Genomic DNA, 226213 nt, shown 5'->3' on the forward strand with positions numbered 1-226213 from the left:
TTCCCTGCGGGCGGTGGCGGCTGGCTCTGCCACGGGGTTCCTCCTCGATGTGCGGCTGCGGCCATGTCCCGATGGCCGATTCGGCGATCCCCGCGACTATCCAGCAGGCTGTGACGCCGGTCACCCTTACGTGCATTTCGTTCATACGGATCCAGCCAGCACACTGACCGGATGCGTCTTCCCCGACCCCGCTCGCTCGCCGGCCAGCTCTTCGCCATGCAGGTGGTCCTGGTCGCCGCGATCGTGGCGGGGTGCGCGCTCTTCTCCTACGTCACCGACCGCCGCCAGGCCGAGGAGACCGCGCGGCGCCAGGCGATCGCGACCGCGACGTCGGTGGCCGCCTCGCCCGCGGTGATCGCCGCGGCCCGCACCAAGGACCCCACCACCGCCCTCCAGCCGTACGCGGAGACCCTGCGCACCACGACCGGCGTCGACTTCGTCGTGGTGATGGCTCCGGACGGCACCCGCTGGACGCACCCCGTGCCGGGCGAGATCGGCAGGACGTATCTGGGGGACATCGGCCCCGCGCTGCGCGGGCGGACGTTCGCGGAGACGCACATGGGGGTGCTCGGGCCTTCCGTACGGGTCGTGGCGCCGGTCCGCGATCCCGATGATCATGGCCGGATCACCGCGCTCGTCAGCGCGGGCATCACCATCGACCGGATCAGCGAGCAGGTGCACAAGCAGCTGGCCGCGCTCGCCGCCATGGCGGGCGGCGCGCTCGCGCTCGGGGGGCTCGGCACCTACGTGATCAACGCGCGCCTGCGCCGCCACACCCACGGCATGAACGCCGCCGAACTGAGCCGCATGCACGACTATCACCAGGCCGCCCTGCACGCCGTGCGCGAAGGCCTGCTCATGCTCGACGGGGAGCGGCGCATCGCCCTGATCAACGACGGGGGGCGCGAGCTGCTGGGGCTCGGCGAGGACGCGGTGGGCCGCCCGGTGGCCGGGCTCGGCCTGCCCGCCTCGCTCTCCGGGGCGCTGCTCTCCGTCGAGCCCCGAGTGGACGAGGTGCACATGACGGCCGACCGGATCGTGGTCCTCAACAGCCGGCCGGTGTCGTCCGGCGGCCGGCGCGGCACCGTGGTGACGCTGCGCGATCACACCGAACTCCAGGCGCTGTCGGGTGAGCTGGACTCCGAGCGCGGGTTCACCCAGGCTCTGCGCGCCCAGGCGCACGAGGCCGCGAACCGGCTGCACACCGTGGTCTCGCTCATCGAGCTCGGCCGCGTCGGGGAGGCCGTCGAGTTCGCGACCGCCGAGCTGGAGCTGGCCCAGGCGCTCACCGACCAGGTGGTCACGGCGGTCGGCGAGCCGGTGCTCGCCGCGCTGCTGCTCGGCAAGGCGGCGCAGGCCAACGAGCACGGCGTGGAGCTGGTGCTCACCGAGGGCAGCGCGATCGGCGACGGCCTGCTGCCGGCCACGCTGCCGGCCCGCGATCTGGTCACCGTCCTCGGCAACCTGCTCGACAACGCGGTGGACGCGGCCCAGGGCAGCGCCGCCGCCGAGGTCGCCGTCACCCTCACCGCCGAGGACGGCGACCTCGTGGTGCGGGTCGCGGACAGCGGGCCGGGCATCGGTCCGGGCGCCGCCGAGGCCGTGTTCGAGCGCGGGTGGTCGACGAAGAGCCCGGGGCGCGGCCTCGGCCTCGCGCTCGTCCGCCTCACGGCCGCACGCCACGGCGGCACCATCGCGCTCGGCCAAGGCCCTTACGGAGGAGCCGAGTTCACCGTACGGCTGCCGCTGGAGCAGGGAGTGCGCGCATGATCAGGGTGCTGGTCGTGGAGGACGATCCCGTCGCCGCCGAGGCGCACCGGCTCTACGTCGGCCGGGTGCCGGGCTTCACCGCGGTGGCGGTCGCCCACTCGCGGGCCGAGGCGCTGCGGGCCCTGGAGCGGACCGGGGTGGACCTGCTCCTGCTCGATCTGTACCTGCCGGACGGGCACGGGCTCCAGCTCGTACGGTCGCTGCGCGCGGCCGGGCACGGCGCGGATGTGGTGGCCGTGACCTCGGCCCGGGATCTGGCGATGGTGCGCGAGGGCGTCTCGCTCGGGGTCGTGCAGTACGTGCTGAAGCCGTTCACCTTCCCCACGCTGCGCGACCGGCTCGTGCGGTACGCCGAGTTCCGGGCGACGGCCGGAGAGGCGAGCGGGCAGGAGGAGGTGGACCGGGCGCTCGCCGCGCTGCGCGCCCCGCAGCCGTCCGCGCTCCCCAAGGGGCTGAGTGCGCCCACGCTGCGGGCCGTCACGCGCACGCTGCGGGAGGCGCCGCAGGGCGTGACTGCGGCGGAGGCCGGGCTCGCGGTGGGCATCTCGCGGATCACCGCACGCCGCTATCTGGAGCACCTGGTCACCTCCGCCCGCGCCGAGCGCACCCCGCAGTACGGTCAGATCGGGCGCCCGGAGTTGCAGTACCGCTGGCTCAACTCGCCCGGCGGTCACGGCAGTTGAGGGCTGCGCGGCCGGCTCGCGGCGGGGTTGACCCCGGCACCGGGCGCCCTTACGTTCACCGGGCAGCCACGTGCGGCCGTGCCCATGGCCGCGCGCCCGGCCCGAGGAGGTCGTGCCCGTGCGCCCCACCGCTCCTGTCGCAGCCCTCGCGTCCCGGCGCCGCCCGCACCGGTCGGCGTACCCGAGCCGGCTCTCCCCGATCCTCGCCTGCGTCCTCGCCGCCTGGGCGCTCACCGGCTGCGCGGGTGGCTCCGGCCACGACGCCGACACCGTGCGGATCGCCTACAACCGCTCGACCGACAACGCGATCCGTTTCAAGGACGCGTTCCTCGAAGACGTCAAGAAGCAGTTCGAGCGGGCCCACCCCGGCAAGAAGGCCGAACTGGTGCCGATCCAGGCCGCCGACAACGACTACGCGGCCAAGGTCCAGCAGATGATGCGCTCGCCGAGGACCGCCCCCGACCTGGTGTACGAGGACACGTTCCGCATCAACTCCGACATCGGGGCCGGCTATCTGCGCCCGCTGGACGACTACCTGTCCCGGTGGGACCAGTGGGGCCGCTTCGCCGCGACCGCGAAGGCCGCGGCGAAGGCCGAGGACGGCAGGACGTACGGGGTGCCGGACGGCACGGACACCCGGGGACTGTGGTTCAACAAGCAGATCTTCGCGAAGGCGGGGCTGCCCGCGAACTGGCGGCCGGGGAACTGGGCGGAAGTCCTGGACGCCGCCCGCACGGTCAAGGAGAAGGTCCCCGGCGTGATCCCGCTCAACGTCTACACCGGCAAGGCGGCGGGCGAAGCGGCGGCGATGCAGGGCTTCGAGATGCTCCTGTACGGGACCGGCCGCGATCCGCTGTACGACCCGGCCGCCAAGAAATGGGTGGCGGGATCGAAGGGCTTCAGGGACGCCCTCGGCTTCGTACGGACGGTGTTCGCGGAGAAGCTCGGGCCCGACCCCTCCGACGCCCTCGACCCCAACGTGGGGACGCACCTGGCGACGGACTGGATGCCGAACGGCAAGCTGGCGATCGCCCTCGACGGATCCTGGCTCGGCCAGAACTGGATCGCCAAGGGGCCCAAGGAGTGGCCCGCCTGGTCGACCACGCTCGGCCAGGCCGCGATGCCGACCCAGTACGGCCAGGCGCCGGGCACGGTGTCGATGTCGGGCGGCTGGACCTGGGCGATCCCCGCGAAGGCCGCCAACCCGGACCTCGCCTTCGACTTCGTCAAGACGCTCCAGACCAAGGACAACGCCGCGAGGTGGGATGTGGCGGACGCCCAGATCGCGGTCCGCTCGGACGTGGCGGCCGACCCCGCCTATCTGCGCTCCATGCCGGGCATCACCTTCTTCACCGGCCTTGTCCCCTCCACCCACTACCGGCCCGCCGTTCCGGCCTACCCCCAGGTGTCGACGGCGATCGGCGAGGCGATGGAGTCGGTGACCACCGGCGGGTCGGCGGCCTCGGCCGCCAAGGCCTACGACGACCAGCTCACGTCGATCGCGCGGAGTGCCCGTTGAGCGCCTCCGCGGCGGCGCGCGGCGGCCGCGGGGCCCGTGCGGCGCGCTGGCTGCCGATCGCGCCCGCGACCCTGCTCCTGCTGCTGTTCCTCGCCGGGCCGATCGGCTACTGCGTCTCCATCGCGTTCACCGACATGCAGCTGACCGGCTCCTCGGCGGTCGACTTCGTCGGCTTCGCCAACTTCCGGCGCGCGTTCGCCGATCCCGCGTTCCGCAACGCGGTGTGGCTCACCCTGGTCTTCACCGTCCTGTCCTCGCTCGTGGGCCAGAACACGCTGGGCCTGGCGCTCGCCGCCCTGATGCGGCGCGCCTCGCGCCCGGTGCGGACGGTGACGGGGGCGCTGGTGATCACGGCGTGGGTGCTGCCGGAGATCGTGGCGGCCTTCCTCCTGTACGCCTTCTTCCGCCGCGAGGGAACACTCGACGCGATCCTGGACCGGCTTCATCTGCCCGCCCAGAACTGGCTGTTCACGCTGCCGATCCTCGCGGTGTCGTTCGCGAACGTGTGGCGCGGCACCGCGTTCTCGATGCTGATCTACTCGGCCGCGCTGGCGGAGATCCCGAAGGACGTCGAGGAGGCGGCGGAGGTCGACGGGGCGGGCGGGGCGCGCCGGTTCTGGTACATCACGCTGCCGATGATCCGCCGTTCCATCGGCACCAATCTGATGCTCAACACGCTCCAGACCCTGTCCGTGTTCGGCCTCGTGTGGGCGATGACGCGGGGCGGGCCCGGCGACCGCAGCCAGACGCTGCCGGTGTTCATGTACGACCAGGCGTTCCTGAAGAGCCTGATCGGCTACGGCACGGCGGTCGCGCTGCTGCTGCTCCTGGTCGGTTCGCTGTTCTCGGTGGTCTATCTGCGGCTGCTGAAGGTGGAGGCGTGAGGGCGGGAGCGGGCCGGGTACGGCGGCGGCTCGCCGCCGACGCGGCCCTGCTCGTGGTGGCGGCGGCGTTCGCGGTGCCGCTCCTGTGGCTGGTGCTCGCCTCCGTGGACACCCAGGCCGATCTGCGGGTGCGGATCCCGCGCTCGGTGTCGGCCGACAACTTCTCGGCGGTCCTGACCCCCGACGTCACCTTCACCCCGATGCTCAACAGCCTTGTCCTGTGCGGGGGTGCGACCCTGCTCACGGTGGTGTGCGCGACGCTCGCGGCGTACCCGCTCTCGCGCAACCGCTCGCGCCTGACCCGCCCGTACCTGCTGACGATCCTGTTCACCACGTGCCTGCCGATCACGGCCGTGATGGTCCCGGTGTACGCGCTCTTCGTGCGGGTGAACCTGGTCGACACGATGTACGGCACGGCGCTGTTCCTCGCCACGTCCCAACTCCCGTTCGCCATCTGGCTGATGAAGAACTTCCTGGACGGGGTGCCGCCGGCCCTGGAGGAGGCGGCCTGGACGGACGGGGCCTCCATGCCGCAGACGCTGGTGCGGGTGGTGCTGCCGCTGACGGGCCCCGGGGTGGCCGTCGTGGCGATCTACACCTTCATCATGCTGTGGGGGAACTTCTTCGTCCCCTTCATGCTGCTGCTCTCCCCCGACCAGCTGCCGGCCTCGGTCTCGATCTTCACATTCTTCGGCAACCACGGCTCGGTGGTGTACGGGCAGCTCGCCGCGTTCTCGATCCTGTACTCCACCCCGGTCCTGCTCCTGTACGTCCTGATCGCACGGAAGCTCGGCGGAGGTTTCGCCCTGGCGGGAGCGGTGAAGGGTTAGCCGGACCGGCGGGGAGGCCGGTGTGGGGGACGGCGCGGGAGAGCACACGCTTACCCAACCCTTAAGTAACCCGGACGGCACCAAAACCGTACTTTCCTCCAATTCACGTTCTTTGGTGGAACACACCGTAGGCAGATGTCACTTACCGTCCTACGGTGTGCGCGTGCACCCCACCCCTCCCTTCAACGCCCTCGCGGCCCGCCGACTGCGAGAAGCCCTCGGCATGGCCCCCGGCCATGTCGCGTACGGCATGCGCGCCCAGTACGGCCTCCAGGTCTCCCCGGACACCGTGATGGCGTGGGAGCGGGGGCTCGCGGCGCCCGAGGCGCGGGAGCTGACGGCGCTCGCGGGGGTTCTGTGGTGTTCTCCCGGCGATCTCATGGCGGCCGCCTCCACACTGCGCGAGCACCGCCTCGCACGCGGCCTGGGCATCGAGGACATGGCCCGCAGGGTCGGGCTCGACGCGGGGGCCTACCGGCGCATGGAGGACGCGGGGCGCTGGCGCGGCAACGAACGCCAGTCGGCGGCGCTCGCTGATCTGCTCCAGCTGTCGCTGCGCGACTACGTGACCGCCACCGGTCAGAACGCGGACCTCTCGGAGCTGCTGCGCAGCGCGGTCACCACGCGCTGGCAGGCGTACGTCAAGCCGACGGCGAAGCTTCTGCCGCTGTCCCGGCAGCATCTGGAGGGGGTGCTCGACCAGTTGCACACCGAGTACCAGTCGCACATGGTCGCCACGCTCAACTGGAGCGCGGACGCCGACACGGGGGACGCGGGCCGGGACTTCCTCGACCGCATCGTGGACCGCTTCTGGGAGCTGGCTCACAGGTAGCCGCGCCCGGGGGCCTTGCGGCCCCCGACATCGCGGGCTTCGGTCCCGGCCGTGCGGGACCAGAGGCCGGCCGTGCGGGACTAGAAGACCGACTCCGCCTCGTACATGCGGTTGTCCGGCACCGTCTTGAGGGTGGTCACCGCGTGGGCGAGCGGGGCCATCACGATGTCCGTGCCCCGCAGCGCGGTCATGTTGCCGAACTCGCCGCGGTGCACGGCCTCCACGGCGTTCCAGCCGAACCGCGTCGCGAGGACGCGGTCGTAGGCGGTGGGCACACCGCCGCGCTGGACGTGGCCGAGGATGACCGGGCGGGCCTCCTTGCCCAGGCGCCGCTCCAGCTCGACGGCGAGCCGGTTGCCGATGCCGGCGAAGCGCTCGTGGCCGTACTGGTCGATCGCGCCCTTCTCGTACGGCATCGAGCCGTCGGCGGGGTGCGCGCCCTCGGCGACGCAGACGACCGCGAACTTCTTGCCGCGCGCGAAGCGCTCCTCGACCATCTTGACCAGGTCGTCGACCTGGAAGGGCCGCTCGGGCAGGCAGATGCCGTGGGCGCCGCCCGCCATGCCGGACTCCAGGGCGATCCAGCCCGCGTGCCGGCCCATGACCTCGACGACCATCACGCGCTGATGCGATTCGGCGGTCGTCTTGAGGCGGTCGATGGCCTCGGTGGCCACGCCCACGGCGGTGTCGAAGCCGAAGGTGCGGTCGGTCGCGGAGATGTCGTTGTCGATGGTCTTGGGCACCCCGACGACGGGCATGCCCGCGTCGGACAGCATGCGGGCCGCGGTGAGCGTGCCCTCGCCGCCGATGGGGATGAGCGCGTCGATGCCGTAACGCCTCGTCAACTCGGCGCAGTTCTCGGCGGCTTCGCGGAGCCGGTCGCGCTCCAGGCGGGCCGAGCCGAGGATGGTGCCGCCGCGGGCCAGGATGCCGCTGACCGCGTTGAGGTCGAGCGGGCGGAAGTGGCCGTCGAGCAGGCCCTTGAACCCGTCCTCGAATCCGATGACTTCGTCGCCGTGGCCGACCACGGCTCGGTGCACGACCGACCGGATCACTGCGTTCAGGCCGGGACAGTCTCCGCCTGCGGTGAGTACTCCGATGCGCATCGTGCTCGATCTCCTGCTTCGCCGGTCCTGGGACGTCACGCCCTTATCCCTCGTAACGTGAGCAATTCAGATTGTCCCACGCACCACGGTCCGACCGCCCATCCAGCTACTCCCACCATGATGGACCGGGGGTCTTCCGACCCTCTCGCCGGGCCTTTCGTCCGGCGGGCGTCCTACCCATCCGCAGAGGTATTGTCAAGAGGGCAAGACCGCCCTATAGGGACAATTTCCTGCGACGCAGAACAGGAGAGCACGCGTGACGCGCAGCGTGTACGTGACCGGGATCGACCGGGGAGACGGCCGCCAGGTCATCGAGCTGGGAGTCATGGAGCTCCTGACCCGTCAGGTGGACCGAGTGGGTGTTTTCCGCCCCCTCGTGCACGATGGTCCCGACCGCCTGTTCGACCTGCTCAGAGCCCGCTACCGGCTGAGCCAGGACCCGGCCACGGTGTACGGCATGGACTACCACGAGGCGTCGGCGCTCCAGGCGGAGCAGGGTACCGACGAACTCGTCTCCCGGCTCGTCGAGCGCTTCCACCGGGTGGCCCGCGACTACGAGGTGGTCCTGGTGCTCGGCACGGACTTCGCCGACACCCAGCTCCCGGACGAGCTGGCGCTCAACGCCAGGCTCGCCAACGAGTTCGGCGCCTCGGTGATACCGGTGGTCGGCGGCAGGGGGCAGACCACCGAGTCCGTACGGGCCGAGGCGGTCAACGCGCACCGCGCCTACGACGGGCTCGGCTGCGACGTGCTCGCGATGGTGGTGAACCGGGTCGCGCCGGGCGACCGGCACGCGATCGAGGAGCGGCTCGCGGCCCGGCTGCCGATGCCCTGCTACGTCCTGCCGGACGAGCCGGCGCTCTCGGCGCCCACCGTCGCCCAGATCACCGCGGCCCTCGGCGGCACGGTGCTGCTCGGCGACGACGCGGGGCTCGCGCGCGACGCCCTCGACTTCGTGTTCGGCGGCGCCATGCTGCCGAACTTCCTGAACGCCCTGACGCCGGGCTGTCTGGTCGTGACCCCCGGAGACCGCGCCGACCTGGTCGTCGGCTCGCTCGCCGCGCACAGCGCGGGCACCCCGCCGATCGCGGGCGTGCTCCTGACCCTGGACGAGCGTCCGGGCCCGGAGATCCTGACCCTCGCCGACCGGCTCGCGCCCGGCACCCCGGTGGTGGCGGTGACGGGCGGCTCCTTCCCCACGGCGGCCGAACTGTTCGCCCTGGAAGGCAAGTTGAACGCGTCGACGCCCCGCAAGGCGGAGACCGCGATCGGGCTCTTCGAGCGGCACGTCGACACCGCCGACCTGCTGGCGCGGGTCTCAGTGGCCCGCAGCGGCCGGGTCACCCCGATGATGTTCGAGCACGACCTCCTGGAGCAGGCGCGTTCCCACCGCCGCCGGGTCGTGCTGCCCGAGGGCACCGAGGAGCGGGTGCTGCGCGCGGCCGACGTCCTGCTGCGCCGCGACGTGTGCGAGCTGACGCTGCTCGGCGACGTGGAGGCGATCCGCAAGAAGGCGGCCGATCTCGGCATCGACGTCGCCAAGTGCCAGATCATCGACCCGCACACCTCGGAGCTGCGCCCGCGCTTCGCCGAGAGCTACGCCCGGCTGCGCGCCCACAAGGGCGTCACCGTGGAGCTCGCCAACGACGTCGTGGCCGACGTGAACTACTTCGGCACGCTGATGGTGCAGGAGGGCCTCGCCGACGGCATGGTGTCGGGCTCGGTGCACTCCACGGCGGCGACCATCCGACCCGCCTTCGAGATCATCAAGACCAAGCCGGAGGCCTCGATCGTCTCGTCGGTGTTCTTCATGTGCCTCGCCGACAAGGTCCTGGTGTACGGGGACTGCGCGGTCAACCCGGACCCGAACGCCGAGCAGCTCGCGGACATCGCCGTCCAGGCGGCCGCCACCGCCCAGCAGTTCGGCGTGGATCCGCGGATCGCGATGCTGTCGTACTCGACGGGCACATCGGGTTCGGGCGCGGACGTCGACAAGGTGCGCGAGGCCACCAAGCTGGTGCGCGAGGCGCGCCCCGACCTGAGGATCGAGGGCCCGATCCAGTACGACGCGGCCGTCGAGCCCACCGTCGCCGCGACCAAGCTGCCGGAGTCGACGGTGGCCGGGCAGGCGACCGTGCTGATCTTCCCGGACCTCAACACCGGCAACAACACCTACAAGGCCGTGCAGCGCTCGGCCGGCGCCGTCGCCGTGGGCCCGGTGCTCCAGGGTCTGCGCAAGCCGGTCAACGACCTGTCGCGCGGCGCCCTCGTCCAGGACATCGTCAACACCGTCGCCATCACGGCCATCCAGGCCCAGGCGCAGGAGCAGGAGGCCTCCGCATGACCACCGCCAACCAGGGCACCCGCGTCCTCGTGCTCAACTCCGGGTCCTCGTCGGTGAAGTACCAGCTCCTCGACATGCGCGACGCCTCGCGCCTCGCCGTGGGGCTCGTCGAGCGGATCGGTGAGCAGACCTCTCGGCTCAAGCACACCCCGCTGGCCACCGGCGCCGAGGCGCGGGAGCGGAACGGGCCGATCGCCGACCACGCGGCCGCGCTCAAGGCCGTGGCCATCGAGCTGGCGGCCGACGGACTCGGCCTGGATTCACCGGAGTTGGCGGCGATCGGCCACCGGGTGGTGCACGGCGGGCTGAAGTTCAGCGCGCCGACCGTGATCACCGACGAGGTCATGGCGGAGATCGAGCGGCTCGTGCCGGTCGCCCCGCTGCACAACCCGGCGAACATCACGGGCATCCGCACCGCGCAGGCGCTGCGCCCGGACCTGCCGCAGGTCGCCGTCTTCGACACCGCCTTCCACACGACGATGCCGGAGTCGGCGGCCCGGTACGCGATCGACGTGGCGACGGCGGACGAGTACCGCATCCGCCGCTACGGCTTCCACGGCACCTCGCACGCGTACGTCTCGCGCGAGACGGCGAAGCTGCTCGGCAAGGCGCCCGAGGACGTCAACGTGATCGTGCTGCACCTGGGCAACGGCGCCTCCGCCTCCGCGGTGCGCGGAGGCCGGTGCGTGGACACCTCGATGGGGCTCACCCCGCTGGAGGGCCTGGTCATGGGGACCCGGTCGGGCGACATCGACCCGGCGGTCACCTTCCACCTCAAGCGCGTCGCGGGCATGTCCGTGGACGAGATCGACGCGCTCCTGAACAAGAAGAGCGGCCTGGTGGGGCTGTGTGGTGACAACGACATGCGGGAGATCCGCCGTCGCTGCGACGAGGGCGACGAGCGGGCGCGGCTCGCCTTCGACATCTATGTCCACCGTCTGAAGAAGTACATAGGCGCCTACTACGCCGTGCTCGGCAAGGTCGACGCGATCGCGTTCACGGCGGGGGTCGGCGAGAACGCCGCCCCGGTCCGCGCGGCCGCGGTGGCCGGCCTCGAGGAGCTGGGCCTGGCGGTCGACGGCGAGCTCAACGACGTGCGGTCCGACCGTCCGAGGCTGATCTCTCCGGAGTACGCCCGGGTCGCGGTGGCGGTAGTACCGACGGACGAGGAGCTGGAAATCGCCCAGCAGACCTATGCGCTGGTGAATTCCTGAGGGGATTTCCGGTTTGCCGGGGCGACACCTGAGCGTCATCCCGCCCATTTGTACATTCCACCAGACGGAATATTCCGCAGCGAAACAAACCGATAGGATCCGCCTTATGCGCCGTTCCAAAATCGTTTGCACCCTGGGCCCCGCCGTCGACTCCCACGAGCAGCTCGTCGCTCTGATCGAGGCCGGCATGAGCGTGGCCCGCTTCAACTTCAGCCACGGCTCCCAGGCCGAGCACCAGGCCCGTTACGACCGGGTCCGCAAGGCCGCCGAGGAGACGGGGCGCGCGATCGGCGTGCTCGCCGACCTCCAGGGCCCGAAGATCCGGCTGGCCAAATTCGCCGAAGGACCGGTGGAATTGGTCCGTGGCGACGAGTTCACGATCACCGCCGAGGACGTCCCCGGTGACAAGTCGATCTGTGGCACCACCTACAAGGGGCTGCCGGGCGACGTCGTCAAGGGCGACCCGATTCTGATCAACGACGGCAACGTCGAACTCAAGGTCGTCTCGGTCGACGGCCCCCGCGTGAAGACGATCGTCATCGAGGGCGGTGTCATCTCCGACCACAAGGGCATCAACCTGCCCGGTGCGGCGGTCAACGTCCCGGCGCTGTCCGAGAAGGACATCGAGGACCTGCGGTTCGCCCTGAACATGGGCTGCGACCTGGTCGCGCTCTCCTTCGTCCGCGACGCCGACGACGTCAAGGACGTCCACAAGGTCATGGACGAGGTCGGCCGCCGCGTGCCGGTCATCGCCAAGGTCGAGAAGCCGCAGGCCGTCGCCAACATGGAGGGCGTCGTCGCCGCCTTCGACGGTGTGATGGTGGCCCGTGGCGACCTCGCGGTGGAGTATCCCCTGGAGAAGGTCCCGATGGTGCAGAAGCGCCTCGTGGAGCTGTGCCGCCGCAACGCCAAGCCGGTGATCGTCGCGACCCAGATGATGGAGTCGATGATCACCAACTCGCGGCCGACCCGCGCCGAGGCGTCCGACGTCGCCAACGCGATCCTGGACGGCGCGGACGCGGTCATGCTCTCCGCCGAGTCCTCGGTGGGCGCGTACCCGATCGAGACCGTCAAGACGATGTCGAAGATCGTCGAGGCGGCCGAGGAGGAGCTCCTGTCCAAGGGCCTCCAGCCGCTGGTCCCGGGCAAGAAGCCGCGCACCCAGGGCGGTTCGGTGGCCCGTGCCGCCTGCGAGATCGCGGACTTCCTCGACGGCAAGGCGCTCGTCGCCTTCACGCAGTCCGGCGACACGGCCCGGCGCCTCTCGCGCTACCGCACCTGTCAGCCGATCCTCGCGTTCACCACGGACCCGAGCACCCGCAACCAGCTCGCGCTGAGCTGGGGCGTCGAGACGTACGTCGTCCCGCACGTGGACTCCACCGACGCGATGGTCGACCTGGTCGACGCCGAGCTGCTCAAGCTCAACCGCTACAACGAGGGCGACACCATGGTCATCACGGCCGGTTCGCCCCCCGGCATCCCCGGCACCACCAACATGGTCCGGGTGCACCAGCTCGGCGGCTCCGAGCGGCAGTAACCCCGGCCCGAGCCCTCGGAGGGCGGCACCCGCCGGCTGGGGTGCCGCCCTCCGGCGTTTTCCGGATGGGTTCCGATGCCGGGTGAGGACCGTGCCCGCATCCCGCGCAGTTCCCCGCGCCCCCACAGGTAGGCGGTCCCTCCCGGGGTGGGCAGGGCGGCCCGCCTCGGCCTGCGGGGCGCAGGCCCGGTGGCCCAGGTGCGGACCGTGCCCGCTTCCCGCGCAGTTCCCCGCGCCCCCAGGTGGGCGGTCCCTCCCGGGGTGCCCGGTCCGGCCCGCCTCGGCCTGCGGGGCGCAGGTCCGGGGGCCAGGTGCGGACCGTGCCCGCATCCCGCGCAGTTCCCCGCGCCCCCAGGGGGACGGACCTTGGCAGGGCGCCCGGTGCGGCCCGCCTCGTGGGCACGGCGGCGTGCGGACGGGCTGTGGTGCTCGCTCGTTCCATGATCTGGGCGTGGCGAATTCCACGGTCGGAGGGGTCAATTCCGTGACAACTCCTGCGGTACGTTCGCGTGCATGCGTCTTCCCATATCGCCGCAGGCCCGACGCGCACTCGTGGCGCTCACCGCCACCGCGGTCGCCGCGGGCGCCGCCGCCGGTCCGGCCGTGGCGAGCGGCCATCCCGCGCAGCCGCCCAAGTCGGCGACGCCCGGAGCGCCGGGCGGCGAGGCGAAGAAGGCGCCGCCGGCGCACATGTCGACGTTGGGCGGCGACCAGTTGGGCAGGCCCGGCGATCAACTAGGCGTGGGCGCACCGGCGTTGCCCCCGGACCTCTCCGCCCTCTCGTGGATGGTGACGGACGCCGACACCGGCCAAGTGCTCGGGGCGCGCAACGCGCACTGGCAGCTCCCCCCGGCCAGCACCCTGAAGATGCTCTTCGCGGACACGGTGCTGCCCGTGGTGCCGCACGACGCGAGCCGCAAGGTGAGCGACGAGGACCTCAAGGGCATGGGCGACGGCAGCAGCGCGGTCGGTATCGTGCCGGGCCAGACCTACCAGTCGCCCGACCTGTGGCGCGGGGTCTTCCTGCGCTCGGGCAATGACGCGGTGCACGTGCTCGCGGCGATGAACGGCGGCATCGACAAGACCGTCGCCGACATGCAGAAGAAGGCCGATGGCCTCCACGCGCTCGACACCCATGTGCTGAGCCCGGACGGCTATGACGCGCCCGGCCAGGTGTCCTCCGCGTACGACCTGACGCTGTTCCTGCGCGCGGGCCTGAAGAGCAAGGACTTCACGGAGTACTGCGGCACGGCGTCGGCCGACTTTCCTGGCGGGCCCAACACCAAGGGCAAGCCCTTCGGCATCTCCAACACCAACCGCCTGCTCTCGGGGATCGACGGGGTGGCCAAGTACCCCGGACTGATCGGCGGCAAGAACGGCTACACCACGAACGCGGGCAACACCCTGGCCGAGGCGGCCCGGCGCGACGGCCACACCATCCTGGTGACCGTCATGAACCCGCAGGAGAACAAGCGGGACAAGGTCTACACCGAGATGCGCCAGCTCCTGGACTGGGGCTTCTCCGCGGCCGGCAAGGCCAAGCCGGTCGGCACCCTCGACCCGCCGAAGCCGGCCACCGGACTAGCGCTCCCCGAAGGCGCGCGGGCCGGCTCGGCGGACTCGGGGATCGGCGCGCTCGGCTGGACCGGGATCGGCGCGGCCGTGGTCGTGGCCGGCGGCGCCGGCGTCCTGGTCCTGACCCGCCGCAGGCGCAGGGACGCTCAGACCGACGCGGCGAGCTGAACCCGGGCCCCGGTCATCCAGTCGATGACGTCGGCGGCCGTGTAGGAGCGGCCGTCCGGGCTGATGTCGTCGAGGAAGGCGAGGTCCTGCCCGATGGTGACGATCGGCGGCTCGTCCGTGCCCGAGGCCCTGCGCCTGCCGAGTCCCACCGTCGCGAGCAGCCCGTTGCACAGGCACACGCGTCCGGCGGTGTCCGCCGCGTCGCCGCCCTTGCGGACGTACGCGGCGACGGGCTCGGCGGCGCAACGGTAGACGAGGGCGCCGCTCTCGGCCCGCGCGGGGGTGCGCAGATAGCCGAGGTCGCACACGGGCCGCCTGGCCGCCCGTACCGCTTCGTCGGAGAGGGTGCCGGGCAGCTCGGCGACCTTGAAGGGGAACGCGGTCGGCGAGGCCCGGGGGTCGTTGCGCACCCGCAGCGTCCCGGCACGGGCGCGCGTCCTCAGCTCTGTGCGCAGGTCGTCGCGCAGCCCCGACTCCTCGCACAGCGCGAACACGCTGCCGAGCTGCACGCCTTCGGCCCCGAGCGCCCGCGCAGCAGCGAGCCGAGCGGGGTGCGCGGCGCCGCCCGCGAGCCAGAACGGGATGCCGAGGGCCGCGACCTTGGCGAGGTCGGGGTGGTCGCGCGGCCCGTAGACGGGATCCCCCGCCGCGTCGAGAACGAGCTTGCCGCGTGGCGGCGCGCTGTGCCCGCCGGCCCGGTGCGTCTCGATGACGAACCCGTCGGGCCGGGTGGCGGGGTCGCGCACGAGGTAGGAGGCGAGGACGGGCAGCGAGACGATGGCGAGGACGTCGGGCCGCCTCAACACGCCCTGTTCAAGGCACAGTTGGGCCATGCGGCCGCCTCGGGGGTCGAACGTGTACGGGAGGGGCTCGTCGTCCCCCTCGACGGTGACGTGCGTGGTGACGGGTTCGGCGCGGGCCAGCCGGGTGGCGAGGGCGGGGATCTCCCCCGGGATCCCGGCGCCGACCAGGACGTGGTCGACGCCGGCGAGGATCGCGCCGAACAACGCCGGCGCGGTGGCGAGTTGGATCTTCGCGAGGTAGTTGACGCCGACGAGCCCGTCGTGCCCCTCCTTGGCGAGCCACACCTCGACGAAGTTGCCGAGCACGGTGAGGAGTTCGGCGTGCTCACCCCGGTCGAGCCGGAGCCGGGCCATGGCCCGCATCCGCTCGCCGGGCGCGATGCCGCCCTCGACGAAGTAGCGGTCCAGTACGTACGCGGCCGCCCCGGGCACGGGGAAGGCGGCGAGGGCACGCCGCATGTGCCCGCCGGGATCGCCCAGCTGGAGCCGCCCCGCGAGCACGGCGTCGAGCGCGGTCCCGGACACCACCCCGAGCTGCCCCCGCCCCGCCACGGCCCGAGCCAGCTCCCACCCGGAGACGGCTACGCCCATGCCGCCCTGGATGATGACGGGCTGGGGGCGGCGGGGTGGCGTCGGCATGCGGCGGTCCGTTCTTCGCGGGGGCACGCCGGACGGCCGGCGCGCTGAACCTACGGAACCGTAGGTTGCTGCTTCCGAGTGTCGGTCACCCCGCCTCCACGGATGTCCGCCGAAGGTCCCCACTTGGCGTGCCGTGCGACCCTTGCCGCGATGACGTTCCTCAGCCGAGGTGCCAGAGCGCGTAGGCGGCTATCACGATGACCGCGCCGGCGAGCATGAGGACGGCACCGAGGAGGCGGTAGTACCCGGGGCGCGCCCACCGCCCTCCCGAGTACACCGCGTCGAGCCGCATGCCGTTCCGCTGCCGTACGGCCTCGGCTCGTGCCACGGCGATCCCTCGTACGTTGAAGGCCAGACTCGCCCCGCACCACAGCGCGACAAGCCCGACGATTGCGAAAACCCCGATGATCACGGGTGACCCTCCTTGTGGACAGGCAGATCATCATGCCCCGGGGCCGATGGCGTGCCCGTCGGAGGGGTACCCAGCACGACGCAGCCGTGGCCCGCGCCTCCTGAAGGGCGCGGGCCACGGTTCAACCACGTTGGTCGTACTCCTGCTTGACGCTAGGTGCTCGGGTTGCCGTCCGTGATGTAGTTGTGCAGGCCGGGGACGGTCAGGGTGCCGCCGAACTGGCCGGCCTGGCGGACCGTCGCGTTGGTGAAGAAGGCGAACGGCACGTTCAGCGGGGGCGGGGTCGCCGGGCTGAAGGTGATCGGGATGAGGCCGAAGAGGTTGCCCTTCAGCTCCTCCGTGTACATCGTCACCGTGCCGTTGCGGATCGTCGAGGTCGAGCCGGAGCGCGCCACGACATGGGCCGTGGTGGGCTTGCCGTTCACCTCGGGCCCGTACACCTGCTGGTCCAGGTCCTTGATGTCCACGGTGGACGCCGTGAACTTGAGGACCTTCTTCGTCGTGTCGCCCGCCTTGACCTCGACGATGCCCTCGTAGTTCAGGCCGCCCAGGGTGAGCAGCGAGGACTTGAGGATCCACGGCTGGGTGGGCAGCGTCGGGACGCCACTGTCCTGCTTGGCCGCGGCGAGCGCCTTCGGGTCGGCGGTCGGGCACGGGAAGGCCGGCTTGGCGCCGTCCGGGATCGCCGGGTCCGCCTTGGGGTCCAGCCCCTTCGCCGCGTCCGGGAGTTCGGCGACCTTCTGGCCCGCCTCACCGGCCGCCTTCTTGATCGCTTCCGTCGTCCTGTCCAGCGCCGTGCCGGTCGGCTTGTCGTCCGTCTTCGACTCGGGGGTGCTCGGCTTGGCCGTCCTCGCCGCGGGCTTGGTCGACGGCTTGGCCGAGGACTTGGGCGTCGCCGTGCTCGCCGAGGGCTTCGGCGCGGGCGGCGTCGAGGCGCTCGCGGTGGGCGTCGGGGCCGGCGTGTCGTGGATGCCGAACAGGCCCTTGAGCGCGTCACCGAGGCCCAGCGGGTCGAGCGGGTTGGGCTTCTTCGCGGGCGTCGGCGTGGCGGCCTGGCTCGCGGTCGACTGCGCCGTGCTCGGCTGGTCCGTGCCGTGCTGGTCCCCGGGCTCGGCCGCCGGCTTCAGGAGCTTGTCGACGGCGTCACCCGCCGAGCCGGACGCGGTGGGCGTGGGCGTCTTCGTGTCCGGCGTCGCCTTGTCGTCCGCCTTCTTGTCGGCCGACTTCGACGCCGACGGGCTCGGCGACGCCTTGCCCGAGGCGCTGCTCGACGGGCTCGGCGAGCCCGAAGGGCTGTCCGAGCGGGTCACACACGGGCCGGGTGCGAACGGGATGTCCGTCTTGTCGTCGGCCATCGCGAGCTTGGGCGTGAGGCTCATCCCGACCAGCACGGCCGTGGGCATGGCGGCGAGTGCCATCGCCCTGCCCGCGGGCATGTGCCACTTGGTCAGCAGCGACTTCTTCGGGGCCGCGTGACGCGGCCCGCTTCTTGCCCGCGGGTCGCCGCCTCCGGTCGAGTCCAGCTGCGTCTCGTCACCCCGCACTGTTCCTCCCGCCGTTGGCGTCAACTGTCGTTTCGGTGGCGGCGGTCGTCGGCACCGGCGCGCCATCGGGCGCGGGCGCGCCGTCCGTGGATTCCGTCTGCTTGTCCCCACGCCGCGGCTTGGCCGGCACCCAGGCACAGGCGAGCGCGCCGCCGAACAGGGAGAACAGGAAGCCGATGACGAAGCCGCCGATGTTGGCGATGGGGATGGAGATCAGCGCCAGGAGGATCGCCGCGATGCCGGCGAAGGTCCGCACCACGCTGTGGAACCACATGGTCAGGCCGAGCGTTACCAGCAGAACGCCGATGATGAGCGAGCCCGCGCCGGCCGTGGTCGACATGGCCAGCGTGACGTTGCCGAGGTGCATGTTGGCGTACGGGAAGTACATGATGGGCACGCCGCCGGCGATGGTGAAGAGCCCGGCCCAGAACGGCCGACGGCCCCTCCACGCCCGGAAACGAAGCCACCAGTGCTGGTCGTCGCGGGAACCCGTGGTCTCGGCGCTCATGGAAAACAGCTCCCTGGTACCGCAATTGCTGTGATGTGGAGAAGGGTTTCCGGTGACCGACGGGCTCTGGGGGGAGACTCGTCGGCCACCGGTCAAGGGCCTAGGCCTTGGCTACTTGGCCGGCTCGCACTCGTGCTTGCCCCCGGTGAGGCTCAGGCTGAGCCCGGGGAGCTTGAACGAGCCCGCGGTGGTCGCCCACGCGCGCTGCGTCACGTTGTTCAGCACCGCCTCGTCGGCGCGCTGCGCGAAGCCGTTCGGGTTGCCGCCAGGCGTCTTCCCGTCCGCACCCGGCTGGATCTTCGTGACGACGTTGCCGTTCGCGTCACGCTTGCCCTCGCCCGCCGCGACACCGATGTCGATGTTCTTGAACTCGGCGTCGGTGGAGAGCTCGGACACATCGAGGTAGATGTTGGTCGCCTCGATCTTCTGGTCGCCCTGACCAGCCTTCAGCGTCATCGTCACGTCGCCGAGCCCGAACGGCAGCGGCTGCACGACGGACTGACACATGTTGGTGATCGTCGCGTTGCTGAACCCGGAGACGACGACCGGGTGGACCGCGTTGGTGCCGTCCATGTTCTTACCGGTGGCCACACTCCCGTACTGCAGGAGGTTGTGACCGTCCAGCTGCTTCGCCGTCACCTTGAAGTCGACGCCCGACACACTGAACGACGCCGCGAGCGCGCCCTGTGCCAGGCCGACGCCGATCGCGGCCGTCGCGGCCACGCTCGGCACCATGACCAGAGCGAACCGCTTCCATCTGGTCCCGCCACGTACTTGGGACTCCATGACTTTCCTCCTTCTCGGACGTACATCTCCGGGACGGACCCCTCAAGGGCTGTCACGGGATGGGAGAAGTGCTACGTCCTCGGGAAGGGGAACGCGCGGGAGGTCGACCGCGTACGACTCGCGCACCTCGTCCGACACCGGCGATCACCCCCGAGCGACAACCACTGGCCACGCGTTCGCGCAACCTCTGGACAGGCCCTGCCGGAGAGCAGAGACCCCCCTGTCCACGGCCGGTGCCACTGTCACCGGCCGGCCCGGTGGGGACCCAAGTCAGCGGCCGCGCCGAGTGGCTGTCGGGCTGGTGCGTTATTGGACCGAGCGTGGCCGATCGTGGTCCATTCCGAGCCGGGGCACAAGGGGGGTCATTACTAGCCAGTAACGGGCTGATAACCGAGGCACGACCGGTGGGCATCGAGCGGGCACACAGGGTGCTGTCGAGTGACCGGACAGAAGGGGAAATCACCGCAGATAAGCGGACGTAAGAAGCGGCTCAACTTACTGGAAGTAACAGCGGCCGCGTTTACCAAGTTTTGGTAAAACGCGGCCGCCTCTTGTCTCTCTGTCGCCAAATCGTCCGCCGCATACCGCGTTTCGGGACTCACTCGGTGACAGGTTCATGAACATCCGAAGACGTTCGGAGGTGGGTCAGAAGAGCACCCTCGCCAGCGCGGTTCGGGCCGCGGTGACGCGCGGGTCGTCGCCGCCGATCACCTCGAAGAGCTCCAGGAGCCTGACGCGCGCGGCCTCGCGGTCGTCACCGAACGTGCGCCGCACGGTTTCGACGAGCCGGCCGAAGGCGTCCTCGACGTGACCGCCGACCAGATCGAGGTCGGCCGCGGCGATCTGCGCCGCCGCGTCGGCCGGATTCTCCGCCGCGTCCTTGCGGACCTGCGCGGGGTCGAGGGACTGCACGCGCTGGAGCAGTTCGGCCTGCGCCAGGCCCAGCTTGGCCTCGGGGTTGCCCGGGTCGTCGCTCAGCACGTTCTTGTAGGCCTGGACGGCGCCGGCCAGATCGCCTGAGTCGAGCGCGACCACGGCGGCTTCGAGCAGGGCGTCGTACGGGCCGACCGGGGCCGGTGCCTCCGCGGCGGGGGCGGCGGCCGCGTTCGGGTCCACCGCGATGCCGGTCAGGCCGAAGCGCTCCTCGGCGACCTGCACCAGCTGGTCGAGCGTCTCGCGGATCTGGGCCTCGGGAGCCGCGCCCTGGAAGAGGGGCAGCGCCTGTCCCGCGACCACCGCGAAGACGGCCGGGATCCCCTGGATCCCGAACTGCTGCATCAGCATCTGGTTGGCGTCGACGTCGATCTTGGCAAGGAGGAAACGGCCGTTGTACTCGACGGCGAGCCGTTCGAGCAGCGGGCCGAGCTGCTTGCAGGGCTCGCACCACTCGGCCCAGAAGTCGATGACGACGGGCACCTCGGCGGAGCGGGTCAGGACGTCGCGCTCGAAAGTGGCCTCGTCGACATCGATGACGAGCGCGGACGGCGTCACCGCCGGGACCCCGCCCTGCCGGGCGGACTCGGCTCGCGCCTGCTCCGCCTTGCTCTTGGCCTCACCGGCCGCCTTCACCGCGGCGAGGTCGACGACGCCGCTCATGGACATGTTCCTAGGCTGCATGCGTACATCCTCCCCCTTCCGCGCAGGTGCGTGGTGCGCCGGTGGCAGGATCCGGGCCCGCTCGGCGTCTCCCGCCGGATTGCGAGACGCCGGGCACCACGGACGCGCCGCCGGTCGTGCGCCGGTCTTGCGTTCTTACCTGTGGCATCCGGGTCCCCACCCGGGCGCCTGTGACATGTGGTTGTCGCGGAAGGCCGCTCAAGGCTTTCGCTACGAGCCGTAGCGTAACTGGTGCGGGCCCGGAGCGCGGGGTGATCTCGCGCACACCGCGTGCCCCCTGGCGCGATTGCTACCGGCCGGTATGGTCGCCGTCATGCCTTCTTCATCCCGCGCCGCGCGACCGTCCTGTACGGGTCGTCCGGGCCGGCCCCGCAGCGCGGAGGCCGATGCCGCGATCCTGCTGGCGACCCGCGAGGCGCTGGTGGACCTGGGCTGGTCGAAGCTGACGATGGGCGACGTGGCGACCCGGGCAGGCGTGGCCAAGACCACGCTCTACCGGCGCTGGGCGGGCAAGAACGAACTCGTCGTGGACGCGGTCGCGGTCCTCTTCGACGAGCTCGAACTCCCCGATCTGGGCAGCCTGACGGCCGATGTGGAGGGCGTGGTCCTCCAGTTCGCCGCGCTGCTCGAACGCCCCGAGGCGAAGACGGCGCTGATGGCGGTGGTGGCCGAATCCACCCGGGACGACGCGCTGCGCGGCCGGATCCGATCGGCCATCGTGGACCGCCAGAAGCGGCTGGTTCTGGCGGGCCGCGAACGCGCCCAGGCCCGCGGCGAACTCCCCTACGAGGACGACCCCGCGGTCTCCGCCCGCCACACCGACCTCATCTTCGACGTGGTGGCGGGAGCGGTGGTGCACCGCGCCCTGGTGAGCGCGGAGCCGGTGGACGAGGAGTGGGCCCGCGACTTCACCCTCCTCATCTGCTCGGGGCTCGCCGCGACGGCCTGAGGCCGCGCGACGCGGCCGCCCGGTGCGACCGGTCCGTGATCCCGCCGCTCCCCCGCCGTGGCCCGGGAATGGCAGGCTCGGGCCATGGGACGAGTGCCGGGGTGGCCCGACGAACCGGGCGGTGTTCATCAGGAGGGCGGGCGGCGCGAGCCGGTCGGCGTGGCCGGCCAATGCCTGACGTGCTTCCTGCTGCTCGTCATCGGCGTCGGTGTCCTCGCCCTGTGGGTCGTCTTCCACGCGGTGCGAGGACACCCCGTGTTCTTCTGAGGGCTCAGACCTGGTAGCGCTCCGGCGCGAACAGCGACAGGTTTTCCTCGACCCATTCCGACGTCCGCTTCAGGCCGTCCTCCAGGTCGACTTCCGGCTGCCAGCCGGCCCACGTGCGGGCCCTGGAGTTGTCCGAAAGCAGCCGCTCGACCTCGCTGCCCGAGGGGCGCAGGCGGGCCGGGTCCACCACCACGGAGGCCTCGCGGCCGGACGCCGCGACGAGCGCCCGTGCCAGGTCACCGATCGCGATCTCCCGGCCCGTGCCCAGGTTCACGACCTCGCCGAGCGCCCGGTCGCACTCCGCGACCGCGAGGAAGCCCCGCGCGGTGTCGGTGACGTAGGTGAAGTCGCGGGTCGGGGTCAGCGAGCCCAGCTTGATCTCCCGTACGCCCGCGTGGAGTTGGGCCAGGATGGTGGGGATCACGGCGCGGGCGGACTGGCGGGGGCCGTAGGTGTTGAAGGGGCGGACCACGGTCACGGGGAGCTCGAAGGCGTGCCAGTGCGACAGGGCCATCATGTCGGCGCCGATCTTGGACGCGGAGTACGGCGACTGCGGCTGGAGCGGGTGTTCCTCGCTGATCGGCGCGGTCAGGGCGGTCCCGTACACCTCGCTGGTGGAGGTGTGGACGAGGCGGCGCACGGAGTGGCGGCGGCAGGCCTCGGCGATGTTCTCGGTGCCGACCACGTTCGTCTGGACGTAGGCGCCCGGGGAGTCGTAGCTGTAGGGGATGCCGATGAGGGCGGCGAGGTGGAAGACGGTGTCGCAGCCGGCCACCGCGTCCGAGACCCGGCCCGCGTCGCGGACGTCTCCGGCGAGCATCTCCACCCGGGGGTGGTTCATCAGGTGGGCGAGGTGACCCTTGTCGGCGTACGGCTTGTAGTGGACGAACGCCCGCACGTTCGCCCCGAGTTCGACCAGGAGGTCGACCAGGGTGGAGCCGATGAAGCCCTCGGCTCCGGTGACGAGGACGGTGCGGCCGTGCCACATGGAGGTGGTGGCGGTCGTGGTGTTCATGCTGCGTACTCCTTGAGGGACGAGGTGGGGCGGGAGGCGAGTTCGAGGACCCGGGCGGCCAGCAGGTCGGCGGCGCGGGCGTGGTTGCCGGGGTCGGCGGCGCCGCTCATCGCGGCGAGCCGGGCGGGGTCGGCGAGAAGCGGTTCGATGAGTCCCGCGAGGCGGAACGCGGTGGTCTCCTCGTCCGGCACCAGCAGGCCCGCGCCCGCGTCGGACAGGACCCGCGCGTTGTGGGTCTGGTGGTCGCCGGGCGCGTGCGGATACGGCACGAGGACGGCGGGCACACCGGTCGCGGCGAGTTCGGCGACGGTCGCGGAGCCCGCCCGGCACACGACGAGGTCGGCGGCGGCGTACGCGAGGTCCATCCGGTCGAGGTAGGGCACGGCCCGCGCGCCCGGCATGCCGGTCAACTGCCGCTCAGTGTGGGCGAGTTGCGCGGGTCCTGTCTTGATGAGGAGGTGGACGTCGGCCCGGTCGCGCCAGCGATGGGCGAGGCCGACCGCCGCCGCGGTGAGCCGGGCCGCGCCCAGGCTGCCGCCGTTGACGAGGACGAGCCGCGCGCCCGGCGGCACGCCCAGGACCCTGCGGGCCTCGGTGCGCAGCGCCGTCCGGTCGAGCGAGGCGAGCGCGGCGGCGATGGGCATGCCGGTGGTGACGGCGTCCTGGCCGCCGGAGAGATGGGCGCGGCTGCGGTCGAAGGCGACCGCGATGTTCGAGGTGAGCCGGGCCGCGAACTGGTTGGCGCGGCCCGGCACCGCGTTGGACTCGTGGATGAGGCTGGGCAGCCCGGCCATCTTGGCGCCGACGATGACGGGCGCGCTGGGGTAGCCGCCCATGCCGACCGCCACCTGGGCGCCCTGGGCCTTGAGGAGGGACCGGCACTGTGCGCCCGACTTCAGCAGTGCGGCGGGCAGCAGGTACCGCTTGGCGCCGAGCGAGGGGTCGAAGGGGATCATGTCGACGGTGTGCAGCCGGTACCCGGCGCCCGGTATGAGCGTGCCCTCCAGGCCCCGGGTCGTGCCGACGAAGGAGATCACCGCGTCGGGGACGGCCCGCCGCAGCGCCTCGGCGAGCGCGAGCCCGGGGTAGATGTGCCCGCCGGTACCGCCCGCCCCGATCACTACTGACAATGGTGTGCGCATGGCACCGAGGTTCACGGGGCGGCTTAAGAGGGTTCTAAGAGCCGCGTTTGGCAGGCTTTGCCCATGAGCACCACGCGCGCGGTCAGAATTCTCGTCGTCGACGACGAGCCGGAGGTAAGGGCGGCCGTCGAGGACGGCCTCGCGGTGGAGGGGTACGAGGTCCACGGCGCCCCGGACGGGCTCGCGGCCCTGTCCGAGGTGGCCGCCTGGCGGCCCGACGCGATCGTCCTCGATGTGATGATGCCGGTCCTCGACGGCCTCGGGGTCTGCCGCCAGCTGCGCGCCATGGGCGACCGCACCCCCGTGCTCGTCCTGACCGCGCTCGACTCGGTGAGCGAGCGGGTGGACGGCCTGGAGGCGGGCGCCGACGACTACCTGGTCAAGCCCTTCGCCCTCGACGAACTCATCGCACGTGTACGGGCGTTGCTCCGCCGCACCGCCCCCGACCCGGGCGAGGCGCAGGAACTGCGGTACGCGGATCTCGTGCTCGACCCGGTCGCGCACACCGCCCGGCGGGGCGAGCGGCCGATCGACTTCACGCGCACCGAATTCGCGCTGCTCGAACTGCTTCTGCGCAACCCGGGGCAGGTCCTGCCGAGGGAGCTGATCCACGAGCTGGTCTGGGGCCGCGACTTCGGACCCGACTCCAACTCCCTCGCGGTGTACGTCGGTTACCTGCGCCGCAAACTGGAGGCGGCGGGCGAGCCGCGCCTGGTCCACACGGTGCACGGGGTCGGCTACCGGCTGGACGCCTCGTGAGCTCCCGGCGCCGGCTCGGTGCCCGCTGGCGCCGGCACCGCCCGCTGCGCACCCGGCTCGCGATGGCCGCGTCCGCCGCGGTGGCGCTGGTCGCGGTCGGGGTGTGCACGGCCGCGTTCTTCGTGATCCGCTACGAGCTGTTCCACCAGCTCGACCTGAACCTGACCCAGTCGGTGACGCTGGCCATCCAGCAGAACCGGGGCGCGGGTCCGGGCGTGCTGGCGGGCGAGTGCCGCTACCTGTCCGCACCGGCGTGCGCGCAGGTGGTCCCGGCCGACCCGGCCAAGGACCCCTCGAAGCCCTATCTGCTGCCGGTCGCCCCGCCCGTGCGCGAGGTCGCCGCCGGCACCCGCAACGCGTACTACACCAACATCACGCTGCCCGACGGGCTGCCCGCCCGGATGCTCACCACCACCTTTCCGGGGGGCGACAAGTCCCTTCAGGTGGCGCTGCGTTCGGACCTGGTGCGCAAGGGAGTGGGTCAGGCGGCGGGGCTGCTGAGCGGCGTCGGCGCGGCGGGGGTGCTGCTCGCCGCGGCGCTCGGCTACTGGGTGTCCCGTACGGGTCTGGCCCCCGTGGCCCGGCTCACCGCGACGGCCGAGCACATCGCGGCCACCCGTGACCCGAGCCACCGCATCGAGCTTCCGCCGGGGCCGCCCGACAAGGAGGACGAGGTCACACGGCTCGCGGCCTCCTTCAACACGATGCTGGGCGAGCTGGAGCAGTCGGTGACGGCCCAACGGCGTCTGGTCGCCGACGCGTCCCACGAGCTGCGGACGCCGCTGACCGCGCTGCGCACCAACGCGGAACTGCTGGCGCGGGCCGAGCGGTTGACGCCGGCGCAGCGCGAGCGGGCCTCGGCGGCGCTCGGCCGTCAGATCCGGGAGGTGTCCGTGCTGGTCAACGACCTCATCGACCTGGCTCGGGACGAGGAGCCCACGCCGCTCCTCGAGGAGGTGCGGCTCGCCCCGCTCCTCGCGCACACCGTCGACACCGCGCGGGCGCACTGGCCCGCGACGCCGTTCCAGCTGGAGCTGGTGGACGCTTCGGTGACGTTGCCGGGGGTTCCTGCCCGGCTTGCCCGGCTGATCTCCAATCTGCTGGACAACGCGGCGAAGTTCAGCCCTGCGGGGGTGCCGGTCGAAGTGGTGCTTGCCTCGGGCGAGTTGACGGTTCGGGATCACGGGCCCGGGATCGCGCCGGCCGACCTCCCTCATGTCTTCGACCGGTTCTACCGGGCGGAGCAGGCTCGGGCGTTGCCGGGGTCGGGGCTCGGGCTTGCGATGGCCCGGCAGGTTGCTCGGGCGCACGGGGCGGAGCTGACGGCCGAGCGGGCGGCCGGGGGCGGAGCCCTGTTCCGCCTGACCCTGCCCCCCGGCTGACCCCCGACCCCCTGGGGCGCCGCCCCAGACCCCGTATCGCGCCTGAAGGGCGCGGGGAACCGCGCGGGCGAGGTCAGGGGGTGGTGGGGGTGCTCGGGGTGGGGGCCGGTTCTGGTTGGGTCCCGGTCAGCGGCGCCGCCGGCACCCCCTTGCCTCCGGGATGCCGCAGGCAGATGAGGAAAGCGATGCCGAGCGCGATGGCCATGCCGTAGAAGACCCACTGATTCGCCTCGGCGAAATCCATCCGCACGCTCGACATCGAGTCCCGCGCCGCGGTCGCCGCGGCCCCCGTCCCGGTCGGCCCGCGGGCGTCGCCGTTGCCCGTCACCGCCTCGGCGATCCCCTTGGCCACCTGGCGTGCCGCGGCGGGCGACTGACCGCGGGACGTGAGCGTGGAGACGACGTTCTCGGTCATCCGGTGGGTGAGGAGCGCGCCCAGCACCGCAAGGCCCACGCTCGCCGCGTAGTTGCGCACCGTCTGGGTGATGCCGGTGACCTCGCCGTACGAGGCTCCGATCGACCGGTTGACCGCGTCCGTCGAGGCGGGCGCGAGGATGAAACCGATGCCCGCGCCGGCCAGCGCGACGTAGGGCCACTGGTCGTGCATCGACAGGTGGGTCAACTGGCCTGCCCACAGCGCGAATCCGACCGCACCCACGATGGTGCCGATCTTCATGGCCGGCCGGGCGCCCTTCTTGTCCAGGATCCGGCCGCCCCACTGGGAGGCGATCGCGAAGCCCGCGAAGAAGTAGAGCAGGTACAGCGCCGCCTGGTTGGGAGAGGCGCTCAGCGAGACCTGGGCGTACACCGAGGCGAAGAAGAAGACGGGGACGAAGGCCAGCATGGCGAAGAACAGCACGAGCGAGTCCACGGTGAAGGCCTTGTCGCGGAAGACCGCCAGGTTGACCAGCGGATGACGCTTGTTCCGTTCGTAGCGCCAGAACAGGACGAGGACCACCAGACCGCCCGCGATGCAGCCCCACGTCGCCCCGCTGCCCCAGCCCCAGGACGCGGCCTGCTGGAAGCCGAGCACGCTCAGCCCCATCCCGACCGCGATGAGGACCGCACCGACGCCGTCCAGGGTTTCGTCGCGTCGCTTGTCCGAGATGTGGGCCATCACGGTCAGGACGAGCGCCACGACGGCGACGGGCACGTTCACCCAGAAGATCGCCCGCCAGGTCCATGACGTCAGCCAGCCGCCCAGCAGCGGGCCGATGGCCGTCAGCGCGCCGGAGAGCCCGAAGAACAGGGCCAGGGCCCTGCCCCGCCGCTCCACCGGGAAGACGGAGACCACCACGGCGAGCGCCGCGGGGAACAGCAGCGCGGCCCCGAAACCCTGGGTCGCCCGGAAGATGATCATCCAGCTCTGGGCGAAGCCCCCCTTGGGGACGCAGCCGCAGAGCACGGAGGAGACGACGAAGACGAGGCTGCCGATGATGACGATCCGGCGGGGACCGAAGAGGTCCGCCAGACGGCCGCCGAGGGCGAAGAACGCCGCAAGCGACAGCAGATAGGCGTTCACCACCCACTGCATGCCCGATGCCGACAGGCCCAGCTCGTTGACGATGTCCGGGGCGGCGATGGAGACGATCGTCTGGTCGATGAACGTCATCGCCACCGCGAAGAGCATCGCGGCGAGGGCCAGCGTCTGGTTCGGGGTCCTGGGCGCCGGTTCAGCGGCTGCGCCCTGAGCCGAAGGGGTGCCACTCACCCCAACATTCTCGGACGGTTCGCGAAGTGTCGCATCCGTAGGGGGCGAGCGGCCCGGCCCCCCGCGGGGGGCCGGGCTCACAAACCGGGTATCACGAACCGGGGCTCACAAGCCGGGGCTCAGAAGCCGGGGGGCTCCGTGTACGTGCCCCACTCCTCGCGCAGCACCCCGCAGATCTCGCCCAGGGTCGCCTCCGCCCGTACCGCGTCCAGCATCGGGGCGATCATGTTCGAACCGTCGCGCGCCGCGGCGAGCATCGTGTCGAGCGCCGCCGCCACCGCGGCGTCGTCGCGCCGCGACTTGCGGGCGGCGAGCTCGCGCACCTGCTCGCGCTCCACCTCGTGGCTGACCCGCAGGATCTCCAGGTCGCCGGTGACCGAGCCGTGGGCGCAGTTGACGCCGACCACCCGCTTGTCGCCCTTCTCCAGGGACTGCTGGTAGCGGAAGGCGGACTCCGCGATCTCCCCGGTGAACCAGCCGTCCTCGATGCCGCGCAGAATGCCCGAGGTGATCGGACCGATGGGGTGCTGTCCGTCGGGGTGCGCCCGCGTGCCCCGTTCCTTTATCTGGTCGAAGATCTTCTCCGCGTCCGCCTCGATGCGGTCCGTGAGCTGCTCGACGTACCAGGAGCCGCCGAGCGGGTCGGCGACGTTGGCGACGCCGGTCTCCTCCATCAGCACCTGCTGCGTGCGCAGCGCGATCTCCGCGGCCTGCTCGCTCGGCAGGGCGAGGGTCTCGTCGAGGGCGTTGGTGTGCAGCGAGTTGGTACCGCCGAGGACCGCGGCGAGGGCTTCCACCGCGGTGCGTACGACGTTGTTGTACGGCTGCTGCGCGGTCAGCGACACCCCGGCGGTCTGGGTGTGGAAGCGCAGCCACTGCGCCTTGTCCGACTGCGCGCCGTACACCTCCTTCATCCAGCGGGCCCAAATGCGGCGCGCCGCGCGGAACTTGGCGATCTCCTCGAAGAAGTCCACGTGGGCGTCGAAGAAGAAGGAGAGGCCGGGGGCGAAGACGTCGACGTCCAGGCCCCGGCTGAGGCCGAGTTCCACGTACCCGAAGCCGTCGGCCAGGGTGTACGCCAGCTCCTGCGCGGCCGTCGCTCCGGCCTCGCGGATGTGGTATCCGGAGACGGAGAGCGGCTTGTACGCGGGGATGCCCTGCGCGCAGTGCTCCATCAGGTCGCCGATGAGGCGCAGGTGCGGCTCGGGCTGGAAGAGCCACTCCTTCTGCGCGATGTACTCCTTGAAGATGTCGGTCTGGAGCGTGCCGTTGAGGACGCCCGGGTCGACGCCCTGGCGCTCGGCGGCGACGAGGTACATGCAGAACACCGGCACGGCCGGTCCGCTGATGGTCATGGACGTGGTGACGTCGCCGAGCGGGATGTCCTGGAAGAGGACCTCCATGTCGGCGGCCGAGTCGATCGCGACGCCGCAGTGGCCGACCTCGCCGAGCGCGCGGGGGTCGTCGGAGTCGCGGCCCATGAGGGTCGGCATGTCGAAGGCGACGCTCAGGCCGCCGCCGCCCGCGGCCAGGATCATCTTGTAGCGCTCGTTGGTCTGCTGGGCGTTGCCGAACCCGGCGAACTGCCGGATCGTCCACGTGCGGCCCCGGTAGCCGGTCGGGTACAGGCCCCGGGTGAAGGGGTACTCGCCGGGCCAGCCGATCCGTTCGAACCCGTCGTAGGTGTCGCCGGGCCGGGGCCCGTACGCGGGGTCGACGGGGTCCCCGGAGAGTGTGGTGAAGTCCGCGTCGCGCTTGCGGGCCTTGTCGTAACGGGCCTGCCAGCGGCGGCGGCCTTCCTCGATCGCGTCAGCGTCCATGCCTCAAATTTACTTGGACGTCCTAGTAAATGTCGATGGCAGACCGCCACGCGTTGGTCGCGCGGCGGTGGGGTGCCGCGGAATCAGGCTCGCGCGCCCGCGGGGACGCCGTCGGCGACCTTGGACTCCAGCTCCTTGGAGACCTTGCGCTCGACGAAGAAGGCGGCGGTCGGAATGGTGCCGGCGATCAGCACCCACAGCTGCTTGCCGACCGGCCACTTCGCCTTGGAGCCCAGGTCGAAGGCGAAGACGAGGTAGATCACGTACAGCCAGCCGTGGGCGATGCCGATGACCTTCGTGAAGTCGGCGGCGCCGTTCATGTCCAGGATGTACTTGGCGATCACGCCGAGGGTCAGCAGGACCAGCAGCACGCCCGTGACGTACGCCATTACCCGGTAGCGGGTCAGTACGCTCTTTTTCATGCGGTCGAGCGTAACCGGACATGCGGGGCGATCTTCGCGCGGGTCACGCCTGGGGCGGGGGTTCTCCCCCACCCCGCCCCTTCCCGAAACCCGCCGGGGGTGAGGGGTCCGGCCGCGGACCGCGCGCGGCCGGTCGCGCAGATCCCCGCGCCCCTGGCGGTACCGGTGCCATGCGGCATGCGCATCCTCAGCCCCGGCCGTTCCGCGAGCCGCCTTTCGGTGCGGACCGTGCGCACTTCTCGCGCAGTTCCCCGCGCCCCTGACCTGTTCGGTGCCGGGCGGCATGCACACGCTCAGCCTGTCCGGCGTTTGAGGACGGGCGCCGTCGGGCTCGGGGGGTCTGGGGCGCAGCCCCAGGGGGCCTACTCCTCGAAGTCGTTCGCCGAGACCCGCAGCGGGCGGAGCATCGCGAAGATCTCTCCGCACTCCTCCGCGTCGTAGACGCCGAGGCCGAAGTCCATCGCCATCAGGTCGCGCGTGGCCGATTCCACCACCTCGCGGCCCCGGTCCGTGATGGACGCCAGCGTGCCGCGCCCGTCGTTCGGGTTGGGGCGCTTGTCCACGAGACCCGACTTCACGAGGCGGTCCACCGTGTTGGTCACCGAGGTGGGGTGGACCATCAGGCGTTCGCCGATCTTGGACATCGGCAGCTCGCCCGCCTTGGAGAAGGTCAGCAGGACCAGCGCTTCGTACCGCGCGAAGGTCAGCCCGTACGGCTTCACCACCGCGTCGACCTCGGCCAGCAGGATCTGGTGCGCCCGCATGATCGAGGTGATGGCCCCCATCGAGGGCACGGGGCCCCAGCGCTGCTGCCAGAGTTCGTCGGCTCGGGCGATGGGGTCGAAGGGGAGGCTGAGCGGCTTGGGCACGCGTCGACCTTACCCACTGGTCACATGCCGGTCAGCCCCGTCTCGAAGTTCGGTACCGGGGCCCCGGCGCGCACGACCGCGGGGCGCGGCGCTCCCCCGCGCCGACCGTCCGTCATGTCACGATTGCCCGACCCTGTGCACGCCGCCCCGCGTGCACCCTCGCGACCCCCGAGGGGGCCGGATGTCCCGGTACCGAATCCTGCTCGCCGCCGTGTCGGCCGTGCTGCTCGCCGCCGTCGCCGGCTGCTCGTCCGGCGACGGATCACGCGAGGAACCCGGCGTCCGTACCGGCGCGCGGGCCGAGGCCGCTCCCGCCCCGGCGTCCGGCTCGCCGTTCTGGGTGGATCCGGAGAGTGACGCCGCGCGGCAGGTCAGGCTCTGGCAGGGGCAGGGCCGGACCGCCGACGCCGCGGCCCTGCGGCGGATCGCCGACCGGCCGGTGGCCACCTGGCCGTCCGGGGCCGATCCGGGGGCCGGTATTCGCAGGGCCGTCGCCGGCGCCGCCAAGGACAAGCGGACCGCGCTGTTCGTGGCGTACGACATTCCGCACCGCGACTGCGGCAAGTACTCGGCGGGCGGCGCGAACGGAAGCGACGGCTACCGCGCCTGGACGGGGAAGTTCGCCGAGGCGATCGGGGACGCACCGGCCGTGGTCGTCCTGGAACCCGACGCGATCGCGCACATGGTCGACGGGTGCACCACGCCCGACCACCACGCCGAGCGGTACCAGCTCCTCGACGAGGCGATCGACACCCTCAAGAGGCTGCCCCGCACCAAGGTCTATCTCGACGCGGGGAACCCCTCCTGGATCCCCGACCCCGACAGCCTCGTCGAGCCCCTCCGACGAGCCGGCATCGACAGGGCCGACGGCTTCGCCCTGAACGTGTCCAACTTCCAGACCGACGGCGCCGTACGGGCGTACGGGGTGAAGGTCTCCCGGGGGCTCGGCGGCAAGCACTTCGTCATGGACACCAGCCGCAACGGCGACGGACCCCTGTCCGACGGCCGCGACCAGGCCTGGTGCAACCCGCCGGGGCGTTCGCTCGGCGCTCCGCCGTCGGTCAGGACCGGCGACCCGCTCGTCGACGCGTACCTGTGGATCAAGCGGCCGGGCGATTCGGACGGACCCTGCCGCGGGGGCCCGTCCGCCGGTACCTGGTGGCCGGAGTACGCCCTCGGGCTCGCCAAGCGCGCCCGGTTCTGACCTGTCGGCGCACCCGCTCCTCTCAGTCCACCCGCAGCCACTTGGCCTCGGACGGGGTGCCCTCCTGGTCGGTCACGAAGACCATGTACCAGCCGGGCGGGACGAGTGCCCGGTCCGCGGGGACGGTGACCGAGACGGAGTCCTTGTCCTTCGTCAGGCCCAGCTCGATCGAGCGCTGCTCGACGTCCGTGGTGTGGGTCACCGCGCTCGGCCGCATCAGGCGCGCCTTGACCAGGCGTTCGGGGTGGTCCGTCTTGAAGGTGGCCCTGCCGCCCGCCGTCACGGCCTCGGGGCCGTCGCCGAGCGCGGGGCGCTTGCCCCTGTCGCCGTAGAGGTAGGGCGGGGTGTAGATCTCCATGCGCTGCTCGAACTTGCCGAGCTTGGTGTTGTTCTTGTCGCTGAACAGCGAGTCGGAGCCGAAGGTGGCGACCCGGCCGTCGGGCAGGAGCAGCGCCTCGGAGTGGTAGTTGCGGCCGATGGTGGGGTCCGCCGCCTCGCGGAACGCGTTCGCCTTGGGGTCGTAGAACTGGGCGCTGAGGAGGTTGGAGCCGCCCCGGCCGCGGTAGTCGGAGGAGCCGCCGGTGGTGAACACGGAGTCGTCCGGCATGATCACGCTGTTCAAGTACCGCGTGCCCTGTGGGAGTTCGGGACCGGATGTGAAGGCGGGGTTGTTCTGGTTGAGGTCGACCACGGCGGTGCGCGGGGTGGACTTCTTGGACTCGCCGACGCCGCCGCCTCCGAGCAGCATGAACCGCTGGTCCTGCGCGGGCGGCAGCAGGAGTGAGCTGGCCGTCTCCAGCTGGTCGGCGGCGTTCAGGCCGCCGATCTTGGTGAAGGTGTTCTTCTCGACGTCCCACAGGCCCGGCTCGCGGCCCTTGTTGGCGGGCCCGTAGCCGGAGTTGGCGCCCGAGTAGAAGAGCTTGCCGCCCTTGGTCAGGAACAGCGAGGGGTAGGTCGGGAAGTAGCGGAAGGGGCCGGGCGACCACTTCTTGCTCTTCGGGTCGTAGATCTCGTTGTTGCCCGCGAGGATGACGCCCACGTCGTCGAGCCCGGAGACGGCGAGCACCTTGCCGTCCTTGAGCGTGGTGAGCGTCGGGTACCAGCGGGCCTCCTTCATCGGGGCGACGGGGACGTACTTCTCGGCCTTCGGGTCGAACTCGTAGGCCGCCCTGATCCCCTGGTAGTCCTGCTTGTCCAGGGTGATCTTCTCGGCGAGCCCGTACACGTTGTCGGCGTCCTTGCCGGCCAGGCCCACGACCTCGTACTGGGCCTGGTCGGTGGCGACCGACTGGGGGCCCTCGGCGGCCGCCTCGACGAAGACCCGCGCCTCGGCGGCGGTGGTCTTGGTCTTCCACGGCTTCATCCGCCCGCTCGCGTAGTACGAGATCTCGAACTCGCGCTTGGCGCGCGGGACCGTGACGTCGAACTTCGACACGTACTCGACGCCCGACGGGGAGCGGAACGTCGTGCCCTTCTTCAGGGTGACGGCCTTGTTGGGGTCCTCGTTCTTGACCCGCATGCCGCCGCCGGCCCGCTTCACCTCGCCGTCGAGGACCTCGTAGCGGGCGGTGCCGCCGGCCACCAGGAGCTTGCCGTCGGGGAGTTGGGCGTGGCCGCCGCAGAAGAAGTCCTCGGGCGTGTGGATCTTCTTGAAGGTGTTGTCCTTCGGGTTCCACAGCACGGTGTCGAAGGTGCCCGCGTCGAAGTGGTCCTGCTTGTTGCCGGAGCCCGCGATGATCAGGACCTTGCCGGTGTGGAGCAGCGCCGCGTGGATGGCGTTGGTCCGGTACTCCTGGGGGATGTCGACGCCGTGCCAGGCGCCGTACTTCGCCATGTACTCGGGCTGGGCTATCTGGTACGCGTGGTACTGCTCCGTGGCGAAGGAGAGCGCGGCGGGGGCGTTGAGACCCGCGAGGACCACGACGGCTCCACCGCCGAACAGGGTCTTCTTCATCCGTTTCGAGGGCCGGTAGGCCATGACTCAGTTCCCTCCGGTCGTCGTGGCGACGGCGGGTTCGGCCTCGCCGCCGGGCTTGTGCTGCGGGGCCGGCTTGGCCGCGCGGGCCGCGGCGCGTTCGCGCAGCGACGTCCAGGCCCAGATCGCGACCGGCGCGAGCGCGATGCCCAGGGCGAGCACGGCCCAGGTGCGCATGGCGGCGTGGGTGTGGCCGTAGTGCACGGAGGCGATCAGGGAGGAGGTGAGGACCGCCGCCCAGAACAGGTGGATGCGGAACGTCCACAGCCGGTCGGGGCTGGCCCGGCCGCCCTTGGGGGTGACGACGAACCGGCCGCGGGTGCGCAGCACGGCCGAGCCGAGCGACTTGAGGTAGATCGGTGCGGAGAGCGCCGACATGCCCATCCCGGCGAGGCCGCCCGATCCCTCGGGTTCGTGGGGCGAGACGTTGTGCCGCCGGTTCCACAGGTACAGGCCGATCTGGAGGGCGGCGGCGTCGCTGTAGAGCATCAGCCAGACCGAGGCGGTGACCTCGGTGCCGGACGCGCCGAACCAGAGGAACAGCACACAACTCACGATGCCGAGCAGCCAGTTGACGGCGGTCATGGGGTAGTAGACGAGCATCAGGGTGTACGAGAGCAGCCGGCCGGGCGGCATGGTGAAGGGCGCCTTCCAGTACTGCTTGAACAGCGTCTCGTAGGTGCCGCGCGACCAGCGCATCTGCTGGGTGAAGAAGTCGGTCCAGGAGGCCGGTCCCTCGCCGACGGCCAGCACGTCCGGGGTGTACACGGAGCGCCAGTGCCGGCCGGTCCTCGGGTTCTTGTGCCGGTGCAGTTCGAAGCCGGTGGCCATGTCCTCGGTGATCGAGTCGTAGAGGCCGCCGATCTGCCGCAGCGCCGCGATCCGCACCACGTTGTTGGTGCCGACGAACATGGGCGCCCGGTAGCGGTTGCCGGCCCGCTGGATCAGCGCGTGGAAGAGGAACTGCTGGGACTCGGCGGCCTTGGTGACGGGCGAGTCGTAGTTGCCGTAGACCTGCGGTCCGACCACGAAGGCGACATCGGGGTCGCGGAAGTAACCCATCATCCGCTCCAGGAAGTTGGGGAGCGGGGCGTGGTCGGTGTCGACGGAGGCGAAGAAGTCGTAGCGGCCGCCGTGCATCGCGATCCAGGCGTTGTAGTTGCCGTGTTTGGTGCGGGCCTTGTGGGCGCCCTTCTTGCGGTTCCACTCGGGGACGCCCTTGCGGGTGAAGTGGCGTACGCCGAGTTCCGCGCAGAGCGCCTTGGCCTGCTCGTCGTCGCCCTCGTCCAGGAGCCAGATGTCCAGGGGCCCGGTGTGGGTGAGCAGGACGGCCGCCTCCAGGGTGGTGCGCACCATGGATATGGGTTCCGTGCCGGGCACGTACGTGGTGAGGAAGGCGACCCGGGTGCCCTCTTCGGGGATGACGGGGACGGGGTCGCGGGCGACCAGCGTGGCGTGGGCGACCGAGGCGACGTTGGCGACCATGAAGAGCTCGATCAGGCCGATCGAGACCAGCATCGTGACGTCGAGGTCCACGAGCCAGCGGTCTCCGCCCTCGCGCTCGACCCAGTGGCTGGGCCAGATGAGGTAGACGAGCAGCAGGCCGGTGAGTATCGGCGCGAGGGTCATCAGGAGGACGGCACGTATGCGGTGCGGCTCTTGTGAGAGCAGACTGCGGTACTGCACCCGGTAGGGCTTGGCGCCCGGCTCCGTGAGCGGTCCGGCCAGTCGGCTGTGGGTGTCGTATGCGTAGCCCTCCGGGCGCACGTGCCCTCCAGCTGATCGTCGAGCAGGGTTTTTGCACTGGGTTGATATCCCCACAAAAGTGGAGAAAGCCCGGCGTGTCGACTGGAGTACTCCGAGTGAGCGGTTCTAGGGTGCTGGGCCGTTTCGGCGGCCGGGGGGCCGTCGCCGCCCGCCGTACGCACGCGCGAGAGCCCCCGGCCGGGGTGGCCGGGGGCTCTTCGGTGATGCGGGGCTGCCGATGGGCGAGGGGCCGCTACTCGGCGGCCAGGTGGCGCTCCACCGTCTCGACCTTGGAGGTGAGGCCGTCGGTGACGCCGGGGCGGATGTCCGCCTTGAGGACGAGCGAGACCCGGTGCGAGCGGGCCTCGACGGCGGCGACGGCGCGCTTGACGACGTCCATCACCTCGTCCCACTCACCTTCGATGGAGGTGAACATGGCGTCCGTGCGGTTGGGCAGGCCGGACTCGCGCACCACGCGGACCGCGTCCGCGACGTACTCCCCCACGTCCTCGCCGACGCCGAGCGGGCTGACCGAGAAGGCGACGATCATGCGTTGACCACGCCTTCCTTGCGGGCCCTGGTCGCGATGACCGCGTCGTCCAGCTCCCGGCGGAGCTTGCGCTCGGCGAAGAAGCCGCCGAAGGGCAGCACGGCGAGCACGAAGTAGAGGATGCCGGTGTTCCTGGACCACTTGGTGCGGTTCCAGGCGTCGAGCCAGAAGAGCACGTACAGCGTGAAGAGAATGCCGTGGACCATGCCCATCACCATCACCCCGTCGAACGAGGTGGTGCGCTTGAGCACGGAGCACACCAGCAGGATCGGGAACGAGATGGCCTCGGGGAGCGAGATCAGGCGGAGGCGGTGCAGGGCGGAGGCTGTTTTGAGGTCCACGTGAAGGGCACCTTCGCTGGGAGGGAGCGGGCGGCGGTGATCGTCGGGCGGCGATCCGTCGGCAGCGATCTTGTGAACGCGTGCACAAACGTTCCTCATTCTGACATCGCCCCCTTGCCCCTGTCGGGGCGGGTCCCCGGCCGCTACCGTCGGGCCGTGGCAATGTTCCGACTTCAGGGCAGCAAGGTGCTCGCCGTCGACATGACCGGCGACGCCGTCAAGGCGAAGAACGGCTCGATGGTCGCCTACGACGGCCAGATGGCGTTCAAGAAGATGTCCGGCGGCGGTGAGGGTCTGCGCGGCATGGTGACCCGCCGCCTCACCGGCGAGCAGATGACCGTGATGGAGGTGAAGGGGCACGGCACCTGCTATTTCGCCGACCGTGCCAGCGAGATCAACCTGGTGAGCCTGACCGGCGACAAGCTCTACGTCGAGGCCAGCAATCTGCTCGCCACCGACGCCGGGCTGCGCACGGGCACGACCTTCACGGGGCTGCGCGGCGCGAGCCAGGGCAACGGCCTGTTCACCACGACGATCGAGGGCCAGGGGCAGGCCGCGATCATGTCGGACGGGCCTGCCGTGGTGCTGCGGGTCAGCGCCCAGTACCCGCTCTCCGTCGACCCCGGCGCCTACATCGCCCACCAGGGCGATCTCCGCCAGCACTTCCAGTCGGGGGTGACCTTCCGCACGTTCCTCGGCGAGGGCTCGGGCGAGGCGTTCCAGATCCGGTTCGAGGGCGAGGGCCTGGTGTACGTGCAGCCGAGCGAGCGCAACACGATCGGCGGTGACGTCTGATGCCGTTCCGCGAGGTCAACTCCAAGATGGTCGAGGCGACGGTGCTGCCCGGCCAGAAGATGTTCAGTCAGCGCGGCGCGATGCTCGCGTACAAGGGCGAGGTGTCCTTCACCCCCAACATCCAGGGCGGCCAGGGCGGCCTGATGTCGATGATCGGGCGCCGGGTCGCCAACGAGGCGACACCGCTGATGACCGTCGAGGGAAGCGGCACCGTGATGTTCGGTCACGGCGGCCACCACATCCAGGTCATCAACCTCCAGGGCGACACCCTGTACGTGGAGGCCGACCGGCTGCTCGCCTTCGACGGTTCGCTCCAGCAGGGCACGATGTTCATGGGCTCGCAGGGCGGGGTCATGGGCATGGTGCGCGGCCAGGTCACCGGGCAGGGCCTGTTCACCACGACCCTCAAGGGCCACGGTGCGGTCGCGGTGATGGCGCACGGCGGCGTGATCGAGCTGCCGATCACCCCGCAGCGCCCGGTCCACGTCGACCCGCAGGCCTATGTCGCCCACCACGGCGACGTCCGCAACAAGCTCTCGGCCGCGCTCGGCTGGCGCGAGATGGTGGGCCGGGGCTCCGGCGAGGCCTTCCAGCTCGAACTGTCCGGTCAGGGTGCGGTGTACGTGCAGGCCTCGGAGGAGAAGCTGTGAGCGCCCCGGTGATCTTCGATCCCTACTCGCTGCCGAGCGACGACAACGTCAACAAGTACACGTTCTGCGTGGAGCTCAAGTCGAGCCAGTGGTTCCTGCAGAAGGGCAAGATGATCGCCTATTACGGGCAGATCGAGTTCAACGGCATCGGCCACGGCCGGCTCGACCGGCTGCTGCGCACGAGCTTCCACTCCCCGCTGCACGCGGCGGACTGGGTGGTGGCTGACGGCAGCGGCAAGATGCTCCTCGCGGACCGCGCCTTCGACGTGAACAGCTACGACCTGGACGAGGGCAACCTGACCATCAGGTCCGGCAATCTGCTGGCGTTCCAGCCCTCGCTCGCGCTCAAGCAGTCGATCGTCCCGGGATTCCTGACCCTGATCGGCACCGGCAAGTTCGTGGCGGCCTCCAACGGGCCGGTCGTCTTCATGGAGCCGCCGGTCCGGGTGGACCCGCAGGCGTTGGTCGGCTGGGCGGACTGCCCCTCGCCGTGTCACCACTACGACCACGGGTACATGACCGGCGTCCTGGGCGGAATCCGGTCACTCACGGGCCTTGGCGGCACCTCGGGCGAGGAGCACCAGTTCGAGTTCGTCGGGGCGGGTACGGTGCTGCTCCAGTCCACCGAGGTGCTCATGGCGGAGCAGGCGACCGGGCAGGTGGCCGCCGAGCCGGGGGTGCCCGGCGGCGGCCAGGGCGGGCACGGGCCGGCGGCCGGGGCACCGCGCCTTCCCGGCCAGCTGGGGGACCTGCAGCGTCGCTTCGGCCTGTGAGCGGTAGTCTGCGGAGTGTGACGTCGAACGCCTGAGCCCCTCCGGGCGACGGTCACGCCCGAGGGGTGAGCCCGTGTCGGGTGCCGGGCGTCACACTCCCCCGATTGGTTCAGAATTCAACTTCTTAGGTAGAATCCACATATGGAGACCGAGACGGCCACGAACTGGCTGAGCGACGACGAGCAGTGCGCCTGGCGCACCTACCTGGACGTCAACAGGATGCTGACGTACCAGATGGAGAAGGACCTCCAGCCGTTCGGCCTGACCAACAACGACTACGAGATCCTGGTGAACCTCTCGGAGTCGGCGGACAAGCGGATGCGGATGAGCGACCTCGCGGCCGCCACCCTCCAGTCCAAGAGCCGTCTCTCGCACCAGATCACCCGCATGGAGAACGCGGGCCTCGTCCGGCGCGAGAACTGCGAGTCGGACCGGCGCGGGCTCTTCGCGGTGCTGACCGAGCAGGGCACCGAGACCATGGAGAAGGTCGCCCCGCACCACGTGGCCTCCGTACGGCGCCACTTCATCGACCTGCTGTCGGGCGAGGCCCTGGCTGATCTGCGGGAGTCGCTGACGCCGGTCGCCGAGCATCTGCGCGGGCACCGCGGGAAGCTCTGACGGCGAGCGCGCAGCACAGCGCGGGGAGACCCGCGAGCACGAAGCACAAGGGCAGCGGAAGCCGCCCCACGAGCATTCCGACGCCGGCGGAGGCGCCCGAACCCCCTGCGTTCACCGCCGTGTTGACCCACGCACCGGCGCGCGCCCGGGTGCCGGGCGCCGCCAGTTCGTCGGCGTACAGATAGGCCGTGGTGAGCGCGGGGGCGACGAAGAGGCCGGCGAGCACCAGGGCCGCCGCGAGGGTGAGCAGGCCCTGGGCCGCGCCCGCGAGCGCCAGCGCCCCGGCCAGGCCGACCGCGAACAGGGCCAGCCTGCTCCTGGCCGGGCGCCGCCAGTGCACGGCCCCGTTGACCAGACCCCCCACCGCGCTGCCGGCGGAGAGCGCGGCGAGCAGCCAGGGTGCCGCCGACGAGCTGCCCCGGCCGTCGGCGAACGCGAGCACCAGCAGATCGAGGGCGCCGAGCCCCAGCCCGACACCCGCCGCCACCAGGGCGGGCCGCCAGGGCGCCCGGCCCGTGACACGGGCCGGCCCCCTACGGGCCGGCTGCGGCTGCGGCTCCATCGCGCGGACCGCGGGCGAGGCCACCAGGGCGAACGTCCCCACGATCACCAGCCCCGCGCCCAGCAGCACGCCGACGGCCGGGTGGACGTACTGGACGAGCACCCCGATCACCAACGGGCCGCTCACGAAGAGGAGTTCCTCGCAGACCCCGTCCAGGCTGTAGGCGCGCTCCAGCATCCGGCGGTCCGCAAGGAGTTCGCTCCACACGGCGCGCATGGTCGGCCCGAGCGGCGGGGTGCACGCGCCCGCGGCGGTCCCGAGGGCGCCGAGTACCGGCGCGCCGGCTCCGCCCGCCAGGCAGACGAGGGCGAGCGTCACGAGCAGCGACCCGTACAGGGCGGCCATGGGGGCGAGGGCGCGGCGCGGGCCGTGCCGGTCGACGAGGGCGGCTCGGGCCGGCGAGAGCAGCACGCTGCTGATGCCGAAGAGCGCCATGACGGTGCCGGCCACGGCGTAGGAGCCGGAGCCCCGCTTGACGGCGAGGACCAGGGCGAGTGGGGCCGTTCCGTAGGAGAGCCGTCCGAGCAGGGCGGCGCCGAAGGCGCGGGCGGCGTGCGGGGTCCGCAGGACGGCGGCGTACGAAGACATGGGTGTGTTCCTTCGGGGCTGTGCGCGAAAAGGGTCGCCGAAGCGCACCGCGATCCCGGCGCCCTCGGCGGGCGGATCGCGGTGCCGGGGCGGCACCTATGCGCAGAGCAGGAACATGTCCCCCACGCTAACAGCCCCGCCACCGGCCCAACCAGGGGCGGTGACAGGGCTGTTGAGGGTGCGCGGCGGGCTACGCCGTTTCGGTCAGGCTCGCGACGAGTTCGTCGGAGGCCGCGTACGGGTCGAGTTCGCCGTCGACGATGCGCTGGGCGAGCGCGTCCAGACGGCGGTCGCCGTGGAGGGAGCCGATGCGCTCGCGCAGGGCGGTCACCGCGATGGTCTCCACCTCGCGCGCCGCACGGGCCCTGCGCCGCTCCGCGAGGACGCCGTGCTCGGCCATCCACGCGTGGTGCTTCTCCAGGGCCTCCACGACCTCGTCGATGCCCTCGCCGCGGGCCGCCACCGTCTTGACGATGGGCGGCCGCCAGTCGCCGGGCCCGCGGGATTCGCCCAGACCCAGCATGTGGTTGAGCTCGCGGGCCGTGGCGTCCGCGCCGTCCCGGTCCGCCTTGTTGACGACGTAGACGTCGCCGATTTCGAGGATGCCGGCCTTGGCCGCCTGGATGCCGTCGCCCATGCCCGGCGCGAGCAGCACCACCGAGGTGTCGGCCTGCGAGGCGATCTCGACCTCGGACTGCCCGACGCCCACCGTCTCGACGAGGATCACCTCGCACCCCGCGGCGTCCAGGACCCGGATGGCCTGGGGCGCGGACCAGGCCAGACCGCCCAGGTGGCCCCGGGTCGCCATCGAGCGGATGTAGACACCGGGGTCGGAGGCGTGGTCGGACATCCGCACCCGGTCGCCGAGCAGGGCGCCGCCCGAGAACGGCGACGACGGGTCGACGGCGAGCACGCCGACCCGCTTCCCGGCCCTGCGGTACGCGCTGACCAGCGCGGAGGTGGACGTCGACTTGCCGACACCGGGCGACCCGGTGAGCCCCACGACGTACGCGTTGCCCGCGAGCGGGGCCAGCGCCGCCATGACCTCGCGCAGCTGCGGGGACGCCCCCTCGACCAGCGAGATCAGCCGGGCGACGGCCCTGGGCCTGCCTTCCCGTGCCTGGGCCACCAGTTCGGGGACGTCCACCATTGCCGCTCCGTTCAGTCGCGTACGCACCGCGGGGATCTGGGGTTACTTGCCCGGACTACTTGCCGGGGACGCGCACGATCAGGGCGTCGCCCTGGCCACCGCCGCCACACAGGGCCGCCGCGCCCACGCCGCCGCCGCGGCGCTTCAGTTCGAGGGCGAGGTGCAGCACGACGCGGGCGCCGGACATGCCGATGGGGTGGCCGAGGGCGATGGCGCCGCCGTTCACGTTCACCTTTTCCGGGGACACCCCGAGATCCTTCATTGACTGCACGGCGACCGCGCCGAACGCCTCGTTGATCTCGATCAGGTCGAGGTCCTCGACCGTGATGCCTTCCTTGCCGACCGCGTGCTTGATCGCGTTGGAGGGCTGCGACTGGAGCGAGCTGTCGGGGCCCGCCACGTTGCCGTGGGCGCCGATCTCGGCGATCCACTCCAGGCCGAGCTCCTCGGCCTTGGCCTTCGACATGACGACGACCGCGGCGGCGCCGTCGGAGATCTGCGAGGAGGTGCCGGCCGTGATGGTGCCGTCCTTGGCGAAGGCGGGGCGCAGCTTGGCGAGCGACTCGACGGTGGTGTCGGCGCGGATGCCCTCGTCCTGGGCGAACAGCACCGGGTCGCCCTTGCGCTGCGGGATCTCGACCGGAGTGATCTCGGCCTCGAAGATGCCGTTCTTCTGGGCGGCGGCGGCGCGCTGGTGCGAGGCGGCGGCGACCTCGTCCTGCTCGGCGCGGGCGATGCCGAGGCGGGTGTTGTGCCGCTCGGTCGCCTCTCCCATGGGGATGTTCTCGAAGGAGTCGGTCAGACCGTCGTACGCCATCGAGTCGAGCATCTCGATCGCGCCGTACTTGAAGCCCTCGCGGGACTTCGGCAGCAGGTGCGGGGCGTTGGTCATGGACTCCTGACCGCCCGCGACCACGACGTCGAACTCGCCGGCGCGGATCAGCTGGTCGGCCAGCGCGATCGCGTCGAGACCCGAGAGGCACACCTTGTTGATGGTGAGCGCGGGCACGTTCATCGGGATGCCGGCCTTCACGGCGGCCTGGCGGGCGGGGATCTGGCCGGCGCCCGCCGTGAGCACCTGGCCCATGATCACGTACTGCACCTGGTCGCCGCCGATGCCGGCCCGGTCCAGGGCCGCCTTGATGGCGAAGCCGCCGAGGTCGGCGCCGGAGAAGGACTTGAGGGAGCCGAGGAGCCGGCCCATGGGCGTACGGGCGCCCGCGACGATCACTGAGGTGGTACCGGTCGTTCCAGACATGAGGCACGGCCCCTTGGGAGGTGAGGTGAACGAGGGTTTACTTCGAGCGTACTGAGCGGTACCTCCCCACGTCACCGGGCAGCCGGTGTGATCGCGCGCACGTTGCGTAACCACCCCCGGGAGCGCTGCACTGGTCCCATGCTGACGCGAATCGACCACATCGGGATCGCCTGTTCCGACCTCGACAAGACCGTCGAGTTCTACCGTGCCACCTATGGCTTCGAGGTGTTCCACACCGAGGTCAACGAGGAGCAGGGCGTGCGGGAGGCCATGCTCAAGATCAACGAGACGTCGGACGGAGGGGCCTCCTACCTCCAGCTCCTGGAGCCCACCCGCGAGGACTCCGCGGTCGGCAAGTGGCTCGCCAAGAACGGCGAGGGCGTCCACCACATCGCCTTCGGCACCGGGGACGTCACCGCCGACTCCGAGGCCATCCGCGACAAGGGCGTCCGGGTCCTGTACGACCAGCCCCGGACCGGCTCGATGGGCTCGCAGATCACCTTCCTGCACCCCAAGGACTGCCACGGCGTGCTCACCGAACTCGTCACATCCGCCCCCGACCACGGCACGGACACCACCGCCCACTGAGCCCACACAGATGGAGGCCGGACCTCCGGATACTCGGCCCGGTACAGTGGGCGGTTCCGGGCCGGGGTCGGGTCGGGGCCTGAGACCCACGCCCCTGTTGTGATCTGACACCATTCACCGGGGGCCCCGTCCGTCGTGTGCGGTCGGACGGTGCTCGTACGGGCAGTGTTCGCGACCAGGGGACGGATGGGACCGCGCAGTGCGGGGCTACGAACGCCAGGAGAGCCAGAGCCACCGGCCTGACGACCACCTCTCGCGGTTCGAGGCCGAGATGGAGCGGCTGAAGACCGAGCGGGAGAAGGCCGTTCAGCACGCCGAGGATCTCGGTTACCAGGTCGAAGTGCTGCGCGCCAAGCTCCACGAGGCGCGCCGCAATCTCGCGACCCGTCCCGCCTACGACACGGCGAACGTCGGCTACCAGGCCGAACAGCTGCTCCGCAATGCCCAGATGCAGGCCGAGCAGCTGCGTACGGACGCCGAGCGCGAGCTGCGTGACGCCCGCGCCCAGACCCAGCGCATCCTCCAGGAGCACGCCGAACACCAGGCGCGGCTCCAGGCCGAGTTGCACGCCGAGGCCGTCAACCGCCGCCAGCGCCTGGACCAGGAGCTCGCCGAGCGCCGGGCCACCGTCGAGTCGCACGTCAACGAGAACGTGGCCTGGGCCGAGCAACTGCGGGCCCGCACCGAGGCGCAGGCCCGCCGGCTCATGGAGGAGTCCCGCGCCGAGGCCGAGCAGTCGCTCGCCGCGGCCCGCGCCGAGGCCACCCGGATCGCCGAGGAGGCCCGCCAACGCCTGGGCTCCGAGGCCGAGTCGGCCCGCGCCGAGGCCGAGGCGACGCTGCTGCGCGCCCGCAAGGACGCCGAACGGCTCCTGAACGCGGCCTCGGAGCAGGCCCAGGAGGCCACCTCCCACGCCGAGCGGCTGCGCACGTCCACCACCGCCGAGACCGCCCAGGCACGCCAGCAGGCGGCCGAGCTGAGCCGCGCGGCGGAGCAGCGGATGCAGGAGGCGGAGGCCGCGCTGCGCGAGGCGCGGGCCGAGGCGGAGCGGGCGGTCACCGAGGCCAAGGAGGCCGCGGCCAAGCAGGTCGCGAGCGCCGAGTCGGCCAACGAGCAGCGCACCAGGACCGCGAAGACGGAGATCGCGCGTCTTGTCGCGGAGGCCACCAAGGAGTCCGAGACCCTCAAGTCCGAGGCGGAGCAGGCGCTCGCGGACGCGAAGGCGGAGGCCGAGCGGCTGCGCACCGAAGCCGCCGAGTCGGCCCGCACCAGCGCCGCCGAGGACACCGCGGCGCAGCTCGCCAAGGCCGCGCGTACCGCCGAGGAGGTGCTGACCAAGGCGTCCGAGGACGCTCGTGAGACCACCCGCAAGGCGTCGGAGGAGGCCGAGCGGATCCGCCGCGAGGCGGACGCCGAGGCCGAGCGGCTGCGCGGCGAGGCCGCCGAGCAGGCCGACGAGCTCAAGGGCGCGGCCAAGGACGACACCAAGGAGTACCGGGCCAAGACGGTCGAGCTCCAGGAGGAGGCCCGCCGGCTGCGCGGCGAGGCCGAGCAGCTGCGCGCCGAGGCGGTCGCCGAGGGCGAACGGATCCGGGGCGAGGCACGGCGCGAGGCGGTCCAGCAGATCGAGGAGGCGGCGAGGACCGCCGAGGAGCTGCTCGCCAAGGCCAAGGCCGACGCCGAGGAGCTGCGCACCACCGCGGGCGCCGAGTCCGAGCGCGTACGGGGTGAAGCGGTCGAGCGGGCCAACACGCTGCGCAAGCAGGCCGAGGAGACGCTGGAGCGCACGCGCGCCGAGGCCGAGCGGATGCGCTCGGAGTCCGAGGAGCAGGCGGAGCGGACCACGGCTGAGGCCGAGGCGGCCGCCGTCCGGCTGCGCGAGGAGACCGAGCGGGCGATAGCGGCCCGTCAGGCCGAGGCCGCCGAGGAGCTGGCCCGGCTGCACACCGAGGCCGAGCAGCGGCACGCCGACGCCGAGCAGGCCCTCGCCGACGCCCGCGCCGAGGGCGAGCGGATCCGGCGCGAGGCCGCCGAGGAGACCGAGCGGATCCGCACCGAGGCAGCCCAGCGCATCCGTACGCTCCAGGCGCAGGCCGAGCAGGAGGCGGAGCGGCTGCGCACCGAGGCCGCTTCCGATGCCTCGACGGCCCGTGCGGAGGCGGAGAGCGCGGCGGTACGGCTGCGCTCGGAGGCGTCCGCGGAGGCCGAGCGGCTCAAGTCCGAGGCGCAGGAGAGCGCCGACCGGATGCGCGCGGAGGCCGCGGCCGCGGCCGAGCGGGTGGGCAACGAGGCCGCCGAGGCGCTCGCCGCGGCCCAGGAGGAAGCCGTGCGGCGCCGCCGCGAGGCCGAGGAGACCCTGGGCTCGGCCCGCGCCGAAGCCGATTCCGAGCGCGCTCAGGCGCGTGAGCAGAGCGAGGAGCTGCTCGCCTCCGCCCGCAAGCGGGTCGAGGAGGCGCAGACAGAGGCGCAGCGGCTCGGCGAGGAGGCCGACCGGCGCGCCACCGAGCTGGTGTCGACGGCCGAGCAGACCGCCAAGGACGTGCGCGATTCCGTGGCCGGGCTCCGTGAGGAGGCCGAGCAGGAGATCGCCGGGCTGCGCAGCGCCGCCGAGCACGCGGCGGAGCGCACCACGAGCGAGGCGCAGGAGGAGGCGGACCGGGTCCGCGCCGACGCGCACGCCGAGCGCGAGCGCGCGGGCGAGGACGCGGGCCGCCTCAGGGCCCGCGTCCAGGAGGAGTCCGAGGCCGCGAGGGCGCTGGCCGAGCGGACCGTCACGGACGCCATGGCCGAGGCGGAGAAGGCCCGTTCGGACGCGGCCGAGTACGCGCAGCGCATGCGCACCGAGGCCTCCGACACGCTCGCCTCGTCCGAGCAGGACGCTGCGCGCACCCGGGCCGAGGCCCGTGAGGACGCCAACCGGATCCGCTCCGACGCCGCGAGCCAGGCCGACCGCCTGGTCACCGAGGCGACGGCGGAGGCCGAGCGGCTCGCCGCCGAGTCGAGTGCCGAGGCCGAGCGCCTCACCACCGAGGCCCAGCAGGTACGGGTCGAGGGCCAGGCCGAGGCCGACGCGCTGCGCGCGGAGGCACGCGAGGAGGCCGAGCGGGTCACCGCCGCCGCCCTCGCCGAGGCCGAGCAGGCCACGACGGCCGCCCGCGAGGAGGCCGAGCGGGTCACCAGCGCGGCGCGGGTGGAAGCGGAGCGCACCACCAACGAGGCCAACGCGTATGCCGAGTTGGTCACCACCGAGGCGCGCTCGGATGCCGGTTCCACGCTCGGCGCGGCCAACGCCGAGGCGGAGCAGACGATAAGCGAGGCCCGTGCCGAGGCCGAGCGACTGCTCGACGAGGCGCGCAGGGCCGCCGACAAGCGGCGCTCCGACGCGGCCGGGCAGGCCGACCAGCTCATCGCGGAGGCGAGCGGCGAGGCCGAGCGGCTGCGTGCGGAGGCCGCCGACACGGTGGGCTCCGCCCAGCAGGCCGCCGAGCGGATCCGGGCCGAGTCCGAGAAGAACCGTGCCCGCGCCGACGAGGCCGCCGACAAGACGCGCAACGAGGCCCGCGAGGAGGCGGACCGGCTGCTCGACGAGGCGCGTACGGCCGCCGCCAAGCGGCGTGCCGACGCCGCCGAGCAGGCCGACCAGCTCATCAACAAGGCCCAGGAGGAGGCGCTGCGCGCCGCCACCGAGGCCGAGGAGCAGGCCGACACGATGGTCGGCGCGGCCCGCAAGGAGGCAGAGCGGATCGTCGCGGAGTCGACGGTGGAGGGCAACTCCCTGGTGGAGAAGGCCCGTACGGACGCCGACGAGCTGCTCGCCGGCGCACGCGCGGACGCCACGGCCATAAGGGAGCGCACCGAGGAGGTGCGCTCGCGTACCGAGGCGGAGATCGAGGAACTGCACGAGCGGGCCCGCCGCGAGAGCGCCGAGCAGATGAAGACGGCGGGCGAGCGCGTCGACAAGCTGGTGAAGGCCGCGACCGAGCAGACCGCCGAGGCGCAGGCCAAGGCCAAGTCGCTGGTGGCGGACGCCGACTCCGAGGCGCACAAGGTCCGTATCGCCGCGGTGAAGAAGGCGGAGGCGCTGCTCAAGGAGGCCGAGACCAAGAAGGCCGAGCTGGTCCGCGAGGCCACCGCGCTGCGCGACGAGGCGGCGGCGGAGGCACGCCGCACGGTCGAGGACGGCAAGCGCGAACTCGACGTCCTCGTCCGCAGGCGGCAGGACATCAATGCCGAGATCTCCCGTGTCCAGGACGTACTTGAGGCGTTGGAATCATTCGAGGCGCCGACCGGGGGCGGCAAATCCGGGTCGGGCGGCGGTTCTTCCGCTGGTGTCAAGGCGGGTGCGGCGGCCGGGGCAACACGTTCGAGTGGCAAGTCTTCGGAGGGCTAGCCACTCAAAAGGCTGGACATTCTCCAGATCAAACGGGCATCCGCTCGATGACACGCCGCTTGGGCCCCTAGGATTCCCCGTATCACCTCACCGGTCTCATTCGACAGGAACCCCATGAGCGACACTTCCTCCCCCTTCGGCTTCGAGCTCGTGCGGCGTGGTTACGACCGCGGTCAGGTGGATGACCGCATTACCAAGCTCGTCGCCGACCGTGACAGTGCTCTGGCACGGATCACTTCTCTGGAAAAGCGCATCGAGGAGCTCCACCTCGAAACGCAGAACGCCCAGGCTCAGGTGAACGACGCGGAGCCGTCGTACGCCGGTCTGGGTGCGCGGGTCGAAAAGATCCTGCGGCTCGCCGAGGAAGAGGCGAAGGACCTGCGCGAGGAGGCCCGTCGGGCCGCCGAACAGCACCGCGAACTCGCCGAGTCCGCCGCCCAGCAGGTGCGCAACGACGCCGAGTCGTTCGCGTCCGAGCGCAAGGCGAAGGCCGAGGACGAGGGCGTACGGATCGTCGAGAAGGCGAAGGGTGACGCCTCTCAGCTCCGTTCCGAGGCGCAGAAGGACGCGCAGTCCAAGCGCGAGGAGGCGGACGCCCTCTTCGAGGAGACCCGCGCCAAGGCCGCCCAGGCCGCCGCGGACTTCGAGACGAACCTCGCCAAGCGCCGCGAGCAGTCCGAGCGCGACCTGGCGTCGCGTCAGGCCAAGGCCGAGAAGCGCCTCGCGGAGATCGAGCACCGCGCGGAGCAGCTCCGCTTGGAGGCCGAGAAGCTGCGTACGGACGCGGAGCGCCGGGCGCGCCAGACGGTGGAGACGGCGCAGCGCCAGGCCGAGGACATCGTGGCCGACGCCAACGCCAAGGCGGACCGGATCCGTTCGGAATCGGAGCGCGAGCTCGCGGCCCTCACCAACCGTCGCGACTCGATCAACGCGCAGCTCACCAACGTCCGCGAGATGCTGGCGACGCTGACCGGTGCGGCCGTGGCCGCCGCCGGTTCCCCGGTCGACGACGAGCCCGTCTCGCGCGGCGTTCCGGCGCAGCAGTCTCGCTAGTCCCCGCAGCCCGTCCCCCGTGGGCTGCGGCAGAAAACCGCGAAGCCCCCTGCCATTCCGGTGGCGGGGGGCTTTGTTCACGTCTAGCGTAGGCGCATGATCGAGCTAGAGGGTCTCACCAAGAGGTACGGCAGCAAGGTCGCCGTCGACCAGCTGTCCTTCCAGGTCAGACCGGGAGTGGTGACCGGCTTTCTGGGACCCAACGGAGCCGGCAAGTCGACGACGATGCGCATGCTGCTCGATCTGGACAACCCGACCAGCGGAACCGTCCGCATCGACGGCAAGCACTACCGCGAGCTGGCCGAGCCGCTGAAGTACATCGGGGCGCTGCTCGACGCCAAGGCGATGCACGGCGGCCGCACCGCGTACAACAACCTGCTGTGCCTGGCCCAGTCCAACCGGATCCCGGCGTCCCGGGTCTCCGAGGTCCTCGACACCGTGGGCCTGACGGCGGTGGCGAAGAAGAAGGCGAAGGGGTTCTCGCTCGGCATGGGGCAGCGGCTGGGAATCGCCGCCGCACTGCTCGGCGACCCCGAGATCCTGATGTTCGACGAACCCGTCAATGGTCTGGACCCCGAGGGAATTCACTGGATCCGCAATCTGATGAAGCAGCTCGCGAGCGAAGGGCGCACGATCTTCGTTTCGTCTCACCTGATGAGCGAAATGGCCCTCACCGCGGATCACTTGATCGTCATTGGGCAGGGCCGACTGCTCGCCGATACATCGATGGCGGATTTCATCCGGCAGAACTCCCGGAGTTTCGTGCGGCTGCGTTCGCCCCAGTGGGAACGGCTCGTCGAGGTGCTGCGGGAGGCGGGAATCGCCTACGTCCAGACCGGCGACGGCGCCGTCGAAATCGACAACGGCAGGATCGAGGCGCTCGGTGAACTGGCCGCGCGGCACCAGCTCGTGCTGCACGAGCTCTCGGGCCAACAGGCCTCGCTGGAAGAGGCGTTCATGCAGATGACGGCGGGGTCGGTGGAGTACCACGCACACGGCGCGACCACACCGGGCGGGCCGCCCGCCCAGCCGCCGGGATGGGGCGGCGGACCGCCGGCGCCGAACTGGGGCACGGGCGACCAGGGCAGGGGGGTCTGAGCCATGGCATCGGTACCCGCGGTCCTCAAGTCCGAGTGGACCAAGATCCGTACGGTCTCCTCCACCACGTGGACGCTGGCCTGCGCCCTGATCGTCACGGTCGCGATCGGCGCGGCGCTCTGCGCCCTGATGAAGTCGCAGTTCGACGACCTCAGCGCGGCCGAGAAGGTGACCTTCGACGCGACGTTCATCAGCTTCTCCGGGATGATCCTCGGTCAGCTGGCGATGGTCGTCTTCGGCGTCCTGGTCGTCGGCACCGAGTACAGCTCGGGCATGATCCGCTCCTCGCTCGCCGCCGTGCCGCGGCGCGCCACCTTCCTCTTCTCCAAGGTCACGGTGGCGACCGTGCTCGCGCTCATCGTGGGCATGGTGACCAGCTTCCTGGCCTTCTTCCTCGGCCAGGCGCTGCTCGGCCCGCACCGGACCACCATCGGCGAGCCCAATGTGCTGCGCGCCGTGGTCGGCGCCGGGCTCTACATGGCGCTGATCGCGCTGTTCTCGATGGGCGTGGCGACGATGCTGCGCAGCTCGATGCTGTCACTGGGCATCCTCATGCCGTTCTTCTTCCTGATCTCGCAGATCCTGTCCGCCGTGCCGGGCGCCAAGAACGTGGCCCGCTACTTCCCGGACCGGGCCGGCTCGCAGATCATGCAGGTCGTGCCGGACGCCATGAACAGCGACCCGGCGCCGTACGGGCCCTGGGCCGGTCTGGGCATCATGGTGCTGTGGGTGATCGCGGCGCTCGCGGGCGGCTACCTCGTGCTGCGGAAGCGGGACGCCTGAGCCGCGTGAGGATCACGGGCGCAGAGATCACGACTTAGCCGGAACCGTCAAGGCCTGGATAAGCTCCTCACTCATACGGGGGCATGCCGGCCGCGCGCCGGACACCGCCCCGACGACCCAAACCGTCGATGGGGCTGGAGAATGATCGAGGCAGTCGGCCTGACGAAGCGCTACGGCGCCAAGACAGCCGTACACAACCTTTCCTTTCAGGTGCGGCCGGGCGCGGTCACCGGCTTCCTGGGGCCCAACGGTTCCGGGAAGTCCACCACCATGCGCATGATCCTCGGGCTCGACCGGCCGACCGCGGGCCGTGTGACCATCGGCGGCCACCCCTTCGGCGATCTGCCCAACGCCCCCCGGCAGGTGGGCGCGCTGCTCGACGCCAAGGCGGTGCACGGCGGCCGCAGCGCCCGCAATCACCTCCTCTCGCTGGCGCAGCTCTCCGGCATCCCGGCCCGCAGGGTCGACGAGGTGCTCGGCGTCGTCGGTCTCCAGGACGTCGCCAAGCGCCGCTCCAAGGGGTTCTCGCTCGGCATGGGCCAGCGGCTCGGCATCGCCGCGGCGCTCCTCGGCGACCCGCAGGTGCTGCTCTTCGACGAGCCGGTCAACGGCCTCGACCCCGAGGGCATCCTGTGGGTGCGCAATCTGATGAAGCGGCTCGCCGGCGAGGGCCGCACCGTGTTCGTGTCCTCGCACCTGATGAGCGAGATGGCGCTGACCGCCGACCACCTCATCGTGATCGGCCGCGGGCAGCTCCTCGCGGACATGAGCGTCACCGACTTCATCTCGCACAACTCCGCGGACTTCGCGCGGGTCCGCACCCCGCAGACGGAGCCCGCGCAGCGCGAGAAGCTGACGTCCGCGCTGACCGAGGCCGGCGGCCAGGTGCTCCCCGAGCCGGACGGCGCGCTGCGCGTGACCGGGCTTCCGCTGCCCCGCATCAGCGATGTGGCGCACGAGGCGGACGTACGCCTGTGGGAGCTCTCCCCGCACCAGGCCTCCCTCGAGGAGGCGTACATGCGGATGACGCAGGGGACCGTCGACTACCGCTCGACGGCCGACCAGAAGGCAGGCCTCCAGCCCGTGATGGCCCCCGGGTACGCGCCGCCGCAGGCCATCCCCGAGGTGCCGCAGCAGGGCTGGTACGCCCCGCCGCCGCCCGGCCAGAACCCGTACGCGGGCCCGCCGCAGCCGGCCATGCCTCCGAAGACGCAGCCGCCGGCTCCGGCCGCCCCTGCCGCCCCGACCACGTCCGAGGACGACCGATGAGCATCCCCTACCAGCAGCACCAGCAGCCGCCCTTCCCGCAGGCGCAGGGCGGACAACTCGGCACGTACACCTCGCCGATCGCCGTGCGGCAGGCCACGTTCAAGGACGCGCTCGCCTCGGAGTGGACCAAGATCCGGTCGGTGCGTTCGACCGTGTGGACGCTGGGCGTCCTGCTCGTGGTCCTGCTCGGTGTCGGCCTGCTCTTCGCCTTCCTCGTCGGGTCCGGCGACCAGATGGGGACCGGCGTTCCGGCCCTGGCGTACGGCGCCTTCGGCGTGATCGTCGGCTCGCTCTGTGTGATCACCCTCGGCGTGCTGACCATCTCCTCCGAGTACGGCACCGGCATGATCCGCCCGACCCTGACGGCCTGCCCGAGCCGGGGCCGCATCCTGGCCGCGAAGTCGGTGGTGTTCTTCCTCCTCTCGTTCGCCATCGTGACGATCGGCGCCACCGTCGTCGCGGTCATCCACAACGCCAAGCTGACGTACGGGCCGCCGCCGACCGGCGAGGAGTGGCTGCTGGCGACCGTCGGCATCGGGCTCTACGTGGCGATGCTCGGGCTGCTGTCGCTCGCGGTGGGGGCGCTGATCCGGCACTCCGCCGGCGCGATCGCGATCATGATCGGGGTGGTGCTGCTGCCTCTGGTCTTCGCCATGTTCATGTACGCCGAGCCACTGACCGGCGTACGGAACTTCCTCATGAACTACTCGATCCCCAGCCAGATGATCGCCATGTACGGCACCTCTCCCGGGTCGGCGGGACCGTCCGGCTGGGACTCGCTGTGGATCATCACCGGGATCACCGCGGCCGCTCTCGGCGGGGCCTACTTCGCGCTCAAGTCGCGCGACGCGTAAGAGCGTTCAGTACCTGGGCGCGTTTCAGTACCTGGGCGCGTTCCTGGACCGCTGCACCCGCGAGGTGCGGCGGTCCTTCGCGTTCCAGCACGCCTTGTGCCAGTGCCGGCGCTCGTCCACTCCCCCGTACTCGGGCCAGGCCACCAGGTGCGGCGCGCCGGAGGGGATCTCCTGGTCGCAGCCGGGGCAGCGGTACCGCTTGCCGGCGGCGCTGGCTCCGGCCACGTGCCGTACCGACCACTCCTCGCCCTGCCACGACTCGGTGCCCTGGAGGCCGAAGCGGTCACCGCCCGGCCGGCTCTCGGACTCGGTCGGCTTCTCGCCGCCCTTGGGGCGGTTGCGGCGCGGGGACACGTGGACACCTCACGGGGCGGGCGGACGTTTCTCTCCAGCCTAGGCCCACGGGGTCGGGGTACCCGTCCGGGGAGGGGCGCACGACCGTCACCCTTTCGAGGGACTCTTAGCGGACAATCGCAAAAAGTTGGCGACTGGCCGTGCCTTTGGCACTTGTCAGACGTTCTTGCCAGTAAGAGGGGGAGAGCCGCGTCGGCCGCAAGGAGGCACAAGGCGATGCGTGTGGGCACTTTTGTACTGGCGGCCCAGTTTCCGGGCCAGGGGCAGGGAGAAACGCTCCATCGTGCGGTCAGGTCCGCCGAGGTGGCCGAGGAGGCCGGCCTCGACGCGGTGTGGCTGGCCGAACATCACTTCGTACCGTACGGCGTGTGTCCGTCCGCCGTGACGCTGGCGGCGTTACTGCTCGGGCGCACCCGGCGGATCAGGGTCGGCACCGCGGTCAGCGTGCTGCCGACCGCACACCCCGTGGCGCTGGGCGAGCAGGCCGCGCTGCTGCACCTCACCTCCGGCGGGCGGTTCTCGCTCGGCGTGGGGCGCGGCGGCCCGTGGGTCGACCTCGAAGTGTTCGGCTCGGGCCTCGGGGCGTACGAGCAGGGCTTCCCGGAGTCGCTCGATCTGCTTCTGCGCTGGCTGACCGAGCCCCGCGTGGGCGCGCTGGGGGAACGATTCACCTTCCGGGAGGTCGCGGTGGTGCCGCGCCCCGCGGAGATCCTGGGCGGCGGTCCCCACGACACCTGCCCCGAGGTGATCGTGGCCTGCACGTCCCCGCGGAGCGTGAAGCTGGCGGCGGAGCGCGGGCTCCCGATGCTGCTCGGCATGCACTGCGGTGACGAGGAGAAGGCGGAGATGGTCGCGCTGTGGCGCAGGGAGGCGCTCGCGGCGGGCCACACGCCGGACAGGGTGGCGGCAGCGGGCCATGTGTCGGCCGGAGTCGCCCAGATCGCCGACCGCCGGGCCGACGCCGTCGAGACGCTCCTGAAGACCATGCCGGGCTGGCTGAAGCAGGGGCTCGACGCCCATGTGACGGTCGACGGCCGCCACCGTGCGATGCGTGACCCGGTCGCGTACACCGAACTCCTCTGCGGGCTCCACCCGGTGGGCACGCCCCGGCTCGCCGCGGACCGGCTGGCCGCCACGTCCGAGCGCACCGGCATCACCCGCTTCGCCCTGCTCGTCGAGGGCTCGGGCGACCTGGCCGCCACCGAGGAGAACGTAGCGAGGCTGGGCACGGAGGTGCTGCCCCTGCTGACCTGACCCACTCCGCACGGACCGGGGTGGGCCGGCACGTCAACTGGCCACCGCCCCGCGTCAGTTGCACCTCCCGCGACGCGGAGCGGCGGCGAAGCCGTCAGCAGTCCCGAAGCTCCGGGGACTGGTTGAGCAACTGACCCCTGATCGAGGTGAAGCGGGCGTGCCGCTCATCGGACGAGGGGTCCAGAGGGAACACCGCGACACGGTGGCAGTTCTGGAACGCCAGGCGGACACCGAAGTGCCGCTGGAGCGCACCGCGAATGGCGTCACTCGCAAGAGCACGCAGCAGCTGGCCGCGCGCCTGCTCGTCCGGCGGTGGCGTCTGGTTGTCGGCGAAGGCTCCGCCGTCGACCTTCAGCTGGGCCACCAGAGAGCTGATCATCTCCCACGCGTAGGGCAGGGAGGTCCGGACGCAGTCGACGAAGGCGGCTTCGTCGACCTCGCCTCGCTCGGCCTGTTCGAGTAGGGCCGGTGAGACGTCGAGCGACATGGTTTCTCCTCTCGCGACCCCGGGGAGCGGGGCCTTACGGGCAGGGAAAGGGAGCATGACGGCCGTCTCTTTCGACAACGCAGCGTGCGCGGCCGACAACCTCCCGCTTCCACGGTAGGCGCGATGTCGGGCCCATGGCAGGTACTTGGCACATAACCGGCCAATAACGAACAGTGCACTCCAGGGCGAATCGCGTTCGCCGGGGGGAGTCGAGTAGCGTTGCGCCCCATGCGTCTCGTCATCGCCCGCTGCTCCGTCGACTACGCGGGCCGGCTCACCGCCCATCTCCCGTCCGCCCCCCGCCTCATCCTGGTGAAGGCGGACGGCAGCGTGTCCATCCACGCTGACGACCGGGCCTACAAGCCCCTGAACTGGATGTCACCGCCCTGCACCCTCAAGGAGGGGGCCGGGGAGACCGAGGGCGTCTGGACGGTCGTCAACAAGGCGGGCGAGAAGCTCATCATCACGATGGAGGAGATCCTCCACGACTCCTCGCACGAACTCGGTGTGGACCCTGGCCTGATCAAGGACGGCGTGGAAGCACACCTTCAGGAGCTGCTCGCCGATCGCATCGACACCCTCGGCGACGGATATACCTTGATCCGCCGCGAATACCCCACGGCGATCGGCCCGGTGGACATCCTGTGCCGGGACGGTGACGGCAGGACCGTCGCGATCGAGATCAAGCGCCGTGGAGAGATCGACGGCGTCGAGCAGCTGACCCGCTATCTGGAGCTGCTCAACCGCGACCCGCATCTCGCCCCGGTCCAGGGTGTCTTCGCGGCGCAGGAGATCAAGCCCCAGGCCCGGGTGCTCGCGACCGACCGCGGCATTGGCTGTGTGGTCCTGGACTACGACGCCCTGCGCGGCATCGAGGACGACAAGCTCCGGCTTTTCTGAGCCCGTTGGGCATGTGCCGTCCTCCCGGATGCGTACGGGAGCCGTTCACCAGGTGTACGAGAAGGGGCCCGCGGAGTGCCGCGGGCCCCTTCTCGTGTGCTGCGGGGAATGCGCCGTCACCCCTGGTGACGGTTGGGCGTGGTCGACGTCGTCGGCGGCGTGGATCCGGCGCGCACGGTGGACGTCGGGGAGCCTGTGGCCGTGCTCGGGGGCGGCGGCTTGGTGGTGGGGTCGGGCGGGCCGGTGCCGCCGCTGCCCGGGGACGACGAGACCGACGGCGAGGGGGTGCCCGTCGGGGTGTCGCTCGGCGACGGGCTCGACGGCGTCGACTTCGTGGGCGTGATCGACCCCGAGGGCTTGCCCGGCGTCGAGGACTTCGGCCCGCCCGGCGTCGAGGCCCCGGTCGACGGGTGGCCCGTGGCGCCCGGGGCGCTCGGGGTGCCGCTGGCGCCCGGCACCGGCTGCCCGGAGGTGCCGGGGGTCGGCGTGGTCCCCGGCCTGCCGGTGCTCGCGGGCCGGCCGCCCTTGTTGTCGCCCGGCGTGGCGCCGGCGCTGGGGTCGTCGGGGCCGGCGCTCGTCCCGCTGCCGTCGTCGCCGCCCTCTCCGGTCGTCTGCTGCTGCTTGACGTCGTTGTCGGGGCTGTCGCCGGTGTTGTTGGAGGTCGCGCCGAGCGTGACGACCGTGCCGAGGACCGCGGCGAGCAGGGCGCCCGCGCCGGCCGCCACGAGGTTGCGCCGGGCGCCGCCGAACAGGGTGCGCCGCGCCTTGGGCATGGCCGCCCCGACCGGGGTGTCCCGCCGGGTGATCAACGCACCCTCCGCGCCCGGGAGTTGGGCGGTCACCACGGCCGAGGGGGCGCCCACGGGCGGCGGCTGGAACGCCTCGTGGCGGGCGTGCGGCGCCTCGTCACCGGCCGGGGCGCGCCCGCCCGGAAGCAGGCCGCCCGCGCGGTCCTCGACCAGGGCGAGGGCACGGCGTCCGGCGACGGTGCCCCGCTTGTCGGAGAGCGCGCCGCGCAGCCCGATGGAGGCCTCCAGCTCGGCGCGGGCCCGGTCGAGCCCACCGTTGCAGAGCGCGAGGACGCCCAACTCGTGGTGGAAGTACGCCTCTTCGGCCACCTCGCCGGTGCGGCGGGCCGCCTCGGAGCCGGTCCTGAGGGCGCGCTCCCACGCTCCCCAGTGCAGACCCGCGGCGAAGACGGGCGCGGCGGTGCGGGCCAGCTCGACCGCGGCCGCCGGATGGTCGGGTTCGTCGCCGGGGAGCAGCGCGCTCATCGAGGCGAGCACTCCGTCCGCCTCCGCTGCGGCACGCTCGGGAGCGACGGAGGGGTGCCCGGTCCACCAGGTGTAGTGCCGGGCGGCGGTGTGGGCGAGTTCGCCCGCGCCGCTCGCGTATCCGCTGTTCTCCAGCTGGGTGAGCACCCCCGCGGCGAGGCGGTAGCGGGCGCCGGCCGGCGACAGGAGTCCGCAGTCGAGGAGTTCGCCGAGGCTGGCGTCGGCGTGGGTGTCGCCGACGAGGGCCGGCAGATGCGCCTGGTGCGGCACTTCGCCGCCGAGGGCCACCGCGAAGCGCAGGGTGGCCCGTGCGGCCTCGCTCAGCCGGGAGGCGAGCAGGGCCGCGGGGGCTGCGCCATCGCCGAGCGTGGGCAGCGCGACCTCGCGTCCCTCGCCCGAGAACACCGAGGCCTCGGCGGGCTCTTCCAGCGGAAAGCCGTACGGGTCGGGAGAGTTGGCCTCGCCGCGCAGCCGGTCGCGCTGGCGCAGCAGGGCGCCGGCCTGGACGAAGCGCAGCGGCAGCCCCTCGGACTCGAACCACAGGTCGCCCGCCCAGTTGGCCTCCTCGTCGGTGAGCGGCCGGTCGACGGCCTGTTCGAGGAGTTCGAGGGAGGCGCCGCGGCCGAGGCCCGACAGGAAGACCTCTTCGACGTGGGACTCGGTGTGCGGCGCCTGCACATCGGGGGTGGCGGCGAGCAGATAGGCGCACTCGGGGGTGGCCAGGAGCAGCTCTTCGAGGGTGGCTCCGCCGAATTCGAGGTCGTCGAGGACCACGACGGCGCCGATGTCGTGGACCAGGTCGAGGAGGGTGGCCCGGTCGGGCCGGTGCCGGGAGGTCCGGAAGACCGTGGCGTACAGCTCGTGCAGCAGTTCCGTGGGGCTGCGCCGGTGGCCGCAGAGGCGCACGACACCGTCGGGGGCGAGTTCGGCGCAGTCCGCGGCGACGGCGTCGAGCAGGGCGCTGCGCCCGGAGCCCGCGGGGCCGGTGAGCCGCACCGAGCGGCCGCGGCCGAGGAGGCGCACGAGCCTGGCGCGTTCCTCCTGCCGTTCGAGCAGGGCGGGGGTGGGCACCATGAGGCCGGGCGGGAGCGGCGGCAGGGCGGCTCTTTGGTACTCGGCGCGGTCGGCGGCATCGCGCCGCACGGCACGCGCGGGTATCTCGCCGGGCGGGCAGTTCTCGATCTCGCTGCCGTCGACCGGGTTGACGGTGAGCAGGAAGTCGCCCGCGACGAGCTGGACGGTGCGGGCGAGTCCGGCCGCGCGCTGTCCGAAGTCCGCGGAGGCGGGCTCCTTGTCGCGCGGCGGGCGGTGCGGCGCGGCGCCCGGTTCCGTGTGTGCGCCCGCAACGCCGACCGCGTCGTCGGCATGGTTGAACTCTTCCGGTCCCCGGCTCATCGGGTCCATGGTGAAAGCCCCCCAGATGCGTGGTGCGTAAGGAATGCCCCTCCGGCCCTTACGCACTTCGCTCTTCGCTGTCGCTTCTGGTCCGGTGCCCGCCGTGTGGGTTCGTCGATCGGCGGGAAGCCGAACCCTAGACCTCCGGACAGTATCGACGAACAGGCGGGGTGCCGCCCCGCCCAAGACGTCACAGTCTCGTGAGGATTGCGCGCGGAGTCCGTTTCCCGCGTGCCTGTCCCGACAACATCCGTGATGGGAAGCCGTGTACGGGTTTCACTCGCCGCCGAGGGTGCGCGGGCGGGCTATACGCGCGGCAGGGCCTCCGCCACGATGCCGCCCTCGATCGCGAGGATGCGGTGCAGCCGGGTGGCGACCAGGAGACGCTGCATCTGGGGCGGCACGCCGCGCAGCACGAGGCGCCGGCCGCACCGCCCGGCCCGGCGGTGCGCCCCCATGATGACGCCGAGTCCTGTGGCGTCCCACGAGTCGAGTTCGGTGAGGTCGAGCACGAGGTCACCGGCTCCGTCGTCGACCGCCGAGTGCAGGGCCGTACGGGCGTCCGCCGCGCTGCGGACGTCGAGGCGGCCCCCGACGACCAGCTCGACGTGGTCGCCCCTGATGTGCATATGCGCTCCCGAGAGTGCTCTGGCTCAGTGCTCTGGCTCTTACGACAACCGACTCAACAACTGACTGCCCCACGGCCACAGAAGTTGCCGCCCGTGAGCGAACCGATACCTAATTCACCCCATGGAGTGAGGTCCGGGGCGGTCGGCGGCTCAGTGCTTGTAGAAGCCCTGCCCGCTCTTGCGACCGATGTCACCCGCGTCCACCATCCGGCGCATCAGCTCCGGCGGGGCGAACTTCTCGTCCTGGGACTCCGTGTAGATGTTGCTGGTGGCGTGCAGCAGGATGTCCACGCCGGTGAGGTCGGCGGTGGCGAGCGGGCCCATCGCGTGGCCGAAGCCCAGCTTGCAGGCGAGGTCGATGTCCTCGGCGCTGGCCACGCCCGACTCGTACAGCTTGGCCGCCTCGACGACGAGCGCCGAGATGAGGCGGGTGGTCACGAAGCCGGCCACGTCGCGGTTGACGACGATGCAGGTCTTGCCGACCGACTCGGCGAACTCCCGCGCGGCGGCGAGGGTTTCGTCGCTGGTCTTGTAGCCGCGCACCAGCTCGCACAGCTGCATCATCGGGACCGGCGAGAAGAAGTGGACGCCGACGACCCGCTCGGGGTGCTCGGTGGCCGCGGCGATCTTGGTGATCGGGATGGCGGAGGTGTTGGAGGCGAGCACGGTCTCCGGGCGCACGATCTTGTCGAGCGTGCGGAAGATCTCGTGCTTGACCTCCAGCTTCTCGAAGACGGCCTCGACGACGATGTCGGCGTCGGCGGCCGCGTCCAGATCGGTGGTCGTGGTGATGCGGGCGAGCGCCGCCTCGGCGTCCTCCGCGGCGAGCCTGCCCTTGCTCACGAACTTGTCGTACGAGGCCTTGATGCCGTCGGTGCCCCGGGTGAGGGCCTCGTCGGTGACGTCGCGCAGGACGACGTCCCAGCCCGCCTGGGCAGAGACCTGCGCGATACCGGACCCCATGAGTCCGGCTCCGATGACGGCGAGCTTCCTGGCCACGACACTTCCCTCCAACAGGTTTCCACCCAAGCCTTCTTGGCGGAGGCTATCGGCCGGGCGGCCTTCTGGGAGTGCTAAGAGATGCGCGTCACGTCTCAGATGACGGACATCACACCGGGCGGCGTGAGGTGGGTCTCAGCGGGCGCCCCGTACGGCGTAGTTGAGCACCTTGTCCCCCAGGAGCCCCTCCATCTCGTCGATCAGGACGAGCACCTCGCGGGAGACGGCCCTCGGGTCGCGGCCGGCCATCATCTCGCGGCCGATGGCGGCCATGGCGGTCTGGTGGACCCAGTTGATCTGACCCGCGATCAGCGCGGGCAGGGTGTCGCCGGGCTCCGCGCCGGCCTCGTCCCGCAGGGTCGCCTCCAGGTTCGCGAGGACGTCCTGGCCGACCGCCCACAGGCGGGCCTTGAGCGCGGGTGAGGCGTCGATGACGGCCATGAACCGGCTGTAGCCCTCCATCAGGCCGACCCGCGGCGAGACCGACTCGACCTCGGCGCGCAGCTCGCGCAGGACCGCCCCGGCGGCCGGCTCCCCGTCGTCGCGGCCGCGCACCCAGCGCGAGAGCCGGTCCACGATGCCCTTGCTGCGGTCGAGGAACAGGTCCTCCTTGGCGGGGAAGTAGTTGTAGACGGTGTTCACCGACACGTCGGCCACCTCGGCGATCTCGGCGATCGTGACCGCCTCGAAGCCGCGCTCGAGGAAGAGCCCGGTGGCCAGATCCGAGATCCGCTGCCGGGTCTCGCGCTTCTTCCGCTCCCTGAGACCTTCTGCCATGACCTCAGCGTAGGCGATTCATGCGGCCGCTTAAATTTTGGGGCCATTGCAATTTTGGGCAGACCCTGGTTTTCTCGACGTCATGGCAATCATCAGCACGGCCGGGCTCTCCCGGACGTTCCAGAGCAAGGCGGGCCCGGTCGAGGCGGTGCGCGGCATCGACCTCACGGTCCGGGCGGGCGAGATCCTCGGCTTCCTCGGCCCCAACGGCGCGGGCAAGACCACGACCCTGCGCATGCTCACCACGCTGCTCCCGCCGACCGGCGGCGCCGCGACCGTGGCCGGGCACGACCTGCTGCGCGAGCCGGCGGCGGTGCGCCGGGCGTGCGGTTACGTCGCCCAGTCCGGCGGGGTCGATCCGAACATCTCGGTACGCGAGGAGCTGATCACCCAGGGCCGCCTGTACCGGCTGACCAAGCCCCAAGCGGTCGAGCGGGCACGGGAGTTGACCGACGACCTCGGCCTGGCCGGCCTCCTGGAACGCAGGACGTCGACGCTTTCCGGAGGCCAGCGGCGCCGCCTGGACATCGCGATGGGCCTGATGCACCGGCCCGCCGTGCTCTTCCTCGACGAGCCCACCACGGGTCTCGACCCGGGCAGCCGCGCCGACCTGTGGGACCTGGTCCGGCGGATCCGTGCCGACCACGGCACCACCGTCTTCCTCACCACCCACTACCTGGACGAGGCCGACGCGCTCGCCGACCGCCTGGTCGTCGTCGACAAGGGAGTGGTCGTGGCCGAAGGCACTCCTGCCGACCTCAAGACCCGGCACGCGGGCGGCCCCGGCGCCTCGCTCCAGGACGCCTTCCTCGCCATCACCGGGCGCAGTGCCACCCCGCAGGAATCCACCCCCGTAGCCGTCTAGACCCTCCTCCAGGACTCCCCCATGACCGCCTCACCCCTGCTCTCCGACACCGCGCTGATCTTCGGCAGATACGCCCGCCAGACCCTGCGCTCCAAGTTCCAGATCCTCTTCGGCGTACTGATGCCGCTGCTCTACCTGCTCTTCTTCGGCCCGCTCCTGACGGGCATGCCGCTGGGCTCCCGAGGCAGCTCCTGGCAGGTGCTCGTCCCCGGGCTGCTCCTTCAACTCGCCCTGTTCGGCGCCTCGTTCGCGGGATTCTCGGTCATCATCGAGAACAACTGGGGCGTGGTGGAGCGCATGCGCGTGACCCCCGTCTCACGCCTTGCCCTGCTGCTGGGCCGTGTACTGCGGGATGCGGCGCTCTTCGTCTTCCAGGCGGTCCTGCTCGTGCTGGCCGCCCTGGTGATGGGCCTGCGCGCTCCGCTCGCGGGCATCCTGATCGGCTTCGCCTTCGTGGCGCTCCTGGCCCTGTCCCTGGCCTCGCTGTCGTACGCGCTCGCCATGAAGGTGACCACCCCGCAGGGATTCGGCCCCGCGGTCAACGCCATCACCATGCCCTCGATGCTGCTGTCCGGCCTGATGCTCCCCATGACGCTCGCCCCGGCATGGCTGAACGTGCTCTCCCACTTCACGCCGTTCCGCTATCTGGTGGACGCCGTGCGCTCCGCGTACCTCGGCTCGTACGCCACCACGACCATGCTGTACGGGGGCCTGGTGGCGGCCGGCTTCGCGGCGCTGGCCGTGACGGTGGGCACACGCGTCTTCCGGACGGCCGGAGCGTAACTACTCTGGCGGCATGGTCAATCTGACGCGCATCTACACCCGCACCGGCGACCAGGGCACGACCGCCCTCGGGGACATGAGCCGGACCGCCAAGACCGATCTGCGGATCTCGGCGTACGCCGACGCCAATGAGGCCAATGCCGTCATCGGCACGGCCATCGCGCTCGGGCAGCTGTCCGAGGAGGTCGTGAAGGTACTCGTCCGGATCCAGAACGACCTCTTCGACGTCGGCGCCGACCTCGCGACGCCGGTCGCCGAGAACCCGGAGTACCCGCCGTTGCGGGTGGAGCAGTCCTACGTCGACAAGCTGGAGGCGGACTGCGACCGCTTCCTGGAGGACCTGGAGAAACTGCGCAGCTTCATCCTGCCGGGCGGCACGGCGGGCGCGGCGCTGCTGCACCAGGCGTGCACGGTGGTGCGGCGCGCGGAACGCTCGACGTGGGCGGCGCTCGAGGTCCACGGCGAGGTCATGAACGCCCTGACGGCGACGTACCTGAACCGGCTCTCCGACCTTCTGTTCATCCTGGCGCGGACGGCGAACGCGGGAGTGGGGGACGTTTTGTGGGTGCCGGGGGGTGAGCGCTGACGATCGCCGGGCCGCAGCCGCGGACCGGGCGGCCCCCCGGCCCCTCGAACCCCGCCCCCTTCCGCCCGCGGGCCCGGTGGACGGCTGGTCGCGCAGTTCCCCGCGCCCCTCAACCACGCGGTGCCGGGCGGCATGGGCATCTTCAGCCCGTCCGGCGCTTGAGGACGAGCGCCCTCAAGGCGCGATACCGGGTCCGGGGCGGAGCCCCAGGAACCCCCGCCTCCGCCCGCGGACCGTGCCCGCGTCTCGCGCAGTTCCCCGCGCCCCTCAACCACGCGGTGCCGGGCGGCATGGGCATCTTCAGCCCGTCCGGCGCTTGAGGACGAGCGCCCTCAAGGCGCGATACCGGGTCCGGGGCAGAGCCCCGGTTACTGGTTGGTGGTTGTGTCGGAGTCCGCCGCCGCGGCCGCGGACTCCGCATCGCTGACCTTCTTCTCCATCTGCCGCTCCGTCCCCGACGCCGCATGCGTATGCCCGCACCCCGAGGCGAGCACGGCCGTCAGGGCCGCCCCCACCACCGCGGGGACCAGCCGGCGCGCACGCATCACTTCGCCCCGTTGTGGTTCGCCCCGCACCAGGACGCCACGTCCTTGAGGTCCTTCTGACGCTGCTGAAGGGTCGTCACCAGCCCCTTGCGGTACGTGAGTTTGTGGTCGAGGAGCGTGGCGATCTCCGTGTGGCCCTCCTTCTTCGCGTTGTCGAGCCGCTGCTGCATGCGGGCCACCGAGCCCACCGTGGTGGCGCCCCCGTCCAGCCGGTTCAGGGCGCGCTCGATGCGCTTGTCCGCCTTGGGTTCCCGCTTGCAGATGCCCTTGGCGCCGTCGGAGGCCGGTGCGGAGGCCGCGAAGGCGCTGGGCGCGGTGACGGTCAGGACGGCCGCCGCGGCGAGCGCGGCCGCCGCGACCCGGCGGCGGTTCGTGATCGGGTTGTACATGGCTGCTGCCTCCCGGAGGTGAGTACGGCTACGTCCAGGAGGCTAGGAGGGCTCTTTGTGGGAACCTTGTGACCGCTCCGCCGTGACCGTCAACCAGTCCCGCCGAGCGGGCAGTTCACCCTCCGGGGCCGCATCGAGGGCCGGCAGCCGCACCGTGCAGCGCGTGCCGGCCCCGCCCGTCGCCCCGGCCAGCTCGACGCTCCCGCGGTGCAGCGCCGCCTGCTGCGCGACCAGGGTGAGCCCGAGCCCCGAGCCGGTGCTTCCCGGCCCCCGGTGGAAGCGGCGGAACACCTCCTGGCGGGCGTCCGGCGCGATGCCGGGCCCCCGGTCGTCGACGGTGATCAGCACGTGGCCGCCCGCGAGCCCCACGCCCACCGTGATCTCGGCGCGGCCCCGCGCGTCCCTGCCGTGGGCCAGCGCGTTGCCCAGCAGGTTGTCGAGCAGGATGCGGATGCCCGGCTCCCAGCCGCGGACCGGCGCGGGCTCCGCGCGCAGGTTGATCACCGCGTCCGGGGCGTGCCTGCGGGCCTCGGCGACCGCGGCGTCGGCGACCTCCGCCACGTCGAGCGCCCGGAACGCGTCGGCCTCGACCAGGTCGCCTCGGCCCAGCTCGCGCAGGGCCACCAGCATGCCGAGCAGCCGGCCGTGCTCGCGCCGCAGGTCCGCGACGACCTCGGCGCGCTCGGCGCCGGGCAGCGCGGGGTGGGCCAGCACATCGAGGTTGGTGCCCATGCTCATCAGTGGGTTGCGCAGTTCGTGCGAGGCGGCCGCGGAGAACGAGCGGGCGGTGTCCAGCGCCTCGGCGGTGCGGGCGGCCTGCTCGTCGTACCGGGCGAGGACCGTCCGGAGGGTGGCGGCCAGGTCGTCGACCTCGACGATCCCGGTCGGCCGGTGTTCCAGGCGTACCGAGGTGGTCCGCGGGTCCAGCCCGGCCGCCGCCTTGCGCAGCCGGCCGAGCGGGCGGGTCGCGGCGCTCGCGATCGCCCAGGCGAGCAGCGCGCAGAGCGGGGCGGCGAGCAGCGCGGTCGTCACCACGCGCTTGCGAACCAGGGCGATCTGCGCGCGGCTCGCGGTGTCCGGCTCGAACACCCACAGGGTGCCGGAGACCTGAGCCCCCGTGACGGGCAGCGCGTACGCCCGCCAGCTGCGCCCGCCGCCGCGCACGGTGACCGGCGCTCTCGTGACGGCGGGAAGCGCCACCGAAGGGTCGGGCTGGGGGCCGCCGCTGTACGTGCCGTCGGGCCCGACGAGCCGTACGCCGACGTCCAACGCGCTGTTGAACAGCCTGCGTTGGCGGTTCTCCTCGGCGGAAGGCCGGTCGTTGGCGGCGGCCCGCAGCAGGGTGCGCGCGTCCTGGGCGACGGCGGTGGCCCGGCTCCGCAGGTGGCTGTCCTCGGCGTGGTGCAGGTCGCGGGCGACGAGGGTGAGCAGCAGCCAGCCGCAGGCGAGGACCAGGAGCGGGACGGTGACGCCGACGGCGAGTGCGATCCGGGTGGCGAGCCTCACGGCCGCTCCCTCAGGACGAAGCCGACGCCGCGCACGGTGTGGACGAGCCGGGGCGCCCCGCCTGCTTCCAGTTTGCGGCGCAGATAGCTGACGAAGGTGTCGACGGCGTCGGTGCGTACGTCGACGTCGTATCCCCAGACCCGTTCGAGCAGCTGGTCGCGGCTGAGGACGATCCCGGCGTTGCGGGCGAGCACATCGAGGAGTTCGTACTCGCGCCGGGTGAGGTCGAGGGCGCGTCCGTCACGGTGGGCGGTGCGGGCGGCCGGGTCGATGACGAGGCCGTAGGCGCGGACCACGTCGTGTCCGGCGGGCGGGCGCCGGCGCAGCAGGGCGTGCAGGCGCAGCACGAGTTCTTGCAGCGCGAACGGTTTGACCAGGTAGTCGTCGCCGCCCGCCTGGAGTCCGGCGATGCGGTCGGCGGTCTCGTCGAGCGCCGAGAGCATCAGGACGGGCAGGTCGTGCCCGTCCCGCCGCAAGGCGGTGCACACCTCGATGCCGCTCATGCCGGGCATGGACACGTCCAGGACCAGGACATCGGGCGGCCGCAGCGCGATCGCGGCGAGCGCGGCCGGCCCGCTGTCGGCGGTGCGGACCCGGAAGCCGTCGAGCCGCAGCCCCCGGTCGAGCGAGCGGCGTACCGCGTCGTCGTCGTCCACGACCAGAATGTCTCCGGCACGGCTCGGCCCGCTCATCCGCGCTCCCTCACGTCGTCCGGCTACCGCCGGGTCAGCGTACGGTCCTCGCCTGTGTGCGCCGTGGACGTGTGCGCCGTGGTCCGGTCCGACGCCGGCTTGAGGAGCCGGTCGGCGATCGAGGGCCCGTTCCCGGTCCCTTCGGTCTTCTTCGGGAACAGCGTGTAGCTCAGGGCGATGGCCACGTTGACGCCGATCACGATCAGCATCCTGCCCTGCCACGTCCGCAGCGAGTCGGTGCCGCCGTCCCCGCCGACGTACCAGATCGCGCCCTGGAGGAGGGCGATCGCGATCAGTGCGGCGGCGGTGAAGCGGCCCGCCGTCCTCCACTCGTACGCGGTCCTGGCGCTGCCTCCCCTCGGCGCCCTGGCGGGCCTCGGGCCGCCGGCGAACCGGTAGGCGACCCAGGCGTCGGCGCGGGTCACCATGGAGTGGCCCATCGCGACTGAGAACCCGATGTAGACGGCGGCCAGGCCGTGCTTCCAGTCGGGCTGCGCGCCGTTCTTCAGGTCGACGGCGGTGACCACCAGCAGCACCACCTCCAGCAGCGGCTCGCACAGCAGCACCGCCACACTCGTCCTGCGCATGTGGGCGAGGTAGCGCAGGGCGAGTCCCGCGGCGAGCAGGACCCAGAATCCGACGTCGCAGGCGATGATCAGCGTGACGATCACGATGGTCTCCTCTCGTACCCCTCAAGGCTCGCCCGCGCCGGGCCGCGGATCGTCGTCGTGAGTGAGGAGAGCGGACTGCATCCTTCGATGCAGCGCCGGCTCGTCCGGGGCGAGGAGGACGGGCGTGCGACGGCCGTGTTGGATGGAGGGGTGATGTTCCTGCCCCGACCGCACCGCGACGACGTCCTCATCGCCGTGGCCGGGCTGCTCGGCGGGCTCGCGCTGTGGGCCGTGGGACTGCACACCCAGGGCGGCCGTCCGCTGGGCGGCGCCTGGGTGCTGCTGCCGCTCGCGGGAACGGCGGTCCTCGAACTGCTGCGCCGCACCGCTCCCCAGGCCGGCCTGGTGCTCGGCACCTGCCTGCTGGTCCTCGACCAGTTCACGCTGGGCAGCCTCGCCACGGTCGTGATGTTCACGGACCTGGCGTACGCGGCCGTCGTGTACGGCACCCCGGCGGCCGCGCGGCGCATCCCGGTCACGACCGGGCTGATCACGATCGCCGTGACGATCGGCTTCCTCGCCTGGTTCCACAAGCCCGAGGCGCTGCTCATCGGGGTGGTGACCGGTCTGGTCTGCTTCGTGCCCGCCACCACCGGAGCGCTGGTGCGCAATCACCGCGAGGCCGCCGAGAGCGCCCGGCTGCGCGCCGAACAGACGGCGCTGCTCGCCGAGATGGATCGCAGCCAGGCCGTGGTCGCCGAGCGGGCCCGGATGGCGCGCGAGCTGCACGACATGGTGGCCAACCACCTCTCGGCGATCGCCATCCACTCCACGGCCGCGCTCAGTCTGGACGATCCGGCCACCACCCGTCAGGCCCTGTCGGTCATCCGCGAGAACAGCGTCGACGGCCTCGCCGAGATGCGCCGGCTCATCGGGCTGCTGCGCGACACCGGCGGGCGCGACGAGCCCGCGGCGACGCCCACGCTCGCCGGGCTTGGCGCGCTGATCGCCCAGGCCCGCACCAACGGGGCCGACAGCGGGCTCGACGTCGTCCTCGACGACCGGCGCGGTGAGCTGGGGCCGCTGCCCGCGCCGGTGGAGCTCGCGGCGTACCGGATCGTGCAGGAGTCCCTCACCAACGCGCTCAAGCACGCGGCCCCCGGCGTCGTCGAAGTGACGCTCACCCGCGCGGGCGGGCTGCTCGCCGTGCGCGTCACCAGCCCGTACGGCGGCCGGTCGGGCCCGCGCGCGCCCGGCTCCGGTGCCGGTCTCGTCGGGATGCGCGAGCGCGCCGCACTGCTCGACGGCGTCTTCGGCGCGGGGCCCGGAACGGCTCCGGACGGGAGCGATGTGTGGCACGTGCGGGCCGAACTGCCCGCGGACGAAAGGGAATGGCGAACATGACGATCCGGGTGGTGGTCGCCGAGGACCAGTCGGCGGTACGGGCCGGCCTCGTCCTGATCCTCTCCAGCGCCCCCGACATCGAGGTGGCGGGCGAGGCGGCGGACGGCGAGCGGGCGGTGGAGCTCGCCCGTGCGCTGCGCCCCGACCTGGTCCTGATGGACATCCAGATGCCGAAGCTGGACGGGGTCGCGGCGACCGCGGTGGTGACCGGCGAGGGACTCGCCGACGTCCTGGTCCTGACCACCTTCGACCTCGACGCGTACGTGTTCGGGGCGCTGCGGGCGGGCGCGTCGGGGTTCCTGCTCAAGAGCACGGAGGCCAAGGACCTCATCGAGGCGGTGCGCACGGTGGCGCGCGGCGAAGGCCTGATCGCCCCGGCCGTCACCCGGCGCCTCATCGCGGAATTCGCCTCGTCCCCGGCACCGCCGCCGCGTCCCGCGGCGCTCGACACCCTGACCCGGCGCGAGGGCGAGGTCCTTTCGTGCCTGGGCCGCGGCCTGTCCAACGCGGAGATCGCGGCATGCCTCGGCATGGCGGAGGCCACCGTGAAGACGCACGTCAGCAGGGCCCTGGGAAAGCTGAAGCTGCGCAGCCGCGTCCAAGCGGCCGTACTGGCACAGGAGTTGGGGATCTGAGACACGCGGGGCCATCGGAGGTCTGGACCTCTTGACGGTTGGTCCAGACCTTTCTACGCTCACCGCACACTGCTGTGGTGGGCATGCCATCCCTGACGCTTCGAGGCAGGCTCACCGGACGGAGCAGGGTTCCACCCCCACCACCGTCGCACCATTCGGGAGCAGCCTTGAGTACCGCACGACGCATCCGTACGGGTTTCAGATCAAGAGCCGCAGCGGCCCTGACCGCACTCGCCCTCCCCGTGGCCGCCCTCGTCGGCCTCGCCTCCCCGGCCCAGGCCGCCTCCTCGGCGACGGCCACCTACGCCAAGTCCTCGGACTGGGGCTCCGGCTTCGGAGCCGGCTGGACCATCAAGAACACCGGCACCACGGCGCTGAGTTCCTGGACCGTGGAGTGGGACTACCCATCCGGTACGTCCGTGACCTCGGCCTGGGACGCGGACGTCACCAGCTCCGGCACCCACTGGACCGCCAAGAACAAGTCGTACAACGGCGCCATCGCGCCCGGCGCCAGCGTGACCTTCGGCTTCAACGGGGCCGGATCCGGATCGCCCTCGGGCTGCAAGCTCAACGGCGGTTCCTGCGACGGGACTTCGACGCCGCCCGGCGATGCCCCGCCCTCGGCCCCCGGCACCCCGGCCGCGAGCAACGTCACCGACACCGGCGTCTCGCTGTCCTGGTCCGCCGCGACCGACGACAAGGGCGTCAAGAACTACGACGTCTACCGGGGCTCCGCGAAGATCGCGACCGTCACCGGCACGACGTACGCCGACTCGGGCCTGACCAAGGGCACGACGTACACCTACAGCGTGACCGCCCGCGACACGGCCGACCAGACGGGGCCCTCCTCGGGCTCGGTCAGCGTCACGACCACCGGCGGGGGCGGCGGCCCCGCCCCCGGCGGCGACAAGGTGCGGCTCGGCTACTTCACCGACTGGGGCATCTACCAGCGCAACTACCAGGTGAAGAACATCGTCGCATCGGGCTCGGCGAGCAAGCTGACCCACATCAACTACGCGTTCGGCAACGTCACCAACGGCCAGTGCGCCATCGGTGACGCCTACGCCGACTACCAGAAGACGTACGACGCGTCCTCCAGCGTGGACGGCACCGCCGACACGTGGGACCAGCCGGTCGCGGGCAACATCAATCAGCTGCGCGAGCTGAAGAAGAAGTACCCGAACATCAAGATCCTGTGGTCCTTCGGCGGCTGGACGTGGTCCGGTGGCTTCGGCCAGGCCGCGGCCAACCCGACGGCGTTCGCCAACTCCTGCTACTCGCTGGTCAAGGACCCGCGCTGGGCCGATGTCTTCGACGGCATCGACATCGACTGGGAGTACCCGAACGCGTGCGGCCTGTCCTGTGACACCAGCGGTCCCGCGGCCCTGAAGAACGTGCTCGCGGCGCTGCGCACCAAGTTCGGCAGCTCGTCGCTGGTCACGGCGGCGGTCACGGCCGACGGCTCGACCGGCGGCAAGATGGACGCGGCGGACTACGGGGGCGCGGCGAGCTACGTCGACTGGTACAACGTGATGACGTACGACTTCTTCGGCGCGTGGGACGCGAAGGGCCCCACGGCCCCGCACTCCCCGCTCACCTCGTACAACGGCATCCCGATCGCGGGCTTCAACACGGACGCGGCGATCCAGAAGTACCTGGGCAAGGGCGTCCCGGCGAGCAAGCTCAACCTGGGCATCGGGTTCTACGGCCGTGGCTGGACGGGCGTCACCCAGGACGCGCCGGGCGGCACCGCGACGGGGCCGGCGCCGGGCACGTACGAGCAGGGCATCGAGGACTACAAGGTCCTGAAGTCCGCGTGCCCCGTGACCGGCACGATCGCGGGCACGGCGTACGCCCACTGCGGCAGCAACTGGTGGAGCTACGACACCCCGGCGACGATCACCGGCAAGATGACGTACGTGAAGAACCTGGGGCTCAGGGGGGCGTTCTTCTGGGAGTTCAGCGGTGACACGTCGAACGGCGAGCTGCTGACGGCGATGGACTCGGGCCTGAAGTAACGGGGCCCGCCCCAACACCCCGGCCGGTCGGGCCCGTCCCTCGACGACCGGGGTGTCGGCCTGCCCTCTCCTCACCCACCGGAGGGCTCTCGGGTTGGGCCGCAAGCGGCGAACGCGTGTGGCGCGGTTCCCCGCGCCCCTGGTGGGGTCGGCCTCGGCAGGATGCCCAGCATCGGCACCCCCAGCCCGTCCGGCGATTGAGGACGAGCGCCCTTCAGGCGTGATACGGGGTCTGGGGCGGAGCCCCTGGGCCTTCGTCTGCGGACCGTGCGTGGCTGATCGCGCAGTTCCCCGCGCCCCCAGGTGGGCTGCCCTCGGCAAGGTGCCCAGCATCGGGCACCCCCAGCCCGTCCGGCGATTGAGGACGAGCGCCCTTCAGGCGCGATGCGGGGTCTGGGACGGAGCCCCAGGGCCTTCGGCTGCGGACCGTGCGTGGCTGATCGCGCAGTTCCCCGCGCCCCTCAACTACTCGGTGCCGACCCGCATGGCCACCCCCAGCCCGTCCGGCGATTGAGGACGAGCGCCCTTCAGGCGCGATGCGGGGTCTGGGACGGAGCCCCAGGGCCTTCGCCTGCGGACCGTGCGTGGCTGATCGCGCAGTTCCCCGCGCCCCCAGGTGGGCTGCCCTCGGCAAGGTGCCCAGCATCGGGCACCCCCAGCCCGTCCGGCGATTGAGGACGAGCGCCCTTCAGGCGCGATGCGGGGTCTGGGACGGAGCCCCAGGGCCTTCGCCTGCGGACCGTGCGTGGCTGATCGCGCAGTTCCCCGCGCCCCCAGGTGGGCTGCCCTCGGCAAGGTGCCCAGCATCGGGCACCCCCAGCCCGTCCGGCGATTGAGGACCAGCGCCCTTCAGGCGCGATACGGGGTCTGGGACGGAGCCCCAGGGCCTTCGCCTGCGGACCGTGCGTGGCTGATCGCGCAGTTCCCCGCGCCCCTCAACTACTCGGTGCCGACCCGCATGGGCACCCCCAGCCCGTCCAGCGATTGAGGACCAGCGCCGTTCAGGCGCGATGCGGGGTCTGGGGCGGAGCCCCAGGGGCGGGCTAGGCCACGTTGACCCGCTGGCCGGGCGGGGCCGCTTCCAGCCAGGCCAGGAAACCCGTCAGCGCGTCCTCGCTCATCGCGAGTTCGAGTCGCGTACCCCGATGCGTACACCCCAGAATGATCGCATCGGACAGCAGCGCCAGCTCTTCCTCGCCCTCGGGAAGGCGACGCGACACCACGTCGATGGCGGACCGCTCCAGCACGCGGCGCGGCCTCATCGCGTACGAGAAGACGCGGAACCACTCGATCCGGTCACCGTTGTAGCGGGCCACCCCGTACACCCAGCCCTTGCCACTGGTGTCCGGCGTCTCCGGAAGGCCCCAGCGCAGACTGCAGTCGAACGTCCCCCCGGAACGCTGGATCAGCCGCCGGCGCAGACCGAAGACGAAGAGTCCCACCAGTACCAGCGCGACGACCAGGCCACACACAAGCAGAGCGAGAGTCATCTACACCGACCTCCTCGCTCAACCAGTAATCCAGCAACGGAAAAATCTGCCTGCATCGCCTCAGCCGCGACCGGCTCCGGAAGATTCCGGACCGAGCCGCGGCTGAGGAAAATCACGGACGAGGGTGCTAGCCCTTCGCCACCGCACGCAGTCGCACATCGGCGCGCCGCTCGGCCGCGGCGTCCGACTCCGACTTCGCACTCTCCAGCGCACGCTCGGCACGCTGGACATCGATCTCGTCCGCCAGCTCGGCGACCTCGGCGAGCAGCGACAGCTTGTTGTCGGCGAAGGAGATGAATCCACCGTGCACCGCCGCGACGACGGTGCCGCCCTCGCTCGTACGGATCGTCACCGGGCCCGACTCCAGCACACCAAGGAGCGGCTGGTGACCGGGCATGACGCCGATGTCGCCGGACGTGGTGCGCGCGACGACCAGGGTGGCCTCGCCGGACCAGACACTGCGGTCCGCGGCGACGAGCTCGACGTGCAGCTCAGTAGCCATGGTTGGCTCCTTGGGTCACCACCCGGCGGTTCGGCCGGGTGTTGGGTCGATTCTAGTCAGTTCTTGAGTGGCGATACGCAGAGGGGCGGGACGCGCCCGCCCCTCCACGCGGCCGGGTGCGTCAGGAGACGCCCAGCTCCTTGGCGTTGGCCTTGAGGTCTTCCAGGCCACCGCACATGAAGAACGCCTGCTCGGGGAAGTGGTCGTACTCGCCGTCGCAGATCTGGTTGAACGCGACGATCGACTCTTCCAGCGGGACGTCCGAACCGTCGACGCCGGTGAACTGCTTGGCGACGTGCGTGTTCTGCGACAGGAAGCGCTCCACGCGGCGGGCACGGTGCACGACCAGCTTGTCCTCTTCGCCGAGCTCGTCGATGCCGAGGATGGCGATGATGTCCTGGAGGTCCTTGTACTTCTGCAGGATCGTCTTGACGCGCATGGCGGCGTCGTAGTGCTCCTGCGCGATGTAGCGCGGGTCCAGGATGCGGGACGTGGAGTCCAGCGGGTCCACGGCCGGGTAGATGCCCTTCTCGGAGATCGGACGGGAGAGAACCGTCGTCGCGTCGAGGTGGGCGAACGTGGTGGCCGGAGCCGGGTCGGTCAGGTCGTCCGCGGGGACGTAGATCGCCTGCATCGAGGTGATCGAGTGACCACGGGTCGAGGTGATGCGCTCCTGCAGGAGACCCATCTCGTCGGCCAGGTTCGGCTGGTAACCCACCGCGGAGGGCATGCGGCCGAGCAGGGTCGACACCTCGGAACCCGCCTGGGTGTACCGGAAGATGTTGTCGATGAAGAAGAGGACGTCCTGCTTCTGGACGTCACGGAAGTACTCCGCCATCGTCAGACCGGCCAGGGCGACGCGCAGACGCGTGCCCGGCGGCTCGTCCATCTGACCGAAGACAAGGGCGGTCTTGTCGATGACGCCCGAGTCCTGCATTTCCTCGATGAGGTCGTTGCCCTCACGGGTGCGCTCGCCGACACCGGCGAACACCGACACACCGTCGTGGTTGTTGGCCACGCGGTAGATCATTTCCTGGATGAGGACGGTCTTGCCGACACCGGCACCACCGAACAGGCCGATCTTTCCACCCTTGACGTACGGGGTGAGAAGGTCGATGACCTTGACGCCGGTCTCGAACATCTCGGTCTTGGACTCGAGCTGGTCGAAGTTGGGCGCCTTGCGGTGGATCGGCCAGCGCTCGCCGATGTTGGCGTTCTCCTCGGGCTTGTTCAGCACCTCGCCGAGGGTGTTGAACACCTTGCCCTTGGTGAAGTCGCCGACCGGCACCGTGATGCCGTTGCCCGTGTCGGTCACCGGGGCCTGGCGGACCAGACCGTCGGTGGGCTGCATCGAGATCGCGCGGACGATGCCGTCACCCAGGTGCTGGGCGACTTCGAGCGTCAGCGTCTTGAGCTTGCCGTCCTCGGCCGGGTCGGCCACCTGGACGTGCAGCGCGTTGTAGATCTCCGGCATCGCGTCGACGGGGAACTCCACGTCGACGACCGGGCCGATGACCCGGGCGACGCGGCCCGTGGCAACGGCCGTCTCAACAGTGGTCGTCATTACTTGTCACTCCCCGCGGTCGCGTCGGCCAGCGCACTGGAGCCACCGACGATCTCGCTGATTTCCTGGGTGATTTCGGCCTGGCGGGCCGCGTTGGCAAGCCGGGAAAGGCTCTTGATGAGCTCTCCGGCGTTGTCGGTGGCCGACTTCATCGCGCGGCGACGGGCGGCGTGCTCGGAAGCGGCCGACTGAAGCAGCGCGTTGTAGATGCGGCTTTCGACGTAGCGCGGCAGCAGGGCGTCGAGGACGTCCTCCGCCGACGGCTCGAAGTCGAAGAGCGGAAGGACCTGGTCCTTCGCTCCCCCGGCGGCGGAAGCCACCGAGGTCTCGGACTCCTGAACCTTCTCCAGCGACAACGGCAGCATCCGGTTGTCGACCGGCGACTGCGTCATCATCGACACGAACTCCGTGAAGACGATGTGCAGTTCGTCCGCTCCGCCCTCGGCCGTCTCCGTCTGGATGGCCTCGATCAGCGGTGCGGCCACCTGCTTGGCGTCCGCGTAGGTCGGGCTGTCGGTGAAGCCGGTCCACGACTGTGAGACCTTGCGCTCACGGAAGCCGTAGTAGGCGACACCCTTGCGGCCGACGATGTACGTGTCGACCTCCTTGCCCTCGCCGCGCAGCCGCTCCGTCAGCCTCTCCGCGGCCTTGATGGCGTTGGAGGAGTAGCCGCCGGCCAGACCGCGGTCGCTCGTGATGAGCAGGACCGCGGCGCGGGCCGGGGCCTCGGCCTCGGTGGTGAGCGGGTGCCTGGTGGTGGAGCCGGTCGCCACCGCGGTCACCGCACGGGTGAGCTCGGTCGCGTACGGCGTGGAGGCCGCCACCTGGCGCTGCGCCTTGACGATGCGCGAGGCGGCGATCATCTCCATCGCCTTGGTGATCTTCTTGGTCGCGGTGACGGATCGGATGCGACGCTTGTAGACCCGGAGCTGCGCTCCCATGAGTCAGGTCCCTTCCGTCGTCGTCACTTGCTGGTGCTGACCGGTGCCGGCGCGTCGTCACCCAGGAGCTTGCCGTCCGAGGTCTCGAACTGGCGCTTGAAGCCCGCGATGGCGTCGCCCACGGACTGCAGGGTGTCGTCCGACATCTTCGCGCCCTCGGCGATCGAGGTGAGGAGCTCCTTGCGCTCGCGGCGCAGGTACTCCAGCAGCTCGGCCTCGAAGCGGCGGATGTCCTCCACGGGCACGTCGTCCATCTTGCCGGTGGTGCCGGCCCAGATGGAGACGACCTGCTCCTCGACCGGGTACGGCGAGTACTGCGGCTGCTTCAGCAGCTCGACCATGCGCTTGCCGCGCTCAAGGGAAGCCTTGGAAGCGGCGTCCAGGTCGGAACCGAAGGCGGCGAACGCCTCCAGCTCGCGGTACTGGGCGAGGTCGACACGCAGTCGGCCGGACACCTGGCGCATTGCCTTGTGCTGTGCGGAACCACCGACTCGGGAGACGGAGATACCGACGTTCAGCGCGGGGCGCTGACCGGCGTTGAACAGGTCCGACTCCAGGAAGCACTGGCCGTCGGTGATGGAGATGACGTTGGTCGGGATGAACGCCGACACGTCGTTCGCCTTGGTCTCGACGATCGGGAGACCCGTCATCGAGCCGGCGCCCATCGCGTCCGACAGCTTCGCGCAGCGCTCGAGCAGACGCGAGTGCAGGTAGAAGACGTCGCCCGGGTAGGCCTCGCGGCCCGGCGGACGGCGCAGCAGCAGGGACACGGCGCGGTAGGCGTCGGCCTGCTTCGACAGGTCGTCGAAGATGATGAGGACGTGCTTGCCGTCGTACATCCAGTGCTGGCCGATGGCCGAACCGGTGTACGGGGCAAGGTACTTGAAGCCGGCCGGGTCGGACGCGGGCGCGGCGACGATCGTCGTGTACTCCAGCGCGCCGGCCTCTTCCAGGGCGCCACGCACGGAGGCGATGGTCGAGCCCTTCTGGCCGATGGCGACGTAGATGCAGCGAACCTGCTTCTTCGGGTCGCCCGAGCGCCAGTTGTCGCGCTGGTTGATGATCGTGTCGACGGCCAGAGCGGTCTTGCCGGTCTGACGGTCACCAATGATCAGCTGACGCTGGCCACGGCCGATCGGCACCATCGCGTCGACGGCCTTGTAACCGGTCGCCATCGGCTCGTGCACCGACTTACGGACCATGACGCCCGGAGCCTGAAGCTCCAGGGCGCGGCGGCCGTCGGTCTCGATCTCGCCGAGGCCGTCGATCGGGTTGCCGAGCGGGTCGACGACGCGGCCGAGGTAACCCTCGCCTACGCCGACCGAGAGCACCTCACCGGTGCGCTGCACCGGCTGGCCCTCTTCGATTCCGCTGAACTCGCCGAGGACGATCGCACCGATCTCGCGCTCCTCGAGGTTGAGGGCGAGACCAAGGGTTCCGTCCTCGAACCGCAGCAGCTCGTTCGCCATGGCCGAGGGAAGACCCTCGACCTTCGCGATGCCGTCGCCGGCAACGCTGACCGTACCGACCTCCTCGCGCGAGGCCGCGTCCGGCTGGTACGACTGGACAAAGGTCTCCAGCGCGTCCCGGATCTCCTCCGGCCGGATCGTGAGCTCCGCCATCTGGGTTCCCTGCTCTCCTTGTTGGGCCCGAAGTTTCTAAGGGGGTCTGGGGGCCGACCCCCAGGAATCTTCTGCAATTTCTGCACGGCCCAACCGGGCCGCTGGTGTTGCTAATTCAGTTGCTGTGCCGACCGTGAGGTCAGCGCGCCAGCCGCCGGTTCGCCTCTTCGAGGCGCTCCGCGATGGTGCCCTCGATGAGCTCGTCGCCGACGCGCACCGAGATCCCGCCGAGGACCTCGGGGTCCACGTCGAGGTTGAGGTGCATCTGGCGGCCGTAGATCTTCGCCAGGGCCGCGCCGAGGCGCGACTTCTGGAGGTCGGTCAGCGGCACCGCGGAGGTGACCACCGCGACCATCCGGTCCCGACGCCCCGCGGCGAGCTTGGAGAGGGACTCGAGGCCCGCTTCCAGGCTACGTCCACGCGGCCGGGTCACCAGACGGGTGACCAGGCGCTCGGTGACCGGGTTCGCCCTGCCGCCGAGCAGACTGCGCAGCAGTTCGCTCTTGGCCGCGACCGTGGCGGTGCGGCTGGTGAGCGCGGAGCGCAGTTCGGGGCTCGCGGTGACGATGCGGCCGAACCGGAACAGCTCGTCCTCGACGTCGTCCAGCGTGCCCGCCTGCTGCGCGGCGGTGAGGTCGGCGGTGCTCGCCAGTTCCTCGAGCGAGTCCACCAGGTCACGCGACTGCGACCAGCGGGAGCGGACCATGCCGCCCACCAGGTCGCCCGTCTCGCCGCCGACCTGGCCGCCGAACAGGCGCGCGGCCAGCTGGGCCCTGGCCTCGCCGGCCTGCGCCGGGTCGGTGAGGACCCGACGCAGCGAGACCTCGCGGTCGAGCAGCGTGGTGACGGCGGCCAGCTCGTCGCCGAGCTTCGCCGCGTCGACGGACGTACGGTCCATCAGCGCGTCGAGACGCTCTCGTGCGGCGGCCAGTGCCTCGCGGCTCGCGCCGTTCATCGGACGGCCTCGGCCTTCTCCTCGAGCTCGCCGAGGAAACGGTCGATCGTGCGGCTCTGGCGGGCGTGGTCCTCGAGGGACTCGCCGACCAGCTTGCCGGCCAGGTCGGTCGCCAGCTTGCCCACGTCCTGACGGAGCGAGTGCGCGGCGGCCTTGCGGTCGGCCTCGATCTGGGCGTGGCCGGCAGCGATGATCTCCTCACGCTGCCGCTGGCCTTCCGCCCTCATCTCCTGGATGAGTGCGGTGCCCTGCTCGGTCGCCTCCTGGCGCAGGCGGGCAGCCTCGTGGCGGGCCTCGGCGAGCTGCGCCTTGTACTGCTCAAGGACGCTCTGGGCCTCGGTCTGAGCGGCTTCGGCCTTCTCCATCCCGCCTTCGATGGCCTCGCGACGCTCGTCCAGAACCTTGTTGATGTTCGGGAGGAGCTTCTTGGCGAGGAAGCCGAAGACGATGACGAAGGCGATGAGGCCGATGACGAGCTCAGGCCACGGCGGAACGAGGGGGTTTTCCTTGCCCTCGGCCGCCAGCTGAACCATGGTGAGGTTCACATCAGTGCCTTTCGTCGGTCGGTCGGATCGTGGCTGTTCGTCAGCTGTAGACGAACGGCATGACCAGACCGATCAGGGCGAGCGCCTCACAGAACGCGAAGCCCAGGATCTGGTTGGCGCGGATCAGGCCGGCCGCTTCGGGCTGACGGGCGAGAGCCTGCGTACCGTTACCGAAGATGATGCCGACGCCGACGCCGGGGCCGATCGCGGCGAGGCCGTAACCGATGGAGCTGAGCGAGCCGGTGACGCCATCGGAGGCAGCGAGGATCTGGGACATGCCAGTTCTTCCTTCTCTTTCACGGACCGGTGGGGGTTGGCCACCGGACGACTTGGGGTATGGAGGGGGCGGACGGTCAGTGGTGCTCGGCGGCAGCGCCCTGCAGGTAGCTGCAGGCCAGGAGCACGAACACGTATGCCTGAACGGCCTGGATGAAGAGCTCGAAGGCGGTCATCACGACGACCATCACGAACGAGACGCCGGCGTAAGCGATGCCGATGCCGTTGAGCATGTACCAGCTGGCGATCGTGAACAGCAGCAGCAGGGTGTGACCGGCGAACATGTTCGCAAACAGTCGCACCGCGTGCGTGAAGGGGCGGACCAGCACGTTCGAGAAGAACTCGATGACCATGACGAGCGGCAGGACGCCGCCGAGCGACTTGTCATAGCCGGTGAGGTTCTTGAAGCCGCCGACGAATCCGTGCCGCTTGAACGTGACGCTCATCCAGCAGATGTAGACGATCGCGGCGAGCACGGCCGGGTACGCGATGATCGACGTCACCGGGAACTGGGCGAGCGGGATGATCGACCAGAGGTTCATCATCCAGACGAAGAAGAACAGCGAGACCATGAGGGGGACCCACTTCTCGCCCTCCTTCTTGCCCATCGTCTCGTAGACGATGCCGCGGCGCACGAAGTCGTAGCCGGCCTCGCCGATCATCTGGAGCTTGCTGGGGGACTTCACAGCGGGCTTGCGGAAGGCGGCCCAGAAGAAGCCGACGATGACGAGCGAGCCCAGCAGGGCCAGCAGCATCGGCTTGTTGAAGTACACCCCGTCGGTGTCGCCCCAGAGCGGCTCGAAGAGGAACGAGTGCAGGCCGGGACCCTCGAAGCCACAGCCGTTCGACTGGAAGATGTGGCAGCTCGGATCGAAGGCGAGCACCTGCGTCGGGTCAGCACTCACCGCGGGCTCCTTCAGCGTGGCGCATAGGTACGGCAACCTCGTTGTGTCGGCGCGGCGCGCAGCCGCGGTTCGGCACTGGACTGGTGTTTCGGATGATGGGGCGGCGGTCGGGCATCAAGCCTCGCGAATGAGCAGGCGTCAGCTCAGATGCCCGCGCCCGCAGTGCCGCAGTTGGCACCGGACGATAGCAGGGTCCTGAACTCGCATTTATTCCGGCCCTACCGTTCACGCCGACGGCCCCGTCTTTTCGGGCTTGGAGCCCTCGGTGGTATCCGGCTCGACGTAAAGGATCTTCGCCTTCATGTGTGCACGCGCCTGCGCGCCGATCCAGACGAGGGTCAGCGCGACGAGGGTTGCGGCAAAGCATTTGGGGTTGAACAGCGTCGTGTGCTTGAAGACCGCGACAAAGATGAAGAGCACGAGCAACTGCGCGGTGTACAGCATCAGTCCCATGGCCTGGAAGAGATGCGGAAGCGATTTGGCAGTGCGCTCCAGGACGACGAGGCCCACGCCCATGAAGAGGATCACGACCAGCGTCGCGACGATGGCACCCACCGCCCCCTTGCCGCCCACGACCACACCGCTCACGAGGGTCGCAACAGCGCCCGCGGCAGCGGTGGGTAGGGCGGTCGGGAGAAGAGTGCGTGCGTCGTTGGACGGCATGGCGGCAGCTCCGCTTGCTGGTGGGGGCAAAGTGGTGTCGTCATGGACGAGCGTAAGCCCGCGCCGAGTTGGTAACTCGGGCCAACGGACCGTCGCACTACGGTCCTTCGGCTCTGGCGCCGGGTCTCGTGAACCGTATCACAAACTATTTGATGAGGTCTTTACCATGGAAGTGTGATGGGCAGCACACTTGAGAGTGATGCTGCGCGTTTGTGCGCAACGAGCGGCGAGATGTCTGGTATTGGGCGTCGACGCGGCAAATCGTCAGCGCGATGCCCCGGTCTTCCGTCGGTCGGGGAAACGCGAACGGGGGCCGATCGCCGTCGCTCCGTTGACGCCGGACACTCCGGCCGCCACCGCGGGGCGCTCGCCGCGCACCTCGTCCTGTTCGTCCGTCGCCGAGGAGTGCTCCGCCTCCGGCTCCTGCTGGGTGCGCCGGTAGCGCGGCGGCACGAACCGCTCGGCCCACCGCGGGGTGCGCGGCGCGAACCGCGGCAACAGCAGCAGGACGAGCCCGACCGCGCTGAGCGCGACGATCACGAGCACGATCCACATCGACGCCGAGTGCACCGAGTAGGCCACCGCGCCGAAGGCGATGAGCGCCGACCAGAAGTACATGATCAGCACCGCCCGGCTGTGCGAATGCCCGATCTCCAGGAGCCGGTGGTGCAGGTGTCCGCGGTCCGCGGCGAACGGCGACTGGCCGTTCCAGGTCCTGCGCACGATCGCCAGCACCAGGTCGGCCATCGGGATCGCGATGATCGTCAACGGCATGAGCAGCGGGATGAAGACCGGGAGCATCGCGTGCGTGGCATCGCGGGTGCCGCCGAAGTTGAGCTTCATCGCGTCCGGGTCGACCTGGCCCGTGATGGAGATGGCGCCCGCCGCGAGGACGAGCCCGATCAGCATCGAGCCCGAGTCGCCCATGAAGATCCTCGCCGGGTGCATGTTGTGCGGCAGGAAGCCCACGCACATGCCCATCAGGATGGCGGCGAAGAGGGTGGCGGGGGCCGCCGCCTCGATCCCGTACCCGTACCAGAGCCGGTAGGCGTACATGAAGAACGCCGCCGACGCGATGCACACCATGCCGGCGGCGAGGCCGTCGAGACCGTCCACGAAGTTCACCGCGTTGATGGTGATCACGACGAGCGCGACCGTCAGCAGCGTGCCCTGCCACGACGTCAGCGAGACCGAGCCGATGCCGGGGATGGGCAGCCACAGGATCGTCAGACCCTGCATGACCATGACGCCGGCGGCGATCATCTGTCCGCCGAGCTTGATCAGGGCGTCGATCTCGAACTTGTCGTCGAGGACGCCGATCAGCCAGATCAGGGCGGCGCCGGAGAGCAGCGCCCGTGGTTCGTTCGACTGGCTGAAGACGGCGTTGAGCCCGTCGAGGTGGTCGGCGACGAGCAGGCCCGCGCACAGGCCGCCGAACATGGCGATGCCGCCGAGTCTCGGTGTCGGCTCCCGGTGCACGTCGCGCGCACGGATCGCCGGCATCGCGCCCACGGCGATGGCGAACTTCCGCACCGGCCCGGTGAGCAGATAGGTCACCGCGGCCGTGACGCAGAGCGTCAGCAGGTATTCACGCACGGGCTGCCCCAGAGGTATCGCTGGCCATCTCAGCCCCACACCCTAGCTTCGCGCGCATGTGGTTGAGGACATCCGTATCCGGCAGATGGTTGCAGGTACCCCCTGGAAGCGGCGATAAGCCTGCATTTTTCCCGTATGAGCACCCTGTGAGTACGGGGCGGCCCGTGAATTGTGGCCTTCTTCCGCCCCTCTTAAGGAGGAGGGAACCTCTCCGCCAGCTCCCGCACTTCTGCCCGCGCCCCCGGATCCTCCCGCATCGCCATCGCGAACAGCACCGCGATTCTCGCCATCTCCGTCTCCCCCATGCCCTGGGTGGTGACGGCCGCGGTGCCCAGGCGGATGCCGCGGGCGTCCGCGCCCGGCAGGGCGCAGCTGTCCAGGACGAGCCCCGCACCCGCGAGGCGGCCGCGCGCGGTGCGGCCGTCGACGCCGAACGGCGCCGGGTCGGCGAGCACGAGGTGGGTGTCGGTGCCGCCGGTGGCCACCCCGAATCCCTCGGCGAGCAGTCCCTCGGCGAGGATGCGCGCATTGGCGACCACCTGGTGCGCGTACGCCGTGAACGCGGGGGTGGACGCCTCGCCGAACGCGATGGCCTTGGCGGCGATCGTGTGCATCTGGGCGCCGCCCTGCGTGAAGGGGAAGACCGCGCGGTCGATGCGCGCGGCGAGGTCGGCGCCGCACAGGATCAGGCCGCCGCGCGGTCCGCGCAGCACCTTGTGGGTGGTGGCGCACACGACGTCGGCGTACGGGACCGGGCTCGGCGCCGCTCCCCCGGCGACCAGACCCATGGGGTGCGCGGCGTCGGCGATGAGGTAGGCGCCCACGTCGTCCGCGATCTCCCGGAACGCGCGGTAGTCCGGGTGGCGGGGGTATGCGATGGAACCGCACACGATCGCCCTCGGCCGGTGCTCGACCGCCAGGTCCCACACATCGCCGTAGTCGATGAGCCCGGTGTCCGGCTCGACGCCGTACCCGACGAAGTCGAACCAGCGCCCCGAGAAGTTGGCGGGCGAGCCGTGCGTGAGGTGTCCGCCGTGCGGAAGGCCCATCGCCAGGACGGTGTCCCCGGGCCTCAGGAGCGCCGCGTAGGCCGCGAGCATCGCCGAAGTACCCGAATGCGACTGCACGTTGGCGTGATCCGCCCCGAACAGGGCTTTGGCGCGTTCGACGGCGATGCGCTCGGCGACGTCCACGACCTCGCAGCCGCCGTGGTGGCGGGCACCGGGGTAGCCCTCGGCGTACTTGTTGCCCAGCTGCGAGCCGAGGGCGGCGCGCACGGCCGGCGAGGTGAAGTTCTCGGCGGCGATCAGCTGGAGCGAGGTGGCCTGGCGCTCGGCCTCGCCGAGCAGCACGTCGGCCATGTCGGGGTCCTGCCGCCTTACGGCGTCGAGCCCCGCGAGTTCGGTGCCAACTGCGGAGGTGACGGACATGCACCCAGCGTAGGTCTCGGCGGCCCCGCGCGCCCGGTGTGATGGCGCGTCTCAGTGGTGGGTGGGCACGCCCGTCAGCGCGGTGACGACCGGGTCGAGGGCCTGGTTGATCTCGTCGCCGATGGAACGGAAGAAGGTGATGGGGGCGCCGTAGGGATCGTTGACCTCGTCGGCCTCGGCGCTGGGCGCGAGGAGCCAGCCGCGCAGCGCGGCCGCGGCCCGCACCAGGGCCCTCGCCCGCTCGACCATGCCCTCCTGGAGGGGGTCGGGCAGGGTGGCCGGGTCTATGGCCCGTACGAGACGGGTGAACTCCTTCAGGGTGAAGGTGCGCAGGCCCGCCGAGTGGCCCATCGAGATGACCTGCGCGCGGTGGTCCCGGGTCGCGGTGAGGACCAGGTCGGCGGTGATGACGTGCTCGTCGAGGAGCTCGCGCCCGGTGAAGCCGGTGGCGTCCGCCCCGAAGTCGGCGAGGACGGCGGCGGCGTTGGCCTCCATCGGGGCGCCCTCGTGTCCCCAGGTCCCGGCGCTCTCCACGACGAGGCCGCCCGTGAACGGATCGCCGAGGCGGTCGCTCAGGGCATGGCGCGTCAGCCGCTCGGTGATCGGCGAGCGGCAGACGTTGCCGGTGCTGACGTGGAGGATGCGGAACGAGTTCCCCGCAGGGCGAACCGTGCCTATGCCACGCCCCTCAGGGGCGGTCAATTGGCCACCTCAAGATCGGGTACCACCTTGCGCAGCTCGTCCGCGTCGAGCGCGCCCGCACGCAGCAGCACCGGGACCTTGCCGGTCACGTCGACGATGGAGGAGGGGACGATGCCCGGGGTCGGGCCGCCGTCCAGGTACACCGAGACGGAGTCGCCGAGCATGCCCTGGGCGGCGTCGCAGTCCTCCGGCGAGGGGTGGCCGGTGAGGTTGGCGGAGGACACGGCCATGGGGCCGACCTCGGTGAGCAGCTCGATGGCGACCGGGTGCAGCGGCATCCGGATGGCGACGGTGCCCCGGGTGTCGCCGAGGTCCCACTGCAGGGACGGCTGGTGGCGCGTGACCAGTGTCAGGGCGCCGGGCCAGAACGCGTCGACGAGCTCCCACGCCTGCTCGGTGAAGTCGGTGACCAGGCCGTGCAGGGTGTTCGGCGAGCCGATGAGGACGGGGGTGGGCATGTTGCGACCCCGGCCCTTGGCGTCGAGCAGGTCCGAGCAGGCCTGCGCGCTGAACGCGTCGGCGCCGATCCCGTACACGGTGTCCGTCGGCAGCACCACGAGCTCGCCGCGTCGGACGGCGGACGCGGCTTCGCGCAGACCGGTCGCGCGGTCGGTCGCGTCGTTGCAGTCGTATCGCCGAGCCATTAGCGGGCCTCCTCGTACACGTACACGGTCTGGGGGTTGGAGCGGATCACGGGGTGGCCTTGCGGGCCGTGGCGAAGCGCGGGCGGTTGTTCAGGTCGGGGTGGTCGGCCGCGTCCGCCCAGCCGGCCTCCTCGTTGAAGATCCACGGCACTTGGCCGCCCTGGGTGTCGGCGTGCTCGATGACGACGAGCCCGCCGGGCCGCAGGAGGCGGTGCGCGGTGCGTTCGATGCCCCGGATGGTGTCGAGGCCGTCCTCACCGGAGAACAGCGCGAGCTCGGGGTCGTGGTCGCGCGCCTCGGGGGCGACGTACTCCCACTCGGTGAGCGGGATGTACGGCGGGTTCGAGATGACCAGGTCGACCTGGCCGTCGAGCTCGGGCAGCGCGGTGAGCGCGTCGCCCTGGTGGAGAACGACGCGGGACCCCTCGACGTTCTTCCGCGTCCATGCCAGGGCGTCCTCGGACAGCTCCACGGCGTGCACGCGGGAGCGCGGGACCTCCTGCGCCATGGCGAGCGCGATGGCGCCCGAGCCGGTGCACAGGTCGACGATGAGCGGCTCCACGACGTCCATCGCGCGGACGGCGTCTATGGCCCAGCCGACCACGGACTCCGTCTCGGGGCGGGGCACGAACACCCCTGGTCCGACGTGGAGTTCGAGGTAGCGGAAGAAGGCGCGGCCGGTGATGTGCTGGAGCGGCTCACGCGCCTCGCGGCGGGCGATCGCCTCCCAGTAGCGGGCGTCGAAATCGACGTCCTTGACGTTGTGCAGCTCTCCCCGCTTCACCCCGTGGATGTGCGCGGCGAGCTCCTCCGCGTCGAAGCGCGGCGAGGGTACACCGGCGTCGGCCAGCCGCTGGGTGGCCTGGGCCACCTCGGCAAGCAGCACGCTTCGGGGGCCTGGGGGTCGCCCCCCAGAGTTTTGCTGCACGCTGGTCCTCCGGCAGTCGTACGGGGCTGATTACTGGGCGGCCGCGAGCTTGGCGGCGGAGTCCGCGTCGACGCAGGCCTGGATCATCGCGTCCAGGTCGCCGTCGAGGACCTGGTCCAAGTTGTACGCCTTGAAGCCGACGCGGTGGTCCGAGATGCGGTTTTCCGGGAAGTTGTACGTCCGGATCTTCTCGGAGCGGTCGACGGTGCGCACCTGGCTGCGGCGGGCGTCCGCGGCCTCCTGCTCGGCGGCCTCCTGGGCGGCGGCGAGCAGCCGGGAGCGCAGGATGCGCATGGCCTGCTCCTTGTTCTGGAGCTGGCTCTTCTCGTTCTGGCAGGAGGCGACGACGCCGGTGGGGACGTGCGTGATGCGCACCGCGGAGTCGGTCGTGTTGACGGACTGGCCGCCGGGGCCCGAGGAGCGGTACACGTCGATGCGGAGGTCGTTCATGTTGATCTCGACGTCGACCTCCTCGGCCTCGGGCGTGACGAGCACGCCGGCGGCGGAGGTGTGGATGCGGCCGGCCGACTCGGTGGCCGGCACGCGCTGCACGCGGTGCACGCCGCCCTCGTACTTCATCCGTGCCCACACGCCCTGGCCGGGCTCGGTCGCGCCGTTGCCGCCCTTGGTCTTCACGGCGACCTGGACGTCCTTGTAGCCGCCCTGGTCGGACTCGGTGGAGTCGATGATCTCGGTCTTCCAGCCGACGCGCTCGGCGTAGCGCAGGTACATGCGCAGGAGGTCACCGGCGAACAGGGCCGACTCGTCGCCGCCCGCACCCGCCTTGATCTCCAGGAGCACGTCCTTGTCGTCGCTCGGGTCGCGCGGGACGAGGAGCAGGCGGAGCTTCTCGGTGAGCCGCTCGCGCTGCGCGGTCAGGTCCTTGACCTCGGCGACGAAGTCCGGGTCGTCGGCCGCGAACTCGCGGGCCGTCTCGATGTCCTCGCCGGTCTGCTTCCAGGCGCGGTAGGTCCCGACGATCGGCGTGAGCTCGGCGTAGCGCTTGTTCAGCTTGCGCGCGTTGGCCTGATCGGCGTGGACCGAAGGGTCGGCGAGCTTCGTCTCGAGATCGGCGTGCTCGCCGATCAGGTCCTCGACCGCTTCGAACATCGGTGGCTCCTGGGATTCAAACGGGCACGTAGGGCTGGACGGCAAAGCGCCGGTCGCGGCGCCTCCGGGAAGGAGGCGCCACGGACCGGCGCAGGTGGCTCGCTACTTCTGGGCGGAGCCGGCAGCGGCCTTGCCGAAGCGGGCCTCGAAGCGGGCCACGCGGCCACCGGTGTCCATGATCTTCTGCTTGCCCGTGTAGAACGGGTGGCACTCGGAGCAGATTTCGGCGCGGATGGAGCCGCCGTCGATCGTGCTACGGGTGGTGAAAGCCGCGCCACAGGTGCAGCTGACCTGGGTCTCGACGTACTCGGGGTGGATGTCGCGCTTCAAGGTGTCTCCTAGGTTCGGGAGGGCGCCGGGTCGTAGACGCGGATTGCGCATACGTGAACCGGGGCCGACGTACCAGTCTGCCAGGACTGGGCGCATCTCCCAAAACCGGGGTGGAGGCGGAACTATTCCCGCGGCCGTTCCCGGGAGGCTACTGGCCGGCCACGTAGCCGCCCGCGGTGCCCTTGTCGCCCGCCGAGTCGGCGGTCGCGGACGCCGGGATCGGCTGATCCTTGGAGAGGGCGTCCCAGACCTGCCGGGACTGCTCTTCGAGGGGGCTGACGCGGTTGGGGTCGAGCTTGTCGTACTGCACCGGCAGCGTGATCATCTTGACGTTGGAGGCGTCCAGGCCCTTGAGGCCGCTCGCGAAGCCGATCAGTGAGTTGACCGAGCTGAGCTCCGAGTCGGTGGTGATCGCCTTGGTGGCCGCGTCGGCGAGGCCGTACAGCTTGGCCGGGTTGCTGAACACGCCCACGCTCTTGACCTGCCCGATCAGCGCCTTGATGAAGGCCTGCTGGAGCTGGATGCGGCCGAGGTCGCTGCCGTCGCCGACCACGCCGTGGCGGGTCCGGACGAGCCCGAGCGACTGCTCGCCGTTGAGGGTGTGCTTGCCGGCCGGCAGGTCGAGGTGGCTCTTGTCGTCCTTGATCGGCTTGTTCGTGGTGACGGGCACCCCGCCGAGCTGGTCGATCAGCTTCTTGAAGCCGGTGAAGTCGACCTCGATGTAGTGGTCCATGCGGATGCCGGACATCTGCTCGACGGTCTTGACCGCACAGGCCGGGCCCCCGACCTCGTACGCCGTGTTGAACATCTGGCGCTTGGCGCCGGGGTCGCTCTTGCCGTTCTCCGTGGTGCAGGAGGGGCGGGTGATCAGGGCGTCACGCGGGATCGAGACCACGCTCGCGCTCTTGTGGCCCTGGTAGACGTGGATGATCATCGCGGTGTCGGACCGGGCGCCGCCCTCGTCCGCGCCGTACTCCTTGTTGGCTCCGGCCCGCGAGTCGGAGCCGAGGACCAGGATGTCCTCCGAGCCGTTGTCGACGTTCTGCGGGCGCTCGGTGCCGAGCTGGGCGTTGATGTCGACGCCCTTGAGGTTGCCGTTGAGCTTGAAGTACACGTAGCCGAGTCCGCCCCCGCCGACGAGCACCACGCCGGCCGCACTCCACGCGGCTATCCGCAGGGCGCGACGGCGCCCGCTGAGCTGCTTGCGGCGCTTGCCGGCCCCGCGTATTCGGCTGGTGCGTGTGCCCTGCTCGGTCATGGTCTCCTCAGTTCTCGGTGCTCCTCCGATTACCCCCTGCCCCGGGTTTCAGGCACGGATTGTCGACACTTGTCAGACGTCGAAGCACCAAGAAGGGTTGCACAGGGTTCTAAGAGCCCCCTAAGAACGCGGCGGCGGGCCATTCGCGCGGCCCGGCACGATTCCCACGGCTCTCACCTGCGCGTTCGCGGAGGCCGTCGACGGCGTCGCCGGGCGCGGCGACTGCACGGCGTGTGGCGAACGCCTCAGCGGGCGCGATCGCCCACGCGAGAGCGCCCCCGGCACCGAAGTGCCGGGGGCGCTCTCAAGTGGCCCTGCGGGGCCGGGAGTTGCTAGTCGTTGCCGTTACCGGGACCCGGAGTCGTCTTCTGGATCTGGAGCAGGAACTCGGCGTTCGACTTCGTCTGCTTCATCTTGTCGAGGAGCAGCTCGATGGCCTGCTGCTGGTCGAGGGCGTGCAGCACCCGGCGCAGCTTCCAGACGACCGCGAGCTCGTCGCTGCCGAGAAGGATCTCTTCCTTACGGGTGCCGGACGCGTCCACGTCCACCGCCGGGAAGATGCGCTTGTCGGCGAGCTTGCGGTCGAGCTTGAGCTCCATGTTGCCGGTGCCCTTGAACTCCTCGAAGATCACCTCGTCCATGCGCGAGCCGGTCTCCACGAGCGCGGTGGCGAGGATGGTCAGCGAGCCGCCGTCCTCGATGTTGCGCGCGGCGCCGAAGAAGCGCTTCGGCGGGTAGAGCGCGGTCGAGTCGACACCACCGGACAGGATGCGGCCGGAGGCCGGGGCCGCCAGGTTGTACGCACGGCCCAGACGAGTGATCGAGTCGAGCAGCACGACCACGTCGTGCCCGAGCTCCACGAGACGCTTGGCGCGCTCGATGGCCAGCTCGGCGACGGTGGTGTGGTCCTCGGCGGGACGGTCGAAGGTCGAGGAGATGACCTCGCCCTTCACCGACCGCTGCATGTCGGTGACCTCTTCCGGACGCTCGTCGACCAGGACGACCATCAGGTGGCACTCGGGGTTGTTGTGGGTGATCGCGTTGGCGACCGCCTGCATGATCATGGTCTTGCCGGTCTTCGGCGGGGCCACGATCAGGCCTCGCTGGCCCTTGCCGATCGGCGACACGAGGTCGATGATCCGCGTGGTCAGGACGCCCGGGTCGGTCTCCAGACGGAGCCGGTCCTGGGGGTACAGCGGGGTCAGCTTGTTGAACTCGGGGCGACCGCGGCCCGAGTCGGCGGCCATGCCGTTGGAGGAGTCCAGACGCACCAGGGCGTTGAACTTCTCGCGGCGCTCGCCGTCCTTGGGCTGGCGCACGGCACCGGTGACGTGGTCACCCTTGCGCAGGCCGTTCTTGCGGACCTGGGCGAGCGAGACGTACACGTCGTTCGGGCCCGGCAGGTAGCCGGAGGTCCGGATGAACGCGTAGTTGTCGAGGATGTCGAGGATGCCCGCGACGGGGATCAGGACGTCGTCGTCGGCGACCTGCGGCTCCGCGCCGAACTCGTCGCGGCCACCGCGGCGGCCACGGCGGTCGCGGTAGCGTCCGCGACGGCCACGACGGCTGCCGTCGTCGTCGAAGTCGTCCTGCGGGCCGTTGTTGTTGTTCTGCTGCTGACCCTGCTGCTGGCCGCCCTGGCGCTGCTGGCGCTGGCCGCCCTGCTGGTCGTCGGCCTTGCCGCGGTCGCCGCGCTGGCGGTCACCGCGGTCGCCACGCTCGCCGCGGTCGCCGCCGCGCTCACCGCGCTGCTGACGGTCCCGGCGCTCGCCACGGTCGCCGCGCTCACCGCGGTCGCGGCGCTCCCGGCGGCCCTCGGCGCTGTCGACGGCCTCGGCGGCCTTGCCCTCGGTCTCCTTGGGCTCGGTCCTGACGTCGGCCTTGGCCTCCGTCTTGGTGACGGTCTCGACCGCCGCCGAGGCGGACTCGGGGCTGCCGGACGGCGCGGTGGCACGACGGCGGCGGCGCTCGCCCGCGGGCTGCTCGTCGCCGGCGCTCTGGTCGGAGGCCTTGGCGGAGGGCTGGCCCGGAATGTCGATCTGCTGCTGCGCGGCCTGCTTCTCGGCGGCGGGAGCGGCGGCCTCGTCGCCCGTACGGGCCTTGGAGGTGGCGCGGCGCTTCGGCTTGGTCTCGGCGGCGGCGGACGACGCGGAGGCCTTGGCCGGAGCCGCGGAACCTCCCCCAGAGCCCGAAAGGGCCTGGGAGGCGCCCCCACCGGCCTGCGCCTCCTTGATGACCTCGATCAGCTGGCTCTTGCGCATGCGCGCGGTGCCCCTGATGCCGAGGCCGGACGCGACCTGCTGCAGCTCGGCCAGGACCATGCCGTCGAGGCCGGTGCCGGAGCGGCGGCGCCGTGCGGTGGTGCCAGAGGCAGCACCTGCGGCGGGCGCGGCATTGTCGACAGAGTTGTCGGCAGTCACGCCCATCAGATCGGTGGTGTCGCTCACGAAGGGTCCTTCCCTGGAGCGGACGTCGGCCTGTCTGGCTCGGCGACCGGTTGTGCTGTCCGGCTGCGGCCCGTGATCTGGTCGATCACTGATCGTGCCGGGGCGGTGGTCCGCCGCGGAACGGCGGAGAGACAAAGTGCGTGGGTTCCGGCCCGAGATCCCCCTGCTCGGCCCCTGCCGGGAATGAGCGTGGGGTGTCGTGCCGGTTCCGGAGCGTGCTCGCAACTGCTCAGGCAGGCTGCGCAGGCAGTTGGGGAGGCTCTCGGAAGAAAGGCGGTCCCTGAAGGGGACACGAAGCACCGCGCCACGAAGACGACCGATGCAGACTTGAGGTTAACACTACCGGATCCAACAAACATTCCCCCTCTCGTTCACCGGCAAGCCGTGCTCCCTGACGCCCCGGACCCTAGGACCCGAGCGGCAGGACGCTCGCACCCGCGGCGTCGAGACTGAGCCGATTGGCGGCCCACCCCTCCCCCGCAAGGCGTGCGACCTTGTCGGCCGCACCGTCCTCGACCAGCGCGAGCACCGTGGGCCCCGCGCCGGAGATGACCGCGGGGACACCGTCCGCGCGCAGCCGGTTGACCAGTGCCACGCTCTCCGGCATCGCCGGTGCGCGGTACTCCTGGTGGAGCCGGTCCTCGGTGGCCGCGAGCAGCAGCTCGGGACGCCTGGTCAGGGCCTCCACGAGCAGGGCCGCGCGACCGGCGTTGGCCGCGGCGTCGACGTGCGGCACGGTGCGCGGGAGCAGCCCGCGGGCCGTCTCCGTCAGGACCGCCTTTCCCGGTACGAAGACCACCGGAACCACGGACCGCGCCGGGTCCATCCGGATCGCGCGGGCGGCTCCCCCGTCCATCCAGGACAGCGTGAATCCGCCGAGCAGACAGGCGGCCACGTTGTCGGGGTGGCCCTCGATCTCGGTCGCGAGCTCCAGCAGGGCCGCGTCGTCGAGCCGGGCGTCGCCGCCTATCGTCACGGCGCGCGCGGCGACGATGCCGGCGCAGATGGCGGCGGAGGACGAGCCGAGGCCGCGGCCGTGCGGGATCCGGTTGGCGCAGACGACCTCGAGGCCGCGCGGCTGCCCGCCGAGCAGGTCGAACGCGGTGCGCAGGGACCGTACGAGCAGGTGGCTCTCGTCGCGGGGCAGCGTCTGGGCGCCCTCGCCCGCGATGTCGACGTGCAGGCCGGAGTCGGCGACGCGGACGACCACGTCGTCGTAGAGCCCCAGTGACAGGCCGAGGGAGTCGAAACCCGGGCCGAGGTTGGCACTGGTGGCGGGGACGCGCACCCGTACGGCGGCGGCGCGGAATGCGGGACCGGCCATCGCTCTGATGACTCCTTGTGAGGCTGCTGCTGGGGGTTTGCTGCGAGGTGGTGCGAAGACGTGCGGAACACCCGAGGGCCACGTGGGCAACTGCACCACGGCATATGCGGCGGGGCGGGTTGGGTACAGCCTATCGAAGGAAGGTTCCGTGGCGACATAGGGCGCACAGGAGGCGCACGATGCGTGTCGCGAGCCCCCTGTGCCTCTACGTGCGGGCTTGTCCGGTTTTACGTGCGCGTCCCTGCGGTACGGGACGCGCACGCAACCGTGGCGGCCAGGTGTCAGGCGAGGCCGAGGCGCTCGGCGGCGGCGGCCGCGTCGACCGGGACGGTGACGGGCTGCGGGGCTCCGGCGACGGCCCAGTCGGGGTCCTTGAGGCCGTTTCCGGTCACCGTGCACACGATCTTCTGGCCCGGGTCGACGAGACCGCGCTCGGCGGCCTTGAGCAGACCGGCGACCGAAGCCGCCGACGCGGGCTCCACGAAGACGCCCTCCTGCGAGGCCAGCAGCCGGTAGGCGCGCAGGATCTCACGGTCCGTCACTTCGTCGATGAACCCGCCGGATTCGTCCCGCGCGGCGAGCGCGAACTGCCACGAGGCGGGGTTGCCGATGCGGATGGCGGTGGCGATCGTCGAGGGGTCCTTGACGACCTCGCCGCGCACGATCGGCGCCGAGCCCGACGCCTGGAAGCCCCACATACGCGGGGTGTGCGTCGAGATGCTGTCGGCGGCGTACTCCTTGTAGCCCTTCCAGTACGCCGTGATGTTGCCGGCGTTCCCCACGGGCAGTACGTGGATGTCGGGGGCGTCGCCGAGGGCGTCCACGATCTCGAACGCGGCGGTCTTCTGGCCCTCGATGCGTACCGGGTTGACCGAATTGACCAGCGCCACCGGGTAGTTGTCGGAGAGCGAGCGGGCCAGCGTGAGGCAGTCGTCGAAGTTGCCGTCGACCTGGAGGATCTTGGCGCCGTGGATGAGGGCCTGGCCCATCTTGCCGAGCGCGATCTTGCCCTGCGGCACGAGGACCGCGCACACCATGCCGGCCCGCACCGCGTAGGCGGCGGCCGAGGCGGAGGTGTTGCCGGTGGAGGCGCAGATGACCGCCTTGGCGCCCTCCTCCTTCGCGCGGGTGATCGCCATGGTCATGCCGCGGTCCTTGAAGGACCCGGTCGGGTTGGCGCCCTCGACCTTGAGGTGGACCTCGCAGCCCGTGCGCTCGGAGAGCACCTGCGCGGGCACGAGCGGCGTACCGCCCTCGCGGAGGCTGACGACCGGCGTCGTAGCGGAGACGGGGAGCCGGTCCCGGTACTCCTCGATGATTCCGCGCCACTGGTGGGTCATTGCTGGTTACTCCCCTTCAACACGCATGATGCTGGCGACACCACGCACGGTGTCGAGCTTGCGCAGGGCGTCCACGGTCCCGGTGAGGGCCGCGTCGGCCGCGCGGTGGGTGACGACGACGAGGGAGGCCTCGCCGTCCTTGCCGGACTGCCGCACGGTGTCGATGGACACCCCGTGCTCGGCGAAGACCGTCGCCACCTGGGCGAGGACGCCCGGCTTGTCGGCCACGTCGAGGCTGATGTGGTACCGGGTCACGACGTCGCCCATGGGGCTCACGGGCAGCCGCGTGTACGCCGACTCCCCCGGCCCGGTGGACCCGGCGAGCTTGTTCCGGCAGACCGCGACGAGGTCGCCGAGCACGGCGGACGCGGTCGGGGCGCCGCCCGCGCCGGGCCCGTAGAACATCAGCTGGCCGGCGGCCTCGGCCTCGACGAACACCGCGTTGTAGGCGCCCCGCACGGAGGCCAGCGGGTGGTCGAGCGGGATCATCGCCGGGTGGACCCGGGCCGTCACGGAGCCGCCGTCGGCGGCCCGCTCGCAGATCGCGAGCAGCTTGATGGTGCAGCCCATCTGGCGCGCCGACGCGAAGTCGGCGGAGGTCACCTCGGTCATGCCCTCGCGGTACACGTCGTCGAGGCGGACCCGGGTGTGGAAGGCGATGCCGGCCAGGATGGCGGCCTTGGCGGCGGCGTCGAAGCCCTCGACGTCGGCGGTCGGGTCGGCCTCGGCGTAGCCGAGCGCGGTGGCCTCGTCGAGGGCCTCCTGGTAGCCGGCGCCCGTCGAGTCCATCTTGTCGAGGATGAAGTTGGTCGTGCCGTTGACGATGCCGAGGACCCGGTTGACCTTGTCGCCGGCGAGGGACTCGCGCAGCGGGCGGATCAGCGGGATCGCGCCGGCGACGGCGGCCTCGTAGTACAGGTCGCGGCCGTGCTCGACGGCGGCCGCATGCAGTGCGGCCCCGTCCTGGGCGAGCAGCGCCTTGTTCGCGGAGACGACGGAGGCGCCGTGCTCGAACGCGGTGGTGATGAGGGCGCGGGCGGGCTCGATCCCGCCGATGACCTCGACGACGACGTCGATGTCGCCGCGTTTGACGAGGGCGGTGGCGTCGGTGGTGACCAGGGCGGGGTCGATACCCTCCCGCACCTTGGAGGGCCGGCGGACGGCGACCCCGGCGAGCTCCACGGGGGCGCCGATGCGCGCCGTGAGGTCGTCGGCGTGCGTCGTCATGATGCGCGCCACCTCTGAGCCGACCACTCCACAGCCCAGCAGCGCCACCTTCAGCGGACGCGTACGCATCATCCGACCTCGTTTCCTCTTCAAACCTGGAATACGAACCAGTCTCACTCACCGGACGGGGGTTTCTGCCCCTCGTCCGGATCCTGAGACAACTATTTCATTTATCCGACATCGAGACGCAGGAGATCTTCCTCCGTCTCGCGCCGGACGATCACGCGCGCCGATCCTTCGTTGACCGCGACGACCGGCGGGCGGAGCGCGTGGTTGTAGTTGCTGGCCATGGAGCGGCAGTACGCGCCGGTGGCCGGTACGGCAATCAGATCACCCGGCGCGAGGTCGGCGGGCAGGAACGCGTCACGCACCACGATGTCACCGCTCTCGCAGTGCTTGCCGACCACCCTGACCAGCATCGGCTCGGCGTCCGAAGCGCGCGAGACGAGCGCGACCGAGTACTCGGCGTCGTACAGCGCGGTACGGATGTTGTCGGACATGCCGCCGTCCACGCTCACATACGTCCGCAGGCCTTCGAGCGGCTTGATGGTGCCGACCTCGTACAGCGTGAACGCGGTCGGGCCGACGATGGCGCGGCCCGGCTCGACGGAGATGCGGGGCGCTCGAAGGCCTGCGGCGTCGCACTCGCGGCTGACGATCTCGCTCAGCGCCTTGGCGATCTGGTGCGGCTCGCTCGGGTCGTCCTCGGAGGTGTACGCGATGCCGAGCCCGCCGCCGAGGTCGATCTCGGGCAGCTCGACGCCGTGCTCGTCGCGCACCTCGGCGAGCAGCTGCACGACGCGCCGCGCGGACACCTCGAAGCCGGCCATGTCGAAGATCTGCGACCCGATGTGCGAGTGGATGCCGACCAGTTCGAGCCCGTCGAGCTTGAGTGCGCGGCGCACGGCCTCGGCGGCCTGGCCGTCGGCGAGGCCGATGCCGAACTTCTGGTCCTCGTGGGCGGTGGCGATGAACTCGTGGGTGTGAGCCTCGACGCCGACGGTCACACGGATGAAGGCCTTCTGCACCGTGCCGAGCTCCTGGGCGATGTGCGCGACGCGCACGATCTCCTGGAAGGAGTCGAGCACGATGCGCCCGACCCCGGCCTCGACGGCGCGGCGGATCTCGGCCTCGCTCTTGTTGTTGCCGTGGAAGGCGATGCGCTCGGCGGGCATGCCGGCGTCGAGCGCGGTGGCGAGTTCGGTGCCGGAGCACACGTCGAGGTTGAGCCCCTCCTCGTGCAGCCAGCGCACGACGGCCCGTGAGAGGAAGGCCTTGCCGGCGTAGAACACGTCGGCGTCGCGGCCGAAGGCGTCGGCCCAGGCCCGGCACCGGGCACGGAAGTCGGCCTCGTCGAGGAAGTAGGCGGGGGTCCCGAACTCCTCGGCCAGGCGCCGCACTTGGAGCCCGCCGACGGTGACCTCGCCGTCCGCGTCGCGCGTGACGGTGCGCGACCAGACCTTCGGGTCCAGGGCGTTGAGATCGGCGGGGGGCGCGGAGTAGTGCCCTTCGGTCAGCACGTCGGCGTGGCGGGGGCCGGCGGGGTGCGCGGATCGGCTCATGTTCTTGCGTCTCTTCTCGTCTTACACATCTGCGGTCATGACGGCGGCCGACGGTGCTGTCCGTCTGCGCATGTCACAGAAGTTCGGGGGCATCGATGCCGAGCAGGGACAGGCCGCCGGCCAGCACCGTCCCGGCGGCCTCGGCGAGGGCGAGCCGTGAGCGGTGGGCGGCCGAGGGTTTCTCGTCGCCGAGCGGCAGCACCTGGTGCTGGAAGTGGAGCAGGTCGTCGGCCACGGCTTCGAGGTGCCGGGCGAGCCGGTCGGGCGCGTGGTGCCGGGCGGCGCCTTCGAGCACGGCGGGGTGATCACCGAGGAGGACGAGCAGCGCCTCCCCCTCGGGCACGGGCCCGGCCTCGGACGCGAACCCGAGCTCGGCCGCGTTGCGCGTGAGGGCACGGCTGCGGGAGTACGCGTACCGCACCCGGAAAAGGGAGTTGCTCTCCCGCTGCGCGAGGAGTTCCTCGACGTCGGTACGCGGCCGGTCGTGCCGGGCGGCGCGGAGCATGGCCCAGCGCGCGGCGTCGGCGCCGACGAGGCCGGCGAGGCCCGGCACGGGACACCCCGCGACGGGGAGGTCGGCCCCGCCCTGCTCGACGACGCGGGCGTGGGCACCCTGGGCGACGAGCAGCCGCGCGACCACCTCGACGACGATCCGCGCCCGTTCCTCGGCCCGCGCGGCGAACACGAAGCCCTCTCCCCGGAACGCGTCCCCGTACCCGTACCGGAGCCCCGCCTCGCGCACCTGTCGTACGACGTCGTTGTGGGCGGCCCGGTCGAGGGTGATGTTGAGGAACCCGGGACCGCTGATCTCGACGAGCGCGATGCCGGGCTGCCCGGCGATGCGCTCCCGCAGCACTTCCGCGACCCGTCGGGGCGGCAGCCCGGCCGCGGCGGCGAGCTTCAGCGCGATCCCGCTGGCGTAGTCCCCCCGCCCCCCGGGCCGGGGCCGCTCTACCTTGACCGCGAGATCCGCGACGGGAGCGGGCCCCAGGGCACCCTCGTGAACCGCGCTGCGCACGACGCGCACGACGGTACGGGAGAGCTCGGAGGGGGTCACGGGACAAGCGTAGGGGAGAAGGGGGGTCCCTCCGCGAACCGGTTTCGCGATGTGGGCGGGGCGGGGGTCGCGGCGGGGTGTTCCGCGGCGGGACGGGACGCGGGGCGCGGCGTACGCGGGCGGCGCGGGAGTGGGGCACGGAGTGCAGACGCGGGGTACGGAGTTCAGCACGAGGTACGGAGTTCAGAGCAAGGTACGGAGTTCAGCTTCGGGTGCTGCCGGCTCGGCCGGGCTCCCTGCTGCCGTCGGCGGACGGCGGAGCCTCCCGGTGCAGCAGCTGCCGTACGAGCCGGACCAGGTCCGAGGGCTCGAACGGTTTCGCGAGGAAGGCGTCGACCCCGGCCGCGAGCCCGGTCTCCACCTCGTACTGGTTGCAGGCACTGATGATGGCCACGGGCAGCCGGCTGGTCCGCGGGTCGGAGCGCAGTCGCGCGGCCGTCCGCAGTCCGTCGAGGCGGGGCATCATCACGTCCAGGGTGATCACGTCGGGGCTGACCTGGTGCACGACTTCCAGGCACTCGGCACCATCGGCCGCGGTCACGACCTCGAAGCCCTCCAGCTCGAGGTTGACCCTGATCAGCTGCCGGATGACCTTGTTGTCGTCCACAACAAGAACCCGGCCGGACACGCCTGACACACCTTGAGGTTAGGTCCGAGGAGGGCACCGCGTCCGGGTTTTCCCCACTTCCACCCCGCCCGGGGGACGCGGCCAGGGGAACAGCCGGAAATACCTGTTCACGGCCACCCCGGGAGAGCTGGTAGGGTTCAACCCGTCGCCGCCGAACGCGGCGGACGCCCCCGTAGCTCAGGGGATAGAGCAACGGCCTCCGGAGCCGTGTGCGCAGGTTCGAATCCTGCCGGGGGCACTTCGCAGGAAGTGCCCAAAGACCCCGCCATCAGCGGAAACGCTGACGACGGGGTCTTCGCGTATGTCAGCCGTCGACCGGCCATGTCTCGCGGCACGGAGGGGAGTTCACCTCGTCCCCTTCCGCCTGCCGCGCGCGGAACCGGCCACGTGGGCGCCTCGGGTTCCCCGGCCGCACGAAGCACCGGAGCCCCACGGCCTCACGGGTGACGGGTCACCACGCCACCTCCCCGGCGTCGTCGAAGAAGCGGCCCGTCGGGCCGTCGTCGGGCAGGGTGGCGAGCCGGAGGGCGATCGCGGCGCCCTGCTCGGGGGTGCGCACTCCGCGGAAGCCGTTGAGGTCGGTCGCGCAGTAGCCGGGGCAGCCGGCGTTGATCAGGATGTCGGTGTCGCGGAGTTCCCTGGCGTACTGGACGGTGACGGCGTTCAGGAACGTCTTCGAGGGCGAGTACGCGGCGGAGATTGGGCCGACTTCGGCGCCGGGCGCGCTCTGCAGGGTGAGCGAACCGACGCTGCTGGACATGTTCACGATCCGGGGCGACGCCGAGCGGCGCAGCAACGGCAGCATCGCGTTGGTGACGCGGATGACGCCGATCACGTTGGTCTCCACCGCCGCGCGCACCGTGCTCACGTCGACCGTCGTCGGCATCTGCGGCGCGTTCCCGGTCGTCCCCGCGTTGTTGACGAGCACGTCGAGCCGCCCGCCGTGCTCCTCGACCAGGCGGGCGGCCCCGGCCACGCTCGCGTCGTCGGTGACGTCCAGCGGTACGCCGAACGCGTCGATGCCGGCCGCCCGCAGCTTCGCCACCGCGTTCTCGCGCCGTTCCTGGTCCCGGGCGCCGACCCCGACCGTCCAGCCGAGGGCGCCGAGACCTGCCGCGATCTCATACCCGATGCCCTTGTTCGCGCCGGTCACCAGCGCGATTGTCTGTTCACTCATGCCGTCGATCCTGGCCGACCGGGAGGGTCCCGGCCAACACCGATCGGGTGGGCATCGATACCGCGGGAGTATCGATGCAGCTGGGAGCAGTACGCTGACGAGGTGGAGACCAGGGAGCTGCGGTATTACGTCGCCGTCGCCGAGGAGCTGCACTTCGGGAGGGCCGCACAGCGGCTCGGGATCGCGCAGCCCCCACTGTCCCGGGCCATCCGCCAGCTCGAACGGCGCCTGGACGCAACCCTGTTGGAGCGCACCAGCCGAGCGGTCACGCTGACGGAAGCCGGCACGGTGCTCCTGCGGGAGGCGCGAGCGGCGCTCGACGCGATCGAGGCCGCCGAACGCCGAACCCGCCGAGCCGCCCTCGCCGCCGCCGGACGGCCGGACGTGGTCCTCGCCACCAAGGCGGGCGCGACCAGCGAACTATTGGCGAAGCTCCTCGACGCCTACGCCGCCGAACCCGACGCGGCCACCGTCGATCTGCTTCTGTGCGGCATTGGCGAACAGGAACGCATGCTGCGCGACGGCCGTGCGGACGTGGCGCTTCTGCACCTGCCGTACGACAGCACGGCCGGCTTCGACACCGAGCAACTCCACACGGAGGGACAGGTGTTGGTGGTTCCGGGCGCACACCCCCTCGCGAGCCGTGCCCATGTACGCATGGCCGACGTCACCGAACTCGCCGGCCTGCCGATGCCGCGATGGCCGGGCCGCGACGGCTCGTATCCGGACGGGCCCGGTCCGCAGGCCCGCGACCATGCGCAGTTGCTCCAGCTGATCGCGCTGGGCCGCGCCTGCTGCATCGCGCCGGAGTCGTGCCGAGCACAGCTGCGCGAGGACCTGGCCGCGGTACCCGTCCTGGACGCGCCGGAGATCACGACAGTGGTGGCCTGGCCACCGCACAGCCGCTCTCGCGCCGTCGCCGCGCTCGTGCGCACCGCTGCCCGGATCTGAGCGGAGCACCGCCCGAAGAGTCGATCGGTCGGCGGACCCCGCCTCTTCGACGAGCCCCTGCCGGTTCAGCGGACCCGGTCGTAGACGAGGGCCAGGGTGCCGTGCTCGCCCGCGGCCTGGCTGACGAGTTTCCACTGAGCCGCGGGCAGGCCGTCGTCGAAGAGGCGGGGGCCGCCGCCGAGGAAGACCGGAAAGACCGTGAGCGCCAGCCGGTCGACCTGGCCGGCCGCCAGCAGCGCCTTGATGACACTCGCGCTGGAGAGCACGAGGATGTCACCGCCCTCGCTTGCCTTCAGGTCCCCGACCACCTCGGTGGCCGGCTTGTCGACGACCGTCGTCCGCTCCCACGGTGCCTGGTCGAGGGTTGAGGAAAGTACCACCTTGTCGGTGTCGACGAGCCACCTCGCGAAGCCTTCGTCGCGCGGATCTGCGCCCTCCATACCGATGACGGTGGGCCAGAAACCGAGGAAACCCTCGGCGTTGACCCGCCCGAGCAGGGCCGTCGTGGCCGACCCCCAAAGGCTTGTCAGGTGATCGCGTGCGACATCCGAGACGGCGTACGGCATCACCCAGCTCATGTCGAGCGGGTTGTCCGGCGCGGCGTAGTGCCCGTCGAGGGAGAGGGCGAGGTTGGTGACGACTCTGCGGCCCGCGGTCTGCTCGGTCATTTCGTACTCCTCGTGTCAGTGGCTTCGGTGGTGGTGCGTTCGGCGTCGGCGCTCTGGGTGTGGGTGCTTCCGGTGCCGTCTGCGTCTGCGTCTGCGTCTGCGTCTGCGTCTGCGTCTGCGTCTGCGTCTGCGGCGAGGGTCGTCGCGAGCTTGTCCAGGCTCTGACCGACACCGATCTCGATGCCGGCGACGAAGTCCGCGGAGTCGATCGTGCTGTCCGTGATGCGCCAGTGGACGTCGAGGTCCGAGCCCGTGCCGGCGGGCCCGAGATCCATGTCGATGTGGGCGGTGAAGGCGGGGCTACCGTCGGGAAGCAGTGGGGAGAGCCGATAGGCGAGGCGCTCACCCGGCCGTACGTCGTCGACGACTCCTTCCGCGCGGCCGGCCACCGGATGGGAGGCATCGACGTCTTCGGCGTCGCGGTACTCCTGGACGATCCGCCCACCGGGTCGCGCCTCGAAGACGAGCTCGGAGACGCGGAGGTCGTCGGGGGTCCACCAATGGGCGAGCAGGGCGGCCTCGGTCAGGTGGCGCCAGACCACCTCGGGGTGACCCGTCAGCGACCGGTGGAACGTGAAGGAACGGCCATCGGCCCATCCCGACTCCTGCGCGGCGAGCCGCTCCGCATGGAGGCCGCGCTCGTAGCGCTCGTACGTCGCGTGCGGCCCGCCGACCTGCTCAGCGGCGGCAGCGATACGACCGAGCGTGTCCGCCAGGTCCCGCAGGGGGGCAGGCCGCAGTGCGTAGATACGGCGCTGACCGGTGCGCTCGGACGTGACGACACCGGCGCGTTCAAGGTTCTGCAGGTGCTTGGTCGTCTGAGGCTGACGCGCCCCGGCGAGCTGGGCGAGCACGCCGACCGGCCGGGGCTGCTCGGCCAGCAGGCTGACGAGCCGCCAACGGACCGGGTCGGCCAGTGCGGCGAGGAGTGCTTCCATGACGCCAAGTATTCTCCATGGTGAATATTCTTGTCAAGGAATACTTGGGCTCCGGGTCGGCGGCACGGCTGTACCCATGATCGACTCCGGTCCCGTCCCCGTGCGGGCCGGCACCACCTGATCAACTCGCTCCCGTCGGGAGTCCTCCGAACGAGCTGTGAACGCGAAAAAGCCCCGCACCGTGACCGTATTTCTACGATCTGGTGCGGGGCTTTCCCCTAAAATTTGTTCGGCGGCGTCCTACTCTCCCACAGGGTCCCCCCTGCAGTACCATCGGCGCTGAAAGGCTTAGCTTCCGGGTTCGGAATGTAACCGGGCGTTTCCCTAACGCTATGACCACCGAAACACTATGAAGTTGAACTCGACCAGCACACACCCAAAGAGGCATGCGGGAGTTCATTGCTTCAGAACAAACACAGTGGACGCGAGCAACTGAGGACAAGCCCTCGGCCTATTAGTACCAGTCAGCTCCACCCGTTACCGGGCTTCCACATCTGGCCTATCAACCCAGTCGTCTACTGGGAGCCTTACCCTCTCAAGGAGGTGGGAACACTCATCTCGAAGCAGGCTTCCCGCTTAGATGCTTTCAGCGGTTATCCTTTCCGAACGTAGCCAACCAGCCATGCCCTTGGCAGGACAACTGGCACACCAGAGGTTCGTCCGTCCCGGTCCTCTCGTACTAGGGACAGCCCTTCTCAATGTTCCTGCGCGCGCAGCGGATAGGGACCGAACTGTCTCACGACGTTCTAAACCCAGCTCGCGTACCGCTTTAATGGGCGAACAGCCCAACCCTTGGGACCGACTCCAGCCCCAGGATGCGACGAGCCGACATCGAGGTGCCAAACCATCCCGTCGATATGGACTCTTGGGGAAGATCAGCCTGTTATCCCCGGGGTACCTTTTATCCGTTGAGCGACGGCGCTTCCACAAGCCACCGCCGGATCACTAGTCCCGACTTTCGTCCCTGCTCGACCCGTCGGTCTCACAGTCAAGCTCCCTTGTGCACTTACACTCAACACCTGATTGCCAACCAGGCTGAGGGAACCTTTGGGCGCCTCCGTTACTCTTTAGGAGGCAACCGCCCCAGTTAAACTACCCATCAGACACTGTCCCTGATCCGGATCACGGACCGAGGTTAGACATCCAGCACGACCAGAGTGGTATTTCAACGACGACTCCACAACCACTGGCGTGGCCGCTTCAAAGTCTCCCACCTATCCTACACAAGCCGAACCGAACACCAATATCAAACTGTAGTAAAGGTCCCGGGGTCTTTCCGTCCTGCTGCGCGAAACGAGCATCTTTACTCGTAGTGCAATTTCACCGGGCCTATGGTTGAGACAGTCGAGAAGTCGTTACGCCATTCGTGCAGGTCGGAACTTACCCGACAAGGAATTTCGCTACCTTAGGATGGTTATAGTTACCACCGCCGTTTACTGGCGCTTAAGTTCTCAGCTTCGCAACCCCGAAAGGTCACTAACCGGTCCCCTTAACGTTCCAGCACCGGGCAGGCGTCAGTCCGTATACATCGCCTTACGGCTTCGCACGGACCTGTGTTTTTAGTAAACAGTCGCTTCTCGCTGGTCTCTGCGGCCACCCCCAGCTCAGAGAGTAAATCTCATCACCGGTGATGGCCCCCCTTCTCCCGAAGTTACGGGGGCATTTTGCCGAGTTCCTTAACCATAGTTCACCCGAACGCCTCGGTATTCTCTACCTGACCACCTGAGTCGGTTTAGGGTACGGGCCGCCATGAAACTCGCTAGAGGCTTTTCTCGACAGCATAGGATCATCCACTTCACCACAATCGGCTCGGCATCAGGTCTCAGCCTTAATGTGCGACGGATTTGCCTACCGCACGGCCTACACCCTTACCCCGGGACAACCACCGCCCGGGTTGGACTACCTTCCTGCGTCACCCCATCGCTTACCTACTACCACCTTGGGTCAGCGGCTCCACCACTCCCCTCAACTCCGAAGAGATCAGGGCGGCTTCACGGCCTTAGCATTAATGGGCTCGATATTGGGCGTTTCAAAGCGGGTACCGGAATATCAACCGGTTGTCCATCGACTACGCCTGTCGGCCTCGCCTTAGGTCCCGACTTACCCTGGGCAGATCAGCTTGACCCAGGAACCCTTAGTCAATCGGCGCACACGTTTCTCACGTGTGTATCGCTACTCATGCCTGCATTCTCACTCGTGAACCGTCCACCACTAGCTTCCGCTGCAGCTTCACCCGGCACACGACGCTCCCCTACCCATCCCAGCCCCCGTTGGGGGTATGTGCTGGAATGACACGACTTCGGCGGTACGCTTGAGCCCCGCTACATTGTCGGCGCGGAATCACTTGACCAGTGAGCTATTACGCACTCTTTCAAGGGTGGCTGCTTCTAAGCCAACCTCCTGGTTGTCTCTGCGACTCCACATCCTTTCCCACTTAGCGTACGCTTAGGGGCCTTAGTCGATGCTCTGGGCTGTTTCCCTCTCGACCATGGAGCTTATCCCCCACAGTCTCACTGCCGTGCTCTCACTTACCGGCATTCGGAGTTTGGCTAAGGTCAGTAACCCGGTAGGGCCCATCGCCTATCCAGTGCTCTACCTCCGGCAAGAAACACACGACGCTGCACCTAAATGCATTTCGGGGAGAACCAGCTATCACGGAGTTTGATTGGCCTTTCACCCCTAACCACAGGTCATCCCCCAGGTTTTCAACCCTGGTGGGTTCGGTCCTCCACGACCTCTTACAGCCGCTTCAACCTGCCCATGGCTAGATCACTCCGCTTCGGGTCTAGAGCGTGCAACTCAATCGCCCTGTTCGGACTCGCTTTCGCTACGGCTTCCCCACACGGGTTAACCTCGCTACACACCGCTAACTCGCAGGCTCATTCTTCAAAAGGCACGCAGTCACGACGCACTGAGTAAACTCAATGCGCGACGCTCCCACGGCTTGTAGGCACACGGTTTCAGGTACTATTTCACTCCGCTCCCGCGGTACTTTTCACCATTCCCTCACGGTACTATCCGCTATCGGTCACCAGGGAATATTTAGGCTTAGCGGGTGGTCCCGCCAGATTCACACGGGATTTCTCGGGCCCCGTGCTACTTGGGTGTCTCTCAAACGAGCCGTTGATGTTTCAGCTACGGGGGTCTTACCCTCTACGCCGGACCTTTCGCATGTCCTTCGCCTACACCAACGGTTTCTGACTCGCCTCACAGCCGGCAGACTGTGAAAGAGAGATCCCACAACCCCGCATGCGCAACCCCTGCCGGGTATCACACGCATACGGTTTGGCCTCATCCGGTTTCGCTCGCCACTACTCCCGGAATCACGGTTGTTTTCTCTTCCTGAGGGTACTGAGATGTTTCACTTCCCCTCGTTCCCTCCACATACCCTATGTGTTCAGGTATGGGTGACAGCCCATGACGACTGCCGGGTTTCCCCATTCGGAAACCCCCGGATCAAAGCCTGGTTGACGGCTCCCCGGGGACTATCGTGGCCTCCCACGTCCTTCATCGGTTCCTGGTGCCAAGGCATCCACCGTGCGCCCTTAAAAACTTGGCCACAGATGCTCGCGTCCACTGTGCAGTTCTCAAACAACGACCAACCACCCATCACCCCCACCATTCAGTGGAGTTCACTGGGGCCGGCGACCGAAGACACAACCATGACGGCCGTACCTTCAGATACCCAACAGCGTGCCCGGCCCAGCCAGTCGATGTGTCCGCTTTCCACGCCGAAGCAGTACTCGCAAAACTCATCCAACTGAACTGTGCCGAATAGTCAACGTTCCACCCATGAGCTGACCGTGCAGAACATTTGTCTGCAGACGGTGCTGTGCTCCTTAGAAAGGAGGTGATCCAGCCGCACCTTCCGGTACGGCTACCTTGTTACGACTTCGTCCCAATCGCCAGTCCCACCTTCGACAGCTCCCTCCCACAAGGGGTTGGGCCACCGGCTTCGGGTGTTACCGACTTTCGTGACGTGACGGGCGGTGTGTACAAGGCCCGGGAACGTATTCACCGCAGCAATGCTGATCTGCGATTACTAGCAACTCCGACTTCATGGGGTCGAGTTGCAGACCCCAATCCGAACTGAGACCGGCTTTTTGAGATTCGCTCCGCCTCGCGGCATCGCAGCTCTTTGTACCGGCCATTGTAGCACGTGTGCAGCCCAAGACATAAGGGGCATGATGACTTGACGTCGTCCCCACCTTCCTCCGAGTTGACCCCGGCAGTCTCCTGTGAGTCCCCATCACCCCGAAGGGCATGCTGGCAACACAGAACAAGGGTTGCGCTCGTTGCGGGACTTAACCCAACATCTCACGACACGAGCTGACGACAGCCATGCACCACCTGTATACCGACCACAAGGGGGGCACCATCTCTGATGCTTTCCGGTATATGTCAAGCCTTGGTAAGGTTCTTCGCGTTGCGTCGAATTAAGCCACATGCTCCGCTGCTTGTGCGGGCCCCCGTCAATTCCTTTGAGTTTTAGCCTTGCGGCCGTACTCCCCAGGCGGGGAACTTAATGCGTTAGCTGCGGCACCGACGACGTGGAATGTCGCCAACACCTAGTTCCCAACGTTTACGGCGTGGACTACCAGGGTATCTAATCCTGTTCGCTCCCCACGCTTTCGCTCCTCAGCGTCAGTAATGGCCCAGAGATCCGCCTTCGCCACCGGTGTTCCTCCTGATATCTGCGCATTTCACCGCTACACCAGGAATTCCGATCTCCCCTACCACACTCTAGCTAGCCCGTATCGAATGCAGACCCGGGGTTAAGCCCCGGGCTTTCACATCCGACGTGACAAGCCGCCTACGAGCTCTTTACGCCCAATAATTCCGGACAACGCTTGCGCCCTACGTATTACCGCGGCTGCTGGCACGTAGTTAGCCGGCGCTTCTTCTGCAGGTACCGTCACTTTCGCTTCTTCCCTGCTGAAAGAGGTTTACAACCCGAAGGCCGTCATCCCTCACGCGGCGTCGCTGCATCAGGCTTTCGCCCATTGTGCAATATTCCCCACTGCTGCCTCCCGTAGGAGTCTGGGCCGTGTCTCAGTCCCAGTGTGGCCGGTCGCCCTCTCAGGCCGGCTACCCGTCGTCGCCTTGGTAGGCCATTACCCCACCAACAAGCTGATAGGCCGCGGGCTCATCCTTCACCGCCGGAGCTTTTAACCCCTCAAAATGCTTTGAGGAGTGTTATCCGGTATTAGACCCCGTTTCCAGGGCTTGTCCCAGAGTGAAGGGCAGATTGCCCACGTGTTACTCACCCGTTCGCCACTAATCCACCCCGAAGGGCTTCATCGTTCGACTTGCATGTGTTAAGCACGCCGCCAGCGTTCGTCCTGAGCCAGGATCAAACTCTCCATGAATGTTTACCCGTAATCGGGTGCACACATCACGTAAGAGCGGGACGGAACCACCGGAATAAGGCGGCCCGTCCACAGCGTCCTCGCTGTGTAATCGCCTGCCGGCCACAAGGACCGACAGGACTTTTCAAAGGAACCTCGCTCCACCGAAATGGAGACGGGGTTGTCAATCTGGCGTTGACTTTTGGCACGCTGTTGAGTTCTCAAGGAACGGACGCTTCCTTTGTACTCACCCTCTCGGGCTTTCCTCCGGGCGCTTCCCTTCGGTATTTCGTATTTCCGACTCTACCAGACGCTTTCGTGTCCGATTTCCTCGGTGCCTTTCAGGTTCTCCCTCTCGGGTTTCCCTTTCCGGCGGCTCCGACTCTATCAGATCCTTTCGGTCCTGATCCCGGTCGAAATCGGGGTGTCTTCCCGGCTGTTGGGCCGTTTCGACGTTCCCAACTCTAGCGGATGCTGCCTGTGATTCGTAATCGAGTCACCAGCTCGGCCGGAATATGAATTCGGCATGCCGAATTCACCCCGGTCGGGGATCGTACTGAGTGGGGAGTGCCGCAGGAACCTGCGGCGGGGGTTGGCGCGGAACCGTCCCGGCTGCGCGACAACCCGGAGAACACTACACGAGGTTGCGGGGTGCTCTGCCCGCTCCCCCGGCACCTCTGTACCCGTACCCCCGCACCCGCTACCCCCGCACCCCGTACGCACTTACGCCCGCACCCCCCGTACGCCCGTACGCCCGTACGCCCGTACGCCCCACGGGGGTCGTCCTCCCGCACATCGACCGAGCGCGCGGCTTGCGGTTTCCGTTGCGTCAACTCCTAACGTCGTCATGGGGCCGGAAGCGCCGGCCCGGCGATGGGAGGCACGGTCATGGCCTGGTCGATCGCGGAAGTGGCCCGGATGTCCGGCGTGACGTCCCGGACGCTGCGTCACTACGACGAGATCGGACTGCTGCCGCCCGCGTGGATCGGAAGCAACGGGCACCGCTATTACGAGGAGGACGATCTGTTGCGGCTGCAGCAGATCCTGCTCATGCGGGAGCTCGACGTGGGGTTGCGTGAGATCAAGGCGGTCCTCGACAGCCAGGTCGACCGCGTCGCGGTACTCCGGGGGCACCACCAACGGCTGCTCGCGGAACGGGACCGGCTCGGCACCCTGGCCCACACGGTCGGTCGCACCATCGCCGAACTGGAGGAAGCAGAGGAGAACGACGACATGGCGACGATCAATCGTCCGGAGAACCTGTTCGAGGGGTTCGAGCCCTCCGAGGAGGAGAGCGCGAAGGTACGCGAGCGATGGCCCAGCGCGTGGGAGCAGTCCCGGCAGGCCGTGGAGACGATGACCGCCGAGGACACCGAGCGGTGGCAGCGTGAGGTGACCGCGCAGATGATCCGCGTCGCCGAGTTCATGGTGGCCGGCATCCCGGTCGACGCCCCCGTGGTCCAGGCCGAGATGGAGCAGCACTACCGGGGCGTCTGCCGATTCTGGACGCCGAACAAGGCCGCGTACGAGGGCCTCGCCCAGACGTACGTCGACGAGCCGCGGATGCGCGCGAACTTCGACAAGGTCGCGGAGGGCCTGGCCATTTACCAGCGGGACGCGATGGTCGTCTACGCCGACGCCCGCCTGAGCTGAGCCGACACGAGTCGAGTCGACCCGACGGGTCGGGTCGGGTCGGTAGCCGCTGATCCGCCGGGCGCTTGGAGACCGCCGGGGGGCTGCAGACCCCCGGCCGGCCGGTCCCGGACCAGCCGGCGTCGCACATCCACCAGGTCACGATCCCGGGATTCGCACACGCGTTGCGCGTGCAATCTGCATTGGGTAGACATGGACGACGCGCCGCGTTGCCGACGCGGTGTTCGCAATGTCGCTTTCGGGGGTGGGGTCGTGAAGTGCGACATGGGGTCCACGACGCTGTCCGATCTGGGCAAGAGCACGGCTGGGTCCAGCAGTGCTCCGGGTTCGACGCCGCCCACTTCGGCGCACGGCACCAACCCGGGGACACAGGACAACATGGGTTGGTCAGAATCTGGACCGGCGCAGCTACGACACCGGCGCTTCCACCCTCTCCAAGGCGAAGGCGGCCGTCGACGCCTTCGGCTGAGGCGACAGCGGCGCGGTACGTGATCTGCGGTTGATCGACGGGGGTGTGGTGCGGTGACGAGTTGGGACATCAAAGGAGTCGTTCCGGGCCCGGGAGACCAGGAGTGAGTTCCACCTGTGACGGGCGTGACGGACGTGACGGACGTGACCTACGCGACGGAGATGGCCAGCGAATCGTCCGGGCCCTGCCGAGGGACGCGGACGCCGTGGCGGCGCTTCGCGAGTGGGTCGGGCAGCCGGACTCCCTGCTGGAAGTCGCCGGGCTCGACCTGACGGCCGCCGATCTGTCCGGTGCCGACGTCGGCGGCGGCATGCTGACGGGGACGACGCTCAGGGACGCCGTGCTCGTGGGCACCGACTTCTACCGGTGTCACATGGAAGGCGCGGTGCTCGACGGCGCGGACCTGACCGGTGCCTGGCTGGCCAAGGCCGTCCTCGACGACGCTTCCCTGCGGGGCGCGAAGCTGGACGGCGCCAACCTGGGCAGTGCCGAGCTGTCCGAGGCCGACGCACGGGGTGCCTCCCTGCGCGGCGCGCGGCTCGACTGCGCCACGCTGCTCGGCACGCTCCTCCAGGGCGCCGACCTCAGCGGCGCTTCCCTCCGGGAGACGTCGTTCACGGTCGTCGTCGACGAACACACCGTCGTCCAAGAGCTTTCGGGCACCGTGTTCGGGCCGATGGTCGTGGAGGGCGCCGGTGGGCGCGGTGAACTCGACGGCCGGGCACTGGAGTTGTGGCTGAACGGCCGGGGCGCCGATGTGCGGGTGATCGATCCCGCCGCACCGCCCGTCACGTACTACGCGAAGACGGGCGACGGCTACCCGCGGAGCGGCCCGCGCGGAATCGTCCGGCGGCGCTTTCTCGGTGGGGTGGCGTACGACGAGGCTTTCACCCGGAATGTGCGCTGGGAGCCGACCGAGTATCTCCGCCTCCACGAACTCGGCCACAATGAGATCGACCACGTGGAGATCACCGAGGCCGAGGCGGATGCCTTTGTCGCCGCGGTGACCGCCAAGCTCCGGGAACGGCCTTGAGACGAAGCCTGGTCCGAAAACCCGACATGTGGTCCGAAACGTGGTCCGAAACGTGGACCGAAAGGAGATGACCCCGGCATGACTGCCGCGCAGGACTATGACAGCCAATTGCTGGAGTCGGTGTCGGTACGGCGCCGGCGGCTGCGCGATGCCCTGTTGTTCGGGGGGCAGCGGGGGCGCCGTTCGGTCGACGAACGTCTCGGCAAGCTGTTTGCCGGAATTGTGATCGCGGCGGTGCTGTGCGCGGGCTGCGTGGGATGGTCTTTCATTTCGCACAAGCTCATCGGCAAGACGCCGTACGGGACTTCGGTTCAGCCGACTTCGGCGCCTCCCACGTCCACTTCTTCGCCCGCCGTGAGGTCTTCGGCCCGATGATAGGTTCGCACGCGTGATAACTACGGGATCGGTGAGCCGTACGGCATTGAGCCGGGTCACTCTGGTCGGTGAACAGCGTCGGGTCGATCTCGTTCTGCCGTCCGAAGAACCCATCGGGCTGCTGCTGCCGGAAATCATGCGGCTGCTCGGTGACGGTCCCGGCGAGCGTCCGATGCTGCGTCTGCTGACGACGGCCGACGGATCGGTCCTGGCTCAGGACCGGACGCTCGCGTCGTCGGCGGTTCCCGACGGTTCGGTGCTGCGTCTCGTGCGGGCCGAGGACGCGCCGTCGGCACCGGTCGTGCACGACGTCACCGACGAGGCCGCGGACGATCTCGACGTACGGGCGTGGCGCTGGCGGCCCGCCGCGCGACGGGCTGTCGCGGGGCTCGCCACGGTCGGCTGGGCTCTCGCGGCCGGAGTCCTCGCGCGGGAGGAGTTCGCCCTGTCCGCGGTCGGCACGGTACTGCTGGCCGTGGCCGGGTTCGGCGCGCTCGGCGGGGCGGTACTCGCCCGGACCGGCCGGCGCGGACCCGCGACCACTCTGATCGTCACGGGCGGCGCGCTCGCCGTGCTCGGCGCATGGACGCTGGCCGACGCGCACGGCTGGCCCGGCGGGGTCCGGCTCGGCGCGGTCGCCGGCGCCCTCACGGTGACGCTGCTGCTGCTCGGACTGTTCTCACCGCTCGGCCGCGGCGGGCTCGTCGGGGCCGGTGCGGTCGCCGGGGGCGGGATCTGCTGGGAAGCCGTGATCGCGTTCCAGGCCGGTGCGGGCTCGGCCGTCGGGCAGGCGCGGGCCGGGGCGATCGTGGTGGTCGTGGCGGCCCTGGTGCTCGGGGTGCTGCCCCGCCTCGCCCTCATGGCGTCCGGGCTCTCGGGCCTCGACGACCGCCGTTCCAGCGGCGCTTCGGTGAGCCGCTACCAGGTGTCGACGGCCCTCGCCGCCACGCACCGGGGTCTCGCCCTCGCCACGGTCGTGGTGGCCGTCTGCGCGGCGGCCGCCGGGATCCTGGTGCTGCGCGCGCCGACGGTGTGGACGGTGCCGCTCGCCGCGGTCCTCGCGGTGGTGCTGGCCCTGCGCGCACGGGCCTACCCGCTGGTCGCCGAGGTCGTGGGCCTCTTCGCCGCCGCCGCGGCGGTGACCGGACGGCTCGCCTGGGTGTGGTGGGACCACACCGGCGCGTTCGGGCCACTGGCTCTGCTGGTGGTGCTCGCGGTGGCGCCGGTGGCGGTACTCGTCATTCAGCCCGCGGACCACGTACGGGTCCGGCTGCGGAGGTTCGGCGACGCACTGGAGTCGATCGGCGTGATCGCGCTGTTCCCGCTGGTGCTCGGGGTGTTCGGGGTGTACGGGCGTCTGCTCGGCACGTTCGCGTAGGTATGCGTAGAGGTCGGGGTATGGCTGTGGGCGAGGACTGGCAGCGCGATGTGCTGCGCGAGCTGAGCGGGGAGGGCCCGGCGCAGGACACTCCCCCTCCCGCGGGCCCGGCGCGGGACGCTCCCTCTCCCGCGGGCCCGGCGCGGGACGCTCCCTCTCCCGCGGGCCCGGCGCTGGACACTCCCCCTCCCGCGGGCCCGGCGCGGGACGCGCTCCCCACACCGGCGCCCGGCACACCCCCGGAGGCGGACGACTCGGCGAGCCCGGTCCCGCCGCCTTCCCCGAGCCCGGTCACACCGCCCTGCACGAGCCCGGTTCCGTCGCCCTACGCGGGCCCGGCGGATGGGGGCGGCCCCGCGCCGCGGAGTGATCGGCCCGATGGAGGCGTGGCGGAGGGCGCGTTCCGGATACCCCGGCGCGAGCCTCGCGCGGGCGGCGACCCGGCCGGGGCCTCAACCGGTATACCGGGGTCCGGAGTTGGCGGTCCCCACGCACCGCTCGACCCCCACGCCGCCCCGGCTCCCGAACCCGGCCGCGCCGCGCACGGCGGACCCGGCGCCCCACAAGCCCGTCCTGCCACCCTCCCCGAACTCCGCATCCCCGGCGGGCGCGACGCCTCCGTGCCCGTGGCCACGCCCGAGTCCGTGCCCACCGTCGATCCCCGGCTCGCCGTGGCGCTCGGCAAGGCGGTGCACGGGGATTCGGTGACCAAGCGGGCCGGGCGTACGGTGCGCAGGCTCGGCGCGTCCGCGTCGCAGGACGTCGCCGAGGAGACGCGGATCGGGCGGGAGTTGCAGCAACCCGTGACGACCGGCCGGGTCATCGCGGTCACCTCGATCCGGGGCGGCGTCGGCAAGACCACCGTGGCCGCGCTCCTCACCCGGAGCTTCAACCACTACCGGCACGATCCGGTGCTCGCCCTGGAGGCGGACGGCGCGCTGGGCACGCTGCCGGTGCGGCTCGGTGCCGAGTCGGTGCGGTGGTCCTGCGCCGACCTCGCCGGCATCCTCACCCCCGCCATGCAGCTGACCGACGTCACCGGATACCTCGTGCCGATCACCGACGGCGGCTGGCTGCTGCCGGCGAGCCAGGGCCGCCTCGGTGCGCCGCTGAGCATGCGGACCTACCGCGCGGTGACGCTCGCGTTGCGGCGGTACTTCGCGGTGACGGTGGTCGACTGCGAGACGCTGCCCGGCGAAGTGGCCCGTACCGCGATGGACACCGCGCACGCCCGCGTGGTGGTGGCCCCGATGACCGCGGAGGGCGTCGGCGGCACCCGGGTCGTCCTGGACTGGCTGGCCCACCTTCCGCATCGGGCACTCGCCACCACCGTGGTGGCCCTGACCGCCAACTCGCCCGACATGACACTGGACTTGAAGGCCGCCACCGCGCATCTGCGGGAGGCGGGCGTCACCGTGTTCCCGGTCCCCTACGACCGGCATCTGGCCCAGGGAGGCCCCATCCAGACCGCACTGCTCGGCCGGGCCACCCGCCAGGCCGCCGTCGCGCTGGCCGCCGAGGCGATGGAGCGGGCGGTGAGGGTGCGATGACACTGCACCAGATCCACCGGCCGGCGCGCTCCACCCGGCCGGGCGGCCCAGCGGCGCCGCGTGCCGTGGAGCCGCCGCCCAACCTGCCCGAGGGCAAGACCGGTACGGCGGCCACCGCACTGTTGCCGATGGCCGGCGTGATGAGCTCCGTGATCATGATGACGGTGATCCGCAACAGCCAGTTCGCGGGGCTCGGCGCCATCGTCCTGGTGGTGGCGCTGCTCGGCGCGGTCGCGCTGTTCCTGTCCCAGCGGGGCAAGGCGCAGCGCACCAGGCGCACCCAGCGCGAGCGCTATCTGGAGTACCTGGAGGAGCAGCGCGAGGAACTCGGCGCGGTGGAGCGGGAGTCGAGGCTGCGCGCCCGGATTCTCAACCCGCCGCCGCAGGCGCTGTACGACCTGGTGCGCGATCCGGCGCGGCTGTGGGAGCGGCGGCGCGGCGACCACGACTTCCTGCGGGTGCGGGTGGGCACCGGCACCGTACCGGCGCAGGATCTGTCGATCGGGCAGAACAGCACCCAGGGCGTCCTGACGCCGCCGGACCCGTTCATGCTGAACGAGGCGCGGGCGCTGGTGGCCCGGTATGCCACGGCCACCGAGTCGCCGCTGACGGTGCCGCTCGACCGGGCCGCGAACGTGAGCGTGGTCGGTGACCGCGAGGGCGTCCTGCGGGTGGCGCGGGCGCTGCTCGCGCAGGCGGCGGTCACGCACGCGCCGGACGATCTGGCGATCGCGTTCGCGGTGCCGGGCGAGCGCCTCGCGGAGTGGGAGTGGGCCAAGTGGCTGCCCCATGTGCTGGACGCGATCGAGAGCGACGGTCCCCTCGCGGCGCGGCGGATCGCGCCGAGCGTGCCGCAGCTGGCCCGTCTGATGCGTTCGGAGCTGCGCCGTCGGGCGTCGTACGCGGCCGAGGTGCGCCGGGGGCTTTCCGACCGCGACGCGCTGTTGATGATCGACCGGCTGCTCGTGGTGAGCGACGAGTACGGCCTGCCCGCCGAGGAACTGCCGCGCCCGGACGCGGCGGTGGGGCTCACCGACATGGGCGTCACCGTGCTGCACCTGCTTGAGCAGCAGGTGCACGAGCCCGATCAGGTCAGTGTGCGGATCAGCGTGGACGGGGAGCGGATCACGGTGGAGGATCTGCGCGATCCCGCCGCACCGAGGCCCGCCCTGTCCTACGGCCTGTCCGACGAGATGGGCACGGCGGGCGCCGAGGGGCTCGCGCGCATGCTGGCGCCGCTGCGGCTGTCCGCCGAGTCGGTGGCCGAGGGCACCCCGGTGACCGGGCCCGTGGACTTTCCGCAGCTGCTCGGCATCGACGACCCGGCGGACCTCGACATCGGCCGGCTGTGGGCGCCGCGCGGCGAGCGGGCGTTCCTGCGGGTGCCGATCGGTCTCGACGACCGCCACCAGCCGGTGCTGCTCGACCTGAAGGAATCGTCCGAGCTGGGCATGGGCCCGCACGGGCTGTGCGTGGGCGCGACGGGTTCCGGCAAGTCGGAGCTGCTGCGCACCCTGGTGCTCGCGCTGGTCGCCGGGCATCCGCCGGAGGATCTGGCGCTGGTCCTGGTCGACTACAAGGGCGGCGCCACGTTCGCGCCGTTCGCCGACCTGCCGCACGTGGCCGGGGTGATCACCAACCTGGAGAACCAGGCGGGGCTCGTCGAGCGTGTGCACACCAGCCTCGCGGGCGAGGTGAAGCGGCGTCAGCAGGTCCTCAAGGACGCGGGCAACGTCGCCGACATCGGACACTACGCCGCGTTGCGCGCCGAGCGCCCGGACCTGGAGCCGCTCCCGCACCTCTTCGTGGTGATCGACGAGTTCGGTGAACTCCTCACCGCGAAGCCGGACTTCATCGACCTGTTCCTGTCGATCGGCCGGATCGGCCGGTCCATCGGCGTCCATCTGCTGCTCTCCAGCCAGCGCATCGAGGGCGGCAAGCTCAAGGGCCTCGACACCTACCTCTCCTACCGCCTCGGCCTGCGGACCTTCTCCGCCGACGAGTCGCGCACCGTCCTGGACACGACGGACGCCTTCCATCTGCCGCCGCTGCCGGGCTTCGGCTATCTGAAGGTCGACACGTCCACGTACGAACGCTTCAAGGCGGGGTACGTCTCCGGCGCCTACCGGGGTCCGGCCGTCCTGGAACAGCGGGACGACACCCCGCTCGCCGTGCCGTACTCCACGTTCAACTCCCCCGAGCACGACGGTGGTTCACAGGCGGTCGCGGAGCCGCAGATGCGGGAGCGCGAGACCGGGCCGACCGTCATGTCGGCCATGGTCGACCAGCTGCGTACGGCCGCGGCGCCGGTGCGGCGGATCTGGCTTCCTCCGCTTCCGCAGGCCATCAGCCTCGATGCGGCGGCCGGCCCGCTCCAGGTCTCCGAGCAGGGTCTCAGGCTCGGCCACCGCCCCGGCCCGATGCGCGTGCCGCTGGGCCTGCTCGACGACCCCGGGCGCCAGTGGCAGGGACCCTGGACCCTCGACCTGACGGTGGCCGGCGGGCACGTGGCCGTCATCGGCGGCCCCCAGTCCGGCAAGACGACCCTGCTTCGCACCCTGGCCCTGTCACTCGCCCTGACCCATACTCCGGCCCAAGTCGCCGTGTACGGGCTCGACTTGGTGGGGGGCGGCCTCGCCGCGCTCGCCGGGCTTCCGCACGTCGGCGGGATCGCGGGCCGCGCCGACCACGAGCGGGCCGCGCGGACCGTCGCGGAGGTGCGGGCCATGCTCGCCGCCCGCGAGGAGCTGTTCCGCGAGCACGGCATCGACTCGGTGGACGAGCTGCGTGCCCTGCGCGCGCAGGGCCGGCTCCCCGAGCTCGGCTCGACCGACGTGGTGCTGCTCGTGGACGGGTACGGGGCGCTGCGCGACGAGTTCGCCGATCTGGACGACGCGGTGGCCGACCTGCTCAAGCGGGGCAGCGGCTACGGCATCCACATCGTGGCGGGCATGCTGCGCTGGAACGACGTACGGATCGCGACGCAGTCGATGTTCGGCACCCAGCTGGAGCTGCGGCTCAACGATCCCACCGATTCGGCGATCGACCGCAAGCTGTCCGAGACGCTCGCCCTGGACACCCCGGGCCGGGTCCTGACCAACGGCAGGCTGTTCGCGCAGGCCGCGCTTCCCCGCACCGACTCGGTGTCCTCCGCGGCCGACCTCGGGCCCGCGCTCGAAGACGCGGCCCGTACCGTACGGGCCACCTGGCACGGCGAACTCGCCTCCCCGGTAAGGGTGTTGCCGATGCGGCTGCCCGCGCAGCGGCTTCCCTCGCCGGCGGCGGAGCCGAAACGGATCCCGATCGCGGTCGACCAGGACACGCTCGCGCCCGTCCTGCTCGACCTGTTCGAGCACGACCAGCATCTGCTGGTCCTCGGCGACAACGAGTGCGGCAAGACCAATCTGCTCAAGCTCGTCGCCCAGCAGCTCACCGCGCGCTACAGCGACGAGGAGCTGGTCTTCGCCGTGTTCGACCCGCGGCGCGGGCTGCGCGGCGTGGTGCCCGAGCCGTACCGCGGGGGTTACGCGCACAACGCGAAGGTCGCTGCGGGTCTCGCGGCGGGCATCGCGACCGAGCTGGAGAAGCGGCTGCCCGACGAAAGCGTGGATCATGACGCGCTGCCGGAGGGGCCCGCGTTCAGCGGCCCGCGGATCGTGATCCTCGTCGACGACTACGACATCCTCACCACCGCGGGGCAGCAGCCGCTCGCCCCGTTCCTGCCGTACATCTCGTCGGCGCAGGACATCGGGCTGCACTTCGTCGTGGCCCGCCGCGTCGCGGGTTCCTCGCGGGCGCTGTACGAGCCGTTCCTGACCACTTTGCGCGAGACGGGCACCACCGCGCTCGTGATGGCCGGCGACCGCACCGAAGGCCAGTTGTTCCCCGGCCTGTACGCGGCCGCACAGCCGCCGGGCCGCGGGTTCCTGGTGCGCCGGGGCCGGCGCCACCAGCTCGTCCAGACCGCCCTCGCGCACCAGCCGGAAGAAGCAGAGCACTCGTGACCAAGGACGTCATCGCCCTCACCCCGAAGATGCCGGACACCTGGGCGCTGCTCGCCGGGCTGTACGCGGGCGGGCCCGGCCTCACCGTGGACACCGGCGACGACGGGGCGGTGGTTCAGCTCTGCGCGGCCGACGGGCGGCCCCTGGTCTCCCTGGAGGCGCCGCTGCTCGTGCAGGTGCCGGGCGAGGCCGAACGTCTCCTGGGGGATCAAGTGGCTCCCCCCGGGCTGCCGTTCTGGTGGACGGAGGCGCGGGCCTCCACGGCGGCGCCCGAGGCGGAGCCGCTCGCGGGGTCGGTCGTCGGGCGGCTCACCATGCTGCTCGGCGGCGCCACGTGGCCGCCCGGCGCGGCGACCACCGACGTCGTGCCGGTGGCGCCGCGGAGCGAGGTGAGCGCGCGGCCGGTGAGCGGCGGCGCGCACCCGACGGTGGACGTGCTCACGGACTCGACGGCGGTCGTCATGTGCGACCGCCCGCTCGTCGCCCTGACGGCGTGGCTCTCCCACATCCTGCGCGCCGCGGTGGAGAGCCGTCGCGCCCTCCAGATCGTGACGCCGCCCGGGGTGCGGCTCAGCCTTCCGCTGCGCACGGCGCTGACCGGGGCGCCCAACCGGTGGGTGGTGAAGGATCCCGACTGCGGGTACTACGACGGTCTTTCCGGCGCGGTGCTGCGCTGGCAGGACGGCACGTTCGCGCCGGCCCGTGACGCGTCGGGGGGTGCGGTCGTGGCCGAGGCGTTCGGCGCGGCGCCGGCCTCCTCGGAGCGGCAGCTGATCGTCGCGTTCCGTACGGTGCACAACGCGGACGAGAACCTCGTGCTGGGGCGCGCCCTGGAAGCGGCCTGGGGCGCGCTGACCGGTGCGGCTCCGGCCGGCTGGGGCACCGCCGAGCCCATCAACCTCCCTTGGTCGACCCGGCAGTTGACGGACCTGGCCCGCGACCGGGCACCGGAGCCGACGCATTTCCTCGCCGTCGGCGACCCTGATCGGCCCGCGCTCGCCGGGCTCCGGGTGACCCGGGCCGAGGGGGGTGTCGGTGCCGATGCCACGCTCACGCTCGGGTACGGGGCCGACGAAAGCGTCCCGCTCGACGCCATCGAGGCGCTCGCCACGACGCTGGCCGGGGCGCACGGGCTGACCGACATGTTCGTGTCGCTGCGCCGCGGGCGCCGCGATCTCGCCGTGCCGGCGTGGTTCGAGGCGCCGCCGATTCCGGTGTCGTACACGCTGGGTGCGCAAGGGGTACGGGCGGCCGGGCTCGCCCACGCCCGTCGCCCGCCCCTGTCCTTGCGGCCCGTCCAGCTCGGCCCGGATGCGGCGCCCTCGCTGCACTACGTCCTGGGGGACGGTGGGGATGCGCGTACGTGGGCGAGCCTGGAGCACCTCATGACCCACCTGAACCCCCCGCCGGCCCCGTAACCCCGGCCCGGCCCGTATTGCTGGGGTGGGGCTAGTCGCGGTGGCGGAGCAGGAGCATGGCCGCGTCGTCGTGGAGGGGGCCCTCCGTGTGGAGGATCAGGTCGCGGCGCAGGGCCTCGAGGGCCGACTCGGGGTCGGGGTCCTTCAAGAGGAGCGTGCGGGCCCCCAGCGGGTAGAACGCTCCGGACCGGTCCCGCGCCTCGGTCACGCCGTCCGTGTAGAGGAGGAGTTGGTCGCCCGGGGCGAACGCGACACGGAAGGGCAGCGGGCCCTCCCCCGTGCCGAGCCCGAGCCCCAGCGGCAGCGCGTACCGGGCCGGCTCCGGGAAGGACACCTCGCCGTCGGCACGTACCAACAGGGGTGGCGGATGGCCGTAGTTGAGGAACACCGCCCCGTTCTCGGGGTCGAGCTCGGCGATGATCGCGGTGACGAACTTCTCGCCCTCGAGGGCCCGCTCCGCCGCCCGCTCGACCCGCGCGCCGACCCCGCGGAGGTCCGGCTCGTCGTGGGCCGCCTCACGGAACGCGCCGAGCACCGCCGCCGCCGTCTCCACCGATTCGAGGCCCTTGCCCTGCACGTCGCCGATGATTACCCGTACGCCCTCGGGCGCCGCCACCACCTCGTACAGGTCGCCGCCGATCCGTGCCTCCGCGACCGCCGAGGTGTACGAGACCGCCGCCCGCAGGTGGCCCGCGCTGCGCGGCACCGGGCGCAGCAGGACCCGCTGGGCGACCTCCGCGATGGAGCGCATGCCGGCGAGTTCCGCCTCGCGGCGCTGGCGCATCACGGATCCTGCGACGCCCACCGCGGTGACCCCGGCCACGGCGGCCAGCGAGGCGAAGCCGCGGCGTTCCTCGAAGAGGTCGCTGTAGATGCCGAGTCCGACCCCGGCCGCCAGGGCGATCACGCCGGCGGCCACCGTGCGCCGCCACCCTCCGACGAGGCCGGCGAAGGCGGGACCGAGCGAGACCAGGGGCAGCAGTCCGACCGTGGGCCCGGCGATCAGGTTGGCCACAACCACCAGCCCCATGACCGCGTACGGCAGGACGCGCAGCACGAGGGGCTCGGTGGCGCCGGGCGCCTCGGAGCGGGCGTGGCCGTCGACGGTTCTTGGCAGCATGACCACACCCCTTTCACACCCTTGGGCATCCATTTCGCCATCACGGGTGCGCCGCAACCCTTCCGTTACCGAATCGAGGCCGCGCGCGGGGGCGTGGGCGTCAGGCGCTGGCCCGCTTCCTGGGCGCCGCCGTCTTCGTCGTCCTTCTCGCCGTGGTCTTGGCCGCCGTCTTCTTGGCCGTGCCGGCGGTGGACTTCTTCGCCCCGGTCGGCTTGGGGTTCGACGCGGCGGACTTCTTGGCGGCGGACTTGGCCGCCGTGGCCCTGGACGATGTCGCCTTCGACGACGTGGCCTTCGACGACGTGGCGGGCTTCGACCGCGCGGGCTTCGCTTCCGTCGCCTTCGCCGTCGTGGACCTCTTCGCCGCTCCCTCCCCCTTCGTACGCGCGGTCTTCTTCGCCGGCGCCGTGCGGGTCGTGGTCTTGCGCGCGTTCAGGTGCGTGACCTCGGCGACGCCCTCGCCCGCCCCGCCACCCGCGTCCTCGCCGCGTGCGGCCTTCGCGGCCTTGACGCTGCTCTCCAGGGCCGCCATCAGGTCGATGACCTTGCCCCCGGAGGAGGCCGGCGCGGCCGGCGCGGGGGCGACGGCGCCGTCGGCCTTCGCGGCGATGAGCTCCTCGACGGCGGTGCGGTAGTCGTCGTGCAGGGTCGACATGTCCACCTCACCGAGGGTGTCCATCAGGGCGTCCGCCAGGTCGAGTTCGGCCTCGCGGACGCTGACGTCCGTCTCGGGCGCTGCGTCCTCGGAGGCGCGGATCTCGTCCGGCCAGAGCAGTCCGTGCATCGCGATCACGTCGTCGACCACCCGCAGCATGCCGAGCCGCTCCCGCCCGCGCAGCGCGAACTTGGCGATGGCGACCTTCCGGCTCCGCTTGAGGGCCTCGCGCAGCAGGGTGTACGGCTTCGCGGCGGGCACGCCATTGGCGGAGAGGTAGTACGCGGCGTCCATCTGGAGCGGGTCGATCGAGTCGGCCGCCACGAACGCGACGATCTCGATCGTCTTGGCGGTGGGCAGCGGCAGCAGGGCCAGATCGGCGTCGGTGATCGGGATCATCGAGCCGTCGGCGTCCTCGTACGCCTTGCCGATCTCGTCGCCGCTGAGCTCCTCGCCGTCCAGCTCGCACACCTTGCGGTAGCGGACGCGGCCGCCGTCCGCCGTGTGGATCTGGCGGAACGAGATCGAGTGGTTCTCGGTGGCGTTGACCAGCTTGATCGGGATGCTGACCAGGCCGAACGAGATCGCGCCGTTCCAGATGGATCGCACTTTTTCTCCTCTTCGTCCCCGAGGAGTGTGGTTCACGTGGTTTGTCCGTGGGACTCTCATCGTATGACGCCGATCACCGAGGTGGAGGGGCGGCGGATCGCCCTGTCGAACCTGGAGAAGGTCCTGTATCCGGCGACCGGGACCACCAAGGGCGAGCTGCTGCACTACTGCGCGTCGGTCGCGGACCCGCTGCTCGCCCATTTGCGGGGCCGTCCGGTGTCGTTCCTGCGTTTTCCCGACGGCCCCGGCGGCCAGCGCTTCTTCACCAAGAATCCTCCGCCCGGCACCCCCTCCTGGGTGAATACCGCCGAGGTTCCGCGCTCCGACGACAAGGCGGCCCGGCAGGTGGTGGTGGCGGATCTCGCGACCCTGATGTGGGCGGCGAACCTGGTGGTGGAGTTCCACACCCCGCAGTGGCGGGCGGACGCCCCGGCCGAGGCGGACCGGCTGGTGCTCGACCTCGACCCGGGGGCGCCCGCGAGCGTGGTCGAGTGCTGTGCGGTGGCGCTCTGGCTGCGCGACCGGCTGGCGGCGGACGGGCTGCGGGCGTACGCGAAGACCTCGGGCTCCAAGGGGCTGCATCTGCTCGCCTCGCTGGAGCCGACCCCCTCGGAGCGGGTGTCCGCGTACGCGAAGGTCCTGGCCAAGGAGGCCGAGGCGGCGCTGCCCGAGCTGGTCACGCACAAGATGGCCAAGGCGCTGCGGCCGGGCAAGGTGTTCGTCGACTTCAGCCAGAACGCCGCCGCGAAGACCACCGCGACGCCCTACACGGTGCGCGCGAAGGACCGTCCGACGGTGTCGGCGCCGGTGGCGTGGGCGGAGGTCGAGGCGTGCGGCTCCCCCGACGACCTGACGTTCCTCATCGGTGACATCGCGGCCCGCGTGGAGCGGGACGGTGATCTGCTGGCCCCTTTGACGGACCCCGGCGGGGCGGGCCGGCTGCCGTGAGCACGCGGGCGCATGAGCACGCGGGCGCGCGGGCGCGGCGCGGGAGGCGCGGGAGTCTCAGACACGCAGCCACGTTCTGCGGTCCCGCGCGGTCCAGTACAGGGCCTCCACATCGGCCGGTTTCAGGACGCCGCCCCGGCGGGCGAGGTCGGGGATCTCGCGGTCGTTCAGGACGCTCACGCCGTTGGCCGGGCTCGGCTCGATCCGTTCGGCGTCGACCAGGACGAGGAGCGGCCGCACCGCCGCCGCCAGGGCGTGGGCGGCGCGTTCGGCCTGGTGCCGGGCGTCGCGGAGGAGCGGGCGCGGGGCGGACCGGCCCACCGTGACCAGCGGGTCGGCGATCCGCACCCGGTGGTGGCCGGCGTCGAGGGAGCGTACGGCGATGACGCCGCCGGGACCCACGAGCAGATGGTCGATCGTGGCCCCGCCGGGCAGCGGCACCGCGTGCAGCACCCGCCAGCCGGCGTGTTCGAGCAGGTCGAGCGCGGCCCCTGCGGCTTCGTGTGCGGCCAGCGCGCGGCGCCTGGGGTCGGCCCCGAAGCGGCGGGCGGGCGCGTGCCGCTCCAGCTCGGTCAGGAGCGTCTCGCCGGGCCGGTTGGGCGCGAGGTCGTCGTCCGGGTGGAGGGCGAGCCTGGCGAGGTCGGCCACGGTCGGCACGGGCGGCGGGCCGACGAGCAGCTCGCCGACGGCGTAGGGGCGCAGCGCCGCGAGCACCGCGTCCCGGTGGTCGTCGAGCAGCAGCGATACGCGGCCGGAGTCGCGGTCGTACCAGGCGGCGGCACGCCCGTCCGGGAGGCTGACGTACAGTCGCGCCTGTCCGTGCCGGTGCACCGGTGTGACTCTCAGTCCTGGCATGCCCCATCACCCCACCTCGCCCATGGGAACAGCCTGGTGACCGTGAGGCAATACGCGGGGCGGGCGTCGTCGCGGCGCGATGGCGCCACCCCGCGATGGACGCGAGGCGGTCATGGCCACGACACTTACGCGCGACACGCATCCAATGGATCCGGGAGGGGAACCACTCAATGATCATCTTCGGCACCCGCGGCTATCTCTACCAGCTCGCGATGCTCACGCTCGTGTGCGGCAACTGCGGCAACCCGGCCGCGCACGCGCTGCGCAAGGCCGTCACCAAGTTCACGCTGTTCTTCGTTCCGCTGTTCCCGATCTCGACGAAGTTCCGCACGCAGTGCACGTTCTGCGGTCTTCAGCAGCAGATCACCAAGGAGCAGGCCGAGGGTCTGCTGGCGCAGCCGGTCGCACCGCAGCCGTACGGCCAGCCGCAGCCGGGGCAGATGCAGGGCCAGAACCCGTACCAGCAGTAGGACTCGTCGGGGGCGCGGGACCATGACGGGACCGCCCGCAGATCTATGGCCGGCCGTTACCAACGCGCGGCAATGCCGCAATGCCGGACATTTAGCGTCATAGGCATGACGACATCCACCCTGCCCCGCACCACCAGGATCGCGGCCGCCTCCGTGCTCGCCCTGACCGTGGGCGGCGGCATCATGGCCTGCGCCCCGGAGCCGGCGGCCAAGGCCCCGGACGTGCGGGTGCGGAACGCCGCCACCGCACGGGCCGAAGCGGGCGTCCGCCCGCTGAGGGCCGCCGAGCCGACCCGGCTCGTCATCCCGTCCGCCGGGGTCGACGCGAGCCCGGTGCTGCGACTGGGCGTGGATTCCGCGCAGGAGCTGGAGGTACCTCCGGTAGACCGGGCCGAGCAGGCGGGCTGGTACACCGGCAGCGTCACCCCGGGCGAGAAGGGGGCCTCGGTCCTGGTGGCGCACTACGACACCGCCGAGGGCCCCGCACTGATGCGGAACGTGCGGGACATCGAGGTGGGGGACGTCATCGAGGTCGGCCGGGCGGACGGCTCGACCGCCGTGTTCCGGATCAGGGAGACCGAGCAGGTCGAGAAAAAGGACTTTCCCACGCATAAGGTTTACGGGACGACCGATCGTCCCGAGCTCCGCCTGATCACCTGCGGGGGCCCCATCAAGGACGGTCACCGCTCGGCCAACATCATCTTCTACGCCGATCTGGTCCGGGCCGCGTAACCGGCCGGGGCTACGGCGAAGCCGTGGCGGAGGGTGAAATAGCCTGGGGCTCCCGCACGACAGGAGCACCTTGACCCGCCACCGCCGCATCGCACTGCTGGCACCCCTGCTGACCGCAGCGGGTGCCCTGCTGCTGTCCGGCTGCGGCGGGGCGGGACACCTGAAGAGTTCGGGCGCCACGCCCACGGCGATCGGCCCCATCCACCTGTGGCCCGATCTGCCGCCCGCCTCCGCCACCCCGAACGACTACGGCGAGACCGACACCGAGCAGGTGCCCGGGATCAAGGTGTCCGGCGGCGACGTACGCCGCCTGAACCCGGTCGCCGTGGTCCAGGCCGAGGTGAAGGCGCACCCCAACGCCTACAGCGGCAGCGACGGCCTGTACGACGAAACGGTCCGCCAGCTCGCCACCTGCAAGCAGAAGCCGGGCAGTTGCCCCGTGCTCAAGCCGTACTACCGCGACCTGACCGGGGACGGGAAGGACGAGCTGATCCTGGGCATACGGATGCCCGACCAGGAGCTCGCGGTGCGCTGCTACATGCCGGCCACCGACGGCGGGCTCATCCGCATCATGTCCACCGTCGACCAGATCATCAGCGTGGACCTGGCCGGCCGCGACGTGATCCTGCGGTCGGTGTCGGCGGGCATGCCCGGGTACGAGTACCGCACCGCCTGGTCCTGGGACGACCACCAGCGGGCGATGCTGCCCACCCGGGACGAGATCGTGCGCCACAAGCCGGGCACCGACACCCCCGGCGGCAAGCACCGCTCGCCGTCCGGCGCCGGGCAGCCGTCGCCGAAGAAGAAGCCGCCGACGGTGGGCCCGTCGGCCACCCCCACGGCGGCCGCACCATGAGACTCCCCCGGATACCCCGTCCCACCCGCATGCCGCTCCCCGCGTGGACGGCGACGCTCACCTGGAAGTCCGCGGTGTTCATCACCGTGATGTGCTGCGCGCTCGCGAGTCTGCTCGGCGTTCTGGTGCACGTGTCGGTGACCCGGCAGACCGTCGGCGAGGCCCGCGACAAGGCGCTCGACCGGCTCACCGACGTCACCCGGATGTACGAGGCGGGCGAGCAGTTGCCGCCGGGCTCCGGCATCGACCCGCCGGAGCTGCCGGGCTCGCTGCGCGCGCTCGCCGTCTCCGGCAGGCGCGGCACCCTCGTCGACGACGACCACGGCCGCCCCACGATGTGGGCGGCGGGGCCGGCCGACGGCAGGGCGCTCGCCGCCGAGATCGACTACACGCAGAGCGCCCGCACCATCAACGGTCTCGACAAGGCCATCCTCGGCTCGTCGATCCTCGCCATCGGAGCCACCCTCCTCGTCGGCGTCTTCGCGGTCACCAGGATCACCCGGCGGCTGCACCAGACGGCGACGGTGGCCCGCCGGATCGAGGCGGGCGACCTCGACGCGCGGGTCAACGACCCGCGCACCAAGGACCCCTCGCGCCCGCAGGACGAGGTCGCCACCGTGGCCGGCGCCCTGGACACGATGGCCTCCACGCTCCAGGGCAAGCTCCTCAGCGAGCAGCGTTTCACCGCCGACGTGGCGCACGAGTTGCGCACCCCGCTGACCGGGCTGCACGCCGCGGCCGAGCTGCTGCCCGAGGGGCGCCCCGCCGAGCTGGTGCGCGACCGGGTCAGGGCGATGCGTTCGCTCACCGAGGACCTCCTGGAGATCTCCCGGCTCGACGCGGGCGGCGAGCGGGTCGATCTCGACCTCGAACAGCTGGCCCCGGTGGTGGAGCGGGTGGTGCGCGCCTCGGTCGCTTCGGGCACCGCGGTGGCGGGCACCACGGTGACGGTGGTGCGGGACGCGTGCGTGGAGACGGACAAGCGCCGCCTCGAGCGGGTGATCGGCAATCTGCTCGCCAACGCGCACAAGCACGGCGGGGCCCCGGTCGAGCTGACGGTGCGGGGCCCGGTCATCACGGTGCGCGACCACGGCGGGGGCTATCCGGCGTATCTGCTCGACCACGGTCCCCAGCGCTTCCGCACCGACGCGGGAACCAAGGGGCACGGGCTCGGCCTGACCATCGCGGCGGGGCAGGCGGCCGTGATCGGCGCGACGCTGAGCTTCGGCAACGCCCCGGACGGCGGAGCGGTGGCCCGGCTCGAACTGCCCGAGGTCACCGGCCTCGCGCGGCCCGACGACGCGGCGGCCGGGCGCCCCGAGTGACCCTCGCACGCACCCCGAGCAGCCCCGAGCGGCCCCGCACGCACCTCGCGCACCACGCGTGACGAGCCGTCACGCTTTGCGATCCCCAAGGTGCGAATTTAGTGTGAGGCAAGCGAATTGAGGGTCGCTCACCCGCGGCCCCGCCCCTTTCACAGGAGGCATCATGTTCCTGCGCTCCCCCCTTGCCGCTCTCGGCCTGTGTGTCGCCACGGGAGCCGTGGCGGTCCTCGCCACGGCGCAGACCGCCGCCGCCGAGGAGTCCGCACACGGCGACTACAAGGGTCGCGTCACCGCCAAGTCCGGCCTGATCCTGCGCGACCGGCCCACCCGGAGCAGCAGGATCGTCGGCAAGGCGGCGTACGGCTCGATCGTGCACATCTTCTGCAAGACCGGCGGCGACCGGGTCAACGGGAACGACCGCTGGTATCTGCTCACCGACGGCACCTGGGCATGGGGTTCCGCCTTCTACATCGACAACATCGGCCCCTCGCCCCGCTGGTGCTGAGCAGTCCTCACCCGCACCGCGACGGACACACTTAGCGGTCGCGAACTCGCTCGGATTCTGCGGGCGAGCCGCACTCCCCGTCACTCGTACGGGCCCGCCGGGCCCGTTCACGACGCGGGCGCCGACCCGGGCCATCGGCGCGGGCGGCGCCGCGACGGCCGGCACCCGTGACGCGTTCCGCTCGACGCCTTACGACATACGGGGACATAAGACCCGCATCTTGCTACGTTGCCTGGCATGACCGCACCGTCGGCGGCGGACGACTGCCCGCCCGAGCCACGCCACCCCAAGCGGCGGGGCGTCGAACTCTCCCTGCTCGTCGGTGCCGTATGCGTCGTGGTGCTCGGCTATGTCGACGTCGGGCTCGCCAGAAACGGCACGGTGCCGCACGACGCCGCGCGCTACGGGGCCGGGCTCGGCCTGCTCGCGCTCCTCACCCACCTCGTGGTGCGCCTGCGCGCCCCGTACGCCGACCCCGTGCTGCTGCCGATCGCGGTGCTCCTCAACGGGCTCGGCCTGGTGCTGATCTACCGGCTCGACCTGGCGACCCCCGGCAGCCGCGCCGCTCCCGCCCAGCTGGTCTGGTCGACGCTCGGGGTCGCCCTGTTCCTCGCCGTCGTCCTGATCCTGCGCGACCACCGCGTCCTGCAGCGTTACGCCTACCTCTCGATGGCGGTCGCGCTCGCCCTGATGCTCGCCCCGATCCTCTTCCCCGCCGTCAACGGCGCCAAGATCTGGATCAGGGCCGCCGGTTTCTCCTTCCAGCCGGCCGAATTCGCCAAGATCCTCCTCGCCGTCTTCTTCGCCGCCTACCTCGCGGCCAACCGCAACGCGCTGGCCTACACCGGGCGCAGGATCTGGCGGCTCCAACTGCCCACCGGCCGGGTGCTGGGCCCGATCGTGATGATCTGGCTGCTGAGCGTCGGCGTCCTCGTCCTCGAACGCGACCTCGGCACCTCGCTGCTGTTCTTCGGCATCTTCGTGATCATGCTGTACGTGGCGACCGGGCGGACCGGGTGGATCGCGGTGGGCCTGCTGCTCGCCTCGGCCGGCGCGGCCGCGGTGGCCCTGTTCGAACCCCATGTCCACGCCCGGGTCACGGACTGGCTCGACCCCTACGCCACCATCGACGCGGGTCTGGGCCCGAGCCAGCTCGCCCAGTCCCTGTTCGCCTTCGCCGCCGGCGGCACCCTCGGCTCCGGGCTCGGCCTCGGCCACTCCCTCCTGATCGGCTTCGCCGCCAAGTCCGACTTCATCCTGGCCACGGCCGGGGAGGAGCTCGGCCTGTCCGGACTGACCGCGATCTTCCTCCTGTACGCCCTGCTCGTGGCCCGGGGCTACCGCGCGGGGCTCAGCCTCACCAGCCCCTTCGGGCGGCTGCTCGCCATCGGGCTCGCCTCGATCCTGGCGCTCCAGGTGTTCGTGATCGCGGGCGGCGTGATGGGGCTCATCCCGCTCACCGGCATGGCGATGCCCTTCCTCGCCCAGGGCGGCTCGTCCGTGGTCACCAACTGGATCATCGTGGCGCTGCTCATCCGGATCAGTGACTCCGCCCGCCGTCCGCTCCCCGCGGTCGAGCCGGGCGTCATCGCACAGCCGCAGCCGACGATGGAGGAGACGGCCACGTGATCCGCTACATCCGGCGGGCGGCCGCCTTCTGCTTCGTCCTGCTCGTGGCCCTGCTCGTGAACGCGGCCCGCGTCCAGGTCTTCCAGGCCGACGCGCTCGACGCCAACCCCGCCAACCGGCGCCTGGCCATTGCCCGTTACCACCAGCCGCGCGGCGCGATCGTGGTCGGCGACGAGAGCATCACCGGATCGAAGGACACCGGCCAGCAGCTGCGCTACGAGCGGACGTACAAGAACGGGCCGCTGTACGCCAGCGTCACCGGCTACGCCTCACAGACGTACGGCACCACGCTGGTGGAGAACGCGCAGGACTCCGTCCTGTCGGGCACCTCTCCGCTCCTGTCGGTGTTCCCGCTGTGGAACGACCTGACGCGCAGCCGGCACTCGGGAGGCCGGGCCGTCACCACCATCAGGGCGTCGATGCAGCAGGCCGCGTACGACGGCCTGGCCGGAAAGAAGGGCGCGGTGGCGGCCCTCGAACCGGCGACGGGCAAGATCCTCGCCCTGGTCAGCAGCCCCTCCTACGAGCCCGGTGTCCTGTCGGGCACGGGAAGGCCGGTGGCCGACGCCTGGTCGCGCCTGACGGGCGACGCCAATCAGCCGATGCTGAACCGGGCGATCCGGCAGACCTATCCGCCCGGGTCCGCCTTCAAGATCGTGACGGCGGCGGCCGCGCTCGACGCGGGCGTGGTCACGGACGTCGACGCCCCCACCGACACCCCCGACCCATATGTGCTGCCCAACACCGCCACCACCCTGCCCAACGAGGCGAGCGGCTGCGGCAACGCCTCGCTCTCGTACGCCGTCAACGTCTCCTGCAACACGGTGATGGCGGGGCTCGGCGTGAAGGTGGGCCTGCCGAGAATGCTGGAGGCGGTGGGGAGGTTCGGCTTCAACGACACGGGGATCCGGATCCCCTCGGGCGTCGCCAAGTCCAACTTCGACACCCGGATGAGCCCGGACCAGCTCGCCCTGTCCTCCATCGGCCAGTTCGACACGACGGCCACCCCGCTCCAGATGGCGATGGTCTCGGCGGCCGTCGCCAACGGCGGCGACCTCAAGTACCCCTATCTGGTGGACCGTACGACGACGGCGCGCGGCACGACGGTCTCCACGACCCGCCAGCGCAGCTACCACCGGGCGATGAACCCGGCGACGGCCATGCGGCTCCAGCAGATGATGATCGACGTGGTGCGCAGCGGCACCGGCACCAGCGCGGCGATCCCCCGGGCGACGGTCGGCGGCAAGACCGGTACCGCGCAGAACGGCATCGGCAACATCGGCAGCCCGTACGCCTGGTTCATCTCCTGGGCCCAGGCCGACGGCGCGGTCCGCCCGGCCGTCGCGGTCGCGGTGGTCGTCGAGGACGCGTCGGCGAACCGGGGCGACATCAGCGGCGGCGGCGACGCGGCGCCGATCGCGAAGGCCGTGATGGAGGCGGCGCTGGTCGGCGCGCGCTGACCCCGGCCCGGCCGGCGCGACCGGCGCGGCCCGCGCTCAGGAAACCGCACCCTCCTCGATCGCCCCGGCCACCTCCGCCACCCGCGCCTCCTCCTCCGCGGCGAAGCGTTCCTGGTCGAGCCGTTCGGCGATCTCCTCGTCCTGGGCCATGAGGAGGTCGAGGTTGGAGTCGCCGAGGTCGAAGACGCCCATGTCCAGATAGGCCTTCTGGAGGCGTTCGCCCCACAGGCCGATGTCCTTCACACAGGGCACGATGCGGCTGAAGAGCAGCTTCCTGAACAGGTGCAGGAACTCGCTCTCCTCGCTCAGCTGCTCGGCCTCCTTCTTCGGGATGCCGAAGTTCTCCAGGACCTCCACCCCGCGCAGCCGGTCGCGCATCAGGTAGCAGCCCTCGATGACGAATTCCTCGCGCTCCTTCAGCTCCGCGTCGGAGAGCTGCTTGTAGTAGTCGCGCAGCGCCATGCGGCCGAAGGCGACGTGCCGGGCCTCGTCCTGCATGACGTACGCCAGGATCTGCTTGGGCAGCGGCTTGTCCGTGGTGTCGCGGATCATGCCGAAGGCGGCGAGCGCCAGGCCCTCGATGAGAACCTGCATGCCGAGGTAGGGCATGTCCCAGCGGGAGTCGCGCAGGGTGTCGCCGAGCAGCGCCTGGAGGTTGTCGTTGACCGGGTAGAGCATGCCGAGCTTCTCGTGCAGGAAGCGGCCGTAGATCTCGGCGTGCCGGGCCTCGTCCATGGTCTGGGTCGCCGAGTAGAACTTGGCGTCCAGGTCGGGCACCGACTCCACGATGCGGGCGGCGCACACCATCGCGCCCTGCTCGCCGTGCAGGAACTGGCTGAACTGCCAGGAGGTGTAGTGCAGGCGCAGCTCGCCCTTGTCCCGTTCGGTCATCTTGGCCCAGTGCGGGGTGCCGTAGAGGGTCATCGCCTCGTCGGGGGTGCCGAGCGGGTCGTGGGGGTCGACCTCCAGGGCCCAGTCGATGCGCTTGGCGCCGTCCCACTGCTTGTCCTTGCCCTTCTGGTAGAGGGCGAGCAGTCGTTCGCGCCCGTCGTCGTACTCCCAGCTGAAGCGGGCGGCGCCGGAGGCCGGCACCTGCCAGAGGGGTTCCTGCGGGCCGTTCACATAAAGGTCGTGCGTCGACACGTGCGGCTCCTTCACTCACGGACGGCGTCGTCCGGCACCTCAACTTCTGCACACCGTTGTGCAGTTGGCAGGTTCACACGGTGGTAGACGCGGGGTCAACAAGTCGTGCGCAAGGGATTGACGGGCTTGCTGACAAGGAGTCTCATAAGGGGCGACCCCCGGTAACCCAGCCACGAGGTGCCCCTCGCCATGACGACCGTCACCGAACGCGAAGCCCTCCGCGACGCACTCGGCCTGCTCAGGGACCGCGAGCAGGTCGCCGAGCGGCTGCTCGAATCGTCCGCCAAGCACTCCTTCGACCCCGACAAGGAGCTGGACTGGGACGCGCCCGTCGAGGACGGGAAGTGGTTCTGGCCACCGGAGCTGCTGTCCCTGTACGACACCCCGCTGTGGCGGAGGATGTCCGAGGACCAGCGCATGGAGCTCGCCCGCCACGAGGCCGCCTCGCTCGCCTCGCTCGGCATCTGGTTCGAGATCATCCTGATGCAGCTGCTCGTACGGCACATCTACGACAAGTCCCTCACCAGCAGCCACGTCCGGTACGCGCTCACCGAGATCGCCGACGAGTGCCGCCACTCGATGATGTTCGCCCGCATGATCAAGAAGGGCGGGGCGCCCGCGTATCCGGTGCCGCGCGTCTACCACAACCTCGCACGCGTCCTGAAGACCGTCTCCACCACGCCGGGTTCCTTCGCCGCGACCCTGCTCGGCGAGGAGATCCTCGACTGGATGCAGCGCCTGACCTTCCCGGACGAGCGCGTCCAGACCCTGGTGCGCGGCGTGACCCGCATCCACGTGGTCGAGGAGGCCCGCCATGTCCGGTACGCGCGCGAGGAGTTGCGGCGCCAGATGGTCCGCGCGCCGCGCTGGGAGCGGGAGTTGACCCGCGTCAGCTGCGGCGAGGCGGCCCGCGTCTTCGCCACCTGCTTCGTCAATCCGAAGGTGTACGAGAACGTGGGCCTGGACCGCCGCGAGGCCGTGGCCCAGGTGAGGGCGAGCGGCCACCGGCGCGAGGTCATGCAGAGCGGCGCGGGCCGCCTCACCGAATTCCTGGACGACATAGGCGTCCTGAACGGGGTGAGCCGGAGGCTGTGGAAGAGCTCGGGACTCCTGGCGTAAAGCCCGCTCCAGGGGATTACGCTCCCGGTATGACCTCAGCCGCCACCCCCGCCTACCGCAGGCTCAGCGTCGAGGAGCGTCGCACCCAGCTCCTCGGCGCGGCCCTGTCGCTCTTCGCGCACCGGGCGCCGGAGGACGTATCGCTCGACGACGTGGCCGAAACGGCCGGGGTGTCGCGCCCGCTGGTCTACCGCTACTTCCCGGGCGGCAAGCAGCAGTTGTACGAGGCCGCGCTCCGCTCGGCCGCCGACGAACTGGAACTGTGCTTCGCCGAGGCGCAGAGCGGCCCCCTCACCCAGCGGCTCACCCGGGCGCTCGACCGCTACCTCGCCTTCGTGGACCAGCACGACGCCGGGTTCTCGGCGCTCCTCCAGGGCGGCAGCATGGCCGAGACGTCACGGACCACGGCCATCGTCGACGAGGTGCGCCGGGCCGCGGCCGAGCAGATCCTGGTCCACCTGGAGGTGGCCGACCCGGGCCCGCGGCTGCGGATGATGGTGCGCACCTGGATCGCCGCCGTCGAGGCCGCCTCGCTGATCTGGCTCGACGAGGACAAGCGGCCCCCGCTGCCCGACCTGCGCGACTGGCTGGTGGACCACTTGGTGGCGCTGCTCACCGTCACCGCCGCCACCGACGAGCAGACCGCGCGGGCGGTGCGCGCCGCGCTGGCCCACGAGCGCACGGACGGCGCGGCGGGTGTGCTCGCCCGCCGGGTGATACCCGTCGTGAGCGGGGCGGCCCACCTCCTGTGAGACTTGGGGGGTGCGAAGCGAGAACACCCTCTTTGTGGGCGGCCCCCTCGACGGGCGCGTCCTGCCGGTACTGACCGGCCCCACCGGCAAGCCCCCGCAGTGGTACGAGGTGCCCGTGCCCGATCAGGAGGGCGGCCCCGCGACGGTGCACGCCTACCGACTGGAGCCGGCCTCCCACACCAAGCGGCTCGGCCTTCCGCGCGGCTGGAAGTACACCTACGTGCCCGAGGGCCGCGAGCCGCGGCGCTGGCCATGGACGAAGAAGGGCCCCGGCGCAAGCCCCCGCACCGGGCTGCCGCCGCACGAGTGAGCCGAATACCCCGTTCACCCTTCTCGCGGCGATAGTCCCGCCGGGGCGTGCCACGATCCGATCCGGTGGGGCCGGAAGGACCGGCCCGGGACCGGAGGTGAGGACATGTCAGCTCGCGTGCGCCCGGTGTACGCGGCGGCCGTCGCCGTGGCCCTGGCGACGACGGCGGTGGCCCCGCTCGCGGCGGCCGCGCCCCGGCCGCCCGGCGAGTCCGCGGCCGCCCTTCCCGAACAGCCCGAACAGCCCCCCGGGACCTCCGCCCCTGCCCTGCTGAGCCGGCTCCAGACGCTGTACCGGCAGACGGAGGAGGCGACCGAGGCGTACAAGACCACCGACGTCGAGCTGAAGCGCCGCGAGACCGAGGACAAGAGGATCGCCGCATCGCTCGCCACCGCGCGCACCGCGCTCGCGCGGAGCCGGGGCGCCGCCGGCCGCCTCGCCCGCGAGCAGTACCAGGGCCGCAGCGATCTCTCCACGTACATGCGGGTGTTGCTCGCCGAAGACCCGCAGAGCGCGCTCGACCAGCGCCACGTCCTGGCCCGCGCGGCCGGCGAACGCCAGGCCGCCGTCGACCGGCTCACCCGGGGCGAGCGGCAGGCCGCCGACCTCGCGCGCGCCTCGCGCCGGGCGCTCGACGAGCAGCAGGCGCTCGCCAAGCGGCAGCAGCGGGAGAAGGACGACGTGGAGCAGCGCCTCAAGGAGGTCGAGAAGCTCCTCGCCGACCTCTCCCCCGAGCAACTGTCCGAACTGACCCGTCTCGAACAGCGGGGCACCGACCGTGCCCAGCAGAACCTGCTGTCCTCGGGCGCCCTCAGCGGCACCCGGGCCCCCTCGCCGGAGGGCGACCGGGCGCTCACGTACGCGGTCGACCAGATCGGCAAACCGTACGTGTGGGGCGCGGAGGGGCCGGAGTCCTACGACTGCTCCGGGCTCACCTCGCAGGCGTGGTCGCACGCCGGCCGCTCCATCCCGCGCACCAGCCAGGAGCAGTGGGCCGAGCTGCCGCACATCGCGCTGACCTCGCTGCGCCCCGGCGACCTGGTGGTCTACTTCCCCAAGGCCACCCATGTGGCGATGTACGTGGGCGACGGTCTGGTGGTGCAGGCGCCCCGGCCCGGCGCCCGCGTCAAGGTCTCCCCCATCGCCGCGAATCCGCTCCTGGGCGCGGTCCGCCCGGACCCGGCTGCCGCCCCGCTCACCCCGCTGTCCGCGTACCACCCCCCGAAGCTCCCGGAAGGAGCGGCGGAGGGTGTCGACACGGGGTACTCCTCCGAGACCGATCCCGACTAGCCGACCGGCCGACTCACCAACTGACCAACTGACCAACCGACCAACTGACCGACTAGCCCTGCGACGCCGCCACTTCGGCGAGGTAGGCGTTCGTCTTCTCCGGGTCGAAGAAGAAGTTCTCGAAGTCGGCCGGGTTGTCGAAGCCGTTGACGAAGCGGTCCGCGACGGGCGGGAGCTGGCCGGCCGCGCCGATCAGGTTCAGCACGTGCTCCGGCGGCGCGCCGAGCATGGCGTTGGTCCACTTCGTCACGTGCTGGGCGGTGTCCCAGTACCGCTCGAAGGTGGCCCGCATCCACGCCTCGTCGAACTCGGCACCGCCGTGCTCGACGATCGACGCGAGGTACGAAGCGGCGCACTTGGAGGCCGAGTTGGAGCCCTGACCGGTGATCGGGTCGTTCGCCACGACGACGTCCGCGACGCCGAGCACCAGGCCGCCGCCGGGCAGCCGTCCGACGGGGTTGCGGACCGTGGGCGCGTAACGGCCGGCCAGCGTGCCGCCCGCGTCGGTCAGTTCGACCTTGGTGGCGCGGGCGTACTCCCAGGGCAGGAAGCGCTCCATCAGCTCCAGGGTGAGCGCCAGGTGCTCGGCGGGGTCCTGGACGCCGTTGAACACGTCGAGGGGGCCGCCGGGGACGCCCTCCCAGAACAGGATGTCCGCGCGGCCCGACGTCGTCAGGGTCGGCATGACGAACAGCTCGCCCACACCCGGTATCAGGTTGCAGCGCACCGCCTCGGTGTCGGGGTGCTCCGGGCGCGGGCCCAGACCGTGCACGTAGGAGACGGCGAGCGCGCGCTGCGGCTCGGTGTACGGGGAGCGGGACGCGTCGCGGCCGAACATCGAGACCAGCTCGCCCTTGCCCGCCGACACCATGACCAGGTCGTAGGTGCGCGCGAAGAAGTCGAGGTCGGAGACGGCCGCGCCGTGAATGACCAGCTGTCCGCCGCGCTGCGCGAAGGTCTCCATCCAGCCGGCCATCTTGACCCGCTGGTCGACGGACTGCGCGAACCCGTCGAGCCTGCCCATCCAGTCGATGGCCCGGGGGCCGATCTCCGGGGCGAGTTCGGGCGGGGACGCCACCGAGATGCCGACGCCCTCGATCCTGGGGGCCTGGGACTCCCAGAAGTTCAGCGCCAGGTCGCGCTCGTGCTGCAGCGCCGTGTGGAACATGCACTGCGTGGACATGACCCGGCCGGACCGGATCTCGTCCGCGGTGCGGTTCGACATCAGGGTGACCTCGTACCCCTGCGCCTGGAGTCCGAGGGCGAGCTGGAGTCCGGACTGGCCGGCTCCGACGATGAGTATTCTCCGCATGCGGGACCGTTCTCCGTTATCTGCGTAGCGAACGTGGGGGGCGGGGCTATTCGGGGCAGGCTTCGAGGGCGTGACCGACCAGGCCGAGCAGCGACTCGATCACCGAGACCCGGTCGCGCGCGTCCATGATCACCACCGGGATGTGCGGCGCCACGGTGAGCGCCTCGCGCACGTCCTCGGGCTCGAACGACTCGGTGCCCTCGAAGTGGTTGACGGCCACGATGTACGGGAGCCCGCAGCTCTCGAAGTAGTCGAGCGCGGGGAAGCAGTCCGTCAGGCGCCGGGTGTCGGCGAGCACGACCGCGCCGATCGCGCCGCGCACGATGTCGTCCCACATGAACCAGAACCGCTGCTGCCCGGGTGTGCCGAACACGTACAGGACGAGGTCGTCGTCCAGGGTGATGCGGCCGAAGTCCATGGCGACCGTGGTGGTCAGCTTGTCCGGGGTCGCCGTGAGGTCGTCGGTGTCCTCGCTGGCCCGGGTCATCACCGCCTCGGTCTGGAGCGGCGTGATCTCGGAGACGGACGAGACGAAGGTGGTCTTGCCCACGCCGAAGCCACCCGCGACCACGACCTTCGTGGCGATGGGAGCCCGGCTGCGGTCCTGTTGCCAGGGAAGCAACTCCTCCTCGGGCAGGAGGAGTTCAGAGGCGACGGCGGAGTCCACTCAGCACCCTTTCGAGCAGTGCGCGGTCGGGCTGGCCCGGGGCGTGCCCGGTGCCGTAGACGCGTATCTTTCCCTGGTCGGCCAGGTCGCTGAGGAGCACCCTGACCACGCCGAGCGGCATTTTGAGGAGCGCGGAGATCTCGGCGACGGTACGCATCGCGCGGCAGATCTCCACGATCGCGAGCATCTCCGGCATGACGCGGTGCGGGCTGCCGCCGAGCTCCTTGCGCTCGGGCGGCGCCTCGATGGCCGCGACGAACGTCTCGACGAGCAGCACGTGGCCGAACCGGGTGCGGCCACCGGTCAGCGAGTACGGGCGGACACGGGCGGGCTTCCGGTCCGCGCCGCGTATCGGGAGCCGCGCGGATTTCTCGGCGGGCGGGGTCACTGGGCGGCCTCCATCGACTGGCGCAGTTGGCTGCGGACTTCGGGGGTCAGGACATGTCCGGCACGGCCCACGAAGAGCGCCATGTGGTAGGCGACGACGCTCATGTCACAGTCCGGGGTGGCGTGCACGCCGAGCAGGGATCCGTCGCTGATGGACATGACGAAGACGCTGCCCTCCTCCATCGCGACCATCGTCTGCTTGACGCCGCCGCCGTCCATCAGCCGGGCGGCCCCCACGGTGAGGCTGCCGATGCCGGACACGATGGTGGCGAGGTCGGCGCTGGAGCCGCGCGGGCCCTGCCGGTCGACGACGGCCTGGCGCTGCTCCGGGTCGGACGACAGCAGCAGCAGGCCGTCCGACGAGACGACGGCGACGGAGACGAGCCCTGGCACCTCCTCGACCAGGTTCCCGAGCAGCCACTGCAGATTCCGGGCCTCGGTGCTCGTTCCGATCGTGCCGGTGCCGGGCGTGCCGCTGCCGGGCCTGCCGGGGCCGGTGCCGGTCGCACTCATCCGCGTACCTCCTCGACTGTCTCCCCCGTGTCCTTGTCTGCCTGCTGTTGCGTGGTGTCGAGTTCCGCCGCCACGTCGCGGCGGCCCTCGTTCGCGCCCTGCTGGAAACCTCCGAGCCGGCGCCGCAGCGCCTCGGCCGCGTCGTTGCCGCCCTTGCGCTCCCGCGCCTGGGCGGGCCCGGCCTTGACGACCTGCGGGGTCCGCTTGGGCAGACCCTTGTCGGTGAGCCGCTGCTCGGGCTCGGGCTCGGGTGCCGCCGGCGGGATGGTCAGCGTCTCTGACTCGGGTTCCGGCTCGGGTTGCGGCTCCGGTTCCGGCTCGTGCGACGGAGCCTGCGGCTCGGGCGCGGCGGGGCGGGGCTCGGGGAGCCGCATCTCGAAGGTCGGCTCGTCGAGGGCGGCGTGGGCCGGCTCGGACGCGACGGGCTCGGTCGGCTCGGCGGGTGCGGTCGGCTCGAAGAGGTGCGTGAAGCCGCTCGGCTCTGCGGGCGCCGGGGCGGTCCGCCCGGGGGCCGGGGCGGGGGCCGGGGCGTCCGCCGGTTGCGCGTCGGCGGGCCGTGTCACCTCGCCCGTGCGCTCCGTACGCTCCGGCAGCACATTGGAGTTGGCCTCGGCGAGGGCGCCCGGCAGGGTGAAGCGCGGGGCGTCGCCCTGGGCGGGCACCAGATGGGGGGCCGCCTCCGGCGGGGCGGTGGGCAGGATCGCGCCGGGCAGCACCACGACCGCCGCGACACCGCCCTGCTTCTGCTCGCGCAGTTCGATGCGCACGCCGTGCCGGTGTGCGAGCAGCGCCGAGACGTGGAGGCCGAGGCCGCCCGCCTCGGTGCCGGGCTCGCCGGGCTCGTAGGACGCCGGGTCGGCGAGCCTGCGGTTGAGTTCGGCGCGCCGCTCGGGCGGCACCCCGATGCCCGCGTCCTGGATGGACAGCATGATGTCGCCGCCCTCCAACTGCCAGCCGGACAGCTGGACCTGGGAGTCCGGCGGCGAGAACGAGGTGGCGTTCTCCAGGAGTTCGGCGACCAGGTGGCTCAGGTCGTCGGCGGCGTACCCGGCGACCTGCGCGTACGGCGGCAGGGCCTGGATGGCGACCCGTTCGTACCGCTCGATCTCGCTGACCGCGGCCCGCATGACGTCGACGAGCGGGACCGGGCCCGGATGGTTGTGGTGGTGCTCGACGCCGGCCAGGACGAGCAGGTTCTCGCCGTGGCGACGGATCACGGTGGCCAGGTGGTCCAGCTTGAACAGGACCGCGAGCTGGTCGGGGTCCTCCTCGTGCTCCTCTAGCCCTTCGATCACGGTGAGCTGGCGCTCGATCAGCCCGAGGCTGCGCAGCCCCAGATTCACGAAGGCGTGCTTGACCGTGCCCCGCGCCTTTTCCAGCTCGGCGGTCAACTCGCGTACGTGGCCGAGCAGTTCGCCCTTGTCGGCGGCGAGCCGCGACTGCCGGCCGCGCTGCTTGACGAGGTCCTCGTCGAGTCCGTCGGCCCGCGTGTGCTGCTCCACGACCCGGCCGTGCAGCTCGTTGAGGGAGCGCACGACCTCGGCGAACTCGTCGTTGCGGCCGGTGAAGCGCACCGGCTCCTCGCTCTCCGGCGCCCCCGCGAGGCGGGCCGAGCCGCGCCGGAGCACGGCGAGCGGACGGGTCAGGCTGCGGGCGGTGGCGGAGGAGACGCCGATGGCGAGCAGCACCAGCGCGCCGATCAGGCCGATCCGCAGCTCCAGGGCGCTCACGTCGTCGTCGCGCAGCTGCTCGAACCGCTTGACCTGAGCGGTGGCGAGGGCCGCCTCGGCCCCGCGCATCCGCTCGATCCGCGCGGAGAGCGCGGCGTCCACCGCCTCCGGGTCGGACTTGCGGTCGGCGGCACTGAGCTGGGGCTGGTCGGTGAGGCGGGTGAGGTAGTCGTCGGCGGCGTCCACGTCGGGGCCGGTGACGGTGGTGGCGACCTTGTCGCGCGCGTCGGCGCCGGCGGCCTGGTCGAAGTCGGCCAGCGCGGACTGCTCGCGCACGTGGGCCTGCTGGGCGGCGGCGCTCAGCGCGTCGCGCACGCGGGCCGTGTCGCCGTCGCCCTTCTCCTTCTGTACGTACTTGCCGGTCGCCGGGTCGAACACCCGCGACGTCGGCCCCGGCGGAACCGCGAGCGCGCCGAGCAGCAGCCCCCGGGTGGCCGACGCCTGCTCGGCGGCCCGGCCGAGCGCGCCGGGCGCCCGTACGGCGTCGGCCGCGCGCGGGGGCGTACGGTCGGCGAGCTCGTCGGCGACGGCGAGCAGGGTGGCGACCACGTCGGAGTACGCCTTCTGCGCTTCGAGGGCCGTGCCCTTGCCGGTGAGCGCGGTGCGGCGCAGGGCCGGCACGGTGGCGAGGTCACGGGAGAGGGTGGCGGGGGCGGTGGCGCGGAGCTCGTCGATCTGCCGGTCGACGCGGACCGCCGGCTCCTTGAGCGCCGCGTCCCGACCGCTGGGCCGGCCCGCCGCGATGTACTCCGTGACGGCGTCGCGCTCGTCGCCCAGCGCGTGGGCGAGGCTGACCGTCTGCTGGTTCAGCTGGGCGAGGGTGGCCAGGTGCTGGGAATCGGTGAGGTCCGCGGAGGCCGCGAACAGGGTGGGCGCGCCGGCTCCGAGCACGGCGAGGGAGACAACGGCGACGGAGACGACCAGGCGGCTCCGCACCCTCGCGGTGCGTTGTGCGCGTGTGCCGTCGTCGCCCCGAGGCCGCTTGTTCTGCACCGGTGCTCTCAATCTTCACTCGTGTTTGCCAGTCCACCAAGGAAGCCAAGGTGACGACTGGTCATGACGAGTAGTCACTGCTCGGCCACCTGAACGAGTGAACATCACTTCGGAGTTGACCATCAACTCCCGTGGAACGCCGCGCCGTGCCGCCGTGAGACGCCGGTTGGAAGTTCCGCGCGGCCTTTGGCAGGATGCCCGCCCACAGCCGGGCCCAGTGACGGATTCTCCCGTGATTATGTGGTTCGCCCCCAGGTACAGGCCAATTGACGGGGCGTCCGGCGGCGCGGGCGCGCTCCTGGAGGTGTCGTGAATACGTCGTGCAGACTGGCCGGCATGCGCATCCAGCTCACCACCGTTCCCGGAGACCCCGCCCGCCCCAACGAGGACTGGGCCGCCACCGCATTGCCCGCCTCGGGCCTGGGCGGAGTACTCGTCGCCCTCGACGGGGTGACGCCGCTGCCCGGCAATGGGGACTGTGTGCACGACGTGCCCTGGTTCACCGCGCGGCTCGGCGGCGCTTTGACCGAACTGTCGGCTTCGCGGCGGGACATGACGCTGACCGGGATTCTGGCCGAGTCCATACGGCGCACGGCCGACGCCCATCGCGACACCTGTGACCTTTCTCACGCTCGTACGCCTCAGGCAACCGTGGTGCTCGCCCGGTGGGACGCGGCCGAGCTGGAGTATCTGGTCCTGTCGGACTCGGCGCTGCTCGTCGAGGCGGGCGACGGGACGGTGCGGGCGATCCTGGACGACCGGCTCGACCGGGTGCCGCCGGCGTCCCTGGCGAGCGAGGAGATCGCGGACGCGCTGGTGCGCAACAAGGAGGGCGGCTTCTTCACAGCGGCGGCGGATCCTTCGGTGGCCGCCCGCGCCGTGACCGGCCGCGAGCCGCTCGCCGGGGTGCGGGCACTGCTCGCCCTCACGGACGGCGCGACCCGCTGGGTCGACACGTTCCGCGAGGGGTCGTGGGCGGACTGCGTGGCGCTCGTGCGCAAGGCGGGGCCGGACGGGCTGGTGGAGCGGGTCCGGGAGCTCGAGGTGGCGGACGGCGAGCGGAGCTTCCTGCGCCGGGGCAAGCGCCACGACGACGCGACGGTCGTCGTAGTCGACCTGTAAGCCCCAGCCCCCGGTTCGCGCCTCAAGCGCGCTCGTCCTCAATTTCCGTCAAGGCCTCAAGGGGCAGGGGGGACCCCCATGACGGGCTGCGGATGCCCATGCTGCCCGGCACCGAGCAGGCAAGGGCGCGGGGAACTGCGCGACCAGCCACGGACGGTCCGCAGACGAAAGCGGGGTCAGGGGCGCGGGGAACTACGCGAAAGGGGCCCGGGGTGACCCGCGGGCTAGCCGTCGGCTGCGGCTGCGTTCAGCTGGTGCAACAGGCGGGCCAGCTCGGAGATCTCCGAGCGGTTCCAGTTGGCCAGTTTGCGGACGTACCGCTCGCGCCGGGCATCCCGCACCCGCCCGAACCTCGCCGTACCCTCCGGCGTGATGCGGACCAGGGAGGCGCGCCCGTCCGCGGGGTCGGGCTCCCGGGCCACCAGGCCGAGGTCCTCGAGCGCGTGGAGCTGACGGCTCATCGTCGCCTTGCCCACCCCGAAGTACCCGGCCAGTTCCGTGGCGCGCTGCGGCCCGGCCTCGTCGAGCCGTACCAGCAGCCCGTACGCCGCCGGTTCGAGATCGGGGTGGACCTCGCGGGCCATCTCGCCGGACGAGGCCCTGGCCCGCCGCAGAAAGACGGCCAGCTCGCGTTCGAGCGCGAGGAACTCCTGATCCGGACCGTGCACGTCGGCTCCCATGCCGTAGGTGTGTCGTGACGGCACAGTATTTCCCAGCGCGCTGTGCGCTCCGCATCGCGGATGGCGCCCGAGCCGGCCGCGGCTGAAAGTTTCCGCCGAACCGGTCCGTTGTCGCAGCGTGTCGCGGCCGCCAAAGGTCTGAACCAACGGCATACCCTGAAGCCTCTTTCGCGCCAACGGTCTACGTGCGTAGCGTCATCTGTGACATGTCCACAGCGATACGTCGGCATGTCGACCCGAGCCGTCAAGTCCCAGCCCCCACCGAGCCTTTCGGAGGCACGCAATGCCCGTGCACAGATCCGGAACGGCCCGCCGCGGACCCTTCACCGCGGCCGGGATCCTCCTCTCCTCCCTCGCCCTCGTCCTCGGTTTCACCGGGACGTCCGGCGCCGCCGACACCCCGGCGCGCGGCTCCGCGACCCTGGGCATGGGCGTCGCCGCGCACGACGGGGTGGGCGGTCTGCCCCGTGACACCCGCGCCATCCAGACCGAGGGCGTCGACACCAGCAGCCACAACGGCAACGTCGCCTGGTCCACACTGTGGAACACCGGCGTGAAATGGGCCTACGTGAAGGCCACCGAGGGCACGTACTACAACAACCCCTCCTTCCCTCAGCAGTACAACGGCTCGTACGACGTCGGCATGATCCGCGGCGCCTACCACTTCGCCACCCCGGACACCACGGGCGGCGCCGCCCAGGCGGACTACTTCGTGGACCACGGCGGCGGCTGGTCGCGCGACGGCCGGACCCTTCCCGGCGCGCTCGACATCGAATGGAACCCCTACGGCGCGGCCTGCTACGGCAAGTCGGCGGCCGGCATGGTCAGCTGGATCCGCGACTTCGCCAACGAGTACCGGTCCCGTACCGGCCGCGACGCGGTGATCTACACGGCCGCCAGCTGGTGGAGCCAGTGCACCGGGAACTCCGGCGCCTTCGGGTCCACCAACCCGCTCTGGATCGCCCGCTACAACACCGACGCGGGCGCCCTGCCGGCCGGCTGGGACTACTACACGATGTGGCAGTACACCTCGTCCGGCCCCACGGTCGGCGACCACTCCCGCTTCAACGGGGCGTACGACCGGCTGCAGGCACTGGCCAACGGCTGACCCGGACCCCCACACGGACGGGGCCCCCGGCGCTGCGTCGCCGGGGGCCCTTCCGTGTCTCCGGGCGCACCACCGCCCCGAACGGGTCACGAGCCGCACAGGTGACCCCATTTCGTGTGTCTCATGCGTCAGGATGGAGGCCATGCGCAGCTTGGGAAGGGTGAGGCGGACGGTGGCCCCGGTCGCCGCGGTCGCGGTCGTGCTGTTCGGCGGCGCGGGGTGCGGCGGGTCCGCCGCCTCGTCCCCGCAGTCCGAGACCGCGCCCTCCGGGGCCCCCCGCACCCAGACCAGCGCCGTGCCCGCGCCGAACACCCCGTCGGTCGGTGTGCTGGTCACCGGGGGCGAGCACTACTGCACGGCGAGCGTGGTGAGCAGCCCGCGCGGCAATGTCATCGCCACGGCGGCGCACTGCGCGGCCGCCCATCCGGCCGACGAGGTGGAGTTCGCGCCGGGCTTCGCGGGGCCGGACGGGGGCACGTATCCGTACGGGAAGTGGAAGGTGCGGGCCGCCCAGATCGACGACCGGTGGACCGCGGACCAGGACGACGCGGTGGACTACGCCTTCCTCACCCTGGAGCCGGACGCGGGGGGCCGCAGCGTGCAGAGCGTGGTCGGCTCCTCGACGCCGGACTGGAGCGCGGGGCCGGACCAGCGGGTGACCGTCGTGGGCTATCCGATCGAGGACCACAACCCCGAGAACCGGCCCGTCATCTGCACCACGGACACCCACCGCGACACCGAGGTGCACGCGATGATGCGGATGCAGTGCGGGGGCTTCTGGGACGGCACGAGCGGCAGCCCCTGGCTGACCGGATACCGGGGCGCCGACCGGATGGGCCGGATCATCGGCGTGCTGAGCGGCGGTGACACGGACGCGGAGTCGACGGCGGTCCTGTTCGACGCGGGGGCCCGCTCGCTGTACGAGCGGGCCACCCGCGCCTGACCCCCGGGGCCCGCCCGGGACACCTGGTGCTCAGGCGGCCGCAGCCATCGCGACCTCCGCCGGGGACAGTGCGATCTCCAGGACCTGACGGACGTCGGTGACGGGGTGGACCTCCAGCTTCTCCAGGACCTCCGCCGGGACGTCGTCCAGGTCGGCCTCGTTGCGCTTGGGGATCACGACGGTGGTGATCCCGGCGCGGTGCGCGGCGAGCAGCTTCTGCTTGAGCCCGCCGATCGGCAGGACGCGCCCGGTCAGCGACACCTCGCCGGTCATCGCCACGTCCGTGCGCACCTGCCGCCCGGACAGGAGCGAGGACAGCGCGGTGACGAGGGTGATGCCGGCGCTCGGGCCGTCCTTGGGGACCGCGCCCGCCGGGAAGTGGACGTGCACGCCCCGGTCCTTCAAGTCCCCTACCGGGAGCTCCAGTTCGGCCCCGTGCGAGCGCAGGAAGCTCAGCGCGATCTGCGCGGACTCCTTCATCACGTCGCCGAGCTGACCGGTGAGAGTCAGGCCCGCCGCGCCCGTCTCCGGGTCGGCGAGGGAGGCCTCGACGAACAGGACGTCGCCGCCTGCCCCGGTGACGGCGAGGCCGGTGGCCACGCCGGGCACCGCGGTGCGCCGCTCGGCCGGGTCCTGCGCGGACTCGGGCACGTGGTGCGGCCGCCCGATCAGGCCCCGCAGGTCGTCGGGGGCGATGGTGAACGGCAGCTCGCGCTGGTCCAGTTCGTGCTCGGCGGCCACCTTGCGCAACAGCCGGGCGATGGAGCGCTCCAGGTTCCGTACGCCCGCCTCCCGGGTGTATTCGCCGGCCAGCTTGCGCAGCGAGGCGTCCTCCAGGACGACCTCACCGGCCTCCAGACCGGCCCGCTCCAGCTGGCGCGGCAGCAGGTGGTCGCGGGCGATGACGACCTTCTCGTCCTCGGTGTAGCCGTCGAGCCTGACCAGCTCCATGCGGTCGAGCAGCGCCTCGGGGATGGCTTCGAGGATGTTGGCGGTGGCGAGGAAGACCACGTCGCTGAGGTCGAGTTCGACCTCCAGGTAGTGGTCGCGGAAGGTGTGGTTCTGCGCCGGGTCGAGGACTTCGAGCAGGGCGGCCGCCGGGTCGCCCCGGAAGTCGGAGCCCACCTTGTCGATCTCGTCGAGCAGCACGACCGGGTTCATCGACCCGGCCTCCTTGATGGCCCGTACGATCCGGCCGGGCAGCGCGCCGACGTAGGTGCGGCGGTGGCCGCGGATCTCGGCCTCGTCGCGTACGCCGCCGAGCGCGACGCGCACGAACTTGCGGCCCATGGCGTGCGCCACGGATTCGCCGAGCGAGGTCTTGCCCACTCCCGGCGGTCCGACCAGGGCGAGCACGGCGCCGCCGCGGCGGCCGCCGACGACCCCGAGCCCACGGTCGGCGCGCCGCTTGCGCACCGCGAGGTACTCGGTGATCCGCTCCTTCACGTCCTTGAGCCCCGCGTGCTCGGCGTCGAGGACCGCCCGCGCTCCCCGGATGTCGTACACGTCGTCCGTGGTCTCGTTCCAGGGCAGTTCGAGGACCGTGTCGAGCCAGGTGCGGATCCAGGAGCCCTCGGGCGACTGGTCGCTGGCGCGCTCCAGCTTCTCGACCTCCTTGAGGGCGGCCTCGCGGACCTTCTCGGGCAGGTCGGCGGCTTCGACGCGGGCGCGGTAGTCGTCGCTCTCGTCGTCATCGCCGCTCTCGCCGTTGAGCTCGCGCAGCTCCTTGCGTACGGCGTCGAGCTGGCGGCGCAGCAGGAACTCGCGCTGCTGCTTGTCCACGCCCTCCTGTACGTCCTTGGCGATGGACTCGGCGACGTCCTGCTCGGCGAGGTGCTCGCGGAGCTGCTCGGTGGCGAGCCTGAGGCGGGCCACCGGGTCGCTGGTCTCCAGGAGCTCGGCCTTCTGGGCGGTGGTGAGGAACGGCGAGTATCCGGAGTTGTCGGCGAGCGCGGAGACGCCCTCGATCTGCTGGACGCGGTCGACGACCTGCCAGGCGCCGCGGCGCTTCAGCCAGTCGGTGGCGAGCGCCTTGTACTCCTTGACCAGTTCGGTCACCTGGCCCGGCAGGGGCTCGGGCAGGGTCTCCTCGACCCGGGTGCCCTCCACCCACAGGGCGGCGCCGGGCCCGGTGGTGCCGGCGCCGATCCGCACGCGGTGGCGGCCGCGGATGAGGGCGCCGGGGTCCCCGTCGGAAAGCCGTCCGACCTGCTCGACGGTCCCGAGCACACCGGTCGCGGCGTACGTCCCGTCGATCCGCGGCACGAGCAGCACCTGCGGCTTCCCGGCATCGGGCCGGGCTGCGGCCTGAGCGGCCTCGACGGCCGCCCGCACCTCGGCATCGGACAGGTCGAGCGGCACCACCATGCCGGGCAGCACGACCTCGTCGTCGAGCGGCAGCACGGGCAGGTTGGTCGATGTGTACGCCGTGGACTCGGTAGCCATGATCTCCCCTTCGGCAGTCAAGTTGAGCTATGCCGACTCAATGCATGTGAGTCGAGGAATGTTCCCCGGGGGGCGTTCGCTCTGAGCGATCAAGCGCGCGCGGCAGTCAGGGGTGGGGCGGCGGTCGGGGTCGCGGCGTGCGGGCCGGTGATCGGACCGCACCCCGGGGCGATGCGGTGCACGGCCGCCGGGCGGCAGGGACCCCTCGCCCTGGGGGTTGCACGAGAAGAACGAAACGGTAAGGTTCAAACCGCCATTTCATCTATTACTCATCCATGCGCACCCCAGGAGGCGGCAATGACGTTGGTGACGGCTGCGATACCGGACCGGGCCTCGATCGGGGCACTGGTGCGGGCCTGGATCGACGGCTGGGTCGTTTCGCGCGGGACGTCGGATCCCATGGACCGGCCGTGGGGCTGGACCATTGACGCCGGGCAGGTCCATCACGTGTCGCGGCATGTGCTTCCGGTGCCGGCCGAGGCGGACGTCCGGGCCCTCGTGGCCGCCACGAGCGCACCGGGTACGTGGCTGAAACTGTTCGCCGAGGACCACACCGTACGGCCGTGGCTGGCCGAGGGCTGGCAGTTCGACAAGCCGGGCTTCCTGATGTCCGTTCCGCTCACCGCCGAACGGCCACAGGTGCCGGCCGGCTACACCCTCACCTCATGGACCCGGGGCGGTGTGACCCGCGTCCTCGTCCGCACCGCCGAGGGCCACTTCGCGGCTCGCGGCCAGATCGCGCCGACCGGCCCGACCGCCGTCGCCGACCAGATCGAGACATCGCCCGGCCACCAGCGCCGGGGCCTGGGCAGCCTGGTCATGCGCACCCTGCAGAACACCGCCCACGAGGCGGGCTCCCGCACCGGCATCCTGGTCGGCACCCCCGAGGGCCGCTCCCTCTACACCTCCCTGGGCTGGGAGACCCGCTCCCCCATGGCGAGCCTGGTCTTCAAACCCTCGACGAGCTGACCACCCCGCGGGAAAGCCGGGCACACGCCCGCCCGGCTCGCCCGCATGGGCCGGATTCGGCAGCTCTGCAGCGGGGACGAGGTGCTCCAGTACGTCAAGCAGCTGTGGCACGCCCTTGCCCGGTCGGGGGCGGCCGGCCGAGCGGGCCGGGGTCAGCCCGGCGGTGCGAGCCCCACCCGCCGCACCGCCGGCCAGCACGCGATGCCCACGAGGAGCGCTATCGGGTGTCCCCAGGCGGCCAGGGGGTCCGAGATGTCCAGCAGGTCCTGGGTCAGGAGCACGCCCACCACGGCGAGCGACGTCCAGCGCAGGAAGGGGACGAGCAGACCGGCGAGGGCCCCGACCGTGGCCATCAGGCCGAAGCTGATGCCGTAGTCGAGGCGGTGCAGCGAACTCTCGGGCAGATGGCCGGCCAGCACCGAGAGCGCGACGGGGATCTCGGTGGCCAGCGTCGCCACGACATGGCCGAGCAGGAAGACGCCCGCCGTGCGCCAGCCTCCGATGCGGTGTTCCAGGGCGGCGAGGACGAACACGAAGGCGACCGCGTACGGCGATACGACGCCCCCCGCGATCCACAGCGCGCTCGCGAAGATCGCGAGGACGGGCCGCGTCGAGAGGTGGGCCACGTCGGTGCTCGACCCCTGGAGCAGGGCGTCCACGGTGCCCCGGTCGCCGTACTGCGCGTACAGCGAGGTCGCCAGGAGCAGCAGCGCGTAGCCGAAGGCGAAGGGGGTCGTGGCGGGCGAGGGCAGCAGCCGCCTGATCCGGCCGAGTCCGCCGCGCGCGCCCGGCGGCGGACTCGTAACCGCGTCCGCCGACTCGCCCCTCGGCCACTGCGCGGGTATCGCGTCGAGGGCCGTGGCGCCCTGCGGGCCCGCCGGGGCACAGGCCAGGGCGCCCGGGGCGACGGCCTGCGGCGCGTCGGCGGGCGGCGCGTTCCCCGCCGGTGCGGGCTGCCGGGTTTCGAGCGGATGCACCGGGTGAGGCCCCTCCCCCGGGACGCGGCGGGCGCGCCCCGAATCAAGCCACGCCCGCGTTCTCGGCCGTGTCGCGTACTCGCTTGGATCCCTACAACTACGTCCCTGCAACGCACACCTTCCGCGAACGACTCCGGCCGCGTCTATGGCGTGCGCCACACGAGACAACCTCGGACCCGTCCCGTGCGTCAGGGGCTACCGGCACGTACCCGGTCCCCCGGTCCGCGAACCGTACGCGCGGCGGCTCCGGCGCGCGTCACGGCCGCGACCGCCGATCCGTGCGCACGACCGACCCGCGAACACCCCGTCCGCGCCGGGCAATTCGCGTGCGCGGTGGCGCCCGACGCGGCATTCTCGCGGGCATGGACGACATCGCCACCCTCGACCGGCGCCAGGGCCCGCACGGGGAGGTCGTGCTGCGGCGGCGCGGAGCCCACTTCGAGATCATCGCCAACGGATGCTTCCTCATGGACACATCGGACGGCCGCTCGGAACGCCTGCTCGTCGATGCGGCGTACGCCACACTTCTGCCAACCGTGAGCGACCCTCACGTTCTCATCGGCGGGCTCGGTGTCGGGTTCTCCCTCGCACATGCGGCGCGGGACCCGCGCTGGGGCCAAATCGCCGTCGTCGAGCGGGAGGACGCCATCGTCGACTGGCACCGCACGGGCCCGCTCCGCACCATCTCGGACCCGGCCCTGTCCGATGCGCGTACCCGGATCATCCATGCTGATCTGGTCGATTACGTACGTATCACCCAGGACCGCTTCGACGCGCTCTGCCTCGACATCGACAACGGGCCCGACTGGACCGTCACCGAGGGCAACGACAGCCTGTACTCGCCGGCCGGACTCGCCCACTGCGCACGGCTGTTGAACCCCGGCGGAGTGCTCGCCGTATGGTCCGCGCAGCCGTCCACCGCCTTTGAGCAGGCGCTCCGTAATGCCGGATTCACCGGGGTACGTACCGAAGAGATCCGAGTTGCCCGGGGCGTCCCTGACGTGGTCCATCTCGGCGTTCGCCCTGCGTAGCCGAGATAAGGAAAGTGCCTCTAGTCTCTGACCGACACAGGGGATCACCCCACGGATCCCCGGGCGAGCACAGTCAGGGCGGGGCAACCGATGGAGCAGACTCACACCGGCCACAACGGCGTCGCGGCGACGCCGGGCGCCCAGCGCAGGGTGCTGGTCGTCGAGGACGACACGACAATCGTGGACGCCATCGCGGCCCGTCTGCGGGCCGAGGGCTTCCAGGTGCAGACGGCACTCGACGGCCCCGCCGCCGTCGACACCGCCGAGGCCTGGCAGCCGGACCTCATGGTGCTCGACATCATGCTGCCCGGCTTCGACGGCCTGGAGGTCTGCCGCCGGGTCCAGGCCCGCCGGCCCGTGCCGGTCCTCATGCTGACGGCTCGCGACGACGAGACCGACATGCTGGTCGGGCTCGGGGTCGGCGCGGACGACTACATGACCAAGCCGTTCTCGATGCGCGAGCTCGCGGCCCGGGTGCACGTCCTGTTGCGCCGGGTGGAGCGCGCCGCGCTCGCCGCCACCACACCGCGTACCGGCATACTCCGGCTCGGCGAGCTGGAGATCGACCACGCGCAGCGCCGGGTACGGGTGCGCGGCGAGGACGTCCACCTGACGCCGACCGAGTTCGACCTGCTCAGCTGCCTGGCGAACACGCCGCGCGCCGTGCTCTCCCGCGAGCAGCTGCTCGCCGAGGTGTGGGACTGGGCGGACGCCTCGGGCACCCGCACCGTGGACAGCCACATCAAGGCGCTGCGCCGCAAGATCGGGGCCGAGCGGATCCGTACCGTCCACGGCGTGGGTTACGCGCTGGAGACCCCGGCGCCATGAGCCGGGCGGGAGACCGGGCCCGGCAGCTGCGCGGCAGCGGCGAGCGGCCCGGGTGGGACGAGCCGGGCAGACGCGGCAGATGGGCCAGGGCCAGGCGAGGACTGAGGGGCCGGGTCGCGGCGGGGCTGCGGTCGGTGTCGATATCGATCAAGACGAAGCTCGGCACCCTCGTCGTGGTCTCCGTGTTCATCACGACCGGGCTGCTCATGGTGGCCCTGCAGACCCGCACCGAGCTCCGCTTCATCACCGTGTTCTCGGTGATAGCGACCCTCCTGATCACCCAGTTCGTCGCGCACGGGCTCACCGCCCCGCTGGACGAGATGAACACCGTCGCCCGCGCCATCTCGCACGGCGACTACACGCGCCGGGTGCGCGGCGCCGACCGCCGCGACGAACTCGGCGACCTGGCGGGCACCATCAACCGCATGGCCGACGACCTGGAGGCCGTGGACCGCCACCGCAAGGAACTCGTGGCGAATGTCTCCCACGAGCTGCGCACGCCCATCGCGGCGTTGCGCGCGGTCCTGGAGAACGTGGTGGACGGCGTCTCCGCGGCGGATCCGGAGACGATGCGCACGGCCCTCAAGCAGACCGAGCGCCTGGGCCGCCTGGTCGAGACCCTCCTGGACCTCTCCCGCCTGGACAACGGAGTCGTCACGCTGCGCGCCCACCGCTTCGAGGTGTGGCCGTATCTGTCGGGCGTCCTCAAGGAGGCCAACCTGGCGGCCGCCCAGCGCAAGTTGTCCTCCGGCTCGGGCAACCACCAGCGCACCGACGTCCATCTGCACCTGGACGTGTCGCCGCCCGAGCTGACCGCGCACGCGGACGCGGAGCGGCTGCACCAGGTTGTGGCAAACCTCATCGACAACGCGGTCAAGCACTCCCCTCCGCACGGCCGCGTGACGGTGCGGGCCCGGCGCGGCGCGCATCCCGGTTCGCTGGACCTGGAGGTCCTCGACGAGGGGCCCGGGATACCGCAGTCGGAGTGGCACCGGGTGTTCGAGCGCTTCAACCGCGGCACCGCGCCCTCGCCGCACGGGCCGGGCAGCGACGGCGGGACGGGGCTCGGCCTGGCCATCGCGCGCTGGGCGGTGGATCTGCACGGTGGCCGGATCGGCGTGGCCGAATCCGCACGTGGCTGCCGGATCCAGGTCACTCTGCCGGGGAGTCCCCATCCGCAAAATTGACGTAAAGTTCGAACCGGAAGCGGTCGTTCTGCGTGGTGTTCGGCGGAAGCGGTCCTTCCGGGGCGCGGTCCAGGGGGCTGCGGCCGCACTGTCGCGTACCCGAAGGGGCCCGAGAGAAGCGGAACCACGCTTGTTTCCCGCCATTTCACGCCCCGAAACACGGCTTCCGGTGTGACTTACGCGACTGTGGCCTGCCCCGTCTGCGCGTCCCGGCCGGCAAGGCGTAGCCTTTATTTCCGCTGTCCATCACCTTGTGAAGCGGAAGAGGGCGGTTACCGCCGTGTCGTCTCAGTCCCCCAGTAATTCGAGCGTCTCGACCGACCAAGACGGGCAGGGCAAGAACCCTGCGGCCGGCTTTGGTGCCAATGAGTGGCTTGTCGACGAGATCTATCAGCAGTACCTCCAGGACCCCAACTCGGTCGACCGAGCCTGGTGGGACTTCTTCGCCGACTACAAGCCGGGCGCCACCGGCACGGCGGACAACCCTGTCCAGGGTGCTCCCACCGCGGCCGCGCCCGCTCCGGCCGACCCGGCACCGGCGACCCCGGCCGCCGCTCCGGCGCCGGCCAAGGCCGCCGCACCGGCCGCCGTCCCGGCACCGGCTCAGGCGAAGCCCGCGGCCGCCGCCGCGCCCGCCAAGCCCGCCGCCACGGCACCGGCCGCCAAGGCCGCCCCCAAGTCCGGTGCAAGCACCGGAGCGGCCGGCGCCGCGCAGCCTCCTGCGGCCACCGAGGCCCCGGCAGGCCCCGAGTACGTGACGCTGCGCGGCCCCGCCGCCGCGGTCGCCAAGAACATGAACGCCTCCATCGAGGTCCCCACGGCCACGTCCGTGCGCGCGGTCCCGGTGAAGCTGCTGTTCGACAACCGCATCGTCATCAACAACCACCTCAAGCGCGCCCGCGGCGGGAAGATCTCCTTCACCCACCTCATCGGGTACGCGATGGTGCAGGCCATCAAGGCCATGCCGTCGATGAACCACTCCTTCGTCGAGAAGGAGGGCAAGCCGACCCTGGTCAAGCCGGAGCACATCAACTTCGGCCTCGCCATCGACCTGGTGAAGCCCAACGGCGACCGCCAGCTGGTCGTCGCCGGCATCAAGAAGGCCGAGACGCTCGACTTCTTCGAGTTCTGGCAGGCGTACGAGGACATCGTCCGCCGCGCCCGGAACAACAAGCTGACGATGGACGACTTCACCGGCGTCACCGTCTCGCTGACCAACCCCGGCGGCCTCGGCACCGTGCACTCCGTGCCGCGTCTGATGCCCGGACAGTCGGTCATCATGGGCGTCGGCTCGATGGACTACCCGGCCGAGTTCCAGGGCACCTCGCAGGACACCCTGAACAAGCTGGGCATCTCGAAGGTGATGACCCTCACCTCGACGTACGACCACCGGGTCATCCAGGGCGCGGCGTCCGGCGAGTTCCTGCGGATCGTCGCCAACCTGCTGCTCGGCGACAACGAGTTCTACGACGACATCTTCGAGGCGCTGCGCATCCCCTACGAGCCGGTCCGCTGGCTCAAGGACATCGACGCCTCGCACGACGACGACGTCACGAAGGCCGCCCGCGTCTTCGAGCTGATCCACTCCTACCGGGTCCGCGGCCACGTCATGGCCGACACCGACCCGCTGGAGTACCGCCAGCGCAAGCACCCCGACCTGGACATCACCGAGCACGGCCTCACCCTGTGGGACCTGGAGCGGGAGTTCGCGGTCGGCGGCTTCGCCGGCAAGTCCCTGATGAAGCTGCGCGACGTCCTCGGCGTCCTGCGCGACTCGTACTGCCGCACCACCGGCATCGAGTTCATGCACATCCAGGACCCCAAGCAGCGCAAGTGGATCCAGGACCGCGTCGAGCGCTCGCACTCCAAGCCTGAGCGCGAGGAGCAGCTGCGCATCCTGCGCCGCCTGAACGCGGCCGAGGCGTTCGAGACCTTCCTCCAGACCAAGTACGTCGGCCAGAAGCGCTTCTCGCTCGAAGGCGGCGAGTCGGTCATCCCGCTGCTCGACGCCGTCATCGACAGCGCCGCCGAGTCGCGCCTGGACGAGGTCGTCATCGGCATGGCCCACCGCGGCCGCCTGAACGTGCTCGCGAACATCGTCGGCAAGTCGTACGCGCAGATCTTCCGCGAGTTCGAGGGCAACCTCGACCCGAAGTCGATGCACGGCTCCGGCGACGTGAAGTACCACCTGGGCGCCTCCGGCACCTTCACCGGCCTGGACGGCGAGCAGATCAAGGTCTCGCTCGTCGCGAACCCCTCGCACCTGGAGGCGGTCGACCCGGTCCTGGAGGGCGTCGCCCGCGCCAAGCAGGACGTCATCAACAAGGGCGGCACGGACTTCACGGTCCTGCCGGTCGCCCTGCACGGTGACGCGGCCTTCGCGGGCCAGGGTGTCGTCGCCGAGACGCTGAACATGTCGCAGCTGCGCGGCTACCGCACCGGCGGCACGGTCCACATCGTCATCAACAACCAGGTCGGCTTCACCGCCGCCCCGGAGTCGTCGCGCTCCTCCATGTACGCCACCGACGTGGCCCGCATGATCGAGGCGCCGATCATCCACGTGAACGGCGACGACCCGGAGGCCGTGGTCCGTGTCGCGCGGCTCGCCTTCGAGTTCCGCCAGACGTTCAACAAGGACGTCGTGATCGACCTCATCTGCTACCGCCGCCGCGGTCACAACGAGGGCGACAACCCGCAGTTCACCAACCCGCAGATGTACAACCTGATCGACAAGAAGCGCTCGGTGCGCAAGCTCTACACCGAGTCGCTCATCGGTCGCGGCGACATCACCCTGGAAGAGGCCGAGCAGGCCCTGCAGGACTTCCAGGGCCAGCTGGAGAAGGTGTTCGCGGAGGTCCGCGAGGCCACCTCGGCGCCGGGCGAGATCCACTCCTCGGACGCGCAGGCGCAGTTCCCGGTCGCGGTCTCCACGGCGGTCTCCCAGGAGATCGTCAAGCGCATCGCCGAGTCGCAGGTGAACATCCCCGACCGGATCACCGTGCACCCGCGTTTGATGCCGCAGATGCTGCGCCGCGCCGCCTCCGTCGAGGACGGCACGATCGACTGGGGCATGGGCGAGACCCTGGCCATCGGTTCGCTGCTCATGGAGGGCGTGCCGGTCCGGCTCTCCGGCCAGGACACCCGCCGCGGCACCTTCGGCCAGCGCCACGCGGTCCTGGTCGACCAGGTCACGGGCGAGGACTACACCCCGCTCATGTACCTGTCCGACGAGCAGGCGCGCTACAACGTCTACGACTCGCTGCTCTCCGAGTACGCGGCGATGGGCTTCGAGTACGGCTACTCGCTGGCCCGTCCCGAGTCCCTGGTGATGTGGGAGGCGCAGTTCGGCGACTTCGTCAACGGCGCCCAGACGGTCGTGGACGAGTTCATCTCCTCGGCCGAGCAGAAGTGGGGCCAGACCTCCGGCGTCACGCTGCTCCTGCCGCACGGCTACGAGGGCCAGGGCCCGGACCACTCGTCCGCCCGCCCGGAGCGCTTCCTCCAGATGTGCGCGCAGAACAACATGACGGTCGCCATGCCGACGCTGCCGTCGAACTACTTCCACCTGCTGCGCTGGCAGGTCCACAACCCGCACCACAAGCCGCTCATCGTCTTCACCCCGAAGTCGATGCTGCGTCTGAAGGCGGCGGCGTCGAAGGCCGAGGAGTTCACCAACGGCGGCTTCCGCCCGGTGATCGGAGACGAGCACGTGGACGCGAGCGCGGTCCGCAAGGTCGTGTTCTGCGCGGGCAAGGTCTACTACGACCTGGCCGCCGAGCGCGACAAGCGCGGCGCGAACGACACGGCGATCATCCGCATCGAGCGCCTGTACCCGCTGCCGGGTGCCGAGCTCCAGGCGGAGATCGCCAAGTTCCCGAACGCCGAGAAGTACCTGTGGGCCCAGGAGGAGCCGGCGAACCAGGGTGCCTGGCCGTTCATCGCGCTCAACCTGATCGACCACCTGGACCTGGCCGTCGGCGCGGACGTGCCGCACGGCGAGCGCCTGCGCCGCATCTCGCGGCCGCACGGCTCGTCCCCGGCGGTCGGCTCGAAGAAGCGCCACGAGCAGGAGCAGGAGCAGCTGGTGAACGAGGTCTTCGAGGCGTAAGCGCCCCGCGGGGCCGCGGTCCTCGGGCCGCGGACCGGCGGTGGCCGGTCACGCAGGTGCGAGTCCGTACACGAAGGGCCCGGCACCCCCGGTCGACGGGGGTGCCGGGCCCTTCGGCGTGCTCGCGCTCAGCTCTCGTCGCGCTCAGCTCTCGTCGCCCTCAGCTCTCGTCGTGCTCCGCGCCGTCGGCGCTGTCGGGCGGGGGCACCCGTATGACGACGCTGCCGCTGGCCAGGTCTATGGGGCCGCGCCCCGGATCGGAGTCGCCGACCTCGTCGAGCGTGATCTCCTGGCGGCGGCGCTCCTCTTCCGTGTGCCGCCGCCCTGGCGCGAAAAGCTCGTCGAGCCCACCGAACATCCGAAGCCACCTCCGTCAGCCGTCCCGTACCCACACAACGCCGTGCGGCGCCCGTCCGATCCCGATCATGGCCACCGGATCCGCCGGCCGCGCTCCGGGGACGGCCCGCACGAGCGCTCGGGGACGCTGACCTCGCGGTACCCCGGACCCGCCCGGCGAACCGGGCACGCGGACTCCCTCGCCCCGACGGCGGGCGCCCGCGCCCTCCGGCGGCCGCCGGATACCCTGAGGGCCGAACATCCGGTACGTCGTCCCAGGAGCAAGTTGTGTACTTCACCGACCGCGGCATCGAGGAGCTGGAGAAGCGGCGCGGCGAGGAGGAGGTCACCTTCGAGTGGCTCGCCGAGCAGCTGCGCACCTTCGTCGACCTGAACCCGGACTTCGAGGTCCCCGTGGAGCGGCTCGCCACCTGGCTGGCCCGGCTCGACGACGAGGACGAGGACGAGGACGAGGAGTAGCGGTAAGCGCTGGCGTCCCGAGGAGAGTGCGCCGGACGGGCCGGCGCGACCGGCTCGGCAGCAGCGGTTCGAGGGTGTGAGCGCCTGACGCGTAGTACGCGTAGTACGCGTAGTACGCGTAGTACGCGTATGCGCGTCAGCCGCAGACCCGCCAGCCGTGCGACGCGTCCCGCATCCGGTCGTACGCGAGCCCCAGCGCCCCGTGGGCGACGAGGATCGTGCCCGCCGCCGTCCAGCCGCCGCTGCGGCGGGCGAGCCCCCAGAGCGCCAGCGGGAGCCCCGCGGCGAGTTGGGCGCCGCCCAGGAGCCGGGCCTTGGGTCCGCGCACCCACGGGCCGGCCGGTCCGTCCTCGACCGCGTCGAGTTCGGCGCGCACGGCATCGCGCCAGCCGGACCACTCGACCGTCTCGGCGCCCTGCGCCTCGGCCACCGATCGCAGCCGGTCGGTCCGTTCGCCAGGGGTCAGGCCGACGGGCAGCGCGACTCCCGTACGAGCCAGGACGGCGAGCAGACCGAGGAGACGGGCGCGCGCGTCGGCGGCCGGATCGGGGCGGGTCAGCCCGTCGAGCGTCTCCACGTCGCGTACGGGATCGAGGCCCAGCCGGGCGGCGAACGTGCGCATCGCCTCGCTCTCACCCACCGGCGTGCCGTCGGCGAGCCAGACGTAGCCGACCGTGCGGCGGAAGCCCGAGGCCAGGGTGTAGCCCGCCCGGGAGCCGTCCCACCACAGCGCGAGCGCGGGCCGGCCCGCGCCGACCGTGAGCGCGCCCGCCCAGCCGGCGAGCACCTGGTCGACCGGGTCGTCACCGGCGAGCCAGGGCTTGGCCGAGGGAACGAGCAGGCTCCAGCCCTCCCCCGCCGGCGCAAGCAGCATCGGCTCGCGCAGCAGATGGGCGACCGGGCGGACCACCGCGGGTTCGGCACGGCAGAGGAGCAACGCTCCGGGGGTGACGGCAGGGGCGACGGGCACGCCCCCACGCTAGATCACATAACGGCGCATTTCCCCCTACGGACACCCGAGTGAGCACGGTTCGGGCCCGCGGGCGCGCCTTGACTTTCCCAACCCGCGATATATCGTGTCTAGCGAGAGACGCGATATGTTGCGTCTGATCGTATCCGTGCGCAGCGCCCAGGAGGTCAGCACATGCCCGAGTCCACATGGGCCGTCCGAGAGTCGCAGAAGCTCACGTTCGACGAGCCGCTGACCAAGGTCCACGTCCGCGTCGTCAACGGAACAGTGAACGTCGTGGGCACCGAGGAAAGTTCCGCGCGCCTGGAGATCAGCGAGGTCGAGGGGCCGCCGCTGATCGTGACGCGCGAGGGATCGACCCTCACCGTCGCCTATGAGGATCTGCAGTGGCGCGGCTTCCTCAAGTGGCTCGACCGCAAGGGCTGGAACCGCAGCGCGGTGGTCTCGCTCGCCGTGCCCGCGGGCGCGGACGTCGAGGTGGGCGTGGTCGGCGCGGGCGCCGTGGTCTCCGGGATCCGGGGACGCACGGAGGTCCGGGGCGTCAGCGGGGACGCGACGCTCGTCAAGCTCGCAGGACCGGTCCGCGCCGAGAGCGTCACGGGCCACGTGGAGGCCCAGGCGGTCACCGGCGACCTCCGCTTCAAGTCGGTCTCCGGACATCTGACCGTCGTCGAGGGGGCGGGGTCCGCCGTGGCGGCCGAGTCCGTGAGCGGCGACATGATGCTGGACCTCGACCCCGGCACGAAGGCGACCGACATCCGCCTGACCACGGTGTCCGGCGAGATCGCCATCCGGCTGCCGCACCCGGCCGACGCGCAGGTCGAGGCCAACACCGCGAGCGGGCGCGTCTCCAGCGCCTTCGAGGATCTGCGGGTCGACGGGCAGTGGGGCACGAAGAAGATCACCGGCACGCTGGGAGCGGGGACGGGGACGCTCAGGGCGACGACGGTGTCCGGCTCGATCGCGCTGCTGCGCAGGCCCGCGGACGAGGAGCCGCCCTTCGAGGACGCTCCCTTCGAGGAGCCGCCCTTCGAGGACGCGATGCCGGGCGAGGGCGCCTTCCGCGCCGACGCCCAGGCGGGCCCCACCGACCAGGTGGGCCCCACCGACGAGGTCGGCCCAACCGACCCCATCGGTCCCAGTGGCCCCACCGGCCCGACCGGGCCGACCAGCCCCACCGGCCCCACCGGCCCCACCGGCCCGACCAAGAAGGTGCTCTGACATGCCCCCCGTCTTCGCCCACGGCCGCCTCCGCCTCTACCTCCTCAAGCTGCTCGACGAGGCACCGCGCCACGGCTACGAGGTGATCCGCCTGCTCGAAGAACGCTTCCAGGGGCTGTACGCGCCGAGCGCGGGCACCGTATACCCGCGGCTCGCCAAGCTGGAGGCCGAGGGACTTGTCACGCACACCACCGAGGGCGGCCGCAAGGTGTACTCGATCACCGACGCGGGCCGTGCCGAGTTGGCGGGCCGGGGCGGTGAACTCGCCGATCTGGAACTGGAGATCCGCGAGTCCGTCTCCGAACTCGCCGCCGAGATCCGCGACGACGTACGCGGTGCGGCGGGCAGCCTGCGCGACGACATGCGCCGCGCGGCCCGCGAAGCCCGTACGGGCCAGGGGCCGGCCGGAGCCGCAGGTGCCGGCCGGGGCACTCGGAAGGGGTTCCCCGAGGCCTCCGACTTCTTCGACGGCGCGTGGGGCGACGCGGAGGGGTGGCAGCAGGCGAAGGAGGAGTTCAAGCGCGCGAGGCAGGAGTGGAAGGAGCAGGCGCGCCGGGCGAAGGACGAGTCGAGGCGGGCCCGGGACGAGGCCCAGCAGGCGCGTCGCCAGGCCAAGGAGGCGCAGGAGAAGGCGCGCGAGGACATGCAGCGGGTGGCTCGTGACGTGCAGCGCCATGTCCAGGAGCACTTCGCGCGGGGCGACTGGCCCACGGGGGTACGTGAGGGGCTCGCCGAAATCACCAAGGAGCTCGGCCGGTTCGGGTTCGGAGGGACGGCTCCGGCCGAGTCGGATGTCAAGGTGGAGCGCGTGGAGCGCGTGGACCTCGGGAAGCCGGAGCCGGGGCCTGCGGCTGAGCCGGAGTGGGCGCGGGAGGTGTCGTCCGGTGACCCGGGGCGGGATCTGGACCGGTTGCTCGACCGGTTCCGGGACGACATCAGGGATGCGGCGCGGGACCACGGGGTGACGGAGCCCCAACTGGCCGAGGCCCGTGGCCACTTGGCCCGTGCGGCGGCCCACATCGCGACGGCCCTGCGCCCGCAGCGACCCCGGTGACCTCCACCCAGCCGTCCGGCGGGTCAGGCCCGCGCAGCTCCCCGCGCCCCTGACCCGCTCACGCGTGCGGACCGTGCGTGGTTGCCCGCGCAGTTCCCCGCGCCCCTAACCCCGCCTTCGTGTGCGGACCGTGCCCGCGTCCCGCGCAGTTCCCCGCGCCCCTTAGCTGCTCACGCGTGCGGACCGCGCGTGGTTGCCCGCGCAGTTCCCCGCGCCCCTTAACCCCGCTTTCGTGTGCGGACCGTGCCCGCTTCTCGCGCAGTTCCCCGCGCCCCTTAACCACTCGGTGCCGGCCCGCATGGACACCCTCAGCCCGTCATGGGGGTCCCCCCTGGCCCTTAAGGCCTTGGGGGAGATTGAGGACGAGCGCCCTTAAGGCGCGATACGGGGTCTGGGGCGGAGCCCCAGGGGGACGCACCCCTCAGAGTTGCCGCACGGGATGGGGGTCCCCCCTGCTCATTAAGAGCTTGGGGGAGGATGGGAAAACTCCCCGGGGTCCGGGGCGGAGCCCCGGGCCCGTTCAGGGGCCCAGCATCCTCTCAACTCCCCCGTACGTCCCGCCGAACTCCGCAAGAACCTCCCCCGCCAACCCCGGCATCGCCGTAAGCGCCAGCAGCAGATGCTCATCCCCGATGGACCTCCGCTTGCGGGCCACGGCCATCCTCAGCGACTTCTCCAGGACCTTCTTCGCCCCCTTCGTGAAGGACGGCCTCCCCGAGGCCCACGCCCGGCCCCGCTCCGCACCGGAGAGCGCACCCGGCCCGTGGGCCTGCTCCACCCGCGCGACGATCTCCTCGACGGAGATGCCGAGCCCGGCCAGCGCGTCCTCGTCCGCCTTGGACATGCCGCCCCGGCGCCGCGCCGCGGCCAGCGCCTCGACGACTTCGCCGCGTCTGGCGGTGACGCCGAGGGAGGCGAGCGCGAAGGCCGCCTTGGTGCCCTCGCGGTCGAGGAGGGCGAGGAGCAGGTGCTCCTCGGTCACCACCGGGGACCCCGCACGGGACGCGTGCTCGACCGCACCCGCCACCACCCCCCGCGCGTCCACCGTGAATCGCTCCAACATCAGGTCCTCCCGTGCTTCTTGTGGACGGCCTGGCGGCTGACCCCCAGCTCGGCGGCGATCTCCTGCCATGACCAGCCCTGGTTGCGGGCGCTTCGTACCTGTACGGATTCGAGCTGTTCCAGGAGCCGTCGCAGCGCGGCGACGGCTCGCAGTCCGACCCTCGGGTCGCGGTCGCCGGCTCGTGCGGCGAGATCGGTGGCCTCGGTCATGGATGTCAATGTACGTTGACAGTCGACGCATGTCAACCAATGTTGACACCGCGCCCATACGAAAGGCCGCGGCCCCCGCTCACGCACGCACCCGCGTACGCGCGCACAAGGGACCGCGGCCCGGAAGCCGCCTCTGCGGCCTCGGCGGCCTCGGCGGCCTCACCCCACGGTGAGGACCACCTTCCCGAACAGATCGCCGGACGCCACCTTCTCGAAGCCCTCGCGCGCCCGGTCCAGCGGCAGCACCTCGTCGATGACGGGACGCACCCCCGTCGCCGAGCAGAACGCGAGCAGGTCCTCCAGCTCGTCCTTCGTGCCCATCGTCGACCCCACCACCTTCAGCTCCAGGAAGAAGATCCGGGTCAGTTCGGCGTGGGCGGGGCGGTCGCCGCTGGTGGCGCCCGAGATGACCAGGGTGCCACCGGGGCGCAGGGACTTGACCGAGTGCGACCAGGTCGCCGCGCCCACCGTCTCGATCACCGCGTCCACCCGCTGCGGCAGCCGCGCACCGGACTCGTACGCCTCGACCGCCCCCAGCTCCACGGCCCGCTTGCGCTTGGCCTCGTCGCGGCTCGTGGCGAAGACGCGCAGGCCGGCCGCCTTGCCCAGGACGATCGCGGCGGTGGCGACGCCGCCGCCCGCGCCCTGCACCAGGACCGAATCGCCGGGCCGCACACCGGCATTGGTGAACAGCATCCGGTACGCGGTGAGCCACGCCGTCGGCAGGCACGCGGCCTCCGCGAAGCTCATGCCCTTCGGCTTGGGCAGCACGTTCCAGGTGGGCACGGCGACCTGCTCGGCGAAGGTGCCCTGGTACTTCTCGGTGAGGATCGAGCGGCCCTCGGTGGGGCCGACCCCGTGGCCGCTCTGGCCGATCACCGAGTGCAGGACGACTTCGTTGCCGTCCCGGTCGATCCCGGCCGCGTCGCAGCCCAGGATCATCGGCAGCTTGTCCTCGCTGAGGCCGACGCCGCGCAGCGACCAGACGTCGTGGTGGTTGAGGGAGGCGGCCCGTACGTCGACGAGGCTCCAGCCGGGGCGTACCTCGGGGGCCGGCCGCTCCCCCAACTCAAGGCCGTTGAGCGGCTGGTCACGGTCGATGCGGGCGGCGTAGGCGGCGAACATGGCCCTGACCCTAGGGTGCGGGGCCCGGCCGCCGGAACCTCCCACGGCTGTGACACCCCGCACGCCGGGACGGGTCGCGAAAACGGCCGTGCCGGGCTCCCCCGAAGGAGAGCCCGGCACGGCTCCGTACGAACAGCTACGTACTACCGGCGCGCCACGCCCTCGGCGCGGGCGGCGGCCGCGACCGCGGCGGTGACGGCGGGGGCGACCCGCTCGTCGAACGGCGACGGGATGACGTAGTCGGCGGCGAGCTGGTCGCCCACGACGTCGGCCAGCGCGTTGGCCGCCGCGATCTTCATGCCCTCGGTGATCCGGGAGGCCCGGACCTGAAGGGCGCCCGCGAAGATGCCGGGGAAGGCGAGCACGTTGTTGATCTGGTTCGGGTAGTCCGAACGGCCCGTGGCCACGACCGACGCGTACTTGTGCGCGATGTCGGGGTGCACCTCGGGGTTCGGGTTGGCCATCGCGAACACGAAGGCGCCCGGCGCCATGGAGGCGACCGCGGGCTCGGGGACCGTACCGCCGGAGACGCCGATGAACACGTCGGCGCCGGCGAGCGCGGTCTCCAGGGAGCCGGTCAGGCCCGCCTTGTTGGTGAGCTCGGCGAGCTCGCGCTTGACGTCCGTGAGGTCCGTACGGTCGCTGCTGACGATGCCCTTGCGGTCGGCGACCGCCACATCGCCCAGGCCCGCTTCGAGCAGGAACTTGGCGATGGCCACACCGGCCGCGCCGGCGCCGGAGATCACGGCGCGCAGGTCGCCGAGGGTGCGTCCGGTGAGCTTCGCGGCGTTGCGCAGGGCGGCCAGCGTGACGACGGCCGTGCCGTGCTGGTCGTCGTGGAAGACCGGAATGTCCAGGGCCTCCTGGAGGCGCCGCTCGATCTCGAAGCAGCGCGGCGCCGAGATGTCCTCCAGGTTCACCCCGCCGAAGGAGGGGGCGAGGCGGACGACGGTCTCGATGATCTCGTCCGTGTCGGTGGTCGCGAGCGCGATCGGCACCGCGTCGACGCCGCCGAACTGCTTGAAGAGGATCGCCTTGCCCTCCATGACCGGGAGGGAGGCCTCGGGACCGATGTCACCGAGTCCGAGCACCGCTGTGCCGTCCGTCACGACGGCGACCACCTGCGACTTCCAGGTGTAGTCGTGGACCAGCTCCGGGTTCTCCGCGATCGCGCTGCACACCTTGGCGACGCCGGGCGTGTAGGCGAGGGACAGGTCGTCCTTGTCCCGGATCGGCACGGTGGCCTGCACGGCCATCTTGCCGCCCCGGTGGAGCGCGAAGGCAGGGTCGAAGGATTCGACGGAATCTCCGTAACCCTCCGTGCTGCTGTCGCTGCGAGGATTGACGATCTCCGCTGCCATGGTGATGTACCCCTTAAGTCTTCATCAGTTGAGGGTGGCCACTCCTTGTTGAGGAGGGGTGGGCGGACCCGCGTACGTTCCCCGCTGAGGGCGGTTGGCCCGCCCCGCGGGGAGGAGGTACGTACGCGCGGGCGCGCCGCACACGCGCCCTGAGCCCCGGATGAGGGGTGTAAGGATCCTTCTTACCGGACAGATACGTCCGCCGACGAGTCCATAGTGGCCCAGCGTCGACGCCCGGTCGCAGGCGGCCTCCGTACCGTGCCACGACTCGTCACGCCTTGTCACGACATATCGGTTACGCGGCATGAAACATGTCCGCACCGCGCGGTGAACCGGAGATTCTGCGGTCCGCGCGGGCGCTGCCCGCACAAGGTCCGGCGTCCGAGGCCGGGATGTGGCGGCCTGGTGTGTTTCGGGGGGTGACCCGTTATCCGATTTTGACATGGCTGCGACCCTGATTCCCGGGGTCCGAATGGCAAGATGCGACTTCACACGCGGTTCACACCGCGGTCGCGACACCCGAGGATGCGTGCACGACCACCGCCAGGACCTGTGCGTTCTCGCTGTACGCACTCCATGGCCACTCCACTCACCACCTGCCGGAGGAACCCGACCATGACCGCAAGCACCACCCGTCGTACGACCGCCTCCACGTCCCGGATTGCCGCGGTCGGCGCGATCGCGGTCGCGGGCGCCCTGTTGGTGACCGGCTGCGGTGACCAGACGAAGAAGGGCTCGGCCCCGGAGTCCTCGGGCTCCAGCACCGCCCCGCTCTTCTCCAAGCTCCCCGCGAACATCCAGAAGGCCGGCGTCATCAAGGTCGGAACGGACGCCACGTACGCCCCCATGGAGTTCAAGCAGGGCGAGAACATCGTCGGCATCGACCCCGACATCGCCGCGGCTCTCGGCAAGCAGCTCGGGGTGAAGTTCGAGTTCACCAGCGGCACCTTCGACACCCTGCTCGGCGCGCTGCCCACCGGCCGCTACGACGCGGTCATGTCCTCGGTGAGCGACACCAAGGCCCGCCAGGAAGGCCTTGACAAGGACGGCAAGAAGACCGGTACGGGCGTCGACTTCGTCGACTACTACACCGCGAGCACCGGCATCCTGGTCAAGAAGGGCAACCCGGAGGGCATCAAGTCCACCGACGACCTGTGTGGCAAGAAGATCGCCGTGCAGCGCGGCACCACCTACGAGCAGGCCGCCAAGGACCTCGCCGCCAAGTGCGAGAAGGACGGCAAGGGCAAGCTGAGCTTCGAGCCCTTCTCCACGGACGCCGAGGCGCAGACCCGCGTCAAGGCGGGCGGCGCCGTGGCCGACCTGAACGACTCCCCCGTCGCCGCGTACATCGCGAAGACCGCGGGCGGCGGCGCCGACTTCGAGTCGGTCGCCAACCCCTCGGACGCGGGCCCGTTCGGCATCGCGGTGGACAAGAAGAACACCCAGCTGCGGGACGCTCTCTCCCAGGCCCTTGACGCGATCATCAAGGACGGCTCGTACAAGACGGCGATCGACAAGTGGGGCGGCGCGCAGGGCGCCGTCACCAAGGCAGCCATCAACGGCGGCTCCTGACCCGCGCACCACTGAAGGGCAGTCGCTGTGACTGACAAGCTCGACAAGACCCCCTCCGGCCCGGCCGACGCCGTGCCGGAGCAGGGCCCGCCGGAGGCCATCCGCGCCATCCCGGTCCGCCACTACGGCCGCTGGATCAGCGCCGTACTCGTCGTCGTCGTGCTCGGCGCGCTCGCGTACGCGTTCGCCCAGGGCAATGTGCGCTGGGCCACCGTCACGGACAAGCTGTTCGACCCCAGCATCCTGACCGGCCTGTGGCACACCGTGCTCATCAGCGTCGTCTCGATGGCGGTGGGTCTGATCCTCGGCGTGCTGTTCGCCGTGATGCGGCTCTCGAAGAACCCGGTGACCAGCTCGGTCGCCTGGCTGTACATCTGGTTCTTCCGCGGCACTCCCGTCTATGTACAGCTCCTCATCTGGTTCAACCTGGCGCTGATCTTCCCGATCCTGAACCTCGGGTTCTACAAGGACTACATGACCGCGGTCATGACGCCGTTCCTCGCCGCACTGCTCGGCCTCGGTCTGAACGAGGGCGCGTACATGGCGGAGATCGTCCGGGCCGGCATCCAGTCGGTGGACGAGGGACAGACCGAGGCCTCGCACGCGCTCGGCATGACCCAGATGCAGACCATGCGCCGCGTGGTGCTCCCCCAGTCGATGCGGGTGATCATCCCGCCGACGGGCAACGAGTTCATCAACATGCTCAAGACCTCGTCGCTCGTCGTCGCCGTCCAGTACCAGGATCTGCTGCGCAGCGCCCAGGACGTCGCCGCGACCTCGTTCGCGGTGATGGAGATGCTCTTCGTCGCCTCCATCTGGTACCTGGCTCTGACCAGCGTGTTCAGCGTCGGCCAGTACTACCTGGAGCGCCGTTTCGCACGCGGTTCGCTGCGCGCCCTGCCGCCCACGCCGCTGGAGCGCATCAAGTCGAACCTGCTCTCCCTCTCCCACTGGCGGCGGTGACCCCATGACTGCACAACCGATGGTCAAGGCGGAGGGCGTCCACAAGTCGTTCGGCCCCGCCCACATCCTCAAGGGCATCGACCTGGAGGTGGCCGAGGGCGAGGTGTTCTGCCTGATCGGCCCGTCCGGCTCCGGCAAGTCGACGTTCCTGCGGTGCATCAACCACCTGGAGCAGATCAACGCCGGCCGGCTCTACGTCGACGGCGACCTGGTCGGCTACCGGCAGAAGGGCGACAAGCTCTACGAGCTCAAGGACAGCGAAGTCGCCCTGAAGCGCCGGGACATCGGCATGGTCTTCCAGCGCTTCAACCTGTTCCCGCACATGACGGCCGTAGAGAACGTCATGGAGGCGCCGGTCCAGGTCAAGCGCGAGTCGAAGTCGGTGGCCCGCGAGCGGGCGCTGAAGCTGCTCGACCGCGTGGGCCTCGCCGACAAGGCAGGCAACTACCCCTCGCAGCTCTCCGGCGGCCAGCAGCAGCGCGTGGCGATCGCCCGCGCGCTGGCGATGCAGCCGAAGCTGATGCTCTTCGACGAGCCGACATCCGCGCTCGACCCCGAGCTGGTGGGCGACGTCCTGGACGTCATGCGCGGCCTCGCCGAGGACGGCATGACGATGATCGTGGTCACCCACGAGATGGGCTTCGCGCGCGAGGTCGGCGACTCGCTGGTGTTCATGGACGACGGCGTGGTGGTCGAGGCCGGCCACCCGCGCGACGTGCTGACCAACCCGCAGCACGACCGGACGAAGTCGTTCCTGTCGAAGGTGCTGTAACCGGCGCCGCGGTGAAGGAAGGTGAAGGAAGGGGGGTACGGGCCGCGCCCGTACCCCCTTTCCCCTTTCCCCTTTCCCTCTTCGCGTCCGCTCCGCGCCTCCCCCGCGCTACTTGAGGGCGAGGAGCAGGGTGTCCGAGGGGGAGGCCCAGACGGGGCGGGCCTCGGCGAAGCCGGCCGCGCGCAGCGTCGCGGCGTGCCAGGACGCGGAGGGCATGTCCCCGTCGGCGTGCTCGCCGTAGATCTCGTACCGCTTGGCGGTCGGTTCCGCGAGTACGGGGTCCTGGGCGGCCAGCGCCCACCAGTCGGCCCAGTCGAGGGCGCCCCGCGCCCTGGCGCGGTCCATCTCTGCGTGGCGGTGGACGCGTTCCGCGGCGTTGATGCGGGGCGTGGCGGGGTCGATCATGTGGTCGGCGTTCATGAACACGCCGCCGTCACGGACGAGCCCGGCGATCTGCCCGTAGAGCGCGGCCAGCGGCTCCCTGTGCAGCCAGTGCAGGGCGGTCGCGGTGAGCACGGCGTCGTAGGTGTCGTACGGGAGCGACTCGGTCCACTCCGGGTCCTTGAGGTCGGCGGTCACGAGGGTGACCCGGCCGTCCCCGGCGAAGGTGCCCGCGGCGATGGCGAGGAGCGCGGGGTCCAGGTCCACCCCCGTGCTGACCGCGTCCGGGACCCGCGCCAGGAGGCGGTCCGTGATGCTCCCCGTCCCGCACGCGAGGTCGAGTACGCGCGGCGCGGGCCCGACGCAGGCCTCGACCATGTCGAGCATGACCCGGAAGCGCTCCTCGCGGTCCGGCATGTACCACTCCTGCTGCCGGTCCCAGCTGTCCTGCCAGCCCCGCCAGTGCGCACGCGCCCGCGCCGCGTCCCCGCTCCCCGGGTCCGCTCCCGTGCCCGGCCCCGCACCCGCACCTGTCCGCGTACTCGTCTCCTCCACCGGAGCGCCTCCTTCGAAGCCACTCTGTAATACCCTCGAAGGGTATCCAGCCGTTACCTGAATCCTTCCTGACCCTAGACCGCCGCCGTAAGGACTACAAGTGGAACTGGCCTATTACTCGGACTACGCCGTACGCCTGGTCAACACCGAGGAGCCGGCCCGCGGCAAGGACGCGCTGACGTCGGTCGACGCGGTCCGCGAACTGTTCGGCGGCAACCAGTCGGCGGCCCGCAGGGCTACGGACGCGGACGTGACGCGCTTCCGCTCGGTACGGGCCCGGCTGAGGGCGGTCTTCGAGGCGGCCGACCGCGGCGAGGAGGTCCAGGCCGTGGACCTGCTCAACTCCCTGCTCCTCGAATTCCCCGTCAGCCCGCAGGTGTCGGGGCACGAACACCGCGACGCGGACGACCGCCCGCTGTGGCACATGCACTTGGCCGACCATCCGTCGAACGCGACGGCCGGTTACGCCGCCATCGCCTCCATGGGCCTGGCCTTCCACCTCACGGAGTTCGGGGTCGACCGCCTCGGCCTGTGCCAGGCGGCTCCGTGCCGCAACGCCTACCTGGACACCTCGACCAACCGCTCGCGCCGTTACTGCTCGGACCGCTGCGCGACCCGCGCCAATGTGGCGGCCTATCGGGCCCGCAAACGCCAGGAGACCGAGCGGTCGGAGAGCACCGGCCTGACCGAGGAGACGGCCCAGGACGCCACGTAACCGACGGTGCGCCGGCGCCCGGCCGTCATCGGCCGAAAGCGCCCGCGCACCCGGCCGAGCACCAGCTCCACCGGCACGGCACCGAACGCCCTGCTGTCCACGACCTCGTCGGCGCCGTTGTCCCCGAGCACCCACCAGCCGCTCTCGCGCCGCTCCATCAGCCGCTTGACGATGAGCAGATCCTGCTGCAACGGGTGCCGGAGCACGGCCACGTCCCCGGCCCGCAGCTCGGCTCCGTAGTGCACGAGCAGCTGATCCCCGTGCAGCAGCGTGGGGACCATCGAGGTCCCCAGCACCTCAGCGATCCCCAACGGCACCCTCGGCTCCCGCCCCTCGTCCGTCATACGTCACCCACCTCCAGGCCACCGGCACCCCGCTGCCACTCCCACGGTACGTTCCGCCACGAGTCCCGGGGTGACCCTGGACTTTTGACCTAAGCCCATGGGGGCACCCGCGAAATCCCGTCTCTCACCGAGTAATGTCCCACCTGAGAAGACGATCACGAGGAAGGACAGCTCAATGCTTTCCCGCCTGTTTGCCCCCAAGGTGAAGGTCAGCGCGCACTGCGACCTGCCCTGCGGTGTGTACGACCCGGCCCAGGCCCGCATCGAGGCGGAGTCGGTCAAGGCCGTACAGGAGAAGTTCCAGGCCAACGAGGACCCGCACTTCCGTGCGCGTGCCGTGGTCATCAAGGAACAGCGTGCGGAGCTCGCGAAGCACCACGTCTCCGTGCTGTGGAGCGACTACTTCAAGCCCCCGCACTTCGAGAAGTACCCCCAGCTCCACCAGCTGGTCAACGACACCCTCAAGGCCCTCTCCACCGCGAAGGCCTCGACCGACCCGAAGACCGGCGAGAAGGCCCTCGAGCTCATCGCCGAGATCGACCGCATCTTCTGGGAGACCAAGAAGGCCTGATCTTTGGTCAGGCCGTCTGATCCGCGATTTCGCGGGTCACGTCGCCCAACTGTCCGCACCCGGCCCGCAGGCCGCCGAGAACGGCGTCCATGACGGTCCGGGTGCGGTCTTTTTTTCCCGGCCACGGATACGGCGTAGTCCGCCCTGACGATCAGGGCGGCGAACAAGGACCGCTTCACTGCCGGCGTCGATGGCCGGTACCCGGGCCCGCCACAGCAGCGCGTGTGGAAGCGGAGCATGCCCGATGCGGCAGCGGCCTCAACTCCGGTCCGCCTTACCGGATTTGTGTGCACGTCGGCCCACTGTGCGCCTACAGTTGTGCCGGACGTGGCGCAAGGACGTGCCGCGACGTATGGGTCCGGGAGTTGTCCCGGAGGCTCTTGCGCACCGGGTTGCCCGGCCGGCAGGGGCTGTTGCCGGTGATGAGGTACGGCGCGAGGGCGCCTTCGCCCACACGCGGCGGCAACCGCGTCGGCCGGACTTGCCAGATGTCGCGCGTGGTGAGAGACCCCCACCGCCCTGTTCCATCGGCTTGCCGGAGGCATCAGGAGAACAGCCCGGCGTGCGCCGAACACGGCTGATGGCGGTCTCTGATACGGAGTCCGGCCGCCGTGACCATCACATCCCTGCCACCGAGCGTCTACTTCGCGGACGACAGTGGCGACGCCCGTCGGGTGGCCCTGCTGGGCTGGATCCGGGTCGACGCGGGAGATCTCGCCGGCCCTCTCGCCCAGTGGCAGGCGTTCCGCTCGGAACTGCACGGCGACCCCTGTCTGGACATCCGCCCCGACGACAGCCTGCACGCGGTCGCACTCGCCGCGGGACGCGGCCGTCCTGTCCATGGCGTGCCGAGGCCGCCGGGGACCTCCGCCAAGGAGCCCTACCGTCACGTCGTGCGCCGGGCGCTCACCACGATCGGGGCCATGCCCGGCGTCTCCGTGGGCAGCGCGTACCGCACCGGCGAACCGGGCTCGACGTTCGGGCAGACCAAGCAGGGGCTCTACGAGGCCTGGGTGCGGCACATCAATGACGTGCACGCGAGGGCGGGTTCGTACGCACGCATCGTCTTCGACGGCAACGGAACGGAGGCCGGTCTGCGCCAGGCGCACCGCCGCCTGCCGAGCCCGCGGCATGTCGTCGGAGACCCCCATCTGACCCCGGCCCGCCGTCACCCGCTCCTCCAGGCCGCGGACCACGTCGCGTACTCCGCGTACCAGCAGCTGGCCCGCCAGCCTCAGCGGCAGTTCATGTGGCACTGGCTGAAGGAGCACGTGCCACGGGCCGAGGGGCCGCTCCAGCTCTGACCCGACAAGTCCGGGCCCCGGCATCGCTGCCGGGGCCCGGTATGCGGACCTGGTACTCCCGGTGTCCGGGCCAGGACCGCCACGACTAGGTTCCCACATCAGCGACCGAACGACGGAGACCTCATGAGCAATCCGACGCCGCCTCCCGCACTCTCCGTCAACTGGGATGGCGAAACCATCATCGTCTCGAACGTCGAGCGGGAACTCCCGCCGGCACCGACCGGTGACGACCGCGGAGACGTCGTCACGGCGGGCTCGTCCAACCCGCTGACCCCCCTGCCCGTCGACGCGTGGCATGCCGTGGCACGCGCCGTGGTCAGCCCCGAGACCGTGGCCGTTCAGCTCCGTCAGCCCAAGACCGCGGCCAGCGGCCTTCTGCTGGAGGAGCACGTCGAAGGGGCGACACTTCATTCCATTCCGTCCAAGGCATGGCTCCTGGAACTGTTCCCCGGAATTCAGCCGCGTACGGGAATGGAGGACATGACGATCTCCGACCCCCGAGTGGAAGGAAGGGGTGAAGACGGACAGCCTTCGACTCTCCTTCGCTACACGTACAGGGATCTTGAGCATCTCAGAAATCATGTATGGCAGACCATCCAGGGCACCTTGGCCCTCAACAACTACGCGCCGTCCATTCTCGGCCGCAAGGTGACCCGAGCGCTGATCACGCATCCCGTCGAGTTCTCCTTCGAGGACGGCACGGAGTCGGTCTACGCCCTCGTAGTACGTGACGGGATCACCCGGCTCGCGAGCGCCTGGAAGGTGCTGGCCGGTCCCGACGCAACGGCGGACCGGGCCGCCACCACAGCGGTGGATGCCTTGTTCGGAACGATCTCCCCGGTCAAGTCCGGGGATGCCAAACCGCTGACTCGGCGCATGGCCGCGGGCCGGGAGTCCAGGCGCCTCGCCCTGGCAACGGAATTCTCGCGGGGCTGGAGCGGAACAACACCGGGGCTACGGTCCATCCAGATCGCACAGACGTACACGATGCCCGTCCAGATCGCAGTCGGCGCACAAAAGCACATGGGAGGATTGGGGCTCGCCGCCGAAGACCTTTTCGATGACGCGATGCGCTCGATCCTTGCCTCCGTACACCTGGAATTCAAGGAGTGGGACCAGGCGGCTCAGAATGTGGAGGTGGCGACCCGTGCTCTCAAACGGGTGATGCAGCTCGACCTGGGGGGCTGGGACAAGGACGATCTCCAGGTCGTCTATGGACTCGCCGTTGGCCGCACCCCCGCGAAAGACCTGCCGGAGGAGTACAAGGACAAGGCGATTCCGGGGACCGATCTCTGGCGGGCGGTCTACTTGGTGCATGCCCTGACCCATCCGGATCTCATCGGTCCGCTCAAGGAGCAGTCCAAGGCGGTCAAGGGCGACCGGCGCATGTCCGACAAGGGCTTCGCCGGCCTGCTCGGCCCCATCGTGGACCAGCCGTGGCGCAGCGCCAAACGCGAGGTGACCAAGCAGGCACGCAACGCGTGGGGAAACGGCGGCGTCCTGACCAAAGACGTCCTGACGACCTCCTGGGACCCCCGTCCCACGACGGATTTCACCTCCCTCGTCGGACCCGCTCTCAGCGGTGACGACGATGCACGGTGCACTCTGGCGGTGGCAGGGGGAATCGCTCTCATCGCCGACAAGCTGCTGACCCGAAACGTGGGTTCGGCTCTCTTGGCACCCAAGGACAAGGGCGGCGTCCCGTTCCGTGCGGATGTGAAGGACGTCATCGGGGAACTGGCCAGGCCCGACAACGAACTGGGCTTGTGGACGCTCGCGATGGCGGCCCAGCGGTTCGAATCGGAACGGCTGCCACGGAACTCCTCCACCACCCGGCAGATAACTCGCAAGTCGACGGCGCCCGAGCATGCCAACGACTACGTGCATGTCGTCGTGGACCTGTCCGAGCCGGACCATATCGCTCGCGACGGGGCGGGTCAGCCCGTCGCCCTCACCCAGTGGGATGTCGTCTGGGCCTCCGACGAATCCCGTGCGCGCAAGGCGACGACACGGAATACCCCTGCGGACCCGCCTGTCCTGGACCCCAATTCGGCCGCAGGCCCGGAGTCGCGCACGCCTGATGCCCGGACGGGCGGCTCGCCGACAGAACACCGATCGGCCTCTCCTCTCCCCGCTCAGCGAGCCGCGGCAGAACACCAAGCCCTCAAAGAAGCGCTCGATGACGCACGCCGCGCACTCGACGAATTGACGGCCATCGAACCCGACATGGGCACGTGGCCCCCGCTGTTCACCGTCGACGTTCTGACGAAACTCCACGAGGCCGCCCAGAACATCCAGCACGACCTGTACCAAAGGCTCAGGGCGGAAGCCGAAGCCGCCGAACTGGAGCACCAGGATGAGGAAGGGGAGGAGGTGGAGGAGGAAGGGCCGACCCTTGAGGATGAGGAATAGGGATCCGTTCAGGGCTGCGACGAACAGCTCCGGATCGGGGCGGAGGCGTCGGTGTCGGTGTCGGTGTGGCTGCCTTCCGGGTTAGGTTCGGGGACATGGAACCTCTGGAGCCCCCCTACCCGCGGCTTCTCGTCGACCGCTTCGAGGCGGTGTTCCGCTTCTACGACGCCGTACTGCCCGGCCTCACCGGCTGCGTGCTGGCCCGAGGCAACTCTGCGTCAGGCTATGCGAGTTGGGACGCCGCGGACGGTCGCACCGCGCTCGCGCTGTTCGCCCGGTCCGCGATGGTCGCCGCGCTCGGCGAGGACGCGGTGCCGGGCGGCGGCGCGTCGCTCGTGGTTCATCTGCCGACGCGGGAGGCCCTCGACTCCGCCGTCTCGCTGTGCGTGGAGGCGGGCGCCACCGTGTCGGCGCCGGCGCGCGAACTGCCCGCGTGGGGGCCCGGGTTGCGGGCCGCGCACATCCTCGACCCGGACGGGAATCTGGTGGAACTCCAGACCTATTGAGGGTCCCGGGCCGCGGCCCTCACGCCAGCCCCCGCCTCACCAGCCCAAGAACCTCCTCCTCCGTCAGGCCCAACGACCTCGCCTCGTCGACCAGTTCGCGCACCTTGAGCATCAGGGCCGCCCGGCCACCGGCCCCGGCGTCCGCCACGACGACCGCTCCCCGGCCCCTGCGGAGTTCGATGAGGCCCTCCTCGCGCAGCCGCTGGTAACCCCTCAGCACGGTATGGAGATTGACGCCCAGGGAGTCCGCGAGGGCGCGGGCCGACGGGAGGCGCTCGCCCGGGGTCACGGTGCCCTCGGCGATCGCTCGGCGCACCGATGCGGCGATCTGGTCGCCGAGCGGCAGCGGCGACGCGGGGTCGACACGGAAGAGCATCAGGCCGCCTCTCCCGACGGTGCGACGCGCATCAGCGTCCCGCCTCCGCCCGGTGGGCCAGCGTGTTGAGCAGTGCCGCAGCCGTCGCCGAGTCGTCCACCGTCACCGCGAACTCCCGGCCGTCCGTGCGGTGCACGACGATCGCCTCGCCCGAGCGCAGCATCAGCCCCGACCTGCCCGGCCGGAACCGGTAGCCCCAGCCGCCGTACTCCGCCACGACCTCGATCCTCCGGCTGATCGCGCGGTCGACGTCGGACAGCGGTATCCGTATGCGGGGCCAGGGCAGCACGGACGGCCGGGCGGTCAGGCCGTGCCGGTCGACGGTGACATAGGGGCGGGAGAGGGCCAGGCAGAGCAGGCCGGCCGGCAGCACGCCGACGACCGCGTTGAGCCGGATACCGATGAGCAGCAGGACGGCCCCCACGGCGAGCAGTGCCGCTCCGACCAGGAACAGCACCCGCGACGGCGCCCGGCGCATCCAGCCGGCCGCTTCGCCCTCGGCGAGGTGGAGCCGCGGGGACTCGTCCGAGCCCAGGGACGGCGCGGGCGCCGGCACCGGGACCGCCCGCAGGAGCAGCCGGCCGATGAGCGCGGCGAGCGCGCCGACACCCGCGCCGACGGCGATCTGCCACAGCGGCATCCGCACCCGCGCCGGGTCGCCCGCACCGGCGTTGGCGACCAGGACGACGGCCAGGAGGTAGCCGACCAGTCCGGCGGTTGCGTACCCGGCAATGATCAGCCGGCGCGGCCCCCGCACGGCGACGTCCGTGGTCCCCGCGACCACGCCCCACAGCGCGGCGAGCCCGAGGTGCATGACGACCACGAGGACCAGGTACGAGGTGTGGCTCGCGGTGCCGTCGGAGCGGCCCGACGCCGTGAAGTGGCCGGCCATCGGGTCGGGCAGGCGGTCGCGCAGGAGCGCGTACGCCGTCAGGTCGGCGGCCAGGGCGAGCAGGAAAGGCAGCACGGCTACGGATATCAAGCGATATCGGGCACGGTTCATCAACGTCTCCTCGTGCGCGGCCTGTTGGCGACTTGTTTGCATACTAGTAGAACAATACGAGGGGCGGTGGGAAGTGGAGGCCTCCGGCCGGGAAGCGGAGCGGCCGCCGTGCACCACGGAGTCCTGGGGACTCCCCGATGCGCGGCGGCCGCGTGAGGAACAGACAGACCGAGGGAAGGGACGGGGGGCGAGGAAGGGGCGGAGGGGAAGGGGCCGGCTAGATCGCGTCCAGGGGGGATCGCTGGAGGCGGGAGCCGGAAGGGAGTTGGCGCCGGATGTCGTCCAGCACCGAACCGAAGTCGAGCTCGGCCCGGCCGCTCGCGTACACCGCTCCCCCGAAGTGCAGGGCTACCCCGAGGTCGGGCTCCGGCGGCTTGAGGGAGAGCAGGCAGCTGAGGGTGGCCTCCTGAACCGCGCCGTCGTCCGAGGAGACGGGCACGGGCATGTCCCATTCGAGTACGAAGTCCCGGAGGTTCCCGCCGTCGAACGCGAAGGTGCCGCTCTCCGTCGGTATCCCCGGCACCGGGCCGAGCGAGTCGAAGCTCGCTCCGGCGAAGTCGACACCCCGGATCCGGGTCCGCAGTTGCGTCCCGTCCGTGGTGATCGTCAGCGCTTCTGATCCTAGGCGGTCCCGATACCAACCCGCCCATGACTGTGGTGTCATGCGCGGAGATTAGCGGCGTACCTGCCGTTCGTCACAGGCGGTGACCGAAATGAGTGGTACCGCTTCCTTGTGCCCTTCGAGCCGTGCACCCCGTTCTCGTACGATCGGGGCGCACGGCAACTGCCGCCACCGGTAGGGTAATTCGCTTCAAGTCGGGTGAATTCGGCGGCGTCGCGCGACACACCGCGCATCGCCTCTTCGACACCCCTCAACCGACGCTGACCAGAGCGGAGTTGGCGCGCTCGGCCCAGCGGACCGCCGGCCCGAGCGCCAGGCCTGCGCCGAGGAACAGGGCGCCGAGCAGCAGCCAGCCGGGCGTGCCCCAGTCGACGACGAGCGCGGTGAGCAGCAGCGGGCCGAGCATCCGGGCCAGCGGTACGCCCATGCCGAAGAACCCCTGGTACTGGCCCTGCCGGTCGGCCGGCGCGAGATCGAAGCCGATCTGCCAGGCGCCGGAGGACTGCATCATCTCGCCCGCCACCTGGAGTCCACCGGCGACGAGCAGGGCGGCCACGGCGCCCCAGACGGGCGCGTCGACGGCGCTGAGCGCGAACACGGCGCAGGAGGCCAGCATCAGGGCCCCGCCGCGGGCCACGGTCCGTACGGCGCTGGGCAGATCGCGCACACCGGCCGCGGTACGGACCTGGAAGAGCATCACCGCGCCGGTATTGAGCACGAGCAGCGCGGACACCAGCCAGCCCGGCGCGTCGGTACGGGTGACCGTCCACAGCGGGATGGCGAGGCTGATCAGCGGCATCCGCAGCAGGAGCAGCGTATTGAGGAGGGTGACCAGGGCGTAGGGGCGGTCGCGCAGCACCGTGAAGCGCGGGCCACGGCCCGGGGCCGCGGGCGCGGCGGTGGGCCCTACCTCCGGGAGCCGGAGCAGGACGAGCGCGCAGAGCAGGAAGGCGGCCGCGTCCATCGCGAAGACGGCGAGGTAGGCGGCGCGGGTGCCGTAGTGCAGCGCGATCCCCCCGACCGCGGCGCCCACGGCGAGCCCGGCGTTGAGCGTGGACTGGAGGTGGGCGAGGACGTGAGTGCGGTCCCGGCGGGCGACGAGAGCGGCGAGGAGCGCCTGGCGGGCGGCGGCGAGGCCGGTCTGGGCGGTCGCGTAGCAGCAGGCGGCGAGCACGAAGGGGAGGAATCCTCGGACGAAGAGGAAGGACCCGACCGAGACGCCGGTGGCGGCCGCGAGCAGGACGGCCACGGTGCGCGGTCCGCGCCGGTCGGCGAGCTGCCCCAGTGGAACCCCGGCGAGCGCCCCGACGGCCCAGGCGAGGGTGAGGCCGAGGCCGATGCGGGTGGGGGGCAGGCCCACGACGCGGCTGAAGTACAGCGCCGAGGTGACGAGGAAGGCGCCGTCGCCCAGCGCATTGACGAGCTGGGCGGCGGCGAGGGCGCGGGCGGGGCCCGCGGGAGGCAGGAGGCGAGAGGGCATGCCCTCATCAAAGCGGCTCAAGTGGCCCGGTGCCGGGTCCACTTGAGCCCTTTTTCCATGGGCCATTCGCACCGCTGCCGGGGCGCCGGGCGGCTCACCGGCTGAGGCTGCTCACCGGCTGGAGCTGCTCACCGACTGAGGCCGCTCATCGGCTGGAGCTGCTCACCGGCTGCGGCGGGTCACGAACTCGGCCAGGGCGAGCAACTCACCCGCCGCGGTGAGGTCGGGCACGGCGCGCGCGAGGTGGTCGACCGCGCGGGCCATCCGGTCGGCGGCGTGGATCTGGGCCCAGTCGCGGCCGCCCGCCCGGTCCACCGCGTCGGCGGCCCTGCGAACCGCGTCGGCGCCCATCGGGCCCCGGTACAGGGCGGCGAGTTCGGCCGCCGCCGGGGTGCCGGAGCCGAGGGCGGCGACGACGGGCAGCGACTTCTTGTGCGCGGCGAGGTCGGCGCCGGCGGGTTTTCCGGTGTGCCCCGGGTCGCCCCAGATCCCGATGAGGTCGTCGATGAGCTGGAAGGCGAGCCCGGCCTCACGGCCGAACGCGTCCATGGCGGCGACCTCCTCCTCGCCCGCTCCGGCGTACAGCGCGCCGAGTGCGCAGGCGCAGCCGAGCAGCGCGCCGGTCTTGGCCATCGCCATCGCGAGGCATTCGTCGAGCGTGACGTCCTGCGGGGCCCGGTGCTCGAAGGCGCAGTCGGCCTGCTGGCCGGCACAGAGCTCGATGACACAGGCGGCGATCCTGGCCGAGGCCGCGGTCGCCGCGGGGTGGCCGTCGTCGGCGATCAGCCGCAGCGCGAGGGCGTGCAGCGCATCGCCCACGATGATGGCGTCCGGGGTGCCGAAGACGGTCCAGACGGTGGGACGGTGGTGCCGCGTGGCGTCCGCGTCGATGACGTCGTCGTGGAGCAGCGTGAAGTTGTGGACCAGTTCCACGGCGGCGGCCGCCCGCACCGCCGCGTCGGGGCGCCCGCCGAGCGCGGTCGCGGCGGCGAGCACGAGGGCCGGGCGGATCGCCTTGCCGGCCTGGCCGTCGGCCGGGGTGCCGTCGGCGCGCTCCCAGCCGAAGTGGTACATGGCGACCCGCCGCATGGGTCCGGGCAACGATTCGACCGCGGCGCGCAGTTGGGGCGTGACGACGGCCCGGGTCCGTTCGAGCAGCTCGACGGCCTCACGGCCCTGCATGGCATCCGGCATTGCCAACTAAGGTGACCTTTCTCGGAGTTGACACCGCGCGCCGGGCGCGCGCCGCCAGTGGCGGGCGCGCCCGGACCGGGACTGCTTCAGCGCCAGCGGCTGACTTCCACGTTCTCCAGGACGCCCAGCGCGTCGGGCACCAGGATGGCGGCCGAGTAGTAGGCCGTGACCAGGTACGAGATGATCGCCTGCTCGTCGATGCCCATGAAGCGCACCGAGAGGCTCGGCTCGATCTCGTCCGGGATCCCCGACTGCTGGAGTCCGATGACGCCCTGGTCGGCCTCGCCGGTACGCATGCAGATGATCGAGGTCGTACGGGCCTCGCTCACCGGGATCTTGTTGCACGGGAAGATGGGCACGCCGCGCCAGGCCGGCACGTGGTTGCCCGCGACTTCCACGGACTCGGGCACGAGGCCGCGCTTGTTGCACTCGCGGCCGAAGGCGGCGATGGCGCGGGGGTGGGCGAGGAAGAGCTTGTTGCCGCGGCGGCGCGAGAGCAGCTCGTCCATGTCGTCGGGGCTCGGCACGCCGTCGTGCGGCTGGATCCGCTGCCCATAGTCGCAGTTGGTGAGCAGGCCGAACTCCCGGTTGTTGATGAGTTCGTGTTCCTGGCGCTCGCGCAGTGCCTCGACGGTCAGCCTGAGCTGGTGCTCGGTCTGGTTCATCGGCTGGTTGTAGAGGTCCGCGACCCGGCTGTGGACCTTCAGCACGGTCTGCGCGACGGAGAGTTCGTACTCGCGGGGCGAGCCCTCGTAGTCCACGTACGTGTGGGGGATGACCGCTTCGCCGATGTGGCCCGCGGAGAGGTCGATCGCCGCCTCGCCATAGGTGTTGGTGCGCTGCTCCGGGAGCCGCGAGACCGCCGTGAGGTGCGCGTGCAGGGAGTCGGTGCGCTCGGCGAGGTTGAGTACATCGGCCCGGCTCAGGACCAGGACGGTGCACGCGGTGGTGGCCCGGACCGTCCATTCCCAGGTGGCGTCCCCCGACACCAGCGCCTGGTCGCCGAAGTAGGCCCCGTCGGCGAGGAAGCCGAGCTCCGTCTCGTCGCCGTACTGGCCGGTGCCGATCTTCTCGACCCTGCCGTGCGCCAGCAGGAAGACCCGGTCCGTGACGTCGCCCGCGGTGGCGATGATCTCGCCCGCCCCGTACTCACGCTGCTCGCAGCGGTTGGCGAGCTCGCCGAGCGCCGCTTCGTCCTCGTAGTCCCGCAGGGCGGGCAGCTCGCCCAGTTCGGCGGGAATGACGTCGACGCGCTCGCCGGTCTGGACGAAGGTGATGCGCCCGTCTCCCACGGAGTAGCTGAGCCGTCGGTTGACCCGGTACGTGCCACCCTGCACCTGGACCCAGGGCAGCATCCGCAGCAGCCAACGGGAGGTGATCTCCTGCATCTGGGGGACGGACTTGGTGGTGGTCGCCAAGTTCCGCGCGGCGGCTGTGCCGAGACTCTGTTGGGCGCGGTGCTCGGGACCTGCCTCGACCGACATGTGACTCCTTCTGGGCGCTCTCACGATCTTCAAGCCGGACTGCGCTGAGAACACTTCCATTACGGAGAGTCGGCGCGCCATTACTCAAATGAGTGGGATTAGAACACCAGCGGGCGGGGCAGCCGCCGCGCAGCGCTCGAACAGACCGGGCACACGCCCGCGTTCCGAACCTCACACACGCCCGCGACCTCGCACACGCCCGCGCGCCTCGGCCCGTCGGCACCGCTCGGCCGCCACCACCCCCGTGGCCGAATCTTTAATTTGCACACCGCATGCCACTTACCTACGGTGCTCCCATGCGCCTGACGAGATTCACCGACCTCGCCCTGCGGGTGCTGATGCGCCTCGCGGTCGCCGAGAACGCCGACGGCCAGGCTCCGCCCACCACGCGCGAGGTGGCGGACACGATGCGCATCGCGTACACGCACGCCGCGAAGGTCGTGGCCCGGCTCCAGCACCTCGGCCTCGTGGAGGCGCGGCGCGGCCGGGGCGGCGGGCTCACGCTGACCGCGGCGGGCCGTCTCGCCTCCGTGGGCGGCCTGGTGCGCGAGCTGGAAGGCCCGGGGGACGTGGTGGACTGCGAGGGCGCGACGCCATGTCCGCTCGCCGCGGCGTGCCGGCTGCGGCGGGCGCTGCACCGCGCCCAGGAGGCGTTCTACGAGTCCCTTGACGAGCTCACGGTGGACGCTCTGGTCGCCTCGCCGACCGGCCCGCTCCTGCTCGGCATCACCGGCCGCTGACCCCTCCGGACCCCCGGGCCGACCCCGCCGCGGGCCGCCGCACGCCTCCCCTTAGAGTCAAATTAGAGTCCCATATGCCAATTAAAGCGAGGAGTCACCGGATGCTGTCCGAGAAGTCGGCCATGACCGTCCGCGCCACCCTGCCCACCGTCGGAGCGGCCATCGGCACCATCACCGAGCGCTTCTACGAGCGGCTCTTCGCGGCCCACCCCGCGCTGCTGCGCGATCTGTTCAACCGGGGCAACCAGGCCGCCGGCCTCCAGAAGCAGGCCCTCGCAGGCTCCATCGCCGCGTTCGCGACGTACCTGGTGGACCACCCCGATGAGCGCCCTGACGCCATGCTCGGCCGCATCGCCCACAAGCACGCCTCGCTCGGCGTCACCGCCGACCAGTACAAGATCGTCCACGAGCACCTCTTCGCGGCGATCGCCGAGGTGCTCGGGGAGGACGCGACCCCCGAGGTCACCGACGCCTGGGACGAGGTGTACTGGCTGATGGCGAACGCCCTGATCGCCATCGAGGACCGCCTCTACGCGGAGCGGGGCGTCCTCGCGGGCGACGTCTGGCGGGCGTGGACCGTGGCCGTCCGCACCGAGGAGACCGCCGACTGCGCCACCTTCCGCCTGCGCCCCGCGGACGGCGCGCCCGCCCCCGCCTTCAAGCCCGGCCAGTACGTCTCCGTCCAGGTCGAACTGGCCGACGGGGCCCGGCAGATACGCCAGTACAGCCTGAGCTCGGCGCCCGGCGCCGAGCTGCGCTCGATCACCGTCAAGCGCGTCACGGGCGAGCCCGACGGCGAGGTTTCCGGCCACCTCCACGCGCATCTGCGCGCGGGCGACGCGCTGCGCGTCTCGGCCCCGTACGGCGACCTCGTGCTCGACGCGGACGACGCCCCGCTGCTGCTCGCTTCGGCGGGAATCGGCTGCACGCCGATGGTGTCGATGCTGGAGCGGCTCGCGGCCACCGGCCACCGCTCCCCGGTGACCGTGGTGCACGCCGACCGCTCCCCCGCCGCGCACCCGCTGCGCGCGGACCACATGGCACTCACGGCCCGACTACCCGACGCCGAAGCCCATTTCTGGTACGAGGACCCGGAGCCCGGCCACCCCGCCGGCCGCACGGGCCTGGTCGACCTCGCGACGGTCCCGGTCGCGTCCGGCACCCGCGCCTACCTCTGCGGGCCGCTCCCGTTCATGCGCGCGGTCCGCACCCAGCTGCTCGCCAAGGGCGTGGCCGCCGCCGACATCCACTACGAGGTGTTCGGCCCCGATCTGTGGCTGGCGCGGGACTGAGGCGGTCCGCCGGTTCCGGGGCGCGCGCGTGTCCGGATCGGATCGCTCACCAAACCGAACAGATCGCCCCATAGCGGGAGTTGGGGTACAAGCGGTACGAGATGTTCCGCACCGCTCTGGAAGGAGGCGGCCATGGCCCCACCCATGTCCGCAGACCAGTTCCTCGCCGCCCTGCGCGCCGAGGGCCTCACCGTCGTCGAGACCGGCACTTGGCGCACCCACAACCGAGCGGGCCACGGCGGATGGGGGCCCGTCAACGGCGTCGTCATCCACCACACCGCGACCAGCGGCGCCGACGCCTCCGTCCGCATCTGCTACGACGGTTACGAGGCGCTGCCGGGGCCGCTCTGCCACGGCGTGATCACCAAGGACGGCCGGGTGCACCTCGTCGGCAACGGCCGCGCCAACCACGCGGGGGCGGGCGACGCGGACGTGCTGCGCGCCGTGATCGCCGAGAAACGGCTGCCGCCGCCGGTGCGGAACGACACCGACGGCAACACGCACTTCTACGGCTTCGAGTGCGAGAACCTCGGCGACGGCAAGGACCCGTGGCCCCAGGCCCAGCTCGACGCCATCGAGAAGGCCGCGGCCGCCGTGTGCCGCCACTACGGCTGGACCGAGCGGTCCGTCATCGGCCACAAGGAGTGGCAGGTCGGCAAGATCGATCCGCGCGGCTTCACCATGGACTGGCTGCGCGAGCGCGTGCACGAGCGTCTGAAGTGACAATGGGTGCATGAACCACGAGACGCTCGCTCCCCGCCTCCCCTCCCCTCTGGAGGAAGCGGCGGACGAGCGTTTCGCACGGCACGGCGTGCGTCTGCTGCTCAAGCGGGACGACCTGATCCACCCGGACCTGGTCGGCAACAAATGGCGCAAGCTGGAGTTGAACCTGCGGGCCGCGGCGGGGCGGCCCGTACTCACCTTCGGCGGCGCGTACTCCAACCACCTGCGCGCGACCGCCGCGGCCGGGCGCCTCCTCGGCTTCCCCACGATCGGCGTCGTACGCGGCGACGAGCTGGCCGGCCGACCGCTCAACCCCTCCCTCGCCCAGTGCGTGGCGGACGGCATGCGGCTGCACTTCGTGGACCGCTCGACCTACCGGCGCAAGTCCTCGCCGGACGTGCTCGCGGGCCTCCTCGACCTGCTCGGCCGTGACGTGTACGTCGTGCCCGAAGGCGGCAGCAACTCCCTTGCGGTACGCGGCTGCACGGCGCTCGGCGAGGAACTGCGCGGGGTCACGGACGTGGTCGGGGTGGCCTGCGGCACGGGCGGCACCCTGGCCGGCCTTGCCGCCGGCCTCGCCCCCGGCCAGCGGGCGATCGGGGTGCCGGTCCTGCGGGGCGACTTCCTGACCTCGGAGATCCGCACCCTCCAGCACGCGGCCTTCGGCGGCCCCCGGGGCACCTGGACCCTGGACGACCGCTTCCACTTCGGCGGGTACGCCCGCGTCCCCGCCGAACTCGACTCGTTCGCGCGGGACTTCGAGGAGCGGCACGGGGTGGGGGTGGAGCGGGTGTACGTGGCGAAGCTGCTGTACGGGCTGGTGCGGTTGGCGGGGGAGGGTGCGTTCGCGCCGGGTTCCCGGGTAACGGCGATCCTCACGGGCACCCCCTGACCCCCGGCCCACGCAGTTCCCCGCGCCCCTGAAACCCGCCTTCGTGCGCGGACCGTGCCCGCCTCTCGCGCAGTTCCCCGCGCCCCTAACCCCGCCTTCGTGTGCGGACCGTGCTCGCTTCTCGCGCAGTTCCCCGCGCCCCTAACCCCGCCTTCGTGTGCGGACCGTGCTCGCTTCTCGCGCAGTTCCCCGCGCCCCTTAACCACTCGGTGCCGGCCCGCATGGACACCCTCAGCCCGTCATGGGGGTCCCCCCTGGCCCTTGAGGCCTTGGGGGAGATTGAGGACGAGCGCCCTTAAGGCGCGATACGGGGTCTGGGGCGGAGCCCCAGGGGGCCGCACCTTCGGAGTTGCCGCACGGGCGGGTGGGTGGGAACACCCCCGGGGTCCGGGGCGGAGCCCCAGGGGGTCAGGGCTCGCCTTCTCGGTAGGCGGCGGCTTCCTCCAGGTCCAGCCTGCGCAGCAACGTCCGCATCATCTCGTCATCGATCCGCCGCGCGTCCCGCAGGGACACGAACACCTCCCGCTCCGCCTCGATCATCGCGCGCGACAGCCGCCGGTAGGTGTCGTCCGCCGACTCCCCCGTCTCCTCGTTGACCGCCCCCAACCGCTCCCACACCGCGTTGCGCCGCCGCTCGAGAACCGTCCGCAGCCGCACGGCGAGCGGCTCCGGCAGGGCGTTGCGCTCGTCGGTGAGCAGGTCGTCGAGTCGGGACTCGGCCGCGCGCGAGGCCTCGCTCTGGGCCTGCGCCTCGGCGAGCGTCTCGGCCTGGGTGTCACGCCCGGGAAGCTTGAGCAGCCGGATCAGCGGCGGCAGCGTGAGCCCCTGCACGACCAGCGTGCCGATGACCGTGGTGAACGTCAGGAACAGGACGAGGTTGCGCGCCGGGAAGTCCGAACCGTCCTCCATGGTCAGCGGGATGGAGAAGGCGATGGCGAGCGAGACCACGCCGCGCATCCCGGCCCACCCCACGATCACAGGAGCCGTCCAGTCCACCTCCGGCTCCCGGCGCCGCACCTTCGCGGACAGCGCGCGCGGCACGAAGGTGGCCGGAAAGACCCAGACGAACCGGGCCGCCACCACCAGGGCGAACACCCCCACCGCGTACCAGACGGCCTCGCCGACCCCGTACTCCCCAAGCCCCTTGAGCACCACCGGCATTTGCAGGCCGATCAGCGCGAACACCGCCGATTCGAGGAGGAAGGCGACCATCTTCCAGACCGCCTCCTCCTGGAGCCGGGTCGCGAAGTCGACCTGCCAGGAGCGGTGGCCGAGGTAGAGCGCGACGACCACGACGGCGAGCACCCCCGACGCCCCGACCTGCTCGGCCGCCGCGTAGGCGACGAAGGGGATGAGCAGCGAGAGGGTGTTCTGCAGGAGCGCCTCGTGCAGATGGCGGCGCAGCCAGTGGATCGGCAGCATCAGGACGAGCCCGACCCCGATGCCGCCGATGGAGGCGAGCGCGAACTCCTTGAGCCCGCCGCCCCAGGTGGCCCCCGCGCCGACGGCCGCCGCGAGCGCCACCTTGTACGCGGTGATCGCGGTCGCGTCGTTCACCAGGGACTCGCCCTGGAGGATCGTGGTGATCCGGCTGGGCAGCCGCAGCCGGCGCGCGATGGCGGTGGCCGCGACCGCGTCGGGCGGCGCGATCACCGCACCGAGCACGAGCGCCGCGGTGATCGGCAGATCCGGCACCAGGAGGTACGCGAGATAGCCGACCACGACCGTCGCGAACAGGGTGTACCCCACGGAGAGCAGCGCCACGGGCCGGAGGTTGGCGCGCAGATCGAGGTAGGAGCTCTCCAGGGCCGCCGTGTGCAGCAGCGGGGGCAGGACGAGCGGCAGCACGATGTGCGGATCGAGGGTGTACGCGGGGACTCCGGGCAGGTAGGCCGCGATCAGGCCCACCGCCACCAGGAGCAGCGGCGCGGGCACCGGCGTCCTGCGCGCTCCTCCCGCGACCGCCGCGCTCGCCGCGATCAGCGCCACCAGCGGCAATGCATCCATCAGACAGTCCGTCCCCACGCACCCCACGCGGGCGCTCCGTCGTAACCTGGCCATCATGAGCGAGTGTCCGCACGTTGCAGAACTGCCGCGCCCCGAGCCGGCCCCCCTCAACGACACCTGCCCCGAGTGCCTGAAGGAGGGTACGCATCCCGTACAGCTGCGCCTGTGCCTGGTCTGCGGTCACGTCGGCTGCTGCGACTCCTCGCCGAACCAGCACGCCACGGCCCACTTCGAGGAGACCGGGCACGCGGTGATGCGGACCTTCGAGCCCGGCGAGAGCTGGCGCTGGTGTTTCGTGGACGGCCTGCTGGTGTGACGGCGGGGGTTCGACGCCCCGGTGCCTGGGTACGTCAACCCGGTCCCGGTTCACAGCAATTGGGCACTGCAAACCTCTAGCCACTGTCCGTACTCGTAGGCTTACCATGAGTGACAGTCGTCGGGAGGGCTCCCGGCGACAGGGCACCATGGATCGCGATAGCGTCGCCAGTCCAGGTACGGACCCCGTACCCACGGCCCCGGGGCTTCTCCCCTCCCCGGGCCCCGACAGAGCTTTGTGCCACCTTGGAGGTGAGGGTGTCCCAGATCGCAGGCGAGCCCGGGAATCAGGACTTCGTGGAAGTCCGGCTGCCGGCCGCGGGTGCCTACCTGTCAGTGCTGCGTACGGCCACGGCCGGACTCGCGGCACGCTTGGACTTCACCCTCGACGAGATCGAGGATCTGCGCATCGCAGTCGACGAGGCCTGCGCGATCCTGCTCCAGCAGGCCGTACCGGGCTCCGTTCTGAGCTGCGTGTTCCGCCTCGTCGACGACTCACTGGAGGTCACGGTCTCGGCCCCGACCACCGACGGCCGGGCCCCGGAGCGCGACACCTTCGCCTGGACGGTGCTCTCCGCCCTGGCCGGCAAGGTCGACTCCTCCGTGGCCGACGACCGTACGGTCTCCATCAGCCTGTACAAACAGCGCGGCGCGGGACCCGGACCGGCGTGAGCGGGGACGGTCCGGTGCGGGACGACGAGCGCATCCCCGACGTGCCGCGCTCCGCGGAGATCCCGGAGCAGCAGGCCCGGCCGCACCCGGTGGACAGTCCTGTGGACGGCCCAGATGGCCTTTTGTACGCGGCGGAGCAGGCAGAGCGGGCGGCCTTTATGAGCGAGCACATCGAGCACAGGCACCACGATCCACGCGATCGCAGCGGGGCGCGGGCGATGTTCATCGAGCTGCGCAAGCTGCCCGAGGGCTCGCCGGAGAAGGCCGAGCTGCGCAATCGGCTGGTGCGGATGCACCTGCCGCTGGTCGAGCATCTGGCGCGGCGCTTCCGCAACCGGGGCGAGCCGCTCGACGACCTGACCCAGGTCGCCACGATCGGCCTGATCAAGTCGGTGGACCGTTTCGACCCCGAGCGGGGCGTGGAGTTCTCCACGTACGCGACACCCACGGTCGTCGGCGAGATCAAGCGGCACTTCCGCGACAAGGGCTGGGCGGTGCGGGTGCCGCGCCGGCTCCAGGAGCTGCGGCTCGCGCTCACCACGGCCACGGCGGAACTCTCCCAGCAGCACGGCCGCTCGCCGACGGTGCACGAACTGGCCGAGCGGCTGGGCATTTCCGAGGAAGAGGTCCTGGAGGGCCTGGAGTCGGCGAACGCCTATTCCACGCTGTCGCTCGACGTGCCGGACACGGACGACGAGTCGCCGGCGGTGGCGGACACCCTGGGCGCCGAGGACGAGGCGCTCGAAGGCGTCGAGTACCGCGAGTCGCTCAAGCCGCTCCTCGAGGACCTTCCGCCGCGCGAGAAGCGGATCCTGCTGCTGCGCTTCTTCGGGAACATGACGCAGTCGCAGATCGCGCAGGAGGTCGGCATCTCCCAGATGCACGTCTCGCGCCTGCTGGCCCGCACGCTCGCACAGCTGCGGGAGCGGTTGCTCGTCGAGGAGTAGCCGGGCGCCCGGGAGCGGCCGGGCGTCGAGGAACAGCCGGGCCGTGCGGCCGGTGTGCGGTTACGCGTCGCTCACCGGCCCGCGGATGCCGAGCGCCTCGGTGGTGGCCGGGTTGACCAGGAGCACCAGGGCGGTGACGGCCACCGCGGCGAGCGCGATGCCCGCCGGGATCCACGGAGCGCCGTCGGAGTTGAGGAACATCCAGGCGACCGGCAGCGCCATGATGTGGGTGATCATCGAGGGCCCCCGGCTCCAGCGTCGGCGGAGCAGCAGGCCGCGGGCGGCGATCAGCGGGATCAGGCCGAGGACCACGAGGGTCACGCCGCCGGTCTCGGCCTGGGCAGGCCGGTCCGGCTTGCCGGTCAGGCCCATCACGAGCATGAAGAGGCCACCGGCGACCAGGGCGAGCCCTTCGAGCGCGGACAGCGCGGCCGCGGCGGTCAGCCGGCCGGGGCGCGGTCCTGCGGGGGCTTCGGGGGTCTGCTCAGTACTCACCCGGCCAGGGTAGCCCGCACGGCGGGGCCCGCCCCGGGGCGGGCGGCCCCGGCCCAGGTGCGCCCCAGTACCCCCCGGTAGGTAGTCTGGCGCCCATGCGTGCACTTCTCGTGGTCAACCCGGCGGCTACCACCACCAGTGCGCGCACGCGTGACGTCCTCATTCACGCCCTCGCCAGCGAGATGAAGCTGGAGGCGGTGACCACGGAGTACCGCGGTCATGCCAAGGACCTCGGGCGGCGTGCGGCCGAGAGCAGTGACATCGATCTCGTGGTGGCGCTCGGCGGTGACGGCACGGTCAACGAGCTCGTGAACGGCCTGCTGCACAACGGCCCGAGCCCCGAACTCCCGGAATTCGCGGTGGTCCCCGGCGGCTCGACCAATGTGTTCGCGCGCGCCCTGGGCCTGCCCAATGACGCTGTGGAGTCGACCGGTGTCATTTTGGACGCGTTGCGCGAGAAGCGGAGCCGTACGGTGAGCCTCGGTCTCGCGTCCGGGGTGCCGGGCAGCGTGGACGAGGGTGTTCCTGAACGCTGGTTCACTTTCTGTGCCGGGTTCGGATTCGACGCGGGTGTGGTGGGCCGGGTCGAACAGCAGCGGGAGCGCGGAAAGCGCTCGACGCACGCCCTCTATTTGCGCCAGGTGGCGCGCCAGTTCTTCGGCGAGCCCCACCGCAGACACGGCCAGATCACGCTGGAGCGGCCGGACGGGGAGACGGTCGAGGACCTCGTCCTGTCCATAGTCTGCAACACCTCCCCCTACACCTACCTGGGCAATCGTCCTCTGTACGCGTCTCCCGACGCCTCCTTCGACGCGGCGCTCGACGTCCTCGCGCTGACCCGGATGACCACCCCCTCGGCGACCCGTTACGCGACCCAGTTGCTCACTTCCACGCCAGATCGTGGTCCGCACGGCAAGCACGCCGTATCACTGCACGACTTGACGGACTTCACCTTGCATTCCAAGGCCCCGCTCCCCTTCCAGATGGACGGCGACCACCTGGGCCTGCGTACTAGCGTCGCGTTCACAGGCGTACGCCGTGCACTGCGTGTGATTGTGTGAGTGGAAGGGCCCAAAGTCCTTTCACTCGAACGTTTAGGCTGCCATCCACCCCATGGAAGTACGACTGTGACCCAGTCGACACCGAGGAATCCAAAAAAACTTTCCGGAAGGGGTTGTATCCGCCGCCGAGGTTTGCGAATCTCTACATGGCGATCGGGACGGCCCGCAACACCGGCCTCCACTGAAAGCCAGAACCCCTCCTCAAAACCAGGACCACCACCAGTCCAACTGGAAGATGGCCCTTCCCTTGTTGAGGGATTCGTGAAAGCGTTCACATTCACAAGCACCCCTGCACGTAACACCAAGAGAGGTAGCAGCCATGGACTGGCGTCACAACGCCGTTTGTCGTGAGGAAGACCCCGAGCTGTTCTTCCCCATCGGCAACACCGGTCCTGCGCTGCTGCAGATCGAGGAAGCCAAGGCCGTCTGCCGCCGCTGCCCCGTCATGGAGCAGTGCCTGCAGTGGGCGCTCGAGTCCGGCCAGGACTCCGGCGTCTGGGGTGGCCTCAGCGAGGACGAGCGCCGCGCGATGAAGCGCCGTGCCGCTCGCAACCGGGCGCGCAACGCGACCGCCTGAGCCCCCACTTCCCGCCTTAGCAACGCGCGGCGCGTACAGAGCGTACGCACTCACCGCCCCCCGAGCCGCAGCGCGCAGCAGTAAGACACCCACAGCATTCGAGCCCCGAACCGTGTCTCATGGTTCGGGGCTCGCTGCTGTGCGTACGCCGTCGGCGTGTAGGTCCTCGGGCGCGGGGTACGCGCTACTTCTCGGGGCCCACCGGGATGTCGAGCACGACCTTCGTGCCGCGTCCGGGCGCCGGCACCATGTCGAAACTTCCGCCCAACTCGCCCTCGACCAGGGTCCGTACGATCTGGAGGCCCAGGTTTCCCGTGCGCTTCGCGTCAAAGCCCTCGGGCAGTCCCCGGCCGTCGTCCCGCACGGTGATCAGCAGCCGGGAGTCCTCGCGGGTGCCGCCGCGCAGCGCCGCGACCTCGACCGAGCCCTGGTCGCCGGGGACGAAGGCGTGCTCAAGGGCGTTCTGCAGGACTTCGGTCAACACCATGGACAGCGGGGTGGCGACCTCGGCGTCGAGGATTCCGAAGCGGCCGGTGCGCCGGCAGTCGATCTTGCCGGGTGAGATCTCGGCGACCATGGCGAGCACCCGGTCGGCGATCTCGTCGAACTCGACGCGCTCGTCCAGGTTCTGCGACAGCGTCTCGTGCACGATGGCGATCGAACCGACGCGCCTGACCGCCTCGTTGAGCGCCTCGCGGCCCTGGTCGGAGTCCATCCGGCGGGACTGGAGACGCAACAGCGCCGCCACCGTCTGAAGGTTGTTCTTCACCCGGTGGTGGATCTCCCGGATGGTGGCGTCCTTGGTGATCAACTCCCGCTCCCGGCGGCGCAGTTCGGTCACGTCCCGCAGCAGTACGAGCGAACCGATGCGCGGCCCCTTCGGCTTGAGCGGGATGGCACGCAGCTGGATGACCCCGTCGTCGCCCTCGACCTCGGCCTCGCGGGGCGCATAGCCGCTGGCGAGTTTGGCGATGGCCTCGTCCACCGGGCCGCGCGACGGCGCGAGCTCGGCGGTGAGCTGGCCCAGGTGCTGGCCGACGAGGTCGGATGCGAGGCCCAGCCGGTGGTAGGCGGAGAGCGCGTTGGGCGAGGCGTACTGGACGATGCCGTCCGCGTCCAGCCTGATCAGGCCGTCGCCGGCGCGCGGTGACGCGTCCATGTCGACCTGCTGGCCGGGGAACGGGAAGGATCCGGCGGCGATCATCTGCGCGAGGTCGGAGGCGGACTGGAGGTAGGTGAGTTCGAGCCGCGAGGGTGTACGGACAGTGAGCAGATTGGTGTTCCGGGCGATGACGCCCAGGACGCGCCCCTCACGGCGTACGGGAATCGACTCGACGCGGACCGGGACCTCCTCGCGCCACTCCGGATCTCCCTCGCGCACGATCCGGCCCTCGTCGAGCGCGGCGTCGAGCAGCGGGCGCCGGCCGCGCGGGACGAGATGGCCGACCATGTCGTCCTGGTAGGAGGTGGGGCCGGTGTTGGGGCGCATCTGGGCGACCGACACATAGCGGGTGCCGTCCAGGGTGGGTACCCAGAGCACCAGGTCCGCGAAGGAGAGGTCGGAGAGCAACTGCCACTCCGAGACCAGCAGGTGGAGCCACTCGAGGTCGGACTCACTCAGAGCGGTGTGCTGGCGTACGAGGTCGTTCATGGAGGGCACGGTGCGAGCGTACCCGCGTCCACCGGCGGAAATGACTGCGGGCCGCGGCGCCGGGACGGGACCCTCGACCCGTCCGGGCACCGCAGCCCGGTTGCCGGCCGACGGGTGTGCGGTCCCCTCGGCCTTCACAGAGAGGTCACGGCGCGGTCAGGGCAGAGAGCGCCGGGGCCTCGGTTCCGCCCGCCTGTGCGGGGTGGGCGGAAGCCTGATGTGTTCATTGTGGACTAGACCATTCTGCCCTGTCCATCCGTGTGCACGACGCAATATTCCGTGCCCGCACCCGGGGCGCAACCCTCAGGGGCGCCGCGCCGCTTCCCGGGGCCACACGGCCATGGCGGCCTCGGCGACGCCCTCCAGTTCCGCGCGGGTCGCGCCGTCGCGGGCCTGCTGGGACATGCCCTGGAAGACCGCGCCGACGAGCCGGGCCAGTGTGCCCGCGTCCGTGCTCGCGGGCAGGCGGCCGGCGGCGGTGTCGGCGGCGATCCGGCTCTCGATGGCGGACAGGCCGGCGGCACGCTGGTCGCGCAGCGCGGCGCTGACGGCCTCGGTGGTGCAGTTGGCCGCGGCGCTGATCACCATGCAGCCGTAGGGGTGCGCCGGGTCGGTGAACTCGGCGGCCGCCTCGCGCAGCAGACGGGCGACGCCCTCGCGCGCGGTCGGCTCCTCGGTGAGGGCCCGCGTCGCGAAGGATCCGTGGGTCGACTGATATCCGCGGACGACCTCCTCGAAGAGGGCCTGCTTGTCGCCGAAGGCGGCGTACAGGCTGGGCGCGCCGATGCCCATGGCCCGGGTCAGATCGGCCACGGACGTCACCTCGTATCCACGCCGCCAGAACTCCATCGTGGCCTGCTCAAGGGCCGTGTCCCGGTCGAACGAACGGGGCCGCCCGCGCTGTTTCGTCGCCATGCCACCGATCCTACCGCGCTTCTGTAGCGCACGCTAAAGAATGTGGTACGTTTCTTTCCGTAGCGACCGCTACAGAACTCATCGGGGTGGAAGGAGCGCGGCCATGGGCTCGCTCGACGGAAAGACGGCGCTGGTCACGGGCGGCAGCAGGGGCATCGGGCGAGGCATCGCCGAGCGGCTCGGCCGGGACGGGGCGCGGGTGGCCGTGCACTACGGCACGAACGAGGTGGCGGCCAAGGAGACGGTCGCGGCCATCGAGGCCGCGGGCGGTTCCGCCTTCGCCGTCGGCCAGGAACTGGGGGTTCCCGGGGACGCGGCGGCACTGTGGGAGGCCTTCGACCGACAGGCCGACGGGGTCGACATCCTCGTGAACAACGCCGGCATCGGGTGGCCCGTGCCGTTCGGGGAGGTCACCGAGGAGACGTACGACCAGCTCTTCGCGGTCAACGCCAAGGCGCCGTTCTTCGTGACGCAGCTCGGCCTGACCCGGCTGCGCGACGGCGGCCGGGTCGTCAACATCTCCAGCGGGCTCGCGCGAGCGGCCATGATGCCGCAGACGCTCACCTACGCCATGACCAAGGGCGCGCTCGACGTCCTGACCCGGAATCTGTCGAAGGTCCTCGGCCCGCGCGGGATCACGGTCAACTCGGTGGCGCCCGGGGTCGTCGACACCGACACCAACGCGGACTGGCTGCGCACCGACGAGCAGGCCTGGGCGGCGACGGCCGCCCTGTCGCCCCTGGGCCGGGTCGGCGAGGCGTCCGACATAGCCGATGTGGTGGCCTTCCTCGCCTCGGCCGAAGGGCGCTGGATCACGGGGCAGTGGCTGGAGGCGACGGGCGGCGCGATCGCCTAGGCGGCGGGCGGGCGGCCCCCGACCCCCGGGGGGAGCCCGGGGAGCGGGAGCCCGGGGGGGGCGGGCCGGCCCGTGTTTCGGCACGGGCCCCCTGGTCGGCCGCCCCAAAGGCGGCCGACCAGGGGGCCATGTTCCGTGCCACCGAATGGCCGTCTCCGTATGCGTTCCGGCAACCCCGCCGGTCGACGATGGGAGGGGCGGCGACAGCCCGCCGGAGAGCCCGCCACTCTGCTAGATTGGTCTATACCACGTCCGTTGTTGTTTCACGTCACCAGATCGGCAGGCCCTCGTGGAAGTTGTCATCGTCCCGGACGCCAAGGCAGGCGGCGAGCTCATCGCCGAGTCGATCGCCGCCCTGTGGCGTCGCAAGCCCGACGCCCTGCTCGGCGTGGCCACCGGATCGACGCCGATCCCGATCTACGACGCGCTGACCGCGAAGGTCTCCGCCGGTGACGTGGATGTCGCGCGCGCCCGCGTGTGCCAGCTCGACGAGTACGTCGGCCTGCCCGCGGGACACCCCGAGTCCTATAGGGCCACGGTGATCCGCCAGGTCGTCGAGCCGCTCGGGCTCGGCCCCGACTCCTTCATCGGCCCGGACGGTTCCGCCGACGACGTACAGGCGGCGTGCGAGGCGTACGACCTGGCGCTGGCCTCGGCCGGTGGCGTGGACCTCCAGATCCTGGGCATCGGCACGGACGGGCACATCGGTTTCAACGAGCCCTGCTCCTCGCTCGCCTCGCGCACCCGGATCAAGACGCTGACCGAGCAGACGCGGATCGACAACGCGCGCTTCTTCGACGACGACATCGACCAGGTGCCGCACCACGTGATCACACAGGGCATCGGCACGATTCTGGAGGCCCGTCACTTGGTGCTGCTCGCGACGGGCGAGGGCAAGGCGGAGGCGGTGGCGCAGACGGTGGAGGGGCCGGTGGCCGCGGTGGTGCCGGCGTCGGCGCTCCAGCTCCACCGGCATGCGACGGTCGTCGTGGACGAGGCGGCGGCGTCCAAGCTGAAGCTTGCGCCGTACTTCCGTCACACGTTCGCCGACAAGCCGGTGTGGCAGGGGCTTTAGCCGTCCGGGGGCCAGGGTTGCGCGCAGCTCCCCGCGCCCCCTTCGGGGCGCTTCACCTCAGCCCCGCCAGGGGCGCGGGGACCTCTGCGCGGCCGGGCCGCCACCGGGCGGCAGGTGACAGCCGGGGCGGGCCGCGTCGCGTTACGTCGCTTCGGACAGGGACGGGAAGCGGATCCGGGTGCTGCACACGGAGACCACGAGCGCCGACACCGCCACCGCCCCCATCCCCCACGCCAGGCTCGTCCCGCTCGCGATGAACCCGATCACCGCCGGCCCCGCAAGCAACCCCGTCGTGCCCATCGCGGCGACGAGGGCCAGCGCATCAGAACCCTGGCGGGCCGCCGCCACGTACACGCACGGCGTCACCGCCGCGATGCCGAGCCCCACGCAGGCGAACCCGATCAGCGCCGGCACCACTCCCCCGGCCAGCAGCGCGAGCGCGAGCCCCGTTCCGGCCAGCGCGCCGCCCACCCGCACGATGCGGTCGTCGCCCCACTTCGTGCGCCAGCCGTCCGCGAAGAGCCGGGCCAGCACCATCATCACCGAGACCACGGCGATGCCCAGCGGGGCCAGTTCCGCCGCCGCGCCCGCGCTGTCCTTCAGATACAGCGCCGACCAGTCGTTCATGGCGCCCTCGGTCACCGTGCCGAACGCCATCGCCAGGCCCATCCAGATCGTCACTCGGGTGGGGAGCGTCAGTCCGCGCCGCTTAGGTTCGGCGGGGTCCCTCACGTCCGGCCGCGCGGACTCCGGCGCCTCCGGCAGCAGGCCGCCGCGCGCGGCGAGGACCAGCACCGCCACCAGCGCCGCCGCCGTGCCGAAGTGGGCCGGCAGGGCCGGGGACAGGGAGGTCACACCCGACGCGAGGAGCGCCGCGAACAGCGAGCCCGCGCTGAACGTCGCGTGCATCCGGGCCATCGTCGTCCGCCGGTACTGGACCTCCAGCGCCGCCGCCTGCGCATTCATCGCGACGTTCAGGCATCCCACCGCGACCCCGTCGAAGAAGACGATGAGCAGCGTGACCGGATAGTCCGGCGTGACGGACAGCGCCAGCAGGACCGCGCCGAGGCACAGCGCCGCGAGGACCGCGAGGCGCCGCGAGCCCAGCCGCTTCGTCAGGATCGCCACGAGCGGGAAGGACACCGCCGCGCCCGCTCCGCAGACCATGAGGAGCAGCCCGAGTTCCGCCTCGGACAGGCCCAGCCTGGTCTTCAGGGCCGGTATCCGCGAGACCCATGTCGCGTACTGGAAGCCGAGACAACAGAACAGGGCCGCGATCGCCACTTGGGATCGACGGTATGCGTCGAAGGCGCCGAACATACGGATTTAGCCTACTTCCATGGACATGTACACCGCGTTCGCGCCGTAGCTCGACGGCAGTTCGACCTCGGGGTGGGGGCGGTAGCCCAGCGGCGCCCATACGACGTGGGCTCCCCTGACGGCCACCATGGAGATGTGACGGAACCCCAACTCGCGTGCGGTGTGCAGGAGATGGGTCAGGAGGCGGGGGCCGATGCCGCGGCCGCGCAGGTGCTCGGCGATCACCAGGTCGTGCGCGTGCAGATTGCGGGAGGCCGACGACGGGGGCCCCGTCTCCTCCGTCTCCTCCGTCTCCTCCGCCCGGCTGAGGTCCGGGCTGGTGAACGGCGGGTACGGCAGGGCGAGAAGGTATCCGCCGACGCGGCCCTCGTGCTCCACGACGAAGCACGTGCCGTGTGCGTAGCGGGATTTGAGGACATCGCGGCCCTCCGACAGGCCGTCCTCGGCGTAGGCGTCCGCTTCGAGGGCCACGATCGCGTCCCAGTCCCTCTCGGCCAGCGGGCGGACGAGGAGGTCCGGTTCGAGCGGGAGCGTGCCGCCCGGTGCGGTGACCGGCCGAGCGGTCACCGGGTGGGATGCCGTCGGCCGGGATGCCGTAGGCCGGGATGTCACTGCGAACCTCCGATGCAGGTGTACGGCAGCGGGTCGAAGCCGTTGAAGCCCTGGGTCGTGTAGCCGACGGCGTACGCGCCGCACGAGTGGATCCAGACGGGATCCCCGGAGGCCGCCGCGGCGGGGACCCGCACCAGGCCGGCCTCGTGGTCGAACGCGTCGTCGCTGTCGCAGGTGGGCCCGGCCACGACGGCCGGCACGAGCGGGACGTGGCCCTCGCCCTCGGGGTGGCCGGGGAACTCCAGGCGGTATTGCAGGGCGTCCATCTCGTACAGGCCGTTGAACTTGCCGCAGCTCAGATAGAGCCAGTGCCGGCGCTCGCCGTCGCGTCCGCCGCGGGCCGTGAGCCGGGCCACGCGGGCCCGGATGGCGCCGTGGTCGGCGACGAGGTGGCGCCCGGGTTCCATGAGGAACTCCAGGGGCGAGGCCGATTCCTCGCGCAGCCGCTCCATGCCTTCGCGGAGCACGGCGAAGATCTTGTCGAGCGGAGGATCGAGGGGCCTGCCCGCCCTGTCGAGGCAGCCGAGGGCCGGCAGGCCGCCGCCGAGGTTGATCCGGTCGAGGAGGATCCCCCGCCCGCCCAGCACCGCGACGAGATCGGTCAGGTCGTCGAGCGCGCCGCGCCAGGCCTCCGCCGTCATCTGCTGCGAGCCGACGTGCACGGACAGGCCCGAGGGGACGAGGCCGGCGTCACGGGCCGCTTCCAGGACGCGTACCGCGTCGCCTGCCGAGCAGCCGAACTTCTGGCTCAGGCCCCACAGCGCGCCCTCGCCGCTGGTCGCGAGCCGGCAGAACACCCGGGAGCCGGGGGCGTGCCGGGCGATGGCCGCGACGTCCTCGACGCTGTCGGTGGCGAAGTCGCGCACGCCCAGGCGGTACGCGTCGGCGATGTTCTCGTCCGACTTGATCGTGTTGCCGTAGTGGATCCGGTCGCGCGGCACACCGGTCCTGAGGGCCTGCTCGATCTCGTTGGGTCCTGCCGCGTCGAAGCCGGCGCCCAGCCGGGCCAGGCAGGCGAGCACCTCGTCCACGGGGCACGCCTTCATGGCGAAGCGGACCGAGATGCCGGGCAGTTCGCGCAGCAGCGCCGCGTACTGGCCCTCGATTCCGGTGAGGTCGAAGAAGATCCGGTCGTCGGTGGCGGCCGCGAGGGCCGTGCGGATGGCGGCGCTCTCACGCATCGTCGACACCCCGGACCGGGCGCTCGGACCTGGCGGCCGCCACCAGCGGTCCCCACGCCTCGATGAGCAGCGCGAAGTCCTCCATGTCGGCCTGCGCCTCGTCGAGCAGCCGTTCGCGCAGCGGCAGCAGATGGTTCGCGAACTCGGCGTATTTGCCGCCCAGTTGGCGGTAACAGCGGTCGAGCACGTCGAGTCTGCGGACGTTCTCGGAACGGTCCGTGGACACGGACTTCGCGGCGAGGCCGGCGATCGTGGCGGCGCGCACGTGGTGGTGCTCGTCGAGCAGCGCCCCGCGGGCCTCCTCCATCGCCGTGTAGACGGGGTAGAGGTAGAGCATCGACAGGAGGAACTTGGTCCAGCGCAGCTGGTAGGCGGTGAAGCCGGGGCCGGTGCGCCGCTCGGGGGTGTAGTAGTTGACGATGTTGCGGTTGTGCACCACGCCGGGCAGCGTCGCGTCGCGCACCAGGTGCAGCAGGAAGTAGTCGCTGCCTATGGTGCTGGTGGCGGGCGGCAGCGGAACGCGTTCGTAGACCTCGTGATCGAGGCCGATGTTGCACATGTCGACGCGCCAGATGTCGGGGGCGCCGAGCGTGGACTCGTCGTGGGTGAAGGGGTCGGTGCCCGCGCCGACGAACGAGTCGTCGACCAGCTCGCGGCGCTGCTCGTCCGGGGTGCCGGCCTCGGCCCACAGGCCGACCACCTCGTAGTAGATCTCGGGGTCCAGGTCCCGGATCTCCCCGATGTCCACGGACAGTTCGCCCACGAAGGAGCTGCCGACCATCGCGACCGGCTTGTAGACGTCGACCGGGTCGAGCCGGGTCCGGGTGACGCCGGGCACCGCGTCCACGGCGCGCTTCCCGAGGGAGAGCAGCTCGTGGTGGATGGGGTGGACGGGTTCGCCGTCCAGGATCTGGTAGCTGCTGTCGGAGTCCCTGCGGTGTACGGAGTCGCAGCCGAGCGCGGCGGCGATCAGGAACGCGCGGTTGGTGCACGCTCCGTACGACACGTCGGCGGGCAACATGAGGTCGAGCACCAGGTCGGGCTTGGTGAGGCCGGCGCGGTCGACGACGCGCCTCAGGAAGTCGCGCTGGCGCGTCTCGTCGAGGTGGTGCACGACCACGCCGGGCGGTGACGCCACCTCGTGCAGTACGCGGGCGTGTTCGGTGCGGCTCGCTTCGTCGGAGGAGTCCAGGACGAGCAGGTGCACTTCGACGTCGAAGTGGGCGACGGCGTGGGCCGCCTCCTCGTGGAGCGCCGTGATCGTGGCCGCGCAGGCCCGGTTGGTGGGCAGCGTCAGACAGATGCGTCGCACGCGGGCTCCTCGGTGGTGGCCGGAGCGGGGTGCCAGGATTCGAGGCCGAGCAGCTTCGCGCCGAGGTCGTTCAGGGTGGCCGTCGGGTACCTGAGGGATTCGGGGCGCCGGGCGTCGCCGACGAGCGTCCTGTTCCAGTCCGGGGTGCTGAGGCTGCGCCAGGACTCGACGCGGGACTTGCGCACCTCGTGATCGGATTCGAGGGCCGGCATCATCGAGAGGTACTGGACGGCGCGGACACCGTTGTCGGAGGTGTTGCGGGCGACGCCGTGCGCGAGGAGACCGTTCCAGATCAGCAGGTCACCGGCCTTGAGCTCGGGCCGGACGACGGGGAACTCGGTGCGGTCGGCGCCCGGCCGGATGGGGTCGCGGTCCGCGGGCTGTGCGACCTTCCACTCCTCGAACCGGCGGAACAGCTCGGGTGAGCACTGGAACCCGCCGTGGTCGTCGTGGGTGTCGTTGAGCGCGATGATGCCCTGCACCCGCTGCGGCAGCACGCCGAGCGTGGTGTCGACGTCCCAGTGCAGCTCGATGTCGAAGCCCTTCTCGGTGGGCTCGATGTGTGCGCGGTCGCGGTCCTTGACGTTGGGCGGGTTCAGGTTGAGCCGGTCGAGGGTGACCCAGAGCTCCTCGCAGTCCCACACGTCGGCGAACGCGTCGTACACCCGCTGTGTCTGGCGGCTGTCCCACAGGAGCTGGTGGTGGTACGCCTCGACGAAGCCGTAGACGTGCAGGTGCTGTTCGAGCTCGGAGGCGAACGTGCGGTCCTGGGAGTACCAGGTCTCGGGGCGCTCGGGGTCGAGGCCCTGGAAGTCCCAGGTGAAGTCGAGGAGGCGCTTCGCGGCGTCGGCCGGGATCGCCTCCTTCACTATGACGTAGCCGTACGTCTGCCAGAACGCGAAGTCGTCCTCGGACAGCACGCGCAGCGGGCGCGTCTTCTCGATGTCGCGCAGCGGGGTGCGGGCCAGGTAGGTCTCTCCGCCGTCCGAGCTGAAGTAGGGACGGCCGGAGGCGGCTCGGTAGAGGTATCGGTCGGGTGCCGGCATGCGGTCGCTCCAGGGTTCGGACGGTCGGTGGCTGAACGGATCCCCGATGACCGCGGGACACGGGCGCGGGCGTCCCGGGGCGGGGATCGGCAGGGTGCGGCGGCCACGGCGGTCTCGGCCGGCGGCCGGATGAGGTCACGGTCGACGGCGGAGCGCTGTGGCGGACGGCCGGTTCGCCATCGGGCATTGCGAGGGCAAATAGGCCTGGGAGAAAGGGAGTTGGCGGGCTCGGCGCCTCGTCGCGCCGGCCGGTCACCCGGTGAGGGAAAGGGGCCTCCACGACGGCAGGGCCGGGGTTGCCACCTCCTTGCGCTCGGTGCCTCTCATGGGTCGAGGGCACCCACACCGATCTTGCGTACCTCCAAGGTGGACTAGACCAACTTCTGGTGTCAAGCCCGAAGTTGGGGCGGTGTGGAGCCCAAAACGGGCCGGTTCACGCACCGGACATACGGCAGATACGTACTGTCAAGTAGACGGGCCCGAACGCGAGTTGAGGGCGCCTCGGCGCGCCATCCGGAGCGCCCCACTCCGGTGGCCCGACAGAAATCGGCCCTTGCGTACATCGAAAGTCGGCCCGTTCGTACATCCCCTCCGCCGGGGGCCCGCCCTACCCGCACATGCAAACGTGGCGGGGTGACGGTCCGCCGACCGTCACCCCGCCACGTGATCCTTGGGCGGTGTCAGACCCCCGCGATGGCCTCCGCCGCCGCCCTGCCGCACACCCGCGCCGCACCGTGCGTGGCGATGTGCAGCGCGCCGCGCGGAGCCGCCCGCGGCACGCCCATCTCGACCACGACCGTGTCCGGGCGGGCCGCGAGCAGCGCGTCGAGGGCCGCCGCCATCCACGGGTGGCGGTGCTCGTCACGGACGACCGCGACGATCCGGCGCCCGCCGGCCGCGGCCAGGACCCCGTCGGCGGAGCTGTCCGCACCGTAGGTGCCGCTCTCGGTGCCCGGCAGCAGCGCCGCGAGCTCGGCGCCGATGCTCCACGGCGTCTCGCTGCTCACCGCGATGTTCATGACGGGCGTGAACGTGGCCACGTACGGGGCGCTCTCCAGCGGGCGCCACGAGGGCCCCGCGGTGACACGGGCGGCGCGGCGCGCGGCCACCAGACCGATGTCGCTGTCGGTACCGGGCGCGGTCCCCTCCTGCACCGCCGCGCCCGGCCCCGTCCTGTCCCCCCTGGCCCGCTGGGCCCACGCCGCCAGCGCGCGCACGCGTGCGGCGGCGTCGGCCAGGCGTTCCTCGGCCAGCTCGCCGTCCCGTACCGCCGCGACCAGCGCGTCACGCAGCCGCAGTACGGTGCCCTCGTCGCACAGGCCGCCGCCGACGCACAGCGCGTCGGCGCCCGCCGCGATGGCGAGGACGGAGCCGCGCTCGATGCCGACCGTCCCGGCGATGGCCTGCATCTCCACCGCGTCCGAGACGATCAGTCCGTCGTAGCCGAGCTCCTCGCGCAGCAGTCCGGTGAGGATGCGCGGGCTGAGCGTGGCGGGACGGGCGGGGTCGAGCGCGGGAAGAAGGATGTGCGCGCTCATGACCGACTTGGAACCCGCGGCGATCGCCGCGCGGAAGGGCACCAGCTCACGTGCGTGCAGCGTGGCGAGGTCCACGTCGATGCGGGGCATCGCGTGGTGCGAGTCGACGTTGGTGTCGCCGTGCCCGGGGAAGTGCTTGGTGCAGGCGGCGACCCCGGAGGCCTGGAGGCCCTCGATGTAGGCGGCGGTGTGCCGGGCCACGAGAGCGGTGTCGGCCCCGAAGGCCCGTACGCCGATGATCGGGTTGTCCGGGTTGGAGTTCACGTCCGCGGACGGGGCCCAGTTGAGGTTGACGCCGCACTCGGCGAGGCGGCGCCCCAGTTCCCGGGCGACCTCGCGGGTCAGGTCCAGGTCGTCGACCGCGCCGAGCGCCAGGTTGCCGGGGAAGGACGAGCCGGAGCGGACCTCTATGCGGGTGACGTCACCGCCCTCCTCGTCGATCGCCACCAGGACGTCGTCGCGCTCGGCCCTCAACTGGGCTGTCAGGGCAGCCACTTGGGGAGCGGTGACGATGTTGCGGCCGAACAGGCCGACGGAGGCGAGGCCTTCGCCGATGCGGCGCAGCAGCCAGTCCGGCGCGGTGGTGCCGGCGAACCCGGGCTGGAGCACGGCGAGGGCGTCGCGGGTCAGCGTGTCGGAACCCGTGGTCATAGTCGTCATGGGCAGGGTTATCCCTTCACTGCGCCGGCCGTCAGACCCGCGGCCATCTTGCGCTGGACGAGGAGGAAGAGAATCACGATGGGGACGGCCATCATGGTCGATCCGGCCATCATCGGGGCGTACTCGGTGCCGTGCTGCGTGGTGAAGCTCGACAGCCACACCGTGGCCGTCTGGTGATTCTGACTCATCAGCATGAGCGCGTAGAGGTATTCGTTCCAGGCCTGGATGAATCCGTAGACCGAGGTGGCCACCATGCCGGGAGCGAGCAGCGGGAAGACCACGCGGATGAAGGCGCCGGTGCGGGTGCAGCCGTCGACCATGGCCGCCTCCTCCAGCTCCTTGGGGACGTTGACGATGAAACCGCGCAGCGTCCACACCGTGAAGGGGAGGATGAAGGTCAGGTACGTGATGATCAGGCCCGAGAGCTTGTCGTACTGACCGAGGTCGTTCAGGAGCAGGAAGACCGGGATGATCATCGCGACGAGCGGCACCATCTGGACCGCGAGGATGCCGACGATGACGATCTTGCGGCCGCGGAAGGCGAACCGGGAGATGGCGAGCGCGGCGAGCAGGCCGACCGCGATGCCGATGACGACCACGACGAGCGAGACGGTCAGGGACCGGCCGATCGAACCCCAGAAGTCACCGATCTGGAGCGCACGCTTGAAGTTGGCGAGCGTGAAGTGCGTCGGGAACAGGTGCGGGTCGGGGTCGATCGCGTCCTTGGAGGGCTTGAACGCGGTGTTCAGCATCCAGTAGACCGGGAAGCCCGCGGTGACGAAGACCAGCAGGCCGAGCAGGTTCCAGCCCAGCTTCGTCTTCTTGCGGGGGGACTTCTTGCGCGTGGCGGCGGGCGCCGCGGCGGTCGAGGCAGCCATCGCTGCGCCGTCCTTTCCGATCGTGGCGCTCACTCGACGTCCCCGATCTTGAGCATCTGCCGCATGTAGACCGCGATCACACCGAGCAGCAGGACCACGGTGAGCAGGGCGATCGCGGAGCCCTGCGAGTAGTCGTTGACGACGAAGGCCTTGTCGTAGGAGTACGTGGTGAGGAGCTGGTACTCCGGCTCGGGGTGGCCGCCGCGCATCACGAAGACCTGCGGGAAGACGCCCATGTCCCAGATCACCGAGAGCGTCGCGAGCATCACGATGATGGGCTTGAGGATCGGCAGGGTGACGTGGCGGAACACGCCCCAGGCACCGGCGCCGTCGAGCCGGGCGGCCTCTTCGAGCTCCTTGGGCACCTGGGTGAGGCCGGCGCTGAGCGTGATGACCACGAACGGCACCGCGCCCCAGACCACGAGCAGCATGATCACCGCGAGGCCCTGGGTGCTGCTGATGAACCAGTTGTGGCCGGTGACGTCGACCCCGGGCAACTGGCTGAGCAGCCAGTTCAGTACGCCGTAGTCGCTGTCGAACATCCACTTGAAGATGGTGATCGCGACGACGATGGGCATGCCCCAACTCGCCACGAGGGCGACGTTGATGAGCGTCTTGACCCAGCCCGAGACCCTCTGGAGCAGCAGGGCTATGAGCATGCCGATGACCATGGTCAGGACGACCGCGGAGGCGGCGAAGAGGATGGTGCGCACGACGACGCGCCAGAATTCGGCGTCACCGAGAACGTTGGAGAAGTTGTCGAAGCCGACGGACTCGGCGGCCTGGAAGCCCCACAGCTGCGGCTGCCCGAACTTCTCGAAGGACAGGGTGACCAGGCGTACCAGCGGATAGCCGAGGACGAGGGCGAGGATGAGCAGGCAGGGCGCGAGCAGTGCCCAGGGCACCGCCGCTCCCCCGCCCGTGCCCCGCTTCTTGTCCGGCTTTCCCGGCCGTCCTGACCCGGCGCCCGGTTGTGGGTCGCGCCGCGCCGGCGGCACCTTGGCGGTGGTTGTCTCTGCGGCACTCATCGCGCGCTCCTGGGGATCCCTCTCTGGAACTGGTCAGGCAGGGCCCCGTCGTGGTGACGGGGCCCTGCCCAGAGGTCACTTGGTGTTGATGACCTTGTCGATCGCGGCGTCCGCGTCCTTCGCGGCTTCCTCGACCGTCTTCTTGCCGGTGCCGATGGCCTGCAGCATGTCCTGGAGGGTCTTGGCCTTCTCGACCTGGCCCCAGCCGGGCGCCATGGGCACGAACCAGCTGGACTCGGCCGCGGTGGCCGGCACCGCGGTCTTCGGGTCCGCCTTCAGGGGCGCGAGGTCCGTCTTGTTGTTGGGCAGGTTGCCCTTGGCGACCAGGCCCTTCTGGCCCTGGGTGCCGGTGAACGCGTTGATCCACTCGGACGCGAGGCCCTGCGCCTTGGACTTGACCGGGACCGCGAGGTCCGAGCCGCCGAGGAAGACCGGCATGGCCTTGCCGGACGGGGCCGGCATCACGAAGCTCTCGATCTTGTCGGCGAGCCCGCCCACCTTGTCGTTCTCCGGCAGGGCGGCGTTGGCGCCCTCCCAGGCGGGGCTGAAGACGAGGAAGGACTTGCCCTGGCCGTAGACGATCGGGCGGTCCGCCTCGTCCTTGGTCTTGTCGCCCTTCATGTACTTGTCCACGACGTTCTTGAACTCGGTGAGGCCCTTGATGGACTCCGGCGAGGACAGGTTGGCCTTGAACTTGTCGCCGTCCTGCTTGGCGATGGAGCCGCCGGCGTCGTACACGAAGGACATCGCCGCGTACCAGTCACGGGTGGGCTGGTACCAGGCGCTGAACTTGTCGCCCTCCTTGGCCTGCACCTTGTCCAGGTCGGCCGTCAGCTCGGCGTACGTCTTCGGCGTGGCGGCTATGCCCGCGTCCTTGGCGATGTCCTTGCGCCAGGTCGCGGTGCGGCCACCGGCGTAGTACGGGACGCCATAGGTCTTGCCGTTGTACGTGACCGAGGCCTTGAGACCGTCGAGCCAGGCGGCGGAGTTGTCGAACTTCGACGGGTCGACCTCGGCGAAGGCGCCCTTGACCGAGTAGGCGAGCATCTCGGTGTTGCCCATCTCGACCACGTCCGGCGCCTTGTCGGTGGCGAGGACGGCATCGAGCTTGGCGTTCTTGTCCGGCCAGCCGTAGTACTCGTGGTTGATCTTCAGGCCGGGGTGCTTGGCGACGATCGCGTCGTCCGCGGCCTTCACCAGCTCGGGCCAGTTCTTCTGGGCGTCGACCGTCAGCCAGACGGTCAGCTCCTTGGCGTCGCCCCCCGCGGCGCCGTCCTTCTTGTCACTGCCGCCGCATGCCGCGGCACCGATCATGATGCCCGCGACGCCGATCGCCGCGATGAGCTTGCGCTTCACGCCACTCTCCTCAGGGATGACTGAAACCCCCCGCCCACCGCGATGCCACATACGCGAGTACTACCCGTGGGACTGGGATCTGGTCTTTAATGGTTTAGACCAGTACCGGGAGCTTGGCCTAGACCTATTGGGGTGTCAAGGGTCGATAAGAGCGCCGAGACCGTCCGTTATCGGACCGACACCTCGCCGTCCTCCGAGGCCCGCGAGTCGGCTCCCGCAGCGCCCGTTGGGCCCACGGGGCTGCCCCGAAGACCCCTCCTGGGCTTTAATGGTTTAGACCAACTTGCATACTCCCCCGCACGTCCGCCGCGCGGCGGTGTATAAGAAGGGCTTGTCGATCGCGTTACCGGACCGACACCCTGACGGAGGGCGACGACCCGTGACCGGTCCGTGCCACCATGTGAGCCGCGACAGACGGAGGAGCCGGTGACGGCAGCAGCGCAGCACTCGGGAAGGCAGACCACGGCCGCCGACGGGAGCGGCACGACGGAGGCGGGCGCCGTGGTCCGCACCGCGCGGGTGCCGAAGTACTACCGCCTCAAGCGCCACTTGCTGGAGATGACGGAGACCCTTCCGCCCGGCACTCCGGTGCCGCCCGAGCGGACGCTGGCCGCCGAGTTCGACACCTCCCGCACCACCGTGCGCCAGGCCCTCCAGGAGCTGGTCGTCGAGGGCCGCCTGGAGCGCATCCAGGGAAAGGGCACCTTCGTCGCCAAGCCGAAGGTCTCCCAGCCGCTCCAACTGTCCTCCTACACCGAGGACATGAGGGCCCAGGGCCTCGAACCGACCTCCCAGCTCCTGGACATCGGCTACGTCACCGCCGACGACACGCTGGCCGGACTGCTCGACATCACCGCCGGCGGCCGCGTGCTGCGCATCGAGCGGCTGCGTCTGGCCAGCGGCGAGCCGATGGCCATCGAGACCACGCACCTGTCCGCCAAGCGCTTCCCTGCCCTGCGCCGCTCCCTGGTGAAGTACACCTCGCTCTACACCGCGCTCGCCGAGGTGTACGGGGTGCACCTGGCGGAGGCCGAGGAGACCATCGAGACCTCGCTCGCCACCCCGCGCGAGGCCGGGCTGCTCGGCACCGACGTGGGCCTGCCCATGCTGATGCTGTCGCGGCACTCCCTCGACGGCGGGGGCGAGCCGGTGGAGTGGGTGCGCTCGGTCTACCGCGGCGACCGCTACAAGTTCGTGGCGCGCCTCAAGCGTCCGACGGACTGAGCCGCCCGCCCATTCTCCCGTGACATCCGGGCCGCGCTCGGTCAGTCTCTTCAGGTCCTGTTGATCACAACTTACCTGCGAGAGAAGGACGTTGATGCACTACCGACAGCTGGGCGGCGAGAGCGGCCTGCGGGTGAGCAGCCTGTGTCTCGGCACGCTCCCCTTCGGCACCCGGATCGACGAGACGGCCGCGTTCGCCGTGCTCGACCGCTTCTACGAGGCGGGCGGCACCTTCCTCGACACGGCGAACACGTACGCCTTCTGGGAGCCCGGAGCCACCGGCGCGGAGAGCGAACGCGTCATCGGCAGATGGCTCGCCAGCCGGGGCGTCCGGGACGAGATGGTCCTCGCCACCAAGGTCGGCGCGCTGCCCGAGCCACTGGACGCGCCGTGGCCCGAGGCCGCCGAGGGGCTGTCCGCTCCCGTGGTGCGCCGCCAGGTGGAGGCCAGCCTGCGCAATCTGGGCACGGACCGGATAGACGTCTACTACGCGCACATCGACGACCGGACGACACCCGTCGAGGAGACGATGGGCGTCTTCGCCGAGCTCGTCGACACGGGGAAGATCACCCTCACCGGGTGCAGCAACTTCGCGGCCTGGCGCATCGAGGAGTCGCGCGGCGCCGCGAAGCGCTCGGGGGGACCCGGCTACGCGGCGGTGCAGCAGCGCTACACCTACCTCCAGCCGCGCCCCGGCGCCGGCTTCGGGGTCAACCCGCATGCGAGCGAGGAACTCCTCGACTATCTGCGCAGCCGCCCCGAACTGGCCTTCGTCGCCTACACCACGCAGCTCACGGGCGCGTACAACAACCCGGCGAAGGAGATCCCCGAGCAGTACCGGCACGCCGGCTCGACCCGGCGGCTCGCCGTGCTCGCCGAGGTGGCCAAGGAACTGGGCGTGACGCCCGGTCAGGTCGTGCTGGCCTGGGCCCTGGGCGGCGAGCTGCCCGTCCTGCCGGTGATCGGCGCGAGCGCGGTGGGCCAGCTCGACGAGTCCCTGCACGCGGTCGGCCTCACCCTGGACGCGGAGACGAGGACCCGCCTGGACACGGCTGGTTGAGCGGACCGGCCCCGCCGGGCGCGTCCGGATTCCGGACGGGGGTTCCCTTGACCGAATCTCTCCCCTAGATTTCCTGCGCATTACCAAGTGATCCAACGCACAGGTGATCGTGAGGGGACGGAGCCGCCCAATGCCGGAATCGACGGAAGTCAAGAGAGCGGTGGTCACGCCCGTGCGCGTGGTCATCGCTCTCTGCCTGATCGCGCCCTTCGTGGCGATGATGTGGGTGAGCTCGTACGCCAAGACCGACCCGAAGCTGGGCGGCATCCCGTTCTTCTACTGGTACCAGATGCTCTGGGTGCTCATCTCCACCGCGCTCACCATGCTCGCGTACAAGCTGTGGCAGCACGACCAGCGCTCGCGCGCGGCCTCCGCCGCGCGCACCTCCGACGACACCAGGGGGGGTGCGTCCAAGTGAAGGACGGCGTGAACGGCGTCGCACTCGGCGTCTTCATCTTCTTCTTCGTGGCCGTCACCGTGATCGGCTTCATGGCCGCCCGCTGGCGCAAGGCCGAGAACGAGGCGAGTCTCGACGAATGGGGCCTGGGCGGGCGGTCGTTCGGCACCTGGGTCACCTGGTTCCTGCTCGGCGGCGACCTCTACACGGCCTATACGTTCGTGGCCGTCCCCGCGGCGATCTACGCGGCCGGCGCGGCCGGCTTCTTCGCCGTCCCGTACACGATCCTCGTCTACCCGCTGATCTTCACGTTCCTGCCGCGCCTGTGGTCCGTCTCGCACAAGCACGGCTACGTGACCACATCGGACTTCGTCCGCGGCCGGTTCGGCTCCAAGGGTCTCTCCCTCGCGGTCGCGATCACCGGCATCCTCGCCACGATGCCGTACATCGCGCTCCAACTGGTCGGCATCCAGGCCGTGCTCGACGTCATGGGCGTGGGCGGCGAGTCGGGCAACTGGTTCGTCAAGGACCTTCCGCTGCTCATCGCGTTCGCGGTGCTCGCCGCGTACACGTACTCCTCGGGCCTGCGCGCGCCCGCTCTGATCGCGTTCGTGAAGGACGGCCTGATCTACCTCGTGATCGCGGTGGCGATCATCTACATCCCGATCAAGCTGGGCGGCTTCGACGCCATCTTCAGCGCCGCGCAGCACAAGTTCGCGACGCCGAACCCGAAGACCCACCAGCCGACCGGGGCGCTCGTGCCCGGCCACGCCGGTCAGTGGACCTACGCCACCCTCGCGCTCGGCTCGGCGCTCGCGCTCTTCATGTATCCGCACTCGATCACGGCGACGCTCTCCTCGCGCAGCCGCAACGTCATCCGCCGCAACACCACGATCCTGCCGCTGTACTCGCTGATGCTGGGTCTGCTGGCGCTGCTCGGGTTCATGGCGATCGCGGCGGGCGTCAAGGTGAGCAATGGCCAGCTGGCCATCCCGCAGCTCTTCGAGGACATGTTCCCCGACTGGTTCGCGGGCGTCGCCTTCGCGGCCATCGGCATCGGCGCGCTGGTTCCGGCGGCGATCATGTCCATCGCGGCCGCGAACCTTTTCACCCGCAACATCTACAAGGACTTCATCAAGCCGGACGCGACGCCGTCGCAGGAGGCCAAGGTCTCCAAGCTGGTCTCGCTCGTGGTGAAGGTCGGTGCGCTGGTCTTCGTCCTGACCATGGACAAGACGGTCGCCATCAACTTCCAGCTCCTGGGCGGCATCTGGATCCTGCAGACCTTCCCGGCCCTGGTCGGCGGCCTGTTCACCCGCTGGTTCCACCGCTGGGCGCTGCTGGCCGGCTGGGCGGTCGGCATGGTCTACGGCACGCTCGCCGCGTACGGAGTGGGCTCGCCCACCCAGAAGCACTTCGGCGGCTCCTCCAAGGAGATCCCGGGCATCGGTGAGATCGGCTACATCGGCCTCACGGCGTTCGTGATGAACGTGGTCGTCACCGTGGTCCTGACCTTCGTCCTGCGCGCGGTGAAGGCCCCCGACGGCGTCGACGAGACCTCCCCGGAGGACTACACGGCGGACGCGGGCGACCCGGGCGTCGTCACGGAACTGCCCCCGGCGACGGCGGGCACCGCGCACTGAGGTCCACTGAACGACACAACATGTGGGGGGTGCCTTATCAGGCACCCCCCACATGTATGCTCGTGCTCGCTGTCGCCGCAGGGGAATCCGGTGAGAATCCGGAACTGTCCCGCAACGGTATGACCTGTACCCCTTTGTACGGGCCGAGTCCGAAGACCTGCCGACGGCGCATCCGGCTCGACCGACCCGGGTGCCAGACGTCCGGGCCTCGCGGTTGGGCCGGTGGACGACGTGCCGAGGGCTGCCCCGACGCGCGCCGACGCCTCCCCCGCAGGCCCCGTGCCGAGCGAGGGAGTGCCCCCACGTGACCATCGCCCCAGCGGATCCCGCTTCAGCGATCACCGATGAACTCGCGGATGCCCCCGGGACCGCGCTGCTGCGGACCCTGACCGAGTTCACCGCCGACCTCCCGGACACCGACCCCGGCCGGGTCGCCGCCGCGGCGCTGCGGGGCCGCAACGCCCGCTCCGACGAGGCCGAGCTGCGCGAGCTGGCCACCGAGGCGGCCGCGGGGCTCATCTCCGAGGACCCGGCGTACTCCCGCCTCGCCGCCCGCCTGCTCACGGTCACCATCGCCGAAGAGGCCGCCACCCAGGGCGCGGTGTCGTTCTCCGGCTCGGTCGAGGTCGGCCACCGCGAGGGCCTGATCGCGGACCGGACCGTCGAGTTCGTCCGCGCGCACGCGAACCGTCTGAACGCCCTGGTGGACGCGGCGCTCGCCGACGGCGCCGACGACCGCTTCGGCTACTTCGGGCTGCGCACCCTCTACTCCCGCTATCTGCTGCGCCACCCGATCACCCGCAAGGTCGTCGAGACCCCCCAGCACTTCATGCTGCGCGTGGCGTCCGGCCTCGCCGAGGACGAGTCGGTCCGCGCCCTGGACGAAGTGGCCTCCCTGTACGGCCTGATGAGCCGCCTGGACTACCTGCCGTCCTCCCCCACGCTCTTCAACTCCGGCACCCGCCACCCCCAGATGTCGTCCTGCTACCTGCTCGACTCGCCGCTCGACGAGCTCGACTCCATCTACGACCGCTACCACCAGGTGGCGCGCCTGTCGAAGCACGCCGGCGGCATCGGGCTCTCGTACTCCCGCATCCGCGGCCGCGGTTCGCTGATCCGGGGCACCAACGGCCACTCCAACGGCATCGTCCCGTTCCTCAAGACCCTCGACGCCTCGGTCGCCGCGGTCAACCAGGGCGGCCGGCGCAAGGGCGCGGCGGCGGTGTACCTGGAGACCTGGCACTCCGACATCGAGGAGTTCCTGGAGCTGCGCGACAACACCGGCGAGGACCAGCGCCGTACGCACAACCTGAACCTCGCACACTGGATCCCCGACGAGTTCATGCGCCGTGTCGACGCCGACTCCTCTTGGTCGCTGTTCTCGCCGGCCGACGTGCCCGAGCTCGTCGACCTGTGGGGCGAGGAGTTCGACGCCGCCTACCGCAAGGCCGAGGCCGCCGGGCTCGCCCAGAAGACCATGCCCGCGCGTGAGCTGTACGGCCGCATGATGCGCACCCTCGCGCAGACCGGCCAGGGCTGGATGACGTTCAAGGACGCCTCCAACCGCACCGCCAACCAGACGGCGGAGCCCGGCCACACGGTCCACTCCTCCAACCTGTGCACCGAGATCCTGGAGGTGACGGACGACGGCGAGACGGCCGTGTGCAACCTCGGCTCGGTCAACCTCGGCGCGTTCGTCGTCGGCGACGGCATCGACTGGGAGCGGCTCGACGAGACCGTCCGCACCGCCGTGACGTTCCTCGACCGCGTCGTCGACATCAACTTCTACCCGACCGAGCAGGCCGGCCGCTCCAACGCCCGGTGGCGCCCGGTGGGCCTGGGCGCGATGGGCCTCCAGGACGTCTTCTTCAAACTGCGCCTGCCCTTCGACTCCCCCGAGGCGAAGGCCCTGTCCACCCGCCTCTCCGAGCGGATCATGCTGACCGCGTACGAGGCTTCCACCGACCTGGCCGAGCGGTCGGGCCCGCTGCCCGCGTGGGACAAGACCCGTACCGCGCGCGGTGTGCTGCACCCCGACCACTACGACGTCGAGCTGACCTGGCCGGAGCGCTGGGCGGCCCTGCGCGAGCGCATCGCCGAGGTCGGCATGCGCAACTCGCTGCTCCTCGCGATCGCCCCGACCGCGACCATCGCCTCCATCGCGGGTGTCTACGAGTGCATCGAGCCGCAGGTCTCCAACCTCTTCAAGCGCGAGACGCTCAGCGGTGAATTCCTCCAGGTGAACGGCTACTTGGTGGAGGAGCTGAAGCAGCTCGGCGTGTGGGACGCGCAGTCCCGCGAGGCGCTGCGCGAGGCGAGCGGCTCGGTGCAGGGCTTCGGCTGGATCCCGGCCGACGTGCGCGCCCTGTACCGCACGGCGTGGGAGATCCCGCAGCGCGGCCTCATCGACATGGCCGCCGCCCGCACCGCCTTCCTCGACCAGTCGCAGTCGCTCAACCTGTTCCTGGAGACGCCCACCATCGGCAAGCTGTCGTCGATGTACGCGTACGCCTGGAAGCAGGGCCTGAAGACGACGTACTACCTGCGCTCGCGCCCGGCGACCCGCATCGCGCGCGCCGCCCAGGCCGCCACCATCCCAGTCCAGCAGGCGGCCCCCGACGCCGACGCGGTCGCCTGTTCCCTGGAAAACCCCGAGTCCTGCGAGGCCTGCCAGTAATGAGCGCCACCGAACACAAGAACCTTCTCGACCCCGGCTTCGAGCTGACCCTGCGTCCCATGCGCTACCCGGACTTCTACGAGCGCTACCGGGACGCGATCAAGAACACCTGGACCGTCGAGGAGGTCGACCTCCACTCCGACGTCGCCGACCTCGCGAAGCTGACGCCGGGCGAGCAGCACATGATCGGCCGTCTCGTCGCGTTCTTCGCGACGGGCGACTCGATCGTCTCCAACAACCTGGTTCTCACGCTCTACAAGCACATCAACTCCCCCGAAGCGCGGCTCTACTTGAGCCGTCAGCTCTTCGAGGAGGCCGTGCACGTCCAGTTCTATCTGACGCTGCTCGACACCTATCTGCCCGACCCTGCGGACCGCGCGGCCGCGTTCGACGCGGTCGAGGAGATCCCCTCGATCCGCGAGAAGGCGCAGTTCTGCTTCAAGTGGATGGACTCGGTCGAGAAGATCGACCGGCTGGAGACCAAGGCCGACCGCCGCCGTTTCCTGCTCAACCTGATCTGCTTCGCGGCCTGCATCGAGGGCCTGTTCTTCTACGGGGCCTTCGCCTACGTCTACTGGTTCCGCAGCCGGGGTCTGCTGCACGGCCTGGCGACCGGCACCAACTGGGTGTTCCGCGACGAGACGATGCACATGAACTTCGCCTTCGAGGTCGTGGACACCGTCCGCAAGGAGGAGCCCGAGCTCTTCGACGACGCGCTGGAGCAGCAGGTCACCGACATGCTGAAGGAGGCCGTCGACGCCGAGCTGCAGTTCGGCCGCGACCTGTGCGGCGAGGGCCTGCCCGGCATGAACACGGAGTCGATGCGCGAATACCTGGAGTGCGTCGCCGACCAGCGCCTGACCCGGCTCGGCTTCCCCGCGGTGTACGGCTCGTCGAACCCGTTCTCGTTCATGGAGCTCCAGGGCGTCCAGGAGCTGACGAACTTCTTCGAGCGCCGCCCCTCCGCCTACCAGGTCGCGGTCGAGGGCTCGGTCGGCTTCGACGAGGAGTTCTAGCCAGCGGCTGCCCGCCCGAACGGTTGAGGCCCCGCTCCCACGGGGGAGAGCGGGGCCTCAACTCATGTACGGCCTATGTCAGTTGTTCGGGACCGTCTCGTAGCGGGCGGTGCCCTCCTCCATCTGCTTCAGCGCGTCCTTGCGGTCGCGCTTGGAGAGGCGGTCGATGTAGAGCCGCCCGTACAGGTGGTCCGTCTCGTGCTGGAGGCAGCGCGCGAAGTAGCCGGTGCCGCGCACCTTGATCGGGTTGCCCTCGGCGTCCTGCCCGCTGACCTCGGCGTAGTCGGGGCGGGCGAGCTCCGCGTAGGCGGTCGGCACCGACAGGCAGCCCTCGTTGGACTCGTCCAGGACGCGCAGCTCGGCCGGCAGCTCTTCGAGGACCGGGTTGCAGACCAGGCCCACGTGGCGCACGCCCTCGTCGTCGAGGCAGTCGTACACGAAGACCTTCAGGTCCACGCCGATCTGGTTGGCCGCGAGGCCCACGCCCTCGGCCGCCTTCTGGCTGGCGAACATGTCGTCGACCAGCTTGGCCAGCTCGCCGTCGAAGGCGGTGACGTCCTTGCACTCCTTGTGGAGGACCGGGTTGCCGACGACCGTGATCGGGCGGGCCGTGCCGCGCTCGCGGTAGGCCAGCTCACGCGCCTCGCAGTCCTCCGTGTCCACGACGAACCCGTCGTTCTCGACCTTGTGGTCCGTCTGCTGCTGCGCCATGTCCGCCGTAAGCCTTCCTCAAAAACCCGATTCCGATCCCGTACAGCCTAAGGCCCGGCTCGGCGCGGTTGCCCGGATGCTCAGCAGACTTCCTCAAGATCTCGCCACTCGCGGCTGTCCGGGTTGTCGGCCACCCAGCCGTCGAGGAGCCCGCGCACCAGGCCGGCCGGGGCCGCGAGGCCGCATTCGCGCTCCGGGACCCACAGGTCGCCGTTGGTGCGGTGGCCGAGCGGGCCGGGGTGGCCGGGCTCGCTGTGGTCGTGCGGGTCGAGGTGCTCGCCGTCGCCCTCGTCGCTCGGCATCTCGGACTCGGAGCAGGCCCGGCACAGGAGCCGTACGGAGGAGGACCAGTCCTCGGCGGCGAAGCCCGCGTCGGCCGCGAGGCGCTCCAGGGCGTCCCGGTCGGCCTCGGTGGCCGCTTCCAGGAGGACCACCCAGGTCGGCACCGGTGAGGGCGCCCACAGCTCGATCTCGTCGAACACCGGGAAGGACGGGCCCGCGGCGGTGGTGCGCTCGCCGTGCGGGACGCCGTCGTGCAGCACGACCTCGCCCCAGCGGCGGCCCGACGAGGGCAGCGGGATGGAGAGCACCTCCATGCGGGCCGGGTCGAGCCTGCGCCCCCACACGACCTCGGCCTCGCCCTCGGGCGAAAGCCGCACCGCGGCGCTGCCCAGCTCCATGCCGACGGGCTCGCCGCTGCCGGTGGCCTCGCCCGGCACCTTCAGGCCGTACGCCTGCCAGGCGCGGCGGGCCAGCGGCCAGTCCTGGAGCGCGGTCGCCGCGATGCCCACGTTCCACCAGTCGGGGGCGCCGGACTCCTTGTCGAGCAGCGCCACGGCGCGCAGCCCGGCGGCCCGCGCCTGCTCCCAGTCGTGCCGGAACTTGTGCAGCAGCGCCAGGTTGAACCAGGACTCCGACAGCCAGGGCTCCAGGTCCGCTGCGCGCGTCAGCAGCGCGCCGGCGTCCTCGTACCTGCCGTCGCCGATCAGCGTGAACGCACGGTCTGTGGCCTGCCGCCACGAGGCGGAGGGCCGGTGCCGTCCCTTGCCGAAGATCCTCACGATTCCCGCCTGCCCAGACCGGGCCCGACTACCGGGTCGGTCTTACGGTCTCCCAGTTTTCTGGGTTCTTTTCGCATCCAACCATGCCCGGCCGGAAGGCCGCTCATTACTCCTGGGTTACCCAGGAGGCACCCGGGTCAGACAGCCCCGGGCCAGCACGCGTGCCAGGGATTCGACAACGTGCGGATGGTAGTCACGGCCGGTGCCGAGGCGCAGCTGTTCGAGTGCGTTCAGCGGACCGCCGGGTCCCGCGGTGCCTTCCGCGAGGTCGTCGTAGGCGTTCACCGTGCGGATGATCCGGGCGGCGACCGGCTGCTCACGGTAGGGGTCGGCCTGCCGCTCGACGATCAGGGCCACGTCGGCCGGCACTCCGGTCTGGCGGACGACGGCGCCGCCGAGCAGGGCGATGCGGCGCTGCTCGGCTTCAGGCAGCGCGGCGGTGGCACCGGCGGGGACGGGGTCGAGCAGGGACAGCTGCCCGATGTCGTGCATGAGCGCGGCGTACTCCAGGACGGTCAGCTCGCTCCCGGAGAGCCCGAGCTCGCGCCCGACGGCCCGGCTGAGCTCGGCGACCCTGCGGGCGTGACCGGGCTTGGTGTATCCGGCGATCTCGGTCGCGCGGGCCAGTGAGGTGATGGTCTGGCGGTAGGTGGTGCGAACGGCGGCATACCGCCGGAAGGCCAGCTGGGTGAGGAGCAGCGGCACACAGAACACGGGCAGCGCCCACAGGCCGGCGACGGCGACCGCGAGGGCGATCACGGTGCCGGTGGCGCACACGGCGGAGCCGATGCCGAGCAGCCCGCGCAGCTCGTCCCGCAGGAGCGGGCCGAAGCGGTAGCGGGTGCGGGCGCACAGGAGCAGGGCCGCGACCACCGCGTCGCACAGCGCCGTCAGGACGAGCAGCAGCAGGAGGACGAAGGCGAAGGAGGGGCCCAGGCCGGCCGGGGATCCCTGGCCGGCCCGGTCGTCGAGCAGCCACGAGCTGTGGAGCGGCTGGAAACAGACGGCGGCGAAGGCGACGGTGAGGATCCGGCGGGCCGTCTCGTCCGGGCTCGGCCCGCGCCCGGCGGCCACGTGCGGTACGGAACCGAGGAGCATCGCGGCCACCACCACGGCGATCACCTGGAGCACCCCGTGCCGGGTGGCGTGCCCGGCGCTCTGGCCCAGCAGCGCGTAGGCCAGCGCTCCGGCGGAGGCGAGCGGCGCCGGGTCCCGTTCGCCGTCCCGCGCGCCCCACCGGGCCAGCTCCCCCAGCACGATGAGGGCGCCGAAGGCGGCCGCGGTCCGCGGCTCGGCGAGGCCGCCGCTCAGGGTCGCGACGAGCGCCCAGGCGGTGAGTGCCCAGGCCAGGGTGTGAGCGACGATCACGGGGGCGCTCGCCCGGCCGCTCACGTCAGGCCGCCGGGCGCGTTGGAGGGGCGGGGCGCGGGGCGCGGGGCGGCCGACGGGGGTACGTGCTCGGGGCCGGGCGGCCTCGGCGGAGGCACGTTTCCGCGGCCGCCCGGCGCACCCGGCTCGTCCGCGGTGACCGCCACGTGCCAGCCGTACCGGGAGAGCGCCCGCACCAGGCCGTCCACCATCCGCGGATCGAACTGCGCGCCCGCGCACCGCTCCAGCTCGGTGACGGCGGCCGCGACCGGCCGGGCCCGCCGGTAGGAGCGCGTCGAGGTCATGGCGTCGAACGCGTCGGCCACCGCCACCACGCGCGCGGCCTCCGGGATCTGGGTGCCGACGAGCCCGTAGGGATAGCCGCTGCCGTCGAGGCGTTCGTGGTGGTGCAGGATCGCCGAGCGCGCCTCGCCGAGGAAGCCGATGCCGCGGACCATCTCGTGGCCGTACTCGGGGTGCAGCTCGATCACCGCGCGTTCCTCGGGGGTGAGCGGCCCTTCCTTCCTCAGCACCCGGGTCGGCACCCCGAGCTTGCCGACGTCGTGCAGGATCCCGGCGAACCGGATGACCTCCAACCGCCCTTCCTCCATGCCGAGTTCCCGCGCGATCATCTCGGAGGCGCGGCCGACCCGTTCGCTGTGGCCGCGGGTGTAGCGGTCCTTGATGTCGACGGCCTGGACGAGGGCGCGGATGGTGGCCTGGTGGGCGGCGCGCTCGCGCTGGTACTGGGCGAAGACCCAGCAGGAGATGTACATGGGCAGCAGCACGAACAGGGCGGCGGGCGGGCCGAACCGGCTGCGCCACAGGACGGCCATCATCAGCCCGGCGAGCCCGTGCACACAGTGCGGGGCGAGCGAGCGCAGCAGGAGCCCGCGCCAGGCGGTGCGGGCCGGGCGGCGTTCGGCGGTGGCCAGGATGAGGCCGTCGAGCAGGGTGAGGACCAGGCAGAAGACGAGGGCCGCGGCCCCGGCGGGCAGCAGGGCGTACGGAAAGTCGGGGGCCGCTCCCGGGCCGCGGCCGCCGAGCGCGGCCCGCCCGCCGAGCAGTTCGTGGGCGCGGGCCGCCGTGGAGGCCGCGATGGCGAGCTCCGCGGCCCGCCAGGCCCGGCGCACCCGGCGCGGCTCGTCCTCGACGTACGCGATGAGCGCGCCCGGCACCGCGACGAGCGCGGCGGCGGCCGGCGGGAGCAGGAAGACGGCGGCGAGCAGCACCGGGAAGAAGGAGCCCGCGGCGATCGGCACGTTCACGCGGCCGGCCAGCACCGGGCAGCGGGCCGGCCATTCGCAGAGCGCGTACAGGCCGGCCAGGAGCGCCACGGCCGGCCACGGCACGCCCTGGCGCAGCACGGGCAGGGCGCACGCGCCCGCCCCCAGGACGGCGCCCGCGACGGCGAGGCGCGCCCCCGCCGGAATGTCCCGCACTCCCCGCGGCTCCGCCATGGCCCCCACCTCCCCATCCGCACGGGCAGCCCGTTGCGTACAGCTTCGCGAGGATAGGCCCGTGGGCGGCCGTGGTCAGGCGCATGGACCAAATAGGGGGTTTCCAGCCACCCGGATTCGCACCTACGGGTGACGTGGCGCGCGGAAAGCGGAGAGCGGCCCCGGCCGATGGCCGGGGCCGCTCCCAACTGTCCTGCCGCGGGCGGCAGTTCATGGTTCCTGATCGTCCGCGTCACAGCGGGCGGACGGCCGGGGTCACTCGGGCCTGAGCGTCGGCACCTCTCCGGTGACGACGTCCTGCTCGGGCACGGCCTGCCCCGAGCGGATCAGGTCGATGCGGCCCATCACCTTGGAGCGCAGGTCGCTCGGCACGTCGTCCGAGCCGCAGCAGCGCTTCACCAGCTTCTTGACGGCCTGTTCGAGGCCGTACTTCTCCAGGCACGGAGAGCACTCCTCGAAGTGCACCTCGAACTTGTCGCAGTCCGTGGGCGGCATCTCGTGGTCGAGGAACTCATACAGATGGTCCAGGACCTCGGAGCAGTCCGTCTCGTGCGGCTCTCCGCAGCTCATGAGCCCGAGCCTTTCGCTTCGTCCGACTCACCGGCACCGGCGGGGACGAGCCCGCGGTCACGGGCGTAGTCCTCCAGCATTCCGCGCAGTTGGCGGCGGCCCCGGTGCAGTCGGGACATCACCGTACCGATGGGTGTACCCATGATGTCCGCGATCTCCTTGTACGCAAAGCCCTCTACGTCCGCGAGATACACGGCGATGCGGAACTCCTCCGGGATGGCCTGCAGGGCGGCCTTCACGTCCGAGTCGGGCAGGTGGTCGAGGGCCTGCGACTCGGCGGAGCGCAGCCCCGTGGACATGTGGGACTCGGCGCGCGCGAGCTGCCAGTCCTCGATCTCCTCGGCGGCGCTGCGCTGCGGCTCGCGCTGCTTCTTGCGGTAGGAGTTGATGAAGGTGTTGGTGAGAATCCGGTAGAGCCAAGCCTTCAGGTTGGTGCCCTCGCGGAACTGGTGGAACGACCCGTACGCCTTGGCGTACGTCTCCTGCACCAGGTCCTCCGCATCGGCCGGGTTGCGCGTCATGCGCAGCGCCGCCGAGTACATCTGGTCGAGGTAGCCCAGGGCGTCCCGCTCGAAGCGCGCGTTGCGCTCGGCGGTGGTCTCTTCCACGTGGCCGTCGTCGGTCCCTGTGACCGGACCCACCTCCTCGAACGGTGTGCTGAGCCCGAAGCCGGACCCACTCGAATCGGAGGATAGACGACGATCCGCTCCGCCCGCCGCTCGAATAGAGCTGGTCCTGGCCGCGGAAAGCACCGTCCACTCCAGGTCGGAGGCGGCCTTGCGGCTCGGGCAGATGGTCGAACCCATGCGACGGACTCCCTCTCCACAGCTGGTCTGCGTATCCCTTACGTGGGCCATAACAGCCGCCCCCCATCCGGCATTCCCGGCGTCAGACGGCGAGCGCGCCGAGCCAGTCACCGGCCGCCGCGGTGATCACGTCCAGTGCGTCCTGCTGGGTGAGGGAGGCCCGTTTGGGGACGGCGAAGCCGTGATCGGCGCCGGGCACCTCCGTCATCCCGTACGGCCCTTCGGGGAATTCGGCGGGCTTGCCGAAGGGGTCGTTGCCGCCCTGCACCACGAGGGTGGGGACGCCCGTGCCGAGGAGCTCCGCCGCCCGGCTCTTCTCCGGCCTGCCCGGCGGGTGCAGCGGGAAGCTGAGGGCGAGGACGGCGGCCGCGCCGAGCTCCGCCGCGGTGCGACAGGCCACCCGCGCGCCGGCGCTGCGGCCGCCCGCGACGACGGGCAGCCCCTTCGCGGCCAGGGCCGGCCACAGGTCGCGCCAGCCGGTGTCCAGGGTCTTGGGGGCCGGGGCCACCTTCTTGCCGGCCACCCGCCAGGGCTGCTCCACCAGGGCGACGCTCACCCCGAGCGGGGGCAGCGCGGCGGCGAGGGCCTGGAGGTCGCGGGCCTCGATGCCGCCGCCCGCGCCGTGGCTCACCGCAAGGACGAGGCGGGCCTTCGCGGCGGGCCGCCAGGTGATGCGCGCCGCACCGGCGCCGGTCTCAACGATCTCGCTGTCGCTCACGGACCCCATCCTGCGTCAGAGCGGAGCCCGCGCCGGGCAGCGGGACGGGGATCGGAGCAGGCGGTTCGGAAGAACTAACGGAAGAACCAAGGGTGCGGAGCAGGGGTTCAGAACAGCGGGGGTTCAGAACAGGGTGCCCTCTTCCGGTCCCTCCAGCTCCTTCAGGAGCTCGGGTCCGTTGTTGCGCACATTGCTGACGGCCGTCGACACCGGGTACGCCCGCATGAGGCCGCCCGGCGGCGGTGCGAGCAGCCCCCGTGCCTCCTCGACGTCCTGGCGGGCCGGGTCGAGCCACGACGACCAGCGGTCCGGCGTCAGCATCAGCGGCATCCGGGGGTGGATGTCGGCGAGGGAGGACGGGCCCTCGGCGGGGGCCACGCCCAGCGGGCCGGTCTCCGCCTCGGTGGTGACCACCGAGCAGGTCACCCACCACGCCGACGGGTGGTCGTCGGGCAGGGTGCGGTCGCGCCAGAACTCGTAGAGACCCGCCATCGCGAACACCGAGCCGTCCGCCGGAGTCACGAAGTACGGCTGCTTGCGCGGCCGCTTCTTCTTCCCCTCGACCTCCAGCTCGCGCTCCTCCGTGCCGGTGACCCATTCGTAGTAGCCGTCGGCGGGGACGATGCAGCGGCGGGACGCGAACGCCTTCTTGAAGGACGGCTTCTCGTGGACGGTCTCGGCGCGCGCGTTGATCATCCGGGCCGCGCCCTCGGGTGACTTCGCCCACGACGGCACGAGGCCCCACTTCAGCTTGCGCAGCTGACGGACCGGGCGGGGCTCGTCCGTGTCCTTGAGGGGGCGTTCGAGGACGACGTAGACCTCCTTGGTGGGGGCCACGTTCCAGTCGGGCTCCACCGTCTCGGCCGGATCCCACTTCTCCACGTCGAAGACTCCGGCGAGATCCTCGGGGCGGCGACTCGCCGCGTACCTGCCGCACATGTCCAGCCTCCCCTTGAGCCGAGTGCACCACCGCGGACCGTGCGGCCACGTCCTGCGCCGGGCCGACGCGATGCCGCGTGTTCGCGGCATCCAGGGTGCCAGACCGCCGCCGCCGGGTGTCGGGCGAGCCCGGCGTTCCGGCGCGGCCGGGGCGCGGAACCTTTCGCACGGCGGCACTCGTCCTACCCGGCACACACCAGCGCAGTGCCCGGTGCCAGACTGCCACGGCGCCCGTACCTCATGAGGAGCCGTCCCCGACATGTCCGCGCTGCAAGACTTCCAGCTCTTCGGCACCCAGAGCCCGCCCGACCAGTGGCTGGTCGTCGTGACGGGCCTGGCCGCGCTCGCCGCGGTCGTGCCGCACGGCCTCTGGCGCCTGTCGCGCAACGCCATCACCATCGCCCACGAGGGCGGCCACGGACTGGTGGCGCTCGTCTCCGGCCGCCGCCTCGACGGCATCCGGCTGCACTCCGACACCAGCGGCCTCACTGTGAGCCGGGGCAAGCCCTACGGCCTGGGGATGATCCTCACCGCCGCCGCCGGCTACACCGCGCCGCCGCTCCTCGGCCTCGGCGGCGCCTGGCTGCTCGCCGCCCACCACGTCACGCTCTTCCTCTGGCTCGCCACGGCCCTGCTGCTCGCCATGCTGGTGATGATCCGCAACGCGTACGGCGTCCTGACCGTGGTGATCACCGGTGCCGCGTTCCTGCTGATCTCCTGGCTGACCGGCCCCGACGTGCAGTCGGCGTTCGCGTACACGGCCGTGTGGTTCCTGCTGCTGGGCGGCGTGCGCCCCGCCTTCGAGCTCCAGCGAAAGCGCCGTCGGCACAACGACGGCGACTCGGACGCCGACCAGCTCGCCCGGCTCACCCACGTACCACCGGCGCTCTGGCTCTTCCTCTTCCACGCGGTTTCTGTCTGTTCCCTGATCGGCGGCGGCCGCTGGCTGCTCGGTGTCTAGCGCATGGCCCCACTAAAGTAAGGACCATGACCGAAACGCCCGTGCACCACGCCCTCTGGCCCGCCCCTCTCGCGAGCAAAGCCGTCGACGCGACGGTCACCGTGCCCGGATCGAAATCGGTCACCAATCGCGGTCTCGTCCTGGCCGCGCTTGCCGCCGAGCCCGGCTGGCTGCGCCGCCCCCTCCGCTCCCGCGACACCCTCCTGATGGCGGAGGCCCTGCGCACCCTGGGCGTCGGCATCGAGGAGGGCGTGGGCCCCGACGGCTCGGGCGAGGCCTGGCGCGTGATCCCGGCCGGCCTGCACGGACCGGCCACGATCGACGTCGGCAACGCCGGCACGGTCATGCGCTTCCTGCCCCCCGTCGCCGCCCTCGCCGACGGCCCCGTCCGCTTCGACGGCGACCCGCGTTCCTACGAGCGCCCGCTCGGCGGCGTGATCGACGGGCTGCGCGCGCTCGGGGCCCGCATCGACGACGACAACCGCGGCGCGCTCCCCCTGACCGTGCACGGCGCGGGCGCCCTCGAAGGCGGCCGGGTGGAGATCGACGCCTCGTCCAGCTCCCAGTTCGTGTCGTCCCTGCTGCTCTCCGCGCCGCGCTTCAACCAGGGAGTGGAGGTCCGCCACGTGGGCTCCGCCCTGCCGTCGATGCCGCACATCCGGATGACGGTCGACATGCTGCGCTGCGTCGGCGCCCAGGTCGACGAGCCGGAGACGGGCGGCGAGCCCAACGTGTGGCGCGTCACCCACTCCGCGCTGCTCGGCCGCGACCTGACCGTCGAGCCCGACCTCTCCAACGCCCAGCCGTTCCTGGCCGCCGCACTCATCACCGGCGGCACCGTCGTGATCCCCGACTGGCCGGTGCGCACCACCCAGCCCGGCGACCAGTTGCGCGAGATCTTCACGGACATGGGCGGCAGCTGCCAACTCACCGACCGCGGGCTCGTGTTCGAGGGCTCCGGCCGCATCCACGGCATCGACGTGGACCTGAGCGAGGTGGGCGAGCTGACCCCGGGCATCGCGGCCGTCGCGGCGCTCGCCGACTCGCCCTCCACGCTGCGCGGCGTCGCGCATCTGCGACTGCACGAGACGGACCGCCTGGCCGCGCTCACCAAGGAGATCAACGAGCTCGGCGGCGATGTGACGGAGACGGAGGACGGGCTGCACATCCGCCCGCGCCCGCTGCACGGCGGCGTCTTCCACACCTACGACGACCACCGGATGGCGACGGCCGGCGCGATCATCGGCCTCGCGGTCGACGGCGTGCAGATCGAGAACGTGGCGACGACGGCCAAGACGCTGCCCGACTTCCCCGACATGTGGAGTTCCATGCTGGCGGGGCCGAGAAGCTGATCGGGGCCTGAGACCATGCGCCGCTACGGCAAGAACCCGGACGAGGACGACATCCGCGTCCGCCCCAACCCCAAGGGCAACCGCCCCCGCACCAGCATCCGCCCCAAGCACGAGGACGCGGCCGAGGGCATGGTCCTCACCGTGGACCGCGGCCGGCTGACCTGCCTGGTCGGGGAGCGCACCATCCACGCCATGAAGGCCCGCGAACTGGGCCGCAAGGCGGCGGTGGTCGGCGACCGGGTCGACATCGTGGGCGACCTCACCGGAAACAAGGACACGCTCGCGCGGATCGTACGGATCGGCAAGCGCACCTCGGTCCTGCGGCGCACGGCCGACGACGACGACCCGTTCGAGCGCGTGGTGGTCGCCAACGCCGACCAGCTCGCCATCGTCACCGCGCTCGCCGACCCCGAGCCGCGCCCGCGCCTCATCGACCGCTGTCTGGTGGCCGCGTACGACGGCGGCCTCACACCGCTCCTGGTCCTGACCAAGTCGGACCTGGCGCCGGCCGACGAACTCCTGGAGATGTACGGCGCGCTGGGCGTCCCCCATGTGGTCACCTCGCGCGAGGAGCTGTACGAGGGCGACGGGGCGGACCGGGTGCGCGAGCAACTGCACGGCCGGATCACGGCGTTCGTGGGCCACTCGGGCGTCGGCAAGACGACCCTGGTCAACGCGCTGGTACCGGAGGCGCAGCGACGCGTCACCGGCCACGTCAACGCCGTCACCGGGCGCGGCCGCCACACCACCACGTCGGCGCTCGCGCTGCCCCTGGACAGCGTGGACGGCGGCTGGGTCGTCGACACCCCGGGCGTGCGGTCCTTCGGCCTGCACCACGTCGACCCGTCGCGGGTGATCCTCGCCTTCCCCGATCTCGTACCGGGCACCGAGAACTGTCCGCGCGCGTGCAGCCACGACGAGGCGGAGTGCGCGCTGGACCAGTGGGTGGCGGACGGGCACGCGGATCCGGCCCGGCTGTACTCGTTGCGCCGTCTGCTCGCGACACGGGAGCGACGCGAGGGGGACTGACCGTGTCCACGGGCGGGTACGCGCCGTGCATTGCATAATCGCACCAGGTGTTGACCATGCAGTCAGCGACGAGACGCGTTGCGGGAGGCCCAGGACATGGCGTGGCTGCTGGTCGTGGTGGCGGGGATCCTCGAAACGGGGTTCGCCGTCTGCTTGAAGCTGTCGCACGGTTTCACCCGGCTGTGGCCGACGATCGCGTTCGCCTCGTTCGCGCTCGGCTCCTTCGGGCTGCTGACGCTGTCGCTGCGCAAGCTCGACGTGGGGCCCGCGTACGCGGTGTGGACGGGCATCGGGGCCGCGGGGACCGCCATCTACGGCATGGTCTTCCTCGGTGACGTGGTCTCGACCCTGAAGCTGGTGTCGATCTCGCTGGTCATCGTGGGTGTGATCGGGTTGCAGATCTCGGGCTCGGCGCACTGATCCGTGCCCTGGGGTCCGCTGAAGGAACGTCACGTCGGGCGCCGCGTCAGGCCCCCGCTCCCGCGTCACCCGTCGAGTCGCTGTCCCAGCGCGCGTCCGGGCGGTCCGGCGAGCACCGCGCGCAGGTACCCGGCGTGGCCCTCGGCCCGCACGGCCGGCGCCACCGCGAAGGACAGGCCGAGCCGCACCGCCGTCTCGCAGTAGCGGCCGAGCTCCACCGGGTCGGTGCCCGGCATCTGCGGCCCGATGGCAACGAGCGCCCTGTCCCGTACGGCGGCGACCAGGTCGGCCGGGTCCGGCACACCCGCGTCGGCCCGGCGCTGGGCGGGCACGGCGGAGACGGAGGGCGCGGTCCGGGCCGAGGGCGCGGGGAGCCGCTCGCTCCAGCCGCCCGTGAGCAGGGCCCGCACCAGGGCGCTGGAGCGGGCCGAGACGAGCGTCCACTCCGCCACGCGGACCATGCGTTCGGCGGGCCCGGCGGGCTCGGCGAGCGCTCTGTCGACGCCGCGCAGATAAACATCGGCCTCCCTGCGCACCAGCGCGCGGGCGAGGCCCTCCTTGCTGCCGAACTCGTTGTAGAGGGTCTGTCGTGAGACCCCGGCGCGGGACGCCACGTCCACCATGCGCACCCCCGGCCAGGGCAGTCCTGCGAGCGCCGAGAGAGCGGCGTCCAGTAGGGATTCCCGCGCTGTGGGCATCGCCGCCTCCCGGCCCCCCGACCGCGTGCGGGCGGCTCCGCGTTCAGGGTTGACGCGCGCGCGAGGAGTGTCAAGGGGCGCTGGGGGCGGTCGTGGGGGCGTCCCGGAGTGCGGGCGCCGTGGCCCGCACCGCGGGCGGTCGCTACGGTGGTGGCCATGCCCGACTATCACGATGATCTGCGCCTCGCCCACGTCCTCGCGGACGCCGCCGACGCGGCCACCATGGACCGGTTCAAGGCGCTCGACCTGGTGGTCGAGACCAAGCCCGACATGACGCCGGTGAGCGAGGCCGACAAGGCGGCCGAGGAGGTCATCCGGGGGCATCTGCAACGGGCGCGGCCGCGTGACGCGATCCTCGGCGAGGAGTACGGCCTGGAGGGAACGGGCCCGCGGCGCTGGGTGGTCGACCCGATCGACGGCACCAAGAACTATGTACGCGGCGTGCCGGTGTGGGCGACCCTGATCTCGCTGATGGAGGCCGGCGAGAACGGCTTCCAGCCGGTGGTCGGCGTCGTGTCGGCGCCCGCCCTGAACCGGCGCTGGTGGGCGGCGAAGGGCCATGGCGCGTTCACCGGACGCAGCCTGACCTCGGCGAGCCGCCTGAAGGTCTCCAGCGTCTCCGAGCTGGCCGACGCCTCGT

203 protein-coding genes, 1 tRNA gene, 3 rRNA genes and 1 riboswitch (2 of these 208 cut by a window edge) are annotated in these 226213 nt (G+C 71.0%); of the genes, 96 read left to right on the plus strand and 111 right to left on the minus strand.

From position 1 onward, the window contains the following. Positions 1–33, minus strand: the 5' portion of a protein-coding gene (locus OG432_RS08800) for a cation:dicarboxylate symporter family transporter (protein WP_328309443.1). It extends 1332 nt beyond the left edge of the window; the window shows 33 of its 1365 coding nt (coding positions 1–33); its start codon is at positions 31–33; its stop codon lies off the left edge, out of view. A gap of 138 nt (positions 34–171) precedes the next feature. Between OG432_RS08800 and OG432_RS08805 the strand changes: the two genes are divergently transcribed. The 6 genes from OG432_RS08805 to OG432_RS08830 all read left to right on the plus strand — a co-directional run bounded on the left by OG432_RS08805 (position 172) and on the right by OG432_RS08830 (position 6518). Then, complete coding sequence (locus OG432_RS08805) at positions 172–1770, plus strand: sensor histidine kinase (protein ID WP_328309445.1); 1599 nt, start codon at positions 172–174, stop codon at positions 1768–1770. After that, complete coding sequence (locus OG432_RS08810; protein WP_328309447.1) at positions 1767–2453, plus strand: response regulator; 687 nt, start codon at positions 1767–1769, stop codon at positions 2451–2453. Before OG432_RS08805 ends, OG432_RS08810 begins: the two co-directional genes overlap by 4 nt. Before the next feature lie 118 nt (positions 2454–2571). After that, positions 2572–3972: an extracellular solute-binding protein gene (locus OG432_RS08815; RefSeq protein WP_443058354.1), complete on the plus strand. Its 1401-nt coding sequence runs from the start codon at positions 2572–2574 to the stop codon at positions 3970–3972. Beyond that, positions 3969–4856: a carbohydrate ABC transporter permease gene (locus tag OG432_RS08820; RefSeq protein WP_328309449.1), complete on the plus strand. Its 888-nt coding sequence runs from the start codon at positions 3969–3971 to the stop codon at positions 4854–4856. Before OG432_RS08815 ends, OG432_RS08820 begins: the two co-directional genes overlap by 4 nt. Next, positions 4853–5686, plus strand: a complete 834-nt coding sequence (locus tag OG432_RS08825) for a carbohydrate ABC transporter permease (RefSeq protein ID WP_328309451.1) — start codon at positions 4853–4855, stop codon at positions 5684–5686. Before OG432_RS08820 ends, OG432_RS08825 begins: the two co-directional genes overlap by 4 nt. 157 nt (positions 5687–5843) lie before the next feature. Next, the gene (locus tag OG432_RS08830; protein WP_328309453.1) at positions 5844–6518 is read left to right on the plus strand and encodes a helix-turn-helix domain-containing protein; all 675 of its coding nucleotides are present in this window, start codon (positions 5844–5846) and stop codon (positions 6516–6518) included. An 80-nt stretch (positions 6519–6598) separates the two neighbouring features. Here the strand turns inward: OG432_RS08830 and OG432_RS08835 are convergent, their stop codons facing one another. Then, complete coding sequence (locus OG432_RS08835; RefSeq protein WP_328309455.1) at positions 6599–7624, minus strand: ATP-dependent 6-phosphofructokinase; 1026 nt, start codon at positions 7622–7624, stop codon at positions 6599–6601. 256 nt (positions 7625–7880) lie between these two features. Here OG432_RS08835 and pta point away from each other — a divergent pair, with 256 nt between their 5' ends. The 4 genes from pta (at position 7881) to OG432_RS08855 (ending at position 14462) form a co-directional block, all read left to right on the plus strand. Beyond that, on the plus strand, positions 7881–9968 hold the full coding sequence (pta, locus tag OG432_RS08840) for a phosphate acetyltransferase (RefSeq protein WP_328309458.1): 2088 nt from the start codon (positions 7881–7883) through the stop codon (positions 9966–9968). Next, on the plus strand, positions 9965–11182 hold the full coding sequence (locus OG432_RS08845; RefSeq protein WP_328309460.1) for an acetate kinase: 1218 nt from the start codon (positions 9965–9967) through the stop codon (positions 11180–11182). Before pta ends, OG432_RS08845 begins: the two co-directional genes overlap by 4 nt. 106 nt (positions 11183–11288) lie before the next feature. Further along, the gene (pyk, locus tag OG432_RS08850; protein ID WP_328309462.1) at positions 11289–12719 is read left to right on the plus strand and encodes a pyruvate kinase; all 1431 of its coding nucleotides are present in this window, start codon (positions 11289–11291) and stop codon (positions 12717–12719) included. Positions 12720–13232: 513 nt separating this feature from the next. After that, positions 13233–14462: a D-alanyl-D-alanine carboxypeptidase family protein gene (locus OG432_RS08855; protein ID WP_328309464.1), complete on the plus strand. Its 1230-nt coding sequence runs from the start codon at positions 13233–13235 to the stop codon at positions 14460–14462. Here OG432_RS08855 and OG432_RS08860 read toward each other — a convergent pair. From OG432_RS08860 to OG432_RS08885, 6 genes are all read right to left on the minus strand, one after another. Further along, positions 14441–15904 carry a nitronate monooxygenase gene (locus OG432_RS08860; RefSeq protein WP_328309465.1) on the minus strand — a complete coding sequence of 488 codons (1464 nt, stop codon included), beginning with the start codon at positions 15902–15904 and terminating at the stop codon, positions 14441–14443. The two genes, OG432_RS08855 and OG432_RS08860, sit on opposite strands and share 22 nt — an antisense overlap. 160 nt (positions 15905–16064) lie before the next feature. Then, entirely contained in the window at positions 16065–16316 is a 252-nt protein-coding gene (locus tag OG432_RS08865; protein ID WP_328309466.1) for a hypothetical protein, read from the minus strand. Between the two features lie 152 nt (positions 16317–16468). Beyond that, positions 16469–17860 carry a hypothetical protein gene (locus OG432_RS08870; RefSeq protein WP_328309468.1) on the minus strand — a complete coding sequence of 464 codons (1392 nt, stop codon included), beginning with the start codon at positions 17858–17860 and terminating at the stop codon, positions 16469–16471. Continuing rightward, on the minus strand, positions 17850–18368 hold the full coding sequence (locus OG432_RS08875; RefSeq protein WP_328309470.1) for a DUF6114 domain-containing protein: 519 nt from the start codon (positions 18366–18368) through the stop codon (positions 17850–17852). Before OG432_RS08875 ends, OG432_RS08870 begins: the two co-directional genes overlap by 11 nt. A 111-nt stretch (positions 18369–18479) precedes the next feature. Further along, on the minus strand, positions 18480–19154 hold the full coding sequence (locus tag OG432_RS08880) for a DUF6230 family protein (RefSeq protein ID WP_328309472.1): 675 nt from the start codon (positions 19152–19154) through the stop codon (positions 18480–18482). A 645-nt stretch (positions 19155–19799) separates the two neighbouring features. Then, positions 19800–20771: a tetratricopeptide repeat protein gene (locus OG432_RS08885; protein WP_328309474.1), complete on the minus strand. Its 972-nt coding sequence runs from the start codon at positions 20769–20771 to the stop codon at positions 19800–19802. 313 nt (positions 20772–21084) lie between these two features. Between OG432_RS08885 and OG432_RS08890 the strand changes: the two genes are divergently transcribed. Both OG432_RS08890 and OG432_RS08895 read left to right on the plus strand, forming a co-directional pair. Beyond that, complete coding sequence (locus tag OG432_RS08890) at positions 21085–21720, plus strand: TetR/AcrR family transcriptional regulator (protein ID WP_328309476.1); 636 nt, start codon at positions 21085–21087, stop codon at positions 21718–21720. A gap of 84 nt (positions 21721–21804) precedes the next feature. Next, on the plus strand, positions 21805–21987 hold the full coding sequence (locus OG432_RS08895; RefSeq protein ID WP_328309478.1) for a hypothetical protein: 183 nt from the start codon (positions 21805–21807) through the stop codon (positions 21985–21987). Between the two features lie 4 nt (positions 21988–21991). On the opposite strand, the gene OG432_RS08900 is transcribed toward OG432_RS08895, so the two are convergent. Further along, positions 21992–23002 carry a GDP-mannose 4,6-dehydratase gene (locus OG432_RS08900; protein WP_328309480.1) on the minus strand — a complete coding sequence of 337 codons (1011 nt, stop codon included), beginning with the start codon at positions 23000–23002 and terminating at the stop codon, positions 21992–21994. Next, the gene (locus tag OG432_RS08905) at positions 22999–24144 is read right to left on the minus strand and encodes a UDP-N-acetylglucosamine--N-acetylmuramyl-(pentapeptide) pyrophosphoryl-undecaprenol N-acetylglucosamine transferase (RefSeq protein ID WP_328309482.1); all 1146 of its coding nucleotides are present in this window, start codon (positions 24142–24144) and stop codon (positions 22999–23001) included. The genes OG432_RS08900 and OG432_RS08905 overlap by 4 nt, the downstream gene beginning before the upstream one ends. A 63-nt stretch (positions 24145–24207) precedes the next feature. Here OG432_RS08905 and OG432_RS08910 point away from each other — a divergent pair, with 63 nt between their 5' ends. Together OG432_RS08910 and OG432_RS08915 are read left to right on the plus strand one after the other, a co-directional pair. Then, positions 24208–24903: a response regulator transcription factor gene (locus OG432_RS08910; RefSeq protein WP_328309484.1), complete on the plus strand. Its 696-nt coding sequence runs from the start codon at positions 24208–24210 to the stop codon at positions 24901–24903. Then, positions 24900–26285, plus strand: coding sequence for a sensor histidine kinase (locus OG432_RS08915; RefSeq protein WP_328309486.1), 1386 nt, complete (start codon positions 24900–24902; stop codon positions 26283–26285). Before OG432_RS08910 ends, OG432_RS08915 begins: the two co-directional genes overlap by 4 nt. A 73-nt stretch (positions 26286–26358) precedes the next feature. Here OG432_RS08915 and OG432_RS08920 read toward each other — a convergent pair whose 3' ends face one another. The 4 genes from OG432_RS08920 to OG432_RS08935 form a co-directional block, all read right to left on the minus strand. Further along, positions 26359–27915, minus strand: a complete 1557-nt coding sequence (locus tag OG432_RS08920; RefSeq protein ID WP_328315046.1) for an MFS transporter — start codon at positions 27913–27915, stop codon at positions 26359–26361. A gap of 200 nt (positions 27916–28115) precedes the next feature. Then, positions 28116–29816: an acyl-CoA mutase large subunit family protein gene (locus OG432_RS08925; RefSeq protein ID WP_328309488.1), complete on the minus strand. Its 1701-nt coding sequence runs from the start codon at positions 29814–29816 to the stop codon at positions 28116–28118. Between the two features lie 83 nt (positions 29817–29899). After that, positions 29900–30238, minus strand: coding sequence for a DUF3817 domain-containing protein (locus OG432_RS08930; RefSeq protein WP_267056452.1), 339 nt, complete (start codon positions 30236–30238; stop codon positions 29900–29902). A gap of 362 nt (positions 30239–30600) precedes the next feature. Continuing rightward, positions 30601–31107, minus strand: coding sequence for a MarR family winged helix-turn-helix transcriptional regulator (locus OG432_RS08935; protein WP_328309492.1), 507 nt, complete (start codon positions 31105–31107; stop codon positions 30601–30603). A 181-nt stretch (positions 31108–31288) separates the two neighbouring features. On the opposite strand from OG432_RS08935, the gene OG432_RS08940 reads away from it, so the two are divergent. Next, the gene (locus OG432_RS08940) at positions 31289–32311 is read left to right on the plus strand and encodes a glycoside hydrolase family 6 protein (RefSeq protein WP_328309494.1); all 1023 of its coding nucleotides are present in this window, start codon (positions 31289–31291) and stop codon (positions 32309–32311) included. Positions 32312–32333: 22 nt separating this feature from the next. Here OG432_RS08940 and OG432_RS08945 read toward each other — a convergent pair whose 3' ends face one another. The 4 genes from OG432_RS08945 to OG432_RS08960 all read right to left on the minus strand — a co-directional run bounded on the left by OG432_RS08945 (position 32334) and on the right by OG432_RS08960 (position 36923). Beyond that, the gene (locus tag OG432_RS08945; RefSeq protein WP_328309496.1) at positions 32334–34289 is read right to left on the minus strand and encodes a galactose oxidase early set domain-containing protein; all 1956 of its coding nucleotides are present in this window, start codon (positions 34287–34289) and stop codon (positions 32334–32336) included. 3 nt (positions 34290–34292) lie between these two features. After that, positions 34293–36053 (minus strand): glycosyltransferase family 2 protein, encoded by a 1761-nt coding sequence (locus OG432_RS08950; protein ID WP_328309498.1) that lies wholly within the window; start codon positions 36051–36053, stop codon positions 34293–34295. 232 nt (positions 36054–36285) lie between these two features. Next, positions 36286–36582, minus strand: coding sequence for an MTH1187 family thiamine-binding protein (locus OG432_RS08955; protein WP_328309500.1), 297 nt, complete (start codon positions 36580–36582; stop codon positions 36286–36288). Then, the gene (locus OG432_RS08960) at positions 36579–36923 is read right to left on the minus strand and encodes a DUF3817 domain-containing protein (protein WP_328309502.1); all 345 of its coding nucleotides are present in this window, start codon (positions 36921–36923) and stop codon (positions 36579–36581) included. Before OG432_RS08960 ends, OG432_RS08955 begins: the two co-directional genes overlap by 4 nt. A 162-nt stretch (positions 36924–37085) precedes the next feature. Here OG432_RS08960 and OG432_RS08965 point away from each other — a divergent pair, with 162 nt between their 5' ends. From OG432_RS08965 to OG432_RS08980, 4 genes are all read left to right on the plus strand, one after another. Then, complete coding sequence (locus OG432_RS08965) at positions 37086–37718, plus strand: AIM24 family protein (protein ID WP_328315047.1); 633 nt, start codon at positions 37086–37088, stop codon at positions 37716–37718. After that, positions 37718–38368, plus strand: coding sequence for an AIM24 family protein (locus tag OG432_RS08970; RefSeq protein ID WP_328309504.1), 651 nt, complete (start codon positions 37718–37720; stop codon positions 38366–38368). Before OG432_RS08965 ends, OG432_RS08970 begins: the two co-directional genes overlap by 1 nt. After that, on the plus strand, positions 38365–39141 hold the full coding sequence (locus tag OG432_RS08975; RefSeq protein WP_328309506.1) for an AIM24 family protein: 777 nt from the start codon (positions 38365–38367) through the stop codon (positions 39139–39141). The genes OG432_RS08970 and OG432_RS08975 overlap by 4 nt, the downstream gene beginning before the upstream one ends. Positions 39142–39282: 141 nt before the next feature. Next, complete coding sequence (locus tag OG432_RS08980) at positions 39283–39759, plus strand: MarR family winged helix-turn-helix transcriptional regulator (protein ID WP_328309508.1); 477 nt, start codon at positions 39283–39285, stop codon at positions 39757–39759. Here the strand turns inward: OG432_RS08980 and OG432_RS08985 are convergent. The 3 genes from OG432_RS08985 to OG432_RS08995 form a co-directional block, all read right to left on the minus strand. After that, positions 39665–40909, minus strand: coding sequence for an MFS transporter (locus OG432_RS08985; RefSeq protein ID WP_328309510.1), 1245 nt, complete (start codon positions 40907–40909; stop codon positions 39665–39667). The genes OG432_RS08980 and OG432_RS08985 overlap by 95 nt on opposite strands. A gap of 190 nt (positions 40910–41099) precedes the next feature. Further along, the gene (gene meaB, locus OG432_RS08990; protein WP_328309512.1) at positions 41100–42059 is read right to left on the minus strand and encodes a methylmalonyl Co-A mutase-associated GTPase MeaB; all 960 of its coding nucleotides are present in this window, start codon (positions 42057–42059) and stop codon (positions 41100–41102) included. Positions 42060–42114: 55 nt separating this feature from the next. Beyond that, on the minus strand, positions 42115–43317 hold the full coding sequence (locus OG432_RS08995) for an acetyl-CoA C-acetyltransferase (protein WP_328309514.1): 1203 nt from the start codon (positions 43315–43317) through the stop codon (positions 42115–42117). A 138-nt stretch (positions 43318–43455) separates the two neighbouring features. Between OG432_RS08995 and mce the strand changes: the two genes are divergently transcribed. The 7 genes from mce (at position 43456) to OG432_RS09030 (ending at position 53352) form a co-directional block, all read left to right on the plus strand. Continuing rightward, on the plus strand, positions 43456–43905 hold the full coding sequence (gene mce, locus OG432_RS09000) for a methylmalonyl-CoA epimerase (RefSeq protein WP_328309516.1): 450 nt from the start codon (positions 43456–43458) through the stop codon (positions 43903–43905). Positions 43906–44104: 199 nt separating this feature from the next. After that, on the plus strand, positions 44105–48295 hold the full coding sequence (gene scy / locus OG432_RS09005; RefSeq protein ID WP_328309518.1) for a polarized growth protein Scy: 4191 nt from the start codon (positions 44105–44107) through the stop codon (positions 48293–48295). A gap of 114 nt (positions 48296–48409) precedes the next feature. Then, entirely contained in the window at positions 48410–49348 is a 939-nt protein-coding gene (locus OG432_RS09010) for a cellulose-binding protein (protein WP_114038199.1), read from the plus strand. A 96-nt stretch (positions 49349–49444) separates the two neighbouring features. Continuing rightward, positions 49445–50446: an ABC transporter ATP-binding protein gene (locus OG432_RS09015; protein ID WP_328309522.1), complete on the plus strand. Its 1002-nt coding sequence runs from the start codon at positions 49445–49447 to the stop codon at positions 50444–50446. A 3-nt stretch (positions 50447–50449) separates the two neighbouring features. Beyond that, positions 50450–51229, plus strand: coding sequence for an ABC transporter permease (locus OG432_RS09020; protein ID WP_328309524.1), 780 nt, complete (start codon positions 50450–50452; stop codon positions 51227–51229). 141 nt (positions 51230–51370) lie between these two features. Then, a complete protein-coding gene (locus tag OG432_RS09025; RefSeq protein ID WP_328309526.1) occupies positions 51371–52498 on the plus strand; it encodes an ATP-binding cassette domain-containing protein in 1128 nt (375 codons plus the stop codon). Next, on the plus strand, positions 52495–53352 hold the full coding sequence (locus OG432_RS09030; RefSeq protein ID WP_328309528.1) for an ABC transporter permease subunit: 858 nt from the start codon (positions 52495–52497) through the stop codon (positions 53350–53352). Before OG432_RS09025 ends, OG432_RS09030 begins: the two co-directional genes overlap by 4 nt. 24 nt (positions 53353–53376) lie before the next feature. Here OG432_RS09030 and OG432_RS09035 read toward each other — a convergent pair whose 3' ends face one another. Further along, positions 53377–53706, minus strand: coding sequence for an ATP/GTP-binding protein (locus tag OG432_RS09035; protein WP_328309530.1), 330 nt, complete (start codon positions 53704–53706; stop codon positions 53377–53379). A gap of 216 nt (positions 53707–53922) precedes the next feature. On the opposite strand from OG432_RS09035, the gene OG432_RS09040 reads away from it, so the two are divergent. Then, positions 53923–54960, plus strand: a complete 1038-nt coding sequence (locus OG432_RS09040) for an LLM class flavin-dependent oxidoreductase (RefSeq protein WP_328309532.1) — start codon at positions 53923–53925, stop codon at positions 54958–54960. Positions 54961–55054: 94 nt separating this feature from the next. Here the strand turns inward: OG432_RS09040 and OG432_RS09045 are convergent, their stop codons facing one another. Next, a complete protein-coding gene (locus OG432_RS09045) occupies positions 55055–55447 on the minus strand; it encodes an SCO5389 family protein (protein WP_328309535.1) in 393 nt (130 codons plus the stop codon). Between the two features lie 228 nt (positions 55448–55675). On the opposite strand from OG432_RS09045, the gene nucS reads away from it, so the two are divergent. Beyond that, on the plus strand, positions 55676–56347 hold the full coding sequence (nucS, locus tag OG432_RS09050; protein ID WP_328309537.1) for an endonuclease NucS: 672 nt from the start codon (positions 55676–55678) through the stop codon (positions 56345–56347). A gap of 116 nt (positions 56348–56463) precedes the next feature. On the opposite strand, the gene OG432_RS09055 is transcribed toward nucS, so the two are convergent. The 4 genes from OG432_RS09055 to OG432_RS09070 form a co-directional block, all read right to left on the minus strand. Next, complete coding sequence (locus tag OG432_RS09055; RefSeq protein ID WP_443058355.1) at positions 56464–59016, minus strand: ATP-binding protein; 2553 nt, start codon at positions 59014–59016, stop codon at positions 56464–56466. 305 nt (positions 59017–59321) lie between these two features. Continuing rightward, on the minus strand, positions 59322–59645 hold the full coding sequence (locus tag OG432_RS09060) for an STAS domain-containing protein (protein ID WP_100577458.1): 324 nt from the start codon (positions 59643–59645) through the stop codon (positions 59322–59324). 150 nt (positions 59646–59795) lie between these two features. After that, entirely contained in the window at positions 59796–60644 is an 849-nt protein-coding gene (locus OG432_RS09065) for a 3-hydroxyacyl-CoA dehydrogenase family protein (RefSeq protein WP_328309543.1), read from the minus strand. 135 nt (positions 60645–60779) lie between these two features. Beyond that, positions 60780–61421 carry a TetR/AcrR family transcriptional regulator gene (locus tag OG432_RS09070; RefSeq protein WP_328309545.1) on the minus strand — a complete coding sequence of 214 codons (642 nt, stop codon included), beginning with the start codon at positions 61419–61421 and terminating at the stop codon, positions 60780–60782. Between the two features lie 82 nt (positions 61422–61503). Between OG432_RS09070 and OG432_RS09075 the strand changes: the two genes are divergently transcribed. Genes OG432_RS09075 through OG432_RS09085 form a run of 3 tightly spaced genes read left to right on the plus strand, consistent with a single transcriptional unit; the run spans position 61504 to position 63655 of the window. Beyond that, on the plus strand, positions 61504–62286 hold the full coding sequence (locus OG432_RS09075) for an ABC transporter ATP-binding protein (RefSeq protein ID WP_328309547.1): 783 nt from the start codon (positions 61504–61506) through the stop codon (positions 62284–62286). 21 nt (positions 62287–62307) lie between these two features. Continuing rightward, entirely contained in the window at positions 62308–63069 is a 762-nt protein-coding gene (locus tag OG432_RS09080; RefSeq protein ID WP_328309549.1) for an ABC transporter permease, read from the plus strand. Between the two features lie 13 nt (positions 63070–63082). After that, a complete protein-coding gene (locus tag OG432_RS09085; RefSeq protein ID WP_328309551.1) occupies positions 63083–63655 on the plus strand; it encodes a cob(I)yrinic acid a,c-diamide adenosyltransferase in 573 nt (190 codons plus the stop codon). A gap of 368 nt (positions 63656–64023) precedes the next feature. Here the strand turns inward: OG432_RS09085 and OG432_RS09090 are convergent, their stop codons facing one another. The 5 genes from OG432_RS09090 to OG432_RS09110 are packed head-to-tail and all read right to left on the minus strand — an operon-like array spanning position 64024 to position 67458. Next, positions 64024–64200, minus strand: coding sequence for a hypothetical protein (locus tag OG432_RS09090; protein WP_328309553.1), 177 nt, complete (start codon positions 64198–64200; stop codon positions 64024–64026). Continuing rightward, the gene (locus OG432_RS09095; RefSeq protein WP_328309555.1) at positions 64200–64589 is read right to left on the minus strand and encodes a hypothetical protein; all 390 of its coding nucleotides are present in this window, start codon (positions 64587–64589) and stop codon (positions 64200–64202) included. The genes OG432_RS09090 and OG432_RS09095 overlap by 1 nt, the downstream gene beginning before the upstream one ends. Positions 64590–64631: 42 nt before the next feature. Beyond that, a complete protein-coding gene (locus tag OG432_RS09100; protein ID WP_328309557.1) occupies positions 64632–66095 on the minus strand; it encodes a sensor histidine kinase in 1464 nt (487 codons plus the stop codon). Next, on the minus strand, positions 66092–66787 hold the full coding sequence (locus OG432_RS09105; RefSeq protein WP_328309559.1) for a response regulator transcription factor: 696 nt from the start codon (positions 66785–66787) through the stop codon (positions 66092–66094). The genes OG432_RS09100 and OG432_RS09105 overlap by 4 nt, the downstream gene beginning before the upstream one ends. Positions 66788–66810: 23 nt before the next feature. Next, the gene (locus tag OG432_RS09110; protein ID WP_328309561.1) at positions 66811–67458 is read right to left on the minus strand and encodes a hypothetical protein; all 648 of its coding nucleotides are present in this window, start codon (positions 67456–67458) and stop codon (positions 66811–66813) included. Between the two features lie 153 nt (positions 67459–67611). Between OG432_RS09110 and OG432_RS09115 the strand changes: the two genes are divergently transcribed. The 3 genes from OG432_RS09115 (at position 67612) to OG432_RS09125 (ending at position 71455) form a co-directional block, all read left to right on the plus strand. Then, entirely contained in the window at positions 67612–68802 is a 1191-nt protein-coding gene (locus OG432_RS09115; RefSeq protein WP_328309563.1) for a sensor histidine kinase, read from the plus strand. Then, entirely contained in the window at positions 68799–69437 is a 639-nt protein-coding gene (locus tag OG432_RS09120) for a response regulator transcription factor (protein WP_328309565.1), read from the plus strand. Before OG432_RS09115 ends, OG432_RS09120 begins: the two co-directional genes overlap by 4 nt. A 167-nt stretch (positions 69438–69604) precedes the next feature. Then, positions 69605–71455, plus strand: coding sequence for a glycoside hydrolase family 18 chitinase (locus OG432_RS09125; protein ID WP_328309567.1), 1851 nt, complete (start codon positions 69605–69607; stop codon positions 71453–71455). A 1043-nt stretch (positions 71456–72498) separates the two neighbouring features. On the opposite strand, the gene OG432_RS09130 is transcribed toward OG432_RS09125, so the two are convergent. The 25 genes from OG432_RS09130 to OG432_RS09250 all read right to left on the minus strand — a co-directional run bounded on the left by OG432_RS09130 (position 72499) and on the right by OG432_RS09250 (position 98510). Continuing rightward, entirely contained in the window at positions 72499–72945 is a 447-nt protein-coding gene (locus OG432_RS09130) for a DUF2550 domain-containing protein (protein ID WP_328309569.1), read from the minus strand. A 127-nt stretch (positions 72946–73072) separates the two neighbouring features. Then, positions 73073–73447, minus strand: a complete 375-nt coding sequence (locus OG432_RS09135; protein WP_328309571.1) for a F0F1 ATP synthase subunit epsilon — start codon at positions 73445–73447, stop codon at positions 73073–73075. Between the two features lie 121 nt (positions 73448–73568). Beyond that, the gene (atpD, locus tag OG432_RS09140) at positions 73569–75011 is read right to left on the minus strand and encodes a F0F1 ATP synthase subunit beta (protein ID WP_328309573.1); all 1443 of its coding nucleotides are present in this window, start codon (positions 75009–75011) and stop codon (positions 73569–73571) included. Then, on the minus strand, positions 75011–75952 hold the full coding sequence (locus OG432_RS09145) for a F0F1 ATP synthase subunit gamma (protein WP_328309575.1): 942 nt from the start codon (positions 75950–75952) through the stop codon (positions 75011–75013). The genes atpD and OG432_RS09145 overlap by 1 nt, the downstream gene beginning before the upstream one ends. A gap of 23 nt (positions 75953–75975) precedes the next feature. Next, on the minus strand, positions 75976–77574 hold the full coding sequence (atpA, locus tag OG432_RS09150) for a F0F1 ATP synthase subunit alpha (RefSeq protein WP_328309577.1): 1599 nt from the start codon (positions 77572–77574) through the stop codon (positions 75976–75978). Positions 77575–77713: 139 nt separating this feature from the next. Beyond that, the gene (locus tag OG432_RS09155; protein ID WP_328309579.1) at positions 77714–78529 is read right to left on the minus strand and encodes a F0F1 ATP synthase subunit delta; all 816 of its coding nucleotides are present in this window, start codon (positions 78527–78529) and stop codon (positions 77714–77716) included. Next, positions 78526–79062 (minus strand): F0F1 ATP synthase subunit B, encoded by a 537-nt coding sequence (locus OG432_RS09160; RefSeq protein ID WP_063802014.1) that lies wholly within the window; start codon positions 79060–79062, stop codon positions 78526–78528. Before OG432_RS09160 ends, OG432_RS09155 begins: the two co-directional genes overlap by 4 nt. A 52-nt stretch (positions 79063–79114) precedes the next feature. Beyond that, positions 79115–79351, minus strand: a complete 237-nt coding sequence (locus tag OG432_RS09165; protein ID WP_328309584.1) for a F0F1 ATP synthase subunit C — start codon at positions 79349–79351, stop codon at positions 79115–79117. A 76-nt stretch (positions 79352–79427) separates the two neighbouring features. Then, positions 79428–80255: a F0F1 ATP synthase subunit A gene (gene atpB, locus OG432_RS09170; RefSeq protein WP_328309586.1), complete on the minus strand. Its 828-nt coding sequence runs from the start codon at positions 80253–80255 to the stop codon at positions 79428–79430. 225 nt (positions 80256–80480) lie between these two features. Further along, positions 80481–80918, minus strand: a complete 438-nt coding sequence (locus tag OG432_RS09175) for a hypothetical protein (protein WP_328309588.1) — start codon at positions 80916–80918, stop codon at positions 80481–80483. A gap of 264 nt (positions 80919–81182) precedes the next feature. Continuing rightward, complete coding sequence (locus OG432_RS09180; RefSeq protein WP_328315048.1) at positions 81183–82526, minus strand: MraY family glycosyltransferase; 1344 nt, start codon at positions 82524–82526, stop codon at positions 81183–81185. A 179-nt stretch (positions 82527–82705) separates the two neighbouring features. Further along, complete coding sequence (gene glyA / locus OG432_RS09185; RefSeq protein ID WP_328309590.1) at positions 82706–83944, minus strand: serine hydroxymethyltransferase; 1239 nt, start codon at positions 83942–83944, stop codon at positions 82706–82708. Positions 83945–83995: 51 nt separating this feature from the next. Next, complete coding sequence (locus tag OG432_RS09190; protein ID WP_328309592.1) at positions 83996–84646, minus strand: arsenate reductase/protein-tyrosine-phosphatase family protein; 651 nt, start codon at positions 84644–84646, stop codon at positions 83996–83998. Continuing rightward, a complete protein-coding gene (locus tag OG432_RS09195) occupies positions 84643–85290 on the minus strand; it encodes an L-threonylcarbamoyladenylate synthase (protein WP_328309594.1) in 648 nt (215 codons plus the stop codon). The genes OG432_RS09190 and OG432_RS09195 overlap by 4 nt, the downstream gene beginning before the upstream one ends. A 46-nt stretch (positions 85291–85336) precedes the next feature. Then, positions 85337–86218, minus strand: a complete 882-nt coding sequence (gene prmC, locus OG432_RS09200; RefSeq protein ID WP_328309596.1) for a peptide chain release factor N(5)-glutamine methyltransferase — start codon at positions 86216–86218, stop codon at positions 85337–85339. Between the two features lie 30 nt (positions 86219–86248). Then, positions 86249–87328: a peptide chain release factor 1 gene (gene prfA, locus OG432_RS09205; RefSeq protein ID WP_328309598.1), complete on the minus strand. Its 1080-nt coding sequence runs from the start codon at positions 87326–87328 to the stop codon at positions 86249–86251. A 102-nt stretch (positions 87329–87430) separates the two neighbouring features. Next, positions 87431–87658: a 50S ribosomal protein L31 gene (rpmE, locus tag OG432_RS09210; protein ID WP_328309600.1), complete on the minus strand. Its 228-nt coding sequence runs from the start codon at positions 87656–87658 to the stop codon at positions 87431–87433. A gap of 148 nt (positions 87659–87806) precedes the next feature. After that, entirely contained in the window at positions 87807–88916 is a 1110-nt protein-coding gene (locus OG432_RS09215; RefSeq protein ID WP_328309602.1) for an LCP family protein, read from the minus strand. Positions 88917–89248: 332 nt separating this feature from the next. Continuing rightward, positions 89249–91363 carry a transcription termination factor Rho gene (gene rho / locus OG432_RS09220; RefSeq protein ID WP_328309604.1) on the minus strand — a complete coding sequence of 705 codons (2115 nt, stop codon included), beginning with the start codon at positions 91361–91363 and terminating at the stop codon, positions 89249–89251. 406 nt (positions 91364–91769) lie between these two features. Further along, positions 91770–92687 carry a homoserine kinase gene (gene thrB / locus OG432_RS09225; RefSeq protein WP_328309606.1) on the minus strand — a complete coding sequence of 306 codons (918 nt, stop codon included), beginning with the start codon at positions 92685–92687 and terminating at the stop codon, positions 91770–91772. A 281-nt stretch (positions 92688–92968) separates the two neighbouring features. Next, positions 92969–94027, minus strand: coding sequence for a threonine synthase (thrC, locus tag OG432_RS09230; protein WP_328309608.1), 1059 nt, complete (start codon positions 94025–94027; stop codon positions 92969–92971). A 6-nt stretch (positions 94028–94033) separates the two neighbouring features. Then, entirely contained in the window at positions 94034–95326 is a 1293-nt protein-coding gene (locus tag OG432_RS09235) for a homoserine dehydrogenase (RefSeq protein ID WP_328309610.1), read from the minus strand. Positions 95327–95424: 98 nt separating this feature from the next. Further along, on the minus strand, positions 95425–96816 hold the full coding sequence (gene lysA / locus OG432_RS09240) for a diaminopimelate decarboxylase (RefSeq protein ID WP_328309612.1): 1392 nt from the start codon (positions 96814–96816) through the stop codon (positions 95425–95427). Positions 96817–96889: 73 nt separating this feature from the next. Beyond that, complete coding sequence (gene nrtL / locus OG432_RS09245; RefSeq protein WP_328309614.1) at positions 96890–97873, minus strand: ArgS-related anticodon-binding protein NrtL; 984 nt, start codon at positions 97871–97873, stop codon at positions 96890–96892. A gap of 202 nt (positions 97874–98075) precedes the next feature. Then, positions 98076–98510 (minus strand): response regulator, encoded by a 435-nt coding sequence (locus OG432_RS09250; protein WP_328309616.1) that lies wholly within the window; start codon positions 98508–98510, stop codon positions 98076–98078. 157 nt (positions 98511–98667) lie between these two features. Here OG432_RS09250 and OG432_RS09255 point away from each other — a divergent pair. After that, positions 98668–98739 (plus strand) — tRNA-Arg (locus OG432_RS09255). A gap of 213 nt (positions 98740–98952) precedes the next feature. Here the strand turns inward: OG432_RS09255 and OG432_RS09260 are convergent. Further along, complete coding sequence (locus OG432_RS09260) at positions 98953–99678, minus strand: SDR family oxidoreductase (RefSeq protein WP_328309618.1); 726 nt, start codon at positions 99676–99678, stop codon at positions 98953–98955. Positions 99679–99780: 102 nt separating this feature from the next. Here OG432_RS09260 and OG432_RS09265 point away from each other — a divergent pair, with 102 nt between their 5' ends. Next, the gene (locus OG432_RS09265) at positions 99781–100629 is read left to right on the plus strand and encodes a LysR family transcriptional regulator (RefSeq protein ID WP_328309620.1); all 849 of its coding nucleotides are present in this window, start codon (positions 99781–99783) and stop codon (positions 100627–100629) included. Between the two features lie 65 nt (positions 100630–100694). On the opposite strand, the gene OG432_RS09270 is transcribed toward OG432_RS09265, so the two are convergent. The 5 genes from OG432_RS09270 to OG432_RS09290 form a co-directional block, all read right to left on the minus strand. After that, on the minus strand, positions 100695–101297 hold the full coding sequence (locus OG432_RS09270) for a dihydrofolate reductase family protein (RefSeq protein ID WP_328309622.1): 603 nt from the start codon (positions 101295–101297) through the stop codon (positions 100695–100697). After that, positions 101294–102235, minus strand: coding sequence for a metalloregulator ArsR/SmtB family transcription factor (locus OG432_RS09275; protein ID WP_328309624.1), 942 nt, complete (start codon positions 102233–102235; stop codon positions 101294–101296). The genes OG432_RS09270 and OG432_RS09275 overlap by 4 nt, the downstream gene beginning before the upstream one ends. Before the next feature lie 227 nt (positions 102236–102462). Beyond that, a 5S ribosomal RNA gene (gene rrf, locus OG432_RS09280) occupies positions 102463–102579 on the minus strand. Between the two features lie 90 nt (positions 102580–102669). Next, positions 102670–105794 (minus strand): 23S ribosomal RNA (locus OG432_RS09285). A gap of 284 nt (positions 105795–106078) precedes the next feature. Continuing rightward, positions 106079–107604: ribosomal RNA gene (locus OG432_RS09290) — 16S ribosomal RNA — on the minus strand. Together the 16S, 23S and 5S rRNA genes form the textbook arrangement of a ribosomal RNA operon. An 867-nt stretch (positions 107605–108471) precedes the next feature. Between OG432_RS09290 and OG432_RS09295 the strand changes: the two genes are divergently transcribed. From OG432_RS09295 to OG432_RS09325, 7 genes are all read left to right on the plus strand, one after another. Continuing rightward, complete coding sequence (locus tag OG432_RS09295) at positions 108472–109236, plus strand: MerR family transcriptional regulator (RefSeq protein ID WP_328309626.1); 765 nt, start codon at positions 108472–108474, stop codon at positions 109234–109236. A 674-nt stretch (positions 109237–109910) separates the two neighbouring features. Further along, complete coding sequence (locus OG432_RS09300) at positions 109911–110738, plus strand: pentapeptide repeat-containing protein (RefSeq protein WP_328309628.1); 828 nt, start codon at positions 109911–109913, stop codon at positions 110736–110738. 78 nt (positions 110739–110816) lie between these two features. Further along, entirely contained in the window at positions 110817–111113 is a 297-nt protein-coding gene (locus tag OG432_RS09305; protein ID WP_328309630.1) for a hypothetical protein, read from the plus strand. Positions 111114–111126: 13 nt separating this feature from the next. Next, positions 111127–112491 carry a type VII secretion integral membrane protein EccD gene (gene eccD / locus OG432_RS09310; protein ID WP_328309632.1) on the plus strand — a complete coding sequence of 455 codons (1365 nt, stop codon included), beginning with the start codon at positions 111127–111129 and terminating at the stop codon, positions 112489–112491. Positions 112492–113117: 626 nt separating this feature from the next. Further along, on the plus strand, positions 113118–114041 hold the full coding sequence (locus OG432_RS09315; RefSeq protein WP_328309635.1) for a type VII secretion protein: 924 nt from the start codon (positions 113118–113120) through the stop codon (positions 114039–114041). Continuing rightward, positions 114038–118045 carry a type VII secretion protein EccCa gene (eccCa, locus tag OG432_RS09320; protein ID WP_328309637.1) on the plus strand — a complete coding sequence of 1336 codons (4008 nt, stop codon included), beginning with the start codon at positions 114038–114040 and terminating at the stop codon, positions 118043–118045. The genes OG432_RS09315 and eccCa overlap by 4 nt, the downstream gene beginning before the upstream one ends. Next, on the plus strand, positions 118042–119463 hold the full coding sequence (locus OG432_RS09325) for a DUF6177 family protein (RefSeq protein WP_328309639.1): 1422 nt from the start codon (positions 118042–118044) through the stop codon (positions 119461–119463). Before eccCa ends, OG432_RS09325 begins: the two co-directional genes overlap by 4 nt. 31 nt (positions 119464–119494) lie before the next feature. On the opposite strand, the gene OG432_RS09330 is transcribed toward OG432_RS09325, so the two are convergent. Both OG432_RS09330 and ku read right to left on the minus strand, forming a co-directional pair. Continuing rightward, positions 119495–120493 (minus strand): PP2C family protein-serine/threonine phosphatase, encoded by a 999-nt coding sequence (locus OG432_RS09330; protein ID WP_328315049.1) that lies wholly within the window; start codon positions 120491–120493, stop codon positions 119495–119497. 190 nt (positions 120494–120683) lie between these two features. Continuing rightward, positions 120684–121847, minus strand: coding sequence for a non-homologous end joining protein Ku (gene ku, locus OG432_RS09335; RefSeq protein ID WP_328309641.1), 1164 nt, complete (start codon positions 121845–121847; stop codon positions 120684–120686). Positions 121848–121910: 63 nt separating this feature from the next. On the opposite strand from ku, the gene ligD reads away from it, so the two are divergent. Then, positions 121911–122795 carry a non-homologous end-joining DNA ligase gene (ligD, locus tag OG432_RS09340; protein WP_328309643.1) on the plus strand — a complete coding sequence of 295 codons (885 nt, stop codon included), beginning with the start codon at positions 121911–121913 and terminating at the stop codon, positions 122793–122795. Positions 122796–122852: 57 nt separating this feature from the next. Here ligD and OG432_RS09345 read toward each other — a convergent pair whose 3' ends face one another. Next, complete coding sequence (locus tag OG432_RS09345) at positions 122853–123650, minus strand: nuclease-related domain-containing protein (RefSeq protein ID WP_328309645.1); 798 nt, start codon at positions 123648–123650, stop codon at positions 122853–122855. A 170-nt stretch (positions 123651–123820) separates the two neighbouring features. Here OG432_RS09345 and OG432_RS09350 point away from each other — a divergent pair, with 170 nt between their 5' ends. The 7 genes from OG432_RS09350 (at position 123821) to OG432_RS09380 (ending at position 130627) form a co-directional block, all read left to right on the plus strand. Then, complete coding sequence (locus OG432_RS09350) at positions 123821–124120, plus strand: zinc-ribbon domain-containing protein (protein ID WP_328309647.1); 300 nt, start codon at positions 123821–123823, stop codon at positions 124118–124120. Positions 124121–124225: 105 nt separating this feature from the next. Next, positions 124226–124852 carry a class F sortase gene (locus OG432_RS09355; RefSeq protein WP_328309648.1) on the plus strand — a complete coding sequence of 209 codons (627 nt, stop codon included), beginning with the start codon at positions 124226–124228 and terminating at the stop codon, positions 124850–124852. A gap of 70 nt (positions 124853–124922) precedes the next feature. Further along, the gene (locus OG432_RS09360) at positions 124923–125708 is read left to right on the plus strand and encodes a hypothetical protein (protein WP_328309650.1); all 786 of its coding nucleotides are present in this window, start codon (positions 124923–124925) and stop codon (positions 125706–125708) included. Positions 125709–125737: 29 nt separating this feature from the next. Continuing rightward, positions 125738–127033: a HAMP domain-containing sensor histidine kinase gene (locus OG432_RS09365; RefSeq protein WP_328309652.1), complete on the plus strand. Its 1296-nt coding sequence runs from the start codon at positions 125738–125740 to the stop codon at positions 127031–127033. A gap of 163 nt (positions 127034–127196) precedes the next feature. Further along, positions 127197–127538, plus strand: coding sequence for an SH3 domain-containing protein (locus OG432_RS09370; protein WP_443058356.1), 342 nt, complete (start codon positions 127197–127199; stop codon positions 127536–127538). 237 nt (positions 127539–127775) lie between these two features. Then, the gene (locus OG432_RS09375) at positions 127776–129167 is read left to right on the plus strand and encodes an FtsW/RodA/SpoVE family cell cycle protein (protein ID WP_328309653.1); all 1392 of its coding nucleotides are present in this window, start codon (positions 127776–127778) and stop codon (positions 129165–129167) included. Then, complete coding sequence (locus OG432_RS09380; protein WP_328309655.1) at positions 129164–130627, plus strand: penicillin-binding transpeptidase domain-containing protein; 1464 nt, start codon at positions 129164–129166, stop codon at positions 130625–130627. Before OG432_RS09375 ends, OG432_RS09380 begins: the two co-directional genes overlap by 4 nt. Before the next feature lie 36 nt (positions 130628–130663). Here OG432_RS09380 and OG432_RS09385 read toward each other — a convergent pair whose 3' ends face one another. Next, positions 130664–131770, minus strand: coding sequence for a ferritin-like domain-containing protein (locus OG432_RS09385; protein ID WP_328309657.1), 1107 nt, complete (start codon positions 131768–131770; stop codon positions 130664–130666). Between the two features lie 189 nt (positions 131771–131959). Between OG432_RS09385 and OG432_RS09390 the strand changes: the two genes are divergently transcribed. The 4 genes from OG432_RS09390 (at position 131960) to OG432_RS09405 (ending at position 135241) form a co-directional block, all read left to right on the plus strand. Continuing rightward, positions 131960–132889, plus strand: a complete 930-nt coding sequence (locus tag OG432_RS09390) for an AurF N-oxygenase family protein (protein ID WP_328309659.1) — start codon at positions 131960–131962, stop codon at positions 132887–132889. A 29-nt stretch (positions 132890–132918) separates the two neighbouring features. Beyond that, positions 132919–133641 (plus strand): TetR/AcrR family transcriptional regulator, encoded by a 723-nt coding sequence (locus tag OG432_RS09395; RefSeq protein ID WP_328309661.1) that lies wholly within the window; start codon positions 132919–132921, stop codon positions 133639–133641. A 10-nt stretch (positions 133642–133651) separates the two neighbouring features. Further along, on the plus strand, positions 133652–133951 hold the full coding sequence (locus OG432_RS09400) for a hypothetical protein (protein WP_328309663.1): 300 nt from the start codon (positions 133652–133654) through the stop codon (positions 133949–133951). A 105-nt stretch (positions 133952–134056) separates the two neighbouring features. After that, a complete protein-coding gene (locus OG432_RS09405; RefSeq protein WP_328309665.1) occupies positions 134057–135241 on the plus strand; it encodes a C40 family peptidase in 1185 nt (394 codons plus the stop codon). A gap of 52 nt (positions 135242–135293) precedes the next feature. Here OG432_RS09405 and OG432_RS09410 read toward each other — a convergent pair whose 3' ends face one another. From OG432_RS09410 to OG432_RS09430, 5 genes are read right to left on the minus strand one after another with little or no spacing between them, the layout of a single operon-like run. After that, the gene (locus OG432_RS09410) at positions 135294–136553 is read right to left on the minus strand and encodes a styrene monooxygenase/indole monooxygenase family protein (RefSeq protein ID WP_328309667.1); all 1260 of its coding nucleotides are present in this window, start codon (positions 136551–136553) and stop codon (positions 135294–135296) included. 46 nt (positions 136554–136599) lie between these two features. Next, complete coding sequence (locus tag OG432_RS09415; RefSeq protein WP_328309669.1) at positions 136600–137220, minus strand: GTP-binding protein; 621 nt, start codon at positions 137218–137220, stop codon at positions 136600–136602. Continuing rightward, positions 137198–137608: a DUF742 domain-containing protein gene (locus tag OG432_RS09420; RefSeq protein WP_328309671.1), complete on the minus strand. Its 411-nt coding sequence runs from the start codon at positions 137606–137608 to the stop codon at positions 137198–137200. Before OG432_RS09420 ends, OG432_RS09415 begins: the two co-directional genes overlap by 23 nt. Beyond that, positions 137605–138120 (minus strand): roadblock/LC7 domain-containing protein, encoded by a 516-nt coding sequence (locus OG432_RS09425; protein ID WP_328309673.1) that lies wholly within the window; start codon positions 138118–138120, stop codon positions 137605–137607. Before OG432_RS09425 ends, OG432_RS09420 begins: the two co-directional genes overlap by 4 nt. Beyond that, the gene (locus OG432_RS09430) at positions 138117–140843 is read right to left on the minus strand and encodes a sensor histidine kinase (protein WP_328309675.1); all 2727 of its coding nucleotides are present in this window, start codon (positions 140841–140843) and stop codon (positions 138117–138119) included. Before OG432_RS09430 ends, OG432_RS09425 begins: the two co-directional genes overlap by 4 nt. A 336-nt stretch (positions 140844–141179) precedes the next feature. On the opposite strand from OG432_RS09430, the gene OG432_RS09435 reads away from it, so the two are divergent. Continuing rightward, positions 141180–141965, plus strand: a complete 786-nt coding sequence (locus OG432_RS09435; protein ID WP_328309677.1) for a hypothetical protein — start codon at positions 141180–141182, stop codon at positions 141963–141965. 224 nt (positions 141966–142189) lie between these two features. On the opposite strand, the gene OG432_RS09440 is transcribed toward OG432_RS09435, so the two are convergent. After that, a complete protein-coding gene (locus tag OG432_RS09440; RefSeq protein ID WP_328309679.1) occupies positions 142190–142645 on the minus strand; it encodes a MarR family winged helix-turn-helix transcriptional regulator in 456 nt (151 codons plus the stop codon). A gap of 283 nt (positions 142646–142928) precedes the next feature. Between OG432_RS09440 and OG432_RS09445 the strand changes: the two genes are divergently transcribed. Together OG432_RS09445 and OG432_RS09450 are read left to right on the plus strand one after the other, a co-directional pair. Beyond that, on the plus strand, positions 142929–143753 hold the full coding sequence (locus tag OG432_RS09445) for a lysozyme (protein WP_328309681.1): 825 nt from the start codon (positions 142929–142931) through the stop codon (positions 143751–143753). 142 nt (positions 143754–143895) lie between these two features. Further along, positions 143896–144696 carry a trypsin-like serine peptidase gene (locus OG432_RS09450; RefSeq protein ID WP_328309683.1) on the plus strand — a complete coding sequence of 267 codons (801 nt, stop codon included), beginning with the start codon at positions 143896–143898 and terminating at the stop codon, positions 144694–144696. A 30-nt stretch (positions 144697–144726) separates the two neighbouring features. On the opposite strand, the gene lon is transcribed toward OG432_RS09450, so the two are convergent. Beyond that, the gene (gene lon / locus OG432_RS09455; protein WP_328309685.1) at positions 144727–147141 is read right to left on the minus strand and encodes an endopeptidase La; all 2415 of its coding nucleotides are present in this window, start codon (positions 147139–147141) and stop codon (positions 144727–144729) included. A 297-nt stretch (positions 147142–147438) separates the two neighbouring features. On the opposite strand from lon, the gene OG432_RS09460 reads away from it, so the two are divergent. Then, entirely contained in the window at positions 147439–148110 is a 672-nt protein-coding gene (locus tag OG432_RS09460) for a GNAT family N-acetyltransferase (protein ID WP_328309687.1), read from the plus strand. 152 nt (positions 148111–148262) lie between these two features. Here the strand turns inward: OG432_RS09460 and OG432_RS09465 are convergent, their stop codons facing one another. Continuing rightward, positions 148263–149087: a rhomboid-like protein gene (locus tag OG432_RS09465; RefSeq protein WP_328309689.1), complete on the minus strand. Its 825-nt coding sequence runs from the start codon at positions 149085–149087 to the stop codon at positions 148263–148265. A 362-nt stretch (positions 149088–149449) separates the two neighbouring features. Here OG432_RS09465 and OG432_RS09470 point away from each other — a divergent pair, with 362 nt between their 5' ends. From OG432_RS09470 to OG432_RS09485, 4 genes are all read left to right on the plus strand, one after another. Next, positions 149450–150118 (plus strand): spermidine synthase, encoded by a 669-nt coding sequence (locus OG432_RS09470; protein ID WP_328309690.1) that lies wholly within the window; start codon positions 149450–149452, stop codon positions 150116–150118. A 90-nt stretch (positions 150119–150208) separates the two neighbouring features. Then, the gene (locus OG432_RS09475; protein ID WP_120721417.1) at positions 150209–150946 is read left to right on the plus strand and encodes a response regulator transcription factor; all 738 of its coding nucleotides are present in this window, start codon (positions 150209–150211) and stop codon (positions 150944–150946) included. Then, a complete protein-coding gene (locus OG432_RS09480; RefSeq protein WP_328309696.1) occupies positions 150943–152133 on the plus strand; it encodes a HAMP domain-containing sensor histidine kinase in 1191 nt (396 codons plus the stop codon). The genes OG432_RS09475 and OG432_RS09480 overlap by 4 nt, the downstream gene beginning before the upstream one ends. A 280-nt stretch (positions 152134–152413) precedes the next feature. Continuing rightward, on the plus strand, positions 152414–156241 hold the full coding sequence (locus tag OG432_RS09485) for a multifunctional oxoglutarate decarboxylase/oxoglutarate dehydrogenase thiamine pyrophosphate-binding subunit/dihydrolipoyllysine-residue succinyltransferase subunit (RefSeq protein WP_328309698.1): 3828 nt from the start codon (positions 152414–152416) through the stop codon (positions 156239–156241). Between the two features lie 160 nt (positions 156242–156401). On the opposite strand, the gene OG432_RS09490 is transcribed toward OG432_RS09485, so the two are convergent. Then, the gene (locus OG432_RS09490; protein ID WP_328309700.1) at positions 156402–156599 is read right to left on the minus strand and encodes a DUF6191 domain-containing protein; all 198 of its coding nucleotides are present in this window, start codon (positions 156597–156599) and stop codon (positions 156402–156404) included. 266 nt (positions 156600–156865) lie between these two features. On the opposite strand from OG432_RS09490, the gene OG432_RS09495 reads away from it, so the two are divergent. After that, complete coding sequence (locus OG432_RS09495) at positions 156866–157057, plus strand: DUF6104 family protein (protein WP_328309702.1); 192 nt, start codon at positions 156866–156868, stop codon at positions 157055–157057. Between the two features lie 136 nt (positions 157058–157193). On the opposite strand, the gene OG432_RS09500 is transcribed toward OG432_RS09495, so the two are convergent. Further along, positions 157194–158027: a hypothetical protein gene (locus OG432_RS09500; RefSeq protein ID WP_328309704.1), complete on the minus strand. Its 834-nt coding sequence runs from the start codon at positions 158025–158027 to the stop codon at positions 157194–157196. Between the two features lie 174 nt (positions 158028–158201). Here OG432_RS09500 and OG432_RS09505 point away from each other — a divergent pair, with 174 nt between their 5' ends. Continuing rightward, complete coding sequence (locus OG432_RS09505; RefSeq protein WP_328309706.1) at positions 158202–159248, plus strand: DUF4097 family beta strand repeat-containing protein; 1047 nt, start codon at positions 158202–158204, stop codon at positions 159246–159248. Between the two features lies 1 nt (position 159249). Then, positions 159250–160302, plus strand: coding sequence for a PadR family transcriptional regulator (locus OG432_RS09510; protein WP_328309708.1), 1053 nt, complete (start codon positions 159250–159252; stop codon positions 160300–160302). 520 nt (positions 160303–160822) lie between these two features. Here the strand turns inward: OG432_RS09510 and OG432_RS09515 are convergent. From OG432_RS09515 to OG432_RS09530, 4 genes are all read right to left on the minus strand, one after another. Next, complete coding sequence (locus tag OG432_RS09515) at positions 160823–161365, minus strand: Clp protease N-terminal domain-containing protein (RefSeq protein ID WP_328309710.1); 543 nt, start codon at positions 161363–161365, stop codon at positions 160823–160825. Further along, a complete protein-coding gene (locus OG432_RS09520) occupies positions 161365–161574 on the minus strand; it encodes a helix-turn-helix domain-containing protein (protein ID WP_100579604.1) in 210 nt (69 codons plus the stop codon). Before OG432_RS09520 ends, OG432_RS09515 begins: the two co-directional genes overlap by 1 nt. 159 nt (positions 161575–161733) lie before the next feature. Beyond that, positions 161734–162699: a zinc-binding dehydrogenase gene (locus OG432_RS09525; protein WP_328309715.1), complete on the minus strand. Its 966-nt coding sequence runs from the start codon at positions 162697–162699 to the stop codon at positions 161734–161736. 143 nt (positions 162700–162842) lie between these two features. After that, positions 162843–164060 (minus strand): NAD(P)-dependent malic enzyme, encoded by a 1218-nt coding sequence (locus OG432_RS09530; protein ID WP_328309717.1) that lies wholly within the window; start codon positions 164058–164060, stop codon positions 162843–162845. Positions 164061–164675: 615 nt separating this feature from the next. Here OG432_RS09530 and OG432_RS09535 point away from each other — a divergent pair. Genes OG432_RS09535 through OG432_RS09545 form a run of 3 tightly spaced genes read left to right on the plus strand, consistent with a single transcriptional unit; the run spans position 164676 to position 167367 of the window. Next, positions 164676–165632: an ABC transporter substrate-binding protein gene (locus tag OG432_RS09535; protein ID WP_328309719.1), complete on the plus strand. Its 957-nt coding sequence runs from the start codon at positions 164676–164678 to the stop codon at positions 165630–165632. Between the two features lie 27 nt (positions 165633–165659). After that, positions 165660–166595: an amino acid ABC transporter permease gene (locus tag OG432_RS09540; RefSeq protein ID WP_328309720.1), complete on the plus strand. Its 936-nt coding sequence runs from the start codon at positions 165660–165662 to the stop codon at positions 166593–166595. A gap of 4 nt (positions 166596–166599) precedes the next feature. Next, positions 166600–167367 carry an amino acid ABC transporter ATP-binding protein gene (locus tag OG432_RS09545; RefSeq protein WP_328309722.1) on the plus strand — a complete coding sequence of 256 codons (768 nt, stop codon included), beginning with the start codon at positions 166600–166602 and terminating at the stop codon, positions 167365–167367. Between the two features lie 108 nt (positions 167368–167475). Here the strand turns inward: OG432_RS09545 and OG432_RS09550 are convergent, their stop codons facing one another. After that, positions 167476–168165, minus strand: coding sequence for a class I SAM-dependent methyltransferase (locus OG432_RS09550; protein ID WP_328315050.1), 690 nt, complete (start codon positions 168163–168165; stop codon positions 167476–167478). Positions 168166–168403: 238 nt separating this feature from the next. Here OG432_RS09550 and OG432_RS09555 point away from each other — a divergent pair, with 238 nt between their 5' ends. Then, positions 168404–169018, plus strand: a complete 615-nt coding sequence (locus tag OG432_RS09555) for a CGNR zinc finger domain-containing protein (RefSeq protein ID WP_328309724.1) — start codon at positions 168404–168406, stop codon at positions 169016–169018. Here the strand turns inward: OG432_RS09555 and sodX are convergent. Then, positions 168937–169362 carry a nickel-type superoxide dismutase maturation protease gene (gene sodX, locus OG432_RS09560; protein ID WP_328309726.1) on the minus strand — a complete coding sequence of 142 codons (426 nt, stop codon included), beginning with the start codon at positions 169360–169362 and terminating at the stop codon, positions 168937–168939. The genes OG432_RS09555 and sodX overlap by 82 nt on opposite strands. Positions 169363–169537: 175 nt before the next feature. Here sodX and sodN point away from each other — a divergent pair, with 175 nt between their 5' ends. From sodN to OG432_RS09580, 4 genes are all read left to right on the plus strand, one after another. Beyond that, on the plus strand, positions 169538–169933 hold the full coding sequence (sodN, locus tag OG432_RS09565) for a superoxide dismutase, Ni (RefSeq protein WP_267056334.1): 396 nt from the start codon (positions 169538–169540) through the stop codon (positions 169931–169933). Positions 169934–170544: 611 nt separating this feature from the next. Further along, the gene (locus tag OG432_RS09570; RefSeq protein WP_328309733.1) at positions 170545–171237 is read left to right on the plus strand and encodes a hypothetical protein; all 693 of its coding nucleotides are present in this window, start codon (positions 170545–170547) and stop codon (positions 171235–171237) included. 123 nt (positions 171238–171360) lie between these two features. Beyond that, on the plus strand, positions 171361–173649 hold the full coding sequence (locus tag OG432_RS09575; RefSeq protein WP_328309735.1) for a hypothetical protein: 2289 nt from the start codon (positions 171361–171363) through the stop codon (positions 173647–173649). Between the two features lie 95 nt (positions 173650–173744). Further along, on the plus strand, positions 173745–174155 hold the full coding sequence (locus OG432_RS09580) for a glyoxalase/bleomycin resistance/extradiol dioxygenase family protein (protein ID WP_328309737.1): 411 nt from the start codon (positions 173745–173747) through the stop codon (positions 174153–174155). Between the two features lie 19 nt (positions 174156–174174). Here OG432_RS09580 and OG432_RS09585 read toward each other — a convergent pair whose 3' ends face one another. From OG432_RS09585 to OG432_RS09610, 6 genes are all read right to left on the minus strand, one after another. Beyond that, a complete protein-coding gene (locus OG432_RS09585) occupies positions 174175–174531 on the minus strand; it encodes a GntR family transcriptional regulator (protein WP_328309739.1) in 357 nt (118 codons plus the stop codon). A gap of 31 nt (positions 174532–174562) precedes the next feature. Continuing rightward, on the minus strand, positions 174563–175534 hold the full coding sequence (locus OG432_RS09590; RefSeq protein WP_328309741.1) for a DUF1648 domain-containing protein: 972 nt from the start codon (positions 175532–175534) through the stop codon (positions 174563–174565). Positions 175535–175751: 217 nt separating this feature from the next. Beyond that, a complete protein-coding gene (locus OG432_RS09595) occupies positions 175752–176198 on the minus strand; it encodes a DUF6304 family protein (protein WP_328309743.1) in 447 nt (148 codons plus the stop codon). A gap of 208 nt (positions 176199–176406) precedes the next feature. Beyond that, positions 176407–177636, minus strand: coding sequence for an MFS transporter (locus OG432_RS09600; RefSeq protein ID WP_328309745.1), 1230 nt, complete (start codon positions 177634–177636; stop codon positions 176407–176409). Between the two features lie 162 nt (positions 177637–177798). After that, positions 177799–178830, minus strand: a complete 1032-nt coding sequence (locus OG432_RS09605) for a family 2 encapsulin nanocompartment cargo protein polyprenyl transferase (RefSeq protein WP_328309747.1) — start codon at positions 178828–178830, stop codon at positions 177799–177801. An 86-nt stretch (positions 178831–178916) separates the two neighbouring features. After that, positions 178917–180314, minus strand: a complete 1398-nt coding sequence (locus OG432_RS09610) for a family 2B encapsulin nanocompartment shell protein (RefSeq protein ID WP_328309749.1) — start codon at positions 180312–180314, stop codon at positions 178917–178919. Between the two features lie 296 nt (positions 180315–180610). Between OG432_RS09610 and OG432_RS09615 the strand changes: the two genes are divergently transcribed. The 4 genes from OG432_RS09615 (at position 180611) to OG432_RS09630 (ending at position 183961) form a co-directional block, all read left to right on the plus strand. Continuing rightward, a complete protein-coding gene (locus OG432_RS09615) occupies positions 180611–181054 on the plus strand; it encodes an RrF2 family transcriptional regulator (RefSeq protein WP_328309751.1) in 444 nt (147 codons plus the stop codon). Between the two features lie 101 nt (positions 181055–181155). Beyond that, entirely contained in the window at positions 181156–182346 is a 1191-nt protein-coding gene (locus OG432_RS09620; RefSeq protein WP_328309753.1) for a globin domain-containing protein, read from the plus strand. A 132-nt stretch (positions 182347–182478) separates the two neighbouring features. Continuing rightward, on the plus strand, positions 182479–183069 hold the full coding sequence (locus tag OG432_RS09625) for an N-acetylmuramoyl-L-alanine amidase (protein ID WP_328309756.1): 591 nt from the start codon (positions 182479–182481) through the stop codon (positions 183067–183069). A gap of 10 nt (positions 183070–183079) precedes the next feature. Further along, entirely contained in the window at positions 183080–183961 is an 882-nt protein-coding gene (locus tag OG432_RS09630) for a 1-aminocyclopropane-1-carboxylate deaminase/D-cysteine desulfhydrase (protein ID WP_328309758.1), read from the plus strand. 408 nt (positions 183962–184369) lie between these two features. On the opposite strand, the gene OG432_RS09635 is transcribed toward OG432_RS09630, so the two are convergent. Then, the gene (locus tag OG432_RS09635) at positions 184370–185968 is read right to left on the minus strand and encodes a Na+/H+ antiporter (RefSeq protein ID WP_328309760.1); all 1599 of its coding nucleotides are present in this window, start codon (positions 185966–185968) and stop codon (positions 184370–184372) included. A 55-nt stretch (positions 185969–186023) separates the two neighbouring features. Between OG432_RS09635 and OG432_RS09640 the strand changes: the two genes are divergently transcribed. From OG432_RS09640 to OG432_RS09650, 3 genes are all read left to right on the plus strand, one after another. After that, entirely contained in the window at positions 186024–186284 is a 261-nt protein-coding gene (locus OG432_RS09640) for a UBP-type zinc finger domain-containing protein (RefSeq protein ID WP_328309762.1), read from the plus strand. A 257-nt stretch (positions 186285–186541) separates the two neighbouring features. Next, on the plus strand, positions 186542–186955 hold the full coding sequence (locus OG432_RS09645; protein WP_067163834.1) for an anti-sigma regulatory factor: 414 nt from the start codon (positions 186542–186544) through the stop codon (positions 186953–186955). Then, entirely contained in the window at positions 186952–187902 is a 951-nt protein-coding gene (locus tag OG432_RS09650; RefSeq protein ID WP_328309765.1) for an RNA polymerase sigma factor SigF, read from the plus strand. The genes OG432_RS09645 and OG432_RS09650 overlap by 4 nt, the downstream gene beginning before the upstream one ends. 60 nt (positions 187903–187962) lie before the next feature. Here the strand turns inward: OG432_RS09650 and OG432_RS09655 are convergent, their stop codons facing one another. Further along, positions 187963–188397 (minus strand): hypothetical protein, encoded by a 435-nt coding sequence (locus OG432_RS09655; RefSeq protein WP_328309767.1) that lies wholly within the window; start codon positions 188395–188397, stop codon positions 187963–187965. Between the two features lie 95 nt (positions 188398–188492). Between OG432_RS09655 and OG432_RS09660 the strand changes: the two genes are divergently transcribed. Next, positions 188493–189458: a diacylglycerol/lipid kinase family protein gene (locus OG432_RS09660; RefSeq protein WP_328309769.1), complete on the plus strand. Its 966-nt coding sequence runs from the start codon at positions 188493–188495 to the stop codon at positions 189456–189458. A 319-nt stretch (positions 189459–189777) separates the two neighbouring features. Continuing rightward, the gene (locus OG432_RS09665; RefSeq protein WP_004937597.1) at positions 189778–190035 is read left to right on the plus strand and encodes a WhiB family transcriptional regulator; all 258 of its coding nucleotides are present in this window, start codon (positions 189778–189780) and stop codon (positions 190033–190035) included. A gap of 184 nt (positions 190036–190219) precedes the next feature. Here the strand turns inward: OG432_RS09665 and OG432_RS09670 are convergent, their stop codons facing one another. Beyond that, positions 190220–191686 (minus strand): sensor histidine kinase, encoded by a 1467-nt coding sequence (locus tag OG432_RS09670; RefSeq protein WP_328315051.1) that lies wholly within the window; start codon positions 191684–191686, stop codon positions 190220–190222. A gap of 303 nt (positions 191687–191989) precedes the next feature. Next, on the minus strand, positions 191990–192601 hold the full coding sequence (locus OG432_RS09675; protein WP_328309771.1) for a TetR/AcrR family transcriptional regulator: 612 nt from the start codon (positions 192599–192601) through the stop codon (positions 191990–191992). A gap of 103 nt (positions 192602–192704) precedes the next feature. On the opposite strand from OG432_RS09675, the gene OG432_RS09680 reads away from it, so the two are divergent. Together OG432_RS09680 and nagB are read left to right on the plus strand one after the other, a co-directional pair. Then, positions 192705–193457, plus strand: a complete 753-nt coding sequence (locus OG432_RS09680) for an SDR family oxidoreductase (RefSeq protein WP_328309773.1) — start codon at positions 192705–192707, stop codon at positions 193455–193457. Positions 193458–193746: 289 nt separating this feature from the next. Further along, complete coding sequence (nagB, locus tag OG432_RS09685; RefSeq protein ID WP_328309775.1) at positions 193747–194532, plus strand: glucosamine-6-phosphate deaminase; 786 nt, start codon at positions 193747–193749, stop codon at positions 194530–194532. Between the two features lie 141 nt (positions 194533–194673). Here the strand turns inward: nagB and OG432_RS09690 are convergent, their stop codons facing one another. The 9 genes from OG432_RS09690 to OG432_RS09730 form a co-directional block, all read right to left on the minus strand. Beyond that, positions 194674–195852, minus strand: coding sequence for an MFS transporter (locus tag OG432_RS09690; RefSeq protein WP_328309777.1), 1179 nt, complete (start codon positions 195850–195852; stop codon positions 194674–194676). 6 nt (positions 195853–195858) lie between these two features. Continuing rightward, positions 195859–196419, minus strand: coding sequence for a GNAT family N-acetyltransferase (locus OG432_RS09695; RefSeq protein ID WP_328309780.1), 561 nt, complete (start codon positions 196417–196419; stop codon positions 195859–195861). 41 nt (positions 196420–196460) lie between these two features. Beyond that, positions 196461–197645, minus strand: coding sequence for a type III PLP-dependent enzyme (locus tag OG432_RS09700; RefSeq protein WP_328309782.1), 1185 nt, complete (start codon positions 197643–197645; stop codon positions 196461–196463). After that, positions 197638–198957 (minus strand): DUF6271 family protein, encoded by a 1320-nt coding sequence (locus tag OG432_RS09705; protein ID WP_328309784.1) that lies wholly within the window; start codon positions 198955–198957, stop codon positions 197638–197640. Before OG432_RS09705 ends, OG432_RS09700 begins: the two co-directional genes overlap by 8 nt. After that, complete coding sequence (locus OG432_RS09710; RefSeq protein ID WP_328309786.1) at positions 198939–200003, minus strand: phytanoyl-CoA dioxygenase family protein; 1065 nt, start codon at positions 200001–200003, stop codon at positions 198939–198941. The genes OG432_RS09705 and OG432_RS09710 overlap by 19 nt, the downstream gene beginning before the upstream one ends. A 680-nt stretch (positions 200004–200683) precedes the next feature. Then, on the minus strand, positions 200684–202201 hold the full coding sequence (locus tag OG432_RS09715) for a glycoside hydrolase family 3 protein (RefSeq protein WP_328309788.1): 1518 nt from the start codon (positions 202199–202201) through the stop codon (positions 200684–200686). A gap of 8 nt (positions 202202–202209) precedes the next feature. After that, a complete protein-coding gene (locus OG432_RS09720; RefSeq protein WP_328309790.1) occupies positions 202210–203079 on the minus strand; it encodes a carbohydrate ABC transporter permease in 870 nt (289 codons plus the stop codon). A gap of 29 nt (positions 203080–203108) precedes the next feature. After that, positions 203109–204107: a carbohydrate ABC transporter permease gene (locus OG432_RS09725; RefSeq protein ID WP_328309792.1), complete on the minus strand. Its 999-nt coding sequence runs from the start codon at positions 204105–204107 to the stop codon at positions 203109–203111. 75 nt (positions 204108–204182) lie between these two features. Further along, positions 204183–205463 carry an extracellular solute-binding protein gene (locus OG432_RS09730; protein WP_328309794.1) on the minus strand — a complete coding sequence of 427 codons (1281 nt, stop codon included), beginning with the start codon at positions 205461–205463 and terminating at the stop codon, positions 204183–204185. A 426-nt stretch (positions 205464–205889) separates the two neighbouring features. On the opposite strand from OG432_RS09730, the gene OG432_RS09735 reads away from it, so the two are divergent. The 6 genes from OG432_RS09735 to OG432_RS09760 all read left to right on the plus strand — a co-directional run bounded on the left by OG432_RS09735 (position 205890) and on the right by OG432_RS09760 (position 213480). Next, a complete protein-coding gene (locus OG432_RS09735; protein ID WP_443058357.1) occupies positions 205890–206687 on the plus strand; it encodes a GntR family transcriptional regulator in 798 nt (265 codons plus the stop codon). A gap of 94 nt (positions 206688–206781) precedes the next feature. Next, positions 206782–207747, plus strand: a complete 966-nt coding sequence (locus OG432_RS09740; protein WP_328309796.1) for an aldo/keto reductase — start codon at positions 206782–206784, stop codon at positions 207745–207747. Between the two features lie 130 nt (positions 207748–207877). Beyond that, positions 207878–208165 carry a DUF3311 domain-containing protein gene (locus OG432_RS09745; protein ID WP_328309797.1) on the plus strand — a complete coding sequence of 96 codons (288 nt, stop codon included), beginning with the start codon at positions 207878–207880 and terminating at the stop codon, positions 208163–208165. Beyond that, positions 208162–209787 carry a monocarboxylate uptake permease MctP gene (mctP, locus tag OG432_RS09750; protein ID WP_328309798.1) on the plus strand — a complete coding sequence of 542 codons (1626 nt, stop codon included), beginning with the start codon at positions 208162–208164 and terminating at the stop codon, positions 209785–209787. The genes OG432_RS09745 and mctP overlap by 4 nt, the downstream gene beginning before the upstream one ends. A gap of 56 nt (positions 209788–209843) precedes the next feature. Next, positions 209844–209966, plus strand: a riboswitch (cobalamin riboswitch). 125 nt (positions 209967–210091) lie between these two features. Next, positions 210092–212464, plus strand: coding sequence for a ribonucleoside-diphosphate reductase subunit alpha (locus tag OG432_RS09755; protein WP_328309800.1), 2373 nt, complete (start codon positions 210092–210094; stop codon positions 212462–212464). Beyond that, entirely contained in the window at positions 212464–213480 is a 1017-nt protein-coding gene (locus OG432_RS09760) for a ribonucleotide-diphosphate reductase subunit beta (RefSeq protein ID WP_328309802.1), read from the plus strand. Before OG432_RS09755 ends, OG432_RS09760 begins: the two co-directional genes overlap by 1 nt. Positions 213481–213558: 78 nt before the next feature. On the opposite strand, the gene def is transcribed toward OG432_RS09760, so the two are convergent. From def to OG432_RS09800, 8 genes are all read right to left on the minus strand, one after another. Beyond that, entirely contained in the window at positions 213559–214191 is a 633-nt protein-coding gene (gene def / locus OG432_RS09765) for a peptide deformylase (RefSeq protein ID WP_328309804.1), read from the minus strand. An 80-nt stretch (positions 214192–214271) separates the two neighbouring features. Further along, on the minus strand, positions 214272–215252 hold the full coding sequence (locus OG432_RS09770; RefSeq protein ID WP_328309806.1) for a tetratricopeptide repeat protein: 981 nt from the start codon (positions 215250–215252) through the stop codon (positions 214272–214274). 117 nt (positions 215253–215369) lie between these two features. Then, a complete protein-coding gene (locus tag OG432_RS09775) occupies positions 215370–216620 on the minus strand; it encodes an HD-GYP domain-containing protein (RefSeq protein WP_443058358.1) in 1251 nt (416 codons plus the stop codon). Positions 216621–216640: 20 nt separating this feature from the next. Next, the gene (locus OG432_RS09780; protein WP_328315054.1) at positions 216641–218062 is read right to left on the minus strand and encodes an HD-GYP domain-containing protein; all 1422 of its coding nucleotides are present in this window, start codon (positions 218060–218062) and stop codon (positions 216641–216643) included. A 273-nt stretch (positions 218063–218335) separates the two neighbouring features. Next, positions 218336–218650 carry a mycothiol system anti-sigma-R factor gene (gene rsrA / locus OG432_RS09785; protein ID WP_100575009.1) on the minus strand — a complete coding sequence of 105 codons (315 nt, stop codon included), beginning with the start codon at positions 218648–218650 and terminating at the stop codon, positions 218336–218338. Continuing rightward, positions 218647–219291, minus strand: a complete 645-nt coding sequence (locus tag OG432_RS09790) for a sigma-70 family RNA polymerase sigma factor (RefSeq protein WP_167157084.1) — start codon at positions 219289–219291, stop codon at positions 218647–218649. The genes rsrA and OG432_RS09790 overlap by 4 nt, the downstream gene beginning before the upstream one ends. A 247-nt stretch (positions 219292–219538) precedes the next feature. Next, a complete protein-coding gene (locus tag OG432_RS09795) occupies positions 219539–220174 on the minus strand; it encodes an alpha/beta hydrolase family protein (RefSeq protein ID WP_443058359.1) in 636 nt (211 codons plus the stop codon). Between the two features lie 123 nt (positions 220175–220297). Next, positions 220298–221113 carry an SOS response-associated peptidase gene (locus tag OG432_RS09800; RefSeq protein ID WP_328309815.1) on the minus strand — a complete coding sequence of 272 codons (816 nt, stop codon included), beginning with the start codon at positions 221111–221113 and terminating at the stop codon, positions 220298–220300. A gap of 259 nt (positions 221114–221372) precedes the next feature. Here OG432_RS09800 and OG432_RS09805 point away from each other — a divergent pair, with 259 nt between their 5' ends. The 4 genes from OG432_RS09805 to OG432_RS09820 all read left to right on the plus strand — a co-directional run bounded on the left by OG432_RS09805 (position 221373) and on the right by OG432_RS09820 (position 224875). Continuing rightward, positions 221373–222074 carry a M50 family metallopeptidase gene (locus OG432_RS09805; RefSeq protein ID WP_328309817.1) on the plus strand — a complete coding sequence of 234 codons (702 nt, stop codon included), beginning with the start codon at positions 221373–221375 and terminating at the stop codon, positions 222072–222074. 26 nt (positions 222075–222100) lie between these two features. Beyond that, positions 222101–223426, plus strand: a complete 1326-nt coding sequence (gene aroA, locus OG432_RS09810) for a 3-phosphoshikimate 1-carboxyvinyltransferase (protein WP_328309819.1) — start codon at positions 222101–222103, stop codon at positions 223424–223426. A gap of 15 nt (positions 223427–223441) precedes the next feature. Further along, positions 223442–224455: a ribosome small subunit-dependent GTPase A gene (gene rsgA / locus OG432_RS09815; protein WP_328309821.1), complete on the plus strand. Its 1014-nt coding sequence runs from the start codon at positions 223442–223444 to the stop codon at positions 224453–224455. 96 nt (positions 224456–224551) lie between these two features. Then, the gene (locus OG432_RS09820; protein ID WP_328309823.1) at positions 224552–224875 is read left to right on the plus strand and encodes a DMT family transporter; all 324 of its coding nucleotides are present in this window, start codon (positions 224552–224554) and stop codon (positions 224873–224875) included. A gap of 65 nt (positions 224876–224940) precedes the next feature. Here OG432_RS09820 and OG432_RS09825 read toward each other — a convergent pair whose 3' ends face one another. Then, a complete protein-coding gene (locus OG432_RS09825) occupies positions 224941–225573 on the minus strand; it encodes a TetR/AcrR family transcriptional regulator (RefSeq protein ID WP_328309825.1) in 633 nt (210 codons plus the stop codon). A gap of 156 nt (positions 225574–225729) precedes the next feature. Here OG432_RS09825 and hisN point away from each other — a divergent pair, with 156 nt between their 5' ends. Beyond that, positions 225730–226213: the 5' portion of a histidinol-phosphatase gene (gene hisN, locus OG432_RS09830; protein WP_328309827.1), read on the plus strand. 323 nt of this gene lie beyond the right edge of the window; only the first 484 of its 807 coding nucleotides appear in the window; the start codon lies at positions 225730–225732; its stop codon lies off the right edge, out of view.

It is taken from the genome of Streptomyces sp. NBC_00442, from assembly GCF_036014195.1.
Classification (GTDB): Bacteria; Actinomycetota; Actinomycetes; order Streptomycetales; family Streptomycetaceae; genus Streptomyces.

What these genes read in the sequence shown, in the direction of transcription:
- OG432_RS09760 (WP_328309802.1), top strand. Translation starts at nt 212,464, where the DNA reads ATGAGCGCCACCGAACACAAGAACCTTCTCGACCCCGGCTTCGAGCTG.
- OG432_RS09800 (WP_328309815.1), bottom strand. Translation starts at nt 221,113, where the DNA reads ATGTGCGGCAGGTACGCGGCGAGTCGCCGCCCCGAGGATCTCGCCGGA.
- OG432_RS09740 (WP_328309796.1), top strand. Translation starts at nt 206,782, where the DNA reads ATGCACTACCGACAGCTGGGCGGCGAGAGCGGCCTGCGGGTGAGCAGC.
- OG432_RS08905 (WP_328309482.1), bottom strand. Translation starts at nt 24,144, where the DNA reads ATGCGCACACCATTGTCAGTAGTGATCGGGGCGGGCGGTACCGGCGGG.
- OG432_RS08995 (WP_328309514.1), bottom strand. Translation starts at nt 43,317, where the DNA reads ATGTCTGGAACGACCGGTACCACCTCAGTGATCGTCGCGGGCGCCCGT.
- OG432_RS08965 (WP_328315047.1), top strand. Translation starts at nt 37,086, where the DNA reads ATGTTCCGACTTCAGGGCAGCAAGGTGCTCGCCGTCGACATGACCGGC.
- def (WP_328309804.1), bottom strand. Translation starts at nt 214,191, where the DNA reads ATGGCGCAGCAGCAGACGGACCACAAGGTCGAGAACGACGGGTTCGTC.
- OG432_RS09030 (WP_328309528.1), top strand. Translation starts at nt 52,495, where the DNA reads ATGAGCATCCCCTACCAGCAGCACCAGCAGCCGCCCTTCCCGCAGGCG.
- OG432_RS09505 (WP_328309706.1), top strand. Translation starts at nt 158,202, where the DNA reads ATGCCCGAGTCCACATGGGCCGTCCGAGAGTCGCAGAAGCTCACGTTC.
- OG432_RS09600 (WP_328309745.1), bottom strand. Translation starts at nt 177,636, where the DNA reads ATGCCCTCTCGCCTCCTGCCTCCCGCGGGCCCCGCCCGCGCCCTCGCC.
- OG432_RS08855 (WP_328309464.1), top strand. Translation starts at nt 13,233, where the DNA reads ATGCGTCTTCCCATATCGCCGCAGGCCCGACGCGCACTCGTGGCGCTC.
- OG432_RS09435 (WP_328309677.1), top strand. Translation starts at nt 141,180, where the DNA reads ATGCGCATCCAGCTCACCACCGTTCCCGGAGACCCCGCCCGCCCCAAC.
- OG432_RS08920 (WP_328315046.1), bottom strand. Translation starts at nt 27,915, where the DNA reads ATGCTCTTCGCGGTGGCGATGACGTTCATCGACCAGACGATCGTCTCC.
- OG432_RS08890 (WP_328309476.1), top strand. Translation starts at nt 21,085, where the DNA reads ATGCCTTCTTCATCCCGCGCCGCGCGACCGTCCTGTACGGGTCGTCCG.
- OG432_RS09715 (WP_328309788.1), bottom strand. Translation starts at nt 202,201, where the DNA reads ATGACGACTATGACCACGGGTTCCGACACGCTGACCCGCGACGCCCTC.
- thrB (WP_328309606.1), bottom strand. Translation starts at nt 92,687, where the DNA reads ATGGCCGGTCCCGCATTCCGCGCCGCCGCCGTACGGGTGCGCGTCCCC.
- OG432_RS09330 (WP_328315049.1), bottom strand. Translation starts at nt 120,493, where the DNA reads ATGGGGCTGGTGGTTGTGGCCAACCTGATCGCCGGGCCCACGGTCGGA.
- OG432_RS08940 (WP_328309494.1), top strand. Translation starts at nt 31,289, where the DNA reads ATGTCCCGGTACCGAATCCTGCTCGCCGCCGTGTCGGCCGTGCTGCTC.
- OG432_RS09520 (WP_100579604.1), bottom strand. Translation starts at nt 161,574, where the DNA reads ATGACCGAGGCCACCGATCTCGCCGCACGAGCCGGCGACCGCGACCCG.
- OG432_RS09105 (WP_328309559.1), bottom strand. Translation starts at nt 66,787, where the DNA reads ATGAGCGGGCCGAGCCGTGCCGGAGACATTCTGGTCGTGGACGACGAC.
- lysA (WP_328309612.1), bottom strand. Translation starts at nt 96,816, where the DNA reads ATGAGCCGATCCGCGCACCCCGCCGGCCCCCGCCACGCCGACGTGCTG.
- OG432_RS08895 (WP_328309478.1), top strand. Translation starts at nt 21,805, where the DNA reads ATGGGACGAGTGCCGGGGTGGCCCGACGAACCGGGCGGTGTTCATCAG.
- lon (WP_328309685.1), bottom strand. Translation starts at nt 147,141, where the DNA reads ATGGCTACCGAGTCCACGGCGTACACATCGACCAACCTGCCCGTGCTG.
- OG432_RS09025 (WP_328309526.1), top strand. Translation starts at nt 51,371, where the DNA reads ATGATCGAGGCAGTCGGCCTGACGAAGCGCTACGGCGCCAAGACAGCC.
- OG432_RS09060 (WP_100577458.1), bottom strand. Translation starts at nt 59,645, where the DNA reads ATGCACATCAGGGGCGACCACGTCGAGCTGGTCGTCGGGGGCCGCCTC.
- OG432_RS09605 (WP_328309747.1), bottom strand. Translation starts at nt 178,830, where the DNA reads ATGCCGGATGCCATGCAGGGCCGTGAGGCCGTCGAGCTGCTCGAACGG.
- OG432_RS08875 (WP_328309470.1), bottom strand. Translation starts at nt 18,368, where the DNA reads ATGAGCGCCGAGACCACGGGTTCCCGCGACGACCAGCACTGGTGGCTT.
- OG432_RS08805 (WP_328309445.1), top strand. Translation starts at nt 172, where the DNA reads ATGCGTCTTCCCCGACCCCGCTCGCTCGCCGGCCAGCTCTTCGCCATG.
- OG432_RS08880 (WP_328309472.1), bottom strand. Translation starts at nt 19,154, where the DNA reads ATGGAGTCCCAAGTACGTGGCGGGACCAGATGGAAGCGGTTCGCTCTG.
- OG432_RS09155 (WP_328309579.1), bottom strand. Translation starts at nt 78,529, where the DNA reads ATGAACGGCGCGAGCCGCGAGGCACTGGCCGCCGCACGAGAGCGTCTC.
- OG432_RS09135 (WP_328309571.1), bottom strand. Translation starts at nt 73,447, where the DNA reads ATGGCTACTGAGCTGCACGTCGAGCTCGTCGCCGCGGACCGCAGTGTC.
- OG432_RS09425 (WP_328309673.1), bottom strand. Translation starts at nt 138,120, where the DNA reads ATGAGTGCGACCGGCACCGGCCCCGGCAGGCCCGGCAGCGGCACGCCC.
- OG432_RS09590 (WP_328309741.1), bottom strand. Translation starts at nt 175,534, where the DNA reads ATGAACCGTGCCCGATATCGCTTGATATCCGTAGCCGTGCTGCCTTTC.
- OG432_RS09045 (WP_328309535.1), bottom strand. Translation starts at nt 55,447, where the DNA reads ATGTCGCTCGACGTCTCACCGGCCCTACTCGAACAGGCCGAGCGAGGC.
- OG432_RS09510 (WP_328309708.1), top strand. Translation starts at nt 159,250, where the DNA reads ATGCCCCCCGTCTTCGCCCACGGCCGCCTCCGCCTCTACCTCCTCAAG.
- OG432_RS09015 (WP_328309522.1), top strand. Translation starts at nt 49,445, where the DNA reads ATGATCGAGCTAGAGGGTCTCACCAAGAGGTACGGCAGCAAGGTCGCC.
- mce (WP_328309516.1), top strand. Translation starts at nt 43,456, where the DNA reads ATGCTGACGCGAATCGACCACATCGGGATCGCCTGTTCCGACCTCGAC.
- OG432_RS09805 (WP_328309817.1), top strand. Translation starts at nt 221,373, where the DNA reads ATGTCCGCGCTGCAAGACTTCCAGCTCTTCGGCACCCAGAGCCCGCCC.
- aroA (WP_328309819.1), top strand. Translation starts at nt 222,101, where the DNA reads ATGACCGAAACGCCCGTGCACCACGCCCTCTGGCCCGCCCCTCTCGCG.
- thrC (WP_328309608.1), bottom strand. Translation starts at nt 94,027, where the DNA reads ATGACCCACCAGTGGCGCGGAATCATCGAGGAGTACCGGGACCGGCTC.
- OG432_RS09070 (WP_328309545.1), bottom strand. Translation starts at nt 61,421, where the DNA reads ATGGCAGAAGGTCTCAGGGAGCGGAAGAAGCGCGAGACCCGGCAGCGG.
- OG432_RS09090 (WP_328309553.1), bottom strand. Translation starts at nt 64,200, where the DNA reads ATGCGTGCGCGCCGGCTGGTCCCCGCGGTGGTGGGGGCGGCCCTGACG.
- OG432_RS09075 (WP_328309547.1), top strand. Translation starts at nt 61,504, where the DNA reads ATGGCAATCATCAGCACGGCCGGGCTCTCCCGGACGTTCCAGAGCAAG.
- sodN (WP_267056334.1), top strand. Translation starts at nt 169,538, where the DNA reads ATGCTTTCCCGCCTGTTTGCCCCCAAGGTGAAGGTCAGCGCGCACTGC.
- OG432_RS09390 (WP_328309659.1), top strand. Translation starts at nt 131,960, where the DNA reads ATGACGACCGTCACCGAACGCGAAGCCCTCCGCGACGCACTCGGCCTG.
- OG432_RS09580 (WP_328309737.1), top strand. Translation starts at nt 173,745, where the DNA reads ATGGAACCTCTGGAGCCCCCCTACCCGCGGCTTCTCGTCGACCGCTTC.
- OG432_RS09680 (WP_328309773.1), top strand. Translation starts at nt 192,705, where the DNA reads ATGGGCTCGCTCGACGGAAAGACGGCGCTGGTCACGGGCGGCAGCAGG.
- OG432_RS09350 (WP_328309647.1), top strand. Translation starts at nt 123,821, where the DNA reads ATGATCATCTTCGGCACCCGCGGCTATCTCTACCAGCTCGCGATGCTC.
- OG432_RS09175 (WP_328309588.1), bottom strand. Translation starts at nt 80,918, where the DNA reads ATGCCGTCCAACGACGCACGCACTCTTCTCCCGACCGCCCTACCCACC.
- OG432_RS09410 (WP_328309667.1), bottom strand. Translation starts at nt 136,553, where the DNA reads ATGCGGAGAATACTCATCGTCGGAGCCGGCCAGTCCGGACTCCAGCTC.
- OG432_RS09745 (WP_328309797.1), top strand. Translation starts at nt 207,878, where the DNA reads ATGCCGGAATCGACGGAAGTCAAGAGAGCGGTGGTCACGCCCGTGCGC.
- OG432_RS09295 (WP_328309626.1), top strand. Translation starts at nt 108,472, where the DNA reads ATGGCCTGGTCGATCGCGGAAGTGGCCCGGATGTCCGGCGTGACGTCC.
- OG432_RS08860 (WP_328309465.1), bottom strand. Translation starts at nt 15,904, where the DNA reads ATGCCGACGCCACCCCGCCGCCCCCAGCCCGTCATCATCCAGGGCGGC.
- OG432_RS09575 (WP_328309735.1), top strand. Translation starts at nt 171,361, where the DNA reads ATGAGCAATCCGACGCCGCCTCCCGCACTCTCCGTCAACTGGGATGGC.
- OG432_RS08810 (WP_328309447.1), top strand. Translation starts at nt 1,767, where the DNA reads ATGATCAGGGTGCTGGTCGTGGAGGACGATCCCGTCGCCGCCGAGGCG.
- OG432_RS09675 (WP_328309771.1), bottom strand. Translation starts at nt 192,601, where the DNA reads ATGGCGACGAAACAGCGCGGGCGGCCCCGTTCGTTCGACCGGGACACG.
- OG432_RS09525 (WP_328309715.1), bottom strand. Translation starts at nt 162,699, where the DNA reads ATGTTCGCCGCCTACGCCGCCCGCATCGACCGTGACCAGCCGCTCAAC.
- OG432_RS09585 (WP_328309739.1), bottom strand. Translation starts at nt 174,531, where the DNA reads ATGCTCTTCCGTGTCGACCCCGCGTCGCCGCTGCCGCTCGGCGACCAG.
- OG432_RS09720 (WP_328309790.1), bottom strand. Translation starts at nt 203,079, where the DNA reads ATGGCTGCCTCGACCGCCGCGGCGCCCGCCGCCACGCGCAAGAAGTCC.
- OG432_RS09445 (WP_328309681.1), top strand. Translation starts at nt 142,929, where the DNA reads ATGCCCGTGCACAGATCCGGAACGGCCCGCCGCGGACCCTTCACCGCG.
- OG432_RS08930 (WP_267056452.1), bottom strand. Translation starts at nt 30,238, where the DNA reads ATGAAAAAGAGCGTACTGACCCGCTACCGGGTAATGGCGTACGTCACG.
- OG432_RS09690 (WP_328309777.1), bottom strand. Translation starts at nt 195,852, where the DNA reads ATGTTCGGCGCCTTCGACGCATACCGTCGATCCCAAGTGGCGATCGCG.
- OG432_RS09490 (WP_328309700.1), bottom strand. Translation starts at nt 156,599, where the DNA reads ATGTTCGGTGGGCTCGACGAGCTTTTCGCGCCAGGGCGGCGGCACACG.
- OG432_RS09120 (WP_328309565.1), top strand. Translation starts at nt 68,799, where the DNA reads ATGACGATCCGGGTGGTGGTCGCCGAGGACCAGTCGGCGGTACGGGCC.
- rsrA (WP_100575009.1), bottom strand. Translation starts at nt 218,650, where the DNA reads ATGAGCTGCGGAGAGCCGCACGAGACGGACTGCTCCGAGGTCCTGGAC.
- OG432_RS09145 (WP_328309575.1), bottom strand. Translation starts at nt 75,952, where the DNA reads ATGGGAGCGCAGCTCCGGGTCTACAAGCGTCGCATCCGATCCGTCACC.
- OG432_RS09115 (WP_328309563.1), top strand. Translation starts at nt 67,612, where the DNA reads ATGTTCCTGCCCCGACCGCACCGCGACGACGTCCTCATCGCCGTGGCC.
- atpD (WP_328309573.1), bottom strand. Translation starts at nt 75,011, where the DNA reads ATGACGACCACTGTTGAGACGGCCGTTGCCACGGGCCGCGTCGCCCGG.
- OG432_RS09595 (WP_328309743.1), bottom strand. Translation starts at nt 176,198, where the DNA reads ATGACACCACAGTCATGGGCGGGTTGGTATCGGGACCGCCTAGGATCA.
- OG432_RS09475 (WP_120721417.1), top strand. Translation starts at nt 150,209, where the DNA reads ATGGAGCAGACTCACACCGGCCACAACGGCGTCGCGGCGACGCCGGGC.
- OG432_RS09440 (WP_328309679.1), bottom strand. Translation starts at nt 142,645, where the DNA reads ATGGGAGCCGACGTGCACGGTCCGGATCAGGAGTTCCTCGCGCTCGAA.
- OG432_RS09670 (WP_328315051.1), bottom strand. Translation starts at nt 191,686, where the DNA reads ATGAACGACCTCGTACGCCAGCACACCGCTCTGAGTGAGTCCGACCTC.
- prfA (WP_328309598.1), bottom strand. Translation starts at nt 87,328, where the DNA reads ATGTTCGAAGCGGTCGAGGACCTGATCGGCGAGCACGCCGATCTCGAG.
- OG432_RS09640 (WP_328309762.1), top strand. Translation starts at nt 186,024, where the DNA reads ATGAGCGAGTGTCCGCACGTTGCAGAACTGCCGCGCCCCGAGCCGGCC.
- OG432_RS09165 (WP_328309584.1), bottom strand. Translation starts at nt 79,351, where the DNA reads ATGTCCCAGATCCTCGCTGCCTCCGATGGCGTCACCGGCTCGCTCAGC.
- nucS (WP_328309537.1), top strand. Translation starts at nt 55,676, where the DNA reads ATGCGTCTCGTCATCGCCCGCTGCTCCGTCGACTACGCGGGCCGGCTC.
- OG432_RS09215 (WP_328309602.1), bottom strand. Translation starts at nt 88,916, where the DNA reads ATGACCGAGCAGGGCACACGCACCAGCCGAATACGCGGGGCCGGCAAG.
- glyA (WP_328309590.1), bottom strand. Translation starts at nt 83,944, where the DNA reads ATGTCCGTCACCTCCGCAGTTGGCACCGAACTCGCGGGGCTCGACGCC.
- OG432_RS09530 (WP_328309717.1), bottom strand. Translation starts at nt 164,060, where the DNA reads ATGGCAGCGGAGATCGTCAATCCTCGCAGCGACAGCAGCACGGAGGGT.
- OG432_RS09275 (WP_328309624.1), bottom strand. Translation starts at nt 102,235, where the DNA reads ATGGAAGCACTCCTCGCCGCACTGGCCGACCCGGTCCGTTGGCGGCTC.
- OG432_RS08985 (WP_328309510.1), bottom strand. Translation starts at nt 40,909, where the DNA reads ATGTCTTCGTACGCCGCCGTCCTGCGGACCCCGCACGCCGCCCGCGCC.
- OG432_RS08955 (WP_328309500.1), bottom strand. Translation starts at nt 36,582, where the DNA reads ATGATCGTCGCCTTCTCGGTCAGCCCGCTCGGCGTCGGCGAGGACGTG.
- pyk (WP_328309462.1), top strand. Translation starts at nt 11,289, where the DNA reads ATGCGCCGTTCCAAAATCGTTTGCACCCTGGGCCCCGCCGTCGACTCC.
- OG432_RS09010 (WP_114038199.1), top strand. Translation starts at nt 48,410, where the DNA reads ATGAGCGACACTTCCTCCCCCTTCGGCTTCGAGCTCGTGCGGCGTGGT.
- meaB (WP_328309512.1), bottom strand. Translation starts at nt 42,059, where the DNA reads ATGGTGGACGTCCCCGAACTGGTGGCCCAGGCACGGGAAGGCAGGCCC.
- OG432_RS09395 (WP_328309661.1), top strand. Translation starts at nt 132,919, where the DNA reads ATGACCTCAGCCGCCACCCCCGCCTACCGCAGGCTCAGCGTCGAGGAG.
- OG432_RS09085 (WP_328309551.1), top strand. Translation starts at nt 63,083, where the DNA reads ATGGTCAATCTGACGCGCATCTACACCCGCACCGGCGACCAGGGCACG.
- OG432_RS09370 (WP_443058356.1), top strand. Translation starts at nt 127,197, where the DNA reads ATGTTCCTGCGCTCCCCCCTTGCCGCTCTCGGCCTGTGTGTCGCCACG.
- OG432_RS09470 (WP_328309690.1), top strand. Translation starts at nt 149,450, where the DNA reads ATGGACGACATCGCCACCCTCGACCGGCGCCAGGGCCCGCACGGGGAG.
- OG432_RS09355 (WP_328309648.1), top strand. Translation starts at nt 124,226, where the DNA reads ATGACGACATCCACCCTGCCCCGCACCACCAGGATCGCGGCCGCCTCC.
- eccCa (WP_328309637.1), top strand. Translation starts at nt 114,038, where the DNA reads ATGACACTGCACCAGATCCACCGGCCGGCGCGCTCCACCCGGCCGGGC.
- ligD (WP_328309643.1), top strand. Translation starts at nt 121,911, where the DNA reads ATGACGCCGATCACCGAGGTGGAGGGGCGGCGGATCGCCCTGTCGAAC.
- OG432_RS09620 (WP_328309753.1), top strand. Translation starts at nt 181,156, where the DNA reads ATGCTGTCCGAGAAGTCGGCCATGACCGTCCGCGCCACCCTGCCCACC.
- OG432_RS09480 (WP_328309696.1), top strand. Translation starts at nt 150,943, where the DNA reads ATGAGCCGGGCGGGAGACCGGGCCCGGCAGCTGCGCGGCAGCGGCGAG.
- OG432_RS09630 (WP_328309758.1), top strand. Translation starts at nt 183,080, where the DNA reads ATGAACCACGAGACGCTCGCTCCCCGCCTCCCCTCCCCTCTGGAGGAA.
- OG432_RS09375 (WP_328309653.1), top strand. Translation starts at nt 127,776, where the DNA reads ATGACCGCACCGTCGGCGGCGGACGACTGCCCGCCCGAGCCACGCCAC.
- OG432_RS09260 (WP_328309618.1), bottom strand. Translation starts at nt 99,678, where the DNA reads ATGAGTGAACAGACAATCGCGCTGGTGACCGGCGCGAACAAGGGCATC.
- OG432_RS09195 (WP_328309594.1), bottom strand. Translation starts at nt 85,290, where the DNA reads ATGGCTCGGCGATACGACTGCAACGACGCGACCGACCGCGCGACCGGT.
- OG432_RS09635 (WP_328309760.1), bottom strand. Translation starts at nt 185,968, where the DNA reads ATGGATGCATTGCCGCTGGTGGCGCTGATCGCGGCGAGCGCGGCGGTC.
- OG432_RS09610 (WP_328309749.1), bottom strand. Translation starts at nt 180,314, where the DNA reads ATGTCGGTCGAGGCAGGTCCCGAGCACCGCGCCCAACAGAGTCTCGGC.
- OG432_RS08885 (WP_328309474.1), bottom strand. Translation starts at nt 20,771, where the DNA reads ATGCAGCCTAGGAACATGTCCATGAGCGGCGTCGTCGACCTCGCCGCG.
- OG432_RS09055 (WP_443058355.1), bottom strand. Translation starts at nt 59,016, where the DNA reads ATGAGCCGGGGACCGGAAGAGTTCAACCATGCCGACGACGCGGTCGGC.
- OG432_RS09515 (WP_328309710.1), bottom strand. Translation starts at nt 161,365, where the DNA reads ATGTTGGAGCGATTCACGGTGGACGCGCGGGGGGTGGTGGCGGGTGCG.
- OG432_RS09305 (WP_328309630.1), top strand. Translation starts at nt 110,817, where the DNA reads ATGACTGCCGCGCAGGACTATGACAGCCAATTGCTGGAGTCGGTGTCG.
- OG432_RS09460 (WP_328309687.1), top strand. Translation starts at nt 147,439, where the DNA reads ATGACGTTGGTGACGGCTGCGATACCGGACCGGGCCTCGATCGGGGCA.
- OG432_RS09625 (WP_328309756.1), top strand. Translation starts at nt 182,479, where the DNA reads ATGGCCCCACCCATGTCCGCAGACCAGTTCCTCGCCGCCCTGCGCGCC.
- OG432_RS08945 (WP_328309496.1), bottom strand. Translation starts at nt 34,289, where the DNA reads ATGGCCTACCGGCCCTCGAAACGGATGAAGAAGACCCTGTTCGGCGGT.
- OG432_RS09700 (WP_328309782.1), bottom strand. Translation starts at nt 197,645, where the DNA reads ATGCGTGAGAGCGCCGCCATCCGCACGGCCCTCGCGGCCGCCACCGAC.
- OG432_RS09710 (WP_328309786.1), bottom strand. Translation starts at nt 200,003, where the DNA reads ATGCCGGCACCCGACCGATACCTCTACCGAGCCGCCTCCGGCCGTCCC.
- OG432_RS09130 (WP_328309569.1), bottom strand. Translation starts at nt 72,945, where the DNA reads ATGACTCTCGCTCTGCTTGTGTGTGGCCTGGTCGTCGCGCTGGTACTG.
- OG432_RS09665 (WP_004937597.1), top strand. Translation starts at nt 189,778, where the DNA reads ATGGACTGGCGTCACAACGCCGTTTGTCGTGAGGAAGACCCCGAGCTG.
- OG432_RS09095 (WP_328309555.1), bottom strand. Translation starts at nt 64,589, where the DNA reads ATGTACAACCCGATCACGAACCGCCGCCGGGTCGCGGCGGCCGCGCTC.
- OG432_RS09405 (WP_328309665.1), top strand. Translation starts at nt 134,057, where the DNA reads ATGTCAGCTCGCGTGCGCCCGGTGTACGCGGCGGCCGTCGCCGTGGCC.
- OG432_RS09235 (WP_328309610.1), bottom strand. Translation starts at nt 95,326, where the DNA reads ATGATGCGTACGCGTCCGCTGAAGGTGGCGCTGCTGGGCTGTGGAGTG.
- OG432_RS09545 (WP_328309722.1), top strand. Translation starts at nt 166,600, where the DNA reads ATGACTGCACAACCGATGGTCAAGGCGGAGGGCGTCCACAAGTCGTTC.
- OG432_RS09365 (WP_328309652.1), top strand. Translation starts at nt 125,738, where the DNA reads ATGCCGCTCCCCGCGTGGACGGCGACGCTCACCTGGAAGTCCGCGGTG.
- OG432_RS09020 (WP_328309524.1), top strand. Translation starts at nt 50,450, where the DNA reads ATGGCATCGGTACCCGCGGTCCTCAAGTCCGAGTGGACCAAGATCCGT.
- OG432_RS09160 (WP_063802014.1), bottom strand. Translation starts at nt 79,062, where the DNA reads ATGGTTCAGCTGGCGGCCGAGGGCAAGGAAAACCCCCTCGTTCCGCCG.
- OG432_RS08925 (WP_328309488.1), bottom strand. Translation starts at nt 29,816, where the DNA reads ATGGACGCTGACGCGATCGAGGAAGGCCGCCGCCGCTGGCAGGCCCGT.
- OG432_RS09660 (WP_328309769.1), top strand. Translation starts at nt 188,493, where the DNA reads ATGCGTGCACTTCTCGTGGTCAACCCGGCGGCTACCACCACCAGTGCG.
- OG432_RS09550 (WP_328315050.1), bottom strand. Translation starts at nt 168,165, where the DNA reads ATGCCGGACCGCGAGGAGCGCTTCCGGGTCATGCTCGACATGGTCGAG.
- OG432_RS09820 (WP_328309823.1), top strand. Translation starts at nt 224,552, where the DNA reads ATGGCGTGGCTGCTGGTCGTGGTGGCGGGGATCCTCGAAACGGGGTTC.
- OG432_RS09270 (WP_328309622.1), bottom strand. Translation starts at nt 101,297, where the DNA reads ATGACCGAGCAGACCGCGGGCCGCAGAGTCGTCACCAACCTCGCCCTC.
- OG432_RS08845 (WP_328309460.1), top strand. Translation starts at nt 9,965, where the DNA reads ATGACCACCGCCAACCAGGGCACCCGCGTCCTCGTGCTCAACTCCGGG.
- OG432_RS09080 (WP_328309549.1), top strand. Translation starts at nt 62,308, where the DNA reads ATGACCGCCTCACCCCTGCTCTCCGACACCGCGCTGATCTTCGGCAGA.
- OG432_RS08970 (WP_328309504.1), top strand. Translation starts at nt 37,718, where the DNA reads ATGCCGTTCCGCGAGGTCAACTCCAAGATGGTCGAGGCGACGGTGCTG.
- OG432_RS08980 (WP_328309508.1), top strand. Translation starts at nt 39,283, where the DNA reads ATGGAGACCGAGACGGCCACGAACTGGCTGAGCGACGACGAGCAGTGC.
- OG432_RS09450 (WP_328309683.1), top strand. Translation starts at nt 143,896, where the DNA reads ATGCGCAGCTTGGGAAGGGTGAGGCGGACGGTGGCCCCGGTCGCCGCG.
- OG432_RS09725 (WP_328309792.1), bottom strand. Translation starts at nt 204,107, where the DNA reads ATGAGTGCCGCAGAGACAACCACCGCCAAGGTGCCGCCGGCGCGGCGC.
- atpA (WP_328309577.1), bottom strand. Translation starts at nt 77,574, where the DNA reads ATGGCGGAGCTCACGATCCGGCCGGAGGAGATCCGGGACGCGCTGGAG.
- OG432_RS08900 (WP_328309480.1), bottom strand. Translation starts at nt 23,002, where the DNA reads ATGAACACCACGACCGCCACCACCTCCATGTGGCACGGCCGCACCGTC.
- OG432_RS09825 (WP_328309825.1), bottom strand. Translation starts at nt 225,573, where the DNA reads ATGCCCACAGCGCGGGAATCCCTACTGGACGCCGCTCTCTCGGCGCTC.
- rsgA (WP_328309821.1), top strand. Translation starts at nt 223,442, where the DNA reads ATGCGCCGCTACGGCAAGAACCCGGACGAGGACGACATCCGCGTCCGC.
- sodX (WP_328309726.1), bottom strand. Translation starts at nt 169,362, where the DNA reads ATGACGGACGAGGGGCGGGAGCCGAGGGTGCCGTTGGGGATCGCTGAG.
- OG432_RS09345 (WP_328309645.1), bottom strand. Translation starts at nt 123,650, where the DNA reads ATGCCAGGACTGAGAGTCACACCGGTGCACCGGCACGGACAGGCGCGA.
- OG432_RS08835 (WP_328309455.1), bottom strand. Translation starts at nt 7,624, where the DNA reads ATGCGCATCGGAGTACTCACCGCAGGCGGAGACTGTCCCGGCCTGAAC.
- OG432_RS09535 (WP_328309719.1), top strand. Translation starts at nt 164,676, where the DNA reads ATGACCGCAAGCACCACCCGTCGTACGACCGCCTCCACGTCCCGGATT.
- OG432_RS09040 (WP_328309532.1), top strand. Translation starts at nt 53,923, where the DNA reads ATGCGTGTGGGCACTTTTGTACTGGCGGCCCAGTTTCCGGGCCAGGGG.
- OG432_RS08910 (WP_328309484.1), top strand. Translation starts at nt 24,208, where the DNA reads ATGAGCACCACGCGCGCGGTCAGAATTCTCGTCGTCGACGACGAGCCG.
- OG432_RS09615 (WP_328309751.1), top strand. Translation starts at nt 180,611, where the DNA reads ATGCGCCTGACGAGATTCACCGACCTCGCCCTGCGGGTGCTGATGCGC.